The organism is Pseudomonas sp. PA-6-3C (genome assembly GCF_021605825.1).
GTDB lineage: Bacteria > Pseudomonadota > Gammaproteobacteria > Pseudomonadales > Pseudomonadaceae > Aquipseudomonas > Aquipseudomonas edaphica.
In genome coordinates, this window is sequence record NZ_WKDV01000001.1 from 56,894 (window position 1) to 279,626 (window position 222,733).

217 protein-coding genes, 6 tRNA genes, 1 other RNA gene, 5 pseudogenes and 1 riboswitch (2 of these 230 cut by a window edge) are annotated in these 222,733 nt (G+C 59.9%); of the genes and pseudogenes, 120 read left to right on the forward strand and 109 right to left on the reverse strand.

The window, feature by feature from the left end:
• The 16 genes from GIW48_RS00270 to GIW48_RS00345 all read right to left on the reverse strand — a co-directional run.
• Positions 1–52 carry the 5' end (the start) of a hypothetical protein gene (locus GIW48_RS00270; RefSeq protein WP_017137651.1) on the reverse strand. It extends 359 nt beyond the left edge of the window, so 52 of the gene's 411 nt are visible here — the first part of the coding sequence; it begins with the start codon at positions 50–52; its stop codon lies beyond the left edge, outside the window.
• Complete coding sequence (locus GIW48_RS00275; RefSeq protein ID WP_099549219.1) at positions 42–275, reverse strand: hypothetical protein; 234 nt, start codon at positions 273–275, stop codon at positions 42–44. The genes GIW48_RS00270 and GIW48_RS00275 overlap by 11 nt, the downstream gene beginning before the upstream one ends.
• A 106-nt stretch (positions 276–381) precedes the next feature.
• Positions 382–975 (reverse strand): type III secretion system stator protein SctL, encoded by a 594-nt coding sequence (gene sctL / locus GIW48_RS00280; protein ID WP_236460582.1) that lies wholly within the window; start codon positions 973–975, stop codon positions 382–384.
• Positions 953–1,540, reverse strand: a complete 588-nt coding sequence (locus GIW48_RS00285; protein WP_236460583.1) for a type III secretion protein — start codon at positions 1,538–1,540, stop codon at positions 953–955. Before GIW48_RS00285 ends, sctL begins: the two co-directional genes overlap by 23 nt.
• Positions 1,530–2,309, reverse strand: a complete 780-nt coding sequence (gene sctJ / locus GIW48_RS00290) for a type III secretion system inner membrane ring lipoprotein SctJ (RefSeq protein ID WP_017137647.1) — start codon at positions 2,307–2,309, stop codon at positions 1,530–1,532. Before sctJ ends, GIW48_RS00285 begins: the two co-directional genes overlap by 11 nt.
• A gap of 7 nt (positions 2,310–2,316) precedes the next feature.
• A complete protein-coding gene (locus tag GIW48_RS00295) occupies positions 2,317–2,682 on the reverse strand; it encodes a hypothetical protein (protein WP_099549220.1) in 366 nt (121 codons plus the stop codon).
• 66 nt (positions 2,683–2,748) lie between these two features.
• Positions 2,749–2,961, reverse strand: coding sequence for a hypothetical protein (locus tag GIW48_RS00300; protein WP_143521844.1), 213 nt, complete (start codon positions 2,959–2,961; stop codon positions 2,749–2,751).
• A 111-nt stretch (positions 2,962–3,072) separates the two neighbouring features.
• Entirely contained in the window at positions 3,073–4,017 is a 945-nt protein-coding gene (locus tag GIW48_RS00305; RefSeq protein WP_017137644.1) for a sigma 54-interacting transcriptional regulator, read from the reverse strand.
• A 316-nt stretch (positions 4,018–4,333) separates the two neighbouring features.
• Positions 4,334–5,434 (reverse strand): redox-regulated ATPase YchF, encoded by a 1,101-nt coding sequence (ychF, locus tag GIW48_RS00310; RefSeq protein ID WP_017137643.1) that lies wholly within the window; start codon positions 5,432–5,434, stop codon positions 4,334–4,336.
• 21 nt (positions 5,435–5,455) lie between these two features.
• Positions 5,456–6,040, reverse strand: a complete 585-nt coding sequence (gene pth / locus GIW48_RS00315; protein ID WP_010213318.1) for an aminoacyl-tRNA hydrolase — start codon at positions 6,038–6,040, stop codon at positions 5,456–5,458.
• A 168-nt stretch (positions 6,041–6,208) separates the two neighbouring features.
• Positions 6,209–6,808 carry a 50S ribosomal protein L25/general stress protein Ctc gene (locus GIW48_RS00320; RefSeq protein ID WP_017137642.1) on the reverse strand — a complete coding sequence of 200 codons (600 nt, stop codon included), beginning with the start codon at positions 6,806–6,808 and terminating at the stop codon, positions 6,209–6,211.
• A 139-nt stretch (positions 6,809–6,947) separates the two neighbouring features.
• Positions 6,948–7,889 (reverse strand): ribose-phosphate pyrophosphokinase, encoded by a 942-nt coding sequence (locus GIW48_RS00325; RefSeq protein ID WP_003208392.1) that lies wholly within the window; start codon positions 7,887–7,889, stop codon positions 6,948–6,950.
• A 46-nt stretch (positions 7,890–7,935) separates the two neighbouring features.
• Positions 7,936–8,010: transfer RNA gene (locus tag GIW48_RS00330), tRNA-Gln, on the reverse strand.
• 37 nt (positions 8,011–8,047) lie between these two features.
• Positions 8,048–8,851: a 4-(cytidine 5'-diphospho)-2-C-methyl-D-erythritol kinase gene (gene ispE, locus GIW48_RS00335; protein WP_178110933.1), complete on the reverse strand. Its 804-nt coding sequence runs from the start codon at positions 8,849–8,851 to the stop codon at positions 8,048–8,050.
• A gap of 49 nt (positions 8,852–8,900) precedes the next feature.
• The gene (lolB, locus tag GIW48_RS00340; RefSeq protein WP_017137640.1) at positions 8,901–9,518 is read right to left on the reverse strand and encodes a lipoprotein insertase outer membrane protein LolB; all 618 of its coding nucleotides are present in this window, start codon (positions 9,516–9,518) and stop codon (positions 8,901–8,903) included.
• A gap of 4 nt (positions 9,519–9,522) precedes the next feature.
• The gene (locus GIW48_RS00345) at positions 9,523–11,247 is read right to left on the reverse strand and encodes a tetratricopeptide repeat protein (RefSeq protein WP_017137639.1); all 1,725 of its coding nucleotides are present in this window, start codon (positions 11,245–11,247) and stop codon (positions 9,523–9,525) included.
• A gap of 182 nt (positions 11,248–11,429) precedes the next feature.
• On the opposite strand from GIW48_RS00345, the gene hemA reads away from it, so the two are divergent.
• The 6 genes from hemA to GIW48_RS00375 all read left to right on the forward strand — a co-directional run bounded on the left by hemA (position 11,430) and on the right by GIW48_RS00375 (position 16,794).
• Positions 11,430–12,719: a glutamyl-tRNA reductase gene (hemA, locus tag GIW48_RS00350; protein WP_017137638.1), complete on the forward strand. Its 1,290-nt coding sequence runs from the start codon at positions 11,430–11,432 to the stop codon at positions 12,717–12,719.
• Positions 12,716–13,798 carry a peptide chain release factor 1 gene (gene prfA, locus GIW48_RS00355; protein WP_099549221.1) on the forward strand — a complete coding sequence of 361 codons (1,083 nt, stop codon included), beginning with the start codon at positions 12,716–12,718 and terminating at the stop codon, positions 13,796–13,798. The genes hemA and prfA overlap by 4 nt, the downstream gene beginning before the upstream one ends.
• Complete coding sequence (gene prmC, locus GIW48_RS00360; RefSeq protein ID WP_236460584.1) at positions 13,799–14,629, forward strand: peptide chain release factor N(5)-glutamine methyltransferase; 831 nt, start codon at positions 13,799–13,801, stop codon at positions 14,627–14,629.
• Complete coding sequence (locus GIW48_RS00365; RefSeq protein WP_099549223.1) at positions 14,623–15,378, forward strand: molybdopterin-synthase adenylyltransferase MoeB; 756 nt, start codon at positions 14,623–14,625, stop codon at positions 15,376–15,378. Before prmC ends, GIW48_RS00365 begins: the two co-directional genes overlap by 7 nt.
• A complete protein-coding gene (gene murI, locus GIW48_RS00370) occupies positions 15,371–16,165 on the forward strand; it encodes a glutamate racemase (protein WP_169986812.1) in 795 nt (264 codons plus the stop codon). Before GIW48_RS00365 ends, murI begins: the two co-directional genes overlap by 8 nt.
• Positions 16,166–16,275: 110 nt before the next feature.
• A complete protein-coding gene (locus tag GIW48_RS00375) occupies positions 16,276–16,794 on the forward strand; it encodes an acyloxyacyl hydrolase (protein WP_017137633.1) in 519 nt (172 codons plus the stop codon).
• Between the two features lie 132 nt (positions 16,795–16,926).
• On the opposite strand, the gene GIW48_RS00380 is transcribed toward GIW48_RS00375, so the two are convergent.
• The 12 genes from GIW48_RS00380 to GIW48_RS00435 all read right to left on the reverse strand — a co-directional run bounded on the left by GIW48_RS00380 (position 16,927) and on the right by GIW48_RS00435 (position 26,920).
• A complete protein-coding gene (locus GIW48_RS00380; protein ID WP_017137632.1) occupies positions 16,927–17,232 on the reverse strand; it encodes a YkgJ family cysteine cluster protein in 306 nt (101 codons plus the stop codon).
• 54 nt (positions 17,233–17,286) lie between these two features.
• Positions 17,287–17,778 (reverse strand): DUF2878 family protein, encoded by a 492-nt coding sequence (locus GIW48_RS00385; protein ID WP_017137631.1) that lies wholly within the window; start codon positions 17,776–17,778, stop codon positions 17,287–17,289.
• Positions 17,771–19,042 (reverse strand): SAM-dependent methyltransferase, encoded by a 1,272-nt coding sequence (locus GIW48_RS00390; RefSeq protein WP_099549226.1) that lies wholly within the window; start codon positions 19,040–19,042, stop codon positions 17,771–17,773. The genes GIW48_RS00385 and GIW48_RS00390 overlap by 8 nt, the downstream gene beginning before the upstream one ends.
• Positions 19,029–19,838 carry a DUF1365 domain-containing protein gene (locus GIW48_RS00395; RefSeq protein ID WP_186618165.1) on the reverse strand — a complete coding sequence of 270 codons (810 nt, stop codon included), beginning with the start codon at positions 19,836–19,838 and terminating at the stop codon, positions 19,029–19,031. The genes GIW48_RS00390 and GIW48_RS00395 overlap by 14 nt, the downstream gene beginning before the upstream one ends.
• On the reverse strand, positions 19,835–21,082 hold the full coding sequence (locus GIW48_RS00400) for an NAD(P)/FAD-dependent oxidoreductase (protein ID WP_236460585.1): 1,248 nt from the start codon (positions 21,080–21,082) through the stop codon (positions 19,835–19,837). Before GIW48_RS00400 ends, GIW48_RS00395 begins: the two co-directional genes overlap by 4 nt.
• Positions 21,079–21,861 (reverse strand): SDR family NAD(P)-dependent oxidoreductase, encoded by a 783-nt coding sequence (locus GIW48_RS00405; protein WP_056859124.1) that lies wholly within the window; start codon positions 21,859–21,861, stop codon positions 21,079–21,081. The genes GIW48_RS00400 and GIW48_RS00405 overlap by 4 nt, the downstream gene beginning before the upstream one ends.
• Positions 21,858–22,280, reverse strand: coding sequence for a nuclear transport factor 2 family protein (locus GIW48_RS00410; RefSeq protein ID WP_017137626.1), 423 nt, complete (start codon positions 22,278–22,280; stop codon positions 21,858–21,860). The genes GIW48_RS00405 and GIW48_RS00410 overlap by 4 nt, the downstream gene beginning before the upstream one ends.
• Positions 22,273–23,715, reverse strand: a complete 1,443-nt coding sequence (gene phrB / locus GIW48_RS00415) for a deoxyribodipyrimidine photo-lyase (protein ID WP_236460586.1) — start codon at positions 23,713–23,715, stop codon at positions 22,273–22,275. Before phrB ends, GIW48_RS00410 begins: the two co-directional genes overlap by 8 nt.
• A complete protein-coding gene (locus GIW48_RS00420) occupies positions 23,716–24,645 on the reverse strand; it encodes a MerR family transcriptional regulator (protein WP_017137624.1) in 930 nt (309 codons plus the stop codon).
• A gap of 3 nt (positions 24,646–24,648) precedes the next feature.
• Positions 24,649–25,608: a YbgA family protein gene (locus GIW48_RS00425; RefSeq protein WP_017137623.1), complete on the reverse strand. Its 960-nt coding sequence runs from the start codon at positions 25,606–25,608 to the stop codon at positions 24,649–24,651.
• Between the two features lie 113 nt (positions 25,609–25,721).
• A complete protein-coding gene (locus GIW48_RS00430; RefSeq protein WP_017137622.1) occupies positions 25,722–25,937 on the reverse strand; it encodes a TIGR02450 family Trp-rich protein in 216 nt (71 codons plus the stop codon).
• On the reverse strand, positions 25,934–26,920 hold the full coding sequence (locus tag GIW48_RS00435; protein ID WP_236460587.1) for an NAD(P)/FAD-dependent oxidoreductase: 987 nt from the start codon (positions 26,918–26,920) through the stop codon (positions 25,934–25,936). Before GIW48_RS00435 ends, GIW48_RS00430 begins: the two co-directional genes overlap by 4 nt.
• A 238-nt stretch (positions 26,921–27,158) precedes the next feature.
• On the opposite strand from GIW48_RS00435, the gene GIW48_RS00440 reads away from it, so the two are divergent.
• Positions 27,159–28,058 (forward strand): TIGR01777 family oxidoreductase, encoded by a 900-nt coding sequence (locus tag GIW48_RS00440; protein WP_169986827.1) that lies wholly within the window; start codon positions 27,159–27,161, stop codon positions 28,056–28,058.
• 14 nt (positions 28,059–28,072) lie between these two features.
• Positions 28,073–29,098, forward strand: a complete 1,026-nt coding sequence (hemH, locus tag GIW48_RS00445) for a ferrochelatase (protein WP_236460588.1) — start codon at positions 28,073–28,075, stop codon at positions 29,096–29,098.
• Positions 29,099–29,231: 133 nt separating this feature from the next.
• On the opposite strand, the gene GIW48_RS00450 is transcribed toward hemH, so the two are convergent.
• The 3 genes from GIW48_RS00450 to algW form a co-directional block, all read right to left on the reverse strand.
• Positions 29,232–29,951 (reverse strand): DUF4198 domain-containing protein, encoded by a 720-nt coding sequence (locus GIW48_RS00450; protein WP_017137618.1) that lies wholly within the window; start codon positions 29,949–29,951, stop codon positions 29,232–29,234.
• 11 nt (positions 29,952–29,962) lie between these two features.
• Positions 29,963–32,062: a TonB-dependent siderophore receptor gene (locus tag GIW48_RS00455; protein WP_176991537.1), complete on the reverse strand. Its 2,100-nt coding sequence runs from the start codon at positions 32,060–32,062 to the stop codon at positions 29,963–29,965.
• Positions 32,063–32,170: 108 nt separating this feature from the next.
• Positions 32,171–33,325, reverse strand: coding sequence for a Do family serine endopeptidase AlgW (algW, locus tag GIW48_RS00460; RefSeq protein ID WP_017137616.1), 1,155 nt, complete (start codon positions 33,323–33,325; stop codon positions 32,171–32,173).
• Positions 33,326–33,427: 102 nt separating this feature from the next.
• Between algW and GIW48_RS00465 the strand changes: the two genes are divergently transcribed.
• The 3 genes from GIW48_RS00465 to cysN all read left to right on the forward strand — a co-directional run bounded on the left by GIW48_RS00465 (position 33,428) and on the right by cysN (position 37,256).
• Positions 33,428–34,186, forward strand: coding sequence for a Nif3-like dinuclear metal center hexameric protein (locus tag GIW48_RS00465; protein WP_200432619.1), 759 nt, complete (start codon positions 33,428–33,430; stop codon positions 34,184–34,186).
• Positions 34,187–34,426: 240 nt separating this feature from the next.
• On the forward strand, positions 34,427–35,344 hold the full coding sequence (gene cysD, locus GIW48_RS00470) for a sulfate adenylyltransferase subunit CysD (RefSeq protein WP_017137614.1): 918 nt from the start codon (positions 34,427–34,429) through the stop codon (positions 35,342–35,344).
• A gap of 13 nt (positions 35,345–35,357) precedes the next feature.
• Positions 35,358–37,256 carry a sulfate adenylyltransferase subunit CysN gene (cysN, locus tag GIW48_RS00475; RefSeq protein ID WP_236460589.1) on the forward strand — a complete coding sequence of 633 codons (1,899 nt, stop codon included), beginning with the start codon at positions 35,358–35,360 and terminating at the stop codon, positions 37,254–37,256.
• A 189-nt stretch (positions 37,257–37,445) separates the two neighbouring features.
• Here the strand turns inward: cysN and GIW48_RS00480 are convergent, their stop codons facing one another.
• From GIW48_RS00480 to GIW48_RS00490, 3 genes are all read right to left on the reverse strand, one after another.
• Positions 37,446–38,345 carry an acyltransferase gene (locus GIW48_RS00480; protein ID WP_170036198.1) on the reverse strand — a complete coding sequence of 300 codons (900 nt, stop codon included), beginning with the start codon at positions 38,343–38,345 and terminating at the stop codon, positions 37,446–37,448.
• Entirely contained in the window at positions 38,346–40,445 is a 2,100-nt protein-coding gene (gene pta, locus GIW48_RS00485; RefSeq protein ID WP_056859109.1) for a phosphate acetyltransferase, read from the reverse strand.
• Between the two features lie 79 nt (positions 40,446–40,524).
• Positions 40,525–40,815: a DUF3565 domain-containing protein gene (locus tag GIW48_RS00490; protein WP_017137610.1), complete on the reverse strand. Its 291-nt coding sequence runs from the start codon at positions 40,813–40,815 to the stop codon at positions 40,525–40,527.
• Between GIW48_RS00490 and GIW48_RS00495 the strand changes: the two genes are divergently transcribed.
• On the forward strand, positions 40,814–41,299 hold the full coding sequence (locus tag GIW48_RS00495; protein WP_003188398.1) for an FKBP-type peptidyl-prolyl cis-trans isomerase: 486 nt from the start codon (positions 40,814–40,816) through the stop codon (positions 41,297–41,299). The two genes, GIW48_RS00490 and GIW48_RS00495, sit on opposite strands and share 2 nt — an antisense overlap.
• Positions 41,300–41,573: 274 nt before the next feature.
• On the opposite strand, the pseudogene rpsT (GIW48_RS00500) reads toward GIW48_RS00495, so the two are convergent.
• Together rpsT (GIW48_RS00500) and rpsT (GIW48_RS00505) are read right to left on the reverse strand one after the other, a co-directional pair.
• Positions 41,574–41,702: pseudogene (gene rpsT, locus GIW48_RS00500) on the reverse strand (30S ribosomal protein S20); the annotation flags it as partial.
• Positions 41,703–41,896: 194 nt separating this feature from the next.
• Complete coding sequence (gene rpsT / locus GIW48_RS00505) at positions 41,897–42,175, reverse strand: 30S ribosomal protein S20 (RefSeq protein ID WP_003171647.1); 279 nt, start codon at positions 42,173–42,175, stop codon at positions 41,897–41,899.
• A gap of 253 nt (positions 42,176–42,428) precedes the next feature.
• On the opposite strand from rpsT (GIW48_RS00505), the gene murJ reads away from it, so the two are divergent.
• The 6 genes from murJ to ispH all read left to right on the forward strand — a co-directional run bounded on the left by murJ (position 42,429) and on the right by ispH (position 49,952).
• The gene (gene murJ, locus GIW48_RS00510) at positions 42,429–43,967 is read left to right on the forward strand and encodes a murein biosynthesis integral membrane protein MurJ (RefSeq protein WP_056859107.1); all 1,539 of its coding nucleotides are present in this window, start codon (positions 42,429–42,431) and stop codon (positions 43,965–43,967) included.
• 119 nt (positions 43,968–44,086) lie between these two features.
• Positions 44,087–45,025, forward strand: coding sequence for a bifunctional riboflavin kinase/FAD synthetase (gene ribF / locus GIW48_RS00515; protein ID WP_016971190.1), 939 nt, complete (start codon positions 44,087–44,089; stop codon positions 45,023–45,025).
• A 14-nt stretch (positions 45,026–45,039) separates the two neighbouring features.
• Positions 45,040–47,871: an isoleucine--tRNA ligase gene (gene ileS, locus GIW48_RS00520; RefSeq protein ID WP_236460590.1), complete on the forward strand. Its 2,832-nt coding sequence runs from the start codon at positions 45,040–45,042 to the stop codon at positions 47,869–47,871.
• Positions 47,864–48,376 (forward strand): signal peptidase II, encoded by a 513-nt coding sequence (gene lspA, locus GIW48_RS00525; protein WP_017137607.1) that lies wholly within the window; start codon positions 47,864–47,866, stop codon positions 48,374–48,376. The genes ileS and lspA overlap by 8 nt, the downstream gene beginning before the upstream one ends.
• Positions 48,377–48,383: 7 nt before the next feature.
• Positions 48,384–48,821, forward strand: coding sequence for an FKBP-type peptidyl-prolyl cis-trans isomerase (gene fkpB / locus GIW48_RS00530; RefSeq protein ID WP_010213263.1), 438 nt, complete (start codon positions 48,384–48,386; stop codon positions 48,819–48,821).
• 183 nt (positions 48,822–49,004) lie between these two features.
• Positions 49,005–49,952 (forward strand): 4-hydroxy-3-methylbut-2-enyl diphosphate reductase, encoded by a 948-nt coding sequence (ispH, locus tag GIW48_RS00535; protein ID WP_017137605.1) that lies wholly within the window; start codon positions 49,005–49,007, stop codon positions 49,950–49,952.
• On the opposite strand, the gene GIW48_RS00540 is transcribed toward ispH, so the two are convergent.
• Positions 49,906–50,481, reverse strand: a complete 576-nt coding sequence (locus GIW48_RS00540) for a GspH/FimT family pseudopilin (protein WP_017137604.1) — start codon at positions 50,479–50,481, stop codon at positions 49,906–49,908. The genes ispH and GIW48_RS00540 overlap by 47 nt on opposite strands.
• 203 nt (positions 50,482–50,684) lie before the next feature.
• Between GIW48_RS00540 and pilV the strand changes: the two genes are divergently transcribed.
• The 5 genes from pilV (at position 50,685) to thiO (ending at position 53,993) form a co-directional block, all read left to right on the forward strand.
• Entirely contained in the window at positions 50,685–51,170 is a 486-nt protein-coding gene (gene pilV / locus GIW48_RS00545; RefSeq protein WP_236460591.1) for a type IV pilus modification protein PilV, read from the forward strand.
• The gene (locus GIW48_RS00550) at positions 51,167–51,874 is read left to right on the forward strand and encodes a PilW family protein (protein WP_236460593.1); all 708 of its coding nucleotides are present in this window, start codon (positions 51,167–51,169) and stop codon (positions 51,872–51,874) included. Before pilV ends, GIW48_RS00550 begins: the two co-directional genes overlap by 4 nt.
• 6 nt (positions 51,875–51,880) lie before the next feature.
• Positions 51,881–52,405: a pilus assembly PilX family protein gene (locus tag GIW48_RS00555; protein WP_236460595.1), complete on the forward strand. Its 525-nt coding sequence runs from the start codon at positions 51,881–51,883 to the stop codon at positions 52,403–52,405.
• A gap of 14 nt (positions 52,406–52,419) precedes the next feature.
• On the forward strand, positions 52,420–52,821 hold the full coding sequence (locus GIW48_RS00560) for a type IV pilin protein (RefSeq protein WP_017137600.1): 402 nt from the start codon (positions 52,420–52,422) through the stop codon (positions 52,819–52,821).
• Positions 52,822–52,883: 62 nt separating this feature from the next.
• Positions 52,884–53,993: a glycine oxidase ThiO gene (gene thiO / locus GIW48_RS00565; protein WP_017137599.1), complete on the forward strand. Its 1,110-nt coding sequence runs from the start codon at positions 52,884–52,886 to the stop codon at positions 53,991–53,993.
• Here the strand turns inward: thiO and GIW48_RS00570 are convergent.
• Complete coding sequence (locus tag GIW48_RS00570; protein WP_017137598.1) at positions 53,980–54,213, reverse strand: PP0621 family protein; 234 nt, start codon at positions 54,211–54,213, stop codon at positions 53,980–53,982. The genes thiO and GIW48_RS00570 overlap by 14 nt on opposite strands.
• A 126-nt stretch (positions 54,214–54,339) precedes the next feature.
• Complete coding sequence (locus GIW48_RS00575) at positions 54,340–55,365, reverse strand: outer membrane protein assembly factor BamD (RefSeq protein WP_017137597.1); 1,026 nt, start codon at positions 55,363–55,365, stop codon at positions 54,340–54,342.
• A gap of 149 nt (positions 55,366–55,514) precedes the next feature.
• On the opposite strand from GIW48_RS00575, the gene rluD reads away from it, so the two are divergent.
• From rluD to GIW48_RS00610, 7 genes are all read left to right on the forward strand, one after another.
• Positions 55,515–56,477, forward strand: coding sequence for a 23S rRNA pseudouridine(1911/1915/1917) synthase RluD (gene rluD / locus GIW48_RS00580; RefSeq protein ID WP_017137596.1), 963 nt, complete (start codon positions 55,515–55,517; stop codon positions 56,475–56,477).
• Positions 56,474–57,199 (forward strand): peptidoglycan editing factor PgeF, encoded by a 726-nt coding sequence (gene pgeF, locus GIW48_RS00585; protein ID WP_177033704.1) that lies wholly within the window; start codon positions 56,474–56,476, stop codon positions 57,197–57,199. The genes rluD and pgeF overlap by 4 nt, the downstream gene beginning before the upstream one ends.
• 149 nt (positions 57,200–57,348) lie before the next feature.
• Positions 57,349–59,913: an ATP-dependent chaperone ClpB gene (clpB, locus tag GIW48_RS00590; protein ID WP_017137594.1), complete on the forward strand. Its 2,565-nt coding sequence runs from the start codon at positions 57,349–57,351 to the stop codon at positions 59,911–59,913.
• A gap of 303 nt (positions 59,914–60,216) precedes the next feature.
• Positions 60,217–60,292: transfer RNA gene (locus tag GIW48_RS00595), tRNA-Asn, on the forward strand.
• Positions 60,293–60,302: 10 nt separating this feature from the next.
• Positions 60,303–60,379, forward strand: a tRNA-Pro gene (locus tag GIW48_RS00600).
• 5 nt (positions 60,380–60,384) lie between these two features.
• A tRNA-Lys gene (locus GIW48_RS00605) sits at positions 60,385–60,460 on the forward strand.
• A 94-nt stretch (positions 60,461–60,554) separates the two neighbouring features.
• Positions 60,555–60,631 (forward strand) — tRNA-Pro (locus GIW48_RS00610).
• Positions 60,632–60,822: 191 nt separating this feature from the next.
• Here GIW48_RS00610 and GIW48_RS00615 read toward each other — a convergent pair.
• The 3 genes from GIW48_RS00615 to GIW48_RS00625 form a co-directional block, all read right to left on the reverse strand.
• A complete protein-coding gene (locus GIW48_RS00615; protein WP_236460596.1) occupies positions 60,823–62,121 on the reverse strand; it encodes an NAD(P)/FAD-dependent oxidoreductase in 1,299 nt (432 codons plus the stop codon).
• A 60-nt stretch (positions 62,122–62,181) separates the two neighbouring features.
• On the reverse strand, positions 62,182–62,355 hold the full coding sequence (locus GIW48_RS00620; RefSeq protein ID WP_017134503.1) for a DUF3094 family protein: 174 nt from the start codon (positions 62,353–62,355) through the stop codon (positions 62,182–62,184).
• Between the two features lie 89 nt (positions 62,356–62,444).
• A complete protein-coding gene (locus GIW48_RS00625) occupies positions 62,445–63,074 on the reverse strand; it encodes a DUF1780 domain-containing protein (RefSeq protein WP_017134504.1) in 630 nt (209 codons plus the stop codon).
• 129 nt (positions 63,075–63,203) lie between these two features.
• Here GIW48_RS00625 and GIW48_RS00630 point away from each other — a divergent pair, with 129 nt between their 5' ends.
• On the forward strand, positions 63,204–63,893 hold the full coding sequence (locus tag GIW48_RS00630; protein WP_236460597.1) for an energy-coupling factor ABC transporter permease: 690 nt from the start codon (positions 63,204–63,206) through the stop codon (positions 63,891–63,893).
• Between the two features lie 74 nt (positions 63,894–63,967).
• Positions 63,968–64,183: a hypothetical protein gene (locus GIW48_RS00635; RefSeq protein WP_003171680.1), complete on the forward strand. Its 216-nt coding sequence runs from the start codon at positions 63,968–63,970 to the stop codon at positions 64,181–64,183.
• On the opposite strand, the gene yacG is transcribed toward GIW48_RS00635, so the two are convergent.
• Genes yacG through GIW48_RS00655 form a run of 4 tightly spaced genes read right to left on the reverse strand, consistent with a single transcriptional unit; the run spans position 64,180 to position 67,068 of the window.
• Positions 64,180–64,380 carry a DNA gyrase inhibitor YacG gene (yacG, locus tag GIW48_RS00640; protein ID WP_017134507.1) on the reverse strand — a complete coding sequence of 67 codons (201 nt, stop codon included), beginning with the start codon at positions 64,378–64,380 and terminating at the stop codon, positions 64,180–64,182. The genes GIW48_RS00635 and yacG overlap by 4 nt on opposite strands.
• Positions 64,377–65,000, reverse strand: coding sequence for a dephospho-CoA kinase (gene coaE / locus GIW48_RS00645; protein ID WP_017134508.1), 624 nt, complete (start codon positions 64,998–65,000; stop codon positions 64,377–64,379). Before coaE ends, yacG begins: the two co-directional genes overlap by 4 nt.
• Positions 64,997–65,863: a prepilin peptidase gene (locus GIW48_RS00650; RefSeq protein WP_272912866.1), complete on the reverse strand. Its 867-nt coding sequence runs from the start codon at positions 65,861–65,863 to the stop codon at positions 64,997–64,999. Before GIW48_RS00650 ends, coaE begins: the two co-directional genes overlap by 4 nt.
• Positions 65,860–67,068 carry a type II secretion system F family protein gene (locus GIW48_RS00655; protein WP_236460598.1) on the reverse strand — a complete coding sequence of 403 codons (1,209 nt, stop codon included), beginning with the start codon at positions 67,066–67,068 and terminating at the stop codon, positions 65,860–65,862. The genes GIW48_RS00650 and GIW48_RS00655 overlap by 4 nt, the downstream gene beginning before the upstream one ends.
• A gap of 202 nt (positions 67,069–67,270) precedes the next feature.
• Here GIW48_RS00655 and GIW48_RS00660 point away from each other — a divergent pair, with 202 nt between their 5' ends.
• The 3 genes from GIW48_RS00660 to GIW48_RS00670 all read left to right on the forward strand — a co-directional run bounded on the left by GIW48_RS00660 (position 67,271) and on the right by GIW48_RS00670 (position 68,292).
• Positions 67,271–67,684, forward strand: coding sequence for a pilin (locus GIW48_RS00660; RefSeq protein WP_268934985.1), 414 nt, complete (start codon positions 67,271–67,273; stop codon positions 67,682–67,684).
• A gap of 63 nt (positions 67,685–67,747) precedes the next feature.
• Positions 67,748–67,820, forward strand: a tRNA-Thr gene (locus tag GIW48_RS00665).
• Between the two features lie 166 nt (positions 67,821–67,986).
• Complete coding sequence (locus GIW48_RS00670; RefSeq protein WP_017134512.1) at positions 67,987–68,292, forward strand: DUF6388 family protein; 306 nt, start codon at positions 67,987–67,989, stop codon at positions 68,290–68,292.
• A gap of 54 nt (positions 68,293–68,346) precedes the next feature.
• Here GIW48_RS00670 and nadC read toward each other — a convergent pair whose 3' ends face one another.
• Positions 68,347–69,195, reverse strand: a complete 849-nt coding sequence (nadC, locus tag GIW48_RS00675; RefSeq protein WP_026013482.1) for a carboxylating nicotinate-nucleotide diphosphorylase — start codon at positions 69,193–69,195, stop codon at positions 68,347–68,349.
• Positions 69,196–69,439: 244 nt separating this feature from the next.
• Here nadC and GIW48_RS00680 point away from each other — a divergent pair, with 244 nt between their 5' ends.
• The 6 genes and pseudogenes from GIW48_RS00680 (at position 69,440) to GIW48_RS00700 (ending at position 76,102) form a co-directional block, all read left to right on the forward strand.
• On the forward strand, positions 69,440–71,596 hold the full coding sequence (locus GIW48_RS00680) for a DUF1631 domain-containing protein (protein WP_236472898.1): 2,157 nt from the start codon (positions 69,440–69,442) through the stop codon (positions 71,594–71,596).
• Positions 71,597–71,657: 61 nt separating this feature from the next.
• Positions 71,658–72,221, forward strand: a complete 564-nt coding sequence (gene ampD / locus GIW48_RS00685) for a 1,6-anhydro-N-acetylmuramyl-L-alanine amidase AmpD (protein WP_099550501.1) — start codon at positions 71,658–71,660, stop codon at positions 72,219–72,221.
• Positions 72,218–73,054 (forward strand): regulatory signaling modulator protein AmpE, encoded by an 837-nt coding sequence (gene ampE / locus GIW48_RS00690; RefSeq protein ID WP_065911640.1) that lies wholly within the window; start codon positions 72,218–72,220, stop codon positions 73,052–73,054. The genes ampD and ampE overlap by 4 nt, the downstream gene beginning before the upstream one ends.
• Positions 73,055–74,485: 1,431 nt before the next feature.
• A pseudogene (locus GIW48_RS29800) lies at positions 74,486–74,689 on the forward strand (HAMP domain-containing protein); the annotation flags it as partial.
• 153 nt (positions 74,690–74,842) lie between these two features.
• Positions 74,843–75,547 (forward strand): methyl-accepting chemotaxis protein, encoded by a 705-nt coding sequence (locus tag GIW48_RS29805; protein WP_442963107.1) that lies wholly within the window; start codon positions 74,843–74,845, stop codon positions 75,545–75,547.
• A 126-nt stretch (positions 75,548–75,673) separates the two neighbouring features.
• Positions 75,674–76,102: a hypothetical protein gene (locus tag GIW48_RS00700; RefSeq protein ID WP_017138307.1), complete on the forward strand. Its 429-nt coding sequence runs from the start codon at positions 75,674–75,676 to the stop codon at positions 76,100–76,102.
• Here GIW48_RS00700 and GIW48_RS00705 read toward each other — a convergent pair.
• Positions 76,049–76,825 (reverse strand): TatD family hydrolase, encoded by a 777-nt coding sequence (locus GIW48_RS00705; RefSeq protein WP_017138306.1) that lies wholly within the window; start codon positions 76,823–76,825, stop codon positions 76,049–76,051. The genes GIW48_RS00700 and GIW48_RS00705 overlap by 54 nt on opposite strands.
• Positions 76,826–76,827: 2 nt before the next feature.
• Positions 76,828–77,823, reverse strand: a complete 996-nt coding sequence (cra, locus tag GIW48_RS00710) for a catabolite repressor/activator (protein ID WP_017138305.1) — start codon at positions 77,821–77,823, stop codon at positions 76,828–76,830.
• 294 nt (positions 77,824–78,117) lie between these two features.
• Between cra and ptsP the strand changes: the two genes are divergently transcribed.
• The 4 genes from ptsP to GIW48_RS00730 all read left to right on the forward strand — a co-directional run bounded on the left by ptsP (position 78,118) and on the right by GIW48_RS00730 (position 85,381).
• Positions 78,118–80,976, forward strand: coding sequence for a phosphoenolpyruvate--protein phosphotransferase (gene ptsP / locus GIW48_RS00715; RefSeq protein ID WP_236460297.1), 2,859 nt, complete (start codon positions 78,118–78,120; stop codon positions 80,974–80,976).
• A complete protein-coding gene (gene pfkB, locus GIW48_RS00720) occupies positions 80,977–81,918 on the forward strand; it encodes a 1-phosphofructokinase (protein ID WP_236460299.1) in 942 nt (313 codons plus the stop codon).
• Between the two features lie 11 nt (positions 81,919–81,929).
• On the forward strand, positions 81,930–83,648 hold the full coding sequence (locus GIW48_RS00725; protein WP_236460301.1) for a PTS fructose-like transporter subunit IIB: 1,719 nt from the start codon (positions 81,930–81,932) through the stop codon (positions 83,646–83,648).
• Between the two features lie 191 nt (positions 83,649–83,839).
• Positions 83,840–85,381 (forward strand): alkaline phosphatase D family protein, encoded by a 1,542-nt coding sequence (locus GIW48_RS00730; RefSeq protein WP_099548346.1) that lies wholly within the window; start codon positions 83,840–83,842, stop codon positions 85,379–85,381.
• 131 nt (positions 85,382–85,512) lie between these two features.
• Here the strand turns inward: GIW48_RS00730 and GIW48_RS00735 are convergent, their stop codons facing one another.
• A complete protein-coding gene (locus GIW48_RS00735; RefSeq protein WP_236460303.1) occupies positions 85,513–88,038 on the reverse strand; it encodes a PepSY domain-containing protein in 2,526 nt (841 codons plus the stop codon).
• Between the two features lie 136 nt (positions 88,039–88,174).
• Complete coding sequence (locus GIW48_RS00740; RefSeq protein WP_236490665.1) at positions 88,175–90,460, reverse strand: TonB-dependent receptor; 2,286 nt, start codon at positions 90,458–90,460, stop codon at positions 88,175–88,177.
• A 206-nt stretch (positions 90,461–90,666) separates the two neighbouring features.
• Between GIW48_RS00740 and GIW48_RS00745 the strand changes: the two genes are divergently transcribed.
• The 4 genes from GIW48_RS00745 to GIW48_RS00760 all read left to right on the forward strand — a co-directional run bounded on the left by GIW48_RS00745 (position 90,667) and on the right by GIW48_RS00760 (position 92,742).
• Positions 90,667–91,347, forward strand: a complete 681-nt coding sequence (locus GIW48_RS00745) for a Fe2+-dependent dioxygenase (protein ID WP_176991552.1) — start codon at positions 90,667–90,669, stop codon at positions 91,345–91,347.
• Positions 91,348–91,349: 2 nt separating this feature from the next.
• Positions 91,350–92,135, forward strand: coding sequence for a tetratricopeptide repeat protein (locus tag GIW48_RS00750; protein WP_236460305.1), 786 nt, complete (start codon positions 91,350–91,352; stop codon positions 92,133–92,135).
• Positions 92,136–92,200: 65 nt separating this feature from the next.
• On the forward strand, positions 92,201–92,467 hold the full coding sequence (locus GIW48_RS00755; protein ID WP_017138296.1) for a CopG family ribbon-helix-helix protein: 267 nt from the start codon (positions 92,201–92,203) through the stop codon (positions 92,465–92,467).
• Entirely contained in the window at positions 92,467–92,742 is a 276-nt protein-coding gene (locus GIW48_RS00760; RefSeq protein WP_080593787.1) for a type II toxin-antitoxin system RelE/ParE family toxin, read from the forward strand. Before GIW48_RS00755 ends, GIW48_RS00760 begins: the two co-directional genes overlap by 1 nt.
• A gap of 59 nt (positions 92,743–92,801) precedes the next feature.
• Here GIW48_RS00760 and GIW48_RS00765 read toward each other — a convergent pair whose 3' ends face one another.
• The 5 genes from GIW48_RS00765 to GIW48_RS00785 form a co-directional block, all read right to left on the reverse strand.
• Positions 92,802–93,965 carry a type III PLP-dependent enzyme gene (locus tag GIW48_RS00765; RefSeq protein ID WP_017138295.1) on the reverse strand — a complete coding sequence of 388 codons (1,164 nt, stop codon included), beginning with the start codon at positions 93,963–93,965 and terminating at the stop codon, positions 92,802–92,804.
• Between the two features lie 494 nt (positions 93,966–94,459).
• A complete protein-coding gene (locus GIW48_RS00770) occupies positions 94,460–95,617 on the reverse strand; it encodes an osmoprotectant ABC transporter ATP-binding protein OsmV (protein WP_017138294.1) in 1,158 nt (385 codons plus the stop codon).
• Positions 95,614–96,267 (reverse strand): ABC transporter permease, encoded by a 654-nt coding sequence (locus GIW48_RS00775; RefSeq protein WP_017138293.1) that lies wholly within the window; start codon positions 96,265–96,267, stop codon positions 95,614–95,616. Before GIW48_RS00775 ends, GIW48_RS00770 begins: the two co-directional genes overlap by 4 nt.
• 11 nt (positions 96,268–96,278) lie before the next feature.
• Positions 96,279–97,175, reverse strand: coding sequence for a glycine betaine ABC transporter substrate-binding protein (locus GIW48_RS00780; RefSeq protein WP_017138292.1), 897 nt, complete (start codon positions 97,173–97,175; stop codon positions 96,279–96,281).
• Positions 97,176–97,195: 20 nt separating this feature from the next.
• On the reverse strand, positions 97,196–97,912 hold the full coding sequence (locus tag GIW48_RS00785; protein WP_017138291.1) for an ABC transporter permease: 717 nt from the start codon (positions 97,910–97,912) through the stop codon (positions 97,196–97,198).
• A 332-nt stretch (positions 97,913–98,244) separates the two neighbouring features.
• Here GIW48_RS00785 and GIW48_RS00790 point away from each other — a divergent pair, with 332 nt between their 5' ends.
• Together GIW48_RS00790 and GIW48_RS00795 are read left to right on the forward strand one after the other, a co-directional pair.
• Positions 98,245–99,828 (forward strand): peptide chain release factor 3, encoded by a 1,584-nt coding sequence (locus GIW48_RS00790; RefSeq protein WP_017138290.1) that lies wholly within the window; start codon positions 98,245–98,247, stop codon positions 99,826–99,828.
• 470 nt (positions 99,829–100,298) lie between these two features.
• Complete coding sequence (locus GIW48_RS00795) at positions 100,299–100,562, forward strand: hypothetical protein (protein WP_017138289.1); 264 nt, start codon at positions 100,299–100,301, stop codon at positions 100,560–100,562.
• Positions 100,563–100,777: 215 nt separating this feature from the next.
• On the opposite strand, the gene GIW48_RS00800 is transcribed toward GIW48_RS00795, so the two are convergent.
• The 12 genes from GIW48_RS00800 to GIW48_RS00850 form a co-directional block, all read right to left on the reverse strand.
• Positions 100,778–101,749 (reverse strand): peptide ABC transporter ATP-binding protein, encoded by a 972-nt coding sequence (locus GIW48_RS00800; protein WP_017138288.1) that lies wholly within the window; start codon positions 101,747–101,749, stop codon positions 100,778–100,780.
• Complete coding sequence (locus GIW48_RS00805) at positions 101,749–102,717, reverse strand: ABC transporter ATP-binding protein (protein WP_017138287.1); 969 nt, start codon at positions 102,715–102,717, stop codon at positions 101,749–101,751. Before GIW48_RS00805 ends, GIW48_RS00800 begins: the two co-directional genes overlap by 1 nt.
• Positions 102,718–102,727: 10 nt before the next feature.
• Positions 102,728–103,639, reverse strand: a complete 912-nt coding sequence (locus GIW48_RS00810; RefSeq protein ID WP_017138286.1) for an ABC transporter permease subunit — start codon at positions 103,637–103,639, stop codon at positions 102,728–102,730.
• A gap of 10 nt (positions 103,640–103,649) precedes the next feature.
• Complete coding sequence (locus GIW48_RS00815; RefSeq protein WP_026013789.1) at positions 103,650–104,660, reverse strand: ABC transporter permease subunit; 1,011 nt, start codon at positions 104,658–104,660, stop codon at positions 103,650–103,652.
• Between the two features lie 77 nt (positions 104,661–104,737).
• Positions 104,738–106,336 carry an ABC transporter substrate-binding protein gene (locus GIW48_RS00820; protein WP_017138284.1) on the reverse strand — a complete coding sequence of 533 codons (1,599 nt, stop codon included), beginning with the start codon at positions 106,334–106,336 and terminating at the stop codon, positions 104,738–104,740.
• Positions 106,337–106,416: 80 nt separating this feature from the next.
• Complete coding sequence (locus tag GIW48_RS00825) at positions 106,417–107,811, reverse strand: OprD family porin (RefSeq protein ID WP_017138283.1); 1,395 nt, start codon at positions 107,809–107,811, stop codon at positions 106,417–106,419.
• A 170-nt stretch (positions 107,812–107,981) separates the two neighbouring features.
• A complete protein-coding gene (locus tag GIW48_RS00830) occupies positions 107,982–109,526 on the reverse strand; it encodes an ABC transporter substrate-binding protein (RefSeq protein ID WP_370589437.1) in 1,545 nt (514 codons plus the stop codon).
• 364 nt (positions 109,527–109,890) lie between these two features.
• Entirely contained in the window at positions 109,891–111,519 is a 1,629-nt protein-coding gene (locus GIW48_RS00835) for an ABC transporter substrate-binding protein (RefSeq protein ID WP_017138281.1), read from the reverse strand.
• A 258-nt stretch (positions 111,520–111,777) separates the two neighbouring features.
• Entirely contained in the window at positions 111,778–113,379 is a 1,602-nt protein-coding gene (locus GIW48_RS00840) for an ABC transporter substrate-binding protein (RefSeq protein WP_169986868.1), read from the reverse strand.
• Between the two features lie 142 nt (positions 113,380–113,521).
• Positions 113,522–114,301: a hypothetical protein gene (locus GIW48_RS29730; protein WP_329606093.1), complete on the reverse strand. Its 780-nt coding sequence runs from the start codon at positions 114,299–114,301 to the stop codon at positions 113,522–113,524.
• A gap of 2 nt (positions 114,302–114,303) precedes the next feature.
• The gene (locus GIW48_RS29735; RefSeq protein WP_329606092.1) at positions 114,304–115,665 is read right to left on the reverse strand and encodes a hypothetical protein; all 1,362 of its coding nucleotides are present in this window, start codon (positions 115,663–115,665) and stop codon (positions 114,304–114,306) included.
• Positions 115,666–116,430: 765 nt separating this feature from the next.
• On the reverse strand, positions 116,431–117,144 hold the full coding sequence (locus GIW48_RS00850; protein ID WP_017138278.1) for an SIMPL domain-containing protein: 714 nt from the start codon (positions 117,142–117,144) through the stop codon (positions 116,431–116,433).
• A 205-nt stretch (positions 117,145–117,349) separates the two neighbouring features.
• Here GIW48_RS00850 and GIW48_RS00855 point away from each other — a divergent pair, with 205 nt between their 5' ends.
• The 3 genes from GIW48_RS00855 (at position 117,350) to GIW48_RS00865 (ending at position 120,989) form a co-directional block, all read left to right on the forward strand.
• Complete coding sequence (locus GIW48_RS00855; protein WP_017138277.1) at positions 117,350–118,612, forward strand: ATP-binding protein; 1,263 nt, start codon at positions 117,350–117,352, stop codon at positions 118,610–118,612.
• Positions 118,605–119,165, forward strand: a complete 561-nt coding sequence (locus GIW48_RS00860; RefSeq protein ID WP_003171731.1) for a response regulator transcription factor — start codon at positions 118,605–118,607, stop codon at positions 119,163–119,165. Before GIW48_RS00855 ends, GIW48_RS00860 begins: the two co-directional genes overlap by 8 nt.
• Positions 119,166–119,264: 99 nt before the next feature.
• The gene (locus GIW48_RS00865; protein WP_138449137.1) at positions 119,265–120,989 is read left to right on the forward strand and encodes an ABC transporter ATP-binding protein/permease; all 1,725 of its coding nucleotides are present in this window, start codon (positions 119,265–119,267) and stop codon (positions 120,987–120,989) included.
• A 193-nt stretch (positions 120,990–121,182) separates the two neighbouring features.
• Here the strand turns inward: GIW48_RS00865 and GIW48_RS00870 are convergent, their stop codons facing one another.
• Positions 121,183–121,620, reverse strand: a complete 438-nt coding sequence (locus GIW48_RS00870) for a YhcB family protein (RefSeq protein WP_017138275.1) — start codon at positions 121,618–121,620, stop codon at positions 121,183–121,185.
• Positions 121,621–121,767: 147 nt separating this feature from the next.
• Here GIW48_RS00870 and GIW48_RS00875 point away from each other — a divergent pair, with 147 nt between their 5' ends.
• The 3 genes from GIW48_RS00875 (at position 121,768) to zapE (ending at position 124,951) form a co-directional block, all read left to right on the forward strand.
• On the forward strand, positions 121,768–122,397 hold the full coding sequence (locus tag GIW48_RS00875; protein ID WP_138449139.1) for an alpha/beta hydrolase: 630 nt from the start codon (positions 121,768–121,770) through the stop codon (positions 122,395–122,397).
• Between the two features lie 24 nt (positions 122,398–122,421).
• A complete protein-coding gene (locus GIW48_RS00880) occupies positions 122,422–123,777 on the forward strand; it encodes a tryptophan--tRNA ligase (RefSeq protein WP_236460306.1) in 1,356 nt (451 codons plus the stop codon).
• Positions 123,778–123,856: 79 nt separating this feature from the next.
• Positions 123,857–124,951 (forward strand): cell division protein ZapE, encoded by a 1,095-nt coding sequence (gene zapE / locus GIW48_RS00885; protein ID WP_138451290.1) that lies wholly within the window; start codon positions 123,857–123,859, stop codon positions 124,949–124,951.
• Positions 124,952–125,663: 712 nt separating this feature from the next.
• Here zapE and GIW48_RS00890 read toward each other — a convergent pair.
• Positions 125,664–126,584, reverse strand: coding sequence for a GlxA family transcriptional regulator (locus tag GIW48_RS00890; protein WP_169986983.1), 921 nt, complete (start codon positions 126,582–126,584; stop codon positions 125,664–125,666).
• Between the two features lie 220 nt (positions 126,585–126,804).
• Between GIW48_RS00890 and GIW48_RS00895 the strand changes: the two genes are divergently transcribed.
• A complete protein-coding gene (locus GIW48_RS00895) occupies positions 126,805–127,941 on the forward strand; it encodes an acyl-CoA dehydrogenase family protein (RefSeq protein ID WP_236460307.1) in 1,137 nt (378 codons plus the stop codon).
• 134 nt (positions 127,942–128,075) lie between these two features.
• Here GIW48_RS00895 and GIW48_RS00900 read toward each other — a convergent pair whose 3' ends face one another.
• A complete protein-coding gene (locus GIW48_RS00900) occupies positions 128,076–129,116 on the reverse strand; it encodes an NADP(H)-dependent aldo-keto reductase (RefSeq protein ID WP_122720921.1) in 1,041 nt (346 codons plus the stop codon).
• 248 nt (positions 129,117–129,364) lie between these two features.
• Between GIW48_RS00900 and rplM the strand changes: the two genes are divergently transcribed.
• The 9 genes and pseudogenes from rplM to GIW48_RS00945 form a co-directional block, all read left to right on the forward strand.
• Positions 129,365–129,793 carry a 50S ribosomal protein L13 gene (gene rplM / locus GIW48_RS00905; RefSeq protein WP_003171742.1) on the forward strand — a complete coding sequence of 143 codons (429 nt, stop codon included), beginning with the start codon at positions 129,365–129,367 and terminating at the stop codon, positions 129,791–129,793.
• A 14-nt stretch (positions 129,794–129,807) separates the two neighbouring features.
• The gene (gene rpsI, locus GIW48_RS00910) at positions 129,808–130,200 is read left to right on the forward strand and encodes a 30S ribosomal protein S9 (RefSeq protein ID WP_003216038.1); all 393 of its coding nucleotides are present in this window, start codon (positions 129,808–129,810) and stop codon (positions 130,198–130,200) included.
• A gap of 265 nt (positions 130,201–130,465) precedes the next feature.
• Positions 130,466–131,062: a ubiquinol-cytochrome c reductase iron-sulfur subunit gene (petA, locus tag GIW48_RS00915; protein WP_003216040.1), complete on the forward strand. Its 597-nt coding sequence runs from the start codon at positions 130,466–130,468 to the stop codon at positions 131,060–131,062.
• A complete protein-coding gene (locus GIW48_RS00920; RefSeq protein WP_236460308.1) occupies positions 131,062–132,273 on the forward strand; it encodes a cytochrome b in 1,212 nt (403 codons plus the stop codon). Before petA ends, GIW48_RS00920 begins: the two co-directional genes overlap by 1 nt.
• Positions 132,273–133,052, forward strand: coding sequence for a cytochrome c1 (locus GIW48_RS00925; protein WP_236460309.1), 780 nt, complete (start codon positions 132,273–132,275; stop codon positions 133,050–133,052). Before GIW48_RS00920 ends, GIW48_RS00925 begins: the two co-directional genes overlap by 1 nt.
• 149 nt (positions 133,053–133,201) lie before the next feature.
• Positions 133,202–133,819 (forward strand): glutathione S-transferase N-terminal domain-containing protein, encoded by a 618-nt coding sequence (locus GIW48_RS00930; protein WP_017138266.1) that lies wholly within the window; start codon positions 133,202–133,204, stop codon positions 133,817–133,819.
• Between the two features lie 17 nt (positions 133,820–133,836).
• Entirely contained in the window at positions 133,837–134,256 is a 420-nt protein-coding gene (locus GIW48_RS00935; RefSeq protein ID WP_017138265.1) for a ClpXP protease specificity-enhancing factor, read from the forward strand.
• 158 nt (positions 134,257–134,414) lie between these two features.
• Entirely contained in the window at positions 134,415–135,164 is a 750-nt protein-coding gene (locus GIW48_RS00940; RefSeq protein ID WP_170036261.1) for a FadR/GntR family transcriptional regulator, read from the forward strand.
• A gap of 277 nt (positions 135,165–135,441) precedes the next feature.
• Positions 135,442–135,546, forward strand: a pseudogene (locus GIW48_RS00945) (GntR family transcriptional regulator); the annotation flags it as partial.
• 293 nt (positions 135,547–135,839) lie between these two features.
• Here the strand turns inward: GIW48_RS00945 and GIW48_RS00950 are convergent.
• Positions 135,840–136,994 carry a phospholipase gene (locus GIW48_RS00950; protein ID WP_170036263.1) on the reverse strand — a complete coding sequence of 385 codons (1,155 nt, stop codon included), beginning with the start codon at positions 136,992–136,994 and terminating at the stop codon, positions 135,840–135,842.
• 236 nt (positions 136,995–137,230) lie between these two features.
• Here GIW48_RS00950 and kdgD point away from each other — a divergent pair, with 236 nt between their 5' ends.
• The 5 genes from kdgD to GIW48_RS00975 all read left to right on the forward strand — a co-directional run bounded on the left by kdgD (position 137,231) and on the right by GIW48_RS00975 (position 143,873).
• Entirely contained in the window at positions 137,231–138,142 is a 912-nt protein-coding gene (gene kdgD, locus GIW48_RS00955; protein ID WP_017138261.1) for a 5-dehydro-4-deoxyglucarate dehydratase, read from the forward strand.
• Positions 138,143–138,196: 54 nt separating this feature from the next.
• Positions 138,197–139,642, forward strand: coding sequence for an aldehyde dehydrogenase family protein (locus GIW48_RS00960; RefSeq protein WP_017138260.1), 1,446 nt, complete (start codon positions 138,197–138,199; stop codon positions 139,640–139,642).
• 173 nt (positions 139,643–139,815) lie between these two features.
• Complete coding sequence (locus GIW48_RS00965; RefSeq protein ID WP_099548377.1) at positions 139,816–141,180, forward strand: MFS transporter; 1,365 nt, start codon at positions 139,816–139,818, stop codon at positions 141,178–141,180.
• An 11-nt stretch (positions 141,181–141,191) separates the two neighbouring features.
• Positions 141,192–142,745, forward strand: coding sequence for a galactarate dehydratase (gene garD, locus GIW48_RS00970; protein WP_176991358.1), 1,554 nt, complete (start codon positions 141,192–141,194; stop codon positions 142,743–142,745).
• Between the two features lie 186 nt (positions 142,746–142,931).
• Positions 142,932–143,873: an AEC family transporter gene (locus GIW48_RS00975; protein ID WP_236460310.1), complete on the forward strand. Its 942-nt coding sequence runs from the start codon at positions 142,932–142,934 to the stop codon at positions 143,871–143,873.
• Between the two features lie 112 nt (positions 143,874–143,985).
• On the opposite strand, the gene GIW48_RS00980 is transcribed toward GIW48_RS00975, so the two are convergent.
• From GIW48_RS00980 to gatC, 6 genes are all read right to left on the reverse strand, one after another.
• Entirely contained in the window at positions 143,986–144,366 is a 381-nt protein-coding gene (locus tag GIW48_RS00980) for a carboxymuconolactone decarboxylase family protein (RefSeq protein ID WP_017138256.1), read from the reverse strand.
• Positions 144,363–145,409 (reverse strand): calcium/sodium antiporter, encoded by a 1,047-nt coding sequence (locus tag GIW48_RS00985; protein WP_236460323.1) that lies wholly within the window; start codon positions 145,407–145,409, stop codon positions 144,363–144,365. The genes GIW48_RS00980 and GIW48_RS00985 overlap by 4 nt, the downstream gene beginning before the upstream one ends.
• Before the next feature lie 56 nt (positions 145,410–145,465).
• On the reverse strand, positions 145,466–145,837 hold the full coding sequence (locus GIW48_RS00990; protein ID WP_026013786.1) for a septal ring lytic transglycosylase RlpA family protein: 372 nt from the start codon (positions 145,835–145,837) through the stop codon (positions 145,466–145,468).
• A 131-nt stretch (positions 145,838–145,968) separates the two neighbouring features.
• Entirely contained in the window at positions 145,969–147,414 is a 1,446-nt protein-coding gene (gene gatB, locus GIW48_RS00995) for an Asp-tRNA(Asn)/Glu-tRNA(Gln) amidotransferase subunit GatB (RefSeq protein ID WP_099548380.1), read from the reverse strand.
• Positions 147,415–147,424: 10 nt separating this feature from the next.
• Positions 147,425–148,876 (reverse strand): Asp-tRNA(Asn)/Glu-tRNA(Gln) amidotransferase subunit GatA, encoded by a 1,452-nt coding sequence (gene gatA / locus GIW48_RS01000; RefSeq protein WP_065911562.1) that lies wholly within the window; start codon positions 148,874–148,876, stop codon positions 147,425–147,427.
• 16 nt (positions 148,877–148,892) lie between these two features.
• A complete protein-coding gene (gene gatC, locus GIW48_RS01005) occupies positions 148,893–149,180 on the reverse strand; it encodes an Asp-tRNA(Asn)/Glu-tRNA(Gln) amidotransferase subunit GatC (protein WP_003188556.1) in 288 nt (95 codons plus the stop codon).
• A gap of 210 nt (positions 149,181–149,390) precedes the next feature.
• Here gatC and mreB point away from each other — a divergent pair, with 210 nt between their 5' ends.
• From mreB to tldD, 8 genes are all read left to right on the forward strand, one after another.
• The gene (gene mreB / locus GIW48_RS01010) at positions 149,391–150,428 is read left to right on the forward strand and encodes a rod shape-determining protein MreB (RefSeq protein ID WP_002555108.1); all 1,038 of its coding nucleotides are present in this window, start codon (positions 149,391–149,393) and stop codon (positions 150,426–150,428) included.
• Positions 150,429–150,566: 138 nt separating this feature from the next.
• Positions 150,567–151,679, forward strand: a complete 1,113-nt coding sequence (gene mreC, locus GIW48_RS01015; protein ID WP_080593785.1) for a rod shape-determining protein MreC — start codon at positions 150,567–150,569, stop codon at positions 151,677–151,679.
• Positions 151,679–152,167: a rod shape-determining protein MreD gene (gene mreD / locus GIW48_RS01020; protein ID WP_017138250.1), complete on the forward strand. Its 489-nt coding sequence runs from the start codon at positions 151,679–151,681 to the stop codon at positions 152,165–152,167. The genes mreC and mreD overlap by 1 nt, the downstream gene beginning before the upstream one ends.
• A 51-nt stretch (positions 152,168–152,218) precedes the next feature.
• The gene (locus GIW48_RS01025; protein WP_017138249.1) at positions 152,219–152,815 is read left to right on the forward strand and encodes a Maf family protein; all 597 of its coding nucleotides are present in this window, start codon (positions 152,219–152,221) and stop codon (positions 152,813–152,815) included.
• A 71-nt stretch (positions 152,816–152,886) separates the two neighbouring features.
• Positions 152,887–154,344, forward strand: coding sequence for a ribonuclease G (gene rng, locus GIW48_RS01030; protein ID WP_010213134.1), 1,458 nt, complete (start codon positions 152,887–152,889; stop codon positions 154,342–154,344).
• A 76-nt stretch (positions 154,345–154,420) separates the two neighbouring features.
• A complete protein-coding gene (locus tag GIW48_RS01035) occupies positions 154,421–158,236 on the forward strand; it encodes a YhdP family protein (RefSeq protein ID WP_236460311.1) in 3,816 nt (1,271 codons plus the stop codon).
• A gap of 48 nt (positions 158,237–158,284) precedes the next feature.
• The gene (locus GIW48_RS01040) at positions 158,285–159,133 is read left to right on the forward strand and encodes a carbon-nitrogen hydrolase family protein (RefSeq protein WP_017138248.1); all 849 of its coding nucleotides are present in this window, start codon (positions 158,285–158,287) and stop codon (positions 159,131–159,133) included.
• A gap of 16 nt (positions 159,134–159,149) precedes the next feature.
• Positions 159,150–160,592, forward strand: a complete 1,443-nt coding sequence (gene tldD, locus GIW48_RS01045) for a metalloprotease TldD (protein WP_064450712.1) — start codon at positions 159,150–159,152, stop codon at positions 160,590–160,592.
• 45 nt (positions 160,593–160,637) lie between these two features.
• Here tldD and yjgA read toward each other — a convergent pair whose 3' ends face one another.
• Entirely contained in the window at positions 160,638–161,159 is a 522-nt protein-coding gene (yjgA, locus tag GIW48_RS01050) for a ribosome biogenesis factor YjgA (RefSeq protein ID WP_017138246.1), read from the reverse strand.
• 108 nt (positions 161,160–161,267) lie between these two features.
• On the opposite strand from yjgA, the gene pmbA reads away from it, so the two are divergent.
• From pmbA to GIW48_RS01080, 6 genes are all read left to right on the forward strand, one after another.
• Positions 161,268–162,614 carry a metalloprotease PmbA gene (gene pmbA, locus GIW48_RS01055; RefSeq protein WP_138449094.1) on the forward strand — a complete coding sequence of 449 codons (1,347 nt, stop codon included), beginning with the start codon at positions 161,268–161,270 and terminating at the stop codon, positions 162,612–162,614.
• Positions 162,615–162,748: 134 nt separating this feature from the next.
• Positions 162,749–163,144, forward strand: a complete 396-nt coding sequence (locus GIW48_RS01060; RefSeq protein WP_138449097.1) for a FagA protein — start codon at positions 162,749–162,751, stop codon at positions 163,142–163,144.
• The gene (locus tag GIW48_RS01065; protein WP_099548386.1) at positions 163,137–164,513 is read left to right on the forward strand and encodes a class II fumarate hydratase; all 1,377 of its coding nucleotides are present in this window, start codon (positions 163,137–163,139) and stop codon (positions 164,511–164,513) included. Before GIW48_RS01060 ends, GIW48_RS01065 begins: the two co-directional genes overlap by 8 nt.
• Positions 164,514–164,540: 27 nt before the next feature.
• Complete coding sequence (locus GIW48_RS01070) at positions 164,541–164,969, forward strand: hypothetical protein (RefSeq protein ID WP_017138243.1); 429 nt, start codon at positions 164,541–164,543, stop codon at positions 164,967–164,969.
• 1 nt (position 164,970) lies between these two features.
• A complete protein-coding gene (locus GIW48_RS01075) occupies positions 164,971–165,582 on the forward strand; it encodes a superoxide dismutase (RefSeq protein ID WP_017138242.1) in 612 nt (203 codons plus the stop codon).
• Between the two features lie 32 nt (positions 165,583–165,614).
• Positions 165,615–166,508, forward strand: a complete 894-nt coding sequence (locus GIW48_RS01080) for a ZIP family metal transporter (protein WP_236460312.1) — start codon at positions 165,615–165,617, stop codon at positions 166,506–166,508.
• 37 nt (positions 166,509–166,545) lie between these two features.
• On the opposite strand, the gene GIW48_RS01085 is transcribed toward GIW48_RS01080, so the two are convergent.
• The 10 genes from GIW48_RS01085 to GIW48_RS01130 form a co-directional block, all read right to left on the reverse strand.
• On the reverse strand, positions 166,546–166,818 hold the full coding sequence (locus GIW48_RS01085; RefSeq protein ID WP_017138240.1) for an HPr family phosphocarrier protein: 273 nt from the start codon (positions 166,816–166,818) through the stop codon (positions 166,546–166,548).
• A gap of 16 nt (positions 166,819–166,834) precedes the next feature.
• A complete protein-coding gene (rapZ, locus tag GIW48_RS01090; RefSeq protein ID WP_017138239.1) occupies positions 166,835–167,692 on the reverse strand; it encodes an RNase adapter RapZ in 858 nt (285 codons plus the stop codon).
• A 2-nt stretch (positions 167,693–167,694) separates the two neighbouring features.
• On the reverse strand, positions 167,695–168,159 hold the full coding sequence (gene ptsN, locus GIW48_RS01095) for a PTS IIA-like nitrogen regulatory protein PtsN (protein WP_017138238.1): 465 nt from the start codon (positions 168,157–168,159) through the stop codon (positions 167,695–167,697).
• A 12-nt stretch (positions 168,160–168,171) separates the two neighbouring features.
• The gene (hpf, locus tag GIW48_RS01100) at positions 168,172–168,477 is read right to left on the reverse strand and encodes a ribosome hibernation-promoting factor, HPF/YfiA family (RefSeq protein ID WP_017138237.1); all 306 of its coding nucleotides are present in this window, start codon (positions 168,475–168,477) and stop codon (positions 168,172–168,174) included.
• Positions 168,478–168,552: 75 nt separating this feature from the next.
• The gene (locus tag GIW48_RS01105; protein WP_017138236.1) at positions 168,553–170,046 is read right to left on the reverse strand and encodes an RNA polymerase factor sigma-54; all 1,494 of its coding nucleotides are present in this window, start codon (positions 170,044–170,046) and stop codon (positions 168,553–168,555) included.
• Positions 170,047–170,230: 184 nt separating this feature from the next.
• Entirely contained in the window at positions 170,231–170,956 is a 726-nt protein-coding gene (gene lptB, locus GIW48_RS01110; protein WP_016974288.1) for an LPS export ABC transporter ATP-binding protein, read from the reverse strand.
• Entirely contained in the window at positions 170,956–171,528 is a 573-nt protein-coding gene (gene lptA, locus GIW48_RS01115; protein WP_099548390.1) for a lipopolysaccharide transport periplasmic protein LptA, read from the reverse strand. Before lptA ends, lptB begins: the two co-directional genes overlap by 1 nt.
• Positions 171,515–172,087: an LPS export ABC transporter periplasmic protein LptC gene (gene lptC, locus GIW48_RS01120; RefSeq protein WP_017138234.1), complete on the reverse strand. Its 573-nt coding sequence runs from the start codon at positions 172,085–172,087 to the stop codon at positions 171,515–171,517. Before lptC ends, lptA begins: the two co-directional genes overlap by 14 nt.
• An 8-nt stretch (positions 172,088–172,095) precedes the next feature.
• On the reverse strand, positions 172,096–172,620 hold the full coding sequence (locus tag GIW48_RS01125; protein WP_017138233.1) for a KdsC family phosphatase: 525 nt from the start codon (positions 172,618–172,620) through the stop codon (positions 172,096–172,098).
• A complete protein-coding gene (locus GIW48_RS01130) occupies positions 172,621–173,595 on the reverse strand; it encodes a KpsF/GutQ family sugar-phosphate isomerase (protein WP_017138232.1) in 975 nt (324 codons plus the stop codon).
• A gap of 287 nt (positions 173,596–173,882) precedes the next feature.
• Between GIW48_RS01130 and GIW48_RS01135 the strand changes: the two genes are divergently transcribed.
• The 7 genes from GIW48_RS01135 to murA all read left to right on the forward strand — a co-directional run bounded on the left by GIW48_RS01135 (position 173,883) and on the right by murA (position 178,566).
• Entirely contained in the window at positions 173,883–174,692 is an 810-nt protein-coding gene (locus GIW48_RS01135) for an ATP-binding cassette domain-containing protein (RefSeq protein WP_005784851.1), read from the forward strand.
• A complete protein-coding gene (mlaE, locus tag GIW48_RS01140; RefSeq protein ID WP_017138231.1) occupies positions 174,692–175,489 on the forward strand; it encodes a lipid asymmetry maintenance ABC transporter permease subunit MlaE in 798 nt (265 codons plus the stop codon). Before GIW48_RS01135 ends, mlaE begins: the two co-directional genes overlap by 1 nt.
• Positions 175,489–175,956, forward strand: a complete 468-nt coding sequence (gene mlaD, locus GIW48_RS01145; RefSeq protein ID WP_010170575.1) for an outer membrane lipid asymmetry maintenance protein MlaD — start codon at positions 175,489–175,491, stop codon at positions 175,954–175,956. The genes mlaE and mlaD overlap by 1 nt, the downstream gene beginning before the upstream one ends.
• Positions 175,957–175,967: 11 nt before the next feature.
• Positions 175,968–176,621, forward strand: a complete 654-nt coding sequence (locus GIW48_RS01150) for an MlaC/ttg2D family ABC transporter substrate-binding protein (protein WP_017138230.1) — start codon at positions 175,968–175,970, stop codon at positions 176,619–176,621.
• Positions 176,618–176,923: an STAS domain-containing protein gene (locus GIW48_RS01155; RefSeq protein WP_138453435.1), complete on the forward strand. Its 306-nt coding sequence runs from the start codon at positions 176,618–176,620 to the stop codon at positions 176,921–176,923. The genes GIW48_RS01150 and GIW48_RS01155 overlap by 4 nt, the downstream gene beginning before the upstream one ends.
• A 114-nt stretch (positions 176,924–177,037) precedes the next feature.
• A complete protein-coding gene (locus GIW48_RS01160; protein WP_017138228.1) occupies positions 177,038–177,277 on the forward strand; it encodes a BolA family protein in 240 nt (79 codons plus the stop codon).
• 23 nt (positions 177,278–177,300) lie between these two features.
• The gene (gene murA / locus GIW48_RS01165) at positions 177,301–178,566 is read left to right on the forward strand and encodes a UDP-N-acetylglucosamine 1-carboxyvinyltransferase (RefSeq protein WP_017138227.1); all 1,266 of its coding nucleotides are present in this window, start codon (positions 177,301–177,303) and stop codon (positions 178,564–178,566) included.
• A 24-nt stretch (positions 178,567–178,590) separates the two neighbouring features.
• Here murA and GIW48_RS29810 read toward each other — a convergent pair.
• Positions 178,591–178,686, reverse strand: a pseudogene (locus GIW48_RS29810) (N-acetyltransferase); the annotation flags it as partial.
• Positions 178,687–178,802: 116 nt separating this feature from the next.
• Between GIW48_RS29810 and hisG the strand changes: the two are divergent.
• From hisG to hisC, 3 genes are all read left to right on the forward strand, one after another.
• On the forward strand, positions 178,803–179,438 hold the full coding sequence (hisG, locus tag GIW48_RS01170; protein ID WP_003188599.1) for an ATP phosphoribosyltransferase: 636 nt from the start codon (positions 178,803–178,805) through the stop codon (positions 179,436–179,438).
• A 127-nt stretch (positions 179,439–179,565) separates the two neighbouring features.
• The gene (gene hisD, locus GIW48_RS01175) at positions 179,566–180,885 is read left to right on the forward strand and encodes a histidinol dehydrogenase (RefSeq protein WP_017138226.1); all 1,320 of its coding nucleotides are present in this window, start codon (positions 179,566–179,568) and stop codon (positions 180,883–180,885) included.
• A 3-nt stretch (positions 180,886–180,888) separates the two neighbouring features.
• A complete protein-coding gene (gene hisC / locus GIW48_RS01180; RefSeq protein WP_099548395.1) occupies positions 180,889–181,941 on the forward strand; it encodes a histidinol-phosphate transaminase in 1,053 nt (350 codons plus the stop codon).
• 69 nt (positions 181,942–182,010) lie between these two features.
• On the opposite strand, the gene GIW48_RS01185 is transcribed toward hisC, so the two are convergent.
• Together GIW48_RS01185 and upp are read right to left on the reverse strand one after the other, a co-directional pair.
• A complete protein-coding gene (locus tag GIW48_RS01185; RefSeq protein ID WP_017138224.1) occupies positions 182,011–183,285 on the reverse strand; it encodes a uracil-xanthine permease family protein in 1,275 nt (424 codons plus the stop codon).
• 2 nt (positions 183,286–183,287) lie between these two features.
• Positions 183,288–183,926, reverse strand: a complete 639-nt coding sequence (upp, locus tag GIW48_RS01190) for a uracil phosphoribosyltransferase (protein ID WP_017138223.1) — start codon at positions 183,924–183,926, stop codon at positions 183,288–183,290.
• Between the two features lie 164 nt (positions 183,927–184,090).
• Between upp and GIW48_RS01195 the strand changes: the two genes are divergently transcribed.
• From GIW48_RS01195 to GIW48_RS01210, 4 genes are all read left to right on the forward strand, one after another.
• A complete protein-coding gene (locus GIW48_RS01195; RefSeq protein ID WP_003216150.1) occupies positions 184,091–184,648 on the forward strand; it encodes a hypoxanthine-guanine phosphoribosyltransferase in 558 nt (185 codons plus the stop codon).
• 3 nt (positions 184,649–184,651) lie between these two features.
• On the forward strand, positions 184,652–185,119 hold the full coding sequence (locus GIW48_RS01200) for a WbuC family cupin fold metalloprotein (protein ID WP_138451630.1): 468 nt from the start codon (positions 184,652–184,654) through the stop codon (positions 185,117–185,119).
• A gap of 35 nt (positions 185,120–185,154) precedes the next feature.
• Positions 185,155–185,640 (forward strand): hypothetical protein, encoded by a 486-nt coding sequence (locus tag GIW48_RS01205; protein ID WP_138451632.1) that lies wholly within the window; start codon positions 185,155–185,157, stop codon positions 185,638–185,640.
• A 190-nt stretch (positions 185,641–185,830) separates the two neighbouring features.
• Positions 185,831–186,118, forward strand: coding sequence for a PA4642 family protein (locus GIW48_RS01210; protein ID WP_017138220.1), 288 nt, complete (start codon positions 185,831–185,833; stop codon positions 186,116–186,118).
• Positions 186,119–186,210: 92 nt separating this feature from the next.
• Here the strand turns inward: GIW48_RS01210 and mqo are convergent, their stop codons facing one another.
• Positions 186,211–187,719, reverse strand: coding sequence for a malate dehydrogenase (quinone) (mqo, locus tag GIW48_RS01215; RefSeq protein ID WP_138451634.1), 1,509 nt, complete (start codon positions 187,717–187,719; stop codon positions 186,211–186,213).
• 723 nt (positions 187,720–188,442) lie between these two features.
• Positions 188,443–188,676 (reverse strand): hypothetical protein, encoded by a 234-nt coding sequence (locus tag GIW48_RS01220; RefSeq protein WP_017138218.1) that lies wholly within the window; start codon positions 188,674–188,676, stop codon positions 188,443–188,445.
• A 182-nt stretch (positions 188,677–188,858) separates the two neighbouring features.
• Here GIW48_RS01220 and GIW48_RS01225 point away from each other — a divergent pair, with 182 nt between their 5' ends.
• Entirely contained in the window at positions 188,859–189,443 is a 585-nt protein-coding gene (locus GIW48_RS01225) for a YajG family lipoprotein (RefSeq protein ID WP_017138217.1), read from the forward strand.
• Positions 189,444–189,515: 72 nt separating this feature from the next.
• On the opposite strand, the gene GIW48_RS01230 is transcribed toward GIW48_RS01225, so the two are convergent.
• Positions 189,516–189,725 (reverse strand): hypothetical protein, encoded by a 210-nt coding sequence (locus GIW48_RS01230; protein WP_056859008.1) that lies wholly within the window; start codon positions 189,723–189,725, stop codon positions 189,516–189,518.
• Between the two features lie 183 nt (positions 189,726–189,908).
• Between GIW48_RS01230 and GIW48_RS01235 the strand changes: the two genes are divergently transcribed.
• Complete coding sequence (locus GIW48_RS01235) at positions 189,909–190,166, forward strand: hypothetical protein (RefSeq protein ID WP_017138215.1); 258 nt, start codon at positions 189,909–189,911, stop codon at positions 190,164–190,166.
• Positions 190,167–190,286: 120 nt separating this feature from the next.
• On the opposite strand, the gene GIW48_RS01240 is transcribed toward GIW48_RS01235, so the two are convergent.
• The gene (locus GIW48_RS01240; RefSeq protein WP_026013785.1) at positions 190,287–191,450 is read right to left on the reverse strand and encodes a 1-acyl-sn-glycerol-3-phosphate acyltransferase; all 1,164 of its coding nucleotides are present in this window, start codon (positions 191,448–191,450) and stop codon (positions 190,287–190,289) included.
• Positions 191,451–191,581: 131 nt separating this feature from the next.
• On the opposite strand from GIW48_RS01240, the gene GIW48_RS01245 reads away from it, so the two are divergent.
• From GIW48_RS01245 to GIW48_RS01255, 3 genes are read left to right on the forward strand one after another with little or no spacing between them, the layout of a single operon-like run.
• On the forward strand, positions 191,582–191,761 hold the full coding sequence (locus tag GIW48_RS01245) for a CPXCG motif-containing cysteine-rich protein (RefSeq protein WP_017138213.1): 180 nt from the start codon (positions 191,582–191,584) through the stop codon (positions 191,759–191,761).
• A gap of 12 nt (positions 191,762–191,773) precedes the next feature.
• On the forward strand, positions 191,774–192,034 hold the full coding sequence (locus tag GIW48_RS01250) for a putative signal transducing protein (RefSeq protein WP_017138212.1): 261 nt from the start codon (positions 191,774–191,776) through the stop codon (positions 192,032–192,034).
• 37 nt (positions 192,035–192,071) lie between these two features.
• On the forward strand, positions 192,072–192,692 hold the full coding sequence (locus GIW48_RS01255; protein ID WP_056859005.1) for an SOS response-associated peptidase: 621 nt from the start codon (positions 192,072–192,074) through the stop codon (positions 192,690–192,692).
• A 114-nt stretch (positions 192,693–192,806) separates the two neighbouring features.
• Here GIW48_RS01255 and GIW48_RS29815 read toward each other — a convergent pair whose 3' ends face one another.
• Both GIW48_RS29815 and GIW48_RS29820 read right to left on the reverse strand, forming a co-directional pair.
• Positions 192,807–193,649: a methyl-accepting chemotaxis protein gene (locus tag GIW48_RS29815; RefSeq protein ID WP_371262124.1), complete on the reverse strand. Its 843-nt coding sequence runs from the start codon at positions 193,647–193,649 to the stop codon at positions 192,807–192,809.
• A gap of 15 nt (positions 193,650–193,664) precedes the next feature.
• A pseudogene (locus GIW48_RS29820) lies at positions 193,665–195,131 on the reverse strand (HAMP domain-containing protein); the annotation flags it as partial.
• 40 nt (positions 195,132–195,171) lie between these two features.
• Between GIW48_RS29820 and GIW48_RS01265 the strand changes: the two are divergent.
• Entirely contained in the window at positions 195,172–195,990 is an 819-nt protein-coding gene (locus tag GIW48_RS01265) for a M48 family metallopeptidase (RefSeq protein WP_236460313.1), read from the forward strand.
• A gap of 117 nt (positions 195,991–196,107) precedes the next feature.
• Here the strand turns inward: GIW48_RS01265 and GIW48_RS01270 are convergent, their stop codons facing one another.
• The 3 genes from GIW48_RS01270 to GIW48_RS01280 all read right to left on the reverse strand — a co-directional run bounded on the left by GIW48_RS01270 (position 196,108) and on the right by GIW48_RS01280 (position 198,944).
• Complete coding sequence (locus tag GIW48_RS01270; RefSeq protein ID WP_101266603.1) at positions 196,108–196,692, reverse strand: TMEM165/GDT1 family protein; 585 nt, start codon at positions 196,690–196,692, stop codon at positions 196,108–196,110.
• An 88-nt stretch (positions 196,693–196,780) separates the two neighbouring features.
• Positions 196,781–196,902: riboswitch (yybP-ykoY riboswitch) on the reverse strand.
• A gap of 50 nt (positions 196,903–196,952) precedes the next feature.
• Entirely contained in the window at positions 196,953–197,951 is a 999-nt protein-coding gene (locus GIW48_RS01275; RefSeq protein ID WP_017138209.1) for a class I SAM-dependent methyltransferase, read from the reverse strand.
• 30 nt (positions 197,952–197,981) lie between these two features.
• Positions 197,982–198,944: a 2-hydroxyacid dehydrogenase gene (locus GIW48_RS01280; RefSeq protein ID WP_138449571.1), complete on the reverse strand. Its 963-nt coding sequence runs from the start codon at positions 198,942–198,944 to the stop codon at positions 197,982–197,984.
• A gap of 87 nt (positions 198,945–199,031) precedes the next feature.
• Between GIW48_RS01280 and GIW48_RS01285 the strand changes: the two genes are divergently transcribed.
• The 5 genes from GIW48_RS01285 (at position 199,032) to GIW48_RS01305 (ending at position 208,123) form a co-directional block, all read left to right on the forward strand.
• Complete coding sequence (locus tag GIW48_RS01285) at positions 199,032–199,664, forward strand: LysE family translocator (RefSeq protein ID WP_056859000.1); 633 nt, start codon at positions 199,032–199,034, stop codon at positions 199,662–199,664.
• Positions 199,665–199,922: 258 nt separating this feature from the next.
• Positions 199,923–201,605, forward strand: coding sequence for a fatty acid--CoA ligase (locus GIW48_RS01290; protein ID WP_017138206.1), 1,683 nt, complete (start codon positions 199,923–199,925; stop codon positions 201,603–201,605).
• A 333-nt stretch (positions 201,606–201,938) separates the two neighbouring features.
• On the forward strand, positions 201,939–203,798 hold the full coding sequence (locus GIW48_RS01295) for a DUF1302 domain-containing protein (RefSeq protein ID WP_017138205.1): 1,860 nt from the start codon (positions 201,939–201,941) through the stop codon (positions 203,796–203,798).
• A 43-nt stretch (positions 203,799–203,841) separates the two neighbouring features.
• The gene (locus GIW48_RS01300) at positions 203,842–205,206 is read left to right on the forward strand and encodes a DUF1329 domain-containing protein (protein WP_200430823.1); all 1,365 of its coding nucleotides are present in this window, start codon (positions 203,842–203,844) and stop codon (positions 205,204–205,206) included.
• 187 nt (positions 205,207–205,393) lie between these two features.
• The gene (locus tag GIW48_RS01305; RefSeq protein ID WP_236460314.1) at positions 205,394–208,123 is read left to right on the forward strand and encodes a LuxR C-terminal-related transcriptional regulator; all 2,730 of its coding nucleotides are present in this window, start codon (positions 205,394–205,396) and stop codon (positions 208,121–208,123) included.
• A 151-nt stretch (positions 208,124–208,274) separates the two neighbouring features.
• Here the strand turns inward: GIW48_RS01305 and GIW48_RS01310 are convergent, their stop codons facing one another.
• Genes GIW48_RS01310 through GIW48_RS01325 form a run of 4 tightly spaced genes read right to left on the reverse strand, consistent with a single transcriptional unit; the run spans position 208,275 to position 211,711 of the window.
• Positions 208,275–208,835 (reverse strand): PqiC family protein, encoded by a 561-nt coding sequence (locus GIW48_RS01310; protein ID WP_236460315.1) that lies wholly within the window; start codon positions 208,833–208,835, stop codon positions 208,275–208,277.
• Between the two features lie 14 nt (positions 208,836–208,849).
• Positions 208,850–210,499: a PqiB family protein gene (locus GIW48_RS01315; protein ID WP_236460316.1), complete on the reverse strand. Its 1,650-nt coding sequence runs from the start codon at positions 210,497–210,499 to the stop codon at positions 208,850–208,852.
• Positions 210,480–211,124: a paraquat-inducible protein A gene (locus tag GIW48_RS01320; RefSeq protein ID WP_236460317.1), complete on the reverse strand. Its 645-nt coding sequence runs from the start codon at positions 211,122–211,124 to the stop codon at positions 210,480–210,482. The genes GIW48_RS01315 and GIW48_RS01320 overlap by 20 nt, the downstream gene beginning before the upstream one ends.
• Positions 211,121–211,711: a paraquat-inducible protein A gene (locus tag GIW48_RS01325; RefSeq protein WP_169986918.1), complete on the reverse strand. Its 591-nt coding sequence runs from the start codon at positions 211,709–211,711 to the stop codon at positions 211,121–211,123. The genes GIW48_RS01320 and GIW48_RS01325 overlap by 4 nt, the downstream gene beginning before the upstream one ends.
• A 136-nt stretch (positions 211,712–211,847) precedes the next feature.
• Between GIW48_RS01325 and GIW48_RS01330 the strand changes: the two genes are divergently transcribed.
• Together GIW48_RS01330 and GIW48_RS01335 are read left to right on the forward strand one after the other, a co-directional pair.
• Positions 211,848–212,492 (forward strand): MBL fold metallo-hydrolase, encoded by a 645-nt coding sequence (locus tag GIW48_RS01330; RefSeq protein ID WP_017138198.1) that lies wholly within the window; start codon positions 211,848–211,850, stop codon positions 212,490–212,492.
• Between the two features lie 243 nt (positions 212,493–212,735).
• On the forward strand, positions 212,736–213,515 hold the full coding sequence (locus GIW48_RS01335; protein ID WP_017138197.1) for an OmpA family protein: 780 nt from the start codon (positions 212,736–212,738) through the stop codon (positions 213,513–213,515).
• A 68-nt stretch (positions 213,516–213,583) separates the two neighbouring features.
• On the opposite strand, the gene GIW48_RS01340 is transcribed toward GIW48_RS01335, so the two are convergent.
• The 4 genes from GIW48_RS01340 to GIW48_RS01355 all read right to left on the reverse strand — a co-directional run bounded on the left by GIW48_RS01340 (position 213,584) and on the right by GIW48_RS01355 (position 217,030).
• A complete protein-coding gene (locus tag GIW48_RS01340; protein ID WP_017138196.1) occupies positions 213,584–214,165 on the reverse strand; it encodes a BON domain-containing protein in 582 nt (193 codons plus the stop codon).
• Positions 214,162–214,755 carry a phosphoheptose isomerase gene (locus tag GIW48_RS01345; protein WP_007904374.1) on the reverse strand — a complete coding sequence of 198 codons (594 nt, stop codon included), beginning with the start codon at positions 214,753–214,755 and terminating at the stop codon, positions 214,162–214,164. The genes GIW48_RS01340 and GIW48_RS01345 overlap by 4 nt, the downstream gene beginning before the upstream one ends.
• Before the next feature lie 92 nt (positions 214,756–214,847).
• Complete coding sequence (locus GIW48_RS01350) at positions 214,848–215,219, reverse strand: YraN family protein (protein ID WP_017138195.1); 372 nt, start codon at positions 215,217–215,219, stop codon at positions 214,848–214,850.
• Positions 215,219–217,030 carry a penicillin-binding protein activator gene (locus GIW48_RS01355; protein WP_236460318.1) on the reverse strand — a complete coding sequence of 604 codons (1,812 nt, stop codon included), beginning with the start codon at positions 217,028–217,030 and terminating at the stop codon, positions 215,219–215,221. The genes GIW48_RS01350 and GIW48_RS01355 overlap by 1 nt, the downstream gene beginning before the upstream one ends.
• A 165-nt stretch (positions 217,031–217,195) precedes the next feature.
• On the opposite strand from GIW48_RS01355, the gene rsmI reads away from it, so the two are divergent.
• The 7 genes from rsmI to GIW48_RS01390 form a co-directional block, all read left to right on the forward strand.
• Positions 217,196–218,101, forward strand: a complete 906-nt coding sequence (gene rsmI, locus GIW48_RS01360; protein WP_017138193.1) for a 16S rRNA (cytidine(1402)-2'-O)-methyltransferase — start codon at positions 217,196–217,198, stop codon at positions 218,099–218,101.
• 96 nt (positions 218,102–218,197) lie between these two features.
• Positions 218,198–218,551: RNase P RNA component class A (gene rnpB, locus GIW48_RS01365), an RNA gene on the forward strand.
• Between the two features lie 355 nt (positions 218,552–218,906).
• Positions 218,907–219,362, forward strand: a complete 456-nt coding sequence (gene mraZ / locus GIW48_RS01370) for a division/cell wall cluster transcriptional repressor MraZ (RefSeq protein WP_003171868.1) — start codon at positions 218,907–218,909, stop codon at positions 219,360–219,362.
• Positions 219,359–220,306: a 16S rRNA (cytosine(1402)-N(4))-methyltransferase RsmH gene (gene rsmH / locus GIW48_RS01375; protein ID WP_017138192.1), complete on the forward strand. Its 948-nt coding sequence runs from the start codon at positions 219,359–219,361 to the stop codon at positions 220,304–220,306. Before mraZ ends, rsmH begins: the two co-directional genes overlap by 4 nt.
• Complete coding sequence (ftsL, locus tag GIW48_RS01380; RefSeq protein WP_003216203.1) at positions 220,303–220,596, forward strand: cell division protein FtsL; 294 nt, start codon at positions 220,303–220,305, stop codon at positions 220,594–220,596. The genes rsmH and ftsL overlap by 4 nt, the downstream gene beginning before the upstream one ends.
• Positions 220,596–222,338 carry a peptidoglycan D,D-transpeptidase FtsI family protein gene (locus tag GIW48_RS01385; protein WP_169986985.1) on the forward strand — a complete coding sequence of 581 codons (1,743 nt, stop codon included), beginning with the start codon at positions 220,596–220,598 and terminating at the stop codon, positions 222,336–222,338. The genes ftsL and GIW48_RS01385 overlap by 1 nt, the downstream gene beginning before the upstream one ends.
• A protein-coding gene (locus GIW48_RS01390) for a UDP-N-acetylmuramoyl-L-alanyl-D-glutamate--2,6-diaminopimelate ligase (RefSeq protein WP_017138190.1) crosses the window boundary here: on the forward strand, positions 222,338–222,733 show its 5' portion. 1,068 nt of this gene lie beyond the right edge of the window; only the first 396 of its 1,464 coding nucleotides appear in the window; its start codon is at positions 222,338–222,340; the stop codon falls past the right edge of the window. The genes GIW48_RS01385 and GIW48_RS01390 overlap by 1 nt, the downstream gene beginning before the upstream one ends.

Genomic DNA, 222,733 nt, shown 5'->3' on the forward strand with positions numbered 1-222,733 from the left:
CTGCCCCCGCCAGCCACTGAGTGAGCCGCGCGCTGAAACACTCAGGTCCCATTGAAAATGATTTTTCCCATCTCGGCTCGGTGGCCGAGAACCGCTCCGGCGGCAGTCGTCTGTAGCATCAAGTTTTGTTTCAGCCTGAAGTGTTCACCCAGCAGTGATGAAAACTCTTTCGAGGTTATTTCATCAGGGATGCCCTGACCGAGTTGTTCGAACTGCCGGTTGTTTTTGCTTAAATCCCTGAAGATTTGCCCGCCCTCGCGTGCGTCGAGTTTCATATGCTGATCTCCGTTGAACGTGTATTTTTTATGTGGTTTACCTTTGGGATCCGTTCCACGATTTTTTAAATATCTGGATAAAAAATGCAGCAGGCCGGTTGAGAAGTTAATCCTCTGAAACAAAGTCTGTGTGAGACACCAACAGGGCATTGATCGAAGAGGCCCAGTCGATACGAAAGCTGCCTTCCTCTGCCTCCAGGATCAACATCTGTGGCTGAACAGACTCGTCACACAGCAGGTGCCAGGGCGCTTCGGTGTGTTGATCCAGCCAATGTTCCACATCCGCCTGATCCTGCGGGTTGCAGACCAACTTTGCGCGGATCGCCGGGGCCTGGGCTGCGAGCATTTGCTTGAGCATGGCAGACACCCGTTGAGTGGGCGTTGTGTCCTCGAGCAAGCTGCGAATGGCACTGTGGGTGACTGATGTGGCGATGCGTTCGATGTTGTCGAGGACCGCTTGCTGCTGCGTGTGCCACAGATGCAATTGGCGATTGGCGCGTTGCCAGAACTCATGTTGAGCCTGCAGCAGCAATTGGTCGCGTTGCACATAGGTCTGGCGCAGGATCTCATCTGCCTGAACCTGAGCACTGTTTAACAATTCGGTGTCGCGGGCGCAGTCCGCCAACGTTTCCAAGGGAATCAGCGAGCAGGTCCGTGAAGGAAGCGGCTTGCGTAGCTCAATCGTGCGTTTGCACAACATCGTCCTGGGACTCCTCGGCGAAGGAAAGCACCGGCTCGTTGTTTGACGCGCCGGTGCGCCATATTGCGGCCTTCCAAATAGTTTCAAGCTTGTCGTGGGCATCGATCAGTCGAGGGTTCTTCTCTAGGGCGAGCACCCGATGGCGGTCAAAGCTCAACCGCAGCCGCTGCCACACAGAGGGTTCTACCCAGGCGCGTAGATAGTGCAGGGGGTCTTCAGTGTGGGTTTGCAGGGTGTTGGGCAGCAGTGCCTTGGAAAGGCGTACGCACCAGAGTTGCAGGTCTTGGCTCAATGGCGTGCGGTTCTTGATCTGGTAAACACCGCCGACCAGCGTGAGGATGAGGTCTCTGCGTTGTTCAGGTTCAAGTACCAACTGCAACAGTGCTGGAGACGGTTCGACAGGCAGGCATGGATCAATTCCCAACGCCGTTGCCATTGCCGCGTGCTGGCTCTGGCAGAGTGTTCTCGAATAGGGCACTGAAGGGACGAAAGGCGGCCAGTCATGGGGCGAATCGAGCCATGGGCAGGCCCACCACTTGGCCCAACTGAGGCTGTCATGCGTCATTCGTGTTCGGCTCGGCTTGTTGGGCGCCGCGCGCCTTTTTCACCCAGAACCCCGCTGCAGCGCACCCCACTAACAGGGCGATAAAGAACAATGTCACCATGGTCTGCCAAAAAGCGAGGTCCCCGGGCTTAATCAGAAACGGCCCGAAGTAGGCGAGTTGCTGCTTTTCCTTGTAGGCGGTAGCCGGTACGAAGATCACGGTCAGTTTTTGCGGGTTTGCAACGGCTGTTGTCATGCCCGGTATGCTACTGGCGACCATCCGCCGAATGCGCGGCAGCAAGCTGTCGGGTTCCAGCCGTGGATCATGCTTGATGAAGACCGATGCCGAGGCCGGCTGTACCGGCTCTCCCGGTGCGACCCGCTCGGGCAGTACCACGTGTACCCTGGCGACGAGAACCCCATCGATATTGGACAAGGTCGCTTCCAGCTCCTGAGACAAGGCATAGATATAGCGCGCCCGTTCCTCAAGCGGTGTCGAGATGACACCTTCCTTGCGAAATACGTCGCCCAGCGTAGAGCGCGCAGTCTTTGGTAACCCGGCGGCGGCAAGCGTGTGGACCGCGGCAGCAATATCATCTGTGCGCACGCGAACGACCACGCCGTCTTTCTCCAGCTGTTTTTGTGCCCGAATGTGCTTGTCTGCCAATTCAGCGATTACCTCATTGGCTTCCTGCTCGGATAACTTGCGGTGCAGTTCGACGCTTTCACCGCATCCGCTCAGTACCGATAAGAGGGTCAGCCATAAGAGAATAAAGCGGCAGCGGCGCATGGTTCACCTATTGCAGGTTAGTGGTTTTCTCAACAAACGAAGTGCAGTGTTTTATTACCTTGACGCCGATGTTGAGGATTTCTTTTGATTCAATAATGGTCTGTGTGGCGTCCGCCATTTTCAGCTCGTTTTGGGTCTTGGTATATTCACGCAGGAGCTTGGGGATTTTTTCGTTGTTGGATTTCAACCGCTCTGATTGGCTCACCAGCGACCGACTGTTTCCTGGGGCGGAGGGGGCCGACGGATAGGGATTGTTCTGCTCCAGTGCTGCACTGAAGAAATGCGCGTCGTGGGCGCTATCACTGCTTTTTTCGACGGGAAACACAGGGGCACCTGAATAGGTTTCCCGCTCTTTTTCAAGCGTTGTGCGCATATAAACCTCCCTCAGGAAAATAGACAGGCTTTCTCTATTTAATACACTAGAGAAAGCCTGTGTTGCTTATTGTACTTTGTTAATTACCTGGCTCCACTTGCTGGCAATCGAAGCATCTTTATCCAGCTTTGCCATCTCGAGCGTTTCTTTGTTTTTTTCCTCAGTGAGCGTTTTCATTTGATCAAAAAGTTGTTTGCTGGTAATGCTGCCACCGCTGCCGACTGGAGATGTCATGATTTCACCTTTGGGTTGTCTATCGGATAGTTGAGTATTCGTCATGAGGCATTCGATTAATCGTGCTACATCGTTATTTGATAATCGATGCTCGTACACTGAGTGGCGATGCCTCTGGAAACAGTTCCATCGGCCTATTTCTACTTGTTTCAGCGTTTATTGCACTTCCTGAGCGTGCAAACACGCGTTGAGTGAAACACCCAGTTGCTTCATTCGGTAGTAGAGCGTGCGCTTGGCAACCCCCAGTTCCAACGCCACACAATCCACGCTGTAAGTGTGACGATGTAAAGACTCTTCAATGAGCGTTTTCTCAATACGCTGCAGACGGTCTTTCAGGCCCAGTTCCAGCGGTTCTGCATTCGATGCCGATAAAGGCGGCAGCCCAAGGACAAAACGCTTGGCCGTGGAGCGTAGTTCGCGGACATTGCCCGGCCACGTATGACACAACAACTGCTGGAGCAGTTCGGTTGGGGGGTGAGGGGCTGTGCAGTTGAAGTGCTCCGCCTCTTGTTTAATCATCTCCAGAAACAACGGTACGATACGCTCACGTCGGTCACGCAGCGGCTGCAGCTTGATGTTAATAACGTTCAGGCGAAAATACAGGTCCCGCCTGAAGCTGCCTTGCTCGACCATGTCATGCAGTGATTGTTGAGCGGACGCGATGACGCGCATGTCGACGGGGATGAAGCGTGTTGAGCCCAGCCGTTCAACCCCTCGTGATTCAAGCATACGCAATAGCTTGGCCTGCAGCGAAAGCGGCATGCTGTCGATTTCATCCAAATACAACGTACCCAGGTGAGCCGCCTCGATAAACCCTGCGCGTGATTGTACAGCCCCGGTATAAGCACCACTGTTGACACCGAATAATTGGCTTTCGGCGAGGCTCTCCGGAATGGCGGCGCAATTGACCGCAACAAAGTTACCTCGACGGCCGGACAGGCGATGTATTCGTTGTGCCAGGGTATCTTTGCCAGTGCCGGTTTCCCCCAGCAACAAGATGTCAACATTCAGTGTCGCGGTGCTATTGATCGTGTTCTCAATATCCGAGCCTTCAATGAATGGCGTATCGGTTTCGCTTTCTTTTTGATCGGCGGCCGACATCGGGTGGGTGCTCCACTAGCGTGATTGTTTACGATTAAAAGGCTGTGATTTAGACGGTGTTTGGGCAGAGCGTAAAGTATAAGATTTATCATCGAGTATGCAGGTAAGAGTAAGCCAGGCTTGCGTAGGAAAAGTCATTAACTTGTCGCTTAACGTCACTCGAGGTTGTTGGGCTGTTTTTGTTACGACAAATAGGAAACGTCTTAAGGTTTCAAATAGATAAGAGGATAGCTATTGTCGAAATACAAACAACCGCCCACAAAAAAGCCGATGCAGTGCATCGGCTTTTTTGTGGGCGGCAAAACCGCGATGGCGCTTAGACGTTGAAACGGAAGTGCATCACGTCGCCATCCTTGACGATGTACTCTTTGCCTTCCAGGCGCCATTTACCGGCTTCCTTGGTACCGGCTTCACCCTTGTACTGGATGAAGTCGTTGTAGGCGATGACTTCGGCGCGAATAAAGCCTTTTTCGAAGTCGGTGTGGATCACGCCGGCGGCCTGTGGTGCAGTGGCACCGACCTTGACGGTCCAGGCGCGGACTTCTTCAACACCGGCGGTGAAGTAGGTCTGCAGGTTGAGCATTTCGTAGCCGGCGCGGATCACGCGGTTCAGGCCAGGCTCTTCCAGGCCCAGGGCCTCGAGGAACATGTCTTTTTCTTCGCCGTCATCGAGCTCGGCGATTTCCGCTTCGATCTTGTTGCACACCGGCACCACGATAGCGCCTTCTTCGTCGGCGATGGCCTTGACCACATCCAGCAAAGGGTTGTTCTCGAAGCCGTCTTCGGCAACGTTGGCGATGTACATCACAGGCTTGGTGGTCAGCAGGTGGAAGCCTTTGATCACGGCTTTCTCGTCGACGCCCATGTTCTTCATCAGGCTGCGTGCCGGCTTGCCTTCGGTGAAGTGTGCGATCAGTTGTTCCAGCAGGCCTTTCTGAACCACTGCGTCCTTGTCACCGCCCTTGGCGTTACGCGCGACTTTCTGCAGTTGCTTTTCGCAGCTGTCGAGGTCGGCGAAGATCAGTTCCAGGTCGATGATCTCGATGTCGCGTTTCGGGTCAACGCTGTTGGAGACGTGAATCACGTTCTCGTCTTCAAAGCAGCGGACCACGTGGGCGATGGCATCGGTTTCACGGATGTTGGCCAAAAACTTGTTGCCCAGGCCCTCACCTTTCGACGCGCCGGCTACCAGGCCCGCGATGTCGACGAACTCCATGGTGGTCGGCAGGATACGCTTGGGATTGACGATCGCCGCCAACGCGTCCAGGCGCGGGTCTGGCATCGGCACGATACCGCTGTTGGGTTCGATGGTGCAGAAGGGGAAGTTCTCCGCCGCAATACCGGACTTGGTCAGGGCGTTGAACAGGGTGGATTTGCCGACGTTGGGCAGGCCGACGATGCCGCAATTGAATCCCATGGTGTTTCCCCTCGGTAAGAGTCAGGCCTTCTGGCTGTGCAGGTTTTTCATCGCGCGGTTCCATTCACCGGCGAAGATATCCGGCAGCACGCCGAGGGCAAAGTCGATGCTGGCATCGAGTTTTTCCTGTTCGGCGCGTGGCGCACGACCCAGGACGAAATTTGAAACCATACTGGCAACGCCTGGGTGGCCAATGCCGAGCCGCAGACGGTAAAAATTATTCTGATTACCCAACTGCGCAATGATGTCGCGCAGGCCATTGTGGCCGCCATGCCCGCCGCCTAACTTGAGTTTGGCAACGCCGGGTGGCAGGTCCAGTTCGTCATGGGCCACCAGGATTTCTTCGGGTTTGATCCGGAAGAAGCCCGCAAGCGCCGCGACAGCCTGGCCGCTGCGGTTCATGTAGGTGGTAGGAATCAGCAGACGAACATCCTGACCCTGGTGCGAGAAGCGCCCGGTCAGGCCAAAATATTTGCGATCGGCCACAAGGTTCACACCTTGTGCGTGGGCGATACGCTCAACAAAAAGGGCCCCCGCGTTATGCCGGGTCTGTTCGTATTCGGCGCCTGGATTTCCCAGGCCAACGATCAGTTTAATGGCAGTCACGACAGGGGCCCTTCCTTTGGAGTTGTGGATAACATCGCCGCAACCTGTGTGCGGCGAAAGCGGTCAACAAAAGATCATTTACTCAAGAGTAAACGCCGCGTTATCGCCCGCTTTCTCGCTACGTTCCGGTCCGCGATGTTTCCTCAAGCTCCGACATTACAGAGTGAATTACTCTGCAGCGCCTTCTTCAGCTTCTGGTGCAACGCGTGGAGCGTGAACGTTTGCAACAGCTTTGTCATCACCGTGAGCCAGTGCAACAAACTCAACGCCTTTAGGGGCTTTGAGGTCGGACAGGTGAACGATGTCGCCGATTTCCAGAGCCGACAGGTCGACTTCGATGAACTCAGGCAGGTCTTTCGGCAGGCAGGTCACTTCGATCTCGGCAACAACGTGCGAAACTTCGCCGCCTTTCTTGACCGGAGCTTCTTCACCAACAAAGTGCACAGGCACGATAGCGGTCAGTTTCTGACCGGCTACTACGCGTACGAAGTCAGCGTGCAGCACGTGGCCTTTGGCTGGGTGACGTTGCAGGGCCTTGATGATGACGTTCTGCTTCTTGCCACCAACATTCAGCTCGATGATGTGGCTGTAGGCCGCATCGTTTTCGAGCAGTTTGGCGATTTCTTTGGCCAGCATGCTGATGGATTCAGGGGCTTTGTCGCCACCGTAAACTACAGCTGGAACCAGGCTTGCGAGACGACGCAGGCGGCGGCTCGCACCTTTCCCCAGGTCGGAACGCGCTTCAGCATTCAGAGTAAAATCGTTCATGTTGTATCTCCAAAATAACCACATTCGCCCCAGCGTTTGCGACCAGCGCTAAAGGCGATATGGGCAAAAAAGCCCCGCCCCAACAGAATGCTGGGGCGGGGCGCTTTTCGTCAGTGGGATGTTTCGTAAGGTTTGACCCTTATCGGAACATCGCGCTGATCGATTCTTCGTTGCTGATGCGGCGAACCGCTTCGGCAACTACCGGTGCGATATCCAGTTGACGGATACGCGAACAGGCTTGAGCTGCTGCGGACAACGGGATGGTGTTAGTCACCACCAGTTCGTCCAGCATGGAGTTCTCGATGTTCTCGATCGCTCGGCCCGACAGCACAGGGTGTGTGCAGTAGGCGAAGACTTTTGCTGCACCGTGCTCTTTCAAGGCTTTCGCCGCGTGGCACAGGGTGCCGGCGGTGTCGACCATGTCATCAACCAGAATACAGGTACGCCCTTCGACATCACCGATGATATGCATCACTTCAGAGTGATTGGCTTTCTCACGGCGTTTGTCGATGATCCCGAGGTCCACGCCCAGGGATTTGGCAACAGCCCGTGCACGCACGACGCCACCAATGTCCGGGGACACGATCATCAGGTTTTCAAAGCGCTGGTCTTCAATGTCATCCACCAATACTGGGGAGCCGTAGATGTTATCTACCGGAATATCGAAGAACCCCTGGATTTGGTCAGCGTGCAGGTCAACCGTGAGAACACGGTCGATGCCTACCACGGTCAGCATGTCAGCAACGACTTTCGCGCTGATAGCCACACGTGCGGAACGCGGACGGCGATCCTGACGGGCATAACCAAAGTAAGGGATTACAGCTGTGATTCGAGTCGCTGAGGAGCGGCGGAAGGCATCAGCCATCACGACGAGTTCCATCAGGTTATCGTTGGTCGGAGCGCAAGTCGGCTGAATAATGAAAACATCTTTACCGCGGACGTTTTCATTGATCTCGGCTGTAATTTCGCCGTCGGAGAATTTACCGACAGAGATGTCACCGAGAGGGATATGCAGCTGACGTACGACACGTCGAGCCAGATCGGGGTTGGCGTTCCCCGTAAAGACCATCATCTTGGACACGCGCAGTACCTAGAGGCTGAGGGTAACCTGGATGAGTATTAGAAAATGGCAGGGGCGGCTGGATTCGAACCAACGCATGGCAGGATCAAAACCTGCTGCCTTACCGCTTGGCGACGCCCCTGTATCTGTTGCAACGAGTACCCAGTACTCGGTTCCTTTTAGAGCAGACTTTGCAGCTTGCGATGCAACATCGAAACGTTGCTTCCCTTTGCTACAAACCCTGTAAGGGTCTCTGTAAGAAGGGCCGAGACTTTATCAGCTTCAGCTTTGCTTGGGAAGCCCCCAAACACACAACTTCCAGTTCCGGTTAATTTTGCTTCGGTAAATTTACCTAACAAATTCAAAGCGTTACGTACCTCTGGATAACGCCTTGCTACAACCGGTAAGCAGTCATTTCGACTGTTTCCCTTGGGAACGGGGCGCACTTTAATGGGAGGAGAGTTACGTGTCAACAGTGGATCTGAAAAAATTTCTGCTGTACTTACAGATACTTGCGGAACAAGCACGACATACCAAGGCTCTTCGGGGTATTCCGGGGTGAGTTTCTCCCCGACGCCTTCGGCAAAAGCCGCGTGCCCACGCACGAAAACCGGCACGTCGGCGCCCAGTGTCAGGCCCAGCGTGGCCAGGCGATCGTGGTCCCAGCCCAGTTGCCACAAGTGATTCAAACCGAGCAGCGTGGTCGCGGCATTTGAGCTGCCGCCACCGATGCCGCCGCCCATGGGCAAAATTTTATCGATCCAGATGTCGATGCCGAGTGAGCAACCGGATTGCGCCTGAAGTTTTTTCGCGGCCCTGACGATCAGATTGCTGTCGTGGGGCACGCCTTCGAATTCGGTGTGCAGCTGGATCACGCCATCGTCGCGCACGGCGAAGGTGAGTTCATCGCCGTAATCGAGAAACTGAAACAGCGTCTGCAACTCGTGGTAGCCGTCTTCACGGCGACCCAGAATGTGCAGCATCAAATTGAGTTTGGCCGGGGAGGGCAGTGTCAAGGTGGTGGCGGTCACGTTATTGCCCCAGCTTGCGCGGTTGCCATTCCTTGATCACCAGCGTGACGTCAAGGTCGGTGCCATGCAGTTTGATGCGCTCGGGCAGCCAGTAGGCGCCCTGTTGCACGTAGCTGAGGTATTCAACCTGCCAGCCATCCTGCTCAAGCGTGGCCAGGCGGCTGTCGCCGTTGAGGCTCAGCCTGCTTTTGCTGTCCGGCGCAGGCAGGCCGCGTACCCACCACACAAGGTGCGAAACGGGGAGCTTCCAGCCAATCTGTTGTTCCAGCAGTTCTTCCGGCGTGGCTGCCTCATAGCGGCCTTGATTGGCCACTTCCAGGCTCACTTGCCCTGGCCGGCCGGTCAGGCGCGCAGCACCGCGGCCAAGTGGCCCGGACAAACGGATATCGTAATAGTCCTGGCGCTGCAGCCAGAACAACGTGCCGCTGCCGGAATCTTTCGGCGCGCGAACCCCGACCTTGCCGTCGATCTGCCAGCCGTCGATGCTGCTGAGCTGCTCTTTGTGCTGTTTCCATTGCGCCGGGTTGCCCTGGCCTTCAACGGATTCACGACTGCCGATGCCCGCGCAACCGGCGAGCAGGGCGATGAAACTGAAAACAATAACGTGGCGCAAAAACATAAGCTTAAAGGGTCTCGGATCCGGTCAGGCGCTTGATGGTGCCGCGCAGGATGGGGCTTTCGGGTTGTTCCTTGAGGAATTTTTCCCAGATTTGTCGCGCTTCGCGCTGTTTGCCATTGGCCCACAGCACTTCACCCAGGTGGGCTGCCACCTCTTGGTCAGGGAAACGTTCGAGTGCCTGGCGCAGCAGGCGTTCGGCTTCGTCCAGATTGCCCAGGCGGTAATTCACCCAACCCAGGCTGTCGAGCACGGCCGGGTCTTCCGGGTTGAGCTTGTGGGCTTGTTCGATCAGCACCTTGGCTTCGGCGTAACGCGTGGTGCGGTCCGACAGGGTGTAGCCCAGGGCATTGAGCGCCATGGCATTGTCCGGGTCGCGCTTGATGATCAGGCGCAGGTCTTTTTCCATCTGCGCCAGGTCATTGCGTTTTTCCGCCTGCATGGCGCGGGTGTACAGCAGGTTCAAATCGTCGGGGTATTGCAGCAAGGCTTGTTGCAGCAATTTCCAGGCGCGTTCGCCCTGCTTGTTGGCCGACAGTGTTTCGGCCTGGATCAGGTACAGCTGGATCGCATAGTCCGGTTCGGCATCACGTGCCGCCGCCAGGCGTTTTTCCGCTTCGTCGGTGCGGCCGTTGCTCATCAGGATATCGGCCTGACGCAGCTGGGCCGGCAGGTAATCGTTGCCGGGGCCGACCTGGGCGTACTCAAGCAGCGCAGCCTGCGGGTCGTTGCGTTCTTCCGCGATGCGGCCGAGGTTCAGGTGCGCCGAATCCACATGGCTTTCGCGCTCGATCAGCTCCTCCAGATAACCCTTGGCCTCGTCCCAGGCCTTGGCTTCCAGGCAGACCAGTGCCAGGGAGTAACGCAGCTCGTCGTCGTCGGGGTATTGCTGGACCAGGTTGGCGAACTGCACTTTGGCGTCTTCCATGCGGTCTTGCTCCACCAGCATTCGCGCATAGGTCAGCAGCAAGCGCTTGTCGCCCGGGTATTTCTTGATGCTTTTTTCCAGCAGTGGAATCGCTTCCTTGCCGCGATTAAGGTTCTGCAGCAAGCGTGCGCGCAGCAGAATCGGGGCGATCTCGCCGTCTTCCGGCGGGTTCTGCTCCAGCAGCTTGAGGGCGGCATCGGCTTCATCATCCTGCTGCAGCAGCAAGGCTTTGCCGAAAATCAGTTGGCTGTTCTTCGGATGCTTTTGCAGCAGGCGGTCAAAACTCTTCATCAAGCCATTGCGCGTGTCCTGGTCAGTGTCGGCAGCCGACAGCGCGAGGAAGTCGAAATGCGTGTCGCCCTTGCCCTGCAGGACTTTCTCCATATACACCATGGAGTCGTCATAGCGCCCGGCGCGTGCCAGTTGCACGGCCGCCGCACGTTGCGCTTCCAGGTCTTGCGGAGCGTTTTTCGCCCAGATCAGCGAAGTATCCAGCGCTGCCTGGTCAGCGCCCAGGTATTCGGCGATGCGAAACGCACGCTCCGAAATGCCCGGGTCCTGGGTGTTGATGGCCTGGGTCACATAGTTATCCAGGGCAATATCGAAACGATTGCGCTGGCCGGCGAGTTCCGCGGTCAGCAGGCTGTAGATCGTTTCTTCATTGAACGAGGAGTAAACCTTGGGCTTTTCAGGGGCTGGGGCGCTGTCTTCGACCGGCGGCGTACCGTCCGGCGACACGGGTGCCAAGGCCTGGCAGCCGCTGAGGAAGACAAAAGCAAGGAGCAACGCGGAAGATCTATTCATATAGGAAGAGGACGACTAACCTGCGGTCGGATCATCATGACACAAGCCTTCGGCCAAACATAACCGAGTCTCAGTGGGCGCCTTTATAGGCACAAGCTACTAGGACAATAGACGACGGTGGTTGTTCTGGATCTATCGAAGTAGGACAATTGTCGGCTTCCCGACATCATCAGCGATATTGAATGGCCTTCCTCGCACTCGGTATTAACCACAAGACTGCAACCGTAGACGTGCGCGAGCGCGTGGCGTTTACGCCAGAGCAGTTGGTTGAGGCCTTGCAGCAGCTCTGCCGGCTCACCGACAGCCGCGAAGCTGCGATCCTTTCGACCTGCAATCGCAGCGAGCTTTATATAGAGCAGGAACATCTCTCAGCGGATGTGGTGCTGCGCTGGCTGGCCGATTATCACCATTTGGATCTCGAGGACCTGCGCGCCAGTGCATATGTGCACGAAGAGGATGCGGCAGTTCGTCACATGATGCGCGTCGCCGCAGGGCTCGACTCGCTGGTGTTGGGCGAGCCGCAGATCCTCGGCCAGATGAAATCCGCCTACGCCGTGGCCCGCGAGGCTGGCACCGTCGGCCCGTTGCTTGGCCGTTTGTTCCAGGCTACGTTCAATTCGGCCAAGCAGGTGCGCACCGACACCGCCATCGGTGAAAACCCGGTGTCCGTCGCGTTCGCCGCCGTGAGCCTGGCCAAACAGATTTTCAGTGACTTGCAGCGCAGCCAGGCGCTGTTGATCGGCGCCGGTGAAACCATCACCTTGGTCGCTCGCCACCTGCATGACCTGGGCGTCAAGCGTATCGTGGTCGCCAACCGCACCCTGGAGCGCGCGAGCATCCTGGCCGAGCAGTTTGGCGCCCACGCGGTGTTGCTCTCGGACATCCCGGCCGAGCTGGTGCGCAGCGATATCGTCATCAGCTCCACCGCCAGCCAGTTGCCGATCCTGGGCAAAGGCGCGGTCGAGAGCGCGCTGAAGCTGCGCAAGCACAAACCGATCTTCATGGTGGATATCGCTGTTCCCCGTGATATCGAGCCTGAAGTCGGCGAGTTGGACGACGTTTACCTCTATAGCGTCGATGATCTGCACGAAGTGGTCGCCGAAAACCTCAAGAGTCGCCAGGGCGCAGCCCAGGCCGCCGAGGAAATGGTCAGCACCGGCGCCGAAGACTTTATGGTGCGCCTGCGTGAGCTGGCGGCGGTCGACGTGCTTAAGGCGTATCGTCAGCAGGGTGAACGCCTGCGCGATGAAGAATTGATCAAGGCCCAGCGCTTGCTGGCCAACGGCAGCAGCGCCGAAGAAGTGCTGATGCAATTGGCACGTGGCCTGACCAACAAATTGCTCCACGCCCCCAGCGTTCAGTTGAAAAAGCTTACCGCCGAAGGCCGCCTCGATGCGCTGGCCATGGCCCAGGAACTCTTTGCCCTCGGTGAGGGCGCGTCAGATAGCTCTTCGGATAAAAAACCGCAATGAAAGCGTCACTGCTCAATAAACTGGACGTGCTCCAGGACCGTTTCGAAGAACTGACCGCCTTGCTCGGCGATGGCGAGGTCATCTCCGATCAGACCAAGTTCCGCGCCTATTCCAAGGAATACGCCGAAGTTGAGCCGATTGTGGCCACCTATAAAAGCCTGATGAAAGTGCAGGCCGACCTCGAAGGCGCCCAGGCGCTGCTCAAGGACAGCGACCCGGACATGCGTGAAATGGCCGTGGAAGAAGTCCGCGAAGCCAAAGAGAAGCTGGCCGAGTTGGAAGGCGACCTGCAACGCATGCTGCTGCCCAAAGACCCGAACGACGGGCGCAACGTGTTCCTCGAAATCCGCGCCGGCACCGGTGGCGACGAGGCGGCAATCTTCTCCGGCGACCTGTTCCGCATGTACTCGCGCTACGCCGAGCGACGTGGCTGGCGGGTCGAGATTTTGTCCGAGAATGAAGGTGAGCACGGCGGCTATAAAGAAGTCATCGCCCGGGTCGAAGGTGACAACGTCTACGGCAAGCTTAAATTCGAGTCCGGCGCGCACCGCGTGCAGCGGGTTCCGGCGACTGAATCCCAGGGCCGTATCCACACCTCGGCGTGCACCGTGGCCGTGTTGCCCGAGCCGGACGAGCAGGAAGCCATTGAGATCAACCCGGCGGACTTGCGTGTCGACACCTACCGTTCGTCGGGCGCCGGTGGTCAGCACGTGAACAAGACCGACTCGGCGATCCGGATCACCCACTTGCCGTCGGGCATCGTGGTCGAATGCCAGGAAGAGCGTTCCCAGCACAAAAACCGTGCGCGGGCCATGTCCTGGCTGTCGGCCAAGCTCAACGACCAACAGACCAGCGCCGCCGCCAACGCGATTGCCAGCGAGCGCAAGCTGCTGGTGGGCTCGGGCGACCGCTCCGAACGCATCCGCACCTACAACTTCGCCCAAGGCCGGGTCACCGACCACCGGGTCAACCTCACGCTTTACTCCCTCGACGAAATTCTCGCCGGCGGCGTTGATGCGGTGATCGAGCCTTTGCTGGCCGAATACCAGGCCGATCAATTGGCGGCGATAGGTGAATAAATGACCATTATTGCCAGCCTCCTGCGCGCCGCTGACCTGCCTGACTCGCCCACCGCGCGTCTGGATGTGGAACTGTTACTGGCCGCTGCCTTGGGCAAATCGCGCAGCTACTTGCACACCTGGCCGGAAAAAATCGTCAGCAGCGAAGATGCGCTGACCTTTGCCGATTACCTGCAGCGTCGCCGCACGGGTGAGCCGGTGGCCTACATCCTCGGTCAGCAGGGTTTCTGGAAGCTCGACCTGGAGGTCGCGCCGCACACGCTGATCCCGCGCCCGGAAACCGAGCTGCTGGTGGAAGCCGCCCTTGAATTGTTGCCGGCCACGCCTGCCAAGGTCCTCGACCTGGGCACCGGCAGCGGCGCGATCGCCCTGGCCCTGGCCAGCGAACGCCCGGCCTGGCAGGTCACTGCCGTTGACCGTGTGCTCGAAGCCGTGGCCCTGGCCGAACGCAACCGCCAGCGCCTGCACCTGAAGAACGCCACGGTGTTGAACAGCCATTGGTTCAGCGCGCTGCACGGCCAGCGCTTCGATTTGATCATCAGCAACCCGCCTTACATTGCCGATAATGATCCGCACCTGGTGGCCGGCGATGTGCGCTTTGAACCGGCCAGCGCCTTGGTGGCGGGCCATGATGGGCTGGACGATCTGCGGTTGATCATCGCCCAGGCCCCAGCCCACTTGAATGCCGGTGGCTGGCTGCTGCTCGAACACGGTTACGACCAAGCTGCGGCGGTACGTGATTTGTTGTCGGGTGAGGGCTTTGAAGAGGTCCACAGCCGCATCGACCTCGGCGGCCACGAACGCATCACGTTGGGGCGCCGCCCGTGCTGACCGACCAGGAGCTGTTGCGCTATAGCCGACAGATTCTGTTGCAACATGTCGACATCGAAGGCCAGCTGCGTCTTAAAAACGGCCATGCGCTGATTGTCGGCCTCGGCGGCTTGGGTGCGCCAGTCGCGTTGTACCTGGCCGCTGCCGGCGTGGGCGAGTTGCACCTGGCAGACTTCGACACTGTCGACCTGACCAACCTGCAACGCCAGATCATCCACGACACCGACAGCGTCGGGCAGGCCAAGGTCGATTCGGCCATGCGTCGCCTGGCCGGCATCAACCCCGAAATTACGTTGGTCGCCCATCGCACTGCGCTGGATGCCGATTCACTCGCCGCCGCAGTGGCCGCGGTAGACGTGGTGCTCGATTGCAGCGACAACTTCGCCACCCGTGAAGCCGTCAACGCCGCTTGTGTTGCGGCTGGAAAACCATTGGTCAGCGGTGCGGCCATTCGCCTGGAAGGGCAATTGTCAGTGTTCGACCCGCGCCGCGACGAAAGCCCGTGCTACCACTGTTTATATGGGCACGGCAGCGACACCGAGCTGACCTGCAGCGAAGCCGGTGTGGTCGGTCCGTTGGTCGGGCTGGTCGGTAGCCTGCAAGCACTGGAAGCGCTGAAGTTGCTGGCAGGCTTTGGTGAACCCTTGGTGGGGCGCTTGCTACTGATCGACGCCTTGACCACGCGTTTTCGCGAACTGCGCGTCAAGCGCGACCCCGGCTGCAGCGTTTGCGGGACGGCCCATGGTTAAGGACGCGCCCATCGGTGTGTTCGATTCCGGCGTCGGCGGCCTGTCGGTGCTGGATGAAATCCAGCAGTTGTTGCCCCATGAGTCACTGCTGTACGTGGCTGATGGCGGGCATATCCCCTACGGTGAAAAATCCCCGGCGTTCATTCTTGAGCGTAGCCGTTTGGTCGCCGAGTTTTTTCGTGAACAAGGCGCCAAAGCCTTTGTGATTGCCTGCAACACCGCAACCGTCGCCGCCGTGGCTGATTTGCGCCAGGACTATCCCGACTGGCCTTTGGTGGGTATGGAGCCGGCGGTCAAGCCAGCCGCCGCTGCCACCCGCAGTGGCGTGGTCGGCGTGCTCGCCACCACCGGCACATTGCAAAGTGCCAAGTTCGCAGCATTACTCGACCGCTTTGCCACCGACGTGCGGGTGATTACCCAGCCGTGCCCGGGCCTGGTGGAGTTGATCGAAACCGGTGACCTCAACAGCACCGCGCTGCGCCAGCTGTTGCAGGGCTATGTCGACCCGCTGCTGAGCGCCGGTTGTGACACCATCATCCTCGGCTGTACCCATTACCCCTTCCTCAAGCCGCTTCTGGCACAGATGCTTCCCCCTAGCATCATCCTGATCGACACCGGCGCTGCCGTGGCGCGTCAGCTCAAGCGTCTGTTGGGCGAACGTAACCTGCTGTCGCCCGGCAAGCCTGAGCCAGCGCAGTTCTGGACCAGCGGCGACGTCGATCACCTAAGAAATATCCTACCGACACTCTGGAAATCTCCCGGTGTTGTGCGTAATTTTGGCTTGTGAAAAATTCGTGAAACATCGCGGTTAGAAGCTGAACTTCTGGCATCGCGCAAGCTTCTATAGCGTTAGCCTGTACAAAACCATACGACTTCGATCTCAAAGGATGTGCTCTTATGAAGCGCTTGTTCTGTTTGGCTGCGATTGCGGCCGCTGTGGTGGGACACTCAGTTTCGGCCCAGGCCGCCGGCCTGGAATTTGGGGTGGGGGGCACCAGCGATTCGACCATGACCTATCGATTGGGGCTGACGTCGGATTGGGATAAAAGCTGGTGGCAGAGTGATACGGGCCGACTGACCGGCTATTGGAGCGGCGCTTACACCTACTGGGATGGCGACAAACGCGCGAGTGTCAGCAGCCTGTCGTTCTCGCCGGTGTTTGTGTACGAGTTTGCCGGGGAGAAGGTCAAGCCCTATATAGAAGCCGGGATCGGTGTCGCGGTGTTTTCACGTACGCGGGTTGAAGACAACAACATCGGCCAGGCCTTCCAGTTCGAAGACCGACTGGGCTTTGGTTTGCGCTTTGCCGGTGGGCATGAAGTGGGCATTCGCGCCACGCACTATTCCAATGCGGGCATCAGCAGCAATAACGACGGGGTAGAGAGCTACTCGTTGCACTACACCTACCCGTTGTAACTCTCAAGCCTGCGCAAAACCATGTGGGAGCTGGCTTGCCTGCGATGCAGACACCTCGGTTTATCAGTTACACCGAAGTGATGCTATCGCAGGCAAGCCAGCTCCCACATTTTATATCCACCACATGTTGGATCAGCGATACGCCGTCGCAATGCCCTGGCGCTCTTCCAGGCACTCCGGCGCACCCATCTCGAATTCCCGACAGATCAACGGCCGCCGCTCGTAGATCGTGCACATCATCGTGTCCCGATCCAGCGCCGCGCACCAGCCGTCATCCAGGCGCAGCATCACTTCACCGCCCCAGTCGTCGGTATCGATATAGCGTTGCGGCACACCCGTGTCGGTAATCAGCATGACTTCCAGCTGGCAGCAGCAGGCCGCGCACGTCGAGCAGGTGACGGCGGGTTCGGTGATTTGAGTGTGGGGGATGTTGGTCATAGGCGCGCAGTGTAAGGCAAGCGCGCTGGGTGCGCATGAATGCTCTGACGGACGTCAGTGGCCAAGCTGTCGCGCCACCCAGTGCATGACGGGGAACAGGATCGCCCAAAGCAGCGCCAGGCCGATCAGTGTCAGTGTTGTGTCGTAGCCGAAACGAACACCGGCCAATTGGCTGCCGGCGTAGTAAGACAACGGCCCGCCCACCGCACCCAGCAGGCTGGCGCGCCACCAGGGTTGTGCGCTCCAGGCCAGGCAATGGCGCAGCGTAGTCGCGAGCAGTGCCCATAGCATGATTAGCCAGAAGGGAATCAGCGGCCCTGGAAAACCGAAGTGAAACACGCCAAAGGTACGCAACGAGGTATCGACTACGGTACCCAAAAGGGTCACGGCCAGGAGCACTTGGCCGTCTTCAGACCATGAGCTTGTCCACAGCAGGTGGATGACCAGCACACCAGCGCCCCCCCATAACCAACGGGTGTCACCGCCCAGCACACAGGCAAACCAACCGCACTGGAACAGCACGGCATTGGCCAGCGTTTTAAGCACTGAAACGCCCGAGCAACGGCGGGTTGATCGCCGCAGGCTTGGCCAGCAGCAACTGCGCGGTACCGATCGTTCGCTCCATAAACCCACCTTCGCAGTAGCACAAGTAGAATTCCCACAGGCGCAGGAAGTATTCATCGTAGCCCAACTCGGCAAGGCGGCCATGGGCGCGACGGAAGTTCTCATGCCACAGGCGCAAGGTGCGCGCGTAGTGCAAGCCGAAGTCTTCCATGTGCAGCAGGTTCATGTCGGTGTCGCGGCTGACGATCTGCAACATGTTCTGCACGGATGGCAGGGCGCCACCGGGGAAAATATAGCGCTGGATAAAGTCGACGCTGTTCTTGGCCTGCTCAAAACGCTGCTCACGAATGGTGATGGCTTGCAGCAGCATCAGGCCGTCGCTTTTGAGCAGGTGCGCGCATTGCTTGAAGTAGGTGGGCAGGAAGCGATGGCCGACCGCTTCGATCATCTCGATGGACACCAGCTTGTCGTACTGACCGGTCAGGTCGCGATAATCTTGCAGCAGCAGCTTCACCTGATCCTTGAGGCCCAAGGCCTCGATGCGTTTTTCGGTGTAGGCAAACTGTTCTTTGGACAAGGTCGTGGTGGTGACCTTGCAGCCATAGTGCTGCGCCGCATACAACGCCATGCTGCCCCAGCCGGTGCCGATTTCGAGCAAATGGTCAGTGGGTTTGAGCGCAAGCTTCTGGCAGATGCGTTCCAGCTTGTTCAACTGCGCCTGTTCCAGGCTGTCGTCGGGCGTCAGGAACTGCGCCGCCGAATACATCATGGTCGGGTCGAGGAATTCCTCGAACAGGTCGTTGCCCAGGTCATAGTGGGCGGCGATATTTTTCTGCGAGCCCTTGCGGGTGTTGCGGTTAAGCCAGTGCAGGCCTTGGGTGAACGGCCGCGCCAAGCGCGCCAGGCCGCCTTCCATTGCATCAAGCACATCAAGGTTGCTGACCATCACACGCACCACGGCGGTGAGGTCCGGGCTGCTCCAGTAACCGTGAATAAACGCCTCGCCGGCGCCGATCGAACCATTGGCGGCCACCAAGCCCCAGACCGCCGAATCGTGGATCTGGATTTCGCCCAACAGATGCGCTTCGCGTGCGCCGAACACCTGGCGTTCACCCTCTTCAATCACTACCAACTGGCCGTGGCGCAGTTGGCTGAGCTGGCGCAGTACACCTTTGCGCAACAGCGCACTGGTCACGCCGTTGACGTTCAGGCGGTTGGTCTTGACCGATAAGCTAGGGGATTTCATGGCGGCGATCCTTGGTATACCCGACTGCGGTGCGAGAGGCGCCATCGGCGGCCTGATGGGAAAAAATCGGTGTGCGTTTGAGCAACAGGCGCATGGCTTGCCAGTAAATCGCCAGGCAGGTCTTGGCGGTCATCCACGGGAAGCGCCACAGGTAACGGTGCAGGCTGGCGCGGGTCAGCGTTTCTTTTTGCAGGCTCAAGGTGGCGTCGAAGACTTTTTGCGTGCCCTGCCAATCGGCCATGTGCACACCAAGCCGGTCGGCCGGCGGGCTGAAACTCATGCGGTATTCCAGGTCGCGGGGTAAAAACGGCGACACATGGAACGCCTTGGCCACGGCGAAGTGCTGGTGTTCTTCGGCGCCTAACGCCTGGGCCGGCAGCACATAGTGGTAACGCTCGCGCCACGGGGTGTTGGTTACTTCACACAGGATCGCGGCCAGTTGCCCGTCGGCCTCGAAGCAGTAGAAGAAACTCACCGGGTTAAAAGCCAGGCCCCAACTGCGGGCCTGGGTCAGTAGGCAGATAACGCCCCGGGGCTCGCGCCCCAGTGCCTTGCCGACTTCCTGGCGCACGGCATCGCTCAAGCTCATGCCGTGACGCGTGAATTCACGCAGGTAGTCCTGCTGGCGAAAGCCGAAGGGCGCCAGGCGGCTGTTGCCGGCCAGGGGTGATAGGCCGAGCACTTTGTCTTGTTCGCTCAAGTCCAGGTACAGCAGGCCGATGCGGTAGCGAAAGGCGTGGGCCTTGGGCGCAAACCGGCGATGGGCGATCCAGCCGCTGTACAGGGCGCTGTTCATAGGGTTTCGCCAAAGGCCTGGGCCACGCGTAATGCGCTGCTCACGCCGTCTTCATGAAAACCGTTGGCCCAGTAGGCGCCGCAGTAAAAGGTGTGCCGCGCGCCGTGTAATTCTTCCCAGCGGTTTTGTGCGGCCACTGCCGCCAGGCTGTATTGCGGATGCGCATAGGTGTAGCGCGCGAGGATCTTCAGCGGGTTGATCATCGGTGTCTGGTTGAGGCTGACGCAAAAGGTGGTGTCGCTGTGGATGCCTTGCAGGATGTTCATGTCGTAAGTGACGGCCGCCTGGGTTTGCGCGCTGCCGCTCAGGCGATAATTCCAGCTGGCCCAGGCCAGTTTGCGATCGGGCAGCAGGCGCGTGTCGGTGTGCAGCACCACGTCATTGTCGGCGTAGGGCAGGGCACCAAGAATGTCCTGCTCAGCCTGGCTCGGGTCGGCCAGCAACGCCAGGGCCTGGTCGCTGTGACAGGCGAACACCACGCGGTCAAAGGTCTCGCTGCCGGCGAGGCTGTGGATAACCACGCCGTCGCCTGTGCGTTCGACTTTATCCACAGGGCAATTGAGGCGGATCTGCTCGCGAAAACTGCGGGTCAAAGGTTCGATATAACTGCTGGAACCACCTTCGATAACGCACCATTGCGGCCGATTGTTCACCGACAGCAACCCGTGGTTCTTGAAGAACCGCACAAAGAACTGCAACGGAAAACCGAGCATGTCCGCCAGCGACATCGACCAGATCGCCGCGCCCATCGGCACGATGTAATGGCGGATAAAGCGTGGGCTATAACCCCCAGCCTCGAGGTAGTCGCCCAGGGTCATATCGGCACTGATGCGTTGCTCTTGCAGGTCCAGCGGTGCCTGGCGGTTAAAGCGCAGAATGTCGCGCAACATGCCCCAGAATCCCGGCGAGAGAATATTGCGGCGCTGGGCAAACAGGCTGTTGAGGTTATTACCGTTGTACTCGAAACCTGCGTTCTGGTCGCACACCGAAAAGCTCATTTCGGTGGGCTTGAAGGTCACGCCAATCTGCCCGAGCAGACGGATGAAATTAGGGTAGGTCCAGTCGTTGAACACGATAAAACCGGTGTCCACGGCATAGGGTTTACCTTTGACCGTGACGTTGACCGTGTGAGTGTGCCCGCCAATGCGCTCGCCCGCCTCAAACAGCGTGATGTCGTGGCGCCGGCTGAGCAGGTAAGCGCTGGTCAGCCCGGCGATACCGCTGCCGATGATGGCGATCTTCACAGGTCGTCCTTCTTCGGTGGCGGGCTGCGCAGCATGCGTTTGCCGATAATCAGTTGCGCGCGGTTGGGCAGCTTCGACAGTGGCCACAAGGTGGCGATAAACATCGCGGGGAAGGCGATTTCCAGCGGGCGCTTTTCCAATTTGGCGAAGATATGCCGCGCAGCCTTTTCGGCGGACCAGCTCAGCGGCATCGGGAAATCATTGCGTTCGGTCAGCGGGGTGTCGACAAAGCCCGGGCTGATCACCGTGACGTCGATGTTCTCCGGCGACAGGCTGATGCGCAGCGATTCGAACAGGTAACGCAGCCCGGCCTTGGACGCGCCATAGGCTTCGGCGCGCGGCATTGGCAGGTAGGTCACGGCGCTGGCGACGCCCACCAGATGTGGGGTGAGCCCTTTGCGCAACAGCGGCAGCGCAGCTTCGATGCAATAGCTGCTGGCAAGCAGGTTGGTGCGCACCACGTGCTCGACGATGGAGGAATCGAATTGCCGGGCGTCGACATACTCACAGGTGCCGGCGTTGAGGATCACCGTATCCAATGAACCCCAGACCTCGCCGATGTGTTCGCCGATCTCGCGCACGGTCTGGCTGTTGGTCAGGTCGCCGGCTACCACCAGCACTTGGCCTGGATAACGCTGGGCGAACGCTTCCAGCGGGCCTTTGCTGCGCGAGCTGAGCGCCACATGCGCGCCACTGTTGAGCAGTTCGACGGCCAGAGCGGCGCCGATGCCACTGCTGGCACCGGTCAACCAATAACGGCGGGGCGGTACAAGGCTCATCCCATTCTCCTTTTTAGCCAACTGACCACACGGCCGACTACCGGTAAGTGTTCATAGAGCAACGCGCCCGCATCGAAATAATCGCGATGGCGGTAGACCTTGTCGCGCCACATCAGGTGCGAGCAACCTTCCACCCGGATTACCTTGCCATTGGCCAGGCGCGGGTGGCAAAAACTCATTTTCCAGCGCAGGTAGCCTTCACCTTCGGCGACCTGGTCGAAGCCATGGAAGTCAAAACGCAACTGGCTGATGTTGCTGTACATCTCGGTGAAGTAACCGCGCAAAGCGGGCAGCCCATGCACTTCGTGCAGCGGATCGGTGAAGGCAATGTCCTGGCTGTACAAGCTGTCGAGCAGGTGCAGGTTGTGCTTGTCCAGCGTGGTAAAGGCTTGGGCGAACCGGTGCAGGAAGTCACTCATGTTCGGCGACCTCCTGGCGTGAAGGCAGGTTGCGGAAGGCGGCGAGGGCGCGCTCGCGGGATTTTTTCAGGTCGACAATCGAGCGTGGGTAATCTGCCGCGCCGAACAGGCCACCGGCGGCTTCGGGGTTGTGCACTTCTTTTTTGTTCAGCGCCGCCAACTCTGGCAGCCAGTGCTTGATGAACACCCCTTCGCTGTCGAACTTTTCCGACTGGCTCAACGGGCTGAAAATCCGGAAGTACGGTGCCGCGTCGGTGCCGGTGGACGAACTCCACTGCCAGCCGCCGTTATTGGCGGCCAGGTCGCCGTCGATCAAGTGGCGCATAAAGAAGCGCTCGCCTTCACGCCAGTCGATCAGCAGGTTCTTGGTCAAAAACATCGCCACCACCATGCGCAGGCGGTTGTGCATCCAACCGGTTTCCAGCAGTTGGCGCATGGCCGCATCAATGATCGGCAGGCCGGTGCGCGCTTGTTGCCAGGCGGCCAAGTCCTTGGGCGCATCGCGCCAGGCCAGTGCCTCGGTTTCGGGGCGGAACGCACGGTGGCGCGAGACTCGTGGGTAACCGACCAGAATGTGTTTATAGAACTCGCGCCACAGCAACTCGTTGATCCAGGTGATGGCGCCGATATCGCCGCTTTCGAACTCGCCCTGGTTGGTTTGCAGGGCGGCGTGCAGGCACTGGCGCGGCGAAACCACACCGGCGGCGAGGTAGGCCGAGAGCTGGCTGGTGCCGGGTTTGGCCGGGAAGTCGCGTTCGTCTTTGTAGTAGCTGATCTGTTGGTCGGCGAAGGCGTCAAGGCGACGCCGGGCTTCTTCTTCACCGGCGGGCCAGAAAGCGCGCAAGGTCTCGCTGGGCGGCGCGAAACCGTCGACTTGATCCGGGATGGCGTCGCTGTGCACATCCTGCGGTGCCTGTTGTTGCGGCGTGGCCACCAGGCGCGGCAAGGCGCTGTGCAGGCGGCTGTAGCAGACCTTGCGGAACTGACTGAACACCTGAAAGTAAGTGCCGGTTTTGGTCAGCACGCTGCCGGGTTGGAAAAACAGTTGGTCGAGGTAGCTGTGGAACGTCACACCGTCAGCCTCCAGGGCGTTGGCCACGGCCACATCGCGACGGCTCTCGTGGATGCCGTATTCCTCGTTGACGTGCACCGACTCCACTGACAGTTCCCGGCACAGTTTGCCCAGCACGGCGGGCGCCTGGTCCCAGGTGTCGGCGGTGCGAATCAGCAAGGGAATGTTCAGTTCGCCAAGGGCCTGGCTCAGGAGCTTGAGGTTACGCAGCCAGAAATCGACTTTGCAGGGTGCATCATCATGGGCCAGCCATTGCTGCGGCGTGATCAGGTACACGGCGGCAACCGGGCCGCGCTGGCAGGCGGCGGCGAGGGCGGTGTTGTCGTGTAGGCGCAAGTCGGTGCGCAGCCAGATCAAATGCATTTAGACAATTCCACGCTGGATCAGTAACTGGTGGGCTGACAAGGGGTCTTCGGCCACGAACAATTCAGGAGTGTCACGGGTTAATACGGCTAACTCGTCCTGGTGGATGCATACCGTTGGTCCGGCAATCAAAATTGGGCAACTGATGCCGCCCAACAGTTTGCCGAGTGCCGACAAGTGGAGGGCTTTGCTTGAGTACAGCAGCACCGCACGCGGTTGCAGGTGTTCCACGGCCAGGGCCAGTTCGCCGGTCGGCAAAGGCCAATCAAAAACCTCCACGGGGCAGTCGGCGCTGCTGGCCAGCCAGGCGCTAAGCCACAGGTGTGGCTCCAGGGGCACGTCTGACTGGTTGACCAGCAGCAACGGCGCGCCCTGGAGCTGGCGGTTGTTGTGGTAAATGCGCGCGCCGAACTTGCTGCGCAGCCAGGACAGAAAAAACACTCGCTCCATTTGCGCGCCGAACTGGCCCTGCCAGCGTTGCTCCAGCGCGTTGAGCAGCGGCAGCATCAATTGCTCACACAAGGTGCGCGGCGGGTACAGCGCCATGGCCTGGTTGAACAGGTCGTCGACCCGGCGTTCGGCCAATTCGCTGATTGCGGTGAGCAGTTTATGACGCAGCACATGCCATTCATTTTCGACGCTGTCGGGGCTGGCCTGGGCGGAATCGATCAAGCCTTTGACCTGGCTGACCGGCACACCACGGTTGAGCCAGGTCAGAATGGTGTGGATGCGTTGTACATGTTCGGCGCTGAACAGCCGATGGCCCTTGGGCGTGCGCTGGGGCACGATCAGGCCATAACGGCGCTCCCAGGCGCGCAGGGTCACGGCGTTGACGCCGGTCTGGCGCGCCACTTCGCGAATCGGCAGCCAGCCGTCTTCGATGGCTTGGGCGATGTCTTCGACAGGGTCGTCTTGCAGGGCAGGTGTCATGGTCTAGATCGCATTACGCAGGCTGAGGTTTTCCGGGTGCGGCTGCAGGTACGCCTGCTGCGCGATGTAGCGGTCCGGGTGTTGGCGAAAGTGATGTTTGAGCAAGGTCAGCGGCACCACCAGCGGCACGATGCCGGTGCGGTATTGGCCGATGACGGTTTGCATTTCCTGCTTGTCCTCGGCGCTGATGGCTTGTTTGAGGTAGCCGCTGATGTGTTGCAGCACATTGGTGTGGGTGCCGCGTGTGGCGCACTTTTTCAGGCCGGTCATCAACTCGCTGAAATAGCCGGCGGCCAGTTCATCCAGGTTGATGCTCTTGCCCATGCTGCCCAGCAGGTGGCCAAGGCTTTTGTAATGCACAGGGCTGTGGGCCATCAGCAGGTATTTGTAGCGCGCGTGGAACGCCAAAAGGCGGTGACGGGTGATGCCCTCAGCCAGCAATTCTTGCCAGCTGGCGTACACGAACACGCGGGTGAGGAAGTTCTCGCGCAGCACCGGGTCATTCAACCGGCCGTCTTCTTCCACCGGCAGGTTGGGGTGGCGTGCGCAAAACGCCTGGGCATAAATGCCGCGCCCGCCGCCATCAACGGGCGTGCCGTTGTCGCGGTAGACCTTGACCCGCTCCAGCCCGCACGACGGCGACTTCTGCATGAAGATGTAGCCGCACAGGTCTGTGTGTTCCACAGCCATCTGCTGGCCGTAAGCATCCAATGGCTGCGTCACATTGAGGTCACGGTGCACGGTGCCGACCGCCTGCGGGTGGGCAGGGTCGCCCACCAGGCGAATCGGTTCGCGGGGGATGCCCATGCCGATCGCCACTTCGGGGCACAACGGCACGAAGTCGAAATAGTCGGCGAGCGTTTGGCTGCACAGCAGGGATTGTTTGTGTCCGCCGTTAAAGCGCACGTTCTCGCCGAGCAGGCAGGCACTGATGGCGATCTTCGGTTTTGCGCTGCTGGACATGCTCAACCCTCTGCGAAATTCCTATACAGATTTATAACTCTGTACAATTAAATCTCATCATAGGTTTGATGCTGTACAAGTCAAATTGTTTGTATAAGTATTTTCAGCGCCCGCTATTTCCAACCCATGCGCCAGTCTTCGGCATTTTGCAGGGTTTGCCACGGGAGGCGTTCGGCGCGGCGGGTCATGACCGCTTGCAGCTCGATTTCGAGCACGGTGCCTTCGTCATCACGGAACAGTTCGGTGACGAGGAAGTGTTTTTCCTTGTTGCGCGGGCGTGCTGCTGTCCACTTCGACAACAGCAATTTCGTCGGGTTGAGGCGGTTCATTGCAGGTGTTCGATCAGGCGGCGTGCGGCCTCCTGGCCGCTGAGCCACGCGCCTTCGACCCGCCCGGACAGGCACCAGTCACCACACACATACAAGCCCAGGTCGGCGTCGGCCAGCACGCCAAATTCATGCCGCTCCGACGGCCTGGCGTAAAGCCAGCGATGGGCCAGGCTAAAGGACGGTGCGGGCATGGCGCTGTGCAGCAGTTCGGCGAAGGCGCCGTGCAGGTGTTCGATCACCGCCTCTTTGGGCAAGTCGAGATTGGCCTTGCTCCAGGCGCTGGTGGCATGCAACACCCAGGTGTCGAGGGTGGCGTCACGCCCGGGTTTACTGCGGTTGCGCGCCAGCCAGTCGAGCGGGCTGTCTTGCACAAAGCAGCCTTGCATCGGCGTATCCAGCGGCGTGTCAAAGGCCAGAGCGACGGCCCAGGTGGGGTCCATCTTCACCCCGGCGGCCGCACTTGCAAGCTTGGGCGCGGCGGCCAGCAGGGCGGTGGCCTGGGGCGCCGGCGTGGCAATGACTACGTGGCTGAACGGGCCATGATTGCCGCCGTCGGCGTCCAGCAGGTTCCAGTGCTGCTTGCCTTGGAACACTTCGGTGATGCGGCAACCGAACTCAACCGGTAAGTCGTCAAGCAGTGCGCGGGTAATGGCGCTCATGCGCGGCGTGCCGACCCAGCGGATCTGCTCGTCGGGGGAGGGCGTGAGCTGGCCGGACTTGAAGTTGTACAGCTGCGGTTTCCACTGTTCGGCCCAGCCGTTGCTTTGCCAGCGCTGTACTTCGTTGACGAAGCGCCGGTCGCGGGCCGTGAAGTATTGTGCGCCCATGTCCAACGCGCCGGCATCGCTGCGCTTGCTGGACATGCGGCCACCACTGCCACGGCTTTTATCTAAGAGTTGTACAACGTGCCCCGCGTCTCGTAACGCTCGGGCGGCGGAAAGACCGGCGATGCCGGTGCCGATGATCGCGATGGGAACAGTCATTGGGGGCCTCGTTTTACCTTTGGGTACAGACTACGCCGACACCCATAGCTGTACAATATTGTTTTTTGGTATAAGTTTTGGCGTACCTGTTCTAACGGCGTGACCTAAGGTTAAGGGTGAGGGGTTAAGAAGGAGGCCTGAACCGGCCTCTGAAACCAACGTAACGCCCACTTACAAAAGATCCATGCTTATAAAATAGACTAGCGATGGGCGGCAAACGTTACATGAGGAGAAACCCATGCATATTTTGCTGACCGGCGGTACGGGCTTGATCGGTCGCCAACTCTGTCTGCACTGGCTTGCCCAAGGGCATCGCCTGACCGTGTGGAGCCGCGAGCCGGATACCGTGGCCAAATGGTGCGGTGCCGAGGTGCTCGGTGTTGGCCGCTTGCAAGACGTGATCGGCACGGTGGATGCGGTGGTCAACCTGGCGGGCGCGCCGATTGCCGATCGCCCATGGACCAAAAAGCGCAAGGCATTGCTGTGGAGCAGCCGCATCGGCCACACCGAAACCTTGCTGGCTTGGATGCAAGGCCTGGCGCAAAAGCCGGCGGTGTTGATTTCCGGCTCTGCAGTAGGCTGGTATGGCGACGGCGGCGAGCGCGAACTGACCGAAGCCAGTGGCCCGGTGCAGGATGATTTCCCCAGCCAACTGTGCATCGCCTGGGAAGAAACCGCGTTGCGCGCCGAAGCCTTCGGCACCCGCGTGGTGCTGGTGCGCACTGGCCTGGTGTTGGCGGCCAAGGGCGGCTTTTTGTCGCGCCTGCTGCTGCCGTTCAAACTGGGGCTGGGCGGGCCGATCGGCAATGGTCGGCAGTGGATGCCGTGGGTCCATATCAAAGATCAAATCGCCCTGATTGATTTTCTTCTGCACAACGGCGACGCCAGCGGTCCTTATAATGCCTGCGCGCCACACCCGGTACGTAATCGCGAGTTTGCCAACACCCTGGGCCAGGTGCTGCACCGCCCAGCGTTCATGCCGATGCCGGCGTTTGCCTTGAAGGTCGGTCTGGGCGAGTTGTCCGGGTTGTTGCTGGGCGGGCAGAAGGCCGTCCCCGAACGGTTGCTGGCCGCCGGTTTCACTTTTCAGTTCACTGAGTTGCACGCGGCACTGGAAGACTTGTCCAGCCGCCTCTAGCCATAGGATGTTGCATGACGGATCACGCGTTGTTACTGGTCAACCTGGGTTCACCGGCGTCCACTTCGGTGGCCGATGTGCGCAGCTACCTTAATCAGTTCCTGATGGACCCTTATGTGATCGACCTGCCGTGGCCGGTGCGGCGCTTGCTGGTGTCGCTGATCCTGATCAAGCGCCCTGAGCAATCGGCGCATGCCTACGCCTCGATCTGGTGGGAAGAGGGTTCGCCGCTTGTGGTCCTGAGCCGTCGCTTGCAAGCGCAAATGACCCAGCAGTGGACCCACGGCCCGGTGGAGCTGGCGATGCGCTACGGCGAGCCGTCGCTTGAAACCACCCTCACGCGCCTTGCGGCTCAAGGCATTCAAAAAGTCACCCTGGCGCCGTTGTATCCGCAGTTCGCTGACAGCACCGTGACCACGGTGATCGAAGAAGCCAAGCGTGTGGTCCGCGACAAGAAGCTCAACGTGCAGTTTTCTATCTTGCAGCCGTTCTACGATCAGCCGGAATACCTCGACGCCTTGGTCGCCAGCGCCCGGCCGTACGTGGCACAGGAATTCGATCACTTGTTGCTGAGCTTCCATGGGTTGCCTGAGCGCCATCTGAAAAAACTCGACCCCACAGGCCAGCATTGCTTCAAGGATGCTGACTGCTGCAAGAACGCTTCGCCCGAGGTGCTTGCCACCTGCTACCGCGCCCAGTGCTTCAGCGTGGCGCGCGACTTTGCCGCGCGCATGGGCTTGCCGGAGGGCAAGTGGTCGGTGGCGTTCCAGTCACGGCTGGGCCGTGCCAAGTGGATCGAACCCTACACCGAGGCCCGCCTGGAGACCTTGGCCCAGCAAGGCGTGAAAAAGCTGCTGGTGATGTGCCCGGCGTTTGTAGCGGACTGCATTGAGACGCTGGAAGAAATTGGTGATCGCGGGCTGGAGCAGTTCCGCGAGGCAGGGGGCGAGGAGTTGGTGTTGGTGCCGTGCTTGAACGATGAGCCGCAGTGGGCGGTGGCGCTTAATACGCTGTGCGAGCGGGCGCTAGTAGCGCTGTAGTCCGAGTGTCGAAACGATAGAGATCAACTGTGGGAGCCGGGCTTGCCCGCGATGGCGGTTTGTCAGTCGACATATTGGGTGACTGATAGGCCGCCATCGCGGGCAAGCCCGCTCCCACAGTGTTTTTCAGGGTTTATTCGTGATGCGGTTCACCGAGGAAGGTCAACGAAGTAAACAGCCCGCGGGTGGCCACGTCGGCGTTGTCCTTGAGCGGAATCTCCACCTGCGCGGCAATCACATTCAACCCTTCATTACGCACCAGCACCTGGGCGCGGCCGTCCTTGTCGGTCTCAGTGCTCAAGGTGTTCGGCGCATTGCGATAATCGCCCACCAGCTTGATCCCCGCCGCCGGTTTGCCGTCCAGCAGCACCCGCACCGGCAGTGACTTGCCTGGCCCTACGGTCAGCGGGTCGACTTCCGGCAGGATCAGCAGCTTGATCTGATCCAGTTTGGGCAGCTTCGCCCCCGGCTGGTAAATCGCCAGGCTGTACTTGAAGGTCTGGGTCGACTCAATCGCGCCTGGCACTTGGCTACGGCCCTGGTTGATCCACTTCTTGTCCGGCGTCTGCGACCACATCCCGTTATCCAACGCCACGGCTAAAACGGCGGGCGATTTGAGTGGCTTGAGGCGTGCGTGGTCGGCCAGGCGCTCCACGGTGACCGGGATCATTTTGCCGCTGGCGTCATACGCCCAGGCGCCGCTGATTTTCTGCGCCTTGAAGGCATTGTCTTCGGCGCCGTGGCCGTAGATCACTTCGATATTGCCGCGTCGTTGTTCGGTCCACAGGCCGTGGGCCGAGACTTGGCTGGCAAACAGCAGGCCGATCACGGCCAGGGATTTGAAGGCTTGCATGGGGCATCCTTTTACAGGTTAAGGGTCAGGCTGACGGTGAAGTTGCGCGGCTCGCCGGGAGTGACCCAGTAATTGCTGTAGGAGCGCTCGTAGTACTTTTCGTCGAATAGGTTGTTGAGGTTCAGGCCCACCGTGACGCTATCGCTGGCTTTGTAATGCGCCAGCAGGTCGACGGTGTGGTAGGCGGGCAGTTCGAACTGGCTGCCGGCCTCGCCGGAGCGATCACCAACGTAGGTGAACGCCGCGCCCAGGTCCGAGCCGCGCAGCGCGCCATTCTGGAATTCATACACACCCAGCAGACTGCCGCTGCGCTTGGCTACGCCCAGAATCCGGCTGCCGGTGGGGATGGATTTGTCGCCCTTGGTCACTTCGGCGTCGATATAGGCAAAGGCGCCGATCACGCGTACCGCGTCCGTCACTTGCCCGCTCAGTTGCAGGTCAAAGCCCTGGCTGCGCGCCTTGCCTATGGCGCGGCTGTTGTTGAGGGTGGCCGGGTCCTGGGTCAGAACATTTTCTTTTTCGATATGGAAGGCGGCGAGCGTGGTGCTCAAACGGTCGTCGAACAGCTCGCTCTTGATCCCCACTTCATAGCCCACGCCTTCTTCGGGCTTGAAGGATTTGCCGCCGGCATCCACACCGTTGTTGGGTTTGAACGAGGTTGACGCGTTGGCGAACACCCCGACTTGCGGCGTTAGCTGATAGAGCAGACCGGCGCGTTGAGTCAGGGCGTCGTGGGTATGCCGGCTCTTGGCGTGGTTGCGGGTGAAGTCGTCGGTGCGTTGTTCGACATGCTCGAAGCGCGCACCGAGCATGCCGCGCAGGCGGTCGGTGAAGATGATCTGGTCTTGCAGGTTCAGCGCCTGGCTTTTCGTCTGTTCGAAGACGTCGGTGCCGGTGCGTGCGCCGTTGGGTTTGGTCTGGCCGTAGATCGGGTTATAGATGTCGATGGGGTAGAGGCTGCCGGCAACCGCCGACACGCGTTCCTTCTTGCGGTAGTCCTCGTATTCGCCGCCGATCAACAGTTCGTGCTGCCAACTGCCGATGTCGAACTGGCCGCGCAGTTCCAGCTGGGTGATGCTGTCGTGCCAACCGGTGGAGCGTTCGCGCAGGCGGCGGTTAACGGTATGGCCGTTGGCATTCAGCGCACGACTTTCCGAGGCGTCACCCCACAGGCTGCCCTGTTTGTAGTGGCTGGCCAGGCGCAGTTTCCAGGCGTCATTAAGGTGATGTTCCAACGCGGCCTGGATGCGATTGTTGTGGTTGCGGATATTGCCGTCGTTGGGTTCGCCGAGGAAGGTCGAGCGGGACATGCCATGGTTGGCGACGATGCCCCGGTCGAAGGTGGAGCTGTGGCGCACGAACTCGCTTTCTACGAGAAGGCTGGTGTCGGGGTCCAACTGCCAACTGAATGATGGCGCGACGAACACGCGCTGGGCGTCGACGTGATCGCGGAAGCTGTGGTTGTCTTCCACGGCCAGGTTGACCCGCGACAGCACGCGGCCTTCGCTGTCCAGCGGCGTGTTCACATCCAGTGCGGTGCGATAGCGGTCCCAGCTGCCGGCACTGGTTTGCACGGTGGTAAAGGCTTCGGGCTGCGGCTTCTTGGTGACAATGTTCACGGTGCCGCCCGGATCGCCACGGCCGTACAGGCTGGCTGCGGGACCTTTGAGCACTTCAATGCGCTCGATGTTGGCCGCGTCCGGGGTGCTCGGGTAGCCACGGTTGGCGCTGAAACCGTCCTGGTAGAACTCCGACGTGGTGAAGCCGCGCACGCTGTACTCGTAAAGCGTCAGGCCGCCGAAGTTGTTTTGCTTGGACACGCCGCCGGCAAACTCCAGAGCACGTTCCACGCTGGTGCTGCCCAGGTCCTCGAGCACCGTGGCAGGAATCACGCTGATTGATTGTGGGATGTCGCGCAGATCGGTGTCAGTTTTGGTCGCGCTGGCGGAACGGGTGGCGCGGTAGCCTTTGACGGGGCCGGTGGCGGATTCATAGGCGTCGGAGGTGACGCTGATGGTGTCCAGTTCGACAGTGTTGTCATCGGCGTAGGCGGGGTCCAGCAGCAAACCCAAGGCCAGGCCAGCAACGGGGGCGAATCTTTGAGACGGCATGATAGAGCGTTCCAATAGCGATATTGAAACAATATAACATGACCATTGAGAATGGATTTCTTTTGAAATATTCGGTAACAGGAGCCCGCGAACGGGCTCCCGTAGCCGTTATTCCTCTTCTTTCACCGGGGCGGGTGGCGGGCGCAGGCCGATCTCTGCCGACAGCTTGATCTCTTTGCCGTTGCGCATTACCAGGATCGACACCTTATCGGTCGGCTTGATCCGCGCCACCTGGTTCATCGACTTGCGGCCATCACCGGCCGGTTCCCCGTCGATGCTCAGGATCACATCGCCCAACTGCAGGCCGGCTTTCTGCGCCGGGCCGTCGCGGAAGATCCCGGCCACCACGATGCCCGGGCGCCCGGTCAAGCCGAACGACTCGGCCAGTTCCTTGGTCAACGGCTGTACTTCGATGCCCAGCCAGCCACGGATTACCTGGCCGTGCTCGATGATCGACTTCATCACTTCCATTGCCAGCTTCACCGGGATCGCAAAGCCGATGCCCTGGGAACCGCCGGACTTGGAGAAAATCGCCGTGTTGATACCGGTCAGGTTGCCATTGGCATCCACCAATGCGCCGCCAGAGTTCCCCGGATTGATCGCCGCGTCAGTCTGGATAAAGTCTTCGTAGCTGTTGAGCCCCAACTGGTTACGCCCGGTGGCGCTGATGATGCCCATGGTCACGGTCTGGCCGACGCCGAACGGGTTGCCGATGGCCAGTGCGACATCACCGACGCGTAGCCCTTCGGAGCGGCCGATGGTGATCGAGGGCAGGCTCTTGAGGTCGATCTTCAGCACCGCAAGGTCGGTTTCCGGGTCGCTGCCGACCACGCGGGCCAGGGTTTCACGGCCGTCGCGCAGGGCCACCACAATCTGGTCGGCGCCGGTGGTCACGTGGTTGTTGGTGAGGATGTAACCTTCCGGGCTCATGATCACCCCGGAACCGAGGCTGGATTCCATCCGGCGCTGCTTGGGCCCGTTGTCGCCGAAATAGCGGCGAAACTGCGGGTCTTCAAACAACGGATGCGCCGGTTTATTGATGACCTTGGTGGTGTACAGGTTGACCACTGCAGGCGCGGCGATGACCACCGCGTCGGCGTAGGTGACCGGGCCTTGCACCACCGAGCTGCTTTGTGGGGCCTGTTGCAGGTTCACATCAAGGCTGGGTAAGCCCACCCATTGGGGATAACGCTGAATAATCAGCATCGCGATCAGCACGCCAGCCAACAATGGCCATCCAAAAAAACGCAGTGCCTTGAGCATCAAGTAAGTCCTGACAGGTTGCAGGGGGCGGGATAGCGCCCATAATGTCGCGCATTATACGAGGCTGCGAGCGCCTCGGAACGGGATATTTAGGAGTCTTTTATGGCTGTCCCCCTTAGCACCCTGGTCGAGGAAGCGGACCGCTACCTTGGCAGCGCAAAAATTGCCGATTATTGCCCCAATGGCTTGCAGGTCGAGGGGCGCCCGCAGGTGATGCGCATTGTCAGCGGCGTCACGGCCAGCCAAGCGTTGCTGGACGCCGCCGTCGAAGCCCAGGCCGACCTGGTGCTGGTGCACCATGGTTATTTCTGGAAGGGCGAAAACCCGTGCATCACCGGCATGAAGCAACGCCGCCTGAAAACCCTGCTCAAGCACGACATCAGCCTGCTGGCCTACCACCTGCCGCTGGACCTGCACCCGGAAGTGGGCAACAACGTGCAACTCGCCCGTCAGCTGGACATCACCGTCGAAGGCCCGCTGGATCCGAACAACCCGAAAATCGTCGGCCTGGTCGGCTCCCTGGCCGAACCCTTGTCGCCGCGTGATTTTGCCCGACGCGTGCAGGATGTAATGGGTCGCGAGCCACTGTTGATCGAAGGCAGCGAGATGATCCGCCGGGTGGGTTGGTGCACGGGCGGCGGGCAAGGTTACATCGACGATGCGATTGCCGCCGGCGTCGACCTGTACTTGAGTGGCGAAGCGTCCGAGCAGACCTTCCACAGCGCGCGGGAAAACGACATCAGCTTTATTGCTGCGGGCCATCACGCTACTGAGCGTTATGGCGTGCAGGCGTTGGGCGATTACCTGGCGCGGCGCTTTGCCCTGGAACATCTGTTCATCGATTGCCCCAACCCAATCTAAAGAACACCAAGGCTCAAATGTGGGAGCTGGCTTGCCTGCGATTGCATCACCTCGGTTTGCCTGAATGACTGAGGTGCCTGTAGAGCAGACAAGCCAGCTACCACAAGCCAAACTGAGGGGCATATTCATATACCGTTTCGATCTAGCTGGCTCCCTGAATAGAAGAAGGTGCTGTGCTAGCATGCCCCGCTCGAACACGGCCCGCTGGCCGTCCATAAGATCGTTTTTCCGTGAGTAGCCATGGTCGACAAACTGACGCATCTGAAACAGCTGGAGGCGGAAAGCATCCACATCATCCGCGAGGTCGCCGCCGAGTTCGACAACCCGGTGATGCTCTACTCGATCGGTAAAGACTCCGCCGTGATGCTGCATCTGGCGCGCAAGGCCTTCTTCCCGGGCAAATTGCCGTTCCCGGTGATGCACGTCGACACCCGCTGGAAATTCCAGGAGATGTACAAGTTCCGCGACAAAATGGTCGAAGAACTGGGCCTGGACCTGATCACCCACGTCAACCCTGATGGTGTGGCGCAGGGCATCAACCCGTTCACCCACGGCAGCGCCAAGCACACCGACATCATGAAGACCGAAGGCCTCAAGCAGGCCTTGGACAAGCATGGTTTCGACGCAGCCTTCGGCGGTGCCCGTCGCGATGAAGAGAAGTCCCGCGCCAAAGAGCGTGTGTACTCGTTCCGTGACAGCAAACACCGCTGGGACCCGAAGAACCAGCGCCCGGAGCTGTGGAACGTCTACAACGGCAACGTCAACAAAGGCGAGTCGATCCGTGTGTTCCCGCTGTCCAACTGGACCGAGCTGGACATCTGGCAGTACATCTACCTCGAAGGCATCCCGATTGTGCCGCTGTACTTCGCCGCCGAGCGCGACGTGATCGAGAAGAACGGCACGTTGATCATGATCGACGACGACCGCATCCTCGAGCACTTGTCCGACGAAGACAAAGCCCGAATCGTCAAAAAGAAAGTACGTTTCCGTACCCTTGGCTGCTACCCGTTGACGGGCGCGGTGGAGTCCGAAGCCGAGACGCTGACGGACATCATTCAGGAAATGCTCCTGACGCGAACTTCCGAGCGCCAGGGCCGGGTCATCGATCACGATGGCGCAGGCTCGATGGAAGATAAAAAACGTCAGGGTTATTTCTAAGGGGCTGTCACCAATGTCGCATCAATCTGATTTGATCAGCGAGGACATCCTCGCCTACCTGGGCCAGCACGAGCGCAAAGAGATGTTGCGCTTCCTGACCTGCGGCAACGTCGACGACGGCAAGAGCACCCTGATCGGGCGCCTGCTGCACGACTCCAAGATGATCTACGAAGATCACCTGGAAGCCATTACCCGTGATTCGAAAAAATCCGGCACCACGGGCGATGATATCGACCTGGCCTTGCTGGTTGACGGCCTGCAGGCCGAGCGTGAACAGGGCATCACCATTGATGTTGCCTACCGCTACTTCTCCACCGCCAAGCGCAAATTCATCATCGCCGACACCCCCGGCCATGAGCAGTACACCCGCAACATGGCCACCGGTGCGTCCACCTGCGACCTGGCGATCATTCTGATCGACGCCCGCTACGGCGTGCAGACCCAGACCCGCCGCCACAGCTATATCGCCTCGTTACTGGGCATCAAGCACATCGTGATTGCCGTCAACAAGATGGACATCAATGGCTTTGACCAAAGCGTGTTCGAGTCGATCAAGGCCGATTACCTGAAGTTTGTCGAGGGCATTGCGTTCAAGCCGAGCACCATGGCGTTTGTACCGATGTCGGCGCTCAAGGGCGACAATGTGGTGAACAAGAGCGAGCGCTCGCCCTGGTACACCGGCCAGTCGCTGATGGAGATCCTCGAAACCGTCGAGATCGCCAACGACCGCAACTACACCGACCTGCGTTTCCCGGTGCAGTACGTCAACCGTCCGAACCTGAACTTCCGTGGTTTCGCCGGCACCCTCGCCAGCGGCATCGTGCACAAGGGCGATGAAGTCGTGGTGCTGCCGTCGGGCAAGAGCAGCCGCGTCAAATCCATCGTCACCTTCGAGGGTGAGCTGGAACACGCAGGCCCAGGCCAGGCCGTGACCCTGACCATGGAAGACGAGATCGACATCTCCCGTGGCGACCTGTTGGTGCATGCCGACAACGTGCCGCAAGTCACCGACGCTTTCGACGCCATGCTGGTCTGGATGGCCGAAGAGCCGATGCTGCCGGGCAAGAAATATGACATCAAGCGCGCCACCAGCTACGTGCCGGGTTCGATCACCAGCATCGTGCACCGCGTGGACGTGAACACCCTGGCCGAAGGCCCGGCAAGTTCGCTGCAACTGAACGAGATTGGCCGGGTCAAGGTCAGCCTCGACGCCGCCATTGCGTTGGATGGCTATGACAGCAACCGCACCACCGGTGCGTTTATCGTCATCGACCGTTTGACCAACGGTACTGTGGCTGCGGGCATGATTATTGCGCCGCCGGTGGGCCATGGTGGCGCTGCGCAACACGGCCGCCTTGCTCATGTAGCCACCGAAGAGCGCGCCCAACGCTTCGGCCAGCAACCGGCTACCGTGTTGTTCAGCGGCCTGTCCGGCGCCGGCAAAAGCACCTTGGCCTACGCGGTTGAGCGCAAGCTGTTTGACATGGGCCGTGCGGTATTCGTACTGGATGGCCAGAACCTGCGCCGCGACTTGAACAAGGGCTTGCCGCAGGACCGCGTCGGGCGTACCGAAAACTGGCGCCGTGCTGCTCACGTGGCGCGTCAGTTCAACGAAGCCGGCCTGCTGACCCTGGCCGCGTTTGTTGCCCCGGATGCCGAAGGCCGTGAACAGGCCAAGGCGTTAATCGGCAGCGACCGCTTGCTCACCGTCTACGTGCAGGCCTCGCCGCTGGTGTGCGCCGAGCGTGACCCGCAAGGCCTGTACGCGGCGGGCGGGGACAACATCCCAGGCGAGTCCTTCCCGTACGACGTGCCGCTGAATGCCGACTTGGTGATCGACACCCAGGCCACGTCGCTGGAAGACAGCGTCAAGCAAGTGCTGGAGCTGTTGCGCCAGCGCGGCGCGATCTAAACCTCGCCGCCACAAAAAAGCCCGCCACCGATCATTCGGTGGCGGGCTTTTTACTTTCTCAAGGTCTGGCGCGGTCACTGTGGGAGCTGGCTTGCCTGCGATAGCGGTGGGTCAGCAACATACCCATCAACTGACAGTCAGCTATCGCAGGCAAGCCAGCTCCCACATTAGATTGCATTCACAGGTCGGTCAGTGGCGGCCTGGGTATTCCGTGTGAAGCTTATCCAGCAGCGCATCCTTGTCTTCCCACAACCGGTTGATCCACCCCTGGAACGCCAACCGATACTCCCCATCCTGCTCATAATTCTTGCCGATAAATCCGGCTGGAATCTGCACTTCCTCAAAGTGCACCACCACGTCTTTCACATTCCCGCACAACAAATCCCAATACCCTGGACGCCCGGCCGGGTAGTGGATGGTCACGTTCACCAATGACTTGAGCTGCTCGCCCATGGCATCCAGCACAAACGCAATGCCACCGGCCTTGGGCTTGAGCAGGTAACGGAACGGCGATTTCTGCTGTGCGTGCTTGCCCGGCGTAAACCGCGTGCCTTCGGCAAAGTTGAAAATACCCACCGGGTTGTCGCGAAACTTCGCGCAGGTCTTGCGCGTGGTTTCCAGGTCTTTGCCTTTCTTCTCCGGGTGCTTCTCCAAGTAAGCTTTGGTGTAGCGCTTCATAAACGGGAAGCCCAGCGCCCACCATGCCAGGCCAATCACCGGCACCCAGATCAGTTCCTGCTTGAGGAAAAACTTCAGCGGCCGAATCCGGCGATTGAGCACGTATTGCAGCACCATGATGTCGACCCAGCTCTGGTGGTTACTGGTCACCAGATACGAGTGCTGGTAGTCCAGGCCTTCAAGGCCAGTCAGGTGCCAGCGTGTGCGTCGCACCAGGTTCATCCAGCCCTTGTTGTTGGTCACCCAGGCTTCGTGGGTGTGGTTCATCAGCCATTCGCTGAAACGTTTGGCAAATGGCAGCGCCTTGAACAGCGCGACAACAAACAGGAACGAACACAGCAGGATCGTGTTCAGCGCCAACAACAAGGACGCGATTACCCCGCGTACGGCGGCAGGTAGAAAATCCAGCATTTAGATATCCATAGGTCGGTTGGCGGCTTGAATCGCCGTCAGGGCGATGGTGTACACGATGTCGTCCACTTGCGCACCGCGCGGCAGGTCGTTCACCGGTTTGCGCAAGCCTTGCAGCATGGGGCCCAGGCTTACGCAGTCGGCGCTGCGCTGCACGGCCTTGTGCGTGGTGTTGCCGGTGTTCAGGTCCGGGAACACAAACACCGTGGCTTTACCGGCGACCTGGCTGTTGGGCGCCAACTGCCTTGCCACGGTTTCATTGGCCGCGGCATCGTATTGCAATGGGCCGTCGATCAGCAGCGAGCTTTGCTGTTCGTGGGCGAGCAAGGTGGCTTCGCGGACTTTCTCCACTTCTTCGCCGCTGGCCGAATCACCGCTGGAATAGCTGATCATCGCCACCCGTGGCGTAATGCCGAAGGCAGCGGCGGAGTCGGCACTTTGCAGGGCGATTTCCGCCAGTTCCACGGCGCTTGGGTGCGGGTTCATCACGCAGTCGCCGTACACCAGCACCTGCTCGGGGAACAGCATAAAGAACACCGACGACACCAAGGTGCAGCCCGGCGCCGTTTTAATCAGCTGCAGGGCAGGGCGGATGGTGTTGGCGGTGGAGTGAATAACCCCGGAAACCAGGCCGTCCACTTCATCCAGCGCGAGCATCATGGTGGCGATCACCACCGTATCTTCCAATTGTTGCTCGGCCATCGGCGCGTTGAGGCTCTTGCTCTTGCGCAGTGCGACCATTGGCTCGACATAGCGCTGGCGAATCAGGTCCGGGTCGAGAATCTCCAGGCCTTCGGGCAATTCGATGCCGTGGGCGCGGGCGACGGCTTCCACGTCGGCAGGTTTGGCCAGCAGCACGCAGCGTGCAATGCCGCGGGCCTGGCAGATGGCGGCGGCCTGCACGGTCAACGGCTCGCTGCCCTCGGGCAACACGATGCGTTTGTTGGCGGCCTGGGCGCGCTGGATCAACTGATAGCGGAACACCGCGGGCGACAGGCGCATTTCCCGTGGCGTGCCGCAGCGTTGGTGCAGCCAGCGTGCATCGAGGTGGCTGGCGACGAAATCGGTGATGATCTCCGCGCGCTCGCGGTCATCAATCGGGATTTCTTTGTTCAGGCTGTTGAGCTGGTTGGCCGTGTCGTAGGAACCGGTGCTCACGGAAAGGACTGGCAGCCCGGCCTGGAAGGCGCCACGGCAAAGGTCCATGATGCGCGGGTCGGGCAGGGTGTCGCTGGTCAGCAACAGGCCGGCCAAGGGGACGCCGTTGATCGCGGCGAGGCTGACGGCCAGGATGATGTCGTCACGGTCGCCCGGCGTTACCACCAGCACGCCCGGCTTTAGCAGCTCCACGGTGTTACGCATGGTGCGCGCGCAAATGATGATCTTGGTCATGCGCCGGGTTTCGTAGTCGCCGGCGTTGAGGATCTGTGCGCCCATCAGGTCGGCCACGTCGCGGGTGCGCGGGGCGTTGAGTTCGGGCTGGTAAGGGATGCACCCGAGCAGGCGGAAATCGCCGCTACGCAACAGGGGCGAGTGCTCCTTGAGGCGCGCCGAGAAGGCTTCCATGCTTTCGTCGGTGCGCACCTTGTTGAGGATCACGCCCAGCACTTTCGGGTCTTTGGGGCCGCCGAACAGTTGGGCCTGCAATTCCACGCGGCCCGATAGCTCGGTGAGCACTTCGTTTTCCGGTGCCGACACCAGGATCACTTCTGCGTCGAGGCTCTTGGCCAGGTGCAGGTTGACCCGCGCCGCATAGCTGGCGCTGCGGGTCGGCACCATGCCTTCGACGATCAGCACGTCTTTGCCCACGGCGGCTTGCTGGTACAGGGTGATGATTTCTTCGAGCAGCTCGTCGAGCTGGCCGTCGCCGAGCATGCGTTCCACATGGGCCAGGCCCAAGGGTTGTGGTGGCTTAAGGCCGTGGGTGCGCGCGACCAGTTCGGTGGAGCGCTCGGGGCCGGTGTCACCCGGATGTGGCTGGGCAATCGGTTTGAAGAAGCCGACTTTCAGCCCGGCCCGCTCAAGGGTGCGCACCAGCCCAAGGCTGATGGAGGTCAGACCCACACCAAAATCGGTGGGCGCGATAAAAAAAGTCTGCATGCGAATTCTCTGGAGGTGCATGGCTTCGGTGGCGTTCTATGGCTGAGCGCCTACCGGGAATCAGGCACCAAGGTTATCGTTATTCAGGCGCTTGCGCACACCAGCCGCACGTAAAGGGTTGGCCTATTTTTTCAAGACGTTGCGCGGTATCGAGTACCCAGGCGCGCGACTGCCATGGCGGCTGGTGGCGCAGGTGCTGGGTGTGGCCGCAAGACAGCTCGGCCACCCAATGGTTGTCCTCATCCTGATGGAAACCGATGATGAAGGATGCCGTTGATCGGTTCCGTCTGTCCGGGTTCTGTTCGCTTTCGGGCAAATCCTTGTTTAGACTTGTCCGTTCTTCATTCTTATGCAAAAGGTCTCGCCCCATGACGATCGCCGCTAACAAGGCTGTCTCCATCGACTATACCCTGACCAACGACGCTGGTGAGGTCATCGACAGCTCCGCCGGCGGCGCGCCGCTGGTCTACCTGCAAGGTGCAGGTAACATCATCCCGGGCCTGGAGAAGGCTCTGGAAGGCAAGAACGTCGGTGACGAACTGACTGTCGCCGTAGAACCTGAAGATGCTTACGGCGAATACTCCGCCGAACTGGTCAGCACCCTGAGCCGCAGCATGTTCGAAGGCGTTGATGAGCTGGAAGTGGGCATGCAGTTCCACGCATCCGCTCCGGACGGCCAGATGCAGATCGTCACCATCCGCGATCTGGACGGCGACGACGTGACTGTCGACGGCAACCACCCTCTGGCTGGTCAGCGCCTGAACTTCCAAGTGAAGATCGTTGCCATCCGCGACGCCTCCCAGGAAGAAGTGGCCCACGGCCACGTCCACGGTGAAGGCGGTCATCACCATTGATTGTGGTTTGATCAATAGGTAGCAAAAACGCCCCGACTGGTTCGGGGCGTTTTTTTTGCGCCCGAAAATACACTGCAGTTCAAGTGTGGGAGCGGGCTTGCCCGCGATGAGGGCGTGTCAGCCGCCTTATACATCACTGACCCACCGCAATCGCGGGCAAGCCCGCTCCCACATTTTTGATCTTATCGCGCACAAACAAAAATGCCCCGGACCTTTCGGTTCGGGGCATTTCTTAACTGTTACGTAACCTGAGTTACACGGCAGTTGTTACCACTTAGGCTGCTGCAGCGACGTTCAGAGCCTTGATGTGGCCATTCAGGCGGCTCTTATGACGAGCGGCTTTGTTCTTGTGGATGATGCCTTTATCGGCCATACGGTCGATAACAGGCACAGCCATGTGGGAGCGGGCTTGCCCGCGATGGGGGCGTGTCAGCTGGCCTGTTCACCACGGACCCACCGCAATCGCGGGCAAGCCCGCTCCCACATTTTGATCCGTGCGCCCAAGTTATTGAGCACAAACAAAAATGCCCCGGACCTTTCGGTTCGGGGCATTTCTTAACTGTTACGCAACCTGAGTTACGTGGCAGTTGTTACCACTTAGGCTGCTGCAGCGACGTTCAGAGCCTTGATGTGGCCATTCAGGCGGCTCTTATGACGAGCGGCTTTGTTCTTGTGGATGATGCCTTTATCGGCCATACGGTCGATAACAGGCACAGCCAGAACGTAAGCAGCTTGAGCTTTTTCAGCGTCTTTGGTGTCGATGGCTTTAACTACATTCTTGATGTAGGTACGAACCATGGAACGCAGGCTGGCGTTGTGGCTGCGACGCTTCTCAGCCTGTTTTGCACGTTTTTTGGCGGAAGGTGTGTTGGCCACCGTCGAGCTCCTCGAAAGACTTTTTAGGAAATAGCAAACAAAATAGGCCGCGAATCATGCCGATGACTTGATGGGTTGTCAAGGGCGGCTGATGCGAACTGCTGAGTGGTCGATCTGAAGAGGCGGGTGATTTATTTCCGGCGCTTGACCTGTAAACTCGCGAGCTTTGGCTCTGTGCTGTTGCAGGCGCGCAGTATCGCATAAGTGGGCGCTTTGTTCGCCTGCTCTTTATCTAAAGGCGCAAACTCTTTCAATGAATCTGCTCAAATCGTTGGCTGCCGTCAGCTCTATCACGATGATCTCCCGGGTTTTAGGGTTTGTGCGTGACACCCTGCTGGCGCGCATTTTCGGCGCCAGCATGGCCACGGATGCGTTCTTTATTGCCTTTAAACTGCCCAACCTGTTGCGGCGGATCTTCGCCGAGGGCGCATTCTCCCAGGCTTTCGTGCCGATCCTGGCCGAATACAAAACCCAGCAGGGTGAAGAGGCGACCCGTACCTTTATTGCCTATGTCTCGGGCTTGCTGACCCTGGTACTGATGCTGGTAACCCTCGTCGGCATGCTTGCCGCGCCCTGGGTGATCTGGGCCACGGCCCCCGGTTTTGCCAATACCCCGGAAAAATTCGCGCTGACCACTGACCTGTTGCGGGTGACCTTTCCTTATATATTGCTGATTTCGCTGTCTTCCCTGGCCGGGGCGATCCTCAATACCTGGAACCGTTTCTCGGTACCGGCCTTCGTGCCGACATTGCTGAACGTCAGCATGATTATTTTCGCGCTGTTCCTGACGCCGTACTTCGACCCGCCGGTTATGGCCCTGGGCTGGGCGGTGCTGGCCGGCGGCCTGGCGCAGCTGCTGTACCAACTGCCGCACCTGAAAAAAATCGGCATGCTGGTGCTGCCGCGCCTGAACCTCAAGGACACCGGCGTATGGCGCGTGATGCGCAATATGCTGCCGGCGATCCTGGGCGTGTCGGTGAGCCAGATTTCCCTGATCATCAACACTGCGTTCGCATCCTTGCTGGTGTCCGGTTCGGTCTCCTGGATGTACTACGCCGATCGCTTGATGGAGTTGCCGTCCGGCGTACTGGGTGTAGCCTTGGGCACAATCTTGCTGCCGACGCTGTCGCGCACCTATGCCAGCAAGGACCGCCAGGAGTACTCGCGCATCCTCGACTGGGGCCTGCGCCTGTGCTTTATGCTGGTGTTGCCGTGTTCCCTGGCCCTGGGCATTCTGGCTGAGCCGTTGACCGTGTCGCTGTTCCAATACGGCCAGTTCAGCGCGTTTGACGCGTCAATGACCCAGCGCGCACTGGTCGCCTACTCCGTCGGTCTGCTCGGCATTATCGTGATCAAAGTGCTGGCGCCGGGCTTCTACGCCCAGCAAAACATCCGCACGCCGGTCAAGATCGCAATCTTCACACTGATCGTCACGCAACTGCTCAACCTGGTGTTTATCGGCCCGTTGGCCCATGCCGGCCTGGCCCTGGCCATCAGCGCGGGTGCCTGCATCAACGCGGGCCTGCTGTTTTATCAACTGCGCAAGCAGCAGATGTATCAGCCGCAGCCGGGCTGGGGCCTGTTTGCCCTCAAGCTGCTGGTGGCGGTGGCGATGATGTCGGCGGTGTTGTTGGGCCTGATGCACTTCATGCCCGCCTGGGATCAAGGCCATATGCTTGAACGCTTCATGCGCCTGGGTGTTCTGGTCGTGGCAGGTGTGGTGGTGTACTTCGGGATGTTGCTGTTGCAAGGCTTCCGTCTGCGTGATTTCAATCGAAAGTCGCTTGGCTAGAGACTTTGCCGTGATAAAACGGTTGTTTTATCGATTCGATCCATTTGGCCTGCGCTGTTGCCTGTCGTCCGGGGCCGGGTGTGGTTATAATCGACCACTTTATGAGCAAGAAGCGCGTTATGCAGCTGGTTCGAGGTCTCCACAACCTGCGCCCCGAGCATCGGGGCTGCGTCGCCACTATTGGCAACTTTGACGGTGTTCACCGTGGCCACCAGGCTATCCTGGGCCGGCTGCGTGAACGTGCGGTCGAGTTGGGCGTGCCCAGCTGCGTGGTGATTTTTGAGCCACAGCCGCGGGAATACTTTACCCCCGAGACGGCTCCGGCGCGCTTGGCCCGCCTGCGCGACAAGCTGCAACTGCTGGCTGAAGAGGGCGTGGACCGTGTGCTGTGCCTGGCCTTCAATCAGCGTTTGCAAAGCCTCAGCGCCGCCGAGTTCGTTGACCGTATCCTGGTAGATGGCCTGGGCGTGCAGCACCTGGAGGTCGGCGACGACTTCCGTTTCGGCTGCGACCGCGTCGGCGATTTCGACTTCCTGCAACACGCTGGTGTGAATCAAGGTTTTACCGTCGAAGCCGCGCAAACCGTCGAACTGGACGGCCTGCGCGTGAGTAGTACCCAGGTGCGTAACGCACTGGCGGCTGCCGACTTCGCCTTGGCCGAGCGTTTGCTCGGTCGCCCGTTCCGCATTGCCGGGCGGGTATTGCACGGCCAGAAGCTGGCGCGCCAACTGGGCACGCCAACCGCCAACGTGCAGCTCAAGCGTCGTCGTGTGCCACTCACCGGGGTTTACCTGGTGAGTGTCGACATCGACGGCCAATCGTGGCCGGGAGTCGCCAACATAGGCGTCAGGCCCACGGTTGCAGGTGATGGCAAGGCCCACCTGGAAGTTCACCTTTTGGATTTTGCCGGTGATTTGTATGACCGGCGTTTAACGGTGGTTTTCCACCAGAAGCTGCGTGAAGAGCAGCGTTTCGCCTCCCTTGAGGCGTTGAAAACGGCGATCAATGCGGATGTCGCCGCCGCCCGTGCACTAGCCGCACCTAGCGCCCATCGCTAACCGAAGAGCCTTAAATGACCGACTATAAAGCCACGCTAAACCTTCCGGACACCGCCTTCCCAATGAAGGCCGGCCTGCCACAGCGCGAACCGCAGATCCTGCAGCGCTGGGACAGTATTGGCCTGTACGGAAAGTTGCGCGAAATTGGCAAGGATCGTCCGAAGTTCGTCCTGCACGACGGCCCTCCTTATGCCAACGGCACGATTCACATCGGTCATGCGCTGAACAAAATTCTCAAGGACATGATCCTGCGTTCGAAAACCCTGTCGGGCTTCGACGCGCCTTATGTTCCGGGCTGGGACTGCCACGGCCTGCCGATCGAACACAAAGTCGAAGTGACCTACGGCAAGAACCTGGGCGCGGATAAAACCCGCGAACTGTGCCGTGCCTACGCCACCGAGCAGATCGAAGGGCAGAAGTCCGAATTCATCCGCCTGGGCGTGCTGGGCGAGTGGGACAACCCGTACAAGACCATGAACTTCAAGAACGAGGCCGGTGAAATCCGTGCCTTGGCTGAAATCGTCAAAGGCGGTTTCGTGTTCAAGGGCCTCAAGCCCGTGAACTGGTGCTTCGACTGCGGTTCGGCCCTGGCTGAAGCGGAAGTCGAGTACGAAGACAAGAAGTCCTCGACCATCGACGTGGCCTTCCCGATCGCCGACGACGACAAGCTGGCTCAAGCCTTTGGCCTGTCCAGCCTGCCAAAGCCTGCAGCCATCGTGATCTGGACCACCACCCCGTGGACCATCCCGGCCAACCAGGCGCTGAACGTGCACCCGGAATTCACCTACGCCCTGGTGGACGTCGGTGATCGCCTGCTGGTGCTGGCTGAAGAAATGGTCGAGGCCTGCCTGGCGCGCTACGAGCTGCAAGGTTCGGTCATCGCCACCACCACCGGCACTGCGCTGGAGCTGATCAATTTCCGTCACCCGTTCTATGACCGTCTGTCGCCGGTGTACCTGGCTGACTACGTGGAGCTGGGTTCGGGTACTGGCATTGTTCACTGCTCGCCGGCCTACGGCGTGGATGACTTCGTCATCTGCAAGAAGTACGGCATGGTGAATGACGACATCATCAACCCGGTGCAGAGCAATGGCGTGTACGCGCCGTCGCTGGAGTTCTTCGGCGGCCAGTTCATCTTCAAGGCCGACCAGGCGATCATCGACAAGCTGAGTGAAGTCGGTGCGTTGGTGAAGTCCGACACCATCAAGCACAGCTACATGCACTGCTGGCGTCACAAGACCCCGCTGATCTACCGCGCTACTGCGCAGTGGTTTATCGGCATGGACAAAGAGCCGACCAGCGGCGACACCCTGCGTGTGCGCTCGCTCAAAGCGATCGAAGAGACCAAGTTTGTCCCGGCCTGGGGCCAGGCGCGCCTGCACTCGATGATCGCCAACCGCCCGGACTGGTGCATCTCCCGCCAGCGCAACTGGGGCGTGCCGATTCCGTTCTTCCTGAACAAGGAAAGCGGCGAGCTGCACCCACGTACCGTTGAACTGATGGAAGCAGTGGCGCTGCGCGTTGAGCAGGAAGGCATCGAAGCCTGGTTCAAGCTGGACGCCGCCGAACTGCTGGGCGACGAAGCGCCGCTGTACGACAAGATCAGCGACACCCTCGACGTGTGGTTCGACTCGGGTACCACCCACTGGCACGTGCTGCGCGGTTCGCACCCGATGGGTCACGCCACCGGCCCGCGTGCCGACCTGTACCTGGAAGGCTCGGACCAACACCGTGGCTGGTTCCACTCGTCGTTGCTGACCGGCTGCGCCATCGACAACCACGCGCCGTACCGCGAACTGCTGACCCACGGCTTCACCGTCGACGAGACGGGCCGCAAGATGTCCAAGTCGCTGAAAAACGTGATCGAGCCGAAAAAGATCAACGACACCCTGGGCGCCGACATCATGCGTCTGTGGGTCGCCTCGACCGATTACTCGGGCGAAATCGCCGTGTCGGACCAGATCCTGGCCCGTAGCGCCGATGCCTACCGCCGTATCCGTAATACCGCACGCTTCCTGCTGTCGAACCTGACCGGTTTCAACCCGGCCACCGACATCCTGCCGGCCGAGGACATGCTCGCCCTGGACCGTTGGGCCGTGGACCGTACGCTGTTGCTGCAGCGCGAGTTGCAGGAACACTACGGCGAATATCGTTTCTGGAACGTGTACTCCAAGATCCACAACTTCTGCGTGCAGGAGCTGGGTGGTTTCTACCTCGATATCATCAAGGACCGCCAGTACACCACCGGCGCCAACAGCAAGGCGCGCCGCTCGGCGCAGACCGCGCTGTACCACATCTCTGAAGCGCTGGTGCGCTGGATCGCACCGATCCTGGCCTTCACCGCTGACGAACTCTGGGAATACCTGCCGGGCGAGCGTAACGAGTCGGTGATGCTCAACACCTGGTACGAAGGCCTGACCGAATTGCCGGCGAACTTCGAACTGGGCCGCGAGTACTGGGAAGGCGTGATGGCCGTCAAGGTTGCGGTGAACAAGGAGCTGGAAGTTCAGCGCGCGGCCAAGGCCGTCGGTGGCAACCTGCAAGCCGAAGTCACCCTGTTTGCCGAGGAAGGCCTGACCGCCGACCTGGCCAAGCTGAGCAACGAACTGCGCTTCGTACTGATCACCTCGACCGCGAGCCTGGCACCGTTTGCCCAGGCACCTGCGGACGCAGTGGCCACCGAAGTGCCGGGCCTCAAGCTCAAAGTGGTCAAGTCGGCCTTTCCTAAGTGCACCCGTTGCTGGCACTGCCGTGAAGACGTCGGCGTGAACCCAGAGCATCCGGAAATCTGCGGTCGTTGCGTCGACAACATCAGCGGTGCTGGCGAGGTTCGCCACTATGCCTAATGCTTCCAGTCGTTTCGGACGTCTGGGTTTGCTCGTGCTGAGCGTGCTGGTCCTGGTCATTGACCAGGTCAGCAAGGCTCATTTCGAAGGCTCCCTGCAGATGTTCCAGCAGATTGTGGTCATTCCTGACTACTTCAGCTGGACCCTGGCCTACAACACCGGTGCTGCCTTCAGCTTCCTGGCGGACAGCGGCGGCTGGCAGCGCTGGCTGTTTGCCTTGATCGCGGTGGTTGTCAGCGCTGTGCTGGTGGTCTGGCTCAAGCGTCTGGGCCGTGATGATACCTGGCTCGCCATTGCCCTGGCCTTGGTGCTGGGCGGCGCGCTGGGCAACCTGTACGACCGCATTGCCCTGGGCCATGTGATCGACTTTATTCTGGTGCATTGGCAGAACCGCTGGTACTTCCCGGCGTTCAACTTTGCCGACAGCGCCATCACCGTCGGTGCAATCATGCTGGCGTTGGACATGTTCAAAAGCAAGAAAACCGGAGAGACCGTCAATGACTGATCAGGTATTGGCTGAGCAACGCATCGGCCAGAACACGGAAGTCACTTTGCATTTCGCACTGCGCCTGGAGAATGGCGACACGGTCGACAGCACGTTCGACAAAGCCCCGGCGACCTTCAAAGTCGGTGATGGCAACCTGCTGCCGGGTTTTGAAGCGGCACTGTTCGGTTTCAAGGCCGGCGACAAGCGCACCTTGCAGATCCTGCCGGAAAACGCCTTTGGCCAGCCCAACCCGCAAAACGTGCAGATCATCCCGCGCTCGCAGTTCCAGGACATGGACCTGTCGGAAGGCCTGTTGGTGATCTTCAACGATGCGGCGAACACCGAGCTGCCCGGCGTGGTTAAAACCTTCGATGACGCGCAAGTGACCATCGACTTCAACCACCCGTTGGCCGGTAAAACCTTGACGTTTGACGTTGAAATCATCGACGTTAAAGCGCTCTGACTGACGAAACCGGCGCTTATGGGGCCGGCTTGTGTGGGAGCTGGCTTGCCTGCGATAGCATCACCTCGGTGTACCTGATACACCCGGTCGTTTGCATCGCGGGCAAGCCCGGTTCCCACAGGGGCTTACTCCTGTAGAGTTGAGTTGATCCAATTTCTTGCCCTGCAAGACACGAGGCACAGCATGCAAATCAAACTCGCCAACCCCCGTGGCTTCTGCGCCGGTGTGGACCGGGCGATCGAAATCGTCAATCGCGCCCTGGAAGTGTTCGGGCCGCCGATTTACGTGCGCCATGAAGTCGTCCACAACAAATTCGTGGTTGAAGACCTGCGCGCACGCGGGGCTATCTTTGTCGAAGAACTCGACCAGGTGCCGGACGACGTTATCGTCATCTTCAGCGCCCACGGCGTGTCCCAGGCAGTACGTACCGAAGCGGCGGGCCGTGGCCTCAAGGTGTTTGACGCCACCTGCCCGCTGGTGACCAAGGTGCATATCGAAGTCGCGCGCTATAGCCGCGACGGCCGTGAATGCATCCTGATCGGCCACGCCGGTCACCCGGAAGTCGAAGGCACCATGGGGCAGTACGACGCCAGTAATGGCGGCGCCATCTACTTGGTAGAAGACGAAAAAGACGTGGCCGAGTTGCAGGTTCAAAACCCTGATCGCCTGGCCTTCGTGACGCAAACCACCCTGTCGATGGACGACACCAGCCGTGTGATCGATGCCCTGCGCACGCGTTTCCCGGCAATTGGCGGCCCACGCAAGGATGACATCTGCTACGCCACGCAAAACCGCCAGGACGCGGTCAAGCAACTGGCCGACGAATGCGATGTGGTTCTGGTGGTCGGCAGCCCCAACAGCTCCAACTCCAACCGCTTGCGCGAACTGGCTGAACGCATGGCCACGCCGGCCTACCTGATCGATGGCGCTGAAGACATGCAGCGCAGTTGGTTCGACGGCGTTGAGCGTATTGGCATCACCGCAGGGGCTTCCGCTCCAGAAGTGCTGGTGCGCGGTGTGATCCAGCAACTGCAGGCCTGGGGCGCCACCGGCGCGGATGAATTGGCCGGTCGCGAAGAGAACATCACGTTCTCCATGCCCAAAGAGCTGCGGGTTCGTTCGCTGCTCTGAGTGCCACGGTGCCGGAGCCGCACAGCGCCTGCTCGGTGGCCTCACTGCGCAGGCTGATGCGCCCGCTGGGCGCCAGCACCACTTGATAGAGGCTCTGTACCGGGTCGGTGCCGCAGATGTGCACCGTACCGGCGCGGAAGCCACCTCCCGCAAACACCGGCTCACCCAGCCCGCTGAAGCGTACCTGGTTCTTGACTGGCCCATTGCCCGCCATCAGCACGCGCCCATTGCCCTGCCGTTCCAGCAGTATAGGGTTGTCGGTACCCGGCTCGCCGCGCCCGCTTGTATCCACGATGATTTGCCATCCTCGGCTCCAATCGTTCTCCAGCGCCTGAATGATCACTGCGCGATTGCGGGTGATTGCCTCAGTGCGCGCCAACCGCAGGCCTTCGGCAAGTGAGTGTGCCGCGCTGCGTTGCTGCTGCGACGCAAGCAACCCCTTGAAGGCGGGCACTGCCACGGTCACCAGGATGCCGCCCAGTAACAGGCCGAACAGAAGTTCGATCAGGGTGAAACCGCGTTGCTGCATAGTCTGTCCCTCCATGGGCAAGGGTAAAAATGGGTTTGGAGACCTAGGTATAGCGCCCGGCGGCGGGGCTGAATGATGGCCTTTATGTCCAAAGTATTTCCCTTTGTTCCGATAGCAGCGCGAGCCAAAAACCGGCGCTAGTCTTGGGTCTCACAGCAGCATTGCGCTGCTTTTTTCAGCCTTCGACACGGATGACGACGGTAATGCTTGCCTGCCCGAACAGACTTTTTCCCTGCGTGCTGCCTCGACAGCAAACCGGCATGACCTTGATCGAAGTGCTGGTGGCGGTGCTGATTCTCGCCGTCGGGTTGCTGGGCGCCGCAGTGACCCAGCTCAATGCACTCAAGTACACCGACAGCTCAAGGATGACCAGCCAGGCCAGTTTCATTGCCTACGATATGCTCGACCGAATCCGCGCCAACTCAGGCGCCGACTATGCATGGGGGGGCGCGCAAACCGCCCCCGTCCTTAGCGCGACGGCCAGCGTGCGGGACCTGGACCTGCATGACTTCGAAGCCAATATCATCGGCTTCGCCGGCGAGGACGCCAAAGGCTCGGTGGTGATCAGCAGTGGCGAGGTAACCGTGAGCATCAGTTGGGATGATGCCCGTGGGGCGAATACGCCCGGGGCGCGGGAAACCTTCACCCTCACCAGCCGCATTACCAGCGACCCGCAGGCGCCTCAATGAGAAGCTTTGTCCGTGGCTTCAGCCTGGTGGAGTTGTTGCTCGCGCTGGCTATCGGGTTGCTGCTGGTGCTGGGTGTCAGCCAGGTGACGATCAGCGCTCGCGCGACTCAAGCCAGCCAACAGGCCGCCATGCTGCTGCAGGATGACGCGCGGTTTGTGTTGGGCAAGATGATCCGGGATATCCGCCAGGCGGGCATGTTCGGCTGCCTGGCGACAGCCTCTATCGACAACGCACCCCCAGCCTTTGATCAACCTGTGGGTTGGCATTCTGCAGGCAGTTCCTGGTCGCTGACGCTGGTCACCGCCGATGTCGCAGGTGAGGGCGGCACGCCTGACTGGACGGTGCTCTCTGACTGCCTCGGCACGGCCCAGGCCTACGCGGGGAATTCACCGCCACCGACGCCAGGGCAGATCCGCTTTGCGCTGCGCCAACTCACCTACACCTATGAAACTGGGCAATTGAAGGTCAGTACGCCTGCGGCGCCGGCCAAGGCGGTGCTGTTGGACAACGTGCAGGCCTTCGACATCAGTTTCGGCGTGGCGGGCAAACCAGGTTCGCCTCAGGTAGCGCGCTATGACGCCAGCCCGGCGGATGAATCGCTGATCCGCAGCGTACGCCTGCGCATGACGCTGCAAGACCCGACCGGGCGCGTGAAAGATCAGGCCTACAGCGTCGTCGCAGCCCTGCGAAACCGGTTGGGGTAGGGCAGCATGTTCAATCTTCAACGCTTTTATGCAGGGCAAGCCGGCATGGTTTTACTGATCAGCCTGGTGTTTCTGCTGGTGCTGTCACTGATCGGCCTGGCATCGATGCAAGGGGCGGTGTCCCAACAAAAGATTACCGGCAGCGTATGGCATCGAAACCAGTCATTCCAAAGCGCCGAAAGTGGCCTGCGGTTGGGTGAGTCGGTGATCCGGCGGGCAGGCGCGACACTGCCGGTGTGTCGGGCAGTCAATACCTGTGCGCCGCCGGTCGAGTCGTCGCAGGTGATAGAGGCAGGCACAAACCCCGTGTCAGCAGTCACTTGGGTTGCCCTGAAGGGCGGCCTGTATGGCGTGCAATCCCTGGGAGTGGGCGTGGGGATGGCGGGTTTGCCTGCCGAAACACAGGCCGCGTTGTACCGCGTGACGGCGGTTGGGAGCAGTGGCCAAGTGCGCACGGTGCTGGAGGCGGTCTATGCACAGGCAGAGGGCGGTCTGAGCGTTCATCGGGTGCTATGGCGACAACTTCACTAGTAAGGAGCGTATCAATGGGCAAGGATTGCCAAGGTTTTACCCTGATCGAGTTACTGGGCGCGGTCGCGATCATCGCGTTTTTGGCCGGGATTGCTTACCCCGCGTATACCGGGCAGGTGAAAAAAGCCTACCGCGCGCAGATCGTTGCACTGTTGATTGAGCAGGCGCAGCACCTCGAACGTTTTTACACGCGCCACGGCACTTTTATTGATGCAAGCGGCGCCAGTGCCGGCAATGATCACTATAGAATCAGCACTGCATTGAGCCCCCAGTCATTCACACTGGTCGCCTCGCCTGCAGTCGGCGCCATCATGGCAAATGACCCATGCGGTGAGTTCAGCTTGTCCAGTACCGGCGTGCGCAGCAACCCGGGCGCGATACCTGAAATGTCGCGCCAGGCGTGTTGGGGGCAATGATGAGAGTACTGGATGAATGGGCGCCGGGTGCGCTTTTCCCTTTTTATCGGCTGGATCAAATGATGGCTAAGCAACAGCAAGTGGTGATTGTCGGTGGCGGTGTCATCGGCTTGTTGACCGCGTTTAACCTGGCCACGGAGGGGCAGGCCGTGGTGCTGCTGGAGCGGTCGGGGCTTGGGCAGGAGTCTTCCTGGGCGGGTGGCGGCATTGTTTCGCCGCTGTATCCATGGCGCTACAGCCCGGCGGTCACCGCACTGGCCCATTGGTCGCAGGATTTTTACCCGCAGTTGGCAGAGCGGCTGTTTGCGGCCACCGGGGTTGATCCAGAGGTTCACACCACAGGCCTGTACTGGTTGGACCTGGAAGATGAAGCCCAAGCGTTGGCTTGGGCTGCCCGAGAAGGTCGCCCGTTGAGCAAGGTAGATGTGTCGGCCGCCCATGATGCCGTGCCGGTGCTGGGCGGTGGATATTCCCAGGCGATCTACATGGCGAACGTGGCCAATGTGCGCAACCCGCGTCTGGTCAAATCCCTCAAGGCTGCGCTGTTGGCGTTGCCGGGCGTGACCCTTCATGAGCAGTGCGAAGTGGAGGGGTTTGTTATTGAAGGTGGCAACGTCGTGGGTGTAAATACCGCTGCGGGGCCGATCCTGGGCGATCAGGTGGTGCTGGCTGCGGGCGCCTGGAGCGGCGAAATACTCGGCAAGCTGGGTCTGTCGCTGCCAGTGGAGCCGGTCAAAGGCCAAATGATTTTGTACAAATGTGCGTCGGATTTTTTGTCGAGCATGGTGCTGGCCAAAGGGCGTTATGCGATCCCGCGGCGTGACGGGCACATTCTGATCGGCAGCACGCTGGAGCATGAAGGGTTCGACAAGACCCCGACCGAGTCGGCCTTGGAAAGTCTCAAGGCATCGGCGGTGGAGTTGATTCCCGCGCTGGCAGACGCGCAGGTCGTAGGTCACTGGGCCGGTTTGCGCCCCGGTTCACCGGAAGGTATCCCTTACATCGGTGAAGTGCCCGGTTTCAAAGGGCTTTGGCTCAACTGCGGGCATTATCGCAATGGGCTGGTGCTCGCGCCGGCATCCTGTCAACTGTTCGCTGACTTGCTGTTGGGGCGTCCCCCGATCATTGACCCGGCGCCGTATGCGCCCGCCGGTCGGATCAACGCTGAATAGACTTCGGCCCTTGTTCCAGGTGCGCCTGGGTGCAGTACCACTCCTGGCGTGAATTGAGTGCGCGATCCTGCGGCAGGTGCACGCCGCAGTGGGCGCAGCGCACCATCAGGGCCGCGCCTGGCTCGGCGGAGCGTTGCTGTTTAGCCGCCGGGCTTTTGAATTTGCGCCAGAACCATACCGCGGCAGCAATGACGGCAATCCAGAACAGTAGACGAAGCATGATGGGCAGTTTCTCGACAGGGAATGCGCCAGTTTAGCCAAGCGCGTGGCAAGCGCACAGCGCAATAACAAGACGCCCACAAAAAAGGAGCCTCGAGAGGCTCCTTCTTGATGACGCTGTGTGCAATCAGTCAAACACGCCGAAGGTCATGTAGCTGAACCACGAACGGTCTTCATTGTTGCCCAGGGCCTGCGGTGCTTCTTCTTCGATCACGTCGCCATTGGCGTCATGCGGCTTGAGCTCCGAAGGAATGGCTTCCTTGGCGTCCTGGAACTGCTTCATCACGTCCTGGTTGGCGCGGGTTTCGCCCGGCGGCAACGGTGGGCGGGAACTGATCAGGCCCAGGGTGTATTTGCTCAACCAGGAACGGTTGTCTGCTTCAGCTACCCGAGGCACGAACTGGCCGTCTTTCAGACTTGGGGAGTCCGGGTAGTTGAGCTTCAGGGTTTCCAGGCTGGTGGTTGCCAATGCATCCAGGTGCAATGCCTGGTAAGCCTGGGTCATCACCGCCAGGCCATCACCCACGGATGGGGTCTCCTGGAAGTTCTCAACTACATAACGACCACGGTTGGCGGCAGCTACATACGCCTGACGGGTCAGGTAGTAGTCGGCCACGTGAATCTCGTAGGACGCCAGCAGGTTGCGCAGGTAGATCATGCGCTGCTTGGCGTCCGGCGAGTAGCGGCTGTTGGGGTAGCGGCTGGTGAGCTGGGCGAACTCGTTGAAGGAGTCGCGGGCAGCACCAGGGTCACGCTTGGTCATGTCCAGCGGCAGGAAGCGTGCCAGCAGGCCAACGTCCTGGTCGAACGAGGTCAGGCCCTTCATGTAGTAGGCGTAGTCCACGTTCGGGTGCTGCGGGTGCAGGCGGATGAAACGCTCGGCGGCGGATTTTGCAGCTTCCGGCTCCGCGTTCTTGTAGTTGGCGTAGATCAGCTCGAGCTGTGCCTGGTCGGCATAGCGCCCGAACGGATAGCGCGACTCCAGGGCCTTCAGCTTGGCTGTGGCACTGGTGTAGCTATTATTGTCCAAGTCTTTTTGAGCTAATTGATACAGCTCGACTTCGCTCAGGTTTTCGTCGACGACTTCCTTTGTTGACGAGCAAGCAGCAGTCATGGCGAGGATGGCGATCAGCAGCAGGTGTTTCACTTGCATGGCGGCTTGCGTCCCTATGACGGCCGCTGTCTTGGGCGGGGCCGTCCTGTTATGATGAGCGCCCCGTTGAAAGCCTCGGGGCAAAAGACGCCGTATTTAACCACAAGCGCGCAGCCGAAACCAAAGGCTGTGCCACGCCTAGTCTGAGCATGTCCGATAAAATTGAACTTCGCGCAGAGGTGCCGTCCGAATTGGGCGGCCAACGCCTCGATCAAGTCGCCGCACAATTATTCGCTGAGCACTCGCGCTCGCGCCTTTCCGCCTGGATCAAAGACGGCCGCCTGACTGTGGATGGAGCGGTTATCCGCCCGCGAGACATAGTCCATGGCGGTGCGATTCTTGAGCTGACTGCCGAGCAGGAAGCCCAGGGAGAATGGGTCGCCCAAGACATCGAGCTGGATATCGTCTATGAAGACGATGACATCCTGGTCATCAACAAACCTGCAGGCCTGGTGGTTCACCCGGCGGTCGGGCACGCTGATGGCACTTTGCTCAATGCCTTGTTGCACCACGTGCCGGACATCGTCAACGTGCCGCGCTGCGGCATCGTGCACCGCCTGGACAAGGACACCACCGGCTTGATGGTGGTGGCCAAGACCATTCAGGCGCAGACGCAGTTGGTCACACAATTGCAGGCCCGCAGTGTCAGCAGGATCTACGAATGCATCGTGATCGGCGTGGTGGTGGCGGGTGGCAAGATCAACGCCCCGATCGGCCGCCACGGCCAGCAGCGCCAGCGTATGGCTGTGATGGAAGGCGGCAAGCCGGCCGTCAGCCACTACCGTGTGCTGGAGCGTTTCCGCTCCCACACGCATGTGCGGGTGAAGCTGGAGACCGGCCGCACGCACCAGATTCGCGTGCATATGGCGCACATCAACTTCCCGTTGGTCGGAGATCCGGCCTACGGTGGTCGCTTCCGTATTCCGCCAGCGGCCAGCCAGACCATGGTTGAATCGCTGAAAACCTTCCCGCGCCAGGCACTGCATGCACGTTTCCTGGAGCTGGATCATCCGACGAGCGGTAAGCGGATGAGCTGGGAATCGCCTCTGCCAGACGATCTGGTCTGGTTGTTGTCGCTGCTCAAGCAGGATCGCGAGGCGTTTGTAGGATGAGTGACTGGCTGATTCCTGACTGGCCCGCGCCGTCGGGAGTCAAAGCCTGCGTCACCACCCGTGCGGGCGGCGTCAGTCTGGCGCCGTTCGACAGCCTTAATCTGGGCGATCATGTCGAGGACAGCCTTGAGGCCGTCCTTGAAAATCGCCGCCGCCTCACTGATACCTTTGATATTCAGCCGGCCTGGCTGCGCCAAGTCCACGGGGTGCGCGTGGTCGAGGCTGATCCGGATCGCATTGCCGAAGCGGATGGCAGTTGGACCAGCACGCCCGGCGTCGCCTGCACCTCAATGACCGCCGATTGCCTGCCCGCGTTGTTCTGCAACCGCGCCGGCACACGTGTGGCGGCTGCCCATGCCGGTTGGCGCGGGCTGGCGGCCGGTGTATTGGAGGCTGCGTTTGAAAGCTTGAATGCCGAGCCCGATGAAGTACTGGTGTGGCTAGGCCCGGCCATTGGCCCGCAAGCGTTTGAGGTCGGCCCCGAAGTGCGTGAAGCCTTCATGCAGCAATTGCCGACCACGGCCGAGGCCTTTGTACCTAGCCGCAACCCCGGCAAGTACATGGCCGATATTTACCAGTTGGCGCGCCTGCGCCTGGCCGCGCGCGGTGTCACCGCTGTATATGGTGGCGGTTTATGCACCGTTACCGACCCACGCTTCTTTTCCTATCGTCGCAGCCCGCGCACCGGTCGGTTCGCCTCCCTTATCTGGCTTGAGCGCTAGACTCTCCTGACTTGGGTCAATGCTGATCCACATCAAGGATCAGTTGCTTGAATCTTCCAGAATCCACCCCATCTATAAGGGTATCTGGCAGGTTTCTTCATTCAGGATGTGTATTTCTAGCTCCGGCCTGCTCAAAAGGAAGGTGACTAATGCGTATTGATCGTTTAACCAGCAAATTGCAGTTGGCACTCTCGGATTCCCAATCCCTGGCGGTCGGCCTCGACCACCCGGCGATTGAGCCTGCGCACTTGATGCAGGCGCTCCTGGAACAGCAAGGTGGTTCTATTAAACCCTTGCTGATGCAGGTGGGCTTTGACGTCAACAGCTTGCGCAAGGAGTTGAGCAAAGAGCTCGACCAACTGCCGAAAATCCAAAACCCTACCGGCGACGTGAACATGTCGCAGGACTTGGCGCGCCTGCTTAACCAGGCCGATCGCCTGGCCCAGCAGAAAGGTGACCAGTTCATTTCCAGCGAACTGGTGCTGCTCGCCGCGATGGACGACAACAGCAAGCTTGGCAAATTGTTGTTGGGCCAGGGCGTGAGCAAAAAAGCTCTGGAAAACGCCATCAACAACCTGCGTGGCGGCGAGGCGGTGAATGACCCCAATCATGAGGAGTCGCGCCAGGCCCTGGACAAATACACCGTCGACCTGACCAAGCGCGCCGAAGAAGGCAAGCTGGACCCGGTGATCGGCCGTGACGACGAAATTCGTCGCACCATCCAGGTGTTGCAACGCCGCACCAAGAACAACCCTGTGCTGATCGGTGAGCCTGGCGTGGGTAAGACCGCGATTGCCGAAGGCCTGGCCCAGCGCATCATCAATGGTGAAGTGCCGGACGGCCTTAAAGGCAAGCGCTTGTTGTCGCTGGACATGGGTTCGCTGATCGCCGGTGCCAAGTTCCGTGGCGAGTTCGAAGAACGCCTGAAGTCCCTGCTTAATGAACTGTCGAAACAGGAAGGGCAGATCATTCTGTTTATCGATGAACTGCACACCATGGTCGGCGCCGGCAAGGGCGAAGGTTCGATGGACGCCGGCAACATGCTCAAGCCGGCGTTGGCGCGCGGTGAGTTGCATTGCGTTGGCGCGACCACGCTCAACGAATACCGCCAGTACATTGAAAAGGACGCGGCCCTTGAGCGCCGCTTCCAGAAAGTATTGGTGGAAGAACCGAGTGAAGAAGACACCATCGCCATCCTGCGTGGCCTCAAAGAGCGTTATGAGGTGCACCACAAGGTGGCGATCACTGACGGCGCGATCATTGCGGCGGCCAAACTGAGCCATCGCTATATCACCGACCGTCAGTTGCCGGACAAGGCCATCGACCTGATCGACGAAGCGGCCAGCCGCATTCGCATGGAGATCGATTCCAAGCCGGAAGTGCTCGACCGCCTGGATCGGCGCCTGATTCAGCTGAAAGTTGAATCCCAGGCACTTAAGAAAGAAGAGGACGACGCAGCGAAGAAACGCCTGGAAAAACTTCAGGAAGAAATCCTGCGTCTGGAACGCGAGTATTCGGACCTCGAAGAAATCTGGACCTCGGAAAAAGCCGAAGTGCAGGGTTCTGCGCAGATCCAGCAAAAGATCGAGCAGTCCCGTCAGGAGCTGGAAGCAGCGCGCCGTAAAGGCGACCTGAACCGCATGGCCGAGTTGCAGTACGGGGTGATCCCGGACCTGGAGCGCAGCCTGCAAATGGTTGACCAGCACGGCAAGCCCGAGAATCAGCTGCTGCGCAGCAAGGTGACCGAGGAAGAAATTGCCGAAGTGGTCTCCAAGTGGACCGGCATTCCCGTGTCGAAAATGCTTGAAGGCGAGCGCGACAAGCTGCTGAAAATGGAAAGCCTGCTGCACCAGCGCGTCATCGGCCAGGAAGAGGCCGTGGTGGCAGTGTCCAATGCGGTACGGCGTTCGCGGGCCGGTTTGTCCGACCCGAATCGTCCGAGCGGCTCGTTTATGTTCCTCGGCCCAACCGGCGTGGGTAAGACCGAGCTGTGCAAGGCATTGGCCGAGTTCCTCTTTGATACTGAAGAGGCCATGGTGCGCATCGATATGTCCGAATTCATGGAGAAACACTCGGTGGCGCGCCTGATCGGTGCTCCACCAGGCTATGTGGGCTATGAAGAAGGCGGTTACCTGACCGAAGCCGTGCGGCGTAAGCCTTACTCGGTGATCCTGCTGGATGAGGTCGAGAAGGCCCACCCGGATGTGTTCAACATCTTGCTGCAGGTGCTGGAAGATGGCCGGTTGACGGACAGCCACGGGCGCACTGTGGACTTTCGCAATACGGTGATCGTGATGACCTCTAACCTGGGCTCGGCGCAGATCCAGGAGCTGGTCGGTGATCGTGAGGCCCAGCGCGCTGCGGTGATGGATGCGCTGACCTCGCACTTCCGCCCGGAATTTATCAACCGGGTCGATGAAGTGGTGATCTTCGAGCCTCTGGCGCGGGATCAGATCGCGGGTATTACCGAGATCCAGTTGGGCCGTCTGCGTAGCCGCCTGGCCGAGCGTGAGCTTGACCTGGAGCTGAGCAGCGAGGCGTTGGACAAGTTGATCGCGGTGGGTTACGACCCCGTGTACGGCGCACGGCCTCTGAAACGTGCGATACAGCGCTGGATCGAGAACCCGTTGGCGCAGTTGATCCTGTCGGGCAGCTTCATGCCGGGGACCAGCGTGGCGGCCACGGTGGAAAACGACGAAATCGTCTTCCACTAAGCCCGGCCTGTATGGCGATAAGAGGAGGCCCCGCATTGCGGGGCCTTTTTTTTCGATAGGGCGTTGAACTGTAAGGCAAAGGCTTGTAAAGTGCGCCCCGCAGCAACGTCAGCCCACGGGTTTCTTCTCCCCAAGAAGAAATCAGAAACAAGCGCAAATCATTGTCTTAAAAGCAATTTAAAGGGTTGACAGGGGTTTTTAAGATTGTAGAATAGCGCGCCTCAGAGACGTGAACGTAGCGATACGGACAAGCCGATGAGAAGGTTGTAAAGCAGTAGAAGTTGTAAATTTGAAATATGTAGTTCCGTGATAGCTCAGTCGGTAGAGCAAATGACTGTTAATCATTGGGTCCCAGGTTCGAGTCCTGGTCACGGAGCCAATTTCAAAACCGGGGTATAGCGCAGTCCGGTAGCGCGCCTGCTTTGGGAGCAGGATGTCAGGAGTTCGAATCCCCTTACCCCGACCATTTTTGGGTCGTTAGCTCAGTTGGTAGAGCAGTTGGCTTTTAACCAATTGGTCGTAGGTTCGAATCCCACACGACCCACCATTTTTGAAACCAGTTAACGCTGGAATCGAATCTTAAGATCAGAGGCCAAAAGCACTGATCGAAGAAGGCGACTGAGAGGTCGCCTTTTTTTTACCGGGGTATAGCGCAGTCCGGTAGCGCGCCTGCTTTGGGAGCAGGATGTCAGGAGTTCGAATCCCCTTACCCCGACCATATTAAAAATCCTCGTATCGAAAGATACGGGGATTTTTTTTGTGCGCGCAAATCTTAAATATTGCGCAAAAAAATGTGGGAGCTGGCTTGTCGAATCGTCGCACCGCTGCGATAGCGGTGTATCAGCCTGTGCATCTTGTGCTGATCGATCGCCATCGCGGGCAAGCCCGCTCCCACATTAGTTTGTGCTGTTAATGGAGCTTGAGCCGAGGCTCAGTCCCGCGCCCAATCTTGCTGCCCAGCATCAGCATTGCCGTGCGGAAGAACCCGTACAGCGCCATCTGGTGCATGCGGTACAGCGACACGTAGAACATCCGCGCCAGCCAGCCTTCGAGCATCACGCTGCCCGTCAGGTTGCCCATCAAGTTACCCACCGCCGAAAAACGCGACAGCGAGATCAGCGAACCGTAGTCGGTGTACTTGTAGGACGGCAGGTCCTTGCCTTCGATCCGCAGTTTCAGCGACTTGGCCAACAGTGAAGCCTGCTGGTGAGCGGCCTGGGCGCGTGGCGGCACATTGCGGTCGGTGCCCGGTTGCGGGCAGGCGGCGCAGTCGCCAAAGGCGAAGATGTTTTCATCACGGGTGGTTTGCAGCGTCGGCAATACCTGCAATTGATTGATGCGGTTGGTTTCCAGCCCGTCAATATCCTTGAGGAAGGCCGGTGCGCGGATACCCGCAGCCCAGACCTTGAGGCTCGCTGGAATGACCTGGCCGCTGCTGGTGATCAACGCATCCGCGGTCACTTCGCTGACCGCCGAGTTGGTCAGTACCGTTACCCCAAGTTTCTCCAGGGTTTTGTGCACAGGCCCGCCGATCCGCTCCGGCAGCGCGGGCAATACCCGTGGGCCGGCTTCGATCAGGGTGATGTGCATGTTTTCCGGTTTGATGCGGTCCAGGCCATAGGCGGCCAGTTCATGGGCGGCGTTGTGCAACTCGGCAGCCAACTCGACGCCCGTCGCGCCGGCGCCGACGATAGCGACGCTGATGTTCTCTTCCACGTCGGTCTGGCCCGCATGGGCGCGCAGATAGTGGTTGAGCAATTGTTGATGGAAGCGCTCGGCCTGTTTGCGGGTGTCGAGGAACAGACAGTGTTGCGCCGCGCCCTCGGTGCCGAAATCGTTGGTGGTGCTGCCGACTGCGATCACCAGGCTGTCATAACCCAGCACGCGCGCAGGCACCAGTTCACGGCCTGCTTCATCGAGGGTCGCGGCCAGCTGAATTTTTTTCTGTTCACGGTCAAGCCCGCTCATGCGCCCCAGTTGGAACTCGAAGTGGTTCCATTTGGCCTGGGCGACGTAATTGAGCTCGTCTTCCGAAGAGTTCAGCGAACCGGCGGCCACTTCGTGCAGCAGCGGTTTCCAGATATGGGTGAGGTTGGCGTCCACCAGCGTGATGCTGGCGGTGCCGCGCTTGCCCAGAGTCTTACCCAGGCGGGTAGCCAACTCCAGGCCGCCGGCGCCGCCGCCGACGATAATAATACGATGGGTCATGGGGATATCTCGCAAGGCTAAAAGAAATCGGAGCAGTTACCCTCGCGAGCGCGATGCAGCTCATAGCGTCAGGTAACTCAAAAGGCGGCTCAGCAGGCCGAGCCCGATCACCACCAACAGCACCACACCCAGGAGCAGCCACGGCCGGAAAGGCTTGCGCTCGACTCGGTTTTGGGAGAGTTGCAGGTACTCTTCGACATGCTGTTGGTCATCGGGGTTCAGGCGGCTGGTCATAAAGGCCTCGTCAGGTAGACGTTGCAAAAGGGCGCCACGTTACAGCCAGAAGGTTGGCGGGTTCGCCACAAGCGTAGCCGGTGCCCGCGTCACAGGCTGATGCCCACGTCGAATACTATGCTGCGCCCCAGGTTGTTGCGCAAGAAGTCCGGTGCGTCCGGGTGGGCAAACAGTACGCGCGCAAAGGTCGGGCCTACCAACGACAGCGAGCGCCAGCCTTGGCGCAGGTATTCGGTAGGCGGTGGGAAATGGCTGTTGAGGTCCAGCACTTCACGCTTGAGGCTGGTGAAGGCAATCAGGTCCAACTCGCCCAGGTCTATGCCGCGTTCTTTGTAGTTATGTGCCTTTTTGCGCAACGTCGGCGCCAGGCGCAGCAGGAATTCATGGGCCGGAATGCGCCGTGGCTTGGCTTCGCGTCGCACCAACTGGCTCAAGGAAAACGCACTGCGCCGCCGCAGCAACTCATCACGCCATTCGTCGTTCAGGCGCCGGCCTTCATCCAATACGAAAAAAACTTCGAAACTGGCGTCGCGAAACAACACGTCCGGCGGCTCTTGGCCGGCGGGGTGAAACTCTTCGGCACGGTAAGGCACGTTCAAGCCTTGCAGCAGGCGCTGGCAGACCCAACGCTCACGCTCCCATTTGCGGGCATTGGACAGGAACGCATTGGCTTGTTCGGCCGCTACGGTGAGCAGGCGCAAATAATCTGAGTCATCCATATTGGCAGCTTAGCGTCCAATTGATGACCGCAGGAAGTCTTGCTTTGAAACGCCGGTGTAGACTGCTCATTCAACAGCAACTGCATGGACGAGGTGTGTGGTGAGGTTTTCTGCGAAGGCATTACGCTCGTGATCAGCGCTGCAGTGTTGGCGCCGCAAACGCTCATCATTGGCTGGCTGTTGTACGCGCCATTGGTCATGTGGGCGATCCTGCGCGCACCGTGGGTCGAGTTGCTTGCCGACCGGCGGCGCCAGCATTTGCTGTTCGGCACCGTGTTTGCCCTGTTTATGCTCTGGCTGGTACGGCGGGATTTCGACACCGGTGTGTCTTACCACTTTATCGGCATGACCGCCGTGACCCTGCTGCTGGATTGGCCCCTGGCTATCGTCGGCGGGTTGGCCGCGCAATTGGGTTTGGTGCTGCTGGGGCGCCAGGACCTGGCGGCGGTCGGGGTCAATGGTTTGCTGCTGATTGGCTTGCCGGTGCTGGTCACCGAGACCTGCGCGCTGCTGGTGGAGCGGGCGCAACCGCGCAACCCCTTTGTGTATATCTTCTGTTCCGGCTTTTTCGCCGCAGCGCTGTCGGCACTGCTGTGCCTGCTGGCGGCGTTGGGATTGTTGTGGTTTGACGGCCGTTTTGCCATGCCCGAGTGGCTGGAAGACTTCGTCGGTTACCTGTGGCTGATCATCTTCCCCGAGGCGTTTATCAACGGCATGGTCATCAGTGCCCTGGTGGTGTTCTGCCCGGAATGGCTGGAGACCTTCAACCGTACGCGCTACCTGTCGGCGCCGTGGAAGGATGACGATTCGCGGCGTTGATCCAGATCAAATCCCAGGCGGCCGCGCAGGCCCATGCTCTGCGAAATTTTACTGAGCAGGGCGGGGCACAGACTATGAGTGTGTACGAATGGGCGCGGCAAGAGTTGCGCAGAAGCCAGGATGCGGCACAGGAAATTGGTTTTGACCCAGGTCTTACCCTGCGCGCCATGCTCAGTGCGGTGGTGCAGCAGAGCAAGGGTGTGCGCAGTTTTGAAGACCTGGCCGACGAGCTGCAATACCTTGCAGAAAACCTCGACGACCAGCAGGAATACGCCTTTATGCGGCCTTAGTGGCGCGGCGGCAGGTCTTCTGAGAACAGCTCGTCCTCGGCATCCGGGCTCACCGGAATCTTGTGTTCTTCCGCGGCCCAGGCGCCAAGGTCGATAAGCTTGCAGCGGTCCGAGCAGAACGGCCGGTTGAGGTTGTCGGGTTTCCATTCCACGGGTGCGCCGCAGGTTGGGCAGTCGACGGTCAAGGGTTGGCTCATGATCGGCCTCCACGCAAAGTAAGGTAAAAGTGGTGCAGTCGCTCGACCTCGCTGTGCAGCCAGGCGAGGTCCTTGTCGTTGACCAGCACGTCATCGGCATGGTTCAGACGGTCTTCACGGCTGGACTGAGCCTTGAGGATCGCCTGCACCTGCTGTTCGCTGATGCCGTCGCGCTGCAGGGTACGCTGAATCTGCAGCGATTGCGGCACGTCGATCACCAGGATGCGCTGGGTCATGCTGTACTGGCCGGACTCGATCAGCAGCGGTGAGACCAGGATCGCGTAAGGCGATTGCGCACGCGCCAGATGGCTGCGAATTTCTTCGCCAATCAACGGGTGCAGCAGGGCTTCCAGCCAGCGACGTTCTTCGGGAACTTCAAAGATCAGCTTGCGCAGGGCGGCGCGGTCCAACTGGCCGTCCGCCTGCAGCACACCTGCACCAAAATGCTCGGCAATGCGTGCGAGTGCTGGCCGGCCGGGTTCGACCACCCAGCGTGCGGCATGGTCGGCATCGACCAGGTCAATGCCCAGGTCGATAAAGTGCTGGGCGGCCGCGCTTTTACCGCTGCCGATGCCGCCGGTGAGGCCTAGAATCCAGGGTGTTGCGACACAAGTGGTCATCTGAAACCGACAGACTGCAAATAGAAGTCGGTTATTTGACCACCCCAGAGCAATGCAATCCAGCCGGCAATTGCCAGGCACGGGCCAAATGGCATCGGCACCGATGCCTGGGACTTGCGCAAACGCATCAGGACAAGGCCTGCGAACACGCCCAGCAGCGACGCTATCAGCAGCGTCATCGGCAGGATCTGCCAACCACCCCAGGCACCGAGCAGGGCCAATAGCTTGAAATCGCCATAACCCATGCCGTCCTTGCCGGTGACAACCTTGAACACCCAGAACACGCTCCACAGGCACACATAGCCTATGACTGCGCCCCACAGCGCATCGGGCAGCGTCGCCAACAAGCCGCCGCTATTGAGGACCAGCCCCAGCCACAGCAGTGGCAACACCAGCACATCCGGCAGCAGTTGATGATCGATGTCGATCAGGCTCATCGCCAGCAGGCCCCAACCCAGCAGCATCACTGCGCCAGCTTGCCAGCCGAAGCCAAAATGCCAGGCGACCATGGCCGAGAGCAGCGCACAGGCCAGTTCGGTAAAGGGGTAACGCGCGCTGATAGACTCGCGGCAGCGGGCGCAGCGCCCCTTGAGTAGCAGGTAGCTGAGTACCGGGATATTTTCCCAGGGGCGAATCGGCTGGCTGCAATGCGCACAGCACGAGTTGGGATGCATCAGGTTGTAGACAGGGCCGGCGGGGTCGGCCGGCAGGCCGAGTATTTCCTGGGCCTGGGCGCGCCATTCGCGCACGAGCATCTTCGGCAGGCGCCACACCAGCACGTTGAGAAAGCTGCCGACGATCAGGCCGAGCACCAACGCCATCCCGACAAAGACCCAGGGTTGTTCACCCAGCAGCAGGCTCAAAACGCCGACCCCAACTGGAACACCGGCAGATACATCGCAATCACCAACGCGCCGACAATGCCCCCCAACACCATCATGATCAGTGGCTCCATCAGGCTGGTGAGGTTATCGACCAGGTTCTCCACATCGGCTTCATAGTGGTTGGCGACTTTTTCCAGCATGAGGTCCAGGGTGCCCGACTCTTCACCGATGGCCGTCATCTGGATGGCCATGCTGGGGAACAGCCCGCTGTGGGCCATGGACTGGTTCAACGGCACACCTGTGGATACATCGTGCCGCATATGTTCGATCGCCTTTGTGAACAATCCATTGCCTGCCGCGCCTGCCACGGAGTCCAGAGCCTGCACCAATGGCACGCCCGCGGCAAAGGTGGTTGAAAGTGTACGGGCGTAGCGGGCGATGGCTGAGCGCCTCAGCAGTGTGCCAGCCAGGGGCGCGTTCAACAAAGCGGCATCCAGCCGGTCACGAAACCCCGGGTAAGCCCGATAGGCATGGCGCAGCGCAGTTATTGCCATACTCAGCCCCAAGGCAAGCATCCACCAGGCGTGCTGCAGGAAGTTGGACAGCGCAATCACCAGCAAGGTAAAGCCCGGCAGTTGGCCGTTTACCCCGGCGAAGAGGTTCTGGAACTGCGGCACCACGTGGATAAGCAAAACTGCACTGACCAGACAGGCGACGACGATTACGGCGATAGGGTAGGTCATGGCTTTTTTGATTCGCGCCTTGAGCTGCTGGCTTTTTTCCAGGTGAATCGCCACCCGTTCGAGCAATGTTTCCAGGGCGCCTGCCTGTTCGCCTGCGGCAACCAGGTTGCAATACAAATCATCAAAGTGACGCGGCTGTTTGCGCAGCGCTGCTGCCAGGCTACTACCGGCGGCAATCTCCTGCTTCAAGCCTTTTATCAACGCGCGCATCTGCCGGTTTTCGAAGCCTTCGCAGATGATGTCGAACGCCTGCAGCAGCGCAATGCCTGCCTTTAACAGGGTCGCCAATTGGCGCGTGAACAGCGCGATGTCGGCGGGTTTTATCGGCGCGGCAAAATATGGCCGGTGCGAAGCCTTTTTGCGCACGCGTCCGGGGTAAATCCCCTGCTGGCGCAGCTGTGCCTTGATCAGTGCCAGGTTATGCCCGGTGGCTTGCCCGGACACCCGGCGGCCTTTGCGGTTGGTGCCTTCCCAGGCGTAGATCGTTGAAGCGTCATTCATGGCACAGGTCCGCACACAGGTCGTCGTAGATTTATAGCTTAGTCAGATGACGGATTCGGACCGCTCGTGGGCGCACGATAAAATGTCAGAATGTGCGTCTTACCCACAATTGGGCGCTCACGGATGAGTACACTGGCGCCGCTGCACACTGCGGGGCGCAGGACGCGCCTTGATAAGGTTTTTATTCTGGAGAGTGAATGTGATGCGTCAGAAAGGCTTTACCTTGATCGAGTTGTTGATCGTCGTGGCAATCATCGGCATTTTGGCCACCATCGGTCTGCCCATGTACACCAAGCACCAGGCCAAGGCCAAGTTCACGGCGGGGCTGGCTGAAATTGCGGCGTTGAAGGCCGGTTTTGAAGACACCCTTAACCAGGGCACTGTGCCGACCTTGCCTTTGATTGGTGGCACCAGCCCGACTGCCAACTGCACGATCACCCTAACCGGCGATGTGGCCACGGGCGTCGGTTCCATTACCTGCGAAATCCTCGACGCGCCGGCGCCGGTACTGGGCAAGACCATCACCTTGACGCGCAGCGCCACCCAGGGTTGGGCCTGTGCCACCACGGTCGAGGCGCAGTACGCCGCCAAGGGTTGCGGCGCCGACGGGGCGTAATGCCTGCCGGCGGTCAGCGAGTTTGTTGCTGCCTGCCCAATGCGGTGCTAGCTTTAGCCCACCGCCCGTGTAGCTCAGTTGGTAGAGCAGCGCACTCGTAACGCGAAGGTCGCAGGTTCGACTCCTGTCTCGGGCACAAGGCAACACTGTTTCAACGGCGACACTGTTTCAAAGGCAACGTTTTCAGATGATCCCAGAATGGTTCTGAAGGCCAGACGAGGCGGCATTCGTGCCCACTCTTTTGTATCTGCGCAACCTTGATGACCCAGATGCATCCCCATTCCATGATCTAAGAGAACAACATGACCACACAAGAAATGACCCAGGAACAGCGGCACGAAGCAGCCCTCAAAAAATACGTCGCGGAATCCCCGGAACTGCTCGACGAGATCAAGGACCTGAGCGCCGATGATCAAAAGGACCAGATCCAGTGGGCCTTCGAGGATGAGGCCGAGGCCCAGGGCCTGCAGCCATGGGAACTGACCCTCAAGTACACCTCGACGCCGCAAGAGTTCGAAGCGGCGCGCCTGGCCTTGCACAAGGAGGCCGCCGAGGTACTGGGCGTTGACTGGAACGAGTATTGCGGGATGAATAATCTCGCGATCTGAGCGCGAAATTGAAGGAGCGAGCAACCTCGCTCCTTTTGCTCGGATGTTGCTTGCTCAGATGCTCAGTCGCATCGACAAATCCACCGCCTTCACATCCTTGGTCATCGCACCGATGGAAATGTAATCCACCCCGGTCTGCGCGATAGGCAGCAAGGTGGTTTCATTGATCCCGCCGCTGGCTTCCAGCTTGGCCTTGCCGGCATTCAGGCGCACGGCCTCACGCATGTCATCCAGGCTCAATTCGTCGAGCATGATGATATCGGCGCCCGCCGCCAGTGCTTCACGCAGCTCCTCCAGGCTTTCCACTTCGATTTCCACTGGCTTGCCCGGCGCGATCTTGTGGGCGGCGGTAATCGCCTCGGCAATTCCGCCACAGGCGGCGATATGGTTTTCCTTGATCAGGAACGCGTCATACAACCCGATGCGATGGTTGTGGCAACCGCCGCAAGTCACGGCGTACTTCTGCGCCAGGCGCAGGCCCGGCAGGGTTTTGCGGGTGTCCAGCAACTTGACCTGAGTGCTGGCGACAAAGTCCGCCAAGTACTGCGCGCGCGTGGCGACGCCTGACAACATCTGCAGAAAATTCAGCGCACACCTTTCGCCGCTCAGCAGTGAGCGTGCCGGGCCTTCAAGGTGGAACAGCACTTGATTGGGGCTCACACGCTCACCGTCGGCCACCTGCCAATGCACTGCAACCCGTGGGTCGAGCTGGCGGAACACCGCGTCCACCCAGGCGGTGCCGGCGATAACGGCTGCGTCGCGGGTAATGATGGTGGCCTTGGCCAGCCGTTCGGCCGGGATCAGTTGCGCAGTGATGTCGCCGCTGCCGATGTCTTCCAGCAGTGCGCGGCGCACGTTGGCTTCGATTTCGGCGGTGAGGTCGGCAAGACGGAGATTCGGCATAACAGGCTCCACAAACAAAGTGCCTCGATTATAGGGGCAGCGCGCCGCCGAACCCATACTCGCCACTCATTTACAGCGCATTGGCAGAGTTCACTGGCGCAACAGCCCCCATTTGCAAGATAATCTCGCGCCTTGCGATTGGCGTCATAGCTTTGACGTCCTTGGAGATAACCGGTGTTTGCAGCCCGATGGGGCCTGTAGCCGATTTTTCCCCAACTCATCACCGCCGTTTCAGGAGGCCAGGATGCACATTGACGGAAAGGTGGTGCCCATCAATCGGGCACAGGCCACGCCATCGCCGCTCGCGCGCCTGCCGGTGGTGTTGCTGCAGGTTCGCGACAAGGCTGCACAGCAGTTGCAGCAAGGTTTGCAGGAGCTGTTCGACAACGCTGACGACACCTTGTTTGAAATGGCCGACAAGGCCCGCAGCAACGTCGACCACCATATTTTCTTTGAAGCCATGCGTGACCTGCGCCTCAAGCGCAAGAATTTCGAGCGCGTGTTCATGGAGCAATTGTTCGCCGCATTTATCGACCTGGGCCAGGCCGAGCGCGGTGAGTTTCACCTGGTGCCGATGGTGTCCTATGAGGCGGCGCCGGGTACGTCCAGTGATGAGCTGGAAAAAGCCGTCGCGCTGGAGGCCATGCTCGGCCGGGTGCGCCATCGCGATGGCCTGGCGCTGGGGCAATTAACCGCGCGCCTGGGTGCGCTGCTCGGCAACCCCCTGGATGAGCGCGATAACCCGCTGGGCCCGGCACTGCTGTGCGAGTTCTTCCTGCGTGCGGGGCGCAGCCTGGGGGTGGAGATTCGCGTCAAGCTGATCATGCTCAAGCTGTTCGAAAAGTATGTGCTCAGTGACGCCGACCAACTGTACGCCGAGGCCAACCAACTGCTGGTTGCCACTGGCGTTTTGCCGCAGCTCAAGGCTGTGCCGTCACGCCGCCCAGGTGGGCGTGAAGCTCGCGAGCAGCAGCGCGAAGGCAGTGTGCAGGCCGTTGATCAGCCCATGGATGAAAACGGCCAGCAAGCCTTCGCCGCGTTGCAGAAGTTGCTCGCTGCCGTGCGTGGCAGCGTCGCGCCCACCCTGGAAGCCAGCGCCGAACCCCAGCCCATCGCCACCCGCGATTTGCTGCGCCTGCTCTCCCACCTGCAACAATACGTGCCGGAGCCAGAAGCCGAAGACGACTTCGACCTGCGTAACCAGCTTGAGCAGTTGCTGACTCGCGTGAGCGTCAAGAGCGGCAAGTCCCGTGTGGTGGAAGACGCCGATGAGGATGTGATCAACCTGGTCGCGCTGTTGTTCGAGTTCATCCTCACTGACCACTGCGTGCCTGACGTATTCAAGGCCTTGATCGCACGCTTGCAGATTCCGCTGTTGAAAGTGGCGGTGCTGGACAAGAGTTTTTTCAGCCGCGCCAGCCACCCGGCGCGACGTCTGCTCAATGAAATCGCCAGCGCCGCCATGACATGGAGCCCGCGCGATGATTATCAGCGTGACAGCCTGTACGTGCGCACTGAGCAGGTGGTGCAACGGCTGTTGAATGAGTTCGTTGAAGACCTGGCGATTTTCCCCCAGGTGCTGGCGCAGTTCAGTGCCTCTACTGCCGACGAGCGCCACCGCAGCGAATTGCTCGAACAGCACACCTGTGAGGCCGAAGAAGGCCGGGTGCGCAAAGACGCCGCGCGTCAGCGGGTGGCCGAGGTGCTCAATCGACGGTTGGTGGGCCGAGTGTTGCCGCAGTCCGTGGTGCAGTTTATCCAGCAGGCCTGGAGCCAGGTGCTGTTGCTGGCCAGCCTCAAGCAGGGCGAGCAGTCAGTGCAATGGCAGGCGGCCGTGCGCACCATGGACGAATTGATCTGGAGCGTCAGCCTGCAAAAAGACACCGAGGCCGGCCGGCACTTACTTGAGCAGCTGCCCGGCCTGCTCAAAGCCTTGCGTGATGGGTTGACCAGTGCTGCGTTCGACCCCTTCAGCACCCGCGAATTTTTTGTACGTTTGCAGGCCATGCACCTGCAGTCGTTCGAAGGCGAGCGCCTGGACACGCTGATCGAGGTGCGTGAGCCGTTTTCGCTCAGTAGCGAGGTGCCTGACGCCATCCCGAGTCTGCCCAGTGATGATCCGGAGTTGCTCAAGGTCCAGCAGTTGCACATTGGTCACTGGTTTGAGTTCCAGCAGGAGGACGGCAGCCGGCTGCGTTGCAAGCTGAAGGCCATCATGGCGCCGGCCAACCGCTATATTTTTGTCAGCCGCACCGGGCTCAAAGCCCTCGAGAAAAGTGCCGGCCAATTGGCCGTGGCCCTCAAGCAGGGCGCGCTGCGCAGCCTTGATGAGGGGCTGCTGTTCGACCGCGCGCTGACGTCGGTGATTGGCACGCTGCGCCAACTCAATCGCGGCAAGTGATCGCAACCGCAGGGCTGAACGCGGCATACTGGTAACACCTCGTCTCATTCAAGGAACCCGTATGCAGTTGGACCCCACCAGCGGTTGGTGCCAGGGCATCCGTCATTGCCCGTCGCCCAACTTCAACGAGCGCCCCGCCGGCGAGATCTCACTGTTGGTGGTGCATAACATCAGCCTGCCACCGGGGCAGTTTGCTACTGGCAAAGTGCAGGAGTTTTTCCAGAACCGCCTGGACGTCACGGAGCATCCCTACTTTGAAAGCATTGCCAGCCTACGGGTGTCTGCGCATTTTCTGATTGAACGCGACGGCTTGGTGACACAATTTGTGTCGTGCCTGGAGCGTGCCTGGCATGCCGGGGTGTCCAGTTTCGAGGGGCGTGAAGTGTGCAATGACTTTTCCCTCGGGATCGAACTGGAAGGCACGGACGAGCTACCGTTCACCGATGCGCAATATGTGTCGCTGATCGACCTGGCCCGGCAACTGTTGTCGGCCTACCCAGGCATTACCCAGCAGCGTATTTGTGGTCACAGTGATATCGCACCGGGACGCAAGACCGATCCAGGCCCGGCTTTTGATTGGACGCGCTTTCGCAGCGCCCTGCAGGATGGAGGACACGCACGATGAGTTTCCTGGTGTTGGTGCTGGCGGTGTGGATCGAGAAGTTCTCGGCCCTGCGTCGGCGGTTGCAACGTGACGGCGGATGGCTGCGCGAACTGGCCAAGCTGGAAACGAGCCCGCGCATGGGCAAGCAGCCTTGGCTGATCCTGGTACTGCTGGTGTTGTTGCCGGTGGCCTTGCTGGGGTTGTTGCTGTTGGTGTTGGAGCCCGTGGCTTATGGTCTGTTGGCGTTGCCGGTGCATTTGCTGGTGGTGATCTACAGCCTGGGGCGCGGCGACCTGCTTGGCGAGCTTGGGCCGTTTCGCGACGCCTGGCGGCGCGGTGACCTGCAAGCTGCCGAGCACGTTGCCGAGCGCGACCTGAAGGTGGCCGCCGACAGTGGCGAGCAACTGCTGGAGCGGGTTCAAGGCCATTTGCTGTGGCAGGCCTACCAAAGCTTTTTTGCGGTGATTTTCTGGTATTTCCTGCTTGGCCCGGTCGCGGCCCTGGCTTATCGCCTGTTGGCATTGGCCAGCGAGAACAGCCAGAACCCGCTGGTCGCCGAACGCGCCGGGCAATTGCGTCACGCATTTGATTGGCTGCCGGTGCGTCTGTTGGCGGCCAGCTTTGCCCTGGTGGGTAACTTTGTCGCGGTCAGCCGGGTGATGCTGCATGAGCTGTTGAGCTGGGACATCAGCGCTGCGCAACTGATGGAAAAAGTTGGCTTGGTGGCGGCTGAAATTCCACCACCGGTGGTGGGGGCCGATGGCATCAACAGCCTGGATCGTCTGTGGGAACTGCTGCTGCGGGCTGCGGTGCTGTGGTATGCCGGGTTCGCGATCTGGACGGTGTTGCCTTAGCTCCTCGCAACAGGATGGCTGCATGCGGTCAAAGTGTGGGAGCTGGCTTGCCTGCGATGGCCATAGGTATCTACACAACCGGTTAGGCTGTTGTGGCGAGCAGGCTTGCCCTGCGTTGGGCTGCGAAGCGGCCCCAAACCCAGACGCTGAGTTCTTTCAGGAAAATTGCAGTGCCTTTACTGGGGCTGCTTCGCAGCCCAACGCAGGGCAAGCCTGCTCGCCACAGGAGAAAGTGGCTGCCTTCAAAAGTTGTGTAGATACCTATGCTGCGATCGCATCAACTCGGTATGCCTGATACACCAAGGTGCCTGCATCCCCACATTGGGTCTGTGGTGAATTTCCAAGCCGTTAACCTTACGTTACAAAACTCCCTTTCAAATTGAGCTATACAGTCAGAGCGCCAAATAGTGGCTATCTGCCGCCGCCCTGCGCCTCAATAAAAATAAGAAAGGGAGCTCACCCGTGAAGCGCTTGCTCTATCCCGCTGTCGCCCTGATGAACCGCCTGAGTTTTGGCATGAAGTTCAGCCTGATCAGCGTGCTGTTCCTGCTGCCGATGCTGGCGACCAACTATTTTCTGGTGCGTGACTCCTGGTCGCAATTCCAGGGCACCCGCATTGAACTGCAAAGCCTCGATTTGCTCGGCAGCAGCCTGGCCCTGCGGCGCGATCTGGAGACCCTGAACAATCAGGTGCAGATCAACGCGGTGCTGGGGCAATCAGGTAAGGCCGGCGACCTCGAAGGCAAGATCAGTGCCCTTGAGCAGAACGTACTGAGCCGCCTGCAAAGCCTCAACGCCATGACCGTCGACCCTGAGCAAGCCAGCGCCTTCGAGGGCAAACGCGACGAGTTAATCGCCGCCTTCAAGGCTCAGCAGCAAGAAACCTCGCTGCTGAGCAAAAGCGCGCTGATCGGCAAATTACTCAACAAGGCGCAGATGTTGAGCCAGATCATCGCCAGCCAGTCCGGCTTGAGCCGCGACCCTCAGAGTGATTTGCGCCAGCTCAGTGAGCTGCTCACCAGCGTCACCGCGCAAGTCACCCAAACCCTCGGCGAGGGGCGGGCCATGGGCGCGTACTCCCTCGGCCAGGGCTTTCTCAATTCATCCTCCAGCACGCGCTTTGACGAACTGTTGCAACAGTTGGAAAAACTCCAGGCTGAATACGCCTTGAAGCTGCAGGATGCCCTGGGCGCCAGTACCGCCGCGCACACGGCGCTCGACAGCTTGGCCCAGGCCAGCAGTGCCAGCCTCAAACAAGGCAGCGAGTTGTTTGAAGAGCAGGTCGTCATGGCGCAAACCCTCGACGCGCCGTGGCAGGGGTTCTACGAAGATGTCAGCCGACTGATGGCCCAGACCTACCAGCTCAATGACACCACCCTGAGGTTCCTTGAGCAGCAACTGCAGCAGCGCCTGGCGCAAAACCGCACGCACATGGTGGTGCTGGTGTGTGCCCTGGTGGCGGTGTTCTTGCTGATCTTCTATTTGTATGCAGGCTTCTATGCCTCCACGCGCACCACCTTGCGCCGACTGGGCGCGATGATGGACAAGGTGGCGGCCGGCGACATGACCGTCACGTTTGTGGCCCACAGTCGCGATGAACTGGGCGACCTGGGCCAAGTGTTCAACGGCACTGTGGCCAAGATCCACGACTTGATCGAACGCGTGGGGCACACCGTTAGCCAGGTCGAGCTGCAAGCCGGCCAGGTGCAGGCCGTGTCTTCGCAAAGCAATCAGGCGGTGTCCGGCCAGCGCAGCCAGATTGAACAGGTGGCGACGGCGATGAACCAGATGTCTTCCACCGCCCAGGAAGTGGCACGCAGCGCGGCCGCGGCGGTCAATAGCGCCCAAAGCGTCAACCACGAAACCGTCACCGGCCGTGGCCTGGTGCAATCCCAGCAGGGCAGCATTGCGCGCCTGGCGTCGGAGATTGATGAATCGGTGCGGGTGATCAATCAACTGGCCGCCGACAGCCAGTCCATCAGCAGCGTGCTGGAAGTGATCAAAAGCATCGCCGAGCAAACCAACCTGCTGGCGCTCAATGCGGCGATCGAGGCGGCGCGCGCCGGTGAGCAGGGGCGTGGTTTTGCGGTGGTGGCCGATGAGGTGCGCACCCTGGCCCGGCGCACGCAGCATTCCACCGAAGAAATCGAACAGATGATCAGCCGTTTGCACAGCGGTGTAGGCGCAGCGGTGAAGGCCATGGGCACCAGCCATACCATGGCCGATGGTACCGTGGCTCAGTCGGAAAAGGTCCAGCAGGCCCTGGAAAATATCCTTGGCGCCGTGGGCATGATCGTCGATCAGAACCAGCAGATCGCCGCCGCCGTCGAGCAGCAAACCGCAGTCGCGCAGGATATCGACCAAAACATCGTCGAAATCAATCGAGCCGGCGAACATGCGGCCCAGGGCGCGCAGCAGACCGAGGCCGCCAGCCGGCAGCTGTCGTTGCAGGTCATTGAACTGAAGCACTTGATCGGGGCGTTTCGTGTGTAAGACCTGCGCGTAGGAATAGGCTTGATGGTTTGTGGTGCCTGTCCTTATTTTTCGGTGTGCCTGTTTTGATCATGTGATTGGGTGAGAATTTGTTTCACCCAATCCGGGTACTCGGGAGGCAACGCGATGACGGCGGTTATCGGCATCAAAGGGCACTGCGCCCATTGCGACATCACCTTCGAACTCAAGCCCTGGCAATTGAACGCCATTGCCATCCGTGAGCCGTTTGATTGCCCGTATTGTCAGCGGGTCCTGGAGTTGAACTGCCCCAGGCAACTGCGCCAGTTCAAATCCTTGGACCACTGGGCCATGGTGCACCCCAGCATGATGGTACTGACCAGCGCGGTGCTGATCGTGGCGATGGTGGCCGAGTGGCTCGGCCTGATCAGTATGGTCGGGCAGCTCAACGTTTCATTGATAGTGGTACTTATGCACTTTCTGACGCTGCGTTACGTGCGCCACCGGCAGCGACTGACCTTGGATTTGCAGGTGGTCAACGTGCTACCAGTTGAACAGCTCGCACGCGTTGCGTGTGCTCGTTTCGGCCAGCACTGAAGGGCTGATGCCCATGCGTTCGGCCAAGGCGTCGCAGATAGCCGGCAGGTGTTGCGGGCTGTTGCGCTGGCCGGGGTACATGGCCGGCGCCATGTCCGGCGAATCGGTTTCCAGCACCAGCGCCTCAAGCGGCAGCTGGGTCAGCACCTTGTGCATACGCAGCGCCTGGGGCCAAGTGGCCGCGCCGCCCAGGCCCAGTTTAAAGCCGAGTTTGATGTATTCGCGGGCCTCCTCAACGCTGCCGGCAAACGCATGAATGATGCCGCCGCGCGGCAGGCGGATGCGTTTGAGGGTGGCGATCACTGCCGCGTGGCTGCGGCGCACGTGCAGCAGGGCTGGAAGCTGGAAATCCACAGCCAGTTTCAGCTGCGCTTCAAACAGGCTTTGCTGACGTTCGCGGTCCAACTGTTCGAGGAAGTAATCCAGCCCGATCTCACCGACGGCGCACAGTTGCCGATGGCCCTGTAGACGGGTCAGCCAATCACCCAACTCGATCAGGTCGGCGGGGCGATGATCCTCCAGATACACCGGGTGCAGGCCGAAGGCGGCAAATAAACTTTCATCGTCCTGCACCAGATCCCACAGCCGTTGCCAGTTCTGCTGATACACACCCAGCACCACCATGCGCTGCACGCCGAGTTGGCGGCTGTGGGCGAGGACTGCCCGGCGATCCGTGTCGAAATCCGGGAAGTCCAGGTGGGTGTGGGTGTCGATCAGCTCCACGCTCAAGCCTCGTGAATGCGCTGCTTGAAGGTCCGGCCGATGGCATGCACGCCGGGCTCATACTGTTCTTCTTCGATGGCCGCCAGGGCCAGGCGCAGGGCGGTGTCGGCGATCAGTTGATGTTGCTGGGCCATGGCGTTGACCGGCAAGGGCAGGAAGTCGAGCAGTTGGGTGTCGCCGAACGTGCCCAGGCGCAACGGCCGGGACTTGAGCGGGAAGTCATGCAACGCGTCGAACACACCTTGCAGCAGCACGTAGGAAGTCGTCACCAGCGCGTCAGGCAAATGCCCCAGGCGTTGCAGGAGTTCTTCCATCAGTTGGCGGCCACAGTCACGGCTGAAGGCTTCACCCTGCTCGATCAGCACGTCGCCCTTGAAGTCTCTCAAGGCTTCACGGAAACCGGCAGCGCGTTCCTGGCTGATGCTCAGTTCGGGGTGTGCGCCGATCAGCGCGATCTGCTTGGGCAGCGGCTGCAACAGGCTGCTGGTGAGTTGCTGGCAGGCCTGGCGGTCGTCGCTGACCACCGAGCAGAACTGCCCGGGTTCCATCACCCGGTCGATGGCGATCACCGGCAGGCCCTTGGCTTGCAGCTCACGGTAGCTGTCATCGCTGGCCGGCAAACAACTGGCCACGAACAGTGCATCGCAGCGCCGCGCGCGGAACAGTTGCAGCAGTTGGCGTTCGCTGTCGGCTTCATCATCGGAGCTGGCGATCAGCAGTTGGTAGCCGCGCGCCCGCGCGCCTTGTTCCAACAGCTTGGCGATGCGTGCGTAGCTGGGGTTTTCCAGGTCGGGCAAGATAAAGCCCAAGGTGCGCGTGTGCCGACTGCGCAGCCCGGCGGCCTGAGGGTTGGGCGTAAAGCCATGGGCTTCGACCACAGCACGCACACGCTCGACGGTGGCGCTGCTGATGCGTTGCTGTTCGGCCTTGCCGTTGATGACATAGCTGGCGGTGGTAACGGACACACCGGCCAGACGTGCGATATCACTGAGTTTCAAACCGGGATTTCCTTGTTTTTTAGAGCTTGCCCCGACATTTTGTCCAATCGTAACCGATTCCTGCACACGACTATTGTCTGAGCTCAAGTGCCGAGTGGTCCTTCAAGCTTGCATAATTAGCGCATAATCTGCCATAAATTCTAGATTAAACGTTTCAGCAAGCGTATTTTTACGATGTTCGCCACTGAGTGACTACTGCCAATTGACCACTCAGTCAGTTATTTATGAACGCGCCTGCGCTGATTTATTCAAAACAATACCTAGTGCCCACAGTGCACTAACTAGGAGAACGGCATGCTTGAGCTCACTGTAGAGCAGATTTCCATGGGCCAGGTGGCTGTGGATAAATCTGCTGCCTTGCACCTGCTCGCGGACAAACTGGTGGCCGATGGCCTGGTCGCCGAGGGTTATCTGAGCGGCTTGCAAGCCCGTGAAGCCCAAGGCTCGACTTTTCTCGGCCAAGGTATTGCCATCCCCCACGGTACGCCGGAAACCCGTGACCAAGTGTTTTCCACGGGCGTACGCCTGCTGCAATTTCCCGAAGGGGTGGATTGGGGCGACGGCCAGATCGTCTACCTGGCGATCGGCATCGCGGCCAAATCCGATGAACACCTGCGCCTGCTGCAACTGCTCACCCGCGCCCTCGGAGAAACCGACCTGGGCCAGGCGCTGCGGCGTGCCGGCTCCGCCGAAGCCTTGCTGAAACTGCTGCAAGGCGCACCACAGGAACTGGCGCTGGACGCGCAGATGATCAGCCTGGGCGTATCGGCCGACGATTTTGAAGAGCTGGTCTGGCGTGGCGCACGCCTGTTGCGTCAGGCCGATTGTGTCAGTAATGGTTTCGCCGCCGTGTTGCAGCAAGTCGACGCGCTGCCGTTGGGCGATGGCCTGTGGTGGCTGCACAGCGAGCAGACGGTGAAGCGCCCAGGCCTTGCGTTTGTGACGCCGGACAAACCGATGCGTTACCTCGGCCAGCCCCTGAACGGCCTGTTCTGCCTGGCCAGCCTGGGTGAGGCGCATCAAACCTTGCTCGAACGCCTGTGCGCCTTGTTGATTGAAGGTCGCGGCCAGGAATTGGGCCGCGCTACCAGCAGCCGCGCGGTGCTTGAGGTGCTCGGCGGCGAATTGCCACCGGACTGGCCGAGCGTGCGCATCACCCTGGCCAATGCCCATGGTTTGCATGCACGGCCGGCGAAGATCCTCGCGCAATTGGCGAAAAGTTTTGACGGCGATATCCGCGTGCGCATCGTTGATGGCCCGGTGGGTGCCGTCTCGGTGAAAAGCCTGAGTAAGTTGCTGAGCCTCGGCGCCCGTCGCGGCCAGGTGCTGGAGTTTGTCGCTGAACCTGCGATTGCCGGTGATGCATTGCCCGCGCTGTTGGCAGCGGTGGAGCAAGGGCTCGGTGAGGAAGTCGAGCCGCTGCCGACCGTGAGTGCCCAACCTGCCATCCTTGATATTGAACCCGCGATCAGCGCGCCTGTGTCCGGCAGCCAGGTCCAGGCTATCGCCGCCGCGCCTGGCATTGCCATTGGCCCGGCGCATATCCAGACCCAACAGGTCTTCGATTACCCGCTGCGTGGCGAGTCTGCAGCCATTGAGCGCCAGCGCCTGCACGCCGCGCTCACCGAGGTGCGCGCTGATATCCAGGGTTTGATCGAGCGCAGCCAATCCAAGGCGATCCGCGAGATTTTCATTACCCACCAGGAAATGCTCGACGACCCGGAGCTGACCGACGAGGTCGACACGCGCCTCAAGCAGGGCGAAAGCGCCGAAGCTGCGTGGATGAGCGTGATCGAAGCCGCGGCCAAACAGCAAGAGTCGCTGCAGGATGCCTTGCTCGCTGAGCGCGCCGCCGACCTGCGTGATATTGGTCGCCGGGTGCTGGCGCAATTGTGCGGCCTTGAAACCGCCCAGGAGCCAAGCGAGCCTTACATTCTGGTGATGGACGAAGTCGGCCCCTCTGACGTTGCCCGCCTGGACCCAACCCGCGTCGCCGGCATCCTCACCGCCCGTGGCGGCGCCACGGCCCACAGTGCCATCGTTGCGCGTGCCTTGGGCATTCCTGCTTTGGTAGGCGCCGGCGCGGCGGTGTTGTTGCTGGCCGCTGGCACACAGCTATTGCTCGACGGCCAGCGCGGTCGATTGCATGTCGACCCCGACGCGGCCACGCTGCAACGCGCCACGGTCGAGCGCGACACCCGCGAACAGCGCCTGCAAGCGGCCTCGGCCCAGCGTCACGAACCGGCCATGACCCGCGATGGCCATGCCGTGGAAGTGTTCGCCAATATCGGTGAAAGCGCCGGCGTTGCGACGGCGGTGGAGCAGGGCGCCGAAGGCATCGGGCTGTTGCGCACCGAACTGATTTTTATGGCTCACCCGCAAGCACCGGATGAAGCCACCCAGGAAGCCGAATACCGCCGTGTGCTCGACGGCCTTGGCGGTCGCCCGCTGGTGGTGCGCACCCTGGATGTGGGCGGCGACAAACCGCTGCCGTATTGGCCGATTGCCGAGGAAGAAAACCCCTTCCTCGGTGTGCGCGGCATTCGCCTGACCTTGCAGCGCCCGCAGATCATGGAAGCGCAATTGCGTGCGCTGTTGCGCTCGGCGGACAACCGCCCGCTGCGCATCATGTTTCCCATGGTCGGCAGTGTTGATGAATGGCGAGCCGCCCGCGATATGACCGAGCGCCTGCGCCTGGAAATCCCGGTGGCCGACCTGCAACTGGGCATCATGATCGAAGTACCGTCTGCCGCTTTGCTCGCGCCGGTACTCGCCAAGGAAGTCGACTTTTTCAGCGTCGGCACCAACGACCTCACCCAGTACACCCTGGCCATCGACCGTGGCCACCCAACCCTGTCGGCCCAGGCCGATGGCCTGCACCCGGCCGTGTTGCAACTGATCGACATCACCGTGCGCGCCGCCCATGCCCATGGCAAATGGGTCGGCGTGTGTGGCGAACTGGCGGCGGACCCGCTGGCGGTGCCGGTGCTGGTGGGGCTGGGTGTGGATGAGTTGAGTGTGTCAGCCCGCAGCATTCCCGAAGTGAAGGCGCGGGTGCGTGAATTCAGTCTGAGCGAGGCCCAGGGCCTGGCGCAAAAAGCGCTTGCGGTGGGTTCGCCCGCGCAAGTGCGAGCCCTAGTGGAGGCCGTGTAAATGGCGAAGATTCTGACCCTGACGCTGAACCCGGCGTTGGACCTTACGGTACGCCTGGCACACCTGGAACCCGGTGCAGTCAACCGCAGCGAAACCCTGTTGACCCATGCTGCCGGCAAGGGTGTGAATGTCGCCCAGGTGCTGGCGGACCTCGGGCATGAGGTGAGCGTGGGCGGTTTTCTCGGCGCCTCAAACCCTGAGGCTTTCGAGGCATTGATCGCCAGCCGCGGGTTTGGCGACGCGTTCATCCGCGTGCCGGGCGAAACACGTAGCAACATCAAGATTGCCGAGCAGGATGGTCGGGTCACCGACATCAATGCGCCGGGGCCGCTGGTGAGTGAGCAGGCGCAAAAACAACTGCTCAAAATGGTCGCGATCATCGGCCCTGAATTCGATGCGGTGGTGGTCGCTGGCAGTTTGCCGCGTGGCGTCAGCGCACAGTGGTTTCAGGAACTGATACACGCGTTGAAAGACCTTGGTTTGAAAGTCGTCCTCGACACCAGCGGCGAAGCCTTGCGCGCGGGCATCAAGGCCGGCCCGTGGTTGATCAAACCCAACACCGAAGAACTCGCCGAAGCCCTCGATTGCGGCACCGACTCCATCGCACAGCAGGCCCAGGCCGCCGAGCGTTTGCATGCTCAAGGCGTGGAGCATGTGGTGGTCTCCCACGGCGCCGAGGGCGTGAACTGGTTCAGCCCAGGCACCGCGCTGCATGCCACGCCGCCCAAGGTCAGCGTCGCCAGCACGGTGGGTGCGGGCGATTCGTTGCTGGCCGGGATGCTGCACGGTCTGCTCAGGTTTGATCTGCCGGAAACCACCTTGCGCCGGGCCACGGCGATTGCCGCCATGGCGGTCACGCAGATCGGTTTTGGCATCAGCGATGACGCGCAGTTGGCGCGCCTCGAAAGCGGCGTCCATGTGCGCACGCTGACAGAACAATAAGAGGGTTTGTGATGAAGTTAGCCATTGTTACCGCCTGCCCGAACGGCATGGTCACCAGTGTGCTGTGCGCCCGCTTGTTGGACGCCGCCGCGCAGCGCCAGGGCTGGAGCACCAGCACCGAAGTCGTAGATGTGCAGCACCCTGAGCGGGCGTTGTCCCAAGCGACTATCGACGCGGCCGAGTGGGTGTTGCTGGTCAGCAGCACGCCGGTGGATATGCAGCGGTTTGTCGGCAAGCGTGTATTCCAGAGCACGCCGGCCCAGGCGCTGGCGGATGTCGACGCGGTGCTGCGCCGTGGTGCCGAAGAGGCCCAGGAATACGTCGCCAACCAAGCGCCGGTGGCGGCGAAGAATGCCCCGCGTATCGTCGCGATCACGGCCTGCCCGACCGGCGTGGCCCACACCTTCATGGCCGCCGAAGCCTTGCAGCAAACGGCCAAGCGCCTGGGCTATGACTTGCAGGTCGAGACCCAGGGGTCGGTGGGCGCACGCACGCCGTTGAGCGCGCAGGCCATCGCCGATGCCGATGTGGTGTTGCTGGCGGCGGATATCGAAGTCGCCACTGAGCGTTTCGCCGGCAAAAAGATTTACCGCTGCGGTACCGGCATCGCCCTCAAGCAGTCCGAGGCCACGCTCAACAAGGCGCTGGCCGAAGGCGCGGTAGAAAACGCCGCCAGCGGTGCGGTCGGCAAAAAAGAAAAAACCGGCGTGTACAAGCACCTGCTCACCGGCGTGTCGTTCATGTTGCCGATGGTGGTGGCGGGCGGGCTGTTGATCGCCTTGTCGTTTGTGTTCGGCATCCATGCTTTTGAAGAAAAAGGCACCTTGGCTGCCGCCCTCAAAACCGTCGGCGACCAGGCCTTTATGCTGATGGTGCCGTTGCTGGCGGGCTACATCGCTTATTCGATTGCCGACCGTCCGGGCCTGGCGCCGGGCATGATCGGCGGCTTGCTGGCGGGCACCTTGGGCGCCGGGTTTATCGGCGGCATCCTCGCCGGTTTCCTTGCCGGTTACTGCGTCAAGCTGATCACCCGCGCGGTGCAATTGCCGCAAAGCCTGGAGGCGCTCAAGCCGATCCTGATCATCCCGCTGCTGGCAAGCCTGTTCACGGGCCTTGCGATGATCTATCTGGTCGGCCCGCCGGTGGCGCGGTTGCTCACGGGGCTGACGGATTTTCTCAGCACCATGGGCACCACCAATGCGGTGCTGCTGGGCATTTTGTTGGGCGGCATGATGTGTGTGGATTTGGGCGGGCCGATCAACAAGGCGGCGTATGCGTTTTCTGTCGGCCTGCTGGCCGCGTCCAGTGGTGCACCGATGGCGGCGACCATGGCCGCTGGGATGGTGCCGCCAATCGGCATGGGCATCGCCACCTTGCTGGCGCGGCGCAAGTTCGCCCAGACCGAGCGCGAGGCGGGCAAGGCCGCAATGATCCTGGGCCTGTGCTTTATCTCTGAAGGCGCGATTCCATTTGCCGCCAAAGACCCGCTGCGGGTGATCCCGGCCAGCATCGCCGGTGGCGCGTTGACCGGCGCGCTGTCGATGTATTTCGGCTGCAAACTCGCCGCACCCCATGGTGGTTTGTTTGTGTTGGTGATTCCGAATGCAATGAACCATGCGCTCCTGTACTTGCTGGCGATTGTGGCGGGCAGCTTGGTGACCGGGTTGGTGTATGCGCTGATCAAGCGTCCCGAGGCGGCGGAGCTGTCGATCACTTCAGCCAAGGCCTGACACTGTTCAAAATGTGGGAGCTGGCTTGCCTGCGATTGCTTTCTGTCAGTCACCCTTTCAGTGACTGATTCACCGCTATCGCAGGCAAGCCAGCTCCCACCTTTGATCTCCAGTGTTCTTACGGTCGGTGTCACATCCGCTTCATGCTCCCGTGTTTAAGTTGCCCTTTTGATACTCAAGAGGGCACCTGCATGAGCCACTTCGATCTCGGCCGTCGCCGCGTGATGCAAGCCGTTGGCGCCGGTTTGTTGCTGCCGGGCCTGGCGCCGGCAGTGATCGCCTCGGTCAAGGACCGCCCCCAACTCACCGACGGCGTGCAGTCCGGCGACTTGCTGGGCGATCGGGCGATGATCTGGAGCCGCAGCGACCGCCCGGCGAAGATGGTGGTGGAGTGGGACACCCGCAGTGTGTTCAGCAACCCGCGCAAATTTATCTCGCCCCTGGCCGACAGCCGCACCGACTTTACCGCCCGCGTCGAACTCACCGGGCTGCCGGTCGATCAGGCGATTTTCTACCGTGTGCACTTTGAAGACGCCCAGACCGGCGTGGCCAGCGAGCCGTGGTTCGGCCACTTGCGCAGCGTGCCGCAGCAGCGTCGTGATATCCGTTTTGTGTGGAGCGGCGACACTGTCGGCCAGGGCTTCGGCATCAACCCGGACATAGGCGGCATGCGCATTTACGAAGCCATGCGCCTGCGCCTGCCGGACTTTTTTATCCACAGCGGTGACACCATCTACGCCGACGGCCCAGTGCCGGCCCAACTGACCGTTGAAGACGGGCGCATCTGGCGCAACATCACCACTGAAGCCAAGAGCAAAGTCGCCGAAACCCTCGACGAATATCGCGGCAATTATCGCTACAACCTGCTGGATGAAAACGTGCGCCGCTTCAATGCCGAAGTGCCGCAGATCTGGCAGTGGGACGACCACGAGGTGATCAACAACTGGTCGCCGAGCAAGGTGCTCGATGAGCGTTACCAGACCAAGGACATCAACACCTTGGTCGGCCGCGCACGCCAGGCCTGGCTGGAGTATTCACCGATGCGCCGCCAGAGCGCCGATGGCGGTGGGCGCATCTATCGCAAGCTCAGCTACGGGCCGTTGCTGGATGTGTTCGTGCTGGACATGCGCAGTTATCGCGGGCCTAACGACGACAATCTGGGCGGCGAAAAGCCCTTTATGGGCCGTGAGCAACTGGACTGGCTCAAGCGCGAACTCAAGGCCTCCCAGGCGCAGTGGAAAGTCGTGGCCGCCGACATGCCTATCGGCCTCGGCGTGCCTGACGGCGAAGTCAGCCCCGGCGTGCCACGTTGGGAAGCCATCGCCAACGGCGACCCAGGCCCGGCCCAAGGTCGTGAGTTGGAGATCGCCGAACTGTTAGGCTTTTTGCGCGCGCAGCAGGTGCGCAACCATGTGTGGCTGACGGCGGATGTGCATTACTGCGCGGCGCATCATTACCACCCGGACCGCGCGGCGTTTCAGGATTTCGAGCCGTTCTGGGAGTTTGTGGCCGGGCCGCTGAATGCGGGGAGCTTCGGGCCTAATCAACTGGACAAAACCTTTGGACCGGAGGTGGTGTTCCAGAAGGCTCCGCCTGCGCAGAACACTTCGCCGTTTGCCGGTTTTCAGTTTTTTGGTGAAGTGCAGATTGACGGGCAGACGGCGGAGTTGACCGTGATCTTGCGTGACTTGGATGGGGTCTCGGTGTTCGAGCAAAAGCTGCAGCCCGCCTGACCTGCAATGCACGTAAAACTGTGGGAGCTGGCTTGCCTGCGATGGCATCACCCTGGTGTCACTGATACACCGAGGTGCCTGCATCGCAGGCAAGCCAGCTCCCACAGTTGCTCCTCGGTGTTTATGAGGGCTTAGTACACATCCCGACGATAGCGGCCCTGCTCAATCAAACGCTCCACCGCTTCGCTGCCCAGCACCTCGTGCAGCACTTGATCCACACCCGTGGCCATGCCCTGCAAGCTGCCGCACACATAAATCGCGGCGCCTTCGGCCAGCCATCTACGCAATACGTCTGCCGATTCGCGCAGGCGGTCCTGTACGTAGATTTTCTCTGCCTGGTCGCGGGAAAACGCCAGGTCCAGCAGGGCCAGGTCACCGCTGGCCAGCCAGCCTTGCAGCTCGTCCTGGCACAGGTAGTCGTGGGCAATATTGCGTTCGCCGAACAACAGCCAGTTGCGCTGCTGGCCATCGGCGATGCGCGCTTTAAGCAAACTGCGCAGGCCGGCCAGGCCGGTGCCGTTGCCCAGCAGGATCAGCGGCACCGGCGCTTCGGGCAAGTGGAAGCCACTGTTGCGGCGCAGACGCAGGCTGACGCCGGAGCCGATGGCGGCGTATTCGGTCAGCCAGCCCGAGCCCAGGCCCAGGCTGCCGTCGGGGTGGCGCTCCTGGCGTACGATCAGCTCCAGCACGCCGTCGCTGGCAATCGAGGCGATGGAGTATTCGCGCATGCCCAAGGGCACCAGCGCGTTGACCAGCGCTTGTGCGTGCAGGCCCACCAGATGCGCGCGGTTGTCCGGCAGTTGGCGGGTGGCCAAAGCCTGGTTGAGGGTTTGCGCCAGGCCGTCGATCAACACACCATCGCTGCCGACCAGGCCCAGGCCTGCGAGGAAATGCTCGATGGCCCACGGGCAATTGCGCGGCAGCACTTCCACCAGGTCACCGGCCAGCCAGCTTTGCGGCGCAGGCGGCGTGAGGCCCAGCAGGTAGATGTCTGAGCCAACGCTGTCGCGGTTAAGCAGGGTGCGATGGATGAGGGTCCAGTTTTCAAACTGAGGCGCTTGCCAGGCCGCTGCCGGTGCTTGGCCGGTGATTTGGCCCAGTTGTTGTTGCCACATCAGCAGCGCTTCGCTGTCGCCGCTGTCGACTTCCACCGGCGCGAACAACGGCGTGCCGCCCTGGTGGGTCAGCCAGAAGTGCAGGCGCCGGGCAAAACCGCAGAAGTGTTCATACTGGCGATCACCGAGGGCCAGCACCGAGTAGTTCAAGCCTTTGAGCGACAGATCCTGGCCGAGCACGCTGCGCTCAAAACCCCGGGCGCTGTCCGGGGCTTCGCCGTCGCCGAAGGTGCTGACCACGAACAGCGCATGCTGCGATTGGCTCAGGTCGTGCTGGCTGACGCTGCCCAGCGGCTGCACTTTCACCGGCAAGCCGGCGGCCTGCAATTGCCCGGCGGTTTGCCAGGCCAACTGCTCGGCAAAACCGCTCTGGCTGGCAAAGCCGATCAGCCAGGCCGGTGCATCGCTGTGGTTGGCGCCGAGGCCTTTGCGGGCGTCGCGCACTTGGCGCTTTTTGCGGCGACGGTCCAGGTACAGCAGCCAGCCGGTGATAAAGAACAACGGCATCATCAGCGAACTGAGGGTGAGGAGGATGCGCCCGGTCCAACCGAAGTAGCTGCCGGTGTGCAACGCATAAATGCTGGTGAGCAATTGGGACTTGAGCGTCTTGCTGGCGTACGGGGCGTGGGTTTTGACCTCGCCGGAGGACGGGTCCAGGTTGATCTGGTTCAGCGCGCGGTCGTGGGGCGATGTGTTGAGCAGGTAATACACAATGGCTGGCTGCCCGGCGACGGCCGGCATGCGAATGTTGTAGGCGATCAAACCGGGGCCGGCGTTGGCGTAGATGCTGCTCCATATGGCGTCGTAGTTGGCCACCGGCGCCGGGCCTTCGGGCGGCGGGCCGCGTTTGCGCAGGCGCTCGTTTTGCGGCGCGTCGGACAGCAGTTTGTTCAGGCCCTGGCTGTACCAGTCGTAGGACCAATACAGGCCGGTGAGCGCCGAGAACAGATAGAACAACAGGCACCAGGTGCCGAACACCGAGTGCAGGTCCCAGTTGAAGCTGCGGCCTTTCTTGCGCCAGTCCAGCGTCAGCCAGGCGCGCCAGCTTGCCACTTGGCGCGGCCAGCGCAGGTACAGGCCCGAGAGGCAGAAGAACACCAGGATGAGGCTGCAGGCGCCGGTGATGTTACGCCCGGTTTCGCCCATGGCGAGGAAGCGGTGCAGCTGCAAGATAAAGCCGAGCACATCCTGGCCGACGGCGTCGCCCATGTAGTCGCCGGTGTAGGGGTCGAAGTAGCGCATCTGGCCACGCCGTTCGCCCGGCGGGGCGGTGAAGAACACACGCGCGGCGTTGCCGCTGTCGCTTTCCACCCACAGCATCGATACGGTCTTGCCTTCGGTGGCCTCAAGCTTGCGCACCAGTTCGGCAGGCGGCAGCACACCGGCTTCGCGTTTTTCGACCTTCAAGACTGTGGGGTTGAGCGCCCGCAGGATTTCATCCTGAAACGAGACCGCGGCCCCGGTCATCCCCATCAACGCCAGCACCAGCCCGGCAGTGATGCCGAAGAACCAGTGCAATTGGAACAGGGTTTTTTTCAACACGTCGGACCGCCTCGCTCATCTGGATGTCGTTGTCACGGCGCGCATTATGCCGTGGGTTAACGAGAAAAATTCTGTTTTACACGCAAAAGCCCCACGCATCCGATGCGTGGGGCTTTTGGCTGAACGTTGACCGGGTTTAGAAGTGGAAACTGGTGGTCAACAGCGCCGTACGCCCGGCGGCCTGGTTGGCAAAGTGCGCCGCGTAGGCTTTGTCGTAGTAGATCTTGTCGGTCAGGTTTTGCACGTTCAATTGCAGGTCGACGTTCTTGGTCAGCTTGTAGCTGGCCATCGCGTCGTAGCGGGTGTAAGCCGGCACGTACACGGTGTTGGCCGGGTCGCCATACACCTGATCGACGTAGAACGCGCCGCCGCCGATGGTCAGTTTTGGCGTGATGTCGTAAGTGGTCCACAGGCTGAAGGTGTTCTTCGGCGTGTTAGGCATTTGGTTGCCTTTGTTGGAGCCGGCCGACACTACGTTTTGACGGTTGCCGATCTTGCCTGGGTCGACCAGTTCGCTTTTCAGGTAGCTGTAGCCGGCAAACACTTGCCATTGATCGGTGAGCTTGCCGCTGGCCGACAGTTCCAGGCCATCGACACGGGATTCGCCGCCGTTTTCGAAGGTGTTGGAGTCCACCAGGATTCGTGTGTTTTTCTTCTCGGTACGGAACACTGCTGCCGTCAACGACAGGCGGTTGTGGAACAGGTCCCACTTGGTGCCCAACTCGTAGTTGACGGTCTCTTCGGGTTTCAGGTCGCTGGTGTTGATGCCGGTGACGAAACCATTGGTTTCTTGCCCTTCACCCACCAGCCCGCCGACCGGCTGCGCCGAGGTGGCATAGGAGGTGTAGATGCTACCGTTTTCCAGCGGCTTCCAGACCAGACCCGCCTGCCAGTTGAAGAACTGGCTGTCGTCCTTGAGCTTGCTGCGCCCGGCTACGGCGTTGGTATTGGCTTGGGTATCAAAGGTGTCGTAACGCACGCCGACGTTCAGCAGCCATTTCGGGTCCAGCTCGATGGTGTCGAACACATAGGCGGCGCGGCTGGTGGCCTTGGTGTTGGTGCCCAGGTAGTTGCGGGCTACGCTGCCGGTCCAGGCGTCATCCGGTGTCGGGTTGCTCAGCGAGGTGCACTGGCCGCCCAGGCTGCCTTTGGCCACGGTGCAGGTCGGGTTGCTGTTCGGGCTGACGGTGTAGCTGCTGACGCGGGTTTCTTCACCGGTGAATTCCAGGCCGGTGGAGTACGAGTGTTTCATGCCCGCCAGTTGGAAGTTGCCGAACAGATCAGTCTGGTTGGTGGTGGTGTCGGTGGTTGACACGCGGGTGTTGGCGCGGCGCCACACGGTGCCGAAACGGCTGACGTTGCGCTGGCTGTCATCCGGCTGAGTGAGTACGTAATCCTGGCCGGTGCTGCCATGGCGCAGGGTGTTTTTCAGGGTCATGTTGTCGTTCAGGTCGTGCTCGATGGAGAACGTGCTGATATCGGCGCGGGTCTTGCGGAAATCGCGGTCTTTCAAACCGTAGAAGTTGTTGCTGTCGCCGCCGTCGGTGGGTTTGTCATGCTCGTGGGCAGTGGCGGTCGGCGAGCTGTAGCCATACGGAATGCCCGAGTCCGGCAGGTCGTCGCTTTCCATGTGGTAGTAGCTGAAGTTGACGCGGGTCGGTGTGCCCAGGCCGAAAGTCAGCGACGGTGCCACCCCCCAGCGGTCGTAGTTGATGGTGTCGCGGCCGGCCACATTCTGCTCGTGGCTCATCAGGTTCAAACGGAACGCGGCGTTGTCGAGGAACTGACGGTTCACGTCGAGTACGAGGCGGCGGGTCTGGAGGGAGCCGTAAGTGAAACCGCCGTTGGTGAAGTCACGCGCCTGTGGCGTCTTGCTCACCAGGTTGATGCTGCCGCCGGCCGAGCCACGGCCGCCGAACGAGGAATTGGGGCCTTTGCTGACTTCGATCGACTCGATGTCGAAGATCTCGCGGCTCTGGCCGCCGGTGTCGCGCACGCCATCCAGGTAGGTGTCGCCCTGGGCGTCAAAACCACGGATGAACGGGCGGTCGCCCTGGGGGTTGCCGCCTTCGCCGGCGCCAAAGGTGATGCCCGGTACGGTGCGCAGCGCATCCTGCAGCGAGGTGGCAGCGGTGTCTTTCAACACTTGCTGCGGCACCACGGTGACCGAGCGCGGGGTGTCCACCAGTGGCGCGGTGTACTTTTGCGACGAGGCTTTTTCGACCTGGTAGGAGGTGTTGTCCTGTTCCTGGCCGGTAATGCTGGTGGCGCCGAGGGAGATGCTGTTGCGCTCGCCTTTTTGTTCGGTGCTTTCGGCCGCTTGCGCCAGTTGGGCGGCAGAGCTGGCACTGAGTGCAACGCCGATGGCCGAAGCCAGCATGCGCGGTGAACTGGCAGGTGTTTTTAGCGTAGTGCGCGACATATCGAGTCCTTTCCCCAAGGAGGTGAGGTCGCGGAATATAGGGTCAACAAGACTTTCTATCAATTGCGATACATTACTATTCGCACTGAATTTACATTCTTTACACTTTTGCCTTACGGTTTTTACCCACTCATTCGTCCGCCGCGTTTTACAGGGAAGATAAGAATCAATACCATTAGCGCCTCTCTGTTTTCAGGTATTGCCCCATGTTGCTGCATATTCCCGGCCTGTTCTCTCGCGAGGAGGTGCTGCGCATTCGCCAAGCCCTGGAAAACACTGAGTGGGCCGACGGTAAAATCACCGCCGGGCACCAATCCGCCAAGGCCAAGCACAACCTGCAATTGCCCGAAGGCCACCCGCTGGCCAAGGAAATCGGCGCGGCAATGCTGGAGCGTTTGTGGAACAACCCGCTGTTTATGTCGGCGGCACTACCGCACAAAGTCTTCCCGCCGTTGCTCAACTGCTACACGGCCGGTGGCAGTTTCGATTTTCACATCGACAATGCCGTGCGCCAGGCGCGCGGCAGCCACGAGCGGGTGCGCACGGATCTGTCGTCCACGCTGTTTTTCAGCGACCCGGAGGAATACGACGGTGGCGAACTGGAGATCCAGGACACCTTTGGCCTGCAACGGGTAAAACTGCCGGCGGGCGATATGGTGCTGTACCCCGGCTCCAGCCTGCACAAAGTCAACGCCGTGACCCGTGGCGCGCGCTATGCCTCGTTCTTCTGGACCCAAAGCCTGGTGCGCGAAGACAGCCAGCGCACGTTGCTGTTCGAAATGGACGGCGCTATCCAGCAACTGACCACGGACGTACCCGACCACCCGGCGCTGATCCAGCTCACCGGCACCTACCACAACCTGCTGCGCCGCTGGGTTGAGGTGTAAGCATGGGCTTTTTATTGCGCCGTGAAGAAGTGCTCAATGTCGAGCAACTGCAAAGCATGCTCGACGACTCCCCGGTGCGCGCCGCCCAGGCGATTTTGATGGCGGCCAAGGAAGGCGTGGTCGACGCTCAAGCGTTGCTCGGGCAAATCCTGCTGGAAGGGCGCGGCATTGCACGCGATGAAGCGCTGGCACTGCGCTGGTTCCAGATCGCGGCCCATGGCGGGCATTGGATGGCGCGCAATATGACCGGGCGTTGCCTGGAGCATGGTTGGGGTTGCGCCGTCGATGAAGCAGCGGCTGCGCGCAATTATCGTCTGGCGGCAGAAGCTGGATTGGATTGGGGGCAGTACAACTACGCCAACTTGCTGGCGACCGGCCGCGGTGTTGCGCAAGACCGAGCGCAAGCGTTGGCGTTCTACCGGCTGGCCGCAGAGCAGGGCCATGCCAAGTCGATGAACCTGCTGGGGCGTTATCTGGAAGACGGCCAGTATTGCCCTCAGGATCTGGATGCGGCCGTAGCATGGTATCGCCGTTCAGCCGAAGGCGGGGATTTTCGCGGGCAGTTCAGCTATGCGGCGGTGCTGGCTGATAGGGGCCAGATCGAGGAGGCGCTGGGTTGGCTGCGCCAAGCACTGGCTGGAGGGAACCTCAAGTTTTTGCGCACGGCGCACAAGGCGCTGTTAAATGCAGCGCAGCCGGAAATCCGGTCTTTGGCTAAAGATTTCGAGCAGCGAGTGGCTCAATTAAACGATGAGCGGCATGGGTTAGCAGTTGCTGCACCGCTCTAAATCACTATGATTGAAGCTGATTCAGATTTAATCATATGTTTCGCAATGCTGAGAAGAGAGGATTTATGGGCGCCGACACTAAAGTACTGACCGCTCACGTCCCCACCGCCTTGGCGCAAAAAGTCGATCAGATGGCGGCACGGATGGATCGTTCGCGGGGCTGGATCGTTAAGCAAGCGCTCGCCGATTGGGTCGATATGGAGGAAGCACGCAGCCGGCTGACACGAGAGGCCATGGCCGATGTCGATGCCGGTCGGGTGATTGATCAGCAAGCGGTTCAAGCCTGGGCGGATAGTTTAAGCACTGATTCGCCGCTGCCGGTACCTCGCTGATGGAGTTGAAGTGGACCAGTAAGGCCTTATCGGATCTGGCTCGACTTTTCGACTTCCTGGCCGTCGTAAATCGCATGGCGGCGGCGCGCACGGTGCAGTCACTTTCCCAAGCACCTTTGAGTTTGTTAAGTAACCCGCGCATCGGTGAACGCGTTGAAGAATTTGAACCGCGGGACGTAAGACGACTGTTGGTTGGTCATTACGAAATGCGCTACGAAATTCAAGAATCAACACTCTATATTTTGCGTTTATGGCACGTGCGCGAAGATCGTTGAAATGTGCAAGCCCGTAAAAAAACCCATGACATGTCATGGGTTTTTTGTGTGCAGCGTTCTTACACGTAGTAAGACTTCAGCGGCGGGAAGCCATTGAATTCAACCGCGCTGTAGCTGGTGGTGTAGGCACCGGTCGACAACCAGTACAAACGATCACCAATCGCCAGGTTCAGCGGCAGGCCGTACTTGTAGTTTTCGTACATGATGTCGGCGCTGTCGCAGGTCGGGCCGGCGATGACCACTTCTTCCATCTCGCCTTTCTTCTCGGTCCAGATCGGGAACTTGATGGCTTCGTCCATGGTTTCGATCAGGCCGGAGAATTTGCCCACATCCGTGTACACCCAGCGCTCGACGGCGGTGCGCGATTTACGTGCAACCAGTACCACTTCGCTGACCAGGATACCGGCGTTGGCGATCAACGAACGGCCCGGTTCCAGGATGATTTCCGGCAGGTCGTCGCCGAAATCTTCCTTGAGGAAGCGGATGATTTCTTCGGCATAGGTTTCCAGGCTGTTGGTACGGGTGATGTAGTTGGCCGGGAAGCCGCCGCCCATGTTGATCAGCTTGAGGTGGATGCCGTCTTCTTCCTTCAGGCGTTCGAAGATCACTTTGACCTTGGCGATGGCGGCATCCCACACGCTGATGTCGCGCTGTTGTGAGCCGACGTGGAAGGAGATGCCGTAAGGCACCAGGCCCAGGTCGCGGGCGAGGATCAGCAGGTCCATGGCCATGTCGGTCTGGCAGCCGAATTTGCGCGACAAAGGCCAGTCAGCCGTGGTCGAGCCTTCGGTGAGGATACGCACATACACTTTCGAACCCGGCGCGGCCTTGGCGATGTTGCGCAGGTCGGCTTCGGAGTCGGTGGAGAACAGGCGCACGCCTTTATCAAAGAAGTAGCGGATGTCCTTGGATTTCTTGATGGTGTTGCCGTAGCTGATACGGTCCGGGCTGACGCCACGGTCCATCACTTTATCCAGCTCGTAGATCGAGGCGATGTCGAAGCTCGAACCCTTGTCTTTCAACAGGTCGATGATCTCGACGGCCGGGTTGGCCTTGACCGCGTAATAGACTTTGGCGAATTCGAAACCGGCGCGCAGGTCATCGTAGGCCTGGCTGATCATCGCGGTGTCGATCACCACGAACGGGGTTTCTTGCTTGTCGGCGAACGCCTTCATTTTGTCAAAAGTGGCGCGCGCGAAATAATCTTCGACGTTGATCGACATGCTGGGAACTCCTAAGGGCAAACTGTAGTAATCAATGGGTGCAACTGAACGTCCTCCGTATCCCCACTTTGGTTCGCCTACTTCCCAAGGCATGTCGCCGAAAGCAAAAAGGCCATGGGATAACCGCGTCCCTTGGCCTTGCTGTCTCGTCGTCAGTACTTGAGCCGGATGGATCGTTTCCAGCATGGACGTTCGGCGCGAACTTTAGGACGTGAGGGGCCATAGATCAACTAAAAATGTCGCGTTTTTGCACGCGTTCGTCGCGGGACCCGGTGCAGCTACTTATGTAACCGACAGGTGTGACGGATTGATGTTCCCCCGGGAGTGTTATTTGAGGGGGATTTGGAGCGCTTTGTGGCGAGGGAGCTTGCTCCCGCTGGGGCGCGAAGCGGCCCCAAAATCAGTCAACCCCGTTTACCTGAAACTATTGAGTCGTCTGTTCTGGGGCTGCTGCGCAGCCCAACGGGAGCAAGCTCCCTCGCCACAGAAGTTAATCAGGCCAGCGCGGTCTCGGCCGGCGACACGATACTGGTCTTGCCCCCACGCGACTTACCGGAACTCAGGTACTCGGCAATCGATTCCTGGGTCACTTCACCGAGGAACACCCGCTCAGCGTCCATCACCGGCAACCACGAACGGTTGAACTCGTACATACGCGACAGCAGGATGCGCAAATGCTCGTCATACGCCGCCGTGGCATTGAACTCGCGCAGGTACTGCCCGCAGGTACCGGTCTGACGGTGCAGGTCGCGACGTCGTACATACCCCAGCGCCTTGTTCTCGGCGCAGGTGACCACCACATAACGGCGGTCAGTTTCATCCATCAGCTCCAGCGCATCCGCCACCGGAGTTTCCGGGCTCACCGACGGGGCGTTGTCGGCTGCATCTTCGGCTTTGACCAGCAGCAGGCGCTTGAGGGTGCTGTCCTGGCCGACGAAGTTGCTGACGAACTCGTCAGCCGGATGCGCCAGCAAGGTGTCCGGATGGTCGATCTGCAGCAGCTTGCCGGCGCGGAAGATCGCAATCTTGTCGCCCAGCTTGATGGCTTCATCGATGTCGTGGCTGACCATGATCACGGTCTTGTTCAGCGCCCGTTGCATCTCGAAAAACTCGTTCTGGATCATCTCGCGGTTGATCGGGTCGACCGCACCGAACGGTTCGTCCATCAGCAGCAACGGTGCATCGGCCGCCAACGCGCGGATCACACCGATCCGCTGTTGCTGGCCACCCGACAGTTCACGCGGGTAACGGTGCAGGTACTGCTTGGGTTCCAGCTTGATCATGCTCATCAATTCGCGGGCACGGTCGTGGCATTTCTGCTTGTCCCAGCCGAGCAGCTTGGGCACGACCACGATGTTTTCCTCGATGGTCATGTTCGGGAACAGGCCGATCTGCTGGATGACATAGCCGATGTTGCGACGCAGGGTCACTTCGTCGAGGTCGGTGGTGTCCTCGCCGTTGATCAGAATCTTGCCCGAGGTGGGCTTGATCAAGCGGTTGATCATTTTCAGCGTGGTGCTCTTGCCGCAGCCCGACGGGCCGAGGAATACGCAAATTTCGCCTTCGTTGACGGTCAGGCTTACGTCGTTCACGGCGGAGACAGTCTTGCCGTTGCTTTGAAAAGTCTTGGTCAGGTTTTGAAGTTCGATCATTTGAGCAGTCCTTTTGGAGTCAGCGAGCGTTGCAGCCATTGCAGAAGCAGGTCGGCGAAGATGGCCAGGAGACTGACCAGCACGGCGCCCACGATCAGCATCGACATGTCGCTGCGGCTGATGGAAGCCAGAATAAGTACACCCAGGCCACCGGCGCCGATGGTGGCGGCGATGGTCATTACACCAATGTTCATCACCACGGCGGTGCGCACACCGGCGAGGATCACCGGCACGGCAATCGGCAGTTCGACCATGCGCAGGCGCTGGCCGAAGGTCATGCCGATGCCTTTGGCGGCTTCGCGAATACCCGGCTCCACGCCCGTGAGGGCGAGGTAGGTGTTACGCATGATCGGCAGCAGTGAGTAGAGGAACACCGCGGTAATCGCCGGCATCGGCCCCAGGCCCTGGCCGAACTTGGAGTAGAACGGCAGCAGCAGGCCGAACAGCGCGATGGACGGCACGGTCAGCAGCACCGTGGCGCTGGCTTGCAGCGGGCCGGCCAGGGTCGGGAAGCGGGTCATCAGCACGCCGAGGGGCACGCCGACGACAATCGCGAGAATGACCGCAATGCCGACCAGGGTGATGTGCTGCCAGGTCAGTTGCAGGACAAGTGCCCAATCAAGATGGGAAAAGGCGTTCAGGAATTCCATGTCTTCTCCTCTTATTGGCTGATGGGATGTTGGCGCAGAAAATCTGCGGCCACGGCGGATGGGCTTTCATGGTCGACGTCGACCCGTGCGTTCAACTGGCGCATGGTGGCGTCGTCAAACAGCGCAGCCAGCGGCTTCAGGTCGGCGGCCAATTGTGGGTGGGCGTCGAGATAAACCTGACGCACCACGGGCGCTGCGGTGTAGTCCGGGAAGTAGTGCTTGTCGTCTTCCAGCAGCTTCAATTTGAAGGCGTTCAGGCGACCGTCGGTGGTGTAGACCAACCCGGCAAACACCTGGCCATTACGCAGCGCGGTGTAGACCAGGCCGGCGTCCATCTGCCGAGTGTTTTTACGCGTGAGGTTCATGTCATACAGCTTGACCATGCCGGCCATGCCGTCGGAACGGTTGGCGAACTCGGTGTCCAGGGCTACCAGGCGGTTTTCCTTGGTTTTTTCCGCCAGGGCTTGGGTCAGGTCGCTGATGCTATTGACCTGCGGGAACTCCTTAGCCACGTTCTCCGGCAATGCCAGGGCGTAGGTGTTGCTGAATTTCGACGGCGACAGCCAGACCAGGCCTTTTTTCGCGTCGAGTTCTTTCACCCGAGCGTAAGACTGTTCGCTGTCGAGCTTCTCGTCGATATGGTTGTAAGCCACCAGCGACACGCCGGTGTACTCCCAAATTAAATCAAGCTGCCCGCTTTCCTGGGCACTGCGCGCCAGGTTACTGCCCAGGCCGCCGGTCACACGGGTGTCGTAGCCCTTGGTGCGCAGGTACTGGGAAGTGATTTCGGCGAGCAGGGTCTGTTCGGTGAACACCCGGGCGCCGATGCGAATCACCGGTTTTTCGGCGGCTTGCGCAATGCCTGCAAACAGCAGGACGCAGCTCAATATCAAAGTCAGTTTTTTCATGTGATTTCCTTTGCCAAGCCTTAAGACGCACGCACTCCGCGTTCCAGCCAGAGGCGGCTGGCCATGGTCACCAGACCGTCGAGCAGCAATGCCAGCAGCGCGGTGCACGCGGCGCCGAGCAGCAGTTGCGGCTGATTGTTCAGGGCGATGCCGGGGAAAATCAGGCTGCCCAGGCTGTTGGCGCCAATCAGGAACGCCAGCGGGGCGGTGCCGACGTTGATCGCCAGGGCCACGCGCACACCGCCGATGATGATCGGCACGGCGTTGGGCAGTTCCACGCGAAACAGCACCTGGCGCGGCGTCATGCCGATGCCGGTGGCGGCTTCTTTGAGTGAGCCTTGAACGTTTTTGAGGCCTTCGTAGGTGTTGCGCACAATGGGCAGCAACGAGGCGAGGAACAACGCGAAGATGGCCGGGCCGCTGCCGATGCCGAGGACGCCGAGGGCGATGGCCAGTACGGCCAGGGGAGGGACGGTGTTGCCGATGTTGAAGATCTGCATGAAGCGTTCTGCGCGCCCGACCATGTTCGGTCGGCTGAGCAGGATGCCGGCGGGGATGCCCACAACGAGGGCGGCCAGCATGGAGACTAGAACGAGGATCAGGTGTGCTTGCAGGTAAAACAACAAATCGTCGCGGTACAGTTCGATCGTGTTGATGCCGATCCAGTGGACCAGCAGGGCCAGGAGTGCGACGACAACCGCACCTCCTATCAGCCCTTTGCCATAGCGAATAGCCACAGGCGGACTCCTTTTTTTCTTTTGTCGGCGAACACATTCTCCGGCGGCAATGCCATTGCTGGCTGCCTTCGAATGTGTTCGCGAAAAGCAGCTCGCCGATACCGGCAACGCGGTATGCGATCGAGCCATGAGCGCAGCCTCGTCAGGCTAACTTGCTGATTTTTCAGCCCCTGTTCCGAGTGCGGTAGCAGGGGAGTGGACGTCTCTACCTTTTAAAAGGTTCCATACTTGGCAGCATTTAGCCACCCCCAATCGGGTGAACGGTGGTCCGGCGCCTGGGGTTTGCGCTATACTCGCCGCCCTTTTTTGACTCACCTGCCAGGCGATTTCCCATGACCCACCAGGCCGCCGAAGTCGCGAAACGCCGCACTTTCGCCATTATTTCCCACCCCGATGCCGGTAAAACCACCATCACCGAGAAGCTGTTGCTGATGGGCAAGGCAATCGCTGTGGCCGGCACGGTGAAATCCCGCAAATCCGACCGCCATGCGACATCCGACTGGATGGAAATGGAAAAACAACGGGGTATTTCCATTACCACGTCGGTCATGCAGTTCCCGTATCGCGACCACATGGTCAACCTGCTCGACACCCCCGGCCACGAAGACTTCTCCGAAGACACCTACCGCACCCTGACCGCGGTGGACTCGGCCTTGATGGTTCTCGATGGCGGTAAGGGCGTTGAGCCACGGACCATCGCGCTGATGGACGTGTGCCGCCTGCGTGACACGCCCATCGTCAGCTTCATCAACAAACTCGACCGCGACATTCGCGACCCGATCGAGTTGCTGGATGAAATCGAAGCCGTCCTGAAGATCAAGGCCGCGCCGATCACCTGGCCGATTGGTTGCTACCGCGACTTCAAGGGTGTGTACCACCTGGCCGACGACTACATCATTGTCTACACCGCCGGCCACGGTCACGAACGCACCGAAACCAAGATCATCGAGAAGCTCGACTCGGACGAAGCCCGCGCCCACCTGGGTGACGAGTACGATCGTTTTGTCGACCAGCTGGAACTGGTGCAGGGCGCCTGCCACGAGTTCAACCAGCAGGAATTCCTCGACGGCCAGCTGACGCCGGTGTTCTTCGGTACTGCACTGGGCAACTTCGGTGTCGACCACGTGCTCGACGCCGTGGTGGATTGGGCGCCGAAACCCCTGGCCCGGGTTGCCAACGAGCGCACCGTGGAACCGGTCGAAGAGAAATTCACCGGCTTCGTGTTCAAGATCCAGGCGAACATGGACCCCAAACACCGCGACCGGATCGCCTTCATGCGCATCTGCTCCGGCAAATACGAAAAAGGCATGAAGATGCGCCACGTGCGCACCGGCAAGGACGTGCGCATCGGCGACGCCCTGACATTCTTCTCCTCCGAGCGTGAACAGCTGGAAGAGGCGTTTGCCGGCGACATTATCGGCCTGCACAACCACGGCACCATCCAGATCGGCGACACCTTCACCGAAGGCGAAGCCCTGGGCTTCACCGGCATCCCGCACTTCGCCCCGGAACTGTTCCGCCGCGTACGCCTGCGTGACCCGCTCAAATCCAAGCAACTGCGCCAAGGCCTGCAGCAGCTGGCGGAAGAGGGTGCCACCCAAGTGTTCTTCCCCGAGCGCAGCAACGACATCATCCTCGGCGCCGTCGGTGTGCTGCAGTTCGATGTGGTCGCCAGCCGCTTGAAAGAGGAATACAAGGTCGAATGCTCCTACGAGCCAATCACCGTGTACTCCGCGCGCTGGATCGATTGCAGCGATAAGAAGAAGCTGGAAGAGTTCTCCAACAAGGCCGTAGAAAACCTGGCGATCGACGGCGGTGGCCACCTGACCTACCTGGCACCGACGCGGGTCAACCTGGCGCTGATGGAAGAGCGCTGGCCGGATGTGAAATTCCGGGCGACGCGCGAACACCACTAAGGTCTGTGCGGTACACCAAAGGGCGAAGCTGTCATGGCTTCGCCCTTTTTTGTGTGCGCGACGCTGGTCCATTGTGGGAGCTGGCTTGCCTGCGATGGCGGTCTGTCAGTAACCCTATCAGTGGCTGGCCCACCGCTATCGCAGGCAAGCCAGCTCCCACATTTTGATCTTCATCTGTCCGGGCCATTGGCGCGAATCCCGCATCCGGTCTAGCGTTTTCAAATACTTCACCCACTCACCGACGGATCCGGAGGCGACCTTGCGTATAACTCAACGTGCCGTCCAGCTGATGCTGCTGGCAGCCCCAGGCTCAGCCCGCGCCCAAGGAATATCAAGAAAACCCCTACAATGACGGTGAGGACAGGATACGTGAGGCCTGATTGGCATAAACCCGAGAACGGAACTAGCTTCATTCACAGCGCCGGTCGAACGCTGGCGCACGTGTTTCACTGACTGGACGGAAATCGACCATGACTATCTTTCAACGTTTGGTGCTGTTGCTGAAAGTGTTGGTGATGTTATCGCTGGGCGCTTCTTCGGCGTGGGCCAGTACGGCTGTGCAGAGCCAGGCCCCAGGCTATGTGGCGGCGAAGACGGCGCAGGTGGGTGGTTTGCAGTTGGCCAAGAGCGAGTCTGAGGCCGGTGATGAAGACCAGGGCGGCTCAAAGGATGATGATGACCAGCAAGCGCCGCCAGATGACGATGACAACTCTGAAGGTGACAGCGATACCTGAGTCGAGATGAAAAAAAGCCCCGCCTGCCGGACTGATGCGCAATCCGACGGGTGGGGCGGTAGAACTCCTCTAAGTCGATCGTTCCCACGCTCCGCGTGGGAATGCATCCTGTGACGCTCTGCGTCACGCCTTAATCGAGCGACGGGACGCAGAGCGTCCTGGGCGGCGTTCCCACGCAGAGCGTGGGAACGATCCACTGTCTCGCCCTACAAGGCTTAAGCCACAAACTGCTCCGCATAGTGGCAAGCCACCTGACGGTTATCCAACGCTCGCAACTGCGGCTCCTCACTGCTGCACCGCGCCGTGGCATACGGGCAACGCTTGTGGAAAGCGCAGCCAGGCGGCGGGTTCAGCGGGTTGGGCAGTTCGCCGACGATCTTGATCTTCGGCTTGTTCGGGTCCGGGTGGATGGTCGGGGTGGCCGACAGCAGCGCCTGGGTATAGGGGTGCAGCGGGCGCGCGTAGATGTCTTCCTTGGGGCCGACTTCCACGGGGCGGCCGAGGTACATCACCATCACGTCGTCGGCGACGTGTTGCACCACCGCCAGGTTGTGGGAGATGAACACGTAGGCGGTGTTGAATTCCTGCTGCAGGTCCATGAACAGGTTGAGTACCTGGGCCTGGATCGACACGTCCAGCGCCGAGGTCGGCTCATCCGCCACCAGCACTTTAGGCTGCAACATCATGGCGCGAGCCAGGGCGATGCGCTGGCGCTGGCCACCGGAGAACATGTGCGGGTAGCGCTGATAATGCTCAGGGCGCAGGCCCACTTGCTTCATCATGGCCTGCACTTTCTCGCGGCGTTCGGCGGCGGACAGGTTGGTATTGATCAGCAGCGGCTCGCCGAGCTGGTCACCGACCTTCTGGCGCGGGTTCAACGAGGCGTACGGGCTCTGGAACACCATCTGCACGTCTTTGCGCAATTGCTTGCGCTGGGCCTTGTCGGCGCCGGCGACTTCCTGGCCGGCGATTTTCAAGGAGCCGGACGACGGCTCTTCAATCAGCGTGAGCGCACGGGCCAGGGTGGATTTGCCGCAACCCGACTCGCCTACCACGGCGAGGGTCTTGCCGGCTTCCAGTTCAAACGACACACCATTAAGCGCGCGCACCAGTGCATGGCCCTTGAACAGGCCACGGGACACTTCGTAGTGACGGGTGAGGTCGCGGGCGGTAAGAACGACGGCCATTACGCCACCTCCTGGTTCAAGGGGTAGAAGCAGCGCGCGAGGCTGTTGCTTTTCGGGTCAAGGCCGGGGCGCTGGGCACGGCAGGATTCCTGCACATACGGGCAGCGTGGCGACAGCAGGCAACCCTGCGGGCGGTCATAACGACCAGGCACGATACCCGGCAGCGTGGCCAGGCGCGTGGCGCCCAGGCTGTGCTCGGGAATGGCCTTGAGCAGTGCTTCGCTGTACGGGTGCGCCGGAATGTCGAACAGTTGCGGCACCTGGCCGACTTCCACGGCCTGGCCGGCGTACATCACGCACACGCGCTGGGCGGTTTCAGCCACGACCGCGAGGTCGTGAGTGATCAGCACCAGGCCCATGTTCTGCTCTTTTTGCAGGGCCAGCAGCAGTTCCATGATCTGCGCCTGGATGGTCACGTCCAATGCCGTGGTCGGCTCATCGGCGATCAGCAGCTTCGGCTCGCCGGCAATCGCCATGGCGATTGCCACGCGCTGGCTCATACCGCCGGACAGTTGATGCGGGTAAGCATCCATACGGCTGGCGGCGCCTGGGATTTCTACCTTTTCGAGCAGTTCGATAGCGCGTTTGCGGGCTTGCTTGCCGGACATTTTCAGGTGCAGGCGCAGCACTTCTTCGATCTGGAAACCCACGGTGTAGCTGGGGTTCAGCGCGGTCATCGGGTCCTGGAACACCATCGCCAGGTCTTTGCCGACGATCTGGCGACGCTGGCGGTTGCTCAGCTTGAGCATGTCCTTGCCGTCAAAGTTCAGCGCGTCGGCAGTAACGATACCGGGGTGCTCGATCAGGCCCATCAGCGCCATCATGGTCACGGATTTACCCGAGCCCGACTCGCCAACGATCGCCAGTACTTCGCCTTTGTCGACGGAAATGTCGAGGCCATCGACCACCGGCACGGCGGTCTTGTCGCCGAAGCGCACGTTGAGATTCTTGATTTCTAACAGTGACATGGGAATCTCCTCAGGCGGCGTTCTTGAGTTTCGGGTCCAGCGCATCGCGCAGGCCGTCACCCATCAAGTTGATTGCCAGCACGCTGAGCAAAATGGTCAAACCAGGCAAGCTCACCACCCACCAGGCGCGTTCGATGTAGTCACGGGCCGAAGCCAGCATGGTGCCCCACTCAGGGGTTGGCGGTTGTACGCCCAGGCCCAGGAAGCCCAGGGCGGCAGCATCGAGGATCGCCGAGGAGAAGCTCAAGGTGGCCTGTACGATCAGCGGCGCCATGCAGTTGGGCAGCACGGTGATGAACATCAGGCGTGGCAGGCCGGCGCCGGCGAGGCGGGCGGCAGTCACGTAGTCGCGGTTCAGTTCGCCCATTACCGCAGCGCGGGTCAGACGGACATAAGACGGCAGCGACACGATAGCGATGGCGATGACGGTGTTGATCAGGCCAGGGCCGAGGATTGCGACGATGGCAACAGCCAGCAGCAGCGATGGCAGGGCCAGCATGATGTCCATCAAGCGCATGATGGTCGGGCCAAGCACGCGTGGGAAGAAACCGGCGAACAGGCCCAGCAGGATGCCCGGGATCAGCGACATCACCACCGACGACAAGCCGATCAGCAACGACAGGCGCGAACCCTGGATCAGCCGCGAGAGCAGGTCACGGCCCAGCTCGTCAGTACCCAACAGGAACTGTATTTGCCCACCTTCCAGCCAGGCCGGTGGGGTGAGCAGGAAGTCGCGGTATTGCTCGCTGGGGTTATGTGGCGCAACCCACGGGGCGAAAATCGCGCAGAACACGATCAGCAACATAAACAGCAGGCCGGCAACCGCGCCTTTGTTTTTGGAAAAGGCTTGCCAGAATTCTTTATACGGGGACGGGTACAGCAGGCTTTGATCGACTGCTACCGCTTGAGTAGGTGTGCTCATGGTCATGATCTCAGCGCTGGTGACGGATGCGTGGGTTGGCGAAGCCGTAGAGGATATCCACCACGAAGTTCACCATGATCACCAGGCAGGCGATCAGCAAGATGCCGTTTTGCACCACCGGGTAGTCCCGCGCGCCAATGGCTTCGATCAGCCATTTGCCGATGCCGGGCCACGAGAAGATGGTTTCGGTCAGGACCGCACCGGCCAGCAGGGTGCCGACTTGCAGGCCGACCACGGTCAGTACCGGGATCAGCGCGTTACGCAGGCCGTGCACGAATACCACGCGCGCCGGCGACAGGCCTTTGGCCTTGGCGGTGCGGATGTAGTCTTCGCGCAGTACTTCGAGCATCGACGAACGGGTCATGCGCGCAATCACCGCCAGCGGGATGGTGCCGAGCACGATGGCCGGCAGGATCAGGTGGTGCAGGGCATCCCAGAACGCGTCCGGCTCGTCAGCCAGCAAGGTGTCGATCAGCATGAAGCCAGTGCGCGGCTCGATGTCGTAGAGCAGGTCGATACGCCCGGAAACCGGGGTCCAGCCCAGGCTCACCGAGAAGAACATGATCAGGATCAGGCCCCACCAGAAGATCGGCATCGAATATCCCGCAAGGGAGATGCCCATCACCCCATGGTCGAACAGGGATCCTCGTTTAAGGGCCGCGATCACCCCGGCCAACAGGCCCAGGATACCGGCGAACAACAGGGCGGCCATGGACAGTTCCAGGGTCGCAGGGAAGAGGGCGGTGAATTCGGTCCACACGCTGGTGCGCGTGCGCAGGGATTCGCCGAGGTCGCCGTGGGCGAGCTTGCCTACATAGTCAAAGTATTGCGCATAGAGCGGCTTGTTCAGGCCAAGGCGTTCCATTGCCTGTGCGTGCATCTCGGGGTCGACACGGCGTTCGCCCATCATGACTTCTACGGGGTCGCCGGGAATCATGCGAATCAACGCAAACGTCAGCAACGTGATGCCGAAAAACGTGGGGATCAATAACCCCAATCGGCGGGCAATAAAACTAAACATCTTGTTGTGTACCTCAATCAGCCGGTTAGGCAGGTTCGGCACCGTCAATGTCGACGGTGCCGAGCGTCTTCTCTTATTTACTTCACCTGGGTGGTGGCGAAGTTATTTGTGGTCAGAGGGCTTTGGGTAAAGCCTTCGACGTTTTTGCGCATGGCGGTGAACATTTTCGGGTAAGCCATGGGAATCCATGGTTGGTCTTTTTCGAAGACATCCATGGCTTGTTCGTAGAGTGTGGCCCGTTTCGAGGGTTCCTCGATGGCGCGCGCTTTGTCGATCAAGTCTTGAAACTCTTTGTTACACCAGCGGGCGTAGTTTTCGCCGTTTTTCGCTGCATCGCAACTCAGGTTTGGCGTGAGGAAGTTATCCGGGTCCCCGTTATCCCCTGCCCAACCGGCGGAAACCATGTCGTGCTCGCCGTTTTTGGCACGCTTGAGCATCTCGCCCCATTCCATCACTTTGATGTTCACTTTCAGGCCGATCTGCGCCAGATCCGCCTGCATGCGCTGGGCGCCGAGCATCGGGTTGGGGTTGGTCGGGCCGCCGCCATTACGGGTGAACAGGGTGAACTCGGTGCCTTCCGGTACGCCGGCTTCCTTGAGCAGGGCGCGGGCCTTGTCGAGGTCACGGGTTGGGTTTTTCAGCTTGTCGCTGAAACCCAGCAGCGTTGGCGGGTACGGGCCGGTGGCATCAATGGCATTGCCTTTGCCGTACAGGGATTCGTTGTAGCCTTTTTTGTCGAACGCGATGTTGATCGCGTGACGCACCCGCGCGTCGCTCATGTACTTGTGAGTGGTGTTCAGCGCAGTGTAGGCGGTGGTCATCGCCGCCAGCTCCGCAACCTTCAGGTTCGGGTCAGCCTTCATGCTCGGCACGTCATCCGGTTTCGGATACAGCGCGATCTGGCACTCGTTGGCCTTGAGCTTCTGCAGGCGCACATTGTTGTCGGTGGTGATCGCTAGGATCAGCGGGTCAGCTGGCGGTTTGCCACGGAAGTAGTCCGGGTTGGCCTTGAAACGCACCTGGGCGTCTTTGGCGTAACGGGTGAAGATGAACGGGCCGGTGCCGATGGGCTTGGCGTTCAGGTCATCGGTCCTGCCGGACTTGAGTAACTGGTCGGCGTATTCGGCGGAGTGAATCGAGGAAAACGCCATGGCCAGGTCGGCCAAAAACGGTGCTTCAGGACGGGTCAGAGTAAAGACGACGGTGTGATCGTCGGTCTTCTCTACGCTCTTGAGCAGTTCCTTGAAGCCCATGCTTTCGAAATACGGGTAGCCCACGAGAGACTTGTTGTGCCAAGGGTGATTCGGGTCCAGCTGGCGCTGAAAGCTCCAAAGCACGTCGTCGGCGTTCATGTTGCGCGTGGGTTTGAAGTAGTCGGTGGTGTGGAACTTTACATCGTCACGCAGGTGGAAGGTGTAGGTCAGGCCATCAGCGCTGATCTCGGGCAGGGCCTTGGCCAGTGCCGGTACAACTTCGGTGGTGCCGGGCTTGAAGTCCACCAGGCGGTTGAACATGGTTTCAGCGGCGGCGTCGGCGGTTACTGCGGTGGTGTACAGAACCGGGTCAAAACCTTCCGGGCTGGCTTCGGTGCAGACCACCAGCGGTTTGGCTGAAACGCCGATCGCAACGCTCAACAGCGCAGCGGCAATGGCAGCTTGTAGCGGGAGCATTTTCATTCAGAGCCCTCTGCAATCGATTAAACCAGACAAGCGTAGACGGCGGGCTCGTGATGAGCCCGCCGTCTACCTGGCGCTAATTAAAGAATGTTGAACGGGATGGTGGTGACCAGGCGGAACTCACGGATGTTGCCGTCAGCCTGGTTGGCGCTGGCACGGTGAGTCACGTAGGTACCACGGATGGTGGTGGCCTTGAGTGGGCCGCTCTGCAGGGCGTAGGAAGTACCGATGCCGTATTCCTGGTGTTTCTCGCCATCCTGATTCTGGATGCCGTTGTAAGCGAAGCCTTTCACGCCGCCGTCGCCGGTGTAGTGAGTGCCGTCGATGCCCCAGCCGCGAGCCGAGTAGATGTTGAACTTCAGGCCAGGCACGCCGTATTCGGCCATGTTGAGGCCGTAAGCGACCTGGAACGATTTCTCGTTCGGGCCGTTAAAGTCGGACGTCAGGGAGTTGGCCAGGTAGATGCCGTTGGTTTCGTGCAGGTAGTCGAAGTACTCGTTACCGTTAACTTCCTGGTACGAGAAGGTCAGGCTGTGAGCCTGGTGAGTCAGGCCCAGCGACAGCGAGTAGGTGTCGTTGTCGATCTTGCCCATCAACTTTTTGCCTTCGTCGACGGTCTTGTAGTAGTTCAGGCCGGTGGTCAGGGCCAGGGTCTGAGCATCACCCAGTTCGTGGGTGGCGCCGAAGTAGTACTGGTTCCAGAAGTCTTTGACTTGAGCGCCAAAGAAGCTGGTTTTCAGGCTCTTGAACGGCTGGTAGTTCACGCCGGCGGTGTAGACGTGATCCGCTTCCTGGCCATTGCCGTATTCACTGCGGAATTTCGACAGGCTCTGTTCGGTACGTGGCGACACGCGGTCGAAGTAAGCGCCCTGGAACGACAGGTTGCTGAATTCTTCGCTGTTCAGGGCGAAACCTTCGAAGCTCGATGGCAGCGCACGGTTGCCGATGGTGTCGACGATGCCGCTGCTGAAGTTCTGGCGACCGGCGGTCAAGGTGGTGTTCGACACACGGAACTTCACGTTGGCCAGGCCCAGTTTGCTCCACTGGTCGACTGCATCACCGTTGGAGTCGGCCAGGGTACGGTTGGAACCACCCTTGATGTCGCGCTTGCTGCGGTCCAGAACCAGAGCGTTGTAGGCCGCGACTTCGGTAGCGACGCCCACGGTGCCTTGGGTAAAGCCCGAGCTCAGGTTGAGGATGGTGCCCTGTACCCAGTTGGTACGGTAAGCGTCAGTGCGCGCTTCGCCGTGCTTCTGGTAGGTGAACTTGCCGCCACGGAACTTCTGTTCGTTGGAGAACCAGTTACGGGTGGTACCGCCCAGGCTTGCGCCGTCGACAAAGCCTTTGGCCTCGCTTTGGGCACTGGTGCCGGCCAATGTGGTTGGAACGAAGTCCTGGCTCTGGGTTTCAGCGAAGGCGGTTGCCGTGATGCTGCTGATGGCCAGGGCCAGAAGCGCTTTGCTGCTCAGTTTCATGGGTGGAGCTCCTTTGGTTCTCTTTTTAATGCCGGTCTTTTTAGGTGAACCGGCTATTGGGTGTGTAACTCGTTCAAGCTATTGCAAACGTTTGCCGTAGGATAAATCCCAACAAAAGGCTGCACGTTTGCTACGGAGCCGATTTGGCTCCGCACCATCCGGTTATTTTCTTATGGGTTGAAACTGACGCCCGAGAACACGTTGCGGCCGAAGGGGCTGACTTTGAAACCTTCGACTTTGGCGCTTAACGGCTGGTTGACCGTCGAGTGGGCGACTGGCGTGATTGGCACTTGCTGTTTAAGCAATTGCTGCGCCTGTTTGTACAGAACAGTCCTTTGTTCGCGGTCGGTCACGACCTTGGCTTGCTTGATCAGCTTGTCGTACGCCGGGTCACACCACATGGAGTAGTTGTTCCCGCCGATGGCGTCGCAGCTGTAGAGGGTGCCCAGCCAGTTGTCCGGGTCACCGTTGTCGCCGGTCCAGCCGATCAGGCTGATATCGTGCTCGCCGTTTTTGGTGCGCTTGATGTACTCGCCCCATTCGTAGCTGACGATCTTGACCTTGAGGCCGATCTTGGCCCAATCGCTTTGCAGCATTTCGGCCATCAGCTTGGCGTTGGGGTTGTACGGGCGCTGCACCGGCATGGCCCACAGGGTGATCTCGGTGCCTTCTTTAACGCCGGCGGCCTTGAGCAGTTGCTTGGCTTTTTCCGGGTTGTAGGCGGCGTCCTTGATGCTGTCGTCGTAGGACCACTGGGTCGGCGGCATGGCGTTGACCGCCAGTTGGCCCGCGCCCTGGTACACGGCATTGAGGATGCTTTGCTTGTTCACCGCCATGTCCAGCGCCTGGCGCACTTCGAGCTGGTCGAAAGGTTTGTGGCGCACGTTGTAGGCGATGTAGCCGAGGTTGAAACCTGGCTTGGTCAACAGTTGCAGGTTCGGGTCGGCCTTGAGCGCGTCGACGTCAGCGGGGCGCGGGTGCAGGGTCACCTGGCACTCGCCAGCCTTGAGCTTCTGCACCCGCACCGAGGCGTCGGTGTTGATGGCGAAAATCAGTTGGTCCAGCTTGACGCGGCTCGGGTCCCAGTACTGCTTGTTGCCCACATAACGGATCTGCGAGTCTTTCTGGTAGCGCTGGAATACGAACGGGCCTGTGCCGATCGGCTTCTGGTTGATGTCGCTGGGTTTACCTTGTTTAAGCAACTGTTCGGCGTACTCGGCCGACAGGATCGAGGCAAAGCTCATGGCGATGTTTTGCACAAACGCGGCATCAACCGTGTTCAGGGTCATCACCACGGTGTAAGGGCCGGTCTTCTCGACCTTGGCGATGTTCTTGTTCAGGCTCATCCCGTTGAAGTATGGAAACTCGGTGGGGTAGGCCTTGCGAAACGGGTATTCAGGGTCGAGCATGCGGTTGAAGGTGAACAGCACGTCGTCGGCGTTGAAGTCGCGCGTCGGCTTGAATTCCTTGTTGCTGTGGAACTTCACCCCTTCACGCAGGTGAAAGGTGTAAGTCAGGCCGTCTTCGGAAATATCCCACTTGGTTGCCAGCCCAGGCACCACGTCAGTCGCGCCTTTTTCGAATTCAACCAGGCGGTTGTACAAGGGCTCCGCCGCGTCGTTGTCGGTGGCGGTGGTGTACTGCGCGGTGTCGAACCCGGCCGGGCTGCCTTCAGAGCAGAACACCAGGCTCTTCTTTTCGGCGGCTTGGCCCATCGTGGCCACAGCCAGCAGGCTGGTGCCAAAAATTGCGGATAGAACAGTGGTATGGCGCATGACGATCCCGATCCTTGTTTGTTGTTGTCACCAGCGAACAATCACCCAGGCGTCAGGCCTGGGAGACATCACTGATCCCACATACAGCAAGTGCCTTTCCTAGGTTGGAGCCTCTGCTGTCCTACGACGGTATGGGTCGCGGAGCTTGCAGTAAATGCGCCAAAACGGATTGACCTTGTAGGCAACGGATGCACATGTCGCAGTTCATTGCTGTAGGACGGCAATGTTGCGGATGTGGTCTGTTTCCTACGGTCTGGGCGGATGCAATAACGGCGACGTTATGAAACGTCGCCGCTACTGAGCCTTACTTGCCGCTTACGCTAACGCCGTAGAAGGAGTTCAAGCCAAACGGGCTGATCTTGAAGTCCTGCACGGTGTTGCGCATGGGTTGATACACCGTCGAGTGCGCGATAGGTGTCATCGGGACTGCATCTTTGAGGATATGTTGCGCCTGCTTGTACAGCTCGGTGCGTTTGGCGACATCCGATGTGGCTTTGGCTTCTTTGACGATGCCGTCGAATTTCTTGTCGCACCATTTGGAGAAGTTGTTACCGGACAGCGAGTCGCAGCCGAACAGCACGTTCAGCCAGTTGTCAGGGTCACCATTGTCACCGCTCCAGCCAATGATCATGGCCTGGTTCTCGCCGCCTTTGGAACGCTTGATGTACTCGCCCCACTCGTAGCTGACAATGTTGACCTTCAGGCCGATCTGTTTCCAGTCGTTCTGCAGCATCTCGGCCATCAGCTTGGCGTTCGGGTTGTACGGACGTTGAACCGGCATGGCCCACAGGGTGATTTCGGTGCCTTCCTTGACGCCCGCTTCCTTGAGCAAAGCCTTGGCTTTGGTCACATCATGCGGGGCATCCTTGATGGTGGTGTCGTAGGACCACTGGGTCGGCGGCATGGCGTTGACGGCCAGTTGGCCTGCGCCCTGGTACACGGAGTCGATGATCTGCTGCTTGTTCACCGACATGTCCAGCGCTTCACGTACACGCAGGTCAGACAGTGGGTTGGCGGCGGTCTGGCCCTTGAGCACCGGCATAACGTTGTAAGCGATGTAACCCAGGTTGAAACCGGCCTGGTGCGGCAGTTTCAGGTCCTTGTCTTCACCCAGCGCCTTGAGGTCGGCTGGACGCGGGAACAGGGTCACCTGGCATTCGTTTTTCTTCAGCTTCTGGATACGCACCGACGGGTCAGTGGTGATGGCGAAGATCAGGTTGTCGATCTTCACGTCTTCAGGCTTCCAGTAATCCTTGTTGCCGGTGTAACGGATGTTGGAGTCTTTCTGGTAGCTCTTGAACACGAACGGGCCAGTGCCGATTGGCTTCTGGTTGATGTCCTGTGCCTTGCCTTCTTTCAACAGTTGGGCGGCGTATTCAGCCGACTGGATCGACGCGAAGCTCATCGCCAGGTTCTGGATGAAAGCGGCGTCCACAGTGCCAAGGGTGAACTTGACGGTGTGGTCATCGACTTTCTCGATGTTCTTGATGTTGGTGTCCATCCCCATGTCCGTGAAGTACGGGAACTCGGTGGGGTAGGCTTTGCGAAACGGGTCGTCCTTATTGATCATGCGGTTGAACGTGAACAGCACGTCATCAGCATTGAAGGTACGGGTCGGCTTGAAGTACGAGGTGGTGTGGAACTTCACGCCATCACGCAGGTGGAAGGTGTACGTCAGGCCATCCGGGGAAACGTCCCAGCTGGTGGCCAGCCCAGGAATCACAGCAGTGCCGCCGCGTTCGAACTGGGTCAGACGGTTGAACATGGTTTCGGCCGAGGCATCGAAGTCTGTTCCGGTGGTGTACTGGCCTGGGTCGAAACCGGCCGGGCTCCCTTCGGAGCAGAACACCAGGTTAGTCGCCGCTTGGGCGAATGGAGCTGCGGCCATAAGGCCAGCACTCACTAAAAGCGGAAGGACTGCGTGTTTAAGCATGTTGGCCTCATGATTTGTTGTCATTTTTGGTGGTGAGGGCGACCTCGTGAGTCGGCCTGCGGATACTTATGCAGGGGCCATACCCATTGCAAGATGCTGAACCGTTGCGAGAGGCAAACTGTGGTACGAACGTACAGGAATGTCGCATTTATGAAAGTTTGTACATAAATGCATATATATAGAGGGTTTTTTCGGTGCATTGTGCGCACCAAAAAGGCCCAGCCGAGGCGTCTGGCGCACTCGGTTGGGGCGATGATGTTACTTATCTAGACTGACGCCATAGAACGGCGTAAGCCCAAACGGGCTGATCTTGAAGTTTTGCACTTCCTTACGCAGTGGCTGGAAAACCGTCGAGTTCGCAATAGGCGTTATAGGTACTTGTTCCTTAAGTATTTTTTGCGCCTGTTGATACCACTTGATGCGTTGCTCGCGGTCGTTGCTGACCTTGGCCTGTTGCACCAGCTTGTCGTAGGCCGGGTTACACCATTTGGCGTAGTTACTGCCCTTGACGGCGGCACAACTGTAGAGCACGCCGAGCCAGTTATCCGGGTCGCCGTTGTCGCCGGTCCAGCCATAAATCATGGCGTCATGCTCGCCATTTTTGGCGCGCTTGATGTATTCGCCCCATTCGTAGCTGATTATGTTGGCCTTGATACCGACCTTCGCCCAATCCTGCTGGATCATTTGTGCCGACATGCGTGCGTTGGGGTTTGAAGCACGCTGTACCGTCATGGCCCACAAATTGATGGTGGTACCTGGTGCAACCCCTGCTTCTTTTAGTAGCGCCCGGGCCTTGGTCGGATCGTAGGGCGCATCCTTGATAGTGGGGTCATAAGACCACTGCGCCGGTGGCAGTGCGTTCTGCGCCAATTGTCCGGCGCTCTGGTAAACGGCCTTGATGATCGCGGGCTTGTCGATGGCCATGTCCAGCGCCTGGCGCACTTTGAGCTGGTCCAGCGGCGGATGCGTCACGTTATAGGCCAGGAAACCCAAGTTGAAACCGGCCTGTTGCAGCACGCGCAGGTTGGGGTCTTGTTTCATTATTTCAATGTCGGACGGACGCGGGTAACCGCTGACCTGGCATTCACCGGCCTTGAGTTTCTGCAGGCGCGCGGCGGCGTCCGGGGTGATGGCGAATACCAGATTGTCGAGCTTCACATCCTCGGGCTTCCAATACTGCTTATTGGCCACGTAGCGAATCTGCGAATCTTTCTGGTAGCGCTTGAACACAAACGGGCCTGTGCCCACCGGCTTCTGATTGATCTGCTCGGCTTTGCCTTCTTTTAACAGTTGGGCGGCGTATTCGGCTGATTGCACCGAAGCGAAGCTCATGGCCAGGTTCTGTACGAACGAGGCATCGACATTGTTCAGGTTGAACTGCACGGTGTGGTTGTCGAGTTTCTCGACGTTTTTGATCGTGGTGTTCAAACCCATGTCAGTGAAGTAAGGCGATTCTGACGGGTAAGCCTTGCGAAACGGGCTGTTGGCATCGAGCAAGCGATTGAACGTGAACAGCACATCATCCGCATTGAAGTCACGGGTAGGGGTGAAGTAGTCGGTGGTGTGGAATTTGACGCCATCGCGCAGGTGGAAGGTGTAGGTCAGGCCGTCTTTGGAGACCTCCCAGCTTGTTGCAAGGCCAGGCTCTACCTCGGTGCCACCGCGCTTGAACTGGGTCAGGCGGTTAAAGACGGTTTCGGCTGAGGCATCGAAATCGGTGCCGCTGGTGTACTGGCTGGGGTCGAAGCCGGCGGGGCTGGCTTCGGAGCAGTAGACCAGGGTAGTCGCCGCCTGAGCGGTCGGCATCAAGGCCAGGAGGCCGGCGGCAAGGAGCAACGGTTTTAAGGTGATTCTTTCCATGGAGACCCCTGAAGTGGTGGGCATATAAAAGCTGCCCAAACGGAAGCGACGGTCACCGAGGTTACCGCCGTTCAGGGTTATCAGGTAGAGACTCTGGTTCACTTAATGCAGTCAGATGATGCCCTTCGGCAGGTTCTCGCTGTTATGGTTGTGGGAAGGTCATTGGCTTATAAGTAAATGCCCACCATGAAAACGGATTCCAATAGGGATTTTTCTTTACGGGTTTGAAATTTATGGTTTTCGCCAATTCTTTGGCGACGTATTTTTCAGCTTCGTCTCTGGCCAATGCCCTATCGGCATCAGTCAGCGGGGAGTTCTGAGTTTGTTTTAGGGCTTTCAAATATTCTTTTTCTACTTTTTCAATCGCGGCATTTATTTCTTCCGGCACGAGGTTGCCTGTGAGCGTGCCACGATAGCCTTTGACAGGGCGCTGTATGAGCCTCTGAAACTCAGCCGCGAAGGAGGCATCTCCACCACTTGCAGAGTCACATGTCAGCAGCCGTATATTGTCAAACGTCTCCGGGTGAATACCTGCGTCTTTAAGTGTCTGAAGTAGCTCTTCGGGCGTATGGAGTTTTCCGGCATATGAAACTTTCGCGATACCAGTAGCAGGGTCGACGCTCCCATGGACGAGTATGTTGAGTCGTTCTGCACTGCCTTTTTTGTTGAAATCGGTAAATGTGTAGAGTTTTTTGTCAAGGGCGTTTAGGTCATTGAGTTCTCCACTCAGAATTACGTTTTTTTCAGGCGTAGAAAAAAGAGCCTCGCCGGTCGGTAAGTCTTCAATGGACCTTAGAATCGAACGTTTACTGTTTTGCGCTTCGATTGTCGGGGGCACGCCTTCTGTCTCAATGGCCGGTGGCGTACTCGGTTCGTTTGGCGCGGCGTGGGTGGCGGGGTGTATATCGCTTTCGCTCGACACTTTTATGTTTCGCTCAAAATCAAAACTCTTGGTCTGCTCATTGTATTTCCAGCCGTAAACTTCGCTGCCCGCGGTAGTAGGTCCGATGGGGCTTCACCCAACCCTGCATCCGTCCCAATTTGTGCAACTTCGTGCGCGAGTTGCAGGGCAGATATCACCGCGGCAGCAGTGCCGCCAACGCGATCGCTGGCTGTCATACCCGTGGCGGCGTCATGAATGCCAAACACGATATTGCCCGTATTGCCGACAACGGGGACGTAACCGAAGGTATTGCCCCACGCCTCTTTCGCGGCCTTCCACGATTGCTTCGAGGCACCAAACACCTGCGTCTGATCGTCCGATTTTGCATTTTTGGTGTTCATCTCCTGATAGGCGTGGGCAATACCGGAGTTAAGGCTTCCAAACTTTAAATAATAGTGTGAATTTCGCGACTGGGTATAATTAAAAGTCTCCTCCGCCGGTACAACTTTTTCGCTGGTTTTACCGGCACGCCCCGGGTAGGTGGCACCTTTACCGATAATCAAATTTTCGAGTACATCGCCCGCCGGGGGCCAATGGGTATTTTGGCCGCCCTGCCTGTCCTTGGAGTTGAAACTCCGTAGCAACTCATTACGGTTTTCTTTTGCCCAACTGGCAAATTCATCATCGCCGTCTATTTTACTGACCTTGCCGTTCTTCAAGTCAATCATCAGGCCTCTATTGGGCCGGTGAACATAATCGCCATGGTAGTTTTTGTAAGGGATAAACGCATACCCGGCCAGCGGATAGCCGTAGATATTTGGAATAACCACGTTGCCGTTTTTGTCTAGTGTTCGGTCGATGGCTTCTTGTGCCTCAGCCCCGAGCGCCTTATAACTTTCCTTGTCGTTGCGCAGACTGCGCAAGGTGCCCCGCACTACATAGGCATCGGCCAACCCTGAGCGCTTCGCCAGTGCGCCCGAATGATCCGCCATGGGCTTGATTATCTCGTTTTTCCAATGATGCTGAAGCTTGGCGCCCATCGACTCCAAGTCGTTAATTTTATTTCGGTCTTCTGGCCTGATTTGCATGCTTTGGGCATTAATCACGCCGCCTCCCGCGGGCCTATCGTGCTTAAGGGCTCCGGCTGCAATCTCCCATGCAAAGTAGGTGCGCTCGTCTTTGCTGGTCAGGTGAGAAGCACCATTAAGCTCCTTGGTGTAAGCGGTGAACGTCACCGTGATTGTTTCATGCGGGTCATACCCGGCTGCCAGCAAACCGCCACTGAAGTAACCTGCGGGTTCCATGTATTGACGGGCATCTTGGAATTTAATATTCCTTTCGCCTTCGCTACCGTGTTCCACAAGCTTTAACTTCCACCTTACGCGATCCGCATAGTCACCCATACGTGCCTCCCGTTCTTGCAGGGAGGCGTTCGCCGCGGGTGGAGTGACGCTCCATCCATAAATGACTCCCGGGATATTACCCGGTTTAAGATCGTCGAAGGGCGAGTGTCCATGAAACCCACCGCGATAAAACGGCTGGCCCCTCGGTAAACCTCTTGAATTTCTATCCGGAGGGGATAGATCGCGAGTGACGCGATTGCCCATGTGTGCTTGTTCTGGATAGTTTGAATCCAAGGGAGTAGTTGGTGTAGCGCAAGCGTGCAGCGAAGAGGGTGCCATTGTTTGCATGGTCGGCTCGATTTACTGAGTGGGTTGTGAACTTAACTGTCGATCCTCACTGGGCAGCAGGCGGCCGCAAGTTTACGCTGCGGTGCAATAGCAGGCATCGCACAGAGAACGTCGAATAAACACGTTGCTTGTTAAGTTAAGGCAGCAGTGATGATCACTCAGTGGGGGGCTGGACGCGTCGAGTTCCACTTTACACCCTGGTTGAGCACGTAAAGTTGATGCTTAAACTTATTCCGACTGTGCAGAAGAAAAGTTTTACATGAAGGTACTGTCAACTGTTGCATGGCAGTTTGAGTGGGAAAGCTTTCCACTTGAAATTTTACGGTCGTCGTTAATGAAATGTTGCTGTATGGCGTTCGAGCGCGGCGATGTGAGTTGTGATTTTGCGATGTCGGTGTGGGGCTGTTGGGCGACATAAGCGCGGTCAAAAAAAAGCGCAGCCTGTCAGGCTGCGCCGTTTCTAATATCGCAAAGGGTTTAGTGCAAGACCTCAATCACCCCATCAGCGCTCATGTTGACCTGGCTGGTGCCGGCTTCTACTTCTGGCGTTGGCGCCGAATCCGCCATGGCCGCCTTCATCATCATCCCGCCATTGCGGGCGTAAGGCATCGGGTAACCATTGGTGTTGAAGTTCAGGTTGACGATCTTGTAGCCCTTGCCACCCAACGCGTCAGTTGCGAGCTGGGCACGGGCCTTGAACGCGGCGACCGCATCCTTGAGCAACGCATCTTCGCTGGCCTTGCGCGTGGTGTCGGCGATGGCGAAGTCCATGTTTTCCATTTTCAGGGTGTTCAACAGCTCGCCAGTGAGTTTGGACAGTGCCGGGAAGTCGGCGCTTTCCAGACGCAGTTCGGCGCGTTCGCGCCAACCGGTGATCTTCTGGTTCTTGCTGTCGTAGATCGGGTAGCTGTTGCGGCTGCCTTGGCGCAGGGTTACGGCTTTGACTTCACGTGCCTGGCCCAACGCCTTGTTCATGGTGTTGGTGATTTCGGCAGCAAGCTTGGCCGGGTCGGCATTTTGCGATTCGGTGTACAGCGTGACGATCATCTTGTCGCGGGCAACCTCCTGGCTGACCTCGGCGCGCAGGGAAATCTGGTTGTAGTTCAGCCCTTCGGCTGCCAAAGCGGGGAGGCTGGCAAGGGTGGCGACGCCCAGGGTGATAACAGCTGCACTGCGAGTGAAACGAGACATGGAAGCTCCTTAAGGTGTTCGTATCGGGTATGACTGTAGACGGTGGTATCGGGTTCTTCGGGTTTACACATTCGCTACAAGTTGTGATGGCGCCGACGAACGGTCGTTTGGCCGGCCTGCGTCAAAGAGCCACACGCGCCGTGCCAGCGGGTCTGCTTCGTTTATACTCGTGCCGATCCGCCTGCAGCGCTCACCGGGAGAGCTCATGCTCGCCGCCGTAAAACTGACTTCCGCCACACGCCAGAACCTCTGGCGCCTGACGTTCATCCGCACCCTGGTACTGGCCGCACAGGCCGGCTCCGTCGGGCTTGCCTATTGGTTCGACCTGCTGCCGCTGCCGTGGCTGCAACTGGGTGTGACCCTGGCGTTTTCCACTGTGCTGTGCGCGTTCACGGCCATCCGCCTGCGTACCACGTGGCCTGTGACCGAGTTGGAATACGCACTCCAGTTGGCCTGCGATCTGTTTATCCACAGTGTGTTGCTTTATTTCTCTGGTGGTTCCACCAACCCGTTTGTTTCTTACTACCTGGTGCCACTGACCATCGCCGCCGTGACCTTGCCATGGCGCTATTCGGTAGTGCTGTCGGGTATTGCGCTGACGCTCTATACCTTGCTGCTGGCGCAGTTCTATCCGTTGCAAACCTTTCCCATCGCCCGCGAAAACCTGCAGATCTACGGGATGTGGCTGAGCTTCGCGCTGTCTGCTGCAGTGATCACGTTCTTCGCTGCACGCATGGCCGAAGAACTGCGCCGTCAGGAAGAGCTGCGCGCCATTCGCCGCGAAGAAGGCCTGCGCGACCAGCAATTGCTGGCCGTCGCCACCCAGGCCGCGGGTGCCGCCCACGAGTTGGGCACACCACTGGCGACCATGAGCGTGCTGCTTAACGAAATGACCCAGGACCATCACGACCCGGTGTTGCAAGAAGATCTCGGCGTGCTGCGCGAACAGGTCAAGCAATGCAAGCAGACCTTGCAACAACTGGTGCGCGCCGCCGAAGCCAATCGCCGCCTGGCGGTGGAGATGCAGGACGTGACCCAGTGGCTCGACGAAGCCCTGAATCGCTGGCACCTGATGCGCCCCGAAGCCAGTTACCGTTTTCATCTATTAGGGCAGGGCAGTGTGCCGCGCATGGCGCCGCCGCCGGACCTGACCCAGGCCTTGCTCAACCTGCTGAACAACGCCGCCGACGCTTGCCCCGAAGGCTTGGGCGTGCAGCTGGACTGGGACGCGGAAAACGTCACCATCAGCATTCGTGACCACGGCGCGGGCGTGCCGCTGGCCATTGCCGAACAGATCGGCAAACCCTTCTTTACCACCAAGGGCAAAGGCTTCGGCCTCGGCCTGTTTTTGAGCAAGGCCAGCGTGACCCGCGCGGGCGGCTCAGTGAAGCTCTATAGTCATGAGGAAGGTGGCACGCTCACCGAGCTGCGCCTGCCCCGTGTCGCACGAGGAGATATCGATGAGTGACGAGATCCAAGTCGAAGGCGAAGAACTGCCGCACCTGTTGCTGGTAGATGACGACGCCACCTTTACCCGCGTGATGGCGCGCGCCATGAGCCGTCGTGGCTTTCGCGTGAGCACCGCAGGTTCGGCTGAAGAAGGCCTGACCATCGCCCAGGCCGACCTGCCGGACTACGCCGCGCTCGACCTGAAAATGGACGGCGACTCCGGCCTGGTGCTGCTGCCCAAGCTGCTGGAGCTCGACCCGGAAATGCGCGTGGTGATCCTCACCGGCTACTCCAGCATCGCCACCGCCGTTGAGGCCATCAAGCGCGGCGCCTGCAACTACCTGTGCAAGCCGGCGGATGCCGACGACGTGCTGGCTGCGTTGCTCTCAGAGCACGCCGACCTCGATACCCTGGTGCCGGAAAACCCGATGTCGGTGGACCGCCTGCAGTGGGAACACATCCAGCGCGTGCTCACCGAACACGAAGGCAATATCTCCGCCACTGCCCGTGCCCTGGGCATGCACCGTCGCACCCTGCAACGCAAGCTGCAGAAGCGTCCTGTACGGCGCTGAACAAAGTCTGAACAATCTGCTTCAGGCTGCACAGCGCGCTGAACCGATCGTCTATGATCGGTTCAAACGCCTGTCACATTTTCTTACAGAGCCTGAACGATGAATCAGAACGCTGAGTATTCCGCGGTCAACGACGCGGTGCGTGGGCAATTCTTGCGCCGAACCTGGGCGATGATCACACCGTATTGGCGTAGTGAAGAGAAGGGCAAGGCCTGGTTGTTGCTGGCTGTGGTGATTGGTCTGACGCTGTTCAGCGTGGCGATTTCCGTGTGGCTTAACCACTGGTACAAGGATTTCTACAACGCCCTGGAAAAAAAGGACACTGCGGCCTTCTGGCAACAGATCATCTATTTCTGCGGCATCGCTGCAGTGGCTATTCTCGGCGCGGTCTACCGCCTCTATCTGACCCAGATGTTGACCATTCGCTGGCGCGCGTGGCTCACCGAAAAGCACTTTGCACGCTGGCTTAACAACAAGAACTACTACCAGTTGGAGCAGGGCGGCTACACCGATAACCCGGACCAGCGGATTTCCGAAGACCTCAATAGCTTTACCTTGAACACATTAGCTCTGGGTTTGGGCCTGCTGCGCAATGTGGTCAGTCTGGTGTCGTTCTCGATTATCTTGTGGGGCGTGTCGGGCAGCATCGAAGTGTTCGGTATCACCATCCCCGGCTACATGTTCTGGTGCGCATTGCTGTATGCCGCCGTCGGCAGTTGGCTGACGCACCTGATCGGCCGTCGTTTGATCGGCCTTAGCAACCAGCAGCAACGGTTCGAAGCAGACTTGCGTTTCTCCATGGTGCGCGTGCGGGAAAATGCCGAAAGCATTGCTTTGTACAATGGCGAGTCAAACGAGAATCAACGTTTGAGTGCGCGGTTCGGCAAGGTCTGGCACAACTATTGGGACATCATGAAGGTGTCCAAGCGCCTGACATTCTTCACCGCAGGCTATGAGCAGATCGCGGTTGTCTTTGCATTTATCGTGGCGGCACCGCGCTATTTCGCCGGCAAGATCGAACTGGGCGAGCTGATGCAAATCAACTCGGCGTTCGGCAATGTGCAGGGCAACTTCAGCTGGTTTATCACCGCTTACTCCGACCTCGCCAGCTGGCGTGCCAGCAGTGACCGTCTGCTGAGTTTTCATGAGGCCATGAGCCGCAACGAACAACGTGCTCCGGCCATCGATGTGCGCCCGCAAGGCGAGCAACTGGTGGTCAAAGACCTGGGCATGGACCTGGCCGACGGCCGCCACCTGCTCACCGATGCCGACATGACGGTAGAGCCTGGCCAGCGCGTGATGCTCAGTGGGCGTTCCGGTAGCGGTAAAAGTACATTGCTGCGCGCCATGGGTGACTTGTGGCCGGCGGGCCACGGCAGCATTTGCCTGCCGGCGGCGCGTTATCTGTTCCTGCCGCAAAAGCCTTACTTGCCGATTGGCAGCCTGAAGGCCGTGTTGAGTTATCCACAAGACGACAGCACCTACCCGGCCGAACGTTATGCACAGGTCCTGGAAACTTGCCGCTTGCCGCATCTGGTCAGCCGTCTGGATGAGGCCAACCATTGGCAACGCATGCTCTCGCCCGGTGAGCAGCAACGTCTGGCCTTTGCGCGTGCCTTATTGTTCGCGCCGCAGTGGCTGTACATGGACGAAGCCACCTCGGCGATGGATGAAGAGGATGAAGCGAACCTGTATCAAGCGCTGATCGATGAACTGCCGGGCCTGAGCATCGTCAGTGTCGGCCATCGCAGCAGCCTCAAGCGTTTTCATGGGCGGCATGTGCGGATTGAGGGTGGGCTGTTGCAGGAGCAACAACCGGCTTAAGGTCTTACGCGGTCAATGTGGGAGTCGGGCTTGCCCGCGATGGCGGTGTGTCAGGCAATGGAAGCTTTGCTGATACACCGCTATCGCAGGCAAGCCAGCTCCCACAGTTGACCGGTGTCGCCTGCTTGATTGAGGCCCACAAAAAAGCCCGGCTGATCATCGATCAGCCGGGCTTTTTAGTGTTTGAAAAAACTTACTTCTTCAAACCGTAATGCTCATCCAGCATGCCTGGGGCGTTCGGCGTTTTTGGCGCGTAGTCCCGTGGCGGCTCCTGGTTTTCCCGCGGTGGCGTCAGGCGCTCCCGTGGGGCTTGCGGTGCATCGGAATGCAACGCGGCCAGCAGGCGCTGGCGGGTGATGTCGTCGAGGGCGAGGCGGTTGGCGCCATCGGCGAGATGATCCTGTACTTCCTGGTAGCTCTGGGTGAGCTTCTTGACCAGGGTCGCGGTGCTGTTGAAGTGGGTAACAACCTCGTTCTGATAACTGTCAAAACGTTCCTGAATGTCATCCAGCTGACGCTGCGTGCGGTTAGGCGCGGCATTCGGCAGCAGGCGGGCAACCAGGAATCCAATGGCGACACCGGCAACCAGGGCAAGAGTCGGCAACAACCAAACTAAGAGCGAGTGTTCCACGAGTCCTTCCTCTATAAACGGCTTTGCTTTACGTTAACGGCTCAAACCTGCGCTGTATACCGCGATTAAGCTCGCAATGATGCCATGCACAGACTTTTAGCTAGACGAGTCGACCCTTTGAGAGGTCACGGAGTTCATTCCTTGCTCATGCGTGAAACCCCCGTTTTGATCGCTGGCCCGGTGGGCCAATTGGAAGCCTTGTACCTGGATCACCCCGAGCCACGTGGCCTGGCGCTGATCTGCCACCCTAACCCGGTGCAAGGCGGGACCATGCTCAATAAAGTCGTTTCGACCCTGCAACGCACTGCCCGCGATGCTGGTTTGATTACTTTACGTTTCAATTACCGTGGCGTCGGCGCGAGCGCCGGTACTCACGACATGGCCACCGGTGAAGTGGACGATGCCGAAGCGGCGGCCACCTGGCTGCGGGAAAAGCACCCCGAGCTGCCGATCACCCTGCTCGGGTTTTCGTTCGGCGGTTATGTTGCAGCCAGTCTCGGCGGCCGCCTGGAAGCCAAGGGCGAAAAGCTTGCGCACCTGTTCATGGTTGCCGCTGCGGTGATGCGCCTGCGCGATAGCGACGTGCTGCCCCAAGGCTGCCCGTTAACCCTGATCCAGCCGGAAACCGACGAAGTGGTCGACCCACAGACCGTGTACGACTGGTCCGCCGCCCTGAAACGCCCCCATGAGCTGCTGAAAGTGGCAGAATGCGGACACTTTTTTCATGGCAAGCTCACCGATCTCAAGGATCTGGTGCTGCCGCGCCTCTCGAATTGATAGCAGTCTGATAAGCGATTACCCATGACGACTCGTACCCGTATCCTCACCGGCATCACCACCACCGGCACGCCGCACCTGGGCAACTACGCCGGTGCGATCCGCCCTGCGATCCTCGCCAGCCAGGACGCGAATGCCGATTCCTTTTACTTCCTGGCCGACTACCACGCCCTGATCAAGTGCGATGACCCGCAGCGCATCCAGCGCTCGCGCATGGAAATCGCCGCGACCTGGCTCGCCGGTGGCCTGGATGTGAACCGGGTGACCTTCTATCGCCAGTCCGACATCCCGGAAATCCCTGAACTGACCTGGCTGCTGACCTGTGTTGCCGCCAAGGGCCTGCTCAACCGCGCCCATGCCTACAAGGCCTCGGTGGACAAGAACGTTGAAGCCGGCGAAGACCCGGACGCGGGCATCAGCATGGGCCTGTACAGCTACCCGGTGCTGATGGCGGCGGACATCCTGATGTTCAACGCGCACAAGGTGCCGGTCGGCCGTGACCAGATCCAGCACGTGGAAATGGCCCGCGACATCGGACAGCGCTTCAACCACCTGTTCGGCAACGGTAAAGAATTCTTCACCATGCCTGAGGCGTTGATCGAAGAAAGCGTCGCCACTTTGCCGGGCCTCGATGGCCGCAAGATGTCCAAGAGCTACGACAACACCATCCCGTTGTTCACCAGCGCCAAGGACATGAAAGACGCGATCTCGCGGATCGTCACCGACTCGCGTGCGCCCGGCGAAGCCAAGGACCCGGACAATTCGCATCTGTTCACCTTGTTCCAGGCGTTTGCCAGCAAGGCTCAGGAACAAGAGTTCCGCGCCGATCTGCTGCAAGGCCTGGGCTGGGGCGAGGCGAAGAGCCGCCTGTTCCAACTGCTCGACAGCCAACTGAGCGAGCCGCGTGAGCGTTACCACCAGTTGATGTCGCGCCCCTCGGACATGGAAGACCTGCTGCTGATCGGCGCCAAGAAAGCCCGCGCCGTGGCCGCGCCGTTCCTTGCCGAGCTGCGTGAAGCCGTGGGCCTGCGCTCGTTCGTCAACCAGGCCGCCGCGCCGGTGGCGGCCAAGAAGAAAGCCGCGAAGGCTGCGCGCTTCGTGAGCTTCCGTGAAGACGACGGCAGCTTCCGCTTCCGCCTGCTGTCGGCCGATGGCGAGCAATTGCTGTTGTCGCGCAACTTTGCCGACGGCAAAGCGGCGGGCGCAGTGACCAAGCAACTGCAAAGCGGCGACGCGCTGGACGTACGCACTGAGGCCACAGGCTTCAGCGTATGGCTGGACGGTGCTGCCGTGGCCGACAGCGCTGAATTTGCCGACGAAACGTCGCGTGATGCTGCCATCGCCGCCTTGCGCGTTGCGTTGACCCCCATCGAGGATTAACCCGACCAAGGGTTGATTGCCATTATCCAGGGCCGTCGTTACAGTGACGGCCCGTTTTTGTTGCCTTGCTAACGAAATTATGACGCCCCTAGAACGATATCAAGCTGATCTGAAACGCCCTGAATTCTTCCATGACGCGGCCCAGGAAAATGCGGTGCGTCATTTGCAGCGCCTGTACGACGACCTGGTCGCGGCCTCGCACAACAAGCCAGGGATGTTCAGCAAGCTGTTTGGCAAGAAAGACCACACGCCGGTCAAAGGCCTGTATTTCTGGGGTGGCGTGGGCCGCGGCAAGACTTATCTGGTCGACACCTTCTTCGAAGCGCTGCCGTTCAAGGAAAAGGTCCGTACGCACTTCCACCGCTTCATGAAGCGTGTGCACGAAGAGATGAAGACCCTGCCGGGCGAGAAAAACCCGCTGACCATCATCGCCAAGCGCTTCTCCGAAGAGGCAAGGGTGATCTGCTTCGATGAGTTCTTCGTCTCCGACATTACCGATGCCATGATCCTCGGTACCTTGATGGAAGAGCTGTTCAAGAACGGCGTGACCCTGGTCGCCACCTCGAACATCGTTCCCGATGGCTTGTACAAGGACGGCCTGCAACGCGCACGTTTCCTGCCGGCCATCGCGCTGATCAAGCAGAACACCGAAATCGTCAACGTCGACAGCGGCGTCGACTATCGTTTGCGTCACCTTGAGCAGGCCGAGCTGTTCCACTTCCCGCTGAACGAAGCGGCGCATGAAAGCCTGAAAAAGAGCTTCCGCGCGCTGACGCCGGAATGCACCCAGGCGGTGGAAAACGACAAGCTGATGATCGAGAACCGCGAAATCATCGCCCTGCGTACCTGCGATGACGTGGCCTGGTTCGAGTTCCGCCAGCTCTGCGACGGCCCGCGTAGCCAGAACGACTACATCGAGCTGGGCAAGATCTTCCACGCGGTGATCTTGAGCGGTGTGGAGCAAATGAGCGTCACCACGGACGACATTGCGCGCCGGTTCATCAACATGGTCGACGAATTCTACGACCGTAACGTCAAGCTGATCATCTCGGCCGAAGTCGAGCTCAAGGACCTCTACACGGGCGGTCGCTTGAACTTCGAATTCCAGCGCACCCTGAGCCGCTTGCTGGAAATGCAATCCCACGAGTTCCTGTCGCGTGGGCACAAGCCGTAAGCGATGTGCATGAAATGACCAAGGCCTGCAGTGATGCAGGCCTTTTTTATGGGTGTTCTCCATAACAATGGAGATCACCTGTGTGAGCCGGGCTTGCCCGCGATGGCGGTGGTTCAGGAACAAATGTACTCACTGATCCACCGCTATCGCAGGCAAGCCAGCTCCCACATGGGTTTGTGGTTACCTTGGCTTACGCGGTCTGCAGTGATGCAGGCCTTTTTTATGGGTGTTCTCCATAACAATGGAGATCAAATGTGGGAGCCGGGCTTGCCCGCGATGGCGGTGGTTCAGGAACAAATGTACTCACTGATCCACCGCCATCGCAGGCAAGCCCGCTCCCACATGGGTTTGTGGTTACCTTGGCTTACGCGGTCTGCAGTGATGCAGGCCTTTTTTATGGGTGTTCTCCATAACAATGGAGATCAAATGTGGGAGCCGGGCTTGCCCGCGATGGCGGTGGGTCAGGAACAAATGTACTCACTGATCCACCGCCATCGCAGGCAAGCCAGCTCCCACATGGGTTTGTGGTTACCTTGGCTTACGCGGCCTGCAGTGATGCAGGCCTTTTTTATGGGTGTTCTCCATAACAATGGAGATCAAATGTGGGAGCCGGGCTTGCCCGCGATGGCGGTGGGTCAGGAACAAATGTACTCACTGATACACCGCTATCGCAGGCAAGCCAGCTCCCACATGGGTTTGTGTTTACTTTGGGTCAGGCGGCTTGCTGGAACTGCTGGCGATACTGGTTCGGCGACAGCTCGGTGTGCTGCCTGAACAGCCGCGCGAAGAAGCTCGCATCGTCGTAACCCACCTCGTAGCTGATGGTCTTGATGCTCTTGCGGCTGCCTGAAAGCAGGCCTTTGGCCGTCTCGATGCGCAGCCTTTGCAGGTAATGCAGCGGCTTGTCACCCGTGGCCGTCTGGAAGCGGCGCATGAAGTTGCGGATGCTCATGCCGTGTTCCCGGGCGACGTCTTCGAAGCGGAACTTGTCGGCAAAGTGCTCTTCGAGCCAGTGCTGGATCTGCAGGATGATCACGTCCTGGTGCAGCTTCTGCCCGCCAAAACCGATGCGCCCTGGCGCGTAGCTGCGCTGCACTTCGTAAAGAATGTCGCGGGCCACGGCCTGGGCAATGTTGGCGCCGCAGAAGCGTTCGATCAGGTAGATGTAAAGGTCGCACGCTGAGGTAGTGCCGCCGGCGCAGTACAGGTTGTCGGCGTCGGTGAGGTGCTTGTCCTGGTTGAGCTGTACCTTGGGGAAACGCTCGCTGAAGGCGTTGAAGAAGCGCCAGTAAGTGGTCGCCTCCTTGCCATCGAGCAACCCGGCTTCGGCGAGCCAGAACACCCCGGTGGCTTCACCGCACAACACCGCGCCACGTGCATGTTGCTCGCGCAGCCAGGGCAGTACTTGCGGGTAACGGGTGCACAGCGCGTCGAAGTCGTCCCAGAAGGCCGGCAACACGATGATGTCGGCGTTTTCCAGGCCGCCGTCCACCGGCATGATCACATCGCTGAAGCTACGTACCGATTGCCCGTCGGGGCTGACCAGGCGCGTTTCAAATGCCGGGGTCAGGCCCAGGCCTTGCTGCTTGCCGTAACGCAGGCTGGCGAGGTGGAAGAAATCCTTGGCTTGCATGAGGGTGGAAGCGAATACCCGATCAATGGCCAAAATGCTGACGCGCCGCAAGGGCGTGGAGATTTGGTTAGACATAATTTCATTTATTCTTATAGGGGAAAGTGGTCACCAGACGGCTGGATCGTCTTATTTTTTGTCGCATGTGTCCAGTGTCCTGTGACGCCTTCGCGGCATAGGCTCTGTGGGCTGGTCTTTGTCCGACAATCCACGCAGGTGACCCATGATCCCCAGAACCTTGTTCAGCTCGGAGCACGAACTCTTCCGCGAGAGCGTGCGTACCTTCCTCGAAAAACACGCTGCGCCGTTCCATGGAGAGTGGGAAAAGCAGGGTTACATCGACCGTAACCTGTGGAGCAAGGCGGGGGAGGCGGGGATGCTGTGCTCCCATCTGCCGGAAGAATATGGCGGGCTGGGCGCGGACTTTTTGTACAGCGCGGTGGTGATCGAAGAGATCAGCCGCCTGGGCCTTACCGGCATTGGCTTTTCCCTGCATTCGGACATCGTCGCGCCGTACATCCTGCATTACGGCAGTGAGGCACTGAAGCAAAAGTACCTGCCCAAATTGATCTCCGGCGAGATGGTCACGGCCATTGCGATGACCGAACCGGGCGCCGGCTCTGACTTGCAGGGCGTCAAGACCACCGCCGTGTTGGACGGCGACGAGTATGTGATCAACGGCTCCAAAACCTTCATCACCAACGGCTACCTCGCCGAGCTGGTCATTGTCGTGGCCAAGACCGACCCCAAGGCCGGCGCCAAGGGCACCAGCCTGTTTCTGGTGGAAGCCGATACGCCGGGCTTCGACAAGGGCAAGCGCCTTGAGAAGGTCGGCATGAAGGCCCAGGACACCTCGGAACTGTTCTTTGAGGATGTACGCGTGCCCAAGGAAAACCTGCTGGGCCAGGCGGGCATGGGCTTCGCCTACCTGATGCAGGAACTGCCTCAGGAGCGCCTGACGGTGGCGATTGGCGCGCTGTCATCCGCCGAAGCTGCGCTGCAGTGGACCCTGGACTACACCCGCGAGCGCAAGGCGTTCGGCAAGGCGATTGCCGACTTTCAGAACACTCGATTCAAACTGGCGGAGATGGCCACCGAGATTCAGATCGGCCGCGTGTTTGTCGACAAATGCATGGCGCTGCACCTGGAAGGCAAGCTTGATGTGCCCACCGCCGCGATGGCCAAGTACTGGGCCACGGACCTGCAATGCAAGGTGCTCGACGAGTGCGTGCAGTTGCACGGTGGCTACGGCTTTATGTGGGAATACCCGATTGCGCGGGCTTGGGCAGATGCGCGGGTGCAGCGCATTTATGCGGGGACCAATGAGATCATGAAGGAGATTATTGCGCGGGCGCTTTGACGCCCATCGGATCGTTCCCACGCTCTGCGTGGGAATGCATCCGGTGACGCTCTGCGTCATACCTTCAAGCGCGGACGCGGAGCGTCCAGGGCGGCATTCCCACGCAGAGCGTGGGAACGATCATTTCGGCTCAATCAAGGCGCTGGATTCGGATGATCCTTCTGAATCGCCTCAATCCCTTCCAGCACTTCCTTGGACAGCTTCAAATCAGCACTGGCAATGTTGCTGTCCAGCTGCTCCAGGCTCGTGGCCCCAATAATATTACTGGTCACAAACGGCTGTTGCGTCACAAATGCCAGCGCCATCTGCGCCGGGTCCAGGCCATGTTCCCGCGCCAGGGCCACATAACGGCTGCACGCGGCTTCCGACTGCGGGTTGAAGTAGCGGCTGAAACGGCTGTACTCGGTGAGGCGCGCCTTGGCCGGGCGTGCGCCATTTTCGTATTTGCCGCTGAGCATGCCGAATGCCAGCGGTGAATAGGCCAGCAAGCCGCATTGCTCGCGAATAGCCACTTCCGCCAAACCCACTTCAAAGCTGCGGTTGAGCAGGTTGTAGGGGTTCTGGATCGACACGGCGCGGGCCCAGCCACGGGCTTCGGCCAGGGCCAGGAACTTCATGGTGCCCCACGGGGTTTCGTTGGACAGGCCGATGTGGCGGATCTTGCCGGCTTTTACCTGCTCGTCCAGCGCTTCGAGGGTTTCTTCCAGCGGGGTCAGGTCGTCTTCGTCCTTGTGCTTGTAGCTCAATTGGCCAAAGAAGTTGGTGCTGCGCTCCGGCCAGTGCAACTGGTAGAGGTCGATCCAGTCGGTTTGCAGGCGCTTGAGGCTGGCATCCAGGGCGTCGACGATGTGCTTGCGGTTGTGGCGCAGGTGGCCGTCGCGGATGTAGTCGATGGTATTGCCGGGGCCGGCGATCTTGCTGGCGAGGATCCAGTCGGCACGGTCGCCGCGGCTCTTGAAGTAATTACCGATATAACGCTCGGTGGTGGCATAGGTGTCGGCCTTGGGCGGCACCGGGTACATTTCTGCGGTGTCGAGGAAGTTGATCCCTGCGGCCTTGGCCCGTTCGATCTGTGCGAAGGCCTCTGCCTCGCTGTTCTGCTCACCCCAAGTCATGGTGCCCAAGGCGATCGCGCTTACGTTCAGATCGGTGCGGCCCAGCTGTCGATAATCCATCGGGTACTCCTTCGGGGAAAACAATCATAAAAGCAGGTTGAATTTTTTTTCGCAATCTGCATAATTGCCCACCTCTTTCTGCAGTGGAAGTGATGCGCCGCCTGCCGAAGAATCTTGCCGTTGAACGGACGCGCCGACCCGAGCCCCCGATAGCGTCTGTATCCGGCTGCCTTTGACTTGTCAAAGTACGCACTATTCAGTAAGATCCGCCGTCTAATTTACAGGGCGGCCCCTGAGGCTATTAAAGAATGACAACTTTTACTGCAAAACCGGAAACAGTTCAGCGCGACTGGTTTGTCGTCGACGCCGCTGGTCAGACCCTGGGTCGTCTGGCCACTGAAGTCGCCAGCCGTCTGCGTGGCAAGCACAAGCCTGAGTACACCCCTCACGTTGACACCGGTGACTACATTGTCATCATCAACGCCGAGCAGGTACGTGTTACCGGCAACAAAGCGCAAGACAAAATGTACTACCGTCACTCCGGTTTCCCAGGCGGTATCAAGTCTTCGAACTTCGAAGGCCTGATCTCCAAGAAGCCTGAAGCCCCGATCGAAATCGCGGTCAAAGGTATGCTGCCTAAGGGCCCACTGGGTCGCGATATGTTTCGCAAGCTGAAAGTCTATGCGGGCGCTGTACACCCTCATGCTGCTCAGCAGCCCCAAGAACTGAAGTTTTAACGGAATAGTTCATTATGTCGGCGACTCAAAATTACGGCACTGGCCGTCGCAAAACCGCTACCGCTCGCGTTTTCCTGCGTCCGGGTACTGGTAACATCTCGATCAACAACCGCACTCTGGAAAACTTCTTCGGTCGCGAAACTGCCCGCATGGTAGTTCGTCAGCCGCTGGAACTGACCGAGACTGTTGAAAAGTTCGACATCTACGTCACCGTTATCGGTGGCGGTGTAAGTGGTCAAGCTGGCGCAATCCGCCACGGTATCACTCGCGCTCTGATGCAGTACGACGAAACCCTGCGTGGCGCTCTGCGCAAAGCTGGCTTCGTAACTCGCGATGCTCGTGAAGTTGAACGTAAGAAAGTCGGTCTGCGTAAAGCGCGTAAGCGTCCGCAGTACTCGAAGCGTTAATTCGCTTTACGTTCCACAAAAACGCCCAACTCCTCACGGAGCTGGGCGTTTTTTATTGCCTGCGATTTATGCATAAATTTCGCCGTGACAACTTGCCACATCCGTAGACGCCCTATACTACAAGGCCTGGAGGCTGAGCCCAGGGCAATTCCCTTGTCATACGTGGGGCTTTTCATTACCATCCGACAAAATTTTTATAAGTAAAGATTCAACACTTAGTAGACGCCTGATTTAACAGGCCAAAAAGCTGATGGGAGAGGACTGAATGAGCAATGACGGCGTGAATGCAGGCCGGCGTCGCTTCTTGGTAGCAGCCACATCCGTGGTGGGTGCTGCAGGAGCGGTGGGGGCTGCGGTCCCGTTCGTGGGGTCATGGTTTCCCAGTGCCAAGGCGAAAGCCGCAGGTGCACCGGTGAAGGTGAATGTCAGCAAGATCGACCCAGGCCAGCAGATGATTGCTGAGTGGCGCGGTCAGCCGGTCTTCATCGTTCGTCGTACTGAGGAGATCCTGGGGAATCTGAAGAAAATCGAAGGTCAACTGTCTGACCCCGACTCGAAGAACTCCGACCAGCCCGCCTACGTCGATAAGGAAATCCGTTCGATCAAGCCAGAGATCCTGCTGCTGATCGGTATCTGCACCCACTTGGGTTGCTCGCCTACCTTCCGCCCGGAAGTTGCTCCTGCCGACCTTGGCAAGGATTGGGTCGGTGGCTACTTCTGCCCTTGCCACGGCTCCCATTACGATCTCGCCGGTCGCGTCTACAAGTCACAACCCGCACCACTGAACCTGCCAGTGCCGCCACATCACTACGAGACTGACAGTGTCATTGTCATTGGCGTCGACGAGGGGGAGAAAGCCTGATGAGCAAGTTCATGGATTGGGTGGATGCGCGCTTCCCCGCCACTAAAATGTGGGAAGACCATCTCAGCAAATATTACGCGCCAAAAAACTTCAACTTCTTCTACTTCTTCGGCTCGCTGGCCTTGCTGGTGCTGGTCAACCAGATCGTCACCGGTGTGTGGCTGACGATGAGCTACACGCCGTCGGCGGAAGAGGCGTTCGCCTCCGTCGAGTACATCATGCGTGACGTCGAGTACGGCTCGATCCTGCGCCTGCTGCACTCCACCGGCGCATCGGCGTTCTTCATCGTCGTGTATATGCACATGTTCCGCGGCCTGCTCTACGGCTCGTACCAGAAGCCACGCGAACTGGTGTGGGTCTTCGGCATGCTGATCTACCTGGCGCTGATGGCCGAGGCCTTCATGGGTTACCTGCTGCCGTGGGGCCAGATGTCGTACTGGGGCGCCCAGGTGATCATCTCGCTGTTTGGTGCGATCCCGGTGATCGGCAACGACCTGACCCAGTGGATTCGCGGTGACTACCTGATCTCCGGCATCACCCTGAACCGCTTCTTTGCGTTGCATGTCGTTGCATTGCCTATCGTGATTCTGGGCCTGGTGGTGCTGCACATCCTGGCGCTGCACGAAGTGGGTTCGAACAACCCCGATGGTGTGGACATCAAAAAGCATAAAGATGAAAACGGCATTCCGCTGGATGGCGTTCCGTTCCATCCGTATTACACCGTCAAAGACATTGTCGGTGTGGTGGTCTTCCTGTTCATCTTCTGCTCGATCGTGTTCTTTTTCCCGGAGATGGGTGGTTATTTCTTGGAGAAGCCTAACTTCGAACAGGCCAACGCCTTCAAGACGCCTGAGCACATTGCACCGGTCTGGTACTTCACGCCGTTCTACGCGATCTTGCGGGCGATCCCCGACAAGCTCATGGGCGTAATGGCCATGGGCGCGTCGATTGCGCTGCTGTTCGTACTGCCATGGCTCGACCGCAGCCCGGTCAAGTCGATGCGCTACAAAGGCTGGCTGAGCAAGATCTGGCTGTGGGTGTTCTGCATTGCATTCGTGATCCTGGGCGTGTTGGGCGTATTGGCGCCGACCCCTGAGCGCACGCTGCTGTCGCAGGTCTGCACCTTCCTGTACTTCGCTTACTTCATTCTGATGCCGTTCTACACCCGGCTCGAGAAGACCAAACCGGTTCCGGAAAGGGTGACTGGCTGATGAAAAAGTTATTCGTTGCTTTGATCCTTGCGGCGCTGCCGCTACTGTCCTTCGCTGCCGAGCACGGCGCGGAGCTGGAAAAAGTCGATATCGACGTGTCCGACAAGGCCGCCATGCAAGATGGCCTGCGCACGTTCACCAACTACTGCATGGGCTGCCACAGCGCCAAGTTCCAGCGTTACGAGCGTGTCGCCGATGACCTGGGCATTCCCCATGACGTGATGCTCAGCCACGCCGTGTTCACCGGCGCCAAGATCGGCGACCACATGAACATCGGCATGCAGCCTGCGGATGCCAAGACCTGGTTCGGCGCTGCGCCGCCCGACCTGACCCTGGTGGCGCGCGTGCGCGGTACCGATTGGCTCTATGGCTACCTCAAATCCTTCTACGAAGACCCGGCGCGCCCTTACGGCGTGAACAACAAAGTCTTCCCGAACGTCGGTATGCCTAACGTTCTGGTCGGCCTGCAGGGTCGCCAAGTGGTAGGATGCAAGCAGGTTCAGGTCGTTGAAGACGGCAAGAAGCAATATGATCCGTTGACCGGCACGCCTTTGACACACGAAGCGTGCGATCAACTGACCATCGTGCCCAAGACCGGTACGCTGAACGAAGAGCAGTTCGACGAGAAGGTCAAGAATCTGGTGACCTTCCTGGCCTACTCGGCCAACCCGGTCAAATTGCAGCATCAGCGCATCGGTACGTATGTGTTGCTGTACCTGGCCTTCTTCTTCGTATTCGCTTATCTGCTTAAACGCGAATACTGGAAGGATGTGCATTGATCCAACCGTAAGCAATTGCTGTTAATCTTGCGCGCCCAGCGGCATCTCTGAATACGTAGCGGTCTGGTTGAACCAGGCACTACAGGGATGCTCTCTGGGCGCGCTCGTTTTTGAGCTTTCCATAATTTCAACAAGCGAGGAGGACCGCCATGGGCGTGACCAATCGGTTGGCCTGTTACTCCGACCCCGCCGACCACTATTCCCACCGAGTACGCATCGTGCTCGCAGAGAAGGGTGTCAGCGCCGAGATCATCAGTGTGGAGGCAGGTCGTCATCCGCCGAAACTGATCGAAGTGAACCCTTACGGCAGCTTGCCCACCCTGGTCGATCGTGACCTGGCGTTGTGGGAGTCAACCGTGGTGATGGAATACCTGGATGAGCGTTACCCGCATCCGCCTTTGCTGCCGGTGTATCCGGTGGCGCGTGCCAACAGCCGCCTGCTGATCCATCGGATCCAGCGTGACTGGTGCGGGCTGGTGGATGTGATCCTGGATACGCGCAGTAAAGAAGCCGTTCGTGTGCAAGCGCGCAAGGAATTGCGCGAGAGCCTGACCGGCGTTTCGCCGCTGTTCGCCGACAAGCCTTTTTTCCTCAGTGAGGAACAAAGCTTGGTGGATTGCTGCCTATTACCCATACTCTGGCGCTTGCCGATCCTGGGCATTGAACTGCCACGGCCGGCCAAGCCGTTGCTTGATTACATGGAGCGCCAGTTTGCGCGTGAGGCTTTCCAGGCGAGTCTGTCTGGTGTCGAACGCGACATGCGCTAAGGCTTAAGGAGCCGCTGATGAACTCCAGTCGACCCTATTTGGTCCGCGCGCTCTATGAGTGGATTGTGGACAACGATTGCACCCCGCACATGCTGGTCAACTCTGAATTTCCCAAGGTTGACGTGCCGCAGGGTTTTGCCAGTGACGGGCAGATCGTGCTGAACGTATCACCGAGTGCAGTGCGTCACTTGCACATGGACAATGAAGCCGTCAGCTTCGAAGGGCGTTTTGGCGGCGTGCCGCATACGCTGTTCGTGCCGATTGGTGCCATCCTCGGGATCTATGCCCGGGAAAATGGCCAGGGCATGGTGTTTGATCTGGAATCGCCTTTCGAGGACGACGAAACGATCGAAGGCGAGGACGGTGATGATGTACCGCCACCGGACTCCGAGCCGCCGCGTCCAAGCGGTCGGCCAAGCCTGAAAGTGGTGAAGTAAGCGGCGTTCACCCTTGGGTGAAGTCTAAAAATGCCTCGGCCTGTGCCGGGGCATTTTTTTGCGCAAAGGATATGGATGAAAGTCGTGACAGAACGGTGATCGTACAACCGCCATGGGCTATGATGCGGACTCAAGTTCGCCGAGAAAGATCATTCGTCATGGAAAACGCCAACATCGCCCCTCGTCTTCCCCGCAAGCGCCGCAGCCTTGCCCAGGAATTGGTCACGGTGTTGTCCGAGCAGATCCGCGACGGCCAGCTCAAGCGTGGCGACAAGTTGCCGACCGAGTCGGCCATCATGGAAGCCCATGGGGTCAGCCGCACGGTGGTGCGTGAGGCTATCTCACGTTTGCAGGCGGCGGGGCAGGTGGAAACCCGCCACGGTATCGGCACCTTTGTGTTGGACACGCCAAGCCCGAGCGGTTTCCGGATCGACCCGGCCACGGTGGTGACGCTGCGGGATGTGCTGGCGATTCTTGAGTTGCGTATCAGCCTGGAAGTGGAATCGGCTGGCCTTGCCGCGTTGCGCCGCAGCGACGAACAATTGGCGGCCATGCGCGCAGCCCTTGATGCGTTGAATGAAAGCGCGGCCCACGCAGGGGATGCGGTGGCGTCAGATTTTGCGTTCCATCTGGAAATTGCGCTGTCCACCGGCAACCGCTACTTCACCGACATCATGACCCACCTGGGCACCAGCATCATTCCGCGTACCCGCCTGAATTCGGCGCGCCTGGCCCATGATGACCAGCAGCACTACATGGGCCGCCTGAGCCGCGAACACGAAGAGATTTATGAGGCGATTGCCCGCCAGGATTCGGACGCGGCCCGCGCGGCCATGCGCCTGCATTTGACCAATAGCCGTGAGCGGCTGCGCCATGCCCATGAAGAGGCGCAAGCACAGCGCGGTTAACCGCCAAACCCGTTCTAGTGTGGGAGCTGGCTTGCCTGCGATGGCTGAGTGTCAGGCAACTGATACTGTGTGCACGCACCGCTATCGCAGGCAAGCCAGCTCCCACATTTTGATCTCCTTGGCCTGGAGTTGATCGTTCCCACGCTCTGCGTGGGAATGCCGCCCTGGACGCTCCGCGTCCCGATGTGCGCGAGTATCTCAAGCCCCGTGCAAGGTGACGCAGAGCGTTACAGGATGTATTCCCACGCAGAGCGTGGGAACAATCATTCCGCGTACCCGCCTGAATTCGGACGCGGCCCGCGCGGCCATGCGCCTGCATTTGACCAACAGCCGTGAGCGGCTGCGCCATGCCCATGAAGAGGCGCAAGCACAGCGCGGTTAACCGCCAAACCCGTTCTAGTGTGGGAGCTGGCTTGCCTGCGATGGCTGAGTGTCAGGCAACTGATACTGTGTGCACGCACCGCTATCGCAGGCAAGCCAGCTCCCACATTTTGATCTCCTTGGCCTGGAGTTGATCGTTCCCACGCTCTGCGTGGGAATGCCGCCCTGGACGCTCCGCGTCCCGATGTGCGCGAGTATCTCAAGCCCCGTGCAAGGTGACGCAGAGCGTCACAGGATGTATTCCCACGCAGAGCGTGGGAATGATCAGTGGCAGGTCGGTTGGTACGATCAGTGTCAGGCCGGCTGGTTGGGCTTGTAGTCCTTGAGCAGCAGGTAAGTGCTCCAGCCCCACCAATCATTGGTCCAGTGCTTGTCGTTCAGGTCATTCACGTCCTTGCGGCGCAGCACTTTGTCACCCTCCAACTTGAACAGCGGCGAAAAGTTGTTCGCCGGGTTCTGCGCAGCATTCAGGTCCGGCACATACAGCGGTGCCTTGAAGCTGGCCGGGGAGGGCGCGACACCGCTGATAAAGGTCTCGAAGATCTCATCGGCCGAGGCCTGCACTGCACGTTTAACCATGGCCCGATTGTCCGCGTCGATCGCATCGAAGTAGCGCTTGTCCCCATAGGCGTGCCATTGATCACCCTTGGCATTGCGTACCTTGAGCCCGAACTTGCTGTCTTCGTCGTGCATGAAGCGGCTGATCAGTGAGCCCAACTCTCCTGGCGTGACCACCGCCGCCAATTGCTTGCGCGGCACGCGCAGGTGGCCGGCAGAAAACAGATCGGTCAAAAAGTGATCGGCAAAGCTGTTCATTGCATACGCCAGTTCCAGCGCCTGGTCGGTGCCAGTCTGGTGCGCGATGACCGCCTGTTGCAGTGCCGCCGTATGGCCGGCCAGGTACGCCGACAGCGCCCATTCGCCAAAGTGGTCGGCGTTGTCTGCTGCCAGCTTCAAGTAACGCCCCAGTGGAATCAGCGCCGAAACCGCACTGCCGCCGCCGGTAATGCGGTTCCATTCTTCGGACAACGTATCACCCAGCGCGTCATAGGCTTCATGGGGTTGTTTGCCGTCGCGGATGGCCTGGTTGACCGCGTTGATCTCCTTTTGCATGACTGCGAGGATTTTCCCGGCTTCTTCACGCGAGGCCGGTAGCACCGCCAGTGAGTTGAAAGCGGCGGTAAAACGTTGCACACGGTCGGCCGGGGAGGCGCCATCGCTGATGGCCTGGCCGGGAATGCCATAGAAGTCACCGCCCAGGGCAATCACTTGGCCGTAGGTCAGCGCCAGACCGTTGGGCAGGTGCAATTCGACTTGCCGCGCAGGAATCGCCGGGGCGTCCTTGACGAAACGCAGCAGCGTGTCATCGCCGATGGCAGTGTGTTCACCGCCTTCAAAACGTAGGGTGGGCGGTGTTTTTTCGGGTGCTGCGAGTTCAAGACCTGACATGTTAGCTCCTTGCTATGTCGTAGGAATCTTCCGTAATAACTGTATATGCATACAGTCATTCAGAGCATAGAGGAATAATTTCCTACGTCAAGAAGCTGCGTTTAAACACGTGCCTGCGGATGAAGCCCGATGAATTGCAGTTGACGAATCATTTTATAGTTGTACGATGACGTACGACATCATCAAAACCAACAACAACCTTTCGACAGAAAGTCTTCATCCAGGGTGTTCGAATAATGAATCCACAAGAACTGAAGTCCATCCTCTCCCACGGTCTGCTGTCTTTTCCGGTAACCGATTTCAATGCCCAGGGTGACTTCCACCAGGCGGGCTACATCAAGCGTCTGGAATGGCTGGCCCCTTATGGCGCCACCGCCTTGTTCGCCGCCGGCGGCACCGGTGAGTTTTTCTCCCTGGCCGCCAGCGAATATTCCCAAGTGGTGAAGACCGCTGTTGATACCTGCGCCACCAGCGTGCCGATCCTCGCCGGTGTCGGCGGTTCGACCCGTCAGGCCATCGAATATGCGCAGGAAGCCGAGCGTCTTGGCGCCAAAGGCTTGCTGCTGTTGCCGCACTACCTGACCGAAGCCAGCCAGGACGGCGTCGCCGCCCACGTTGAGGCCGTGTGCAAGTCGGTCAAAATCGGCGTAGTGGTCTACAACCGCAATGTTTGCCGCCTGACTGCACCCTTGCTCGAACGCCTGGCCGAGCGCTGCCCGAACCTGATCGGCTACAAAGATGGCCTGGGTGATATCGAGCTGATGGTGTCGATCCGCCGCCGTCTCGGCGACCGTTTCAGCTACCTCGGCGGCCTGCCGACTGCCGAGGTTTACGCCGCTGCCTACAAGGCCCTGGGCGTGCCGGTGTACTCCTCGGCGGTGTTCAACTTCATCCCGAAAACCGCAATGGACTTCTACCACGCGATTGCCCAGGACGATCACGCCACTGTTGCCAAAATCATCGACAACTTCTTCCTGCCTTACCTCGATATCCGCAACCGTAAAGCCGGTTACGCGGTGAGCATCGTCAAGGCGGGCGCCAAAATTGCTGGTTACGACGCAGGCCCGGTGCGCACGCCGCTGACCGACCTGCTGCCGGAAGAATACGAAGCCCTGGCCGCGCTGATCGACAAGCAAGGTCCGCAGTAACTTATCAACAAGGCCGCTGAGTAATCAGCGGCCTTTTGCGTCAGGAGAAGATTTGTGTCCCAAGCCAAACGTTTTGAAAACTACATCAATGGCGAGTGGGTGGCCGGTGCCGACTACTGCAATAACATCAATCCGTCGGAGTTGTCCGATGTCATTGGCGAATACGCCAAGGCCGATGTAGCCCAAGTCAACGCGGCCATCGATGCCGCCCGCGCCGCGTTCCCGGCCTGGTCGACGTCCGGCATCCAGGCACGCCACGATGCACTGGATAAAGTCGGCAGCGAAATTCTCGCCCGCCGCGAAGAACTTGGCACCTTGCTGGCTCGGGAAGAGGGCAAGACCCTGCCCGAAGCCATCGGCGAAGTGACCCGCGCCGGTAACATCTTCAAATTCTTCGCGGGCGAATGCCTGCGCTTGTCTGGCGATTACGTGCCATCGGTACGCCCAGGCGTGAATGTTGAAGTCACTCGCGAAGCCCTCGGTGTGGTCGGCCTGATCACGCCGTGGAACTTCCCGATTGCCATCCCTGCGTGGAAAATCGCTCCGGCCCTGGCCTACGGCAACTGCGTGGTGATCAAACCGGCAGAACTGGTGCCGGGTTGCGCCTGGGCCTTGGCCGAAATCATCTCCCGCGCCGGTTTCCCGGCCGGTGTGTTCAACCTGGTGATGGGCAGCGGCCGTGTGGTCGGCGATGTGTTGGTCAACAGCCCGAAAGTCGACGGCATCAGTTTTACCGGTTCGGTTGGCGTCGGGCGTCAGATCGCGGTCAGCTGCGTGTCGCGCCAGGCCAAAGTACAGTTGGAGATGGGCGGTAAAAACCCGCAGATCATCCTCGATGACGCCGACCTCAAACAGGCCGTCGAGCTGTCGGTACAGAGCGCGTTCTACTCCACCGGCCAGCGTTGCACCGCCTCCAGCCGCTTGATCGTCACCGCCGGTATCCACGACCAGTTCGTCGCGGCCATGGCCGAGCGCATGAAGTCGATCAAAGTCGGCCACGCGCTCAAAAGCGGCACAGACATTGGCCCGGTGGTCTCCCAGGCCCAGTTGGACCAGGACATGAAGTACATCGACATCGGCCAAAGCGAAGGCGCGCGGCTGGTCAGCGGTGGCGGCCTGGTGACCTGTGACACCGAAGGCTACTACCTGGCGCCGACGCTGTTTGCCGACAGCGAAGCCGCCATGCGTATCAGCCGTGAAGAGATCTTCGGCCCGGTGGCCAATGTGGTGCGTGTTGCGGATTACGAGGCGGCGCTGGCCATGGCCAATGACACCGAGTTCGGCCTGTCGGCGGGCATCGCCACCACCTCGCTCAAGTACGCCAACCACTTCAAGCGCCACTCCCAGGCCGGGATGGTGATGGTCAACCTGCCGACCGCTGGCGTGGATTATCACGTGCCGTTCGGTGGCCGAAAGGGTTCGTCCTATGGTTCGCGTGAGCAAGGTCGCTATGCGCAAGAGTTCTACACAGTGGTGAAAACCAGCTACATCGGTTCGTAATACCTGCGAGCCCTGCTTGTGTGGGAGCTGGCTTGCCTGCGATAGCATCACTGCGGTGTACCTGACACACCGCGGTGCCTGTATCGCAGGCAAGCCAGCTCCCACACAAAGCCGGTCCCGCATACAACAAGACCATTACCCGCAAAAAAAATAATTAGTGGGAGTACATCTTCATGCAAGCGACCAAGCCGACTCACGTCCGCTATTTGATCCTGCTCATGCTGTTCCTGGTGACCACGATCAACTACGCCGACCGAGCCACTATCGCCATCGCCGGCTCCAGCCTGCAAAAAGACCTCGGCATCGACGCGGTCACCCTCGGTTATATCTTCTCTGCATTCGGTTGGGCCTACGTGGCCGGGCAAATCCCCGGTGGCTGGCTGCTGGACCGGTTCGGTTCAAAAAAAATCTACGCGCTGAGCATCTTCACCTGGTCGTTGTTCACCGTGCTGCAAGGCTATGTGGGTGAGTTCGGGGTTTCCACCGCGATTGTTGCGCTGTTTATGCTGCGCTTTTTGGTGGGCCTGGCTGAGGCGCCTTCGTTTCCCGGAAACGCCCGTATTGTGGCGGCGTGGTTTCCTACGGCCGAACGCGGCACTGCTTCGGCGATTTTCAACTCGGCGCAGTACTTCGCTACGGTACTGTTTGCACCGCTGATGGGCTGGATCGTCTACAGCTTCGGCTGGCAGCACGTGTTTATTGTGATGGGCGGCATCGGCATCCTGTTCTCGCTGATCTGGCTGAAACTTATCCACAGCCCGCGCCAGCATCCGATGATCAACGAAGCCGAGTTCAACCACATCGCGGCCAACGGTGCGATGGTCGACATGGACCAGGACAAGACCAAAGGCCAGAAAACCGACGGGCCGAAGTGGGATTACATCCGCCAACTGCTCACCAACCGCATGATGCTCGGCGTGTACCTGGGCCAGTACTGCATCAATGGCATCACCTATTTCTTCCTGACCTGGTTCCCGGTGTATCTGGTGCAGGAGCGTGGCATGACCATTCTCAAGGCGGGGTTCATTGCATCCTTGCCGGCCATCTGCGGCTTTATCGGTGGCGTACTCGGCGGCGTGATTTCCGACTACCTGCTGCGCAAAGGCCATTCGCTGACGTTCGCGCGCAAGGCGCCGATCATTGCCGGCTTGTTGGTCTCCAGCAGCATCATCGCGTGTAACTACGTTGACGTTGAATGGATGGTGGTGGGCTTCATGGCTTTGGCCTTCTTCGGCAAAGGCGTTGGCGCACTGGGTTGGGCGGTGGTGTCCGACACCTCGCCGAAACAAATCGCCGGGCTCAGTGGCGGCTTGTTCAATATGTTTGGCAACCTGGCGTCCATCAGCACGCCGATCGTGATTGGTTACATCATCGCCACCACCGGCTCGTTCAAGTGGGCGTTGGTGTTCGTCGGCGCCAACGCGCTGTTGGCGGTGTTCAGCTACTTGGTGATCGTCGGCCCGATCAAGCGCGTGGTGCTCAAAGAGCCGCCAAGCAAAGGGCCGGAACTGACTAACCTTACCCAAGCGCACTCCTGAGGGGCGATGTAATGCAGTTGATTGAACATGCCGACTCGCCGCGCTCGATTCGTTTGCACGCGCGCGACAATGTGGTGATCGTGGTGAACGACCAGGGCGTGCCGGCTGGCACCGAGTTTCCGGACGGCCTGGTCACCGTGGATTTCATTCCACAGAGCCACAAGGTGACCCTGGAAGATATCCCCGAAGGCGGTGAGATTATTCGCTACGGCCAGACCATCGGCTATGCGCTGGCGCCGATTCCGCGTGGCAGTTGGGTGCAGGAAGACCAATTGCGCATGCCGACTGCGCCGCCGCTGGACAGCTTGCCGCTGTCGACCGAGGTGCCAGCAACCCAGGCGCCGTTGGAAGGCTTCACGTTTGAGGGCTACCGCAACGCTGACGGCACCGTGGGCACGCGCAATATCCTCGGCATCACCACCACGGTGCAATGCGTCACTGGTGTGCTGGACCATGCGGTCAAGCGCATCAAGGACGAGTTGCTGCCCAAGTACCCGCACGTTGACGACGTGGTGGCGCTGACCCACAGCTACGGCTGTGGCGTGGCCATCACCGCGACCGATGCCTACATCCCGATCCGCACCGTGCGCAACCTGGCACGCAACCCGAACCTGGGCGGCGAAGCGCTGGTGATCAGCCTGGGCTGCGAAAAGCTGCAGGCCGGGCAGGTGATGCACGACAACGACAGTTCTGTCGACCTCAGTGAGCCTTGGCTGTACCGCTTGCAGGACTCCAGCCACGGGTTTACCGAAATGATCGAGCAGATCATGGCACTGGCCGAAACCCGCTTGAAGAAACTCGACCAGCGTCGCCGGGAAACCGTGCCGGCGTCCGAGCTGATCCTGGGCATGCAATGCGGCGGCAGTGATGCGTTTTCCGGCATCACCGCCAACCCGGCGTTGGGTTATGCCTCGGATTTGCTGTTGCGAGCCGGGGCGACGGTGATGTTTTCCGAAGTCACCGAAGTGCGCGACGCCATCTACCTGCTGACGTCGCGCGCCGAGAGCAAGGAAGTTGCCCAGGAACTTGTCAGGGAAATGGACTGGTACGACCGTTACCTGGCCAAGGGTGAGGCGGATCGCAGCGCCAACACCACGCCGGGTAACAAGAAGGGCGGGTTGTCGAACATTGTCGAGAAGTCCCTGGGCTCCATCGTCAAATCCGGCAGCAGCGCGATCAATGGCGTGCTTGGCCCGGGTGAGCGGTTCAAGGGCAAGGGCCTGATCTTTTGCGCCACGCCGGCCAGCGACTTTGTCTGTGGCACCTTGCAACTGGCGGCCGGGATGAACCTGCATGTGTTCACCACCGGGCGTGGCACGCCTTACGGGCTGGCGATGGCGCCGGTGGTGAAGGTCTCAACGCGCACGGAACTGGCGCAGCGCTGGCCGGACTTGATCGATATCGACGCCGGGCGTATCGCCACCGGGCGTGCGACCATCGAGGAGCTGGGCTGGGAGCTGTTCCACTTCTACCTGGATGTGGCCAGCGGCAAGAAACAGACGTGGGCGGAGCGGCATAAGCTGCATAACGACATCACCCTGTTCAACCCCGCGCCCATCACCTGAGACCAGCACGGACTCTGTGGTAGCTGGCTTGCCTGCGATGGCGGTGTATCAGTAACGAATGCATCGACTGACACTGCGCCATCGCAGGCAAGCCAGCTCCCACATTTGCTCGGGGTTGCCCAGACGAACCGGGCTGCATGGCTTATCATTAGCCACCTGACGACACCCACCAAGGTTCTCCCCGGCATGCTGGCTATCTTCCTCACCACCCTGACCATCACCGCGCCGGTGTTTGCCATGCTGTTTTTGGGTGTGCTGCTCAAGCGCATCAACTGGATCAACGACAACTTCATCCACGTTGCATCGTCGCTGGTGTTCAACGTCACCATGCCGGCGCTGCTGTTTCTCGGCATCCTCCACGCCGACCTGCATTCGGCGCTCAAACCCGGTTTGTTGATCTACTTTGCCGTTGCCACGCTGCTGAGCTTTGCTGTGGCCTGGGGCTGGGCGATCTTTCGCTGCCCGCGTGAAGACCGTGGCATTTATGCCCAGGGCGCGTTTCGCGGCAATAACGGCGTGATCGGCCTGGCGCTGGCGGCCAGCATGTACGGCGACTACGGCATCTCCCTTGGCGCGATTCTCGCGGCGCTGGTGATCCTGTTCTACAACACGCTGTCGACCATTGTGCTGGCGGTGTACAGCCCGGTGATCAAGTCCGACCCGTGGAGCATTTTCAAAAGCGTGATAGCCAACCCGCTGATCATCAGTGTGATCGTCGCCGCGCCGTTCGCGATCTTCAAGATCGGCTTGCCGGGGTGGCTGGAGTCGTCCGGGCAGTATCTGGCGGACATGACCTTGCCGCTGGCGCTGATCTGCATCGGCGGCACCTTGTCATTGGCGGCCTTGCGCAAAAGCGGGAGCATGGCCTTGAGTGCCAGCCTGGTGAAGATGATCGGCCTGCCGCTATTCGCGACGTTGGGCGCGTGGCTGCTGGGCTTTCGTGGGCCGGAATTGGGGATTTTGTTTCTGTATTTCGGCGCGCCGACGGCGGCGGCGAGTTTTGTCATGGCCAGGGCGGCTGAGGGCAACCATGAGTTGGCGGCGGCGATTATTGTGATCACCACGTTGATGGCGGTGGTGACCACCAATATCGGGATTTTTGTGTTGCAGGCGGGTGGGTGGATCTAAGGTTTGTGGTGTGCTTGAGGGCCAATCGCAGGCAAGCCAGCTCCCACATTTTGAATGTATTCACAGTTCAAATGTGGGAGCTGGCTTGCCTGCGATGGCTATCTAACAGTCACTACTGGTCTGCCTGATACGCCTCAATCACTTCCTGCGCCGCCCGAAACGCATCAATCGCCGCCGGCACACCCGCGTACACCGCGCAATGCAGCAGCGCTTCGCGAATCTCTTCCACCGTGCAGCCATTGTTCAGTGCGCCGCGCACGTGGCCCTTGAGTTCTTGCGGGCACTTGAGTGCGGTCAGGGCTGCCAGGGTGATCAGGCTGCGAGTCTTCAAGGGCAAGCCTTCGCGATTCCACACGCTGCCCCAGGCATGTTCGTTGACAAAATCCTGCAGCGGCTGGGTGAACTCGGTGGCGTTGCCCAGGGCGCGATCGACGAACACGTCGCCCATCACCTGGCGACGCATCTCAACCCCGGGCTTTCTCTGATCGGTCATTGCGCTTCCCTCTTGTGTTGGCGGCGCCAGGCTCGCAGCGTGCTGAGTACCAGAAACGCCACCAGCGCCGGCAGGACGTAATACAACATCAGTTTTTCAAGACGGGTAGCCAAGGGCATGCCGAACGTGAACGAGACCACATGCAATGCGTACACCAGGTACAGGCTCAGAAAGACCAGGCCTTCGGCGCGGGTGACTCGGTAACCGGTGTAGAACACCGGCAGGCACAGCGCCACCACGCCGAGCATTACCGGCAAATCGAAATCGAGGGCGTTGGGCGATACCGACAGCGGTGACGGCGCTACCAACGCGGTAAACCCCAGCACACCGAGCAGGTTGAACAGGCTGCTGCCGATCACATTGCCCACGGCAATCTCGCGCTCGCCGCGCACTGCGGCAATCAGCGAAGTGGCCAGGCACGGCAACGAAGTGCCGACGCCGATCAAGGTCAGGCCGACGATGCGCTCCGACAGGCCCAGGTCGCTCGCCACGTCCACCGCCGCGCCCAGCAGCAAATGCCCGGCCAGCACCAGAATCAGCAGCCCGCCGAGCATCAGCAGCACGCTGCTCAACCACGGCGCTCTGGCCACGGTGTCCAGCGTGCGCGGGCGCCGGGAATGGCGGGTCTGGTAATGCAGCACACCCAGGTAGGCCACCAGCGCTGCGAGCAGTACCAGCCCGTCAACGGGCGTCAACGTTTCATTGGCCGACAGGGTAAACACCAGCAGCGCGGCGCAAATCATCACCGGGATGTCCAGGCGCACCAGTTGTCGCGACACCCGCAGCGGGATGATCAGCGCAGACAGGCCCAAGGTGACGAGGATGTTGAATATGCTGCTGCCGATCACGCTGCCCACGGCGATATCGGTATTGCCGGCCAGGGTGGCTTGCAGGCTGACGGTCATTTGCGGCGCGCTGCTGCCGAAGGCAACGATGCTCAAGCCGATGATCAGCGGCCGCACCTTGAGGCTGGCCGCCAGGCGCACGGCGGCGCGCACCAGGATTTCGGCGCCGAGAATCAGCAGCAGCAGGCCGCTGACCAGTTCGAGCAGGCTGAAGGGCGAGAGGGCGGTGAGTACGGAAATGGCCAAGGCTCCTGTCAGTTGCTCAGCGCTTGCACGCGAACCCGTGCGGTGCCGCTGCCCAGCATACCGAGTTGCTCAGCCGCTTTGCGGGAAACATCGATCAGACGGCCACGGGTGTGCGGGCCGCGATCATTGATGCGCAGCACGACGGATCTGTTGTTGTCGAGATTGGTCACCTTGACCCGCGTGCCGAAGGGCAGGCGCCGATGGGCGGCGGTCAGGGCATTCTGGTTGAAGGGTTCACCGCTGGCGGTTCTATTGCCATGGTGCTTGGCGCCGTAATAGGAGGCGGTGCCGGTTTCGTCGTAGCCGTTGGGGTCGATGAGGCCGCTGGCGCAACCGGCCAACAGAGAGAACAGGGCCAGGAGGCCGAGTAGACGCTTCATGTTCAACAAACCCCCAATTGATCGTTCCCACGCTCTGCGTGGGAATGCAGCCCGTGACGCTCCGCGTCACAAAAGCGGACGCGGAGCGTCCAGTGAGGCGTTCCCACGCAGAGCGTGGGAACGATCAAGTGTCAGCCTTCGAGCTTGCTTTTGAGCAGTTCGTTCACCTGTTGCGGGTTGGCTTTGCCTTTGGAGGCTTTCATCGCCTGGCCGACAAAGAAGCCGAACATCTTGCTGCGCTTGGCTTCGTCTGCCGCACGGTATTGTTCAACTTGCTCGGCATTGGCGGCGAGCATCTCATCGAGCACGGCCGAAATAGCGCCGCTGTCGGTGACTTGCTTGAGGCCACGCTTCTCGATGATGTCGTCGGCGCTGCCTTCGCCTGCGGCCATCGCTTCAAACACGGTCTTGGCGATTTTGCCGGAGATAGTGTTGTCTTTGATGCGCAGCAGCATGCCGCCCAACTGCTCGGCGGTCACCGGGGCTTCGTCGATCTCCAGGCCCTGTTTGTTCAACAGGCTGCCCAGCTCAACCATCACCCAGTTGGCCGCCAGCTTGGCGTCGCCGGCAATGCTCACGACTTTTTCGAAGTAGTTGGCTTGCTCACGGCTGGAGGCCAATACGCTGGCATCGTAGACCGACAGGCCGAACTGTTCCTGGAAACGCTCGCGTTTTTGCGGCGGCAGTTCCGGCAGGGTGGCACGCACGTCATTAAGGAACGAGTCCTCAATGATCACCGGCAACAGGTCCGGGTCGGGGAAGTAACGGTAGTCGTTGGCTTCCTCTTTGCTGCGCATGGCGCGGGTTTCGTCTTTGTTCGGGTCGTACAGGCGCGTTTGCTGGATCACCTTGCCGCCGTCTTCGATCAGCTCGATCTGGCGACGCACTTCGGTGTTGATCGCCTTCTCGATGAAGCGGAACGAGTTGACGTTCTTGATCTCGCAGCGTGTGCCGTACTCGGCCTGGCCTTTTGGCCGCACCGACACGTTGCAGTCGCAACGCAGCGAACCTTCGGCCATGTTGCCGTCGCAGATGCCCAAGTAGCGCACCAGCGCGTGGATGGTCTTGACGTAGGCCACGGCTTCCTTGGCGCTGCGCATGTCCGGCTCGGAAACGATCTCCAGCAGCGGCGTACCGGCGCGGTTCAGGTCGATACCGGTGGCGCCGTTGAATTCTTCATGCAGGCTCTTGCCGGCATCTTCTTCCAGGTGCGCACGGGTCACGCCGACACGCTTGATGGTGCCGTCTTCCAGCGGGATATCCAGGTAGCCCTTGCCGACGATCGGCAATTCCATCTGGCTGATCTGGTAGCCCTTGGGCAGGTCCGGGTAGAAGTAGTTCTTGCGCGCGAACACGTTGTGCTGGCCGATCTCGGCGTCAATCGCCAGGCCGAACATCACCGCCATGCGCACCGCTTCCTCGTTCAGCACTGGCAGTACGCCGGGCATGCCCAGGTCGACCAGGCTGGCCTGGGTGTTGGGTTCTGCGCCGAACGTGGTGGCGCTACCGGAGAAAATCTTCGATTGGGTGGCGAGCTGGGTATGAATCTCCAGCCCGATCACAACTTCCCATTGCATAGTGTTCTCCTCAGAAGCCGGTAGGGGTGCGAGTGTGCCAGTCGGTGTTCAACTGGTACTGGTGCGCCACATTGAGCAGGCGGCCTTCCTGGAAATACGGGGCGAGCAATTGCACGCCGACCGGCAGGCCATCGACGAAACCTGCGGGCATGGACAAGCCCGGCAAGCCCGCGAGGTTGGCGGTGATGGTGTAGAGGTCTTCCAGGTACTCGGCGATCGGGTCGCCGGTCTTGGCGCCGATCTTCCAGGCCGGGTTCGGCGTGGTCGGGCCGAGGATCACGTCGACTTCTTCAAAGGCGGCCATGAAGTCGTTCTTGATCAGGCGACGGATCTTTTGCGCCTTGAGGTAGTACGCGTCGTAGTAACCGGCGGAAAGCGCGTAGGCACCGACCATGATCCGGCGTTGTACTTCGGCACCGAAGCCTTCGCCACGGGAGCGTTTGTACAGGTCGGTAAGGTCTTTCGGGTTTTCGCAGCGGTAGCCGAAGCGCACGCCGTCGAAACGCGACAGGTTCGAGGAGGCTTCTGCCGGCGCGATCACGTAGTACGCAGGAATCGCGTGCTGGTTGTTCGGCAGGCTGATTTCCTTGATCACGGCACCGAGCTTTTCCAGCTCTTTAATGCTGTTGTGCACCAGTTCGGCGATACGCGGGTCGAGACCGGCGCTGAAATACTCTTTCGGCACGCCGATACGCAGGCCTTTAAGCGAGGTATTAAGGCTGGCGCTGTAGTCCGGCACCGGCTCATCGATGCTGGTGGAGTCCTGTTTATCGAACCCGGCCATACCTTGTAACAATATTGCGCAGTCTTCAGCCGTGCGTGCCAGCGGGCCGCCCTGATCGAGGCTGGAGGCATAGGCAATCATGCCCCAACGGGAAACGCGACCGTAGGTCGGCTTCAAACCAGTGAGGTTGGTGAAAGCGGCGGGCTGGCGGATCGAGCCGCCGGTGTCGGTGGCCGTGGCCGCCGGCAGGAAACGCGCGGCAACAGCAGCAGCCGAGCCGCCGGAGGAACCGCCGGGCACGTGCTCCAGGTTCCACGGGTTTTTTACCGCACCGTAGTAGCTCGACTCGTTGGCCGAACCCATGGCGAATTCGTCCATGTTGGTCTTGCCCAGGGTCACGGCCCCGGCGGCCGCCAGCTTGGACACTACGGTGGCATCGTAGGGTGCCTTGAAGTTGTCGAGCATCTTCGAGCCGCAGCTGGTGCGAATGCCCTGGGTGCAGAACAGGTCTTTGTGGGCGATGGGTGCGCCCAGCAGTGCGCCGTTTTCACCGTTGGCGCGACGTGCGTCGGCGGCCTTGGCCTGGCTCAGGGCCAGTTCCTCGGTGAGGCTGATAAAGCTGTTGACCTTGGGGTCCAGCGCGGCAATTCGCGCCAGCAGGGTCTGGGTCAGCTCTTCGGAAGAAAACTTTTTGTCGGCGAGACCGCGGGCGATCTCGGCCAGAGTCATGTGATGCATGAAAGGCTCTTTCCCTTTAGTCGATGACTTTCGGAACCAGGTACAGGCCGTTTTCGACCGCTGGCGCGATGGACTGGTAGGCCTCGCGATTATTTCGCTCGGTCACAACGTCTGCACGCAGGCGCTGGCTGGCTTCCAGCGGGTGAGCCAGGGGCTCGATGCCGTCGGTATTTACGGCCTGCATTTGGTCGACCAGCCCGAGAATGCTGTTCAGGGCTGCGGTGGTCTGTGGAAGATCGGCGTCATTAAGGCCAAGCGAGGCCAGATGCGCGATTTTTTCCACGTCGGAGCGTTCAAGCGCCATGGGTTTCTCCAGTGGAAAACAGAACGGAGGGCATCCGTGTGTTAGATTGTCGGAACACTACCGCATTTCTACGGTCATAAGGCCGCGATTGTGGGGGTTGGTGCACAGAAAGTCGGCCAATTTAGCACATTGGCGCCTTGCCCAAAATCCCTGTCGTTGTTAGAGTTTGCCGCACTTTTTTACCCACGCGTTGCCTAGGGTCCTTTCCCCATGTTCAAGAAACTGCGTGGCATGTTTTCCAGCGATCTTTCCATTGACCTGGGCACTGCCAACACCCTTATTTACGTGCGCGAGCGCGGTATCGTTCTGAATGAGCCATCGGTTGTGGCCATTCGGACCCATGGTAATCAGAAAAGTGTCGTTGCCGTAGGCACCGAGGCCAAGCGCATGCTCGGCCGTACACCAGGCAATATTGCTGCCATTCGTCCGATGAAAGACGGCGTGATCGCCGACTTCAGCGTCTGCGAAAAGATGCTGCAGTACTTCATCAACAAAGTTCACGAAAACAGTTTTCTGCAGCCCAGCCCTCGTGTGCTGATCTGCGTTCCGTGCAAGTCCACCCAGGTGGAGCGTCGTGCCATCCGTGAATCGGCCCTTGGTGCCGGTGCCCGTGAAGTGTTCCTGATCGAAGAGCCTATGGCTGCCGCAATCGGCGCCGGCCTGCCGGTTGAGGAAGCGCGCGGTTCGATGGTGGTGGATATCGGTGGTGGTACTACCGAGATCGCCCTGATTTCCCTGAACGGTGTGGTGTATGCCGAATCCGTGCGTGTAGGCGGCGACCGTTTCGACGAAGCGATCATCACGTATGTACGCCGTAACTACGGCAGCCTGATCGGCGAATCTACCGCTGAGCGCATCAAGCAGGAAATCGGCACCGCTTACCCGGGCGGCGAAGTTCGCGAAGTCGACGTTCGTGGTCGCAACCTGGCCGAAGGCGTTCCACGTGCCTTCACCCTGAACTCCAATGAAGTGCTGGAAGCTCTGCAAGAGTCCCTGGCCACCATCGTTCAGGCTGTGAAAAGCGCCCTGGAGCAATCGCCGCCGGAACTGGCTTCCGATATCGCCGAGCGTGGCCTGGTGCTGACCGGTGGTGGCGCCTTGCTGCGCGACCTCGACAAGCTGCTGGCCCAGGAAACCGGCCTGCCGGTGATCGTCGCCGAAGACCCGCTGACCTGCGTTGCCCGTGGCGGTGGTCGTGCACTGGAAATGATGGATAAACACACCATGGACCTGCTCTCCAGCGAATAAGATCGTTGGTTGCACCATGCTTCGCCCGCAGGCAGCACTTTGCAGTGCTGCCTGTTGGCGTTTATCTTCTTCAATCTGCATCCAGGCCGGTTTGATGCCGTATGAATAAAGAGAACATTTGCCTGGGAGGAGCGGCTTATTAAACCGCTTTTCGCCAAAGGCCCCTCATTGGGCGTGCGCTTATTGGTGCTGGTCGTGCTTTCGGTCGCGCTGATGGTGGTCGATGCCCGCTTTGCACTGCTCAAGCCCGTGCGCAGCCAGATGTCGCTGGTGTTGATGCAGACTTACTGGATCACTGACCTGCCGCAACGGCTCTACCAGGGCGTGGCCAGCCAATTCGGCAGCCGCACCGAGCTGGTCGCCGAGAACGAAAAACTCAAGACTGAAAACCTGCTGTTGCAGGGGCGCATGCAAAAGCTCGCGGCCCTCACCGAGCAGAACGTTCGGCTGCGCGAGTTGCTCAATTCTTCGGCATTGGTCAACGAGAAGGTCGAAGTGGCCGAGTTGATCGGCATGGACCCAAATCCCTTTACCCACCGCATCATCATCAACAAGGGTGAGCGCGACGGTGTCGTGCTGGGCCAGCCGGTGCTTGATGCCCGTGGGCTGATGGGCCAGGTGGTGGAGCTTATGCCCTACACCTCACGGGTATTGTTGCTGACGGACACCACCCACAGCATTCCGGTACAGGTCAACCGTAACGGCCTGCGGGCGATTGCCAGCGGCACCGGCAACCCGGAGCGTCTGGAGTTGCGTCACGTTGCCGACACCGCCGATATCAAGGAAGGCGACCTGCTGGTCAGCTCCGGTTTGGGTCAGCGCTTCCCGGCGGGTTACCCGGTGGCGACGGTCAAGGAAGTGATCCACGATTCCGGCCAGCCTTTCGCTATCGTGCGTGCCGTGCCAACCGCTGCCTTGAACCGCAGCCGCTATCTGTTGCTGGTATTCAGCGACAATCGCACTCCGGAAGAGCGCGCCAACGACGCCGCCCAGGCCCAGGAAGCGGAAGACAAGCAGAACGGTATAACGCCGATCGTTCCCGCAACGGTGCCCAAGCCCGCATTTGTTGGGCCGCCTGCACCGGTGGCAACTCCGGCAGCACCGGTGGCGACGCCCGTTAAACCTGCCACCCACAACGCCCGCCCGGCGAAACCCGCCGCAACCAAACCGCCTGCGTCGACGCCTGCCGCCACACCAGCCGCTCGACCAGCGGCCGCTGCCCCGGCAACCACGCGGCAGAGGGAGGAATAATGGCCGGTACTCATTCACGCAATGGTTGGATCGTCTGGCTGACCTTCGCCATCGGCTTATTGCTCAGCGTCTCGCCGCTGCCGCAATTCATGGAGATCCTGCGACCGCTCTGGCTCGCGTTGTTGCTCGCGTTCTGGTCGCTGACCCTGCCGCATAAAGTCGGGATGGTCACGGCGATGTGCCTGGGCTTGGCGGAAGACGTGCTCTATGGCACTTTGCTGGGTCAGAACGCATTGATCCTCACGCTGATTACTTTCCTGGTGCTGTCGTTGCAGCAGCGTTTGCGCATGTTCCCGATGTGGCAACAGTGCCTGGTGATCCTGGTGATCTTCGGCCTGGCGCAGTTGGTGCAACTGTGGCTCAGTGCCTTGACCGGCAACCGCCAACCGACCTTGGCGCTGGTGTTGCCAGCGTTGGTCAGTGCGCTGCTGTGGCCTTGGGTCAGTTTCGGCCTGCGTGGGTTACGTCGTCGCTATAAAATCAATTGAATGGATTGCGAGGCTCTGCCTGGTTATCAAACTCTACAGGGAGAGTCTGCAATGAATTCGCTTTACCTGGCCTCGGGCTCACCGAGGCGGCGTGAACTGTTGACCCAGATCGGTGTGCCTTTCACCGTGGTCAGCGCCGCCATTGATGAAACCCCTCTTACTAATGAACCCGCCGTTGCCTACGTCGAGCGCCTTGCGCGCGGCAAGGCCGAGGCGGGTTTTGCTGCGCTTGAACAAAGTGTGCAGGCCTGTGTGCTGGGTGCGGACACGGCGGTGATCGTGGATGGCCAGATCCTTGGCAAGCCCGTGGACCAAGCCGATGCCTTGGCGATGCTGATGGCGCTTTCAGGTCGTGAACATGAAGTGCTCACTGCCATTGCCCTCACCGACGGCCATCGTTGCGAAACGCGTTGTGTAAGCAGTCGTGTACGTTTTCGCGCTATTTCTGTCCAGGAAGCTACATCCTACTGGCACAGTGGCGAACCTGCGGACAAGGCCGGCGGCTATGCTATCCAGGGACTGGGTTCGGTGTTTGTCGCCGGGCTCAATGGCAGCTATTCCGCTGTGGTCGGCCTGCCGGTGTGCGAAACCGCGCAACTGCTCGGCCAATTCGGCATACCCTGTTGGCAAAACCTTACCGCGCGCTGAACGCCTTTATTTGCGCGCCAAGCCTTAAGCGATCGGTCACTATTGTGAAAACGCCTGAACGAGACCCAGCCATGAGTGAAGAGATTCTGATCAATATCACGCCGATGGAATCGCGCGTGGCGGTGGTAGAAAACGGTGTTCTGCAGGAAGTGCACGTCGAGCGCACCCAGAAGCGCGGTATTGTCGGCAATATCTATAAAGGCAAGGTGGTGCGCGTATTACCGGGCATGCAGGCGGCTTTCGTCGACATCGGCCTGGACCGTGCCGCGTTTATCCACGCCTCGGAAATTTCCCTGCGTGAAGGCCCGGCGGTAGAAAGCATCAGCGCCCTGGTGCACGAAGGGCAGAGCCTGGTGGTGCAAGTCACCAAGGATCCGATCGGTTCAAAAGGCGCGCGGCTGACGACGCAACTGTCGATCCCCTCGCGCTATCTGGTGTACATGCCGCGTACCGCGCATGTGGGTATTTCCCTCAAGATTGAAGACGAAGCCGAGCGCGAGCGCCTGAAAAAGGTGGTCAGCGACTGCGTAGCGGCCGAAGGCATCAAGGAAGCCGGCGGGTTTATCCTGCGCACCGCCGCTGAAGGCGCCGGTGCTGACGAAATCCTCATGGACATCCGCTACCTGCGCAGGCTGTGGGATCAGATCGGCGCACAGATCAAAACCATTGGTGCGCCGAGCGTCATCTATGAAGACCTCGGTCTAGCGTTGCGTACTTTGCGTGACCTGGTCAGCCCAAAGATCGAGAAAATTCGCATCGACTCGCGGGAAACCTTCCAGCGCACTACGCAATTCGTGGCCGAGCTGATGCCGGAAATTGCCGACCGCCTGGAGCATTATCCTGGCGAGCGGCCGATCTTCGACCTGTATGGCGTCGAAGATGAAATCCAGAAAGCCCTGGAGCGCAAAGTGCCGCTCAAGTCCGGCGGCTATCTGGTGGTCGATCCGGCCGAAGCCATGACCACCATCGATGTCAACACCGGCGCGTTCGTGGGCCATCGCAACCTCGAAGAAACCATCTTCAAGACCAACCTCGAAGCGGCCACCGCGATTGCCCGTCAACTGCGCCTGCGCAACCTGGGCGGCATCATCATTATCGACTTCATCGACATGGAAGACGAAGAGCACCAGCGCCAAGTGCTGCGCACCCTGGAGAAGCAACTGGAGCGTGACCACGCCAAGACCAACATTATCGGGATCACCGAGCTTGGTCTTGTGCAGATGACCCGCAAGCGCACCCGCGAAAGCCTTGAGCAAGTGCTGTGCGAGCCGTGCAGCAGTTGCCAGGGGCGTGGAAAGTTGAAGACCCCGGAAACGGTTTGCTACGAGATTTTCCGCGAAATCTTACGGGAGGCACGTGCCTACCAGGCGGAAGGCTATAGAGTGCTTGCCAACCAGAAAGTGGTCGACCGATTGCTGGATGAAGAGTCCGGTAACGTTGCTGAGCTTGAGGGTTTTATCGGGCGTACCATTCGTTTCCAGGTCGAAACCATGTATTCCCAGGAACAATACGACGTGGTGCTGCTCTGATCCCCAATCGCTTTCTTTATTCGAGACCGGCAGGCGTTGATCTGCCGTCCGCTAACTGCCTTGAGGGTCGCCTGACATGGAGCGTCTGACACGCTTTTTTGCCGCCTTGACCCGTTGGGGCCTGGGCCTGTGCGCCTTGCTGCTGGTACTGGCGGCGGTGTACGTGAGCCTGGGTCGTGAGTTGGTCCCACTGGTGGCGGAGTACCGCGCCGAAGTTGAAGCCAAGGCGCAGGCTGCGGTGGAGATGCCCCTGCACATCGGCAGCCTCGAAGGGCGCTGGAGTGGTTTCGCGCCGATATTGCTGGCCCACGACGTGATGGTCGGCGAAGGCAACAGCGCCTTGCGCCTGGATCAGGTTGAAGTGGTGCCGGATATCTGGGCCAGCCTGATGGCGCGCGAAGTGCGCATCGCCCACCTGGAAGTCAGCGGCCTGCAGTTGAGTGTCAAGGAAGACCAGGACGGCCACTGGGCGCTGCAAGGTTTGCCGGTGCAGGATGACCAGCCGTTGGACCCGCAGCAGTTGCTCACGCGCATGCAGATGGTCAAGCGCGTGTCGTTGCTCGACAGCCAGGTGACATTGCAGCCGTTCGAGCAAGCGCCGTTGACCCTGACCTATGTGGGCCTGAGCCTGCATACCGGCAACACCCGCCAACGCCTGGATGCACGCCTCACCCTGCCGGACGGCCAGCCTTTGGCGCTGAGCCTTCGTAGCCGTATTCGTGCAAGCGCATGGAAAGAGGGCGAAGTCGAAGCCTACCTGAGCCTGCCTCAAAGTGACTGGGCCAAATGGATTCCCGCCAGGCTGACCCAGCAATGGAAGCTCACTCAGTTCAAAGCCGGTGGCGAGTTCTGGCTCAATTGGGGCAAAGGCACCGTCCAAAGTGCCGTGGTGCGCCTCAACTCACCGCAACTAAAGGGCAGTTACGCCGACCGCAAACCTGTGCATATCGAAAACCTCGCCCTGACCGCCTACCTGCAACGCAGTGACAGTGGCCTTAAGGTGTTGTTCGATTCACTGGCGATGAACATCGGCGATACCCGCTGGGAATCACACCTGCAACTGCAACAAAGCGTGGCGACCGACAAAGACCAGGAAACCTGGAAGCTTCAGGCTGACCGCCTTGACCTGACCCCTGTTACCCCGCTGTTGAATGCCTTGGCGCCATTGCCGGAAGGTTTTGCCAAAACCATCGAGCACCTCAAGGCCACGGGCGTGTTGCGCAATGTGTTGGTGGATTTCCGTCCGCAGGACGCCACCGATAAAAAACTCAGCTTCGCCGCCAACCTTGAACGCATCGGTTTTGACGCGTACTTCGGTGCGCCAGCCGCACGGAACGTATCCGGGAGTATCAGTGGCGATTTGGGCCAAGGTGAGTTGCGTATGGACAGCAAGGATTTTTCCCTGCACCTGTACCCGATCTTCGCCAAGCCCTGGCAGTACATCCAGGCCAACGCGCGCCTGACATGGAAGCTGGATAAAGAAGGCTTCACCCTGATTGCCCCTTACATCAAGGTGCTGGGCGAGGAGGGCAAAGTGGCTGCCGACTTCCTGATTCGCCTGCACTTCGACCATGCCCAGGAAGACTACATGGACCTGCGGGTCGGTATGGTCGATGGCGATGGTCGTTTCACGCCCAAGTATTTGCCGGCCGTGTTGAGCCCGTCCCTGGATGAATGGCTGCGCACCGCAATTCTTAAAGGCGCCGTGGACCAAGGGTTCTTCCAGTACCAAGGTTCGCTCAACCATGACGCGCTGCCCGCTGCGCGCAACATCAGCTTGTTCTTCAAGGTGCATGACGCCGAACTGGCCTTCCAGCCGGGTTGGCCGCATGTGAGCAAGGTCAATGGCGAAGTGTTTGTCGAGGAGAGCGGCGTGCGCATCCTGGCCAGCAAGGGCCAATTGCTCGACACCAAGGTCAAGGACGTGTACGTCAATATTCCCCACGCACCGGCCGGTAAAGACAGCCACCTGCTGATCACCGGTGGGTTTGCGGGCGGCCTGGGTGATGGTTTGAAGATCCTTCAGGACGCGCCGATAGGCACGGGTTCAACCTTTGCCGGCTGGAAGGGCGACGGCGACCTGCAAGGCAATCTGGACCTGGACATTCCGCTGGTCAAAGGCACCGAGCCGAAGATCGTGGTGGACTTCAAGACCGACAAAGCCCGTCTTCAATTGGCGGAGCCGACCTTGGACCTGACACAGCTCAAGGGCGATTTCCGCTTCGACAGCAGCAAGGGCTTGAGTGGCCAGAACATCTCGGCCCAGGCATTCGATCGACCGATCACCGCGCAAATTGTTGCCGATGGCAAGCCAGGCAACATCAGTACCCGCGTCACCGCCAAGGGCCAGGTCACGGTCAAGCGCCTGACCGATTGGTTAAAAATCAGCCAGCCGTTGCCAGTGTCCGGTGATATTCCGTACCAGCTGCAACTCACACTGGACGGCGCCGACAGCCAACTGATGGTCAGTTCCAATATGAAGGGTGTGGCGGTAGACCTGCCGGCGCCCTTCGGCATGCCTGCCAGCCAAGGCCGTGACAGTGTGTTCCGCATGACGTTGCAAGGTGCCGAGCGTCGTTACTGGTTCGACTACGGCGAATTGGCGAGCTTTACCTTTGCCTCGCCGCCGGACAAATTCAATGATGGGCGCGGGGAGTTGTTCCTTGGCGCCGGCAATGCTGTGTTGCCCGCAGCCAAAGGCTTGCGTATTCGCGGTGTGCTGTCGGAACTGGATATTGACCCATGGAAAAAACTCGCCAACCGCTACGCCGGTAACGACCCAGGCGGCAGCGCCAAACAGTTGCTCAGTGGTGCCGACTTCAAAGTGGGCAAACTGATCGGTTTTGGCACCCAGCTTGATCAGGCCAACCTTCAGCTGGACCGCAAGCCTGCCGCCTGGGGTTTGCAGCTCGACAGCCAGCAGGCCAAGGGCACGGTCAACCTGCCGGACGCCAAGGGCGCGCCGATTGCGATCAACCTGCAATACGTGAAGCTGCCGGCGGTGGACCCGACCGCGCAGGCCGACGAAAACGCACCGGACCCGTTGGCGGATATCGACCCCAAGGACATCCCCGCGCTGGATATCGCCATCAACCAGCTGTTCCAGGGCCCCGACCTGGTGGGCGCCTGGTCGCTGAAGATCCGCCCGACTGCCAAGGGCCTGGCCTTCAACAACCTCAACCTCGGCCTCAAGGGCATGCAGCTTAATGGTGCCGGCGGTTGGGAAGGCGCGCCCGGCGCCAGCAGCAGCTGGTACAAGGGCCGCCTGGACGGCAAGAACATTGCCGACGTACTCAAGGGCTGGGGTTTTGCGCCGACCGTGACCAGCGAAGACTTCCACCTGGATGTGGATGGCCGTTGGCCGGGTTCGCCGGCCTGGGTTGGCCCCAAGCGTTTCTCCGGTAGCCTGGATGCGTCATTCCGTAAAGGCCAGTTTGTCGAAGTGGAAGGTGGCGCCCAGGCCTTGCGGGTGTTTGGTTTGCTCAACTTCAATTCGATCGGTCGCCGTTTGCGCCTGGACTTCTCGGACCTGCTCGGCAAGGGCTTGAGTTATGACCGGGTCAAAGGCTTGCTGGCCGCCAGTGATGGGGTGTTCGTCACCCGTGAACCCATCACCATGACCGGCCCGTCCACCAACCTGGAGCTCAATGGCACCCTGGACCTGGTGGCTGACCGTGTCGACGCCAAGCTGCTGGTCACGTTGCCGGTGACCAACAACCTGCCGATTGCCGCGCTGATTGTCGGCGCGCCCGCCATTGGCGGCGCGTTGTTCCTGATCGACAAGCTGATCGGTGACCGTGTTTCGCGCTTCGCCAGCGTGCAATACAAGGTTCAAGGCCCGTGGAAGGATCCAAAAATCACCTTCGACAAGCCATTTGAAAAGCCAAACTGAGAGCCTGTGGAGTAGCATGGCCGCATGCCTATTATGGAGTGTCGGCCCATGCCCTTTGCGGTAATTCAAATGGTCAGCCAGAGCGATGTGCTGGCCAACCTGGCACAGGCCCGGCGCTTGCTGGAGCAAGCGGCTGCGGGCGGTGCGAAGCTTGCGGTACTGCCGGAAAACTTCGCCGCCATGGGCCGCCGCGACGTGGCCGATATCGGTCGTGCCGAAGCCTTGGGCGAAGGCCCGATCCTGCCCTGGTTGAAACAGACCGCCCGCGACCTCACCTTATGGATAGTGGCCGGCACTTTGCCGTTGCCGCCCAAGGACCAACCGCACGCCAAGTCCAACGCTTGCTCGCTATTGATCGATGATCAGGGCGAAATCGTTGCCCGTTACGACAAACTGCACCTGTTTGATGTCGATGTTGCAGATGCCAGGGGCCGTTATCGTGAATCCGACGACTATGCTTTCGGCAGTAATGTGGTGGTGGCGGACACGCCGGTGGGGCGCTTGGGCCTGACGGTGTGCTACGACTTGCGGTTTCCCGAGCTGTACAGCGAGCTGCGTGCGGCGGGGGCGGAGTTGATTACTGCACCTTCGGCCTTTACGGCGGTGACCGGCGCGGCACATTGGGATGTACTGATTCGGGCGCGAGCCATCGAAACCCAGTGCTATTTATTGGCCGCCGCTCAAGGCGGTGCGCACCCGGGGCCACGGGAAACCTTTGGCCACGCAGCCATTGTCGACCCTTGGGGGCGTGTGCTGACACAACAGGATCAAGGCGAAGCGGTGTTGTTGGCCGAACGCGATAGCAGTGAACAAGCGTCGATACGGGCGCGCATGCCGGTGGTCAATCATCGGCGCTTTTTCTCGCAGGGCGCGCAGCGGCCTGCTTCAGAACGATGAATTTAAGGCCAAACCTATGAGCGAGTTGTTGTCCTCAGTCAGTGAACACCTCCTGGCACCCGGTGGCGTGACCATCGAAAGTTTGCAAACCGTGCTCGGTGATCTGGCCGGGCCGGGCATCGACGCGGCCGACCTGTATTTCCAGGGCCAGATTTCCGAGTCGTGGGCCCTCGAAGACGGCATCGTCAAGGAAGGCAGTTTCAACCTTGACCAAGGCGTAGGCGTGCGCGCGCAATCCGGTGAAAAGACTGGTTTTGCCTACAGCAACGCCATCACCCTTGAAGCCCTCGGCCTGGCGGCGCGCGCGGCACGCTCGATTTCCCGCGCCGGCCAGAACGGCACTGTGCAGGCTTTCAGCACTCAGGACGTGGCCCAGCTGTACGCGCCGGATAACCCGCTGGAGGTGATCAGCCGCGCGGAAAAGGTCGATTTGCTCAAGCGTATCGATGCGGCCACTCGTGCGCTCGACCCGCGTATTCAGCAAGTAACGGTGAGCATGGCTGGCGTGTGGGAGCGCATTCTGGTGGCGTCCACGGACGGCGGGCTGGCGGCGGACGTGCGGCCGCTGGTGCGTTTCAACGTGAGTGTCATTGTTGAGCAGAACGGCCGCCGCGAGCGCGGTGGTCACGGCGGTGGCGGGCGTACCGACTACCGTTATTTCCTCGCTGAAGACCGCGCCATGGGTTACGCCCGTGAAGCGCTGCGTCAGGCGCTGGTCAACCTGGAAGCCATTCCGGCGCCGGCCGGTACCTTGCCGGTGGTGTTGGGCTCGGGCTGGTCTGGCGTGCTGCTGCACGAAGCCGTGGGCCACGGCCTGGAAGGCGACTTCAACCGCAAAGGCAGTTCGGCCTACAGCGGGCGCATGGGCGAGATGGTTGCATCCAAACTCTGCACCATTGTCGATGACGGCACCCTGGCCGGCCGGCGTGGCTCGTTGAGTGTCGACGACGAAGGCACGCCGACCGAATGCACCACGCTGATTGAAAACGGCGTGCTCAAGGGCTATATGCAGGACAAGCTCAACGCCCGCCTCATGGGTGTGGCGCGTACCGGTAACGGCCGTCGCGAGTCTTACGCGCACCTGCCGATGCCGCGCATGACCAACACCTACATGCTCGGTGGCGAAAGCGACCCCGCGGAAATCATCGCCTCGGTAAAACGCGGGATCTACTGCGCCAACCTCGGCGGCGGCCAGGTCGATATCACCAGCGGCAAGTTTGTGTTCTCCACCAGCGAAGCGTACCTGATCGAAGACGGCAAGATTACCGCGCCGGTCAAAGGGGCGACGTTGATTGGCAATGGGCCGGAAGCCATGAGCAAGGTGTCGATGGTCGGTAATGACCTGTCGCTGGACAGCGGCGTGGGCACCTGCGGTAAGGATGGGCAGTCGGTGCCAGTCGGCGTCGGTCAGCCAACCTTGAAAATCGATGCGATCACCGTGGGTGGCACGGGGTCGTAATGGCCGGAGCTTCGGGTGGCGAAGACCGCCACCCGGGGAAGAGGGTCAACGCAGGCCGCGTTGAGTCTCGTCCAGCTCACGGATGTATTTGAAGATTTTACGGCTGGTGGCCGGCGCCTTGTTATGCGCCTGCTCGTGCTGGGCCTGACGGATCAGGGAGCGCAGTTGCTGGCGGTCCGCGTCCGGGTAGTCCAGCACGAATTTCTCCAGCACCGCGTCATCGCCCGAGATCAGGCGGTCACGCCAGCGCTCCAGGTTATGGAAGCGTTCGTTGTACTGGCGAGTGGAGGCATCGGTTTGATCGAGCAAGGCCAGAATGGCATCAGTGTCCTGATCGCGCATCAGCTTGCCGATAAACATGATGTGCCGTTTACGCGCGATATTCGCGGTGTGCTTGGGAGCATCCGCAAGCGCCCGGCGCATTTCGTCGGTCAGTGGCAATTTGGCAATCAAGTCTTTCTTGAGCGTTGTAAGGCGCTCGCCGAGGTCAACCAGCGCATGCAGCTCGCGTTTGACCTGGGTTTTGCTTTTCTCCCCATCGAGGGAGTCGTCGTAAGAATCAACCATGGTGGCAGTCCGCAAAGAAACGCCGCCATGATAACCAGTCGGGGGCCGCTTGTCCGGCCCGGTCGCTCGATGGCCTTAACCGAAAGCAGAATTTGAGTGGAGAAAACCATGAGTGCAGCCCAAAGCGTCGGTCCGCAAGCGTTACCGGCACTGCAGGAACAAGTCGAGCAGATCCTTGCCGAGGCCAAGCGCCAGGGGGCCAGCGCCTGTGAAGTAGCCGTGTCGCTGGAGCAGGGGCTGTCGACGTCGGTGCGCCAGCGTGAAGTAGAAACTGTTGAATTCAATCGCGACCAGGGTTTTGGTATCACGTTGTATGCCGGGCAGCGCAAAGGCTCGGCCAGTACTTCCGCCAGTGGGCCGGAAGCAATTCGTGAAACCGTGGCGGCGGCGCTGGCGATTGCCAAGCACACCTCCGAGGATGAAAGCTCGGGCCTGGCCGACAAAGCGCTGATGGCCAAGGACTTGAAGGATTTCGATCTGTTTCACGCCTGGGACATCACGCCCGAGCAAGCGATCGAAAAGGCACTGATCTGCGAAGCAGCGGCGTTTGATGCCGATGCCCGCATCAAGAACGCTGATGGCACCACGTTGAGCACTCATCAAGGCTGCCGTGTCTACGGTAACAGCCATGGTTTTATCGGTGGTTATGCCTCCACTCGCCATAGCTTGAGCTGCGTGATGATCGCCGAAGCCAATGGCCAGATGCAGCGCGATTACTGGTACGACGTGAGCCGCCAGGGCGAATTGCTCGCCGATCCAGTCAGCATCGGTCAGCGCGCGGCGCAACGTGCAGCGAGCCGCCTGGGTGCACGCCCGGTACCAACGTGCGAGGTGCCGGTGCTGTTTTCGGCCGAGCTGGCTGGCGGTTTGTTCGGCAGTTTCCTGGGCGCGATTTCCGGCGGCAACCTGTACCGAAAATCTTCGTTCCTTGAAGGCGCGATTGGCCAGAAACTGTTTCCTGAATGGCTGACGATTGATGAGCGCCCGCACCTGATGCGTGCCATGGGCAGTTCCTCATTCGATGGTGATGGCCTGGCCACCTATGCCAAACCGTTTGTCGAAAAGGGCGAGTTGGTGTCCTACGTGCTGGGCACTTACGCCGGTCGCAAGCTGGGCCTGCCAAGCACGGCGAACGCCGGTGGCGTGCACAACCTGTTCGTCACCCATGGCGATGAAGACCAGGCAGCGCTGTTGCGTCGTATGGGCCGAGGCCTGCTGGTCACCGAGCTGATGGGCAGTGGCCTGAACATGGTGACCGGTGATTATTCACGCGGTGCGGCGGGTTTCTGGGTAGAAAATGGCGAGATTCAATTCGCCGTCCAGGAAGTGACTATTGCCGGCAACATGCGCGATATGTTCAAGCAGATCGTCGCAGTGGGTAATGACCTGGAGCTGCGCAGCAACATTCGCACCGGTTCGGTGCTGATTGAGCGGATGACCGTCGCCGGCAGTTAACGGCGCGACGCTTCATCAAAAAGGCACGCCATCCTCAAGATGGCGTGCCTTTTTTAATGGCTGCAATTTGCTGCTCTTGTTTTGATTCTCAATATCATTTAATAATAAATATCATTACCGAATGAGCGTGGATCATGAGTTCTGTCCTGCATGAGGATCCGTACCTGGAAAGTTGGCGTTGGATGAGTCGTCAGATTCGCTGCGGCCTTGATCCTAATGAACCGCGACTGATCGAACATTACCTCAACGAAGGGCGATACCTGGCGTGCTGCACCGCGACCCATCCGTGGACGATCGCCGAAACGTCATTCCGCCTTTTGATCGACACCGCGGGCGACATCGCCTTGCCCTGGCACTGGCGATCCATGTGCCTGGACCAGGCCTGGCGCCCACTTCGCGACCTGGAAAAACTTTCCCACTGTGCCTGCCGCCTCAAGCGCTGGCAGACCTTTGCCTGGCAATTGGCGACCTGCGAATTGCTGCCGTCTATTTCTCACTCCGACCTGGTGCAAGGATCAAACGATGAGTAACACCCGTATCGAACGCGACAGCATGGGCGAGCTGCAAGTGCCTGCCGAGGCTTTGTATGGCGCGCAGACCCAGCGCGCGGTGAACAATTTTCCGATCAGTCATCAACGCATGCCGGCGCAATTCATTCGCGCCCTGATCCTGGCCAAGGCCGCCGCCGCGAAGGTCAATGTCGACCTCAAGCAAATCAGCGAAGGGCAGGGCAAGGCCATCGTTGACGCGGCCCAGGGCTTGCTCGAAGGCAACTTCATGCCGCACTTCCCGGTGGATATTTTCCAGACAGGCTCCGGCACCAGCTCGAACATGAATGCCAACGAAGTGATTGCGACCTTGGCCAGCCGTTTGCTGGGTGAAGCGGTTAACCCCAATGATCATGTGAACTGTGGCCAAAGCAGCAACGACATTATCCCAACCACCATCCACGTCAGCGCAGCCTTGGTGCTGCATGAGCAAACGCTGCCGGCCTTGCTGCACTTGGTGCAAGTCATCGAGCAAAAGGGCGAAGAGGTCCACCCGTTCATCAAGACCGGCCGAACGCACCTGATGGACGCCATGCCGGTGCGCATGAGCCAGGTGCTTAATGGTTGGGCGCAACAGCTCAAGGCCAATATCGGCCATTTGCAGGATTTGCTGCCGAGCTTGCAGGCGCTGGCACAGGGTGGCACGGCGGTTGGTACCGGGATCAATGCGCACCCCGAATTTGCTGCGCGTTTCAGTCAGCAACTGAGCATCCTTAGCGGGGTGAAATTCACCCCCGGCAAGAACCTGTTCGCGCTGATCGGCTCCCAGGACACCGCCGTTGCCGTTTCCGGCCAGTTGAAAGCCACTGCGGTATCGCTGATGAAAATCGCCAACGACCTGCGCTGGATGAACTCCGGCCCGCTCGCAGGCTTGGGTGAAATCGAATTGGAAGGCTTGCAGCCAGGCTCCTCGATCATGCCGGGCAAGGTCAATCCAGTGATTCCGGAGGCCACCGCCATGGTTGCCGCCCAGGTCATCGGCAATGACACGGTGATCACTGTGGCGGGTCAGTCCGGCAACTTCGAGCTGAACGTGATGCTGCCGATCATCGCCCAGAACCTGCTTAGCAGCCTCGAATTGCTGGCCAATGCCAGCCTCCTGCTGGCCGACAAAGCCATCGCCAGCTTCAAGGTCAACGAAGCCAAGCTTAAGGAAGCGCTGTCGCGCAACCCGATCCTGGTCACCGCACTCAACCCGATCATTGGTTACCAAAAGGCCGCTGAAATCGCCAAGAAGGCCTATCAGCAAGGCCGCCCGGTGATCGATGTCGCTCTTGAGCACACCGACTTGTCACGTAGCCAACTGGAGATCCTGCTGGACCCGGAAAAGCTCACGGCCGGCGGCGTGTAATCACCGACCCTGCTTTGGAGGCGCACCATGGAGCACTGGAAACGCACGATCGAACGGGCCAATCGCTGTTTTATGGCGGGCGAGCTGGTCGACGCTCGTGAGGCCTATTTGCAAGCCCTGGCCCTGGCGCAAGTGTTGTTCGAGCGTTGGGCGGATGCCGACGAAGCAGTGGCGGCTTGCGTCATTTCCCACCACAACCTGGCGGACCTGCACCTGCGCCTGAACCAGCCGGAGGAAAGCGCGGAATACCTGTGCGCCATTCACCAACGGCTGTTGCAGACCATGCAGGACCCGCGTCTGAACCCGCAATTGCGCGAGGCGGCGCTGCGCCAGAGCAGCAAGACCTACGTCGAACTGTTGAATTTCATCAGCGATCACGGCGAGTACCCGCGTACCCATCGCCTGCTGGGCGGTACTGCGGCGCAACCGATCACTCCACACTACGGAGCACATTGATATGACCTACACCTTGCCTGCCCTGCCTTACGCCTACGACGCCCTGGAGCCGCATATTGATGCGCAAACCATGGAGATTCACTACACCAAGCATCACCAAACCTACATCAACAACCTCAATGCAGCGGTCGAAGGCACGGAGTTTGCGGGTTGGCCGGTAGAGAAGTTGGTGTCCAGCGTGCAGCAACTGCCGGAAAAACTGCGTGCTGCCGTGATCAACCAAGGGGGTGGTCACGCCAACCACTCGTTGTTCTGGGCGGTGATGTCTCCAAAGGGCGGCGGTAAACCTGACGGCGCACTGGGCAAAGCCATCGACGAGCATTTGGGCGGCTTCGACAGTTTCAAAGAGGCCTTCACCAAGGCCGCCTTGACCCGCTTCGGCAGCGGCTGGGCATGGCTGAGTGTCACCCCGCAGAAGACACTGGTGGTGGAAAGCAGTGGCAATCAGGACAGCCCGTTGATGAGCGGCAACACGCCAATACTGGGCCTGGACGTGTGGGAGCACGCCTATTACCTGCTGTATCAGAACCGTCGCCCGGAATACATCAACGCCTTTTATAGCGTGATCAACTGGCCGGAAGTCGCCGCACGCTACCAGGCCGCCCTGGCCTGATATTCAACCTATAACAAGATCTAAGGCCGACTATGGGCACTGAAACACTGGCGATCAGCAGCGGGCGAATGTTTCGTTATGCGTTTGGCTCGCTGTTGCTGTTGGCAGGGACTGCATTGCTGGTGGCCCATGGGCTGGCCTGGCTAAACCTTGAACCGCGTATCCTGCGCGCCTTGCAGGGCGGCGCTATCTGCGCGCTCGGCACGGCACTGGGCGCGGTGCCCGTGCTGGTCATACGCCGCATGCCGGTAGCGCTGAGCGATACCTTGCTGGGCTTCGGTGCCGGGGTAATGTTGGCGGCGACGGCTTTCTCGTTGATCGTACCGGGCATTGCGGCTGCCGAAGGCCTGGGGCTCTCGCCTTGGGGCGCCAGTGGTTTGATCAGCTTCGGCATCATGCTGGGGGCGTGCGGGCTGTATCTGGTAGACCGCAAGGTTTCCGGTGCGAGCCCGGAAATGCTGGTGGGTACGTCGGATAAACCCGTGATTGCGCCGCGTATCTGGTTGTTTGTGTTCGCCATCATTGCTCACAACATTCCGGAAGGTATGGCAGTGGGTGTTTCTGCCGGTGGCGGCATGCCGGACGCCGACAGCCTGGCCATGGGCATTGCCTTGCAGGATGTGCCGGAAGGTTTGGTGATTGCACTGGTGCTGGCTGGGGCGGGCATGTCGCGGGTCAAGGCGTTCTTGATCGGCGCCGCGTCAGGCTTGGTCGAGCCGGTGTTTGCCGTGCTGTGTGCGTGGTTGGTGAGCCTGGCTGAGGTTCTGTTGCCATTGGGGCTTGCGCTGGCGGCGGGGGCTATGTTGCTGGTGGTGACTCACGAAGTGATCCCGGAATCGCGCCGCAACGGTCACGAAAAGCTTGCCAGCCTGGGGTTGTGCATCGGGTTTTGTTTGATGATGGTGATGGATACCGCATTAGGGTGAGGCCATTGCAGCCTCACACCTGTCTCAAAGGGTGGGTTTACTCACCCTCGTCAAAGTAGTTGTTGATCAACTTGACCAGGGCGTCCATCGCTTCCTGCTCTTGTTCGCCTTCCGTCTTCAAGTGAATCTTGGTGCCCTTGCCCGCAGCCAGCATCATCATGGCCATGATGCTTTTGCCGTCGACCATCGATTCCGGCGTGCGCCCGGCGCGGATCTGGCAAGGGAACTGCCCGGCAACGCCGACAAATTTGGCCGAGGCGCGGGCGTGCAGGCCCAGCTTGTTGATGATTTCAATTTCCAGAGCGGGCATCGCGGGGGTGTTCCTTTCAGCTAAGGTCGCGGTGGCGAACCTGGACGTTCTTGAGGGTTTGTTGCAGCACCTGGCCCAGGCGTTCGGTCAGGTAGACGGAACGGTGGTGGCCGCCGGTGCAGCCGATGGCAATGGTGACATAAGCCCGATTACTTGCGGCAAAGCGCGGTAACCATTTGAGCAGGTAGCTGGAGATATCCTGGAACATCTCCTCGACATCCGGTTGCGCAGCCAGGTACTCGGCTACTGGCTGGTCCAAACCAGACTGGTCACGCAGCTCCGGCTTCCAGTAGGGGTTGGGCAGGCAGCGCACGTCGAACACCAGGTCGGCATCCACCGGCATCCCGCGCTTGAACCCGAACGACTCAACCAGAAAGGCCGTGCCTGGTTCCGGCTGGTTCAGCAGGCGCAGCTTGATGGCATCGCGCAACTGATACAGGTTGAGGTCCGTGGTGTTGATCTTGAGATCCGCGAGGTCAATGATCGGCCCCAGCAGCGTGGTCTCATCCTCTATGGCTTCGGCCAGGGAGCGATGCGGGCTGCTGAGAGGGTGACGTCGACGGGTTTCGGAGAAACGCTTGAGCAGCGTCTCCTCGTCGGCATCCAGGTACAGCACATCGCAATGAATATGCTTGGCGCGTACTTCCTCGAGCAGTTGCGGGAAGCGCTCGAGGTGGCTGGGCAGGTTGCGGGCGTCAATCGAGACGGCCACCAGTGGCTGCGGCAGTTCAGTGTGGATCAGGGCGCGTTCGGCCAACTCCGGCAGCAGGCCCGCCGGCAGGTTGTCGATGCAGTAGAAACCGTTGTCCTCAAGAACATTGAGGGCGGTGCTTTTACCCGAGCCAGAGCGGCCGCTGACGATGATCAAACGCATGGTTACTGCCCGCTTTGCTCATCGAGTACAACCTGATAAAGCGCCTCGTTGCTGCTGGCACTGCGCAGTCTGTCGCGTACTTCTTTGCGGTCGAGCATGCTGGCTATCTGCCGAAGCAGTTCCAGGTGCGCATCGGTGGCGGCTTGCGGGACCAGCAGAACGAACAGCAGGTCAACCGGGGCGCCGTCGATGGCGTCGAAATCGATGGGGGCTTCGAGGTGGAGCAGGGCGCTGACGGGTGTCTCGCAGCCTTTGAGGCGGCAATGAGGAATGGCGATGCCGTTGCCAAAACCGGTTGAACCGAGTTTTTCACGGGCGATCAGCGCGTCGAATACATCCTGCATCTCCAGATCCGGCACTTCGCGCGCGATCAGGTTGGCAATTTGTTCGAGGGCTTTCTTTTTGCTGCCGCCCGGCACGTTCACAAGGGAACGGCCGGGGGTCAGGATAGTTTCAAGTCGGATCATGGGTGGGGAGTGTTAGCGGCCTGTGCCTTGAAGAAGGCTCTGCTGCTTTTCCTTATGCTTTTTAAGTTGGCGGTCAAGCTTGTCAGTCAAGGCATCAATTGATGCATACATGTCTTCATGCTCGGCATTGGCGACTACTTCGCCACCGGGTATCTGGAGAGTCGCCTCAATTTTCTGCTGAAGCTTGTCGACCTTCATGATGACTTGCACATTGGTGATTTTGTCGAAATGACCCTCAAGCCGTTTCAGCTTCTGCTCGACGTATTCGCGCAATGGAGGGGTGACTTCTACATGGTGTCCACTGATGTTGACTTGCATACAGCTTCTCCTTCGTTGCCAGTGCATAAAGCGATGGGTAGGAATACCCACCACTGGAACGCTATGGCCCGCCCGTCACATCAAACGCTTACGCTCGCTGGAAGGCGCGATCCCGAGGGACTCGCGGTACTTGGCGACGGTTCGACGGGCGACCTGAATGCCTTGTGCCTCCAGTAAACCAGCGATCTTACTGTCACTCAATGGCTTTTTCTGATTTTCCGCCGCAACCAGTTTTTTGATGATCGCGCGGATCGCCGTGGACGAGCATTCACCGCCTTCGGAGGTGCTGACGTGGCTGGAGAAAAAGTATTTCAGCTCATAAATACCCCGTGGGGTATGCATGAATTTCTGCGTGGTTACCCGTGAAATCGTCGATTCATGCATACCTACCGCTTCGGCAATGTCGTGCAGAACCAGTGGCTTCATCGCCTCATCGCCATATTCCAGGAAGCCGCGCTGGTGCTCGACGATCTGGGTGGCCACTTTCATCAGGGTTTCGTTACGGCTTTGCAGGCTCTTGATGAACCAGCGCGCTTCCTGCAACTGGTTGCGCATGAAGGTGTTGTCGGCACTGGTGTCGGCGCGGCGCACAAAGCCTGCGTATTGTGGGTTGACCCGCAGGCGAGGCACCGATTCCTGGTTCAACTCCACCAGCCAGCGTTCGTTGTCTTTGCGCACGATCACGTCAGGCACGACATATTCGGCTTCGCTGGACTCGATCTGCGAGCCGGGGCGCGGGTTGAGGCTCTGTACCAGCTCGATGACCTGGCGCAGGTCGTCTTCCTTGAGCTTCATGCGGCGCATCAACTGGCTGTAGTCGCGGCTGCCCAGCAGGTCGATGTAGTCGGTGACCAGGCGCTGGGCTTCGGCGAGCCACGGGGTCTTGGCCGGCAGTTGGCGCAGTTGCAGCAACAGGCATTCGCTTAAGGTGCGAGCGCCAATGCCGGCAGGCTCGAACTGTTGGATGCGATGCAGGACGGCTTCGATTTCGTCCAGTTCGATGTCCAGTTCCGGGTCGAAGGCTTCAAGAATCTCGTCGAGCGTTTCGTCCAGGTAGCCCTGATTGTTGATGCAGTCGATCAGGGTTACGGCGATCAGGCGATCGGTATCGGACATCGGCGCCAGGTTCAGTTGCCACAGCAAGTGGCTCTGCAGGCTCTCACCGGCGGACGTGCGAGTGGTGAAGTCCCACTCGTCGTCGTCATTGCTGGGCAGGCTGCTGGCGCTGGTCTGGTAGACGTCTTCCCAGGCGGTGTCCACGGGAAGCTCGTTGGGAATGCGTTCGTTCCATTCACCTTCCTCAAGGTTGTCCACCGTAGGGGCGGTTTCCTGATAGGACGGTTCCTGCACGTCGGGGTTGGGTTTTTGCTCGATGTTGTCGGCCAGCGGGTCTGCATTGTCGAAGTCGTCGCCTTCTTCCTGGCGTTCGAGCATCGGATTGGACTCCAGGGCCTCCTGGATTTCCTGTTGCAGGTCCAGGGTCGACAATTGGAGCAGGCGGATGGCCTGTTGCAGCTGCGGTGTCATCGTCAGCTGCTGGCCCATTCTCAGGACTAGCGATGGTTTCATGGCAGGGGCTTAACACCTTATTCGCCGGCGCAATGCGCCATCCACGACAGGGCGCGTGAGCGCCAAACATAAGCAAATTATATGCCTGATATCAGGGGCTTTGCCTAGAGCGCGGTAACAATAAAAAAACTGAGGTTTTTATTGACTTGCACGCGCCCCGGGCAATGGCCTGATACCACCGTGTTTACAGGCGGAACTCGTGACCCAGATACACTTCCTTCACCAGTTCATTGGCCAGGATAGTGGCGGAGTCACCTTCTGCAATCAGTTGCCCATCGTTAACGATATAGGCGGTTTCGCAGATATCGAGGGTCTCACGCACGTTGTGGTCGGTGATCAATACACCGATGCCCTTGGCCTTGAGGTGATGGATGATCTGCTTGATATCGCCAACCGAGATCGGGTCGACACCGGCAAAAGGTTCGTCCAGCAGGATGAACTTCGGCGCGGTAGCCAGTGCACGTGCGATTTCCACACGGCGACGCTCGCCACCGGACAAGCTCATGCCGAGGTTGTCGCGGATGTGGTTGATATGGAACTCCTGCAACAGGCTTTCCAGCTCTTTGCGACGGCCGTCACGGTCGAGTTCCTTGCGGGTCTCGAGGATCGCCATGATGTTGTCGGACACCGACAGTTTGCGGAAGATCGATGCTTCCTGGGGAAGATAGCCGATGCCGGCGCGTGCACGACCGTGCATGGGCTGGTGGCTTACGTCCAGGTCGTCAATCAATACACGGCCCTGATCCGCCTGGACCAGGCCAACAATCATATAGAAGCAGGTGGTCTTGCCGGCGCCGTTGGGGCCGAGCAAGCCGACGATCTGGCCGCTGTCGATCGACAGGCTGACGTCGCGTACGACCTGACGGCTTTTATAAGCTTTGGCCAGATGCTGGGCTTTCAGGGTTGCCATCAGTTCGTCTTCTTCGCAGCGGGTTTTGGCGCAGGGGCGGCAGCGTCTTTCTGCTTCGGCTGGATAACCATGTCGATGCGCGGCTTCGGTGTGCCGATTTTTGTGCCATTGGCGCGACCGGCGGTAGCGATCTGCTTGACGGTGTCGTAGGTGATTTTTTCACCTTCGGTGGTATTGCCGTCAGTACTGACAACCCGTGCCTGGTCAATCAGGATAATGCGGTTCTGCTGGGCGTGATACTGGATGGTCTTGCCGTAGCCTTTCATCGGTGCTGGGTCGGCAGCCGCCTGCTTCTGTTCGAAGTAAGCCAGGTTGCCCACCGAAGTCACCACGTCGATGTCGCCAGCCGGGGTGCGAGTCAGCGTTACCGTGTTGCCGGTAATCTTCATCGAGCCCTGGGTGATGATCACGCCACCGGTGTAGGTCGCGACGCCTTGTTTATCATCCAGCTGCGCATCGTCAGCCGAGATATGGATCGGTTGCTGGCTATCGTTCGGCAGAGCCCAGGCGCTCACGCTTCCCAGTGCTGCGCCCAGACCGAGCAAAATAGGGAGGGTTTTAACGAGCCTCATACTGTCCTCTTACGTTCGATAGCAGGTGTATCCTGCTTTCTTTCAAATACGCTTTCATTCCCTTGCCAGTCGATACACCGCCAGCGCCGTCAATTCTAACGTCTTGCTCGGTCTGCGCATATTGCTGTTGTGGGAAAACGGTCATGCGACTGCTGGTGATGATGGTGTCACGCTTGTGTTCATCGGTGCGCGCAACGCGTACCGAGTCGATCAACTCAACCTGGGTGCCGTCCGCATTGACCTCGCCACGTTTGCTGGTGACGTGCCACGGAAAGTCGGTGCCGCGGAACAGGTTCAGGTCCGGGTTGGTCAGCAAGCTGACGTCGGAGGCTTTGACGTGCTCCACCTTATCGGAGGTCATCTCGTATTGGACCTTGCCGTCAGGCATGAACTGCACCGTATAGGCATTGGTGGCGAAATTGTCGATCAGCCCCTCGTCAACCTGTGCTACAGGCTTGTCGAGAAAGCGCTCCGGGCTGATATTCCAGTAGCCCACCGCCAGGAACAGCGCGGCGATGACCCCGAATAACAGGAAGTTGCGAATCTTTTTGCTCAGCATAAAACGCTCTATAAGTAGGCGGCGTGGGCCGCTTCAAGACTGCCTTGGGCACGCAGGATCAATTCGCAGAACTCGCGGGCAGCGCCTTCACCGCCACGTGCGACAGTAATGCCATGGGCGTGTTCACGAACAAACGCCGCTGCATTGGCGACGGCCATGCCCAGGCCCACTCGGCGAATGACCGGCAGGTCAGGCAGATCATCACCCAGGTACGCAACCTGCTCATAGCTTAGGTTGAGTTGGCCAAGAAGCTCGTCCAGAACCACCAGTTTATCCTCACGGCCTTGATACAGGTGAGGAATCCCCAGGTTTTGTGCGCGGCGTTCCACAACCGGTGTCTTTCGACCACTGATAATTGCCGTTTGCACACCGGCGGCCATCAACATTTTGATGCCCTGGCCGTCGAGGGTGTTAAAGGTCTTGAATTCGCTGCCATCTTCGAGAAAGTACAGGCGGCCGTCGGTCAGCACGCCGTCCACGTCGAAAATCGCCAGTTTGATGTGTTTGCCGCGTTGCATCAGGTCGCTGGTCATTTACATCACTCCCGCACGCAGCAAGTCGTGCATGTTCAGGGCGCCGATCGGGCGGTCGTCACTATTGACCACCACCAGCGCGCCAATCTTATGGTCTTCCATGATCTTCAGCGCTTCGGCTGCAAGCATCTCGGGGCGGGCGGTCTTGCCGTGGGGCGTCATCACCGCATCAATGGTCGCGGTGTGGATATCGATGGTGCGGTCCAGGGTGCGGCGCAGGTCGCCGTCGGTGAAGACTCCGGCCAGACGCCCGTCGGCTTCCAGGATTACGGTCATGCCCAGGCCCTTGCGAGTCATTTCCATCAGCGCGTCTTTGAGCAAGGTGCCGCGTTGCACGTGGGGCAGCTCATCCCCCGAGTGCATGACGTTTTCCACTTTGAGCAGCAGGCGACGACCCAGCGCGCCGCCCGGGTGCGAAAACGCGAAGTCTTCAGCGGTAAAGCCACGAGCTTCCAGCAACGCCACGGCCAGGGCGTCGCCCATGACCAGGGCGGCGGTGGTGGAGGAGGTCGGTGCCAGGTTAAGCGGGCAGGCTTCGTGGGCCACGTGCACGTTCAAATTGACTTCGGCAGCCTTGGCCAGCGTGGATTCCGGGTTGCCGGTGAGGCTGATCATCTTGATGCCCAGGCGCTTGATCAAGGGCAGCAAGGTCACGATTTCGTTGGTGGTGCCCGAGTTCGACAGCGCCAGGATAATGTCATCCTTGGTGATCATGCCCATGTCACCGTGGCTGGCTTCGGCCGGGTGCACGAAAAACGCCGTGGTCCCGGTGCTGGCCAGGGTGGCGGCGATCTTGTTGCCGACGTGGCCGGATTTGCCCATGCCGACCACCACAACGCGGCCCGTGCTGGCCAGAATCATCTCGCAGGCGCGTACGAAATCTGCGTCGATATGGGCCAGTAAACCTTCTACGGCTTCAAGCTCGAGGCGGATGGTGCGTTGTGCGGATTGAATAAGGTCGCTGGATTGGCTCATGTCTGAAATCGTATAGCCTGACGAAAAGTCGGCGATTATAGCGGTAATGATCAAATCCCTCACGCTAGTTATTCTGCAGGTGCCTGGGATTTATGCTCAGCCACGTGTTTTCCCTGTCCCGAATCTGAACAAGCGCTGTTCCGGCCTTGGGGGCTCTGTACCAGCAGTGATATAGTTCGCCGCCAGTTCGGTCGGCCCACCCCATGCCGCTAACTTTTGTGCATCTGTTGCAAACGAAAGTCGCAAGCATGGTGTCTGAGTGAAAGGCTGCATCCCAAGGAGATTAGATGAGTGCCGATAACGCCTACGCGGTCGAGCTGAAGGGTCTTACCTTCAAGCGCGGTTCGCGCAGCATCTTCAATAACGTCGATATTCGCATTCCCCGCGGCAAAGTCACGGGCATCATGGGGCCTTCCGGTTGCGGCAAGACCACTTTGTTGCGCCTGATGGGCATGCAATTGCGGCCCAGCGCCGGCGAAGTGTGGGTCAACGGCCAGAACCTGCCGACCCTGTCGCGCAGCGATCTGTTCGATGCGCGCAAGCATATGGGCGTGCTGTTCCAGAGCGGTGCCCTGTTTACCGACCTCGACGTTTTCGAAAACGTAGCGTTTCCGCTGCGGGTGCATACCCAGCTGTCCGATGAAATGATTCGTGACATTGTGCTGCTCAAACTGCAAGCCGTGGGCTTGCGCGGTGCCATCGACCTGATGCCCGACGAGTTGTCCGGTGGCATGAAGCGTCGTGTTGCGCTGGCGCGGGCTATTGCTCTCGATCCGCAGATCCTCATGTATGACGAGCCGTTCGTAGGCCAGGACCCGATCGCCATGGGCGTGCTGGTGCGCCTGATCCGCCTGCTCAACGATGCGTTGGGGATCACCAGCATCGTGGTTTCCCACGACCTGGCCGAAACCGCGAGCATTGCTGACTACCTTTATGTGGTCGGCGATGGCCAGGTGCTGGGGCAGGGTACGCCTGAAGAACTGATGAACGCTGATAACCCGCGCATTCGCCAATTCATGACCGGCGATCCCGATGGCCCGGTGCCTTTTCATTTTCCGGCAGCGGACTACCGCTCAGATCTTCTGGGGAAGCGCTGATGCGCAAGACATCTTTACTCGAGAAGGTTCGCCTTTTCGGCCGTTCCGGCATCGACTTGGTCGAGGTCCTGGGGCGTTCGACAATTTTTCTGTTTCACGCGCTGCTCGGGCGTGGCGGCATTGGCGGCGGTTTTGGCCTGTTGTTGAGACAGCTGCATTCGGTGGGCGTGATGTCCCTGGTCATCATCGTGGTGTCCGGGATATTCATCGGTATGGTGCTGGCGTTGCAGGGGTTCAATATCCTCTCCAGCTACGGTTCGGAGCAGGCAGTCGGGCAGATGGTTGCCCTGACGCTGCTGCGTGAGCTGGGGCCGGTGGTCACCGCTTTGCTGTTCGCTGGCCGTGCGGGTTCTGCATTGACCGCCGAAATCGGCAACATGAAGTCCACCGAGCAGTTGTCCAGCCTGGAAATGATCGGCGTGGACCCGCTCAAATATATTGTTGCCCCGCGCCTGTGGGCCGGCTTCATATCCCTGCCGCTGCTGGCGATGATTTTCAGCGTGGTGGGCATCTGGGGTGGTTCGTGGGTGGCGGTTGACTGGTTGGGCGTCTATGACGGCTCCTACTGGGGCAACATGCAAAACAGCGTGACCTTCAGCGGCGACGTGCTCAATGGCATCATCAAAAGCATCGTTTTCGCCTTTGTAGTGACCTGGATCGCCGTATTCCAAGGCTATGACTGTGAGCCCACTTCAGAAGGGATCAGTCGCGCCACCACCAAGACCGTTGTGTACGCCTCGCTGGCGGTACTGGGCCTTGACTTCATTTTGACCGCCTTGATGTTTGGAGATTTCTGATGCAAAACCGCACTGTGGAAATCGGTGTCGGCCTTTTCTTGCTGGCTGGCATCCTGGCTTTACTGTTGCTCGCCCTGCGAGTCAGCGGCCTTTCGGCCAGCCCCACCGCCGATACTTATAAGCTTTACGCGTACTTCGACAATATTGCTGGTTTGACGGTCAGAGCTAAAGTGACCATGGCCGGTGTAACCATCGGCAAGGTCACGGCAATCGATCTGGATCGCGACAGCTTCACTGGCCGGGTGACCATGCAAGTCGACAAGAAGGTAGATAATCTGCCGACTGACTCCACTGCATCTATCCTCACTGCTGGGCTGCTGGGCGAGAAGTACATCGGCATCAGCGTGGGTGGGGAAACAGCCCTGCTCAAGGATGGTTCGACAATCCACGACACACAGTCGTCGCTGGTGCTTGAAGACTTGATCGGTAAATTCCTGCTCAATACGGTCAATAAAGACGCCAAATGAGGAACCTGTTCATGATCTCTACCTTGCGACGTGGCCTGCTGGTGCTGCTGGCAGCGCTGCCGCTGATGGCTAATGCCGCTGCCGGCGGTTCTGCGCACGATCTGGTGCAGGACACCACCAACAAGATGTTGGCTGACCTGACTGCCAACAAAGAGCAGTACAAGCAAGACCCGACCAGGTTTTACGAAGCACTGAATACCATTGTGGGCCCGGTGGTCGATGCCGAAGGCATTTCCCGCAGCATCATGACGGTCAAGTATTCGCGCAAGGCTACCCCTGCGCAAATGCAAACATTCCAGGAAAACTTCAAGAAGGGCCTGTTCCAGTTCTACGGCAACGCCCTGCTGGAGTACAACAACCAAGGTATTACCGTCGCCCCAGCCGGGGATGAGTCGGGTGATCGCACCAGCGTTAACATGAGCGTCAAAGGCAATAACGGCGCCATCTACCCTGTGCAGTACACGCTGGAGAAGGTCAACGGCGAGTGGAAACTGCGCAACGTGATCATCAACGGCATCAACATCGGCAAGCTGTTCCGCGATCAGTTCGCTGATGCGATGCAGCGTAATGGCAATAACCTGGACAAAACCATCAATGGTTGGGCCGGTGAAGTCGCCAAAGCCAAGGAAGAAACCGACAAACAAGCCGGGAAGCCTGCGCAATGACCGAGTCGGCTGTTCGTCTGGGTGACGCCGGCGAGTTGTTCCTCAGTGGCGTGCTGGATTACCGCACCGGGCCTGACCTGCGCAAGCAGGGTCAGGCGCTGATCAACAGCAGTAACGCACCTGCGTTGGTGCTTGATTGCTCGGCGGTGACCAAGTCCAGCAGCGTCGGCTTGTCGTTGTTGCTGTGCTTCATGCGTGATGCGCAAGCCGCCAGGAAGCCGGTCAGCATCCGCTCAATGCCCGAAGACATGCGTGAAATCGCTCAGGTTTCCGGTATTACCGAACTGTTGGCGCATCCTTAATACACATTATTAAAGAAGCCCCCCGTCAGAGTCCTGCTATGCGGGGTTCGCAGGCGCGGGGCTTTTTTGTATGATGTGCGACCCGTGCGCACTGGGCGCCGATAGAGGTTGAGCATGCAGGCCCTAGAAGTTAAAAGCTTCCTTGAAGGAAAGCTGCCGGAAACGATCGTAGAAGTTGAAGGCGAAGGCTGCAATTTCCAGCTGAACGTGATTAGCGATGAACTGGCGAAATTGAGCCCGGTCAAGCGTCAACAGCAGATCTATGCCCATTTGAACCCGTGGATCACCGATGGCAGCATCCACGCGGTTACTATGAAATTTTTCAGCCGCGCGGCCTGGGCCGAGCGTACCTGAGCCCCCAAGGCGTCGAGATTCTTATGGATAAATTGATTATTACCGGTGGTGCCCGCCTCGATGGCGAGATCCGCATTTCCGGTGCAAAAAACTCCGCCTTGCCGATCCTGGCAGCGACCCTGCTGTGCGATGGCCCGGTAACTGTGGCCAACCTGCCGCACCTGCACGACATTACCACCATGATCGAGCTGTTCGGTCGCATGGGTATTGAGCCGGTGATCGACGAGAAGCTGTCTGTCGAAATCGACCCGCGCACCATCAAGACCCTGATCGCGCCGTACGAACTGGTGAAAACCATGCGTGCCTCGATCCTGGTGCTGGGCCCGATGGTTGCCCGTTTTGGCGAAGCTGAAGTAGCACTGCCTGGCGGTTGCGCGATTGGTTCGCGTCCTGTCGACCTGCACATCCGTGGCCTTGAAGCCATGGGCGCGGTCATCGACGTCGAAGGCGGCTACATCAAGGCCAAGGCGCCGGAAGGCGGTTTGCGCGGTGCCAACTTCTTCTTTGATACCGTCAGCGTTACCGGTACCGAGAACATCATGATGGCTGCCGCCCTGGCGAACGGTCGCAGTGTGCTGCAAAACGCAGCGCGCGAGCCTGAAGTAGTCGACCTGGCCAACTTCCTGATCGCCATGGGTGCCAACATCACCGGCGCCGGCACCGACACCATCACTATCGACGGTGTGAAGCGTCTGCACTCGGCCACCTACAAAGTGATGCCGGACCGTATCGAGACCGGCACCTACCTGGTTGCCGCTGCCGTTACCGGTGGCCGCGTCAAGGTCAAGGACACCGATCCGACCATCCTGGAAGCCGTGCTGGAAAAACTCAAGGAAGCCGGTGCTGAAATCACTACCGGTGAGGACTGGATCGAGCTGAACATGCACGGCAAGCGGCCAAAAGCCGTAAACGTGCGTACGGCTCCTTACCCGGCGTTCCCGACCGACATGCAGGCGCAGTTCATTTCCTTGAACGCGATTGCCGAAGGCACAGGCGCCGTGATCGAGACCATCTTCGAAAACCGCTTCATGCACGTGTATGAACTGCACCGCATGGGCGCCAAGATCCAGGTCGAAGGCAACACCGCCATCGTTACCGGCATCGACAAGCTCAAGGGCGCGCCAGTGATGGCGACCGACCTGCGTGCCTCGGCCAGCCTGGTGATTTCGGCGTTGTGCGCCGACGGCGACACCTTGATCGACCGCATCTACCACATCGACCGTGGTTACGAGTGCATCGAAGAAAAGCTGCAGATGCTCGGCGCTAAAATCCGCCGCGTACCGGGCTAGCTCCTGGAACTGTAAACACCGTCACCTGTGGCGAGGGAGCTTGCTCCCGCTGGACTGCGCAGCAGTCCCGTTCTTGGGGGCCGCTTCGCGACCCAACGGGAGCAAGCTCCCTCGCCACAGGTCTGTGTTTGCTGTTAGCTGAATTTGTTTCAAATCGAGGCTGTAATGGCCTCGATCTGTGTCTGGCGCCGTTTGCGACCGGACAGCAATAGCCTGATGAAGGACTGACGTTTCCCATGTTGACCATCGCACTGTCCAAGGGCCGCATCCTTGACGACACTTTGCCGCTTCTGGCTGAAGCGGGCATCGTGCCAACCGAGAATCCGGACAAGAGCCGCAAGCTGATCATCCCCACGACCCAGGACGATGTGCGCCTGCTGATCGTGCGGGCTACCGACGTGCCGACCTACGTTGAGCATGGCGCCGCCGACCTCGGTGTTGCCGGTAAAGACGTGTTGATGGAGTACGGTGGCCAGGGCCTGTACGAGCCGTTGGACCTGCGTATTGCCCTGTGCAAGCTGATGACCGCCGGCCGTGTCGGTGACGTTGAGCCTAAAGGCCGCCTGCGCGTGGCCACCAAGTTCGTCAACGTCGCCAAGCGCTACTACGCCGAGCAAGGCCGTCAGGTCGACATTATCAAGCTCTACGGCTCGATGGAGCTGGCGCCGCTGATCGGCCTGGCCGACAAAATCATCGACGTGGTCGACACCGGCAACACCCTGCGCGCCAACGGCCTCGAACCCCAGGACTTCATTGCCGACATCAGCTCCCGCCTGATCGTCAACAAAGCTTCGATGAAGATGCAACATGCCCGTATCCAGGCGTTGATCGACACCCTGCGCAAGGCAGTGGAGTCTCGACACCGCGGTTGACTCACCCGCGCGGCCTTAGGCCGCGCCCGTCTATCCGCCTCATAGCCAGAATTCTCAGGTGCCCAAGCGGAAATGACTGCTAGTTTAGGGCGCCTGAGTTTTTGCCAATTCTATTGAGGCCCTCGCTATGACCACGTCCACTGCAATTGCCCGACTCAACGCTGCCGACCCGGATTTCGCCCATCATCTGGATCATCTGCTGAGCTGGGAAAGCGTGTCTGACGACTCGGTCAACCAGCGAGTGCTCGACATCATCAAGGCCGTGCGCGAGCGCGGTGATGCGGCGCTGGTGGATTTCACCCGTCAGTTCGATGGCCTGGACGTGAAGTCCATGGCCGACCTGATCCTGCCCCGTGAACGCTTGGAGCTGGCGCTGACACGCATCACTGCACCCCAGCGCGAAGCCCTGGAAGTGGCGGCGGCGCGGGTGCGCAGCTACCACGAAAAACAGAAACAGGATTCCTGGAGCTACACCGAAGCCGACGGCACCGTGCTGGGCCAAAAAGTCACGCCGCTGGACCGCGCCGGTCTGTACGTGCCCGGCGGCAAGGCCTCGTATCCGTCATCGGTACTGATGAACGCGATTCCGGCCAAAGTGGCGGGCGTGACCGAAGTGGTCATGGTGGTGCCGACCCCGCGTGGTGAAATCAACGAGCTGGTGCTGGCCGCTGCCTGCATCGCCGGTGTCGACCGCGTGTTCACCATTGGTGGTGCGCAAGCTGTTGCAGCCCTGGCCTACGGCACCGAAAGCGTGCCGAAGGTCGACAAGGTGGTTGGCCCCGGCAACATCTATGTCGCCACCGCCAAGCGCCACGTGTTTGGCCAGGTCGGTATCGACATGATCGCCGGCCCTTCGGAAATTCTCGTGGTGTGTGATGGCCAGACCGACCCGGACTGGATCGCCATGGACCTGTTTTCCCAGGCCGAGCACGACGAAGACGCCCAGGCGATTCTGGTCAGCCCGGACGCCGAGTTCCTCGACAAAGTCGCCGCCAGCATCAACAAACTGCTGCCGACCATGGAGCGCGCCGAGATCATCGAGAAGTCGATCAATGGCCGTGGTGCGCTGATTCTGGTGCGTGACATGGAACAGGCCATCGAAGTGGCCAACCGCATTGCGCCAGAGCACTTGGAGTTGTCCGTAGCCGACCCACAGGCCTGGCTGCCGTTGATCCGCCACGCCGGTGCGATCTTCATGGGCCGTCACACCAGCGAAGCCCTGGGCGACTACTGCGCCGGCCCCAACCACGTGCTGCCGACGTCCGGCACCGCGCGGTTCTCGTCGCCGCTGGGGGTGTATGACTTCCAGAAGCGCTCGTCGATTATCTTCTGCTCGCCACAAGGCGCCTCCGAACTGGGCAAGACTGCCTCGGTGCTGGCCCGTGGTGAATCGCTGAGCGCTCACGCGCGTAGCGCCGAATATCGCATCCTTGAAGAGGGGAAATGAGGCATGAGCAAATTCTGGAGCCCCTTCGTCAAGGACCTCGTGCCTTACGTACCCGGCGAACAACCGAAGCTGACCAAACTGGTCAAGCTCAACACCAATGAAAACCCCTACGGCCCATCGCCCAAGGCGCTGGCGGCGATGCAGGCCGAGTTGAACGACAACCTGCGTTTGTACCCCGACCCCAACAGCGACCTGCTCAAGCAGGCCGTGGCCAAGTACTACGGCGTTGACGCCGGCAAAGTGTTCCTCGGCAACGGTTCCGACGAAGTGCTGGCGCACATCTTCCACGGCCTGTTCCAGCACGACTTGCCGCTGCTGTTCCCGGACATCAGCTACAGCTTCTACCCGGTGTACTGCGGCCTGTATGGCATCAAGTCCGCCCCGGTGCCGCTGGACGAGCAATTCCAGATCCGCGTGGCCGACTACGCCAAGCCCAATGGCGGAATCATCTTCCCCAACCCGAACGCGCCGACCGGCTGCGTGCTGGCGCTGGATGCAGTGGAGCAGATCCTCAAGGCCAGCCCGGATTCGGTGGTGGTGGTCGATGAAGCCTATATCGACTTCGGCGGCGAAACCGCCATCAGCCTGGTGGATCGCTACCCGAACCTGCTGGTGACCCAGACTCTGTCCAAATCGCGCTCACTGGCCGGTTTGCGTGTAGGCCTGGCCGTGGGCCACCCGGACCTGATCGAGGCGCTGGAGCGGGTCAAGAACAGCTTCAACTCCTACCCGCTGGATCGCCTGGCGATTGTCGGCGCGGCGGCGGCTTTTGAGGACCGTGAGTACTTCGAGAAAACGTGCAAGCGGGTGATCGACAGCCGCAACACGGTGGTCGCGCAGTTGCAAGGCAAGGGCTTTGAAGTGTTGCCTTCAGCGGCCAACTTCATCTTTGCCCGTCACCCACGGCACGACGCCGCGGGTTTGGCCGCAAAGCTGCGTGAGCAAGGCGTGATCGTGCGGCACTTCAAGCAGGAGCGGATTGCCCAGTTCCTGCGGATCAGCATCGGTACGCCGGAGCAGAACCAGGCGCTGATCGATGGCCTCGGCGAACTCTAAGCCACACTAAAGATAAAAAAATGTGGGAGCTGGCAAGCCAGCTCCCACATTTTTTTTGCGTTGAGCCAGTTAGATCAACGGCTCATCCGGCTTCTTGTTCTTCCAGCCATCATTGCCCGGCAGCAGCAGGTTCAAACCAATCGCTACCACCGCACACAGGGCGATGCCCTTGAGGCCGAAATCATCCGGGCCAGTGCCGGTGCCGACCAGCACACCGCCAATCCCGAACACCAAAGTCACCGACACAATCACCAGATTGCGCGCCTCACCCAGGTCGATCTTGTGGCGGATCAACGTGTTCATGCCAACCGCCGCAATCGAGCCGAACAGCAGGCACAGAATCCCGCCCATCACCGGTACCGGGATGCTTTGCAGCAACGCGCCGAACTTGCCGATAAACGCCAGGCTGATGGCAAACACTGCCGCCCAGGTCATGATTTTCGGGTTGTAGTTCTTGGTCAGCATCACTGCGCCCGTCACTTCGGCGTAAGTGGTGTTTGGCGGGCCGCCGAACAGGCCGGCAGCGGTGGTGGCAATCCCGTCACCCAGCAGGGTGCGGTGCAGGCCGGGCTTCTTCAGGTAATCGCGACCGGTCACGCTGCCCACCGCAATCACACCGCCGATATGCTCGATCGCCGGGGCCAGGGCCACCGGGACGATAAACAGGATGGCCTGCCAGTTGAACTCCGGCGCGGTGAAATGGGGCAGGGCGAACCACGGCGCGGCGGCGATCTTCGCCGTGTCGACCACACCAAAGTAGAACGACATGGCAAAGCCGACCAGCACGCCGGAGATAATCGGCACCAGGCGGAAAATGCCTTTGCCGAATACCGCGACGATCAAGGTGGTCAGCAGCGCCGGCATCGAAATCAGCATCGCCGTCTGGTAATGGATCAGCTCGCTGCCATCGCCGGCTTTGCCCATTGCCATATTGGCGGCAATCGGCGCCATGGCCAGACCGATGGAAATGATCACCGGGCCAATCACCACCGGCGGCAGCAGGCGGTCGATGAAGCCCGTGCCTTTGACCTTAACAGCCAGGCCCAGGAAGGTATAAACGAAACCGGCCGCCATCACCCCGCCCATGGTCGCCGCGAGGCCGAACTGGCCTTTGGCGAGAATGATCGGGGTGATAAACGCAAAGCTCGATGCCAGGAATACCGGCACCTGCCGCCCTGTCACCACCTGGAACAGCAGCGTGCCCAGGCCTGCGGTGAACAGTGCGACGTTTGGATCAAGACCTGTGATCAGTGGCATCAACACCAGCGCGCCAAATGCTACAAACAGCATTTGTGCGCCAGACAGGATCTGGCGCCAAAGCGGGTCGTTGAATTCATCCTGCATGCTCACGCGTCCTTCTGCTTGGTGCCGAAGATCTTGTCACCGGCATCGCCCAGGCCTGGGATGATGTAGCCGTGTTCGTTCAAGCGCTCGTCGATGGAGGCGGTGTAGATCTGCACGTCCGGGTGAGCCTTTTCGACGGCAGCGATGCCTTCGGGGGCAGCCACCAGCACCATGGCGCGGATGTCCTTGCAACCGGCTTTTTTCAGCAGGTCGATGGTGGCAACCATGGAACTGCCGGTGGCGAGCATCGGGTCGATGATCATTGCCAGGCGTTCGTTGATTTCCGGGACGAGTTTTTCCAGGTAGGTGTGCGCCTGCAAGGTTTCTTCATTGCGAGCCACGCCCACGGCGCTGACTTTGGCGCCCGGGATCAGGCTGAGCACGCCTTCGAGCATGCCGATACCGGCGCGCAGGATAGGCACCACGGTGATTTTCTTACCGGCGATTTTCTCTACTTGTACGGGACCGGCCCAACCGGGGATCTCGTAGGTTTCCAGCGGCAAATCCTTGGTCGCTTCGTAAGTCAGCAGCGCTCCGACTTCCTGAGCAAGCTCACGGAAATTCTTCGTGCTAATGTCGGCACGGCGCATAAGGCCGAGTTTGTGTCGGATCAGCGGGTGGCGGATCTCGCGAGTGGGCATGGGAAAGGCTCCGGCGGCGGGCAAAAAAACCGGCCTAGATTAATCTATCCGAGGGTGTTGTCCTATAGACATCTAGTACGTTAGTCCATTAAGGCTTGATCGTTGCGCCTCACATGCGTACCTTTGCCCGCTTTTCTTGCCACAGCACCCCCTTGGAGAGCGCCATGTCCGCTGATCTCGAGCATATCCGTCAAATCATGCGCGAGGCTGACTGCCTGTACACCGAAGCGCAAGTCGAAGAAGCGATCGCCAAGGTCGGCGCACACATCAGCCGCGAAATGGCCGACACCAACCCGGTGGTCTTCTGCGTGATGAACGGCGGCCTGATTTTCGCCGGCAAATTGCTGACTCATCTGCAATTCCCGCTGGAAGCCTCCTACCTGCACGCCACCCGTTATCGCAACGAGACCAGCGGCGGCGACCTGTTCTGGAAAGCCAAGCCGGAAGTGTCGTTCATCGACCGCGACGTGCTGATCATCGACGACATCCTCGATGAAGGTCACACCCTGGGCGCGATCATCGACTTCTGCAAACATGCCGGCGCGCGCAAAGTGCACACCGCCGTACTGATCGACAAAGACCACGACCGCAAAGCCCGTCCGGACCTCAAAGCCGATTACGTCGGCCTGCCGTGCATTGACCGCTACATCTTCGGCTACGGCATGGACTACAAAGGCTACTGGCGTAACGCCAATGGCATCTACGCGGTTAAAGGGATGTAAACCATGGTGCGCTTTCTTGATCAGACGCTGTTCGCGCAATTGGCCGAGAAAGCCGCCGCCAGCCCTCGCGGCCGGCACCATCACAACCTCCATCAGATGGAAGAGCCCTGCCATCGCCTGGCCGTTGGCCTGCAACCCGACACCTATGTGCCGCCGCATCGGCACCTGCGTGCCGACAAGGCGGAAACCCTGTTGGTGCTCAAGGGCAGCCTCGGCTTACTGGTGTTCAGCGATACCGGCGAGGTGATTGCCAAGCGCATTCTGCAGGCGGGCGGTGAGTGTGCAGGCGTCGATCTGCCGCCAGGCGTGTTTCATGGCCTGGTGGTGCTGGAGCCTGACAGTGTGATGTTTGAATGCAAGGCCGGGCCGTATCGCCCGATAGGCGAGGGCGAGTCACCCGACTGGGCGCCCCGCGAAGGCGATTCCGGTGTGGCCGAGTATCAACGCTGGATGCTCGCCCAGTTCGATTGAGCTACAGTGCTCGGCCTTCTTCTACGGAGCGGCCCATGAGCCTGTTAACACGCACCTGCGCCGCCCTGGCGTTGACTCTCAGTTTGCCACTGGCTGCCGCGCCCGCGCCGATGCACAGCCAGTTCCTGCCGCCCGATGACCTGACCCTGCGTGCGCAAACGCCCGACCAGCAGCAACTGCTGCAAGTTACCGAGTATGCGGTGGTGGTGGGTAGCCAGCGGCAGTCGACGCAACAGCCAATTCCGGTGACCTCGCCGTTGATGATCCGCCTCAAGGGGAAATCCCTGAACAAGGGCGCGACGATCAGTCAGGTGGTGCTCAATTTTGATGCCGAAAGCAAAAGCCTGAAAAAGCCGATGTTCGATGACGCCAGCAAAACCCTGACCCTGTCTTACCCAATGGCGCAATATCGAGTGATTGTCGACCTGCTGCGCAATGACACGGTGTATGTGCAGTTCCTCAGTTATGCCAATGGGCATATCTGGGCGGATCTGCACACAGGGGCCGTACGCGCAAAGTAATTAAGCCGAATGCAGTCAATGTGGGAGCTGGCTTGCCTGCGATGGCGGCGGGTCAGTTGGCCCAACTGTCACTGATGCACCGCTATCGCAGGCAAGCCGGCTCCCACATGAGTGTTTGGTTGTTTTCGAAGGTGGTGTCTGGCAGGTAGACTCCCAATCCCGTGTAAATGTCTGCAGGCTGGAGTCGGTAATGCGTAAAGATAAGAAACAGGTGATTGGTGACGAGATCGGCGACGACCAGATCAAGTTGTTCCTGGATTTTGAGCCAGTCGACGCGACTTCACCGTCCCTGCACAAGCTGATCAAGGCCTACCGTGGCCTGCGTATCGACGACTTCGAGCGCTTCCTGGGCTTTTTCAAGGAAGCTGGCCTGGACCTGGATGGTAAGGACGAGCACGGCAAGACCTTCGTCGAGCTGATCAAGGACCAGCGCAACGCGCCTGAGTACATCGAGCTGATCGAAAACGCTCGCGGCTGATTATCCCGGCCACAAAAAAACGCCCCGAAGGGCGTTTGATCGTTCCCACGCTCCGCGTGGGAATGCCTCCACTGACGCTCCGCGTCAAGACCTCAAGCGAAGCTTTCAGCCTCGTTGCTTTGCGCAACCAGCTCCAGGCTGATGTTGTTCTGCGCATTGATCTTGCGATACAGCTCAGCGTCCGTCTCCAGCACTTTTTCCCTCGCCGGGAAGATCTCGTGCAGCTTGGCCGCCCACTCACCAGCAGCCTTGGCCGGGAAGCAGCGCTCGATCAGTTCCAGCATGATCGAAACCGTCACCGAAGCGCCTGGGGACGCGCCCAGCAGGGCCGCCAGCGAGCCGTCTTTGGCCGCGACCAGCTCGGTGCCAAATTGCAGCACGCCGCCTTTTTTCGGGTCTTTCTTGATGATCTGCACCCGTTGGCCGGCCACTTCCAGGCGCCAGTCTTCGGCTTTGGCTTGCGGGTAGAAGCGGCGCAGTGATTCCAGGCGCTGCTCCATGGACTGCATCACTTCGCTGACCAGGTATTTGGTCAGGTCCATGTTGTCGCGAGCGACCGCCAGCATCGGGCCGATATTGCCGGCGCGAACCGACAGCGGCAGGTCGAGGAACGAGCCGTGCTTGAGGAACTTGGTGGTGAAGCCGGCGTATGGCCCGAACAGCAGGGATTTCTGGCCATCGACCACGCGGGTGTCCAGGTGCGGCACGGACATCGGCGGCGAGCCCACGGCGGCCTGGCTGTAGACCTTGGCCTGGTGGTGCTTGACCACTTCCGGGTTGTCGCAACGCAGCCACTGGCCACTGACCGGGAAGCCGCCGAAGCCTTTGCTTTCTTCGATGCCCGAAGCTTGCAGCAGCGGCAGGGCCGCGCCACCGGCGCCGAGGAACACGAACTTGGCGTCGACTTCGCGGGTGTTGCCGCTGTTGACGTCCTTGATGCTCACGGTCCAGCCCGCGCCATTGCGCTTGAGGCCGGTAACGCGCTTGCTGTACTTGACCTGGGCATCCGGTGCGCTGGTCAGGTGCGACAGCAGTTGGTTGGTCAGGGCGCCGAAATTGACGTCGGTGCCGTTCATCACGCGGGTGGCCGCGATTTTTTCGTCGAGCGGGCGGCCCGGCATCATCAGCGGCATCCACTCGGCCATCTCATTGCGGTCTTCGGTGTAATGCATGTCCGAGAACGCATGGTGCTGGCTGAGGGTTTCAAAGCGTTTCTTGAGGAAAGACACGCCTTTGTCGCCTTGCACGAAGCTCAGGTGCGGCACCGGGCTGATAAAGGACTTGGACGAGCCAAAGGTGCCCTTTTTGGTCAGGTACGCCCAGAACTGCTTCGACACCTCGAACTGGGTGTTGATGTGCACGGCTTTCTTGATGTCGATGGAGCCGTCGCCAGCCTGCGGCGTGTAGTTCAGCTCACACAGCCCGGCGTGGCCGGTGCCGGCGTTGTTCCACGGGTTGGAACTCTCCGCGGCACCCGAATCCATCAGCTCAACGACTTCCAGCTTGAGGCCGGGGTCGAGCTCTTTGAGCAATACGGCCAGGGTGGCACTCATGATGCCGGCCCCTACCAGTACTACGTCGACTGCTTCGTTATGCGCCATTTAACGCGTCTCCAAAATCTGCAGCACCAAATTGACGGCATGGCTGCCAGGAGTGACGGGGCGGTTCACGTGTTGCCCCAGGTTACCCATGGCCAGGATCGCCATGTCCGTTTCGCAATTCTTTGCAACTTCAGCACACGCTTCCTGCCAGGCTAATCTGCCTATGAACGCATTCATGGGCGCCTGTGGCAATTCGACTTATGGTCAAAGCGTGCGATTTGTGCAATCAAACCGTAGCGGACAGGCTCAAGCTCCGGTGTTTGAGGAGTACTCGGTCCTGTGTGGTTGGGCTGTTCCAGACGCTGATGGTGCTTGTACAAACGCCAAACTATTCATTTGCTCGCCACACTCTTGTGAAGTTGTGAAAACCCGTTTTTTTCACGCTCTTTTGAAGACGTGAACCTCAAAAAAGGGCTGCCCCAGCCTGGCACCTGGCCCGTAAACCCCTGCCGACACGCGGCAAGACGGGCAAACAACTCAAGTGGCCGAGCGCAATGGCAGCTCTGGCAGATTCGGTAAAGAGGGGTGGTTTGCAAAGAAAACAGCAAGCGCGCCAGCTTCACTCGATCTGTGTGGGCGGCTCTCTGTGGGCGATTGGGGGGTTAATACCGAGGCATTAACGATGCTGCGAGGCCCGATCAGGAGACGTCCTTATAATCGGGGGGAGATTGTAGCGAAGAACGCCAGGGAAATGGGCGTGTTTTGTGACTTTTATTAGGGCGTTCAGGAAGCCAGTGCGTGCCGCGAGTGCGTGTGGGCAACCCGTGGGCTGATTCGGGCGTTCATTGGCAGTGGGCGGTGCATCCAGCCCAGATGTGTCTCCGTGACTTCCACCCAGCCCTCGCCCACGGGTGGCAGGCTGCACTGCTTGAACGCCACGCAATGGCCATTGGCATCGAGCCGTGCGTAGTGGCGATGGCGGGGGTGGGACATGAACAATGATTTAAGAAGGCGCATGGCTTTGTACCTGTTACGTTACATGCTTGAAGGTTGCCAGTGTGCCATGACAGTGGAGTGACGAAATTATGCGAAATTGTAATTTCAGCCCGCCTTCAGCTGCCGTTCAGGATGGCTGGTGAGTGGCCCACATGCGCCGTTATACTGGCGGCCTGTTTGCACCTAGTCCTGGAGAAATGAGTATGTTGCAACGCCTGTTGTTCGGTTTGATCACTGTGACCAGTTTGACCCTGGTTGGCTGCGCCAACAGCCCGCAACAACTCAGCCCGCAACCTAAAGTCACGGCGCAACTGGCGCCTGTCGGCCACGGCCAGCCGGTATCGGTGCGCGTGGTAGATGGTCGTCCTTCGCCAACCCTGGGTTCCCGTGGTGGTCTGTACCCTGAGACCGCGCTGATTTCTGTACAAGGCCAGGACGTGCTGCCCAAGCTGCAAGCCCAGGCTGAAGCCGCCGTGCGCCTGCTGGGCTTCACCCCGGCCAACTCGCCGGGCGCGCCGCAGTTGACCATCACCCTGGCTGAGCTGAAGTACCAGTCGCCCAAAGAAGGCCTGTATGTGACGGAAGCCTCCATCGGCGCGACCTTCAAGTCCGACGTCAGTGCCGGCACACGCCGCTACAGTGGCCGCTACGGCGCGTCCCTGAACCAGCGCTTCGGTATGTCGCCGAACCAGGAAACCAACACCAAGCTGGTCAGCGACGTGTTGAGTGATGCCCTGACGCGCTTGTTCAAAGACCCGAGCATCGGTTCGCTTCTCAACGCGCAGTAACCGTCAGGCGGGCGCGCAACGCCCCCATCGCCGGGCTCAGCAATGAGCCCGGTTTTTTTATGCCTGTAGCCTTCATGCAGCCGTTTCGACATAAAAGTCCAGCACACTCACGCCAGTGAGCAGGTCCAGCTCCGGCAGGTCGGCATGCTGGTGCCCGCCGAGCGCGCAATACACCAGCCAGTGGCGGTCCTGGACGTTGAATGCGAGGCCGCCGACCAGCGCTTCCTGTTCATCGTTCTGGGCCATCAGGTACAGCCGATCCTGGTTTTGTGCGTGCAGCATGACAAGCTCCCAAGCGTTCGAAGGGCAACAGAGTGGCTTGTTAAGGTGACGTTCAGGTGACGCTGTAAATTACTGGATACATTAACCGTACATGGGGGACGGAACGTTTCAGCGGCAGGAGGCCAATATCATTCAGGTTTGTATCTGAATTGATACCAAGACACTCGTCTACCGAGGTTTGCGATGGCGCTGCCCGCACTGCTGATCAATGCTGTGGCTTTATTGGTGGCCTGCCCGGGTGCAGCGCTGCTGTTCATTACCCGCCTGCGCGAGCAGCGAGCGCTGGCCGACCTGACCGCCCAAAGCGAAGACCGCGCGATCGACCAACCGATGTTGTTTCTGGATGTGCGTACCGAACGGTCGCATCGCCTGGCTTACCGCGTCGGGTTTGCCTGCCTCGGCCTGGCGCTGGCCGTGTCCTGGCTCAGCACCCACCTCTAAAACCACCGAAAGACCAATGTGGGAGCTGGCTTGCCCGCGATAGCAGTGTGCCAGTCGATAGATTCGGTTCTGACACGCCGCCATCGCGGGCAAGCCCGCTCCCACATTTTGGTTTGGTATTTACAGAGGAATCCCGGCCTTGACCCGGTATTGATTCCTCACCGGCGTCGCATACTGCGTCACCAAGTACGGCCGGTGTTCCACCGGGCATTCATTCAAGCGCCGTTCCCACTCCGCTTTGGCCTTGGCCAGCTCATCGGCCGGGAACACCTCGGCTGCCGCCGGCACCTGCAATTGCGGGTCGGCGTCGCTCCACTGCGCATACGCCAGGTAATGCACCGGGAACAGGCGATAACCGCCGAGAATCTGGCGGTCCATTTCTACGGCCAACAGTTTGGTGTCTTCAAAGCGTTCGGTGATCGGCGGTGCGAAGTTCACGTGCACGCGGCCCTTGTAGCCGGTAATGCCCAGCGCAATGCTCACATCGTCTTCACCTGGCGCCTTGCTGTAGGTGCCGGTGGTGGCGCGGATGTAAAGCTCGCGGGCCTTGGCGCTGTCGCATGGGTCGTATTCATAGCTGATCGACACCGGCGTCAGGTTCAGCGACTGGATCACCTCTGCAAACGGCTCGTCCTTGCGGCTGACGTGGAACATCTTGAGGATCGCCGACTCGGTGCGATCATCCCCGTCCTTGGCCCGCCCTTCGGCCTGGGCGATCCAGATCGACTGGCAGTCGTTGCGGATCGAATGGTTGATATAGGCCGACAGCAGGTTATACGCCGCCATCTTCTCCTTTCGCCCGGTGATCGAGCGGTGCACGATAAAGCTCTTGTTCAGGCGCATCAGGTCGCTGACAAACGGCTTTTGCAGCAGGTTGTCGCCGATGGCGATGCGTGGCGTCGGCAGGCCGGCGTGGTACACGGCATAGTTGACGAAGGCCGGGTCCATCACGATATCGCGGTGGTTGGCCAGAAACAGATAGGCGGTGCCGGACTTGAGCTGCTCGACGCCGGTATAAGTCACGCCGTCGGTCGCCCGATCTATGGTGTGATCGACGTAGTACTCGACTTTGTCCTGCAGCGTGGCCACGGTGGTGACGCCGGCAAATTCACGGCGCAGTTTGCGGGCGATCATCGGCTTGAGCAGCCAGCCCAGGGCGCCGGCAAAGCGCGGGAAGCGAAAGTGAGTCAGGATGTCCAGAAAGGCCTTGTCACTGAACAGGCGCGCCAGCACGGCCGGGACTTCGCTGTCGTTGTAAGGTCGGATGGTATCGAATTCGCCCATCATGCTCTCTTGTTAGAAACGGCTAGGGTAAGTAAAGGAAATATCAGGGTGCGGCCGCAATATTGGCTCTGCCGTGAATAGCCCTGTAAATAGACCGGCGATTATACGCACAAGTCACCTGGGAGACCGCGATGGAAGAGGAGTCGTACGAATGTCCTTATTGTGGAGAGGTGGTCACGGCGTTGCTGGACCTGTCGGGAGGCGATCAGCAATATATAGAGGATTGCCCGGTGTGCTGCCGGCCCATTACTTTCGAGCTACAGGTGCATGATGACGAATGGATGCTGAACGTGCGCAGCGAAAACGAGTAACAGGTACACCCCATGCAGCGAATCTACGAACCGGAAAACCTGATGGAGGGCGAGCTGCTGCAACAGATGCTTGCCAGTGAAGGCATCGAGGCGCACCTGGTGGGGCGCCATTTGCTCGGTGGGACCGGCGAGTTGCCGATCTTCGGCCTGTTGGGCCTGGAAGTCGACAACGACCAGGCCGCCTACGCCCGCGAATTGATTACGGCCTATAACGGCGCGCAACCCATGCCCGGCGATGAACCCGACAGCTTCCCCGACGTGTTGGTCTGTTAGGCTGTCGGTCGGTTTACCCCAAGAGTCGTGTTGCCCCATGTGTGGACGTTATGCCCTGTTTCGCTGGAACCCTTCCTTTGCTGCCTTGCCGGGCTTCCCGGCCGACCAGCAGGCCCAGTGGAACATCTCCCCGAATGATTCGGTGCTGATCCAGCGCCTGAGCGAAGGCCAGCGCACCCTGGCCCGTGCGCGCTGGGGCCTCACGCCACCGTGGCTCACCGACCTTTCGCGCACGCCGGCCCACGCGCGCGCCGAAACCCTGGCCGAACAACCGATGTTTCGCGAAGCCTTGCGCCAGCGCCGTTGCCTGCTGCCAGCCAACGGTTTTTACGAATGGCGCGGCACCCAGCGTAAACGCCCGTATTGGCTGACGCCGGGTGAAGGCTCGACACTGTTTTTTGCGGCGATCTGGGAGGCTTATCCGGTGCAGGAGCAGGTGTGGCTGAGTACGGCGGTGGTGACTCAGGCCGCGCAGAGTCAGCGGCGGCCGTTGATTCTGGATGCGGCAGGGCAAGAGGCATGGCTGAATCCTGAGACGCCGCTGCACGTGTTGCAGGGCTTGTTGGCCAGCGAGCCTGCGGCGTTGCGCGAGCGGGTGTTGGCCAATATGGTCAATGATCCGAAGTTGAATGGGCCGGAGTGTCTGACCCCAGGTTGAGGTTGGCTTTGCTGGCCTCATCGCAGGCAAGCCAGCTCCCACATGTTGAATGTATTCACAAATCAAAATGTGGGAGCTGGCTTGTCGGGTCGCCGCATCGCTGCGATAGCGGCCTCAGACCTTGAACTGATTGATCAACCGCCGCTGCTGCTCCGCCAACTTGGTCAAATCCGCACTCGCTGCGCTGGACTCATCCGCACCACCCGCCACCTCATTGGCCACCTGGCCGATATTGATCACATTGCGATTGATGTCCTCGGCCACGGCGCTCTGCTCTTCGGCCGCGCTGGCGATTTGCGTGTTCATGTCGTTGATCACCGACACCGCCTGGGTAATGGTCTCCAGCGCTTCGGCCGCCTTCGCCGCGTGCTGCACGCTTTCGTCGGTACGGTTCTGGCTGTCTTCCATCACCCGCACCACATCGCGCGTGCCTTGTTGCAGCTGTTGGATCATGGTCTGGATTTCTTCGGTGGCTTTTTGGGTTTTCTGCGCCAGGTTGCGCACCTCATCGGCCACCACCGCAAAGCCACGCCCTTGCTCACCGGCGCGGGCCGCTTCGATGGCGGCGTTGAGCGCCAGCAGGTTGGTCTGCTCGGCAATCCCGCGAATCGCCGTGAGGATCGCGTTGATATTTTCGCTGTCCTTGGCCAGGGTTTGCACCACACCGACCGCCTTGCCGATTTCTTCAGCCAGCGCGCCGATGGAAGTGGACGTGTCGCGCACAATACGCATGCCTTGGCTTGCGGCCTGGTCGGCATGGCTGGCGGCTTGCGCGGCCTGGGTGGCGTTGCGTGCCACGTCTTGCGCAGTGGCGGTCATTTCGTGCACAGCGGTGGCCACCTGGTCGATCTCGACCATCTGTTTATGCACGCCCTGGTTGGTGCGAATCGCGATGTCGGCGGTGTGTTCCGACGAGTCGCTGACCTTCTGCACCGAACTCACGACCTGAGTGATCATGCCCTGCAACTTGATCAGGAAGGTATTAAAGCCGTTGGCAATCGCGCCCAGCTCATCGGCGCGATCACTGGTGAGGCGGCGGGTAAGGTCGCCTTCGCCCTGGGCGATATCGTTGAGCATGGCCACCATTTGCTTGAGCGGGCGGGCGATGCCATGGCCCACCAGCCAGATCACCAGCAAACCGATACCGGCGATCAACAGGCCGACCATGGCCATACCGAAGGTGTCGGTCTTGCGCTGGGCTTGCAGGTCGCTTTGCAGCTTCTGCGAGTCGGCCATTACCGCACTCAGCGGCAGTTGCAGCATCAAGGTCCAGCGCGCTTCGGCCTGGCCGATGTTGAAGGGCAGGAACAGCTCGATATGCCCGTGCTCCTTGTCGATGTCGTAGCGCACTTCGCCGACTTTCAACTGGCCGAGGTTGGCCAGTTCGTTGCTGTCGAGCAGGTCGCTGGCTTTTTCGCCAAGCTTGCTGGCGTCCTTGGTATAGGCCACCAGGCGACCGTTGCTGGAGATCAGCGCCAGTTCGCCGGCGCCGTTGTACAGGTTCTGGTCGGCGCGGGTGAGCATGTCCTGGATGAAGTTCACCGACAGGTCGGCGCCGACGATGCCCTGGAACGTGCCGTCGACCATGATCGGTTCGATAAACGAGGCGAGCATCACCATCGCATTCCCGACTTTATAAGGCGCCGGGTCAATGGCGCAGGGCTTCTTGCTCTCTTTGGAGCACAGGTAGTACTCACTGGCGCGCACGCCGGTGGACAGGATCTTCTGATCGTTGACGTCAGCGAGCTTATCCAGGCCCAGGCTGCCATCGGCGTTGCGGTACCACCACGGCAGGAAACGGCCGTCGGTGCCCATGCCGACAATCGCGGTGTTCACGTAGGCAGCGTCGTTATGGTCGATGGCATTGGGCTCCCAGCCGATGTAGGCGCCGAGGATTTTCGGGTTGCGCACCACGGTTTCATGCAGCAGGTTGATCAATTGCTCGCGGCCGACCTGCAGCGCGGGTTCGCCCTTGGCGTCTTTCATCGCCAGCAGGGCATTGGCGGTGGCCAGGCCTTTGGCGGTCACCAGTGGTGCCTCCAGTTCGCGCTGAATCAGCGTGGCCTGGGTTTGCGCCAAAGCGGTGAGGCGCTGCTCGATGATCTGCTCAAATTGCGCCTGGGTGCGCTCCTGCACCAGCTCCTGGGTGCGGGCACCGGCAAACACTGCATAGAGCACCAGCACTGCGACCACACTCAGCACGATGGCCCCGGTCAATGCGGCGACAGAAAACTGAATCGACTTGAATTTCATGGAGGCTCCAGGCGCAGGGCAGGTGGGCTGCCTTTTTGTATCGGCCATGGGCACTGGAGGCTTAAGGCTTGGCGGGCGAAATAGTGCGAGATGTCGCAAACGGGCAGTTCGCCGCCGCTGTGGGTGTGTGGGATGTATCTGAAAGTTAGTGGTTACACGTCGTGTGTATCTGGCGCAGATACACATGACCGCCTAGGATACGCGCCAGGATTTCAGGGAGAGCGTCATGAAAAAGTCATTGGTGGTAAGTGTACTCAGTGCAGCGATGCTGCTGGCAGGTTGCCAGTCGGTTAACACCACCAGCGGCGGTGCCGTTGGCGTGGAGCGCAAGCAGTACATGTTCAGCATGCTGTCGAGCCAGGAAGTCGACCAGATGTATGCCCAGTCCTACCAGCAGACGCTGGGCGAGGCGAGCGGCAAGGGCATGCTCGACAAGACCAGTGCCAACGCCAAGCGCGTGCAGGCCATCGCCAACCGCCTGATCGCCCAGGCGCCGACTTTCCGCCCGGATGCGGCGCAGTGGAAGTGGGAAGTGAACCTGATCAAAAGCGATGAGATGAACGCCAACTGCGGGCCTGGCGGCAAGATCTTCGTGTACAGCGGGTTGATCGACAAGCTCAAGCTCACCGACGACGAGCTGGCCGCCGTGATGGGCCATGAAATCGCCCACGCCTTGCGTGAACACGGGCGTGAGGCCATGTCCAAGGCCTATGGCATCCAGATGGCCAAGCAGGGCGCTGGTGCGTTGTTCGGCCTGGGCCAGGACAGCCTGGCGTTGGCCGATACCGTGGCCAACTACGGTATGACCTTGCCTAACAGCCGTGCCAATGAAAACGAAGCCGACCTGATCGGCCTCGAGCTTTCGGCCCGCGCCGGCTACAACCCGAATGCCGCGATCACCTTGTGGAACAAGATGGCCAAGGCGTCGGAAGGCGCGCCACCGGAGTTCATGAGCACTCACCCGGCCTCCGACAGCCGAATCGCCTCGTTGCAGGCGGCGATTCCGAAGGTGATGCCGCTGTACCAGCAGGCCAAAAAGTCCTGAGTTAACGCGGTCCAGTGTGGGAGCCGGGCTTGCCCGCGATGCAGGCGACTCGGTTTGTAAGGTGTACCGAGGTGATGCCATCGCAGGCAAGCCAGCTCCCACAGGTTTACATCGAGTTTAGATCCAGCCGCTGCTTTGCATGGCCTTGTACACCGCCACCACCGCCAGGATGAAAAACGCCGTAGCCGCCAGTCGACGAATCAAAGTCAGCGGCAGTTTTTCCGCCGCAAAATTCCCCGCCAATACCACCGGCACGTTGGCAATCAGCATGCCCAGCGTGGTGCCGATAATCACCAGCCACAACTCCGGGTACTGCGCCGCCAGCATCACCGTGGCGATTTGGGTCTTGTCACCGATTTCGGCGAGGAAGAACGCAATCAGCGTGGTCAGGAACGGCCCGAACTTGCGCGTGGTGCTGGCTTCGTCATCGTCGAGTTTGTCCGGCACCAAAGTCCACAGCGCGGTGGCACAGAAGCTCGCTGCGAGGATCCAGTGCAACACCGCATCCGAGAAGAAACTGCCGAACCAGGCCCCCACGGCACCGGCGGCCGCATGGTTGGCCAGGGTCGCGGCGACAATGCCGGCGATGATCGGCCAGGGTTTGCGAAAGCGTGCGGCAAGGATGAGCGCGAGCAGTTGCGTCTTGTCGCCGATTTCGGCCAAGGCAACGATTGCGGTAGGAACGAGTAATGAATCCAGCATCAGGTAGGTTTCCAGGGGCGGGCCGACACGGCTATGACACGTACAGCCTTCCCGCCCCGGGTAAGGTGTGCGTGTCATAGGTCTTGTCAAACCCCGGTCCGTCTGTGCGGACTCCTGGGTCGCATACGCCATGGTCTGTTGACCAAGTATGTTGACGTATGCCGGACGAGCGTGGGGCTCGTGGGAGACTACTCCCCTAGGACGGAGCGGATTCTGCCTAGGCAAAACCCATTCGGCAAGCGTTCTTTTTCAAATCGCCCTCAGCCGCGTTTGGCACGGTAAATGCGAAAACCATTGCCCTCGGCCTTGATCGCACACACGCCCAAGTGCTCTTCGATCAGCGGTTGATACTTGAGGAAACTGTTGGCGACCAAGCGAAGTTCGCCACCTTTTGCCAGGTGTTTCGCCGCTTTTCGCAGCAGGTTTTCCGTAGCGAAATAATCCGTATGTACACCGACATGGAACGGCGGGTTGCTTAAAATCGCGTTCAAACCCATCGGCGCGGCGTCGATACCGTCACCGGTCAACACCTCGGCTTCCAGACCGTTGGCCGCCAGAGTCAGGCGGCTGCTGGCGGCGGCGAAGGCGTCCACATCGAGCATCGTCACGCTGTTATGCGGGTAACGGCGCTTGACCGCAGCCCCGAGCACGCCGGCGCCGCAACCAAAGTCGAGCAGATGCCCGCTCGGTAGCTTATCCAGGTGCTCCAGCAGCAGCTCGGTGCCGCGATCCAGGCGACCATGGCTGAACACGCCGGGCAGGCTCACCACCTTCAGCGGCCCTTCGGCCAGCGGCACCTCGAAGACTTGCGCCAGGCTTTCCAGCTCGACCGCTTGCGGGGCGTTGGCCACGGTGACTTGCCACAGCTGGCAATGCCGCGCGTTGTCGAGCTTGCGCGGCTTGCCGTACGGAATCATCTGCTTGGCGGCACTTTCGATGCCGCCCTTTTTCTCCCCGACCAAAAACAGCTCGGCGCCGGGCAAGCGTGCGGCCACGGCGTTGAGCAGGTAGTCGGTGAGGTCTTTGGATTTTGGAAGGAAAATCACTGCCGCATCAAACCCGCGTTCGGGCACGTTCACGCCGAACTGGCTGCGCTCGGGAAAGCGCGCATCCAGTGCGGCCTGATCGCCGGCATGCCAGCTCCAGCCGTGGGCATTGGGCAGTCGGCCGAGCAAGTCGTCAGCGGGCAAACCTACCAGCAGCAGGTTGCCTTGAAAAAGTTCGGCCTGACGAAGCAGTACTTCACTGCGCGGATCCATAGTCTGCTCCTTGAAAAGGGGCGCAGTTTATCAACTGACGACGCGCAGCGGGGCACCGCTGAAAAAGCCTCGGGCGTTTTCGGCCAGTTGGCCGACGATACGCTGGCGCGCTTCGCGACTGCCCCAGGCGTTGTGCGGGGTGACGATCAAGCGGGGAATGTCGCCGGCCAGCAACGGGTTGCCATTCACGGGTGGTTCCACGCTCAGCACGTCGGTGGCCGCGCCGCCCAAATGGCCGCTGCGCAAGGCATCTGCCAGCGCCTGTTCGTTGATCAAACCACCACGCGCGGTGTTGACGATAAACGCGCCCGGCTTGAGCAGTGCCAGTTCACGGGTGCCGATAAAGTCGCGAGTGTGTTCATTGAGCGGGCAGTGCAAGGTCAGCGCGTCGACCTGTGCGAGCAACTCATCCAGCGGCACGCGGTCGGCGCGGGCAGGGCGCCCGGGAATGGCGCCGAGCACCACGCGCATGCCAAAAGCTTCGGCCAGGCGTGCCACCGCGCCGCCCAGTTCACCATGGCCGAGCAGGCCGAGGGTTTTGCCTTCCAGCTCGACAATCGGGTAGTCCAGCAGGCAGAACTGCTTGGCCTGTTGCCATTTGCCTGCCGTTACATCCTGTTGATAGTCCTTCAGACGCGTCGCCAGGTTGAGCAGCAGCATGATCGTGTGTTGCGCCACCGATGGCGTGCCGTAGCCGTGGCAATTACTCACGGTAATGCCGTGTGCGCGGGCGGCGTCGAGGTCGATGTTGTTGGTGCCGGTGGCCGACACCAGGATCAGCTTGAGCTCAGGGCAGGCCGCCAGGGTTTGCGCGTTGAGGGGGATCTTGTTACTGATCACCACCTGGGCGCCTTGCACGCGTTCAAGCACATTCTGTGGCGTGGTGTCGGTGAACAGCTGCAAATCACTGAAGCTGTTGCGCAGCTCGCTGAGGTCGAGGTCGCCCAGGTCCAGGGACGGGTGATCAAGGAAGACGGCGCGGCGATTGTTCATTCTCAACTGTACCTTTTGCGACGAGGTTCGAAGGCGTAATCTGCCGAGCCTATCAGATGAAATAATCAGTTACTTAATGGAGTGAGCATGTACGTCGCCGAGTTTTTGACCGTAGCCCTGATTCACTTGTTGGCAGTGGCCAGCCCCGGCCCGGATTTCGCCGTGGTGGTGCGTGAAAGTGTTACCCATGGCCGTCGCGCCGGCACCTGGACTGCGCTGGGCGTGGGCTCGGCGATTTTCCTGCACGTGGGGTACTCGCTGCTGGGCATCGGCTTGATCGTGTCGCAGTCCATTGTGCTGTTCAACGCGCTGAAGTGGGCCGCCGCTGCGTACCTGCTGTACATCGGCTTCAAGGCTTTGCGCGCGCAGCCGGCCAAGCCGCCCGCCGAGGGCGAGTTGCACCGTGAAGTCGGCGAGCGCACCCCACGCGGGGCGTTTACCGCAGGGTTCGTCACCAATGGCTTGAACCCGAAGGCCACGCTGTTCTTCCTGTCGCTGTTCACGGTGGTGATCAATCCGCACACGCCACTGGCGATCCAGGCTGGTTACGGTGTGTACCTGGCAGTGGCGACGGCGTTGTGGTTCTGCCTGGTGGCCATGCTGTTCAGCCAGCAGCGCGTGCGCGCCGGGTTTGCGCGGATGGGGCATTGGTTTGATCGGACCATGGGCGCGGTGCTGATTGCCATTGGTGTGAAGTTGGCGTTTACCAGCATGAAATAAAGCCACACGGGTAACACACGGCCACTGTGGGAGCCGGGCTTGCCCGCGATGCAGGCGCCTCGGTGTATCAGTTGCACCGAGGCGACGCTATCGCAGGCAAGCCAGCTCCCACAGGGAATCGCTATAAGGCTCCAGTAGTGGCGCAAAGCTAGCATTCATTGGCCGCTGCAAATCATTCCTTTGGCTGATTTGGCTGAAACATTAGCGCTCTACAGTGCAGGTCTTAGCCAAGACCGTGCAGTCAGATAAGGGATTCGTATGTTGCAGACCCGTGTTATCCCGCCCGCCGAAGGCGCTTACCAATACCCGTTGTTGATCAAACGCCTGTTGATGTCCGGGGCGCGTTACGAGAAGACCCGGGAAATCATCTACCGCGACAAGCTGCGTTACACCTACCCAACCCTGATCGAGCGGGTCGCGCGCCTGGCCAATGTGCTGACCCAAGCCGGGGTCAAGGCCGGTGACACCGTGGCAGTGATGGACTGGGACAGCCACCGTTACCTGGAGTGCATGTTCGCCATCCCGATGATCGGCGCGGTGATCCACACCATCAACGTGCGCCTGTCGCCGGAACAGATTCTCTACACCATGAATCACGCCGAGGACCGCTTTGTGCTGGTCAACAGCGAGTTCGTGGGGCTCTACCAGGCGATTGCCGGGCACCTGACCACCGTCGACAAGACCTTGCTGCTCACCGACGCTGACGCCAAGACTGCCGAGTTGCCGAACCTGGTCGGCGAGTACGAAACCCTGCTGGCGGCCGCCAGCCCCAAGTACGACTTCCAGGACTTCGACGAAAACTCCGTCGCCACCACCTTCTACACCACCGGCACCACCGGCAACCCCAAGGGTGTGTACTTCACCCATCGCCAGTTGGTGCTGCACACCATGGGAGTGGCCACCATCATGGGCAGTGTCGACAGCGTGCGCCTGCTGGGCACCAACGACGTGTACATGCCGATCACACCGATGTTCCACGTCCACGCCTGGGGCTTGCCGTATGTGGCAACCATGCTCGGTTTGAAGCAGGTCTACCCCGGCCGTTACGACCCGGAATACCTGGTGGAGCTGTGGCGCAAAGAAAAGGTCACCTTCTCCCACTGTGTGCCGACCATCCTGCAAATGGTGCTCAACGCCAAGGCCGCCCAAAACGTGGATTTTGGCGGCTGGAAAATCGTCATCGGCGGCAGCGCGCTCAACCGCACGTTGTATGAAGCGTCCAAGGCGCGGGGCATTCAGCTGACGGCCGCGTATGGCATGTCCGAAACCGGGCCGCTGGTGTCCTGCGCCCATCTCAACGAAGAGTTGATGGCCGGCACCGAAGACGAGCGCACCACCTACCGCATCAAGGCCGGCGTGCCCGGGCCGTTGGTGGAAGCGGCAATTATCGACGGCGACGGCAACTTTTTGCCCGCCGACGGCGAGTCCCAGGGTGAACTGGTGCTGCGTGCGCCGTGGCTCAGTGAAGGTTATTTCAATGAGCCGCAAAAGGGCGCCGAACTGTGGGAAGGCGGATGGATGCACACCGGTGACGTGGCCACCCTGGACGCGTTTGGCGTGATCGATATTCGCGACCGCATCAAGGACGTGATCAAGACCGGCGGCGAGTGGATTTCGTCATTGGCCCTCGAAGATCTGGTCAGCCGTCACCCGGCGGTACGCGAAGTAGCGGTGGTGGGCATCGCCGACCCGCAATGGGGCGAGCGCCCGTTTGCGTTGCTGGTGGTGCGTGATGGCCATGTGATAGGTGCCCGAGAGCTTAAGGAGCACCTCAAGCCGTTCGTGGAGTTGGGGCACTTGAGCAAGTGGGCGATTCCAAGCCAGATCGCCGTTGTTACTGAAATTCCCAAGACCAGTGTCGGCAAACTCGACAAAAAACGTATCCGCGTTGACATCATCGAGTGGCAGGCCAACAACAGTACGTTCCTGTCCACGCTCTGACCCCCTTCGCCGCGCCCGTTCGGGCGCGGCAATGCTCTAACTCGCGGCTTCACTTGTGATTTCAGAATTTTCAGCCATCCTTCCCGCGCCGGCCTTCGTCGGCGTGGCGAAAGGGTTGTGGCAGACAGGTTGGTGATGCAAATCACACTTTAGAGGGATCAAGCGCTACCCCCTGCTGGCTATAGTCCCACTCAGAGTTTTTCACGGATGTTGCGCTGCGGGCCATGGGGGCCCGGTTGCCGTTCGGCATTGGGATCGTTGTATTCCGGCCGTTACATGCATCCAGAAGAAAGAACTCACTGCCATAACAATAATGCACATGGAGTAGCGTCGATGACCTCAGTAAACCAGTTCTGGCGCCGGGCAAGACTGCCCCTGGCCGTCAGTCTCGCTTCTACGCTCGCCGGGCCCGCATTCGGCGTCAGTTTCAACATCGGTGAAATCGAAGGCAGCTTCGACTCATCCCTGTCGGTGGGGGCGAGCTGGTCGACTGCCGGTCGCAATAAAGACCTGATCGGTGCCAACAACGGTGGCAGGGGGTTGTCGCAGACCTCCGATGACGGCCACTTGAACTTCGACAAGGGTGACTCCTTCTCGAAGATCTTCAAGGGTATCCATGACCTTGAGTTGAAATATGGCGACACCGGCATCTTTGTGCGTGGCAAGTACTGGTATGACTTCGCGCTGCAAAACGAAGACCTGGACTTCAAGAACGTCAGCAACAACAACCGCAAAGAGGGCGCCAAGTCTTCCGGTGGGCAGATCCTCGATGCCTTCATCTACCACAACTACACCATCGCCGATCAGCCGGGTAACGTGCGGTTTGGCAAGCAGGTAGTGAGCTGGGGTGAAAGCACCTTCATTGGTGGCGGTATCAACTCCATCAACCCGATCGACGTGTCCGCGTTCCGTCGTCCGGGCGCCGAGATCAAGGAAGGGTTGATTCCGGTCAACATGTTCTACGTCTCGCAGACGCTGACCGATAACCTCTCGGCCGAAGCGTTTTATCAGCTGGAGTGGGACCAGACCGTCACCGACAACTGCGGCACATTCTTCTCCCAGCCGGACGTCATCTCGGATGGTTGCAGCAATAACCTGCGGGTGCTGAACAAGCGCTCCACCATCCCTGGCGCGGCCTTGCCCACCCTTAACGCCCTGGGCGTGGACGTGAACAACGAAGGTGTGCTGGTACGTCGCGGCGGTGACCGTGATGCACGCGACAGCGGCCAGTTCGGCGTGGCCATGCACTACAACTTCGAGCCGCTGGACACGGAGTTCGGTGCGTACTTCATGAACTATCACAGCCGTGCGCCGATCTTCAGCGCCACCGGCGCGCCAAACTCGGCCTACACCCGTCCGCTGGGGCCGCTGGCGGCTTTGCGTCCGTTGATCGTGGCAGGCAGCTCCCAGTACTTTGTTGAGTACCCGGAAGATATCCGCCTCTACGGCTTGAGCTTCTCCACCACGCTGCCTACCGGCACCGCCTGGAGTGGTGAATTGAGCTACCGGCCAAACGCGCCGGTGCAACTGAGCACCACCGATATCCTGTACGCGGGCGTCACGCCGATTCCGGGCTTTGGCAATGCATCGGTGCTCAAGGGCACACCGGGCCAGGACCTGCACGGCTACAACCGTAAGGAAGTGACCCAGTTCCAGACCACCTTCACGCACTTCTTCGACCAGGTCATGGGCGCTTCTCGCCTGACAACCGTGGGCGAAATCGGCGTGACCCATGTGGGCGGCCTGGAGAGCAAAAACCAGGCACGTTATGGCCGTGATCCGGTCTTCGGCCCTGGCACGCTACCCGGCGGCTTCTGCAATGCGCTTAACAATTCGACAGCCAACGGCGCAGGCCTGCCCAATGCGTCCGGCCTGAACACCAATTGCAACAACGACGGCTACACCACCGCCACGTCCTGGGGTTATCGCGCCCGGGCCATTTGGGAATACCCGGATGTGTTTGCCGGTGTGAACCTCAAGCCCAACGTCGCCTGGTCCCATGACGTCAAAGGTTATTCGCCTGGCCCTGGCGGCAACTTTGAAGAAGGTCGCAAGGCCGTCAGCCTGGGTGTGGATGCCGAGTACCAGAACACCTACACCGTCAGCCTCAACTACACCAACTTCTTTGGTGGCAAGTTCACCACCGTGGATGACCGTGACTTCATCGCGCTGAGCGCCGGCGTGAACTTCTAAGCACAACCTCTTTAAGCAGTCTGTTTTCAGGAAGAACCAGAACATGAAAATAACTAAAAGTCTGTTGCACGTGGGTGTGCTTGGGCTGTCGATCCTGGCGAGCAACGTCATGGCGGCAGTCTCGGCGGATGAAGCCGCCAAGTTGGGCACGACCCTGACGCCGATGGGCGCTGAAATGGCCGGTAACGCGGCCGGCACCATTCCTAAATGGTCGCCGCTGCCTACCAACGCCGGCGCCGTGGATGCCCGTGGCTTCCTGGCCAACCCGTATGCCAGCGAACAGCCGCAGTTCACTATCACCGCGCAGAACGTCGAGCAGTACAAAGACAAGCTGGCGCCGGGGCAGTACGCGATGTTCAAGCGCTACCCGGACACCTTCAAGATGCCGGTCTACCCGACCCATCGCGGCGCTACCGTGCCGGCCGAGGTGTTTGCCTCGATCAAGAAGAACGCCACCAGCACCAACCTGGTGTCTGGCGGCAACGGCCTGGAAAACTTCGAAACCGCGGTTCCGTTCCCGATTCCGAAAAGCGGCGTGGAAGTTATCTGGAACCACATCACCCGCTATCGCGGTGGCAGCGTGACCCGCCTGGTAACCCAGGCCACGCCGCAAACCAACGGCTCGTTCAGCCTGGTGTACTTCCGCGATCAGTTCGTGTTCCGCGACAAGATGAAGGACTACGACCCGAAAAACCCCGGCAACGTGCTGTTCTACTTCAAGCAGCAAGTGACTGCACCGGCGCGTCTGGCCGGTGGTGTACTGCTGGTGCACGAAACCCTGGACCAGGTGAAAGAGCCGCGTTCGGCGTGGGTCTACAACGCCGGCCAGCGCCGTGTGCGCCGGGCGCCGCAAGTGTCCTATGACGGGCCAGGTACCGCCGCCGATGGCCTGCGTACCTCCGACAACCTCGACATGTACAACGGTGCCCCGGATCGCTACGACTGGAAGCTCGAAGGCAAGAAAGAAATCTACATTGCCTCCAACAGCTACAAGATCGACGATCCGAAGCTCAAGTACGCCGACATCATCAAGGCCGGCCACATCAACCAGGACCTGGCTCGCTACGAGCTGCGCCGCGTCTGGCATGTGGTTGCGACCCTGAAGGAAGGCCAGCGCCACATCTATGCCAAGCGTGATTTCTTCATCGACGAAGACACCTGGCAAGCGGCGGTCATCGACCACTATGACGGTCGTGGCCAACTGTGGCGCGTCGCCGAAGCCCATGCCGAGAACTACTACGACAAGCAAGTGCCGTGGTACGCCATCGAAACCCTCTACGACCTGCAGTCCGGCCGCTACCTGGCCCTGGGCATGAAGAACGAAGAGAAGCAGGCCTATGACTTCGGTTTCACCGCTTCCACCGCAGACTTCTCCCCGGCGGCCTTGCGCCAGGATGGGGTTCGCTAAGTTGTTTTAACTGAGGCCGCACCCTCAGCGTGAAGCCCCGACTGGTTCGGGGCTTTTTTATGCGGGGATATTTTTTGTCGCAGTTCTTTTTCAGGCAAATGTCGCAAAGATCTACAAACCCGCCGCTTTTACCGCTAGTCTGCGGACATCTGCAATGCCGACAACAGCCTTCTACAAGAGCCCGGCGATGACTGATCTGTCCCGAATCCAAGGCCCTGCAAGCGCGGTGATTCCGACCCTGGAAGCGCGTTTCTACAGGCCGCCTTTACCTGATGGCTATGTGCTGCGCCCGCGCCTGTGCGAACGCTTGAGCGCGGGTCTTGCAGGGCGACTGTTGCTGGTGAGTGCCCCAGCCGGGTTCGGCAAGAGTTCGTTGGCGGTGGAGTTTTGTCAGAGCCTGCCGGCGCATTGGCAAAGCCTGTGGCTGGGCCTGAGCCCGCGAGATAACGACCCCGGCCGCTTCCTTGAGCGCTTGCTCGACGGCTTGCAGCAATATTTCCCGCAACTCGGCGCCCAATCCCTGGGTTTGCTGAAAATGCGTCAGCGTCACCAACCCTTTGCCTTTGAAGAATGGCTCGACGGCTTGCTCGACGAGCTGACGCTGCACCTGTCCACGCGCGCGCCCTTGCTGCTGGTGCTGGATGACTACCATCTGGCCCAAGGCCCGGTGCTGGACCGCTGCCTGCAATTTTTCCTCAATCATTTACCCGATGGCCTGCTGGTTTTGGTCACCAGCCGCCAGCGCCCGGACTGGCACCTGGCGCGGCTGCGACTCTCGCGCCACCTGCTGGAGCTGCACGAACAAGACCTGCGCCTGACCCACGACGAATCGCTGGCCGTACTCGACAGGCACAGCAGCTCGTTGCGCGGCGAAGCCCTGGACAACCTGATCCGTCGCAGCGAGGGCTGGGTGGCTGGCCTGCGCTTCTGGCTGCTGGCCCTCTCCGAAGCTGGCAATGAAGCCGCGTTGCCGCAACATTTGCACGGTGGCGAAGGGCTGATCCGCGACTACTTGCTCGAAGAAGTCATTGATTGCCTGCCAGCAGAAGTTCAAGCCTTCCTCTACGACACTGCGCCTCAGGATCGTTTTTGCAGTGAGCTGTGCGACGCCGTGCGCGAAGCCCACGACAGCGCGCACATCCTCGGTTATTTACAGGCCCACCAAGTGTTTCTGGTGCCGCTCGATGAGCAGGGCCACTGGTATCGCTACCACCATCTGTTTTCCGACCTGCTGCGTACCCGCCGTGCGAGCAGTGCCACCGTGCCGATTGCCAGCCTGCACCTGCGTGCCTGCCGCTGGTTCAACACCCAGGGCTTGATCGATGAAGCGGTGGAACAGGCGTTGCGCGCCGGCCACCTGGATGTGGCGGCGAACCTGGTGCAGAACCTGTCGGAGGAGCAACTGCTGGCCGAACAGAACGTCGGCATGCTGCTGCGCTGGAAGATGGACTTGCCCGACAGCCTGCTGATCAGCACGCCGCGTTTGATCGTGCTCTACAGTTGGGCATTGGGGCTGGCCTGCCAACTGGATGCGGCCGAAGAACTGTCTGGCTACCTCAGCCGCTTCCTGCCGGCACCGTCGGCCACTGCGCAAAAGTCGATGCTGGCACAGTGGCTGGCGCTGAGCGGGATTATCGCTCGAGGCCGAGGCGATCGTGAGTCGACCCTGCGCTACTGCAGCGAGGCGTTGGAAAGCTTGCCGCAAAAACGTTACGGCCAGCGCCTGATGTGCCTGTCGACCCTCTCAAACCTGGCAATCGTCGATGCCGACCTGTGGCGTGCCCGTGGCCTGAATCGCGAATCCCTGGAGCTGGCGCAGCGCGTCGGTAACCCGCTGTTCGAGGCGTTGGCCCATTACGATCGCGCGCGGGTGTTGCAGGCGCGGGGCGAAATCCTGCGTTCCCTGGACGAAGTGCGCCAGGGGCTGCAACGTCTGCATGGCTTGGCGCCGCAGCGGCTGTACGCGGTGCGCGCGCGGTTGTCGCTGTACGAGGGCTATCTGCTGCTGGTGCGCTATCAGCCCGAGGCCGGCCTTGTCCGTTTACGCGCGGGTCTGAACGAAGCCCGCGCCTGCCGGGATATCAGCGTGCTGATCGGGCATTGTGTAATTGCCAGCTTTGAAGGGCGCCGTGGGGACTTTCCCACAGCGTTTGCCGAGCTTGCCGAAGCTGAGCGCTTGATGCACATCTGGGATGTGCCGCCGATCTACTACCTGGCGATGATCACCCTGATCAAATGCGAGCTGTGGCTGGCTCAAGGCCGCACTGACTTGGCAGATGCCTGGTTGACCCGGCTGGGGCAAACCTACAACGGTGAACACGCAGCAGCAGCGCCGGAATTTCACCCGCACTTGCCACAACATATCGAGCTGCAACAGGCTGCGCTGGACGCCACCCGTCATCAGCCGGCCGCCGCGTTGCAACGCCTCGAGGAGCTGGCTCAGCAAGCGCATAACAGTGGGCGGCAAATGATTGCCCTAATGGCCCTGACCCAGCAGGTGCAGTTGCTGCTGGCGTGTGGGCAGCAAGACCAGGCCCGGCAAGTATTGGCCCGCGCCCTTGAGGCGGGCGCCGGTGGGGCGTTGCAACCCTTTCAGCGGCTGCTGGAGAGTTATCCGGACTGGATGCGTGAGCAGCTTGGCCGGGAGGCTCATGGCTTGCTGAACCAGAGTTTGTTGGTGCTGTTACCGGTTGTAGCTGACGCCCAAGTACCGTCCGGCCAGGAAACCCTCAGCGTCCGCGAACTGGCGGTGCTGCAACTGATCGCCCAGGGGTGTTCGAACCAGGAAATCAGCAATCAGTTGTTTATCTCCCTGCACACGGTGAAAACCCACGCCAGCCATATCAACAGCAAACTGGGTGTAGAGCGCCGGACTCAAGCGGTGGCCCGTGCCAAGTCGATGGGGCTACTGGCCTGATAATGGGCCAGCTTTCCTGTAGAAGCTGGTGTGTGGGAACTGGCTTATGTGGGAGCTGGCTTGCCTGCGATGCAGGCACCTCGGTCTATCAGTCAAACTTAGGTGATGCTATCGCAGGCAAGCCAGCTCCCACACTGGTCTGACTGTCTCGCTACGGCGCAGTCGGGCACGCTTTCAGCGACGTGTCGGCGGTTTTGCTGACCAACGCGGCAAAACGCTTGAGGTTGTTCTGATGCGCCACCACCAGGTCGTCAATGCTCGGGCCTGCGGGTGTCTGCAAGGTGGTGCGGCAAGTCAGCGGTGCGGCATCTCCCCCGCTTGTGGACCGCAGGCGCCAGCGCACATCGAGCAGCGCGTATTGGCCCGGCGCCGAGTCAAATCGCTGCACTTCAACGCGCAACGACAGGGGCTGACGGGAGTGACTGTTGGCCAATTGATCCACCAGCGCGCTTTTCAGCTCATCGGCCAGGGTTGCGGCCCACCATTGGGTTTCAAGGATCGCCACGCCACTGTCGCCCTGGCGAATCACGATTTGTGCGCGGTCGACCTGGGGCGGCACGCTGATGCTTTCAATGCGGATATCGCTGGCCTGTGCCTGAGTGCTGTTATTCCAGTGCACCGGGGTGAGAGTGTGGAACGCAATCGGCTCACTGCGACAGGCCGCGAGCAGCACCAGCGCGGCGACCAGGGTAAGTTTCAAGAGAAAGGTCATGGCGGCTCCAATGGTCATTTGCGCGGCGGCCCTTGCAGGTCTGTTGGCGCGGCGTTGTCAGGGCGACCGCGAATCAGCGATTCCGGATGCCGGCCCAGGTAGTCCGACAGTTCGCGCAAGGAGCGCGACATGCGCGCCAGTTCATCCAGGGTCTGGGTCAGTTGTTCACGTTGCGGCGAGTCTTCGGCCAGGGTTGAGTTGGCCGACTGCAAGGTCTTGCTCACGTCGCCCAGGGTGCTCTGCACGCCAGGCAGGGTCTTGGCGTTGAACTGGGCAAGGCTTTTGCGCAGCTCAACCAGGCTGCCGTCGAGGTTGCCGGCGATGCGCTCCATCGGCAGTTGGTTGACCTTGTTGACGATGCCTTCGAGTTTCTCCTGCAACTGTTCCAGATTGCCGGGGATGGTCGGAATGTTGACCGGGCGCAGGTTCGGGTCAAACGTGACTTTGTCGGCTTTCGGGAAAAAATCCAGGGCGATGTACAGCTGGCCGGTCAGCAGGTTGCCGCTGCGGGCCTGAGCGCGCAGGCCGTTTTCGATAAAGGTGCCGATCAGGCGCACGCCGCCTGCTTCATCGTTAGGGTCATGGTTGGTGGCCTTGAGCAGCTTGGTGTTGGCTTCGCCGAGCAATTGCGGGTAAATAACGATGCCGACGTTGATCGGGAAACTGCGTTTTTTGGCATCGAAGTCCAGGTTGATCGACACCACTTTGCCGAACTCGACCCCAAGAAATTCCACCGGCGCGCCGACCTTGAGCCCACGCAATGCCTGATCAAAACGCAGCGCCATGTATTGCCCTTGACCGTTGGGCGGGGCGAGGGCGCTTTGCTGGTCGTCGAACAGTTCATAGGGGTGATCTTCGCTGGCCGGTTTGTCGTTGGGGCTGTAGGGCGGTGCCTGGAACGCGATGCCGCCGGCCAACATCGATGACAATGACTCGGTTTTCAGCGCGAAACCATTGGCGCCGACGCTCAGGTCAATGCCGCTGGCATTCCAGAATCGCGTGTTTTCGGTGACGTACACATCATTGGGCGCATGCACAAAGACCTCGATCTTCACGCCCTTGCCATCGTCATCCAGCTCATAGGCCACGACCTGGCCCACCGGGATCTTGCGGTAGTACACCGGCGAGCCGATATCCAGGGAGCCCAGGCCCTGGGTATGCAACGTGAAGCGTTTGCCCGGCTCGCCATAGGTGATGGGCGGCGGGTTTTCCAGGCCCTTGAACTGTTTGGCGCGGGTATCGGATTGGCCGATATCGGCACCGATATAGTCACCGGACAGCAGGGTATCGATGCCCGACACGCCACCGGCACCGATGCGTGGGCGGACTACCCAGAACTTGGAGTCTTCACGGGTGAAGCTTTCCGCCTGCTTGGCCAACTTGATGGTGGCGTTGACGCTTTTCTGGTCATCGCTCAAGGCCACATCCGAGACTTGGCCGATCACCACGTTGCGGTATTTGACTTCGGTTTTATTGGCGACCAGGCCGTTGCCGGTCTTGAAGTTGAGGACGATGATAGGCCCCTGTTGCAGCACGCTGTGTACCACCAGCGAGATGCCCACCAGCACCGCCACGATCGGCACGATCCACACCAGCGAAACGCTGAAGCGCCGCGTCTTGATCGCCGGTGAGCCGGCGGGGGTGTCAGTGTTGCGTGAACTCATCCGAGATCTCCTCGTTGTGTGGGTTTTCCCAGATCAGGCGTGGGTCGAAACTCATGGCCGCGAGCATGGTGAACACCACCACCAGACCAAAAAACAAAATGCCCAGGCGCGGCTCGATGGTGCCCAGCGCCTGGAACTTCACCAGCGCGGCCACCAGCGCGACCACAATCACATCGAGCATGGACCAGTAGCCGATCAGCTCGACAAACCGAAACAGCTTCGAGCGCTCCTTGCGCGCCCACTGGCTGTTGCGCTGCACGGTGACCAGCAACAGGGTCAGCGAGAGAAACTTGATGCCCGGCACCGCAATGCTGGCAATGAAGATGATCAGGGCAATGTCCCAGGCACCATGCTGCCAGAACTCCAGCACGCCGCTCATGATGGTGCTGTCCGCGCCGGAACCAAGCAGGGTGGTGTTCATCACCGGCAATAAATTCGCCGGGATATAAAACGCCAGTGCCGTGAGCATGTAGGCCCAGGTGCGGGTCAGCGAGTGGACTTTACGCCGATGCAGCGGCGCGCCGCAGCGTTCACACTCGCTGGGTTCGTCGCGCATGTCGCACGGCTGGCCGCAGGTATGGCACAGGCACAGGTTGAGTTCACGGGCGGTCGGTGGTGAGTTCATACGGCGTCCCACAAGTCGCGTACGTCACGCCCGGCGATGCGAATCAGCAGCAAGGCGAGGGCGGCGAGGGCGAACAGGCCGGTGCCGGGGATCACGTCGAGCATGCCGGCCAGCTTGAACACCGCAACCATGGCGCCCAGCAGGCAGACTTCGAGCATGCTCCACGGCCTCAGCGCTTCCAGCCAGCGCATGCACAGTTTGAACGCTGGCGAGCGCTTGCCGGCCAGGGCGAAACTCAGCACCCACATCAGCAAGAGCAACTGAAACACCGGCGCGATGATGATCGAGATCGCCGCGACCAGCGCAATAAAAGTGATCGGCCCCAGGCTCAGCGCGACCACCGAGTCCCACAGGGTCGCGCTGTTTTTCAAGCCTTTGAGGCTGATGCTCATCACCGGATAGAAATTGGCAAAGGTCCACAACACGGCTGCGGTAACGGTGAGCGCGAGGCGCTGTTGCACCGACAAACCGTTGTAGCGCTGCAACACGCCCGCGCAACGGGTGCACAGGGCTTTTTGATGTTTGGCGAGCGTGACCTTTTCGTACACGCAATCGCAGTGTTCGCAGATGATCCGAGAATTGGCCATACGTCTTGCTCCAAATGCGACGCTGCGGTGCGGGTTCCATGGCGCTGGAGTAGCTTAGCAGCTGATGCCCTTCGAATCCGCAGCAAGCTCCACCATACTGCGCCTGGAATGTGCCATAGAGCTTGCAGGAACGCCCATGAATATCGAAAAACCCGTGCTGATCCGCGAAACCTTCCCCGTCGGCCCTTTGCAGTGCAACTGCACCATCATTGGCGATCCGATCAGCAAAAAAGCCATTGTGGTCGACCCGGGCGGCAATCACGAGCTGATCCTTGCGCGCCTTGATGCGCTGGGCCTCAAGGTGGTGAGCATTATCCACACCCACGCCCACTTGGATCACTTCCTGGCGTCCGGCCAGTTGAAAGAGAAGACCGGCGCCACGCTGCATTTGCACAAAGAAGACCAATTTCTTTGGGATAACCTGGAAATGCAATGCCAGATGTTTCGTGTGCCCTACACGCCGGTGCCGTCGCCGGACCGCTGGCTGGAGGACGATGAGGAGTTGGCGTGTGGTTGTGGGGTGGCGCTGCATACGCCGGGGCACACACCGGGTTCGATGAGCTTCTGGTTTGCCGATGCCAAGCTGCTGATCGCCGGCGATACCTTGTTCAAGCGCGGCGTGGGGCGTACCGACCTGTGGGGTGGCGACCAGGCGACTATCGTGCGCTCGATCAAGCAGCGGTTGTACACCCTGGATGAGGGCGCGACCGTGGTGACAGGGCATGGGCCGGACACCTGTTTGGGTGATGAGATGCGCGAGAACCCGTTTGTGCGGGCTTGAGGGTACGCCTGGAAATAATTCCTGGGCGGGCGCTGTTCTCTCTCAAGCACCGCAGTAGCAAAAAACGCAGGTCGCGTTCAGCCTGCGTCTGCTACGGTTTCCCTGGCGGTTATAGGGGCCAGTATTTTGTTCTGGCTCGGGACGTGGCCACGGAATTTTTACCGTTTGTCGCGTTCCAAACTCCGCACAGGTCGATTGCCAATGTCCTCTGCACCACAGAATGCAAAAGTAGGAGCTCCCTTCATGTTCACTCCGCGTCGTCTGCTTGTTGTCGCTACCGCCGTAGCCCTGTTGTCCGGCTGCGCTTCACCTAATCCTTATGGCGGCAGCCAGGGACAGGCCAGCAACGGTTCCGAAGGGGGTATCAGCAAAACCGCCAAATACGGCGGCCTGGGTGCTCTGGCCGGTGCGCTGGCGGGTGCTGCCATCGACCATAACAACCGTGGCAAGGGCGCACTGATCGGTGGTGCTATTGCAGGCCTGGGCGCCGCCGGTTATGGCTACTACGCCGACCAGCAGGAAAAGAAACTGCGCGAAAGCATGGCCAACACCGGTGTTGAAGTGCAGCGCCAGGGTGACCAGATCAAGTTGATCATGCCGGGTAACATTACCTTCGCGACCAACTCCGACGCCATCGCCAGCAGTTTTTACCAGCCGCTCAACAACCTGGCCAACTCCCTCAAGCAGTTCAACCAGAACACCATCCAGATTGTCGGCTACACCGACAGCACGGGCAGCCGCCAGTTGAACATGGACCTGTCCCAGCGTCGTGCCCAGAGCGTGGCCAACTACCTGACCTCTCAAGGCGTCAGCCCGACCAACCTGAGCGCCCGCGGTGCCGGCCCGGATAACCCGATTGCCAGCAACGCCGATGTGAATGGCCGTGCCCAGAACCGTCGTGTAGAAGTTAACCTCGGCCCGATCCCCGGCCAGCAATACGGCCAGCCTGGTCAACAGCAGCAACAACAGGCGCCGCAGCAGAACAACCAGTTCCAGGGCAACCCGTACCAGCAATACCAGTAAACCCTGGGCAATAAAAAGGGCGCCGTGCAGTCAATGCACGGCGCCCTTTTTTGTGGCTGGCGATTACATCAGTCGATGTATTCGAACACTTTCACGATCTTCTGCACGCCGGACACGCCCTGTACCAGGTTGGCGGCACGGGTGGCTTCTGCCTGGGTCAGCAGGCCCATCATGTAGACGATGCCATTATCGGTGACGATCTTGATGCGCGAGCCAGGTACACCGCTGTCGGTGAGCATCTGCGCCTTGATCTTGGTGGTCAGCAGCGCATCGTTGCTGATGGCCAGCAGGGTGATCGGGTCCATGACCTGCAGTTCGTTGTGGACCTTCTTGACCCGCTGGACCGTCGAGGCGGCTTGTTCGGCCTGGGCCTTGAGGTCGGCACGCGGAGTCTGCCCGGCCAGCAGTACCACGCCGTTGAAGCTGGTGACCACAATGCGCGAGGCGCCGTTGCCCAGGTCGGTAGCGGCCTTGGCGACGTTGACCTTGACCTTGGTTTCGATCAGCGAATCGTCGATGGTGCTGCCAAAAGTGCGTGTGCCCCGGTCATCCTGAATGGGTGTGTCGCGTGTCGCAGTGATTGCCGTGCTGCACCCGCTGATGGCGAGGCACAGCGTAATGGCCAAAAGGCTGAGGCGGTTAACGGTCATTCTTCACTCCCGAACAGTTGGCTGTCGATCAGATCGCACAGGCAGTGGATCGCCAGCAGGTGGACTTCTTGAATGCGTGCAGTGACGTTGGCCGGGACACGGATCTCCACGTCCTCAGGCAATAACAGTGAGGCCATGCCGCCGCCGTCGCGCCCGGTCAAGGCTACGACAATCATTTCGCGGTCATGTGCGGCCTGGATCGCTTGAATAATGTTCGCCGAGTTGCCGCTGGTAGAAATAGCCAGCAACACATCGCCGGGTTGGCCCAGGGCGCGTATCTGTTTGGAGAAGATTTCGTTGTAGCTGTAGTCGTTGGCGATCGAAGTGATCGTCGATGAGTCGGTGGTCAGCGCGATGGCCGGCAGGCTCGGGCGCTCGCGCTCGAAGCGGTTGAGCAGCTCGGAGGAAAAGTGCTGGGCATCACCGGCCGAACCGCCGTTGCCGCACGAAAGCATTTTGCCCTCGTTGAGCAAGGCATTGACCATGACCTGACTGGCTTGCTCGATGTGCGGTGCAAGTACGTCCATCGCCTGTTGCTTGGTGTCGATGCTGGCCTGGAAAAGCTGGCGAATTCGGGATTGCATGTCCATCTGTGTGACCTTAAGTAGCGCGGCTGTTTGGCACAGAAATGTGCAGCCCGCAAAGCAAAGAGCAAAAGTGTGTGGTGAAGATATCCGGGCAATCAGCTGTCGAAGGCATTCTTGAGCCAGTTCAAATCAGCTGGGCCTGCCGGTGTGCTTTCCATGGCAACCACATCGAAACGGCAGGGGCTGTCAGCCCAGCGATGCTCTTTTTGCAGGAAAAACTGCGCGGCGAGTATCAGCTTCTGACGCTTGCGCCCATCGATACTGGCGAGCGCGCCACCCCATTGTGCGTGTTTTCTGTAGCGGACTTCGACGAATACTACTGTATCGCCGTCAAGCATGACCAGATCAAGCTCACCGCGTTTACATAACCAGTTCTGCGCCAGAAGGCGCAGACCCTGTTGTTGCAGATAGTTCAGAGCTTGCAGTTCGGCGTCCTTGCCGCTTTGTGCGCTGGACCGCTCGAGCATCAGCGCGGGGTGTCCGGCAGGCGTTGAATCTCGCCGCCGACGAACTTCGCCCATGGCATCTGGCGGTCAACACGCTGGTAGGCGCCGATACCCAGGTTGCCCGACAGGCCGTCAACGCGAGTGTCCGGCAGTGCCTTGAGTTGGCCCAGGCGCGGTGCCAGGCGGTAGGCGTCCACGCCCATCGCATACAGGCGGCCAAGGCTGCCATTGGCCTGTGGCCATTGCGCGGCAACCTGGTTGCGCAGCGGGTCGGTGGTGTTGAGCAGCCACGGGGTTTCGCAGAACATCACGTTGGTCATGTCCAGGTACTGGTTTTTGTCGCCGCTGGCGCTGAACACGTGGGACGTCGCATACACAGGTACATCACCGGCGTACTGGAAGTTAAGTGTCGGTTTGATCTGCTGGGCCAGTTGCGGCGTCACAGCCAGGAAGATGAACTCGATGTCCTGGCGGCGCGAAGGTTGCGCGGCGACGTCGGTGCCGACGGTGCTTTGCAGGCTCTTGGCGCGGCCTTCGCTTTTACGCAGCTGGAACAGGTCAGCAATCTGCTGGGCGAGGGCCACCGGCTGATCGACGTACTCAACGCCAACCACGGTGCCGCCGTTGGCTTCCCAGTCCTGACGGAAGGCTTTATAGACGCGCTCACCCCATTCGCCACGCGGCACCATGGCGGCGGCGCGGTGCAGGCCGTCGGCACGGGCGCGACGCGAGACTTCGCGGGCTTCGTCTTCAGCGGCCAGGCCGAACTGGAACAGTTGCGGCGGGTTTTCGTTAAGTTCGCTGTAGTTCAGGCCCAGGGTGGTGATCGGCAATTGCCCGCGGGAGGCGAGCTGCTTGACCAGTGGTTTCTCCAGCGGGCCGACTACCAGTTGCACGCCGGCAGCCTGGGCCTTGGCGTAGAAGTCGTCGAGGGAGGTCAGGCGCGAACTGTCATAGAACTCGATGACCGGCGGCTTCTGCCCGGCTTGTTCAGCCTGGAAGTGCGCCGCCATGAAGCCTTCGCGCAGCGCCTTGCCGACCGCCGCCAAAGGGCCTTCCTGCGGCAGCAGCAACGCGATTTTGGCCAACGGCTGGCTGGCCAGCTCCTTGAGCTTGGCCAGCGGGGTCGGCAGGTTGACTGCCGCCGGGTGGCCTGGGTTCTGCGCGCGCCAGGTATCAATGGCGGCTTGCTGTTGTTCCAGGGTGCCGGCGCCTTTGATTGCCTGGGCCAGGGTGATCCAGCCGTCGAGGGTCGGGTTGCCGCTGGCTTGCAGTTGCTCTGCAGGCAGCGCGGCGACCAGCGCCCAGATGGCTTCGTGGTTGCTCTTGGCGGCATCACCCGTCAGCAACGGGGCCATGGCCACCCGCTCACGCGCGGCAGCCATAGTCTGGCCATCGGCTTCATAGGCGCGAGCATGCACGGTGCCGGTACGGATCTGCTGGTCAGTCGGCAGCTCCTTCAGGCTTTGCAGGCTGGGGTGGTTCAGGGCGGCCAGAGCCGCTTTGGGTTGGTTGCGCGCCATGGCCAGTTCCGCGGCCAGGGTGCTGGCAAAGACTTGTGCGGCCGGCTTCAGGACATCCAGGGGCACCTGCGCAAGAATCTGCGACGAGCGGCCAGGGTTGTTCTGGTGGTAGGCCAGGTCTGCCGCACTCAGGCGCAGCATCGCGGCCTTTTCTGGCGTACTGGCCTTGGTGGCCTGTTCGAGCAGTTGCTCGATACTGGCATCCGGGGTCCGGGGGAGGTCGCCAAGGCTGGACGAGGGCGAGCTGGCGCACGCGGCCAGTAAGGCAGCGAGGCAGAGGGCGGAGAGCAGCCGCAGGCAAGCGATCATGTAAGTGTTCCTGATACCGATCAAATTAGCGTGGAATTGTACCCAAGCACTGGCCCAGGCGCGATGTTACTGGCGTGAAACCATCGATTTAGGTCGTGTAAATGTTGCGAGCCGGCATCGATGGCCGACCTCGAGGGCATATTATCGGGGCGCCTACGCGCTACAATGCGACTTTTCCTTACCATCGAGGTGTGCGTTTTGACTGCTCCAGGTCCTTTGAATTCCACTGCAGGCTCGCTTTTTGTCGTGGCGACGCCCATTGGCAACCTGGACGACATCAGTGCTCGGGCGCTGAAAGTGTTGCGTGACGTAAAATTGATCGCGGCGGAAGACACGCGGCACTCCCAGCGTTTGATGCAGCATTTTGGCATCAGCACGCCATTAGCCGCGTGCCATGAGCATAACGAGCGCGAAGAAGGCAGCCGTTTTATCACGCGCTTGCTGGCGGGTGACGATGTGGCATTGATCTCGGATGCCGGCACTCCGTTGATTTCCGACCCTGGCTATCACCTGGTTCGCCAGGCGCGTGCCGCTGGTATCAATGTAGTGCCAGTTCCGGGAGCGTGCGCGCTGATTGCGGCATTATCGGCCGCCGGGTTGCCGTCGGACCGTTTTATCTTCGAAGGTTTCCTGCCCGCCAAGGCGGTTGGGCGCCGTGCGCGACTGCAAGCGTTAAAGGAAGAGCCGCGTACGTTGATCTTTTACGAGGCGCCGCACCGCATTCTCGAGTGCTTGCAGGACATGGAGCTGGTGTTCGGCGGCGAACGCTTGGCGCTGTTGGCTCGGGAGCTGACCAAGACCTTCGAGACCCTCAAAGGCTTGCCGTTGGAGGAACTGCGTGCGTTCGTTGAGGGCGACAGTAACCAGCAGCGCGGTGAGTGCGTGGTGCTGGTGGCCGGCTGGACCGCACCGGAAAATGAAGACGCGGTGGGCAGCGAGGCTATGCGCATCCTGGATCTGCTGCTTAAGGAAATGCCCCTGAAGCGTGCGGCAGCCCTGGCGGCTGAGATTACCGGCTTGCGTAAGAACGTACTGTATCAAGTCGCGCTGGATAAGCAGAAAGCCGAATAGTTCCGGGGTTACGCCGGTATCCCGTCCGAACGTGATGGCATTGCTGCACTTTTAATACTTGTCCTCAAGCCGTCGTGCCGTTAACCTGCGCGGCGGAGAGTCGATTGGACAGTCGCTGCCCTCTATGAAAATTAGGGGGGGGAGGAAAGTCCGGGCTCCATAGGGCGAAGTGCCAGGTAATGCCTGGGAGGCGTGAGCCTACGGAAAGTGCCACAGAAAATAACCGCCTAAGCACTTCGGTGCCGGTAAGGGTGAAAAGGTGCGGTAAGAGCGCACCGCACGACTGGCAACAGTTCGTGGCTAGGTAAACCCCACTTGGAGCAAGACCAAATAGGGTCCCAAGGCGTGGCCCGCGCTGGGACCGGGTAGGTTGCTAAAGATGTCCAGTGATGGCCATCGTAGACGAATGACTGTTCAAGACAGAACCCGGCTTACAGATCGACTCTCCACCTTTTTTCCTTCTGCCCGAATCTCGGGCAGAAAACCGGTAGTAACGCAAGAATCCCTCCCTGCCAAATCATTGGCAGATGCATCTTCGTAATACCAAAAAAATCTTACTCTTAATAAATTACTTTAACTTTAAGCCGTAGCTCCATGAGCTATTTGCGGTTGCTGAGTCAAAAACATCGCCAAACTCGCGTTTCTCCTCCTTTTACGTTCCTAAATCTCCGTTCTGTAAGGCTTTTCCTTGAATCCGCGCCTTGACGGTGTGGTGGGCGCATTCCTATAGTGTGCGCAAGTGGCGGAAAGTGGCACAAAGTGGGTTTTTTGAACGTAAAACGCTAAAATTTGGAGAAACGCATCTGTGTTTCGCGGAGCTAACGCTATCAGTCTCGATGCAAAAGGCCGTCTCGCCATGCCGAGCCGGTATCGTGACGAGCTCATTTCGCGAAGTTCAGGCCAGTTAATCATCACGATTGACGCCGTTGACCCTTGTTTGTGTGTTTACCCCCTCGATGAGTGGGAGTTGATCGAAACCAAGTTGCGCGCTCTGCCTTCATTGCGTGAAGAAAACCGCCGCCTGCAGCGTCTGCTGATCGGTAATGCCGTCGACCTTGAACTCGATGGCAGTGGTCGTTTCCTGGTGCCGCCGCGCTTGCGCGAGTACGCCAAGCTGGATAAGCGCGCAATGCTGGTGGGCCAACTGAACAAGTTCCAATTGTGGGACGAAGATGCCTGGGATGCTGTTTCTGCAGCAGACCTGGCTGCTATTCAACAACCGGGCGCTATGCCTGATGAACTGCGTGATTTGATCCTGTGACTATTGATAGCGGCTTTAACCACATCACCGTACTGCTTGACGAAGCCGTTGAGGCTCTCGCCGTACGCGCGGATGGCTGCTATGTGGATGGCACCTTCGGCAGGGGCGGGCACAGCCGGTTGATACTCAGCCAGCTCGGCTCCGACGGTAAACTCCTCGGGTTCGACAAAGACCCTCAAGCGATTGCCACCGGGCAAGCGCTAGCGGCCGAAGACGGCCGCTTTGTCGTTGTGCAGCGCAGCTTTGCCGAGCTGGGTGCCGAAGTCGCCGAGCGCGGCATGGCAGGTAAGGTGGCCGGGGTTTTGCTCGACTTGGGCGTATCCTCCCCACAGCTTGACGACCCCGAGCGCGGCTTCAGTTTCATGAACGACGGCCCGCTCGACATGCGCATGGACCCGACTCGTGGCATCAGCGCTGCGCAGTTCATCGCCACTGCGCCCCATGAAGAAATTACTCGCGTGTTCAAGGAATACGGTGAAGAACGCTTCGCCGGCCGCATGGCCCGTGCCGTGGTTGAGCGCCGTGAAATCCAGCCGTTCGAGCGCACCGCCGACCTGGCTGAAGTGCTCAAGGTTGCAAACCCTGCGTGGGAAAAGGGCAAGAACCCGGCAACCCGTGCGTTCCAGGGGCTGCGCATTCACGTCAATAACGAACTGGGCGATCTGGAAGCCGGCCTCGAAGCCGCACTGGACGCCTTGGAAGTGGGTGGTCGCCTGGTGGTGATCAGCTTCCACTCCCTGGAAGACCGCATCGTCAAACTGTTCATGCGTCGTCTGGTCAAGGGCGAGTCCGATAACCTGCCGCGCAACCTGCCGGTGCGTTTCGAAGCCTTTGTGCCGAAAATCAAAATCCATGGCAAAGCGCAGTTCGCCTCCGAAGCCGAACTCAAGGCCAACCCACGTTCCCGTAGCGCCGTTATGCGCGTCGCGGAGAAGCTGCGGTGAGCAAGCTTTTCGCCAAGCCCCTCCCGGGCGGCAGCTTCTTTATGTTGCTGTTGTTTGTCGGCGTGCTGGTGTCCGCAATTGCGGTGTCTTACAGCGCCCACTACAACCGTCAATTGCTTAACACCCTGTACGGGGAATTGAGCGTGCGTGACAAAGCGCAGGCGGAATGGGGCCGGTTGATCCTTGAGCAAAGCACCTGGACGGCCCATAGCCGTATTGAAGTGCTGGCCACCGAACAGCTGAAAATGCACATTCCTGGTGCGGCCGAAGTGCGGATGGTGGCGCCATGATGAAACTTGAAGGTGCACTTTACCCGTGGCGCTTTCGCCTGATGCTCGGCATCTTGGCTTTGATGGCTGGCGCGATTGCATGGCGGATTATCGATCTGCAAGTGATCGACCGCGACTTCCTGATCGGCGAGGGTAATGCCCGTAGCCTGCGGCATATCCCGATTCCTGCGCACCGCGGCCTGATCACCGACCGTAACGGCGAACCTCTGGCCGTGAGTACGCCGGTGACCACCCTGTGGGCCAATGCCAAGGAGCTGCAAACCGCCAAGGACAAATGGCCTGAGCTGGCTGCCGCGCTGGGCCAGGACCCTAAAGCCTTGAGCGAGCGTCTGGAAGCCCAGGCCAATAAGGAATTCATCTATCTGGTGCGTGGGCTGACGCCTGAGCAGGGCCAGCAAGTGCTCGACCTTAAAGTCCCCGGTGTCTATGGCATCGAGGAGTTTCGTCGTTTCTACCCGGCGGGTGAAACCACCGCGCATATGGTTGGCTTTACCGACATTGATGACCACGGCCGTGAAGGTGTGGAGCTGGCCTACGACGAATGGCTGGCCGGCGTGCCCGGCAAACGGCAGGTCATCAAGGATCGACGCGGCAGACTGATTAAAGATGTCCAGGTGACCAAAAACGCCAAGGCCGGTAAGCCCTTGGCGTTGTCGATTGACCTGCGTCTGCAGTACCTGGCCAACCGCGAGCTGCGTAACGCGATCATCGAGAACGGCGCCAAGGCCGGTAGCCTGGTGATCATGGACGTCAAGACCGGCGAGATCCTCGCCATGGTCAACCAGCCGACCTACAACCCGAACAACCGTCGCAACCTGCAACCGGCGATGATGCGTAACCGCGCCATGATCGACGTGTTCGAGCCGGGTTCGACCATGAAAGCCATTTCCATGAGTGCCGCCCTGGAAACCGGGCGCTGGAAGCCGAGCGACAAGGTCGAGGTTTACCCAGGCACCTTGCAGCTGGGCAAATACACCATTCGTGACGTGTCCCGCAGCGAAGGTCCGGTGTTGGATTTGACAGGCATCCTGATCAACTCCAGTAACGTCGGCATGAGTAAGGTCGCCTTCGATATCGGCGGCGAAACCATCTATCACCTGGCGCAAAAAATCGGTTTGGGCCAACCCACCGGCCTGGATTTCCCAGGCGAGCGCGTGGGCAACCTGCCGAACTACCGCGACTGGAAAAAAGCCGAGACTGCCACGCTCTCCTACGGCTACGGCCTGTCGGTAACCGCGATCCAGCTGGCCCATGCGTTCTCTGTATTGGCCAATAATGGCCGTATGGTTCCACTGAGCTTGATCCACGTCGACGAAGCGCCGAAAGCCACCCAGGTAATCCCGGAAAAAGTCGCCAAGACCATACAAGGCATGCTGCAACAAGTGATCGAAGCCCCGCGCGGTGTGTTCCGGGCACAGGTGCCGGCTTATCACGTGGCTGGCAAGTCCGGTACTGCACGTAAAACCTCGGTCGGCACCAAGGGCTACGCCGAAAACTCTTACCGCTCGCTGTTCGCCGGCTTCGGTCCGATGAGCGATCCGCGCTACGCCATCGTCGTAGTGATTGATGAACCGAGCAAGGCCGGCTACTTCGGTGGCCTGGTGTCGGCTCCGGTATTCAGCAAAGTGATGTCCGGCACCCTGCGCCTGATGAATATTACGCCGGACAACCTGCCGCCGACTCAACAAGCGAACGCAGGACCACCGGCCGCAGCTGTCAAAGCCAATGGAGGGCGCGGCTGATGTCTCTTAGCCTGAACAAGATTTTTGCCCACGCCGGACGCGATCTGCTGATTCGTGAATTGAGCCTGGACAGCCGTAATGTACGCGCCGGTGATCTGTTCCTGGCGGTGCCCGGCGGCAAGCTCGATGGCCGTGCACATATCGCCGATGCCCTGCAACGAGGCGCGGCCGCCGTGGCTTATGAAGTGGAAGGCGCCACCGTGCTGCCGATCACCGACGTGCCCTTGATTCCGGTCAAGGGCCTGGCCGCGCAACTGTCGGACATCGCCGGGCGTTTTTATGGTGACCCGAGCCGTCAGTTGAACCTGATCGGTGTGACTGGCACCAACGGCAAGACCAGCGTGACCCAATTGGTTGCGCAGGCACTCGACCTGCTGGGCCAGCATTGCGGCATT

Excerpts from the sequence above, each read along its gene's own strand:
- pilV (WP_236460591.1), top strand. The coding sequence starts at position 50,685 with ATGCTTGCCTGCCCGAACAGACTTTTTCCCTGCGTGCTGCCTCGACAG.
- GIW48_RS00495 (WP_003188398.1), top strand. The coding sequence starts at position 40,814 with ATGACGATCGCCGCTAACAAGGCTGTCTCCATCGACTATACCCTGACC.
- gatA (WP_065911562.1), bottom strand. The coding sequence starts at position 148,876 with ATGCATCACATGACTCTGGCCGAGATCGCCCGCGGTCTCGCCGACAAA.
- GIW48_RS00660 (WP_268934985.1), top strand. The coding sequence starts at position 67,271 with ATGCGTCAGAAAGGCTTTACCTTGATCGAGTTGTTGATCGTCGTGGCA.
- GIW48_RS00815 (WP_026013789.1), bottom strand. The coding sequence starts at position 104,660 with ATGTTTAGTTTTATTGCCCGCCGATTGGGGTTATTGATCCCCACGTTT.
- GIW48_RS00890 (WP_169986983.1), bottom strand. The coding sequence starts at position 126,584 with ATGCAAGCCAAGGATTTCTTCCACCTCGCCAGCCTGCGTTACGGCAAG.
- pta (WP_056859109.1), bottom strand. The coding sequence starts at position 40,445 with ATGCAGACTTTTTTTATCGCGCCCACCGATTTTGGTGTGGGTCTGACC.
- gatC (WP_003188556.1), bottom strand. The coding sequence starts at position 149,180 with ATGGCGCTTGAACGCTCCGACGTGGAAAAAATCGCGCATCTGGCCTCG.
- GIW48_RS00975 (WP_236460310.1), top strand. The coding sequence starts at position 142,932 with ATGCTGGCTATCTTCCTCACCACCCTGACCATCACCGCGCCGGTGTTT.
- GIW48_RS01040 (WP_017138248.1), top strand. The coding sequence starts at position 158,285 with ATGCCCTTTGCGGTAATTCAAATGGTCAGCCAGAGCGATGTGCTGGCC.
- ptsN (WP_017138238.1), bottom strand. The coding sequence starts at position 168,159 with ATGATCCGACTTGAAACTATCCTGACCCCCGGCCGTTCCCTTGTGAAC.
- GIW48_RS00435 (WP_236460587.1), bottom strand. The coding sequence starts at position 26,920 with ATGACTGTTCCCATCGCGATCATCGGCACCGGCATCGCCGGTCTTTCC.
- GIW48_RS01155 (WP_138453435.1), top strand. The coding sequence starts at position 176,618 with ATGACCGAGTCGGCTGTTCGTCTGGGTGACGCCGGCGAGTTGTTCCTC.
- GIW48_RS00575 (WP_017137597.1), bottom strand. The coding sequence starts at position 55,365 with ATGCAAGTGAAACACCTGCTGCTGATCGCCATCCTCGCCATGACTGCT.
- GIW48_RS00835 (WP_017138281.1), bottom strand. The coding sequence starts at position 111,519 with ATGCTTAAACACGCAGTCCTTCCGCTTTTAGTGAGTGCTGGCCTTATG.
- GIW48_RS00540 (WP_017137604.1), bottom strand. The coding sequence starts at position 50,481 with ATGCAGCAACGCGGTTTCACCCTGATCGAACTTCTGTTCGGCCTGTTA.
- sctJ (WP_017137647.1), bottom strand. The coding sequence starts at position 2,309 with ATGCGCCGCTGCCGCTTTATTCTCTTATGGCTGACCCTCTTATCGGTA.
- GIW48_RS00450 (WP_017137618.1), bottom strand. The coding sequence starts at position 29,951 with ATGCAAGCCTTCAAATCCCTGGCCGTGATCGGCCTGCTGTTTGCCAGC.
- GIW48_RS01085 (WP_017138240.1), bottom strand. The coding sequence starts at position 166,818 with ATGCCCGCTCTGGAAATTGAAATCATCAACAAGCTGGGCCTGCACGCC.
- GIW48_RS00775 (WP_017138293.1), bottom strand. The coding sequence starts at position 96,267 with ATGGAATTCCTGAACGCCTTTTCCCATCTTGATTGGGCACTTGTCCTG.
- GIW48_RS00820 (WP_017138284.1), bottom strand. The coding sequence starts at position 106,336 with ATGAAAATGCTCCCGCTACAAGCTGCCATTGCCGCTGCGCTGTTGAGC.
- GIW48_RS01065 (WP_099548386.1), top strand. The coding sequence starts at position 163,137 with ATGAGTAACACCCGTATCGAACGCGACAGCATGGGCGAGCTGCAAGTG.
- GIW48_RS00865 (WP_138449137.1), top strand. The coding sequence starts at position 119,265 with ATGAATCAGAACGCTGAGTATTCCGCGGTCAACGACGCGGTGCGTGGG.
- yjgA (WP_017138246.1), bottom strand. The coding sequence starts at position 161,159 with ATGGTTGATTCTTACGACGACTCCCTCGATGGGGAGAAAAGCAAAACC.
- GIW48_RS00755 (WP_017138296.1), top strand. The coding sequence starts at position 92,201 with ATGGGCGCCGACACTAAAGTACTGACCGCTCACGTCCCCACCGCCTTG.
- GIW48_RS01320 (WP_236460317.1), bottom strand. The coding sequence starts at position 211,124 with ATGAACTCACCACCGACCGCCCGTGAACTCAACCTGTGCCTGTGCCAT.
- ispH (WP_017137605.1), top strand. The coding sequence starts at position 49,005 with ATGCAAATCAAACTCGCCAACCCCCGTGGCTTCTGCGCCGGTGTGGAC.
- ampE (WP_065911640.1), top strand. The coding sequence starts at position 72,218 with ATGAGTTTCCTGGTGTTGGTGCTGGCGGTGTGGATCGAGAAGTTCTCG.
- GIW48_RS00760 (WP_080593787.1), top strand. The coding sequence starts at position 92,467 with ATGGAGTTGAAGTGGACCAGTAAGGCCTTATCGGATCTGGCTCGACTT.
- GIW48_RS00860 (WP_003171731.1), top strand. The coding sequence starts at position 118,605 with ATGAGTGACGAGATCCAAGTCGAAGGCGAAGAACTGCCGCACCTGTTG.
- GIW48_RS01245 (WP_017138213.1), top strand. The coding sequence starts at position 191,582 with ATGGAAGAGGAGTCGTACGAATGTCCTTATTGTGGAGAGGTGGTCACG.
- GIW48_RS01290 (WP_017138206.1), top strand. The coding sequence starts at position 199,923 with ATGTTGCAGACCCGTGTTATCCCGCCCGCCGAAGGCGCTTACCAATAC.
- GIW48_RS00480 (WP_170036198.1), bottom strand. The coding sequence starts at position 38,345 with ATGCTGGATTTTCTACCTGCCGCCGTACGCGGGGTAATCGCGTCCTTG.
- GIW48_RS01150 (WP_017138230.1), top strand. The coding sequence starts at position 175,968 with ATGATCTCTACCTTGCGACGTGGCCTGCTGGTGCTGCTGGCAGCGCTG.
- kdgD (WP_017138261.1), top strand. The coding sequence starts at position 137,231 with ATGAATCCACAAGAACTGAAGTCCATCCTCTCCCACGGTCTGCTGTCT.
- GIW48_RS29805 (WP_442963107.1), top strand. The coding sequence starts at position 74,843 with ATGTCTTCCACCGCCCAGGAAGTGGCACGCAGCGCGGCCGCGGCGGTC.
- GIW48_RS01335 (WP_017138197.1), top strand. The coding sequence starts at position 212,736 with ATGTTCACTCCGCGTCGTCTGCTTGTTGTCGCTACCGCCGTAGCCCTG.
- mlaD (WP_010170575.1), top strand. The coding sequence starts at position 175,489 with ATGCAAAACCGCACTGTGGAAATCGGTGTCGGCCTTTTCTTGCTGGCT.
- GIW48_RS00555 (WP_236460595.1), top strand. The coding sequence starts at position 51,881 with ATGTTCAATCTTCAACGCTTTTATGCAGGGCAAGCCGGCATGGTTTTA.
- GIW48_RS00935 (WP_017138265.1), top strand. The coding sequence starts at position 133,837 with ATGAACTCCAGTCGACCCTATTTGGTCCGCGCGCTCTATGAGTGGATT.
- GIW48_RS00440 (WP_169986827.1), top strand. The coding sequence starts at position 27,159 with ATGCATATTTTGCTGACCGGCGGTACGGGCTTGATCGGTCGCCAACTC.
- cysD (WP_017137614.1), top strand. The coding sequence starts at position 34,427 with ATGGTCGACAAACTGACGCATCTGAAACAGCTGGAGGCGGAAAGCATC.
- GIW48_RS00810 (WP_017138286.1), bottom strand. The coding sequence starts at position 103,639 with ATGAGCACACCTACTCAAGCGGTAGCAGTCGATCAAAGCCTGCTGTAC.
- rng (WP_010213134.1), top strand. The coding sequence starts at position 152,887 with ATGAGTGAAGAGATTCTGATCAATATCACGCCGATGGAATCGCGCGTG.
- GIW48_RS00390 (WP_099549226.1), bottom strand. The coding sequence starts at position 19,042 with ATGAAATCCCCTAGCTTATCGGTCAAGACCAACCGCCTGAACGTCAAC.
- rsmI (WP_017138193.1), top strand. The coding sequence starts at position 217,196 with ATGCGACTTTTCCTTACCATCGAGGTGTGCGTTTTGACTGCTCCAGGT.
- GIW48_RS00700 (WP_017138307.1), top strand. The coding sequence starts at position 75,674 with ATGACGGCGGTTATCGGCATCAAAGGGCACTGCGCCCATTGCGACATC.
- GIW48_RS01160 (WP_017138228.1), top strand. The coding sequence starts at position 177,038 with ATGCAGGCCCTAGAAGTTAAAAGCTTCCTTGAAGGAAAGCTGCCGGAA.
- GIW48_RS00615 (WP_236460596.1), bottom strand. The coding sequence starts at position 62,121 with ATGACCCATCGTATTATTATCGTCGGCGGCGGCGCCGGCGGCCTGGAG.
- GIW48_RS01305 (WP_236460314.1), top strand. The coding sequence starts at position 205,394 with ATGACTGATCTGTCCCGAATCCAAGGCCCTGCAAGCGCGGTGATTCCG.
- GIW48_RS00940 (WP_170036261.1), top strand. The coding sequence starts at position 134,415 with ATGGAAAACGCCAACATCGCCCCTCGTCTTCCCCGCAAGCGCCGCAGC.
- GIW48_RS00420 (WP_017137624.1), bottom strand. The coding sequence starts at position 24,645 with ATGACACCTGCCCTGCAAGACGACCCTGTCGAAGACATCGCCCAAGCC.
- GIW48_RS00395 (WP_186618165.1), bottom strand. The coding sequence starts at position 19,838 with ATGAACAGCGCCCTGTACAGCGGCTGGATCGCCCATCGCCGGTTTGCG.
- GIW48_RS00900 (WP_122720921.1), bottom strand. The coding sequence starts at position 129,116 with ATGGATTATCGACAGCTGGGCCGCACCGATCTGAACGTAAGCGCGATC.
- garD (WP_176991358.1), top strand. The coding sequence starts at position 141,192 with ATGCAGTTGATTGAACATGCCGACTCGCCGCGCTCGATTCGTTTGCAC.
- ampD (WP_099550501.1), top strand. The coding sequence starts at position 71,658 with ATGCAGTTGGACCCCACCAGCGGTTGGTGCCAGGGCATCCGTCATTGC.
- GIW48_RS01265 (WP_236460313.1), top strand. The coding sequence starts at position 195,172 with ATGAAAAAGTCATTGGTGGTAAGTGTACTCAGTGCAGCGATGCTGCTG.
- GIW48_RS01355 (WP_236460318.1), bottom strand. The coding sequence starts at position 217,030 with ATGATCGCTTGCCTGCGGCTGCTCTCCGCCCTCTGCCTCGCTGCCTTA.
- GIW48_RS00680 (WP_236472898.1), top strand. The coding sequence starts at position 69,440 with ATGCACATTGACGGAAAGGTGGTGCCCATCAATCGGGCACAGGCCACG.
- GIW48_RS01225 (WP_017138217.1), top strand. The coding sequence starts at position 188,859 with ATGTTGCAACGCCTGTTGTTCGGTTTGATCACTGTGACCAGTTTGACC.
- GIW48_RS00410 (WP_017137626.1), bottom strand. The coding sequence starts at position 22,280 with ATGAGTGACTTCCTGCACCGGTTCGCCCAAGCCTTTACCACGCTGGAC.
- GIW48_RS00920 (WP_236460308.1), top strand. The coding sequence starts at position 131,062 with ATGAGCAAGTTCATGGATTGGGTGGATGCGCGCTTCCCCGCCACTAAA.
- GIW48_RS00655 (WP_236460598.1), bottom strand. The coding sequence starts at position 67,068 with ATGAATGACGCTTCAACGATCTACGCCTGGGAAGGCACCAACCGCAAA.
- clpB (WP_017137594.1), top strand. The coding sequence starts at position 57,349 with ATGCGTATTGATCGTTTAACCAGCAAATTGCAGTTGGCACTCTCGGAT.
- rluD (WP_017137596.1), top strand. The coding sequence starts at position 55,515 with ATGTCCGATAAAATTGAACTTCGCGCAGAGGTGCCGTCCGAATTGGGC.
- GIW48_RS01325 (WP_169986918.1), bottom strand. The coding sequence starts at position 211,711 with ATGGCCAATTCTCGGATCATCTGCGAACACTGCGATTGCGTGTACGAA.
- murI (WP_169986812.1), top strand. The coding sequence starts at position 15,371 with ATGGTTAAGGACGCGCCCATCGGTGTGTTCGATTCCGGCGTCGGCGGC.
- GIW48_RS00740 (WP_236490665.1), bottom strand. The coding sequence starts at position 90,460 with ATGTCGCGCACTACGCTAAAAACACCTGCCAGTTCACCGCGCATGCTG.
- GIW48_RS00375 (WP_017137633.1), top strand. The coding sequence starts at position 16,276 with ATGAAGCGCTTGTTCTGTTTGGCTGCGATTGCGGCCGCTGTGGTGGGA.
- mreD (WP_017138250.1), top strand. The coding sequence starts at position 151,679 with ATGGCCGGTACTCATTCACGCAATGGTTGGATCGTCTGGCTGACCTTC.
- GIW48_RS01330 (WP_017138198.1), top strand. The coding sequence starts at position 211,848 with ATGAATATCGAAAAACCCGTGCTGATCCGCGAAACCTTCCCCGTCGGC.
- lptB (WP_016974288.1), bottom strand. The coding sequence starts at position 170,956 with ATGGCAACCCTGAAAGCCCAGCATCTGGCCAAAGCTTATAAAAGCCGT.
- GIW48_RS01315 (WP_236460316.1), bottom strand. The coding sequence starts at position 210,499 with ATGAGTTCACGCAACACTGACACCCCCGCCGGCTCACCGGCGATCAAG.
- GIW48_RS00800 (WP_017138288.1), bottom strand. The coding sequence starts at position 101,749 with ATGGCCGTCGTTCTTACCGCCCGCGACCTCACCCGTCACTACGAAGTG.
- GIW48_RS00980 (WP_017138256.1), bottom strand. The coding sequence starts at position 144,366 with ATGACCGATCAGAGAAAGCCCGGGGTTGAGATGCGTCGCCAGGTGATG.
- cysN (WP_236460589.1), top strand. The coding sequence starts at position 35,358 with ATGTCGCATCAATCTGATTTGATCAGCGAGGACATCCTCGCCTACCTG.
- ychF (WP_017137643.1), bottom strand. The coding sequence starts at position 5,434 with ATGGGATTCAATTGCGGCATCGTCGGCCTGCCCAACGTCGGCAAATCC.
- GIW48_RS00295 (WP_099549220.1), bottom strand. The coding sequence starts at position 2,682 with ATGCGCACAACGCTTGAAAAAGAGCGGGAAACCTATTCAGGTGCCCCT.
- GIW48_RS00560 (WP_017137600.1), top strand. The coding sequence starts at position 52,420 with ATGGGCAAGGATTGCCAAGGTTTTACCCTGATCGAGTTACTGGGCGCG.
- GIW48_RS00930 (WP_017138266.1), top strand. The coding sequence starts at position 133,202 with ATGGGCGTGACCAATCGGTTGGCCTGTTACTCCGACCCCGCCGACCAC.
- hemA (WP_017137638.1), top strand. The coding sequence starts at position 11,430 with ATGGCCTTCCTCGCACTCGGTATTAACCACAAGACTGCAACCGTAGAC.
- GIW48_RS00855 (WP_017138277.1), top strand. The coding sequence starts at position 117,350 with ATGCTCGCCGCCGTAAAACTGACTTCCGCCACACGCCAGAACCTCTGG.
- GIW48_RS01220 (WP_017138218.1), bottom strand. The coding sequence starts at position 188,676 with ATGCGCCTTCTTAAATCATTGTTCATGTCCCACCCCCGCCATCGCCAC.
- algW (WP_017137616.1), bottom strand. The coding sequence starts at position 33,325 with ATGCTCAAGGCACTGCGTTTTTTTGGATGGCCATTGTTGGCTGGCGTG.
- GIW48_RS00830 (WP_370589437.1), bottom strand. The coding sequence starts at position 109,526 with ATGGGCCAAGCCGCCGAAAAGAAGAGCCTGGTGTTCTGCTCTGAAGGC.
- GIW48_RS01200 (WP_138451630.1), top strand. The coding sequence starts at position 184,652 with ATGGTGCGCTTTCTTGATCAGACGCTGTTCGCGCAATTGGCCGAGAAA.
- GIW48_RS01075 (WP_017138242.1), top strand. The coding sequence starts at position 164,971 with ATGACCTACACCTTGCCTGCCCTGCCTTACGCCTACGACGCCCTGGAG.
- GIW48_RS01280 (WP_138449571.1), bottom strand. The coding sequence starts at position 198,944 with ATGAACAATCGCCGCGCCGTCTTCCTTGATCACCCGTCCCTGGACCTG.
- GIW48_RS01255 (WP_056859005.1), top strand. The coding sequence starts at position 192,072 with ATGTGTGGACGTTATGCCCTGTTTCGCTGGAACCCTTCCTTTGCTGCC.
- GIW48_RS00925 (WP_236460309.1), top strand. The coding sequence starts at position 132,273 with ATGAAAAAGTTATTCGTTGCTTTGATCCTTGCGGCGCTGCCGCTACTG.
- GIW48_RS01080 (WP_236460312.1), top strand. The coding sequence starts at position 165,615 with ATGGGCACTGAAACACTGGCGATCAGCAGCGGGCGAATGTTTCGTTAT.
- GIW48_RS01310 (WP_236460315.1), bottom strand. The coding sequence starts at position 208,835 with ATGACCTTTCTCTTGAAACTTACCCTGGTCGCCGCGCTGGTGCTGCTC.
- hemH (WP_236460588.1), top strand. The coding sequence starts at position 28,073 with ATGACGGATCACGCGTTGTTACTGGTCAACCTGGGTTCACCGGCGTCC.
- GIW48_RS00625 (WP_017134504.1), bottom strand. The coding sequence starts at position 63,074 with ATGGATGACTCAGATTATTTGCGCCTGCTCACCGTAGCGGCCGAACAA.
- pmbA (WP_138449094.1), top strand. The coding sequence starts at position 161,268 with ATGAGTGCAGCCCAAAGCGTCGGTCCGCAAGCGTTACCGGCACTGCAG.
- lptA (WP_099548390.1), bottom strand. The coding sequence starts at position 171,528 with ATGAGGCTCGTTAAAACCCTCCCTATTTTGCTCGGTCTGGGCGCAGCA.
- GIW48_RS00730 (WP_099548346.1), top strand. The coding sequence starts at position 83,840 with ATGAGCCACTTCGATCTCGGCCGTCGCCGCGTGATGCAAGCCGTTGGC.
- GIW48_RS00405 (WP_056859124.1), bottom strand. The coding sequence starts at position 21,861 with ATGAGCCTTGTACCGCCCCGCCGTTATTGGTTGACCGGTGCCAGCAGT.
- GIW48_RS01295 (WP_017138205.1), top strand. The coding sequence starts at position 201,939 with ATGACCTCAGTAAACCAGTTCTGGCGCCGGGCAAGACTGCCCCTGGCC.
- GIW48_RS01270 (WP_101266603.1), bottom strand. The coding sequence starts at position 196,692 with ATGCTGGATTCATTACTCGTTCCTACCGCAATCGTTGCCTTGGCCGAA.
- GIW48_RS01350 (WP_017138195.1), bottom strand. The coding sequence starts at position 215,219 with ATGCTCGAGCGGTCCAGCGCACAAAGCGGCAAGGACGCCGAACTGCAA.
- lspA (WP_017137607.1), top strand. The coding sequence starts at position 47,864 with ATGCCTAATGCTTCCAGTCGTTTCGGACGTCTGGGTTTGCTCGTGCTG.
- GIW48_RS00620 (WP_017134503.1), bottom strand. The coding sequence starts at position 62,355 with ATGACCAGCCGCCTGAACCCCGATGACCAACAGCATGTCGAAGAGTAC.
- ispE (WP_178110933.1), bottom strand. The coding sequence starts at position 8,851 with ATGCTGCACATTCTGGGTCGCCGTGAAGACGGCTACCACGAGTTGCAG.
- GIW48_RS00490 (WP_017137610.1), bottom strand. The coding sequence starts at position 40,815 with ATGGGGCGAGACCTTTTGCATAAGAATGAAGAACGGACAAGTCTAAAC.
- GIW48_RS00765 (WP_017138295.1), bottom strand. The coding sequence starts at position 93,965 with ATGTCGATCAACGTCGAAGATTATTTCGCGCGCGCCACTTTTGACAAA.
- GIW48_RS01210 (WP_017138220.1), top strand. The coding sequence starts at position 185,831 with ATGCGTAAAGATAAGAAACAGGTGATTGGTGACGAGATCGGCGACGAC.
- GIW48_RS00285 (WP_236460583.1), bottom strand. The coding sequence starts at position 1,540 with ATGACGCATGACAGCCTCAGTTGGGCCAAGTGGTGGGCCTGCCCATGG.
- pgeF (WP_177033704.1), top strand. The coding sequence starts at position 56,474 with ATGAGTGACTGGCTGATTCCTGACTGGCCCGCGCCGTCGGGAGTCAAA.
- prfA (WP_099549221.1), top strand. The coding sequence starts at position 12,716 with ATGAAAGCGTCACTGCTCAATAAACTGGACGTGCTCCAGGACCGTTTC.
- GIW48_RS00770 (WP_017138294.1), bottom strand. The coding sequence starts at position 95,617 with ATGATCGAACTTCAAAACCTGACCAAGACTTTTCAAAGCAACGGCAAG.
- mqo (WP_138451634.1), bottom strand. The coding sequence starts at position 187,719 with ATGGCGCATAACGAAGCAGTCGACGTAGTACTGGTAGGGGCCGGCATC.
- GIW48_RS00825 (WP_017138283.1), bottom strand. The coding sequence starts at position 107,811 with ATGAAACTGAGCAGCAAAGCGCTTCTGGCCCTGGCCATCAGCAGCATC.
- prmC (WP_236460584.1), top strand. The coding sequence starts at position 13,799 with ATGACCATTATTGCCAGCCTCCTGCGCGCCGCTGACCTGCCTGACTCG.
- ileS (WP_236460590.1), top strand. The coding sequence starts at position 45,040 with ATGACCGACTATAAAGCCACGCTAAACCTTCCGGACACCGCCTTCCCA.
- ptsP (WP_236460297.1), top strand. The coding sequence starts at position 78,118 with ATGCTTGAGCTCACTGTAGAGCAGATTTCCATGGGCCAGGTGGCTGTG.
- GIW48_RS01060 (WP_138449097.1), top strand. The coding sequence starts at position 162,749 with ATGAGTTCTGTCCTGCATGAGGATCCGTACCTGGAAAGTTGGCGTTGG.
- yacG (WP_017134507.1), bottom strand. The coding sequence starts at position 64,380 with ATGAGCCAACCCTTGACCGTCGACTGCCCAACCTGCGGCGCACCCGTG.
- coaE (WP_017134508.1), bottom strand. The coding sequence starts at position 65,000 with ATGACCACTTGTGTCGCAACACCCTGGATTCTAGGCCTCACCGGCGGC.
- GIW48_RS00275 (WP_099549219.1), bottom strand. The coding sequence starts at position 275 with ATGAAACTCGACGCACGCGAGGGCGGGCAAATCTTCAGGGATTTAAGC.
- mreB (WP_002555108.1), top strand. The coding sequence starts at position 149,391 with ATGTTCAAGAAACTGCGTGGCATGTTTTCCAGCGATCTTTCCATTGAC.
- GIW48_RS01070 (WP_017138243.1), top strand. The coding sequence starts at position 164,541 with ATGGAGCACTGGAAACGCACGATCGAACGGGCCAATCGCTGTTTTATG.
- GIW48_RS00750 (WP_236460305.1), top strand. The coding sequence starts at position 91,350 with ATGGGCTTTTTATTGCGCCGTGAAGAAGTGCTCAATGTCGAGCAACTG.
- GIW48_RS00895 (WP_236460307.1), top strand. The coding sequence starts at position 126,805 with ATGATCCCCAGAACCTTGTTCAGCTCGGAGCACGAACTCTTCCGCGAG.
- GIW48_RS00790 (WP_017138290.1), top strand. The coding sequence starts at position 98,245 with ATGACCCACCAGGCCGCCGAAGTCGCGAAACGCCGCACTTTCGCCATT.
- GIW48_RS29735 (WP_329606092.1), bottom strand. The coding sequence starts at position 115,665 with ATGGGTGACTATGCGGATCGCGTAAGGTGGAAGTTAAAGCTTGTGGAA.
- GIW48_RS00570 (WP_017137598.1), bottom strand. The coding sequence starts at position 54,213 with ATGCTTCGTCTACTGTTCTGGATTGCCGTCATTGCTGCCGCGGTATGG.
- phrB (WP_236460586.1), bottom strand. The coding sequence starts at position 23,715 with ATGCATTTGATCTGGCTGCGCACCGACTTGCGCCTACACGACAACACC.
- hpf (WP_017138237.1), bottom strand. The coding sequence starts at position 168,477 with ATGCAAGTCAACATCAGTGGACACCATGTAGAAGTCACCCCTCCATTG.
- murA (WP_017138227.1), top strand. The coding sequence starts at position 177,301 with ATGGATAAATTGATTATTACCGGTGGTGCCCGCCTCGATGGCGAGATC.
- GIW48_RS01130 (WP_017138232.1), bottom strand. The coding sequence starts at position 173,595 with ATGAGCCAATCCAGCGACCTTATTCAATCCGCACAACGCACCATCCGC.
- GIW48_RS00795 (WP_017138289.1), top strand. The coding sequence starts at position 100,299 with ATGACTATCTTTCAACGTTTGGTGCTGTTGCTGAAAGTGTTGGTGATG.
- zapE (WP_138451290.1), top strand. The coding sequence starts at position 123,857 with ATGACGCCCCTAGAACGATATCAAGCTGATCTGAAACGCCCTGAATTC.
- GIW48_RS00840 (WP_169986868.1), bottom strand. The coding sequence starts at position 113,379 with ATGGAAAGAATCACCTTAAAACCGTTGCTCCTTGCCGCCGGCCTCCTG.
- GIW48_RS01300 (WP_200430823.1), top strand. The coding sequence starts at position 203,842 with ATGAAAATAACTAAAAGTCTGTTGCACGTGGGTGTGCTTGGGCTGTCG.
- GIW48_RS00635 (WP_003171680.1), top strand. The coding sequence starts at position 63,968 with ATGAGTGTGTACGAATGGGCGCGGCAAGAGTTGCGCAGAAGCCAGGAT.
- hisD (WP_017138226.1), top strand. The coding sequence starts at position 179,566 with ATGACCACGTCCACTGCAATTGCCCGACTCAACGCTGCCGACCCGGAT.
- GIW48_RS01185 (WP_017138224.1), bottom strand. The coding sequence starts at position 183,285 with ATGCAGGATGAATTCAACGACCCGCTTTGGCGCCAGATCCTGTCTGGC.
- pfkB (WP_236460299.1), top strand. The coding sequence starts at position 80,977 with ATGGCGAAGATTCTGACCCTGACGCTGAACCCGGCGTTGGACCTTACG.
- GIW48_RS01035 (WP_236460311.1), top strand. The coding sequence starts at position 154,421 with ATGGAGCGTCTGACACGCTTTTTTGCCGCCTTGACCCGTTGGGGCCTG.
- GIW48_RS01385 (WP_169986985.1), top strand. The coding sequence starts at position 220,596 with ATGAAACTTGAAGGTGCACTTTACCCGTGGCGCTTTCGCCTGATGCTC.
- GIW48_RS01135 (WP_005784851.1), top strand. The coding sequence starts at position 173,883 with ATGAGTGCCGATAACGCCTACGCGGTCGAGCTGAAGGGTCTTACCTTC.
- GIW48_RS00725 (WP_236460301.1), top strand. The coding sequence starts at position 81,930 with ATGAAGTTAGCCATTGTTACCGCCTGCCCGAACGGCATGGTCACCAGT.
- GIW48_RS00850 (WP_017138278.1), bottom strand. The coding sequence starts at position 117,144 with ATGTCTCGTTTCACTCGCAGTGCAGCTGTTATCACCCTGGGCGTCGCC.
- rapZ (WP_017138239.1), bottom strand. The coding sequence starts at position 167,692 with ATGCGTTTGATCATCGTCAGCGGCCGCTCTGGCTCGGGTAAAAGCACC.
- GIW48_RS29815 (WP_371262124.1), bottom strand. The coding sequence starts at position 193,649 with ATGATCACTCAGGTCGTGAGTTCGGTGCAGAAGGTCAGCGACTCGTCG.
- GIW48_RS00465 (WP_200432619.1), top strand. The coding sequence starts at position 33,428 with ATGGCTGTCCCCCTTAGCACCCTGGTCGAGGAAGCGGACCGCTACCTT.
- GIW48_RS01340 (WP_017138196.1), bottom strand. The coding sequence starts at position 214,165 with ATGACCGTTAACCGCCTCAGCCTTTTGGCCATTACGCTGTGCCTCGCC.
- lptC (WP_017138234.1), bottom strand. The coding sequence starts at position 172,087 with ATGCTGAGCAAAAAGATTCGCAACTTCCTGTTATTCGGGGTCATCGCC.
- GIW48_RS01105 (WP_017138236.1), bottom strand. The coding sequence starts at position 170,046 with ATGAAACCATCGCTAGTCCTGAGAATGGGCCAGCAGCTGACGATGACA.
- murJ (WP_056859107.1), top strand. The coding sequence starts at position 42,429 with ATGAATCTGCTCAAATCGTTGGCTGCCGTCAGCTCTATCACGATGATC.
- GIW48_RS01285 (WP_056859000.1), top strand. The coding sequence starts at position 199,032 with ATGTACGTCGCCGAGTTTTTGACCGTAGCCCTGATTCACTTGTTGGCA.
- upp (WP_017138223.1), bottom strand. The coding sequence starts at position 183,926 with ATGCCCACTCGCGAGATCCGCCACCCGCTGATCCGACACAAACTCGGC.
- GIW48_RS00670 (WP_017134512.1), top strand. The coding sequence starts at position 67,987 with ATGACCACACAAGAAATGACCCAGGAACAGCGGCACGAAGCAGCCCTC.
- GIW48_RS00305 (WP_017137644.1), bottom strand. The coding sequence starts at position 4,017 with ATGTCGGCCGCCGATCAAAAAGAAAGCGAAACCGATACGCCATTCATT.
- GIW48_RS01240 (WP_026013785.1), bottom strand. The coding sequence starts at position 191,450 with ATGGGCGAATTCGATACCATCCGACCTTACAACGACAGCGAAGTCCCG.
- GIW48_RS00950 (WP_170036263.1), bottom strand. The coding sequence starts at position 136,994 with ATGTCAGGTCTTGAACTCGCAGCACCCGAAAAAACACCGCCCACCCTA.
- GIW48_RS01125 (WP_017138233.1), bottom strand. The coding sequence starts at position 172,620 with ATGACCAGCGACCTGATGCAACGCGGCAAACACATCAAACTGGCGATT.
- GIW48_RS00320 (WP_017137642.1), bottom strand. The coding sequence starts at position 6,808 with ATGAACGATTTTACTCTGAATGCTGAAGCGCGTTCCGACCTGGGGAAA.
- GIW48_RS00745 (WP_176991552.1), top strand. The coding sequence starts at position 90,667 with ATGTTGCTGCATATTCCCGGCCTGTTCTCTCGCGAGGAGGTGCTGCGC.
- GIW48_RS01345 (WP_007904374.1), bottom strand. The coding sequence starts at position 214,755 with ATGGACATGCAATCCCGAATTCGCCAGCTTTTCCAGGCCAGCATCGAC.
- GIW48_RS01205 (WP_138451632.1), top strand. The coding sequence starts at position 185,155 with ATGAGCCTGTTAACACGCACCTGCGCCGCCCTGGCGTTGACTCTCAGT.
- GIW48_RS00425 (WP_017137623.1), bottom strand. The coding sequence starts at position 25,608 with ATGTCCAGCAGCGCAAAACCGAAGATCGCCATCAGTGCCTGCCTGCTC.
- rpsI (WP_003216038.1), top strand. The coding sequence starts at position 129,808 with ATGTCGGCGACTCAAAATTACGGCACTGGCCGTCGCAAAACCGCTACC.
- GIW48_RS00345 (WP_017137639.1), bottom strand. The coding sequence starts at position 11,247 with ATGAATAGATCTTCCGCGTTGCTCCTTGCTTTTGTCTTCCTCAGCGGC.
- GIW48_RS00380 (WP_017137632.1), bottom strand. The coding sequence starts at position 17,232 with ATGACCAACATCCCCCACACTCAAATCACCGAACCCGCCGTCACCTGC.
- GIW48_RS01230 (WP_056859008.1), bottom strand. The coding sequence starts at position 189,725 with ATGCTGCACGCACAAAACCAGGATCGGCTGTACCTGATGGCCCAGAAC.
- lolB (WP_017137640.1), bottom strand. The coding sequence starts at position 9,518 with ATGTTTTTGCGCCACGTTATTGTTTTCAGTTTCATCGCCCTGCTCGCC.
- ribF (WP_016971190.1), top strand. The coding sequence starts at position 44,087 with ATGCAGCTGGTTCGAGGTCTCCACAACCTGCGCCCCGAGCATCGGGGC.
- GIW48_RS00805 (WP_017138287.1), bottom strand. The coding sequence starts at position 102,717 with ATGTCACTGTTAGAAATCAAGAATCTCAACGTGCGCTTCGGCGACAAG.
- mlaE (WP_017138231.1), top strand. The coding sequence starts at position 174,692 with ATGCGCAAGACATCTTTACTCGAGAAGGTTCGCCTTTTCGGCCGTTCC.
- gatB (WP_099548380.1), bottom strand. The coding sequence starts at position 147,414 with ATGCAATGGGAAGTTGTGATCGGGCTGGAGATTCATACCCAGCTCGCC.
- thiO (WP_017137599.1), top strand. The coding sequence starts at position 52,884 with ATGGCTAAGCAACAGCAAGTGGTGATTGTCGGTGGCGGTGTCATCGGC.
- GIW48_RS01195 (WP_003216150.1), top strand. The coding sequence starts at position 184,091 with ATGTCCGCTGATCTCGAGCATATCCGTCAAATCATGCGCGAGGCTGAC.
- GIW48_RS01025 (WP_017138249.1), top strand. The coding sequence starts at position 152,219 with ATGAATTCGCTTTACCTGGCCTCGGGCTCACCGAGGCGGCGTGAACTG.
- nadC (WP_026013482.1), bottom strand. The coding sequence starts at position 69,195 with ATGCCGAATCTCCGTCTTGCCGACCTCACCGCCGAAATCGAAGCCAAC.
- petA (WP_003216040.1), top strand. The coding sequence starts at position 130,466 with ATGAGCAATGACGGCGTGAATGCAGGCCGGCGTCGCTTCTTGGTAGCA.
- GIW48_RS01275 (WP_017138209.1), bottom strand. The coding sequence starts at position 197,951 with ATGGATCCGCGCAGTGAAGTACTGCTTCGTCAGGCCGAACTTTTTCAA.
- sctL (WP_236460582.1), bottom strand. The coding sequence starts at position 975 with ATGTTGTGCAAACGCACGATTGAGCTACGCAAGCCGCTTCCTTCACGG.
- GIW48_RS00430 (WP_017137622.1), bottom strand. The coding sequence starts at position 25,937 with ATGAACCGCCTCAACCCGACGAAATTGCTGTTGTCGAAGTGGACAGCA.
- GIW48_RS00550 (WP_236460593.1), top strand. The coding sequence starts at position 51,167 with ATGAGAAGCTTTGTCCGTGGCTTCAGCCTGGTGGAGTTGTTGCTCGCG.
- GIW48_RS00965 (WP_099548377.1), top strand. The coding sequence starts at position 139,816 with ATGCAAGCGACCAAGCCGACTCACGTCCGCTATTTGATCCTGCTCATG.
- GIW48_RS01250 (WP_017138212.1), top strand. The coding sequence starts at position 191,774 with ATGCAGCGAATCTACGAACCGGAAAACCTGATGGAGGGCGAGCTGCTG.
- GIW48_RS00875 (WP_138449139.1), top strand. The coding sequence starts at position 121,768 with ATGCGTGAAACCCCCGTTTTGATCGCTGGCCCGGTGGGCCAATTGGAA.
- hisC (WP_099548395.1), top strand. The coding sequence starts at position 180,889 with ATGAGCAAATTCTGGAGCCCCTTCGTCAAGGACCTCGTGCCTTACGTA.
- GIW48_RS01235 (WP_017138215.1), top strand. The coding sequence starts at position 189,909 with ATGGCGCTGCCCGCACTGCTGATCAATGCTGTGGCTTTATTGGTGGCC.
- rplM (WP_003171742.1), top strand. The coding sequence starts at position 129,365 with ATGACAACTTTTACTGCAAAACCGGAAACAGTTCAGCGCGACTGGTTT.
- GIW48_RS00300 (WP_143521844.1), bottom strand. The coding sequence starts at position 2,961 with ATGACGAATACTCAACTATCCGATAGACAACCCAAAGGTGAAATCATG.
- GIW48_RS00780 (WP_017138292.1), bottom strand. The coding sequence starts at position 97,175 with ATGAAAAAACTGACTTTGATATTGAGCTGCGTCCTGCTGTTTGCAGGC.
- GIW48_RS00880 (WP_236460306.1), top strand. The coding sequence starts at position 122,422 with ATGACGACTCGTACCCGTATCCTCACCGGCATCACCACCACCGGCACG.
- GIW48_RS00990 (WP_026013786.1), bottom strand. The coding sequence starts at position 145,837 with ATGAAGCGTCTACTCGGCCTCCTGGCCCTGTTCTCTCTGTTGGCCGGT.
- hisG (WP_003188599.1), top strand. The coding sequence starts at position 178,803 with ATGTTGACCATCGCACTGTCCAAGGGCCGCATCCTTGACGACACTTTG.
- GIW48_RS00455 (WP_176991537.1), bottom strand. The coding sequence starts at position 32,062 with ATGCCGTCTCAAAGATTCGCCCCCGTTGCTGGCCTGGCCTTGGGTTTG.
- tldD (WP_064450712.1), top strand. The coding sequence starts at position 159,150 with ATGAGCGAGTTGTTGTCCTCAGTCAGTGAACACCTCCTGGCACCCGGT.